Origin of the sequence: Microbacterium enclense (genome assembly GCA_038182865.1) — a bacterium.
GTDB lineage: Bacteria > Actinomycetota > Actinomycetes > Actinomycetales > Microbacteriaceae > Microbacterium > Microbacterium enclense_B.
This window is the reverse complement of record CP116226.1, coordinates 3651747-3882432: the sequence shown is the minus strand read 5'-3', so window position 1 is coordinate 3882432 and position 230686 is coordinate 3651747. Positions and strand designations below refer to the sequence as shown.

Annotated in this window: 204 protein-coding genes, 2 tRNA genes, 3 rRNA genes and 2 pseudogenes (2 of these 211 only partly in view); 110 read left to right on the top strand and 101 right to left on the bottom strand. The window is 69.8% G+C overall.

Features of this window, described 5'->3' with window-relative positions; all coding sequences use genetic code 11:
- The 3 genes in view from PIR02_18415 to PIR02_18405 are tightly spaced (each overlapping or abutting the next) and all read right to left on the bottom strand, a layout consistent with a single transcriptional unit that may run on beyond the window.
- Positions 1-91, bottom strand: partial view of a hypothetical protein gene (locus PIR02_18415; GenBank protein WZH36696.1) — the start only. Its footprint begins 497 nt before the window's first position; only the first 91 of its 588 coding nucleotides appear in the window; it begins with the start codon at positions 89-91; the stop codon falls past the left edge of the window.
- The gene (locus PIR02_18410) at positions 88-924 is read right to left on the bottom strand and encodes an endonuclease/exonuclease/phosphatase family protein (GenBank protein WZH36695.1); all 837 of its coding nucleotides are present in this window, start codon (positions 922-924) and stop codon (positions 88-90) included. Before PIR02_18410 ends, PIR02_18415 begins: the two co-directional genes overlap by 4 nt.
- Positions 924-1712 (bottom strand): glycosyltransferase family A protein, encoded by a 789-nt coding sequence (locus PIR02_18405; GenBank protein ID WZH36694.1) that lies wholly within the window; start codon positions 1710-1712, stop codon positions 924-926. Before PIR02_18405 ends, PIR02_18410 begins: the two co-directional genes overlap by 1 nt.
- An 87-nt stretch (positions 1713-1799) precedes the next feature.
- On the opposite strand from PIR02_18405, the gene PIR02_18400 reads away from it, so the two are divergent.
- From PIR02_18400 to PIR02_18390, 3 genes are read left to right on the top strand one after another with little or no spacing between them, the layout of a single operon-like run.
- Positions 1800-2588, top strand: a complete 789-nt coding sequence (locus PIR02_18400; protein WZH36693.1) for a sulfurtransferase — start codon at positions 1800-1802, stop codon at positions 2586-2588.
- Positions 2589-2591: 3 nt separating this feature from the next.
- Entirely contained in the window at positions 2592-3545 is a 954-nt protein-coding gene (locus PIR02_18395; protein WZH36692.1) for a membrane dipeptidase, read from the top strand.
- Entirely contained in the window at positions 3542-4048 is a 507-nt protein-coding gene (locus PIR02_18390) for a GNAT family N-acetyltransferase (GenBank protein WZH36691.1), read from the top strand. The genes PIR02_18395 and PIR02_18390 overlap by 4 nt, the downstream gene beginning before the upstream one ends.
- A 23-nt stretch (positions 4049-4071) precedes the next feature.
- Here the strand turns inward: PIR02_18390 and PIR02_18385 are convergent.
- Together PIR02_18385 and PIR02_18380 are read right to left on the bottom strand one after the other, a co-directional pair.
- Positions 4072-4345, bottom strand: a pseudogene (locus tag PIR02_18385) (hypothetical protein).
- A gap of 31 nt (positions 4346-4376) precedes the next feature.
- Positions 4377-5612 (bottom strand): FAD-dependent oxidoreductase, encoded by a 1236-nt coding sequence (locus PIR02_18380; GenBank protein WZH36690.1) that lies wholly within the window; start codon positions 5610-5612, stop codon positions 4377-4379.
- Between the two features lie 115 nt (positions 5613-5727).
- Here PIR02_18380 and PIR02_18375 point away from each other — a divergent pair, with 115 nt between their 5' ends.
- Positions 5728-6126 carry an arsenate reductase ArsC gene (locus PIR02_18375; GenBank protein WZH36689.1) on the top strand — a complete coding sequence of 133 codons (399 nt, stop codon included), beginning with the start codon at positions 5728-5730 and terminating at the stop codon, positions 6124-6126.
- Positions 6127-6166: 40 nt separating this feature from the next.
- Here PIR02_18375 and msrA read toward each other — a convergent pair whose 3' ends face one another.
- Both msrA and msrB read right to left on the bottom strand, forming a co-directional pair.
- Positions 6167-6721, bottom strand: coding sequence for a peptide-methionine (S)-S-oxide reductase MsrA (gene msrA / locus PIR02_18370; GenBank protein WZH36688.1), 555 nt, complete (start codon positions 6719-6721; stop codon positions 6167-6169).
- 38 nt (positions 6722-6759) lie between these two features.
- Positions 6760-7218, bottom strand: coding sequence for a peptide-methionine (R)-S-oxide reductase MsrB (msrB, locus tag PIR02_18365; protein WZH36687.1), 459 nt, complete (start codon positions 7216-7218; stop codon positions 6760-6762).
- A 188-nt stretch (positions 7219-7406) separates the two neighbouring features.
- Between msrB and PIR02_18360 the strand changes: the two genes are divergently transcribed.
- The gene (locus tag PIR02_18360; protein ID WZH36686.1) at positions 7407-8234 is read left to right on the top strand and encodes an SDR family NAD(P)-dependent oxidoreductase; all 828 of its coding nucleotides are present in this window, start codon (positions 7407-7409) and stop codon (positions 8232-8234) included.
- Positions 8235-8274: 40 nt separating this feature from the next.
- Here the strand turns inward: PIR02_18360 and PIR02_18355 are convergent, their stop codons facing one another.
- On the bottom strand, positions 8275-8586 hold the full coding sequence (locus PIR02_18355) for a hypothetical protein (protein WZH36685.1): 312 nt from the start codon (positions 8584-8586) through the stop codon (positions 8275-8277).
- A gap of 177 nt (positions 8587-8763) precedes the next feature.
- On the opposite strand from PIR02_18355, the gene PIR02_18350 reads away from it, so the two are divergent.
- The 10 genes from PIR02_18350 to PIR02_18305 all read left to right on the top strand — a co-directional run bounded on the left by PIR02_18350 (position 8764) and on the right by PIR02_18305 (position 20742).
- Positions 8764-9753: an intradiol ring-cleavage dioxygenase gene (locus tag PIR02_18350; GenBank protein ID WZH36684.1), complete on the top strand. Its 990-nt coding sequence runs from the start codon at positions 8764-8766 to the stop codon at positions 9751-9753.
- Positions 9754-9776: 23 nt separating this feature from the next.
- A complete protein-coding gene (locus PIR02_18345) occupies positions 9777-10019 on the top strand; it encodes a twin-arginine translocase TatA/TatE family subunit (protein WZH36683.1) in 243 nt (80 codons plus the stop codon).
- Positions 10016-10834: a twin-arginine translocase subunit TatC gene (gene tatC / locus PIR02_18340; protein WZH36682.1), complete on the top strand. Its 819-nt coding sequence runs from the start codon at positions 10016-10018 to the stop codon at positions 10832-10834. Before PIR02_18345 ends, tatC (PIR02_18340) begins: the two co-directional genes overlap by 4 nt.
- A complete protein-coding gene (locus PIR02_18335) occupies positions 10822-11367 on the top strand; it encodes a hypothetical protein (protein ID WZH36681.1) in 546 nt (181 codons plus the stop codon). Before tatC (PIR02_18340) ends, PIR02_18335 begins: the two co-directional genes overlap by 13 nt.
- Positions 11368-11612: 245 nt before the next feature.
- Entirely contained in the window at positions 11613-12344 is a 732-nt protein-coding gene (locus PIR02_18330) for a CoA pyrophosphatase (protein ID WZH36680.1), read from the top strand.
- 63 nt (positions 12345-12407) lie between these two features.
- Positions 12408-14087, top strand: coding sequence for a glucose-6-phosphate isomerase (pgi, locus tag PIR02_18325; GenBank protein ID WZH36679.1), 1680 nt, complete (start codon positions 12408-12410; stop codon positions 14085-14087).
- Positions 14088-14440: 353 nt separating this feature from the next.
- On the top strand, positions 14441-15370 hold the full coding sequence (locus PIR02_18320; GenBank protein WZH36678.1) for a phospholipase: 930 nt from the start codon (positions 14441-14443) through the stop codon (positions 15368-15370).
- A gap of 90 nt (positions 15371-15460) precedes the next feature.
- Positions 15461-16039, top strand: coding sequence for a PadR family transcriptional regulator (locus PIR02_18315; protein ID WZH36677.1), 579 nt, complete (start codon positions 15461-15463; stop codon positions 16037-16039).
- Positions 16040-16108: 69 nt separating this feature from the next.
- Positions 16109-17785 carry an AarF/UbiB family protein gene (locus PIR02_18310; GenBank protein WZH39044.1) on the top strand — a complete coding sequence of 559 codons (1677 nt, stop codon included), beginning with the start codon at positions 16109-16111 and terminating at the stop codon, positions 17783-17785.
- 29 nt (positions 17786-17814) lie between these two features.
- Entirely contained in the window at positions 17815-20742 is a 2928-nt protein-coding gene (locus PIR02_18305; GenBank protein WZH36676.1) for a DEAD/DEAH box helicase family protein, read from the top strand.
- 7 nt (positions 20743-20749) lie between these two features.
- Here PIR02_18305 and PIR02_18300 read toward each other — a convergent pair whose 3' ends face one another.
- Positions 20750-21745, bottom strand: a complete 996-nt coding sequence (locus tag PIR02_18300; GenBank protein ID WZH36675.1) for a lytic transglycosylase domain-containing protein — start codon at positions 21743-21745, stop codon at positions 20750-20752.
- A 386-nt stretch (positions 21746-22131) separates the two neighbouring features.
- On the opposite strand from PIR02_18300, the gene rpsA reads away from it, so the two are divergent.
- The 10 genes from rpsA (at position 22132) to PIR02_18250 (ending at position 36891) form a co-directional block, all read left to right on the top strand.
- Entirely contained in the window at positions 22132-23586 is a 1455-nt protein-coding gene (gene rpsA / locus PIR02_18295; GenBank protein ID WZH36674.1) for a 30S ribosomal protein S1, read from the top strand.
- 101 nt (positions 23587-23687) lie between these two features.
- The gene (locus PIR02_18290; protein WZH36673.1) at positions 23688-23861 is read left to right on the top strand and encodes a hypothetical protein; all 174 of its coding nucleotides are present in this window, start codon (positions 23688-23690) and stop codon (positions 23859-23861) included.
- A gap of 571 nt (positions 23862-24432) precedes the next feature.
- Positions 24433-25954, top strand: a 16S ribosomal RNA gene (locus PIR02_18285).
- Positions 25955-26370: 416 nt separating this feature from the next.
- Positions 26371-29480: ribosomal RNA gene (locus tag PIR02_18280) — 23S ribosomal RNA — on the top strand.
- 100 nt (positions 29481-29580) lie between these two features.
- Positions 29581-29697: ribosomal RNA gene (rrf, locus tag PIR02_18275) — 5S ribosomal RNA — on the top strand.
- The 16S, 23S and 5S rRNA genes sit together here, the layout of an rRNA operon.
- Before the next feature lie 142 nt (positions 29698-29839).
- A complete protein-coding gene (locus PIR02_18270; GenBank protein WZH36672.1) occupies positions 29840-31054 on the top strand; it encodes an MFS transporter in 1215 nt (404 codons plus the stop codon).
- A 146-nt stretch (positions 31055-31200) separates the two neighbouring features.
- Positions 31201-33438 (top strand): maltose alpha-D-glucosyltransferase, encoded by a 2238-nt coding sequence (gene treS / locus PIR02_18265; protein ID WZH39043.1) that lies wholly within the window; start codon positions 31201-31203, stop codon positions 33436-33438.
- A gap of 35 nt (positions 33439-33473) precedes the next feature.
- The gene (locus PIR02_18260) at positions 33474-34025 is read left to right on the top strand and encodes a GIY-YIG nuclease family protein (protein ID WZH36671.1); all 552 of its coding nucleotides are present in this window, start codon (positions 33474-33476) and stop codon (positions 34023-34025) included.
- A 92-nt stretch (positions 34026-34117) separates the two neighbouring features.
- Positions 34118-35737: a HAMP domain-containing sensor histidine kinase gene (locus PIR02_18255; GenBank protein WZH36670.1), complete on the top strand. Its 1620-nt coding sequence runs from the start codon at positions 34118-34120 to the stop codon at positions 35735-35737.
- Between the two features lie 11 nt (positions 35738-35748).
- Complete coding sequence (locus tag PIR02_18250) at positions 35749-36891, top strand: diguanylate cyclase (protein ID WZH36669.1); 1143 nt, start codon at positions 35749-35751, stop codon at positions 36889-36891.
- Between the two features lie 10 nt (positions 36892-36901).
- Here PIR02_18250 and PIR02_18245 read toward each other — a convergent pair whose 3' ends face one another.
- Positions 36902-37285, bottom strand: coding sequence for a response regulator (locus PIR02_18245; GenBank protein ID WZH36668.1), 384 nt, complete (start codon positions 37283-37285; stop codon positions 36902-36904).
- Positions 37286-37382: 97 nt separating this feature from the next.
- Here PIR02_18245 and coaE point away from each other — a divergent pair, with 97 nt between their 5' ends.
- The 3 genes from coaE (at position 37383) to PIR02_18230 (ending at position 40557) form a co-directional block, all read left to right on the top strand.
- Complete coding sequence (coaE, locus tag PIR02_18240) at positions 37383-37985, top strand: dephospho-CoA kinase (GenBank protein ID WZH36667.1); 603 nt, start codon at positions 37383-37385, stop codon at positions 37983-37985.
- A 64-nt stretch (positions 37986-38049) separates the two neighbouring features.
- Positions 38050-40119, top strand: a complete 2070-nt coding sequence (gene uvrB / locus PIR02_18235; GenBank protein ID WZH36666.1) for an excinuclease ABC subunit UvrB — start codon at positions 38050-38052, stop codon at positions 40117-40119.
- A 15-nt stretch (positions 40120-40134) separates the two neighbouring features.
- Positions 40135-40557: a VOC family protein gene (locus tag PIR02_18230; GenBank protein WZH36665.1), complete on the top strand. Its 423-nt coding sequence runs from the start codon at positions 40135-40137 to the stop codon at positions 40555-40557.
- Positions 40558-40593: 36 nt separating this feature from the next.
- Here the strand turns inward: PIR02_18230 and PIR02_18225 are convergent, their stop codons facing one another.
- Positions 40594-40830, bottom strand: a complete 237-nt coding sequence (locus PIR02_18225; protein ID WZH36664.1) for a hypothetical protein — start codon at positions 40828-40830, stop codon at positions 40594-40596.
- Between the two features lie 35 nt (positions 40831-40865).
- Between PIR02_18225 and PIR02_18220 the strand changes: the two genes are divergently transcribed.
- The 11 genes from PIR02_18220 (at position 40866) to PIR02_18170 (ending at position 52880) form a co-directional block, all read left to right on the top strand.
- Positions 40866-41300, top strand: a complete 435-nt coding sequence (locus PIR02_18220) for a MarR family transcriptional regulator (protein ID WZH36663.1) — start codon at positions 40866-40868, stop codon at positions 41298-41300.
- Between the two features lie 78 nt (positions 41301-41378).
- Positions 41379-44345, top strand: coding sequence for an excinuclease ABC subunit UvrA (gene uvrA, locus PIR02_18215; GenBank protein ID WZH36662.1), 2967 nt, complete (start codon positions 41379-41381; stop codon positions 44343-44345).
- Positions 44346-44348: 3 nt separating this feature from the next.
- A complete protein-coding gene (gene uvrC / locus PIR02_18210; GenBank protein ID WZH36661.1) occupies positions 44349-46292 on the top strand; it encodes an excinuclease ABC subunit UvrC in 1944 nt (647 codons plus the stop codon).
- 29 nt (positions 46293-46321) lie between these two features.
- Entirely contained in the window at positions 46322-47200 is an 879-nt protein-coding gene (gene rapZ, locus PIR02_18205) for an RNase adapter RapZ (protein ID WZH36660.1), read from the top strand.
- A gap of 48 nt (positions 47201-47248) precedes the next feature.
- Positions 47249-48226: a DNA-binding protein WhiA gene (gene whiA, locus PIR02_18200; GenBank protein ID WZH36659.1), complete on the top strand. Its 978-nt coding sequence runs from the start codon at positions 47249-47251 to the stop codon at positions 48224-48226.
- Between the two features lie 196 nt (positions 48227-48422).
- Entirely contained in the window at positions 48423-49049 is a 627-nt protein-coding gene (locus PIR02_18195) for a superoxide dismutase (protein ID WZH36658.1), read from the top strand.
- Between the two features lie 103 nt (positions 49050-49152).
- A complete protein-coding gene (gene gap, locus PIR02_18190; protein WZH36657.1) occupies positions 49153-50163 on the top strand; it encodes a type I glyceraldehyde-3-phosphate dehydrogenase in 1011 nt (336 codons plus the stop codon).
- 6 nt (positions 50164-50169) lie between these two features.
- Positions 50170-51384, top strand: coding sequence for a phosphoglycerate kinase (locus PIR02_18185; protein ID WZH36656.1), 1215 nt, complete (start codon positions 50170-50172; stop codon positions 51382-51384).
- Complete coding sequence (tpiA, locus tag PIR02_18180) at positions 51375-52163, top strand: triose-phosphate isomerase (GenBank protein WZH36655.1); 789 nt, start codon at positions 51375-51377, stop codon at positions 52161-52163. Before PIR02_18185 ends, tpiA begins: the two co-directional genes overlap by 10 nt.
- 113 nt (positions 52164-52276) lie before the next feature.
- Positions 52277-52525: a preprotein translocase subunit SecG gene (gene secG / locus PIR02_18175; protein ID WZH36654.1), complete on the top strand. Its 249-nt coding sequence runs from the start codon at positions 52277-52279 to the stop codon at positions 52523-52525.
- Position 52526: 1 nt separating this feature from the next.
- Positions 52527-52880, top strand: coding sequence for an RNA polymerase-binding protein RbpA (locus PIR02_18170; GenBank protein WZH36653.1), 354 nt, complete (start codon positions 52527-52529; stop codon positions 52878-52880).
- 72 nt (positions 52881-52952) lie between these two features.
- Here the strand turns inward: PIR02_18170 and pgl are convergent, their stop codons facing one another.
- From pgl to tkt, 6 genes are read right to left on the bottom strand one after another with little or no spacing between them, the layout of a single operon-like run.
- On the bottom strand, positions 52953-53744 hold the full coding sequence (pgl, locus tag PIR02_18165; GenBank protein ID WZH36652.1) for a 6-phosphogluconolactonase: 792 nt from the start codon (positions 53742-53744) through the stop codon (positions 52953-52955).
- Entirely contained in the window at positions 53741-54688 is a 948-nt protein-coding gene (locus PIR02_18160) for a glucose-6-phosphate dehydrogenase assembly protein OpcA (protein ID WZH36651.1), read from the bottom strand. The genes pgl and PIR02_18160 overlap by 4 nt, the downstream gene beginning before the upstream one ends.
- Positions 54685-56235 carry a glucose-6-phosphate dehydrogenase gene (gene zwf, locus PIR02_18155; GenBank protein ID WZH36650.1) on the bottom strand — a complete coding sequence of 517 codons (1551 nt, stop codon included), beginning with the start codon at positions 56233-56235 and terminating at the stop codon, positions 54685-54687. Before zwf ends, PIR02_18160 begins: the two co-directional genes overlap by 4 nt.
- A gap of 3 nt (positions 56236-56238) precedes the next feature.
- A complete protein-coding gene (locus PIR02_18150; GenBank protein WZH36649.1) occupies positions 56239-57864 on the bottom strand; it encodes a glucose-6-phosphate isomerase in 1626 nt (541 codons plus the stop codon).
- Positions 57861-58982 carry a transaldolase gene (gene tal / locus PIR02_18145; GenBank protein WZH36648.1) on the bottom strand — a complete coding sequence of 374 codons (1122 nt, stop codon included), beginning with the start codon at positions 58980-58982 and terminating at the stop codon, positions 57861-57863. Before tal ends, PIR02_18150 begins: the two co-directional genes overlap by 4 nt.
- 18 nt (positions 58983-59000) lie before the next feature.
- Entirely contained in the window at positions 59001-61100 is a 2100-nt protein-coding gene (gene tkt / locus PIR02_18140; GenBank protein ID WZH36647.1) for a transketolase, read from the bottom strand.
- 229 nt (positions 61101-61329) lie between these two features.
- Here tkt and PIR02_18135 point away from each other — a divergent pair, with 229 nt between their 5' ends.
- Complete coding sequence (locus PIR02_18135; protein WZH36646.1) at positions 61330-62256, top strand: heme o synthase; 927 nt, start codon at positions 61330-61332, stop codon at positions 62254-62256.
- Between the two features lie 293 nt (positions 62257-62549).
- On the opposite strand, the gene PIR02_18130 is transcribed toward PIR02_18135, so the two are convergent.
- Together PIR02_18130 and PIR02_18125 are read right to left on the bottom strand one after the other, a co-directional pair.
- Positions 62550-63056, bottom strand: a complete 507-nt coding sequence (locus tag PIR02_18130) for a dinucleotide-utilizing enzyme (protein ID WZH36645.1) — start codon at positions 63054-63056, stop codon at positions 62550-62552.
- Between the two features lie 250 nt (positions 63057-63306).
- The gene (locus PIR02_18125; GenBank protein ID WZH36644.1) at positions 63307-64287 is read right to left on the bottom strand and encodes a COX15/CtaA family protein; all 981 of its coding nucleotides are present in this window, start codon (positions 64285-64287) and stop codon (positions 63307-63309) included.
- A gap of 249 nt (positions 64288-64536) precedes the next feature.
- Here PIR02_18125 and sufB point away from each other — a divergent pair, with 249 nt between their 5' ends.
- The 7 genes from sufB (at position 64537) to PIR02_18090 (ending at position 70947) form a co-directional block, all read left to right on the top strand.
- The gene (gene sufB / locus PIR02_18120) at positions 64537-65955 is read left to right on the top strand and encodes a Fe-S cluster assembly protein SufB (GenBank protein ID WZH36643.1); all 1419 of its coding nucleotides are present in this window, start codon (positions 64537-64539) and stop codon (positions 65953-65955) included.
- Positions 65956-67161, top strand: coding sequence for a Fe-S cluster assembly protein SufD (gene sufD, locus PIR02_18115; GenBank protein ID WZH36642.1), 1206 nt, complete (start codon positions 65956-65958; stop codon positions 67159-67161). It begins immediately after the preceding gene.
- Positions 67158-67487, top strand: coding sequence for a non-heme iron oxygenase ferredoxin subunit (locus tag PIR02_18110; GenBank protein WZH36641.1), 330 nt, complete (start codon positions 67158-67160; stop codon positions 67485-67487). The genes sufD and PIR02_18110 overlap by 4 nt, the downstream gene beginning before the upstream one ends.
- Positions 67488-67528: 41 nt before the next feature.
- Positions 67529-68299: a Fe-S cluster assembly ATPase SufC gene (sufC, locus tag PIR02_18105; GenBank protein ID WZH36640.1), complete on the top strand. Its 771-nt coding sequence runs from the start codon at positions 67529-67531 to the stop codon at positions 68297-68299.
- A 9-nt stretch (positions 68300-68308) separates the two neighbouring features.
- The gene (locus tag PIR02_18100) at positions 68309-68638 is read left to right on the top strand and encodes a metal-sulfur cluster assembly factor (GenBank protein ID WZH36639.1); all 330 of its coding nucleotides are present in this window, start codon (positions 68309-68311) and stop codon (positions 68636-68638) included.
- A 101-nt stretch (positions 68639-68739) separates the two neighbouring features.
- Entirely contained in the window at positions 68740-69903 is a 1164-nt protein-coding gene (locus PIR02_18095) for an aminotransferase class I/II-fold pyridoxal phosphate-dependent enzyme (protein ID WZH36638.1), read from the top strand.
- 111 nt (positions 69904-70014) lie between these two features.
- Positions 70015-70947 (top strand): siderophore-interacting protein, encoded by a 933-nt coding sequence (locus PIR02_18090; GenBank protein ID WZH36637.1) that lies wholly within the window; start codon positions 70015-70017, stop codon positions 70945-70947.
- A gap of 164 nt (positions 70948-71111) precedes the next feature.
- Here PIR02_18090 and PIR02_18085 read toward each other — a convergent pair whose 3' ends face one another.
- From PIR02_18085 to PIR02_18070, 4 genes are read right to left on the bottom strand one after another with little or no spacing between them, the layout of a single operon-like run.
- Positions 71112-71936 carry an ABC transporter ATP-binding protein gene (locus PIR02_18085; protein ID WZH36636.1) on the bottom strand — a complete coding sequence of 275 codons (825 nt, stop codon included), beginning with the start codon at positions 71934-71936 and terminating at the stop codon, positions 71112-71114.
- Positions 71933-72994: an iron chelate uptake ABC transporter family permease subunit gene (locus tag PIR02_18080; protein ID WZH36635.1), complete on the bottom strand. Its 1062-nt coding sequence runs from the start codon at positions 72992-72994 to the stop codon at positions 71933-71935. Before PIR02_18080 ends, PIR02_18085 begins: the two co-directional genes overlap by 4 nt.
- The gene (locus tag PIR02_18075) at positions 72991-74037 is read right to left on the bottom strand and encodes an iron ABC transporter permease (GenBank protein WZH36634.1); all 1047 of its coding nucleotides are present in this window, start codon (positions 74035-74037) and stop codon (positions 72991-72993) included. Before PIR02_18075 ends, PIR02_18080 begins: the two co-directional genes overlap by 4 nt.
- Before the next feature lie 22 nt (positions 74038-74059).
- Entirely contained in the window at positions 74060-75097 is a 1038-nt protein-coding gene (locus tag PIR02_18070; GenBank protein ID WZH36633.1) for an iron-siderophore ABC transporter substrate-binding protein, read from the bottom strand.
- A gap of 233 nt (positions 75098-75330) precedes the next feature.
- On the opposite strand from PIR02_18070, the gene PIR02_18065 reads away from it, so the two are divergent.
- On the top strand, positions 75331-76929 hold the full coding sequence (locus PIR02_18065; GenBank protein ID WZH36632.1) for an ABC-F family ATP-binding cassette domain-containing protein: 1599 nt from the start codon (positions 75331-75333) through the stop codon (positions 76927-76929).
- A gap of 24 nt (positions 76930-76953) precedes the next feature.
- Here PIR02_18065 and PIR02_18060 read toward each other — a convergent pair whose 3' ends face one another.
- The 4 genes from PIR02_18060 to PIR02_18045 are packed head-to-tail and all read right to left on the bottom strand — an operon-like array spanning position 76954 to position 79249.
- Positions 76954-77862 carry an SURF1 family protein gene (locus PIR02_18060; GenBank protein ID WZH36631.1) on the bottom strand — a complete coding sequence of 303 codons (909 nt, stop codon included), beginning with the start codon at positions 77860-77862 and terminating at the stop codon, positions 76954-76956.
- Entirely contained in the window at positions 77859-78065 is a 207-nt protein-coding gene (locus tag PIR02_18055; GenBank protein WZH36630.1) for a hypothetical protein, read from the bottom strand. Before PIR02_18055 ends, PIR02_18060 begins: the two co-directional genes overlap by 4 nt.
- Positions 78062-78430 (bottom strand): DUF3099 domain-containing protein, encoded by a 369-nt coding sequence (locus tag PIR02_18050; GenBank protein ID WZH36629.1) that lies wholly within the window; start codon positions 78428-78430, stop codon positions 78062-78064. The genes PIR02_18055 and PIR02_18050 overlap by 4 nt, the downstream gene beginning before the upstream one ends.
- A 42-nt stretch (positions 78431-78472) precedes the next feature.
- The gene (locus PIR02_18045; GenBank protein ID WZH36628.1) at positions 78473-79249 is read right to left on the bottom strand and encodes a DUF4190 domain-containing protein; all 777 of its coding nucleotides are present in this window, start codon (positions 79247-79249) and stop codon (positions 78473-78475) included.
- A 161-nt stretch (positions 79250-79410) separates the two neighbouring features.
- On the opposite strand from PIR02_18045, the gene fabG reads away from it, so the two are divergent.
- Complete coding sequence (fabG, locus tag PIR02_18040; protein WZH36627.1) at positions 79411-80121, top strand: 3-oxoacyl-ACP reductase FabG; 711 nt, start codon at positions 79411-79413, stop codon at positions 80119-80121.
- Between the two features lie 13 nt (positions 80122-80134).
- On the opposite strand, the gene PIR02_18035 is transcribed toward fabG, so the two are convergent.
- Both PIR02_18035 and serB read right to left on the bottom strand, forming a co-directional pair.
- Positions 80135-80848: an alpha/beta hydrolase gene (locus tag PIR02_18035; protein ID WZH36626.1), complete on the bottom strand. Its 714-nt coding sequence runs from the start codon at positions 80846-80848 to the stop codon at positions 80135-80137.
- Positions 80849-80965: 117 nt separating this feature from the next.
- Positions 80966-81634 (bottom strand): phosphoserine phosphatase SerB, encoded by a 669-nt coding sequence (serB, locus tag PIR02_18030; GenBank protein WZH36625.1) that lies wholly within the window; start codon positions 81632-81634, stop codon positions 80966-80968.
- Positions 81635-81828: 194 nt separating this feature from the next.
- Between serB and PIR02_18025 the strand changes: the two genes are divergently transcribed.
- From PIR02_18025 to PIR02_17995, 7 genes are read left to right on the top strand one after another with little or no spacing between them, the layout of a single operon-like run.
- Complete coding sequence (locus PIR02_18025; protein ID WZH36624.1) at positions 81829-82668, top strand: MetQ/NlpA family ABC transporter substrate-binding protein; 840 nt, start codon at positions 81829-81831, stop codon at positions 82666-82668.
- Complete coding sequence (locus PIR02_18020) at positions 82665-83720, top strand: methionine ABC transporter ATP-binding protein (GenBank protein ID WZH36623.1); 1056 nt, start codon at positions 82665-82667, stop codon at positions 83718-83720. Before PIR02_18025 ends, PIR02_18020 begins: the two co-directional genes overlap by 4 nt.
- The gene (locus PIR02_18015; protein ID WZH36622.1) at positions 83717-84379 is read left to right on the top strand and encodes an ABC transporter permease; all 663 of its coding nucleotides are present in this window, start codon (positions 83717-83719) and stop codon (positions 84377-84379) included. The genes PIR02_18020 and PIR02_18015 overlap by 4 nt, the downstream gene beginning before the upstream one ends.
- Positions 84376-85548, top strand: coding sequence for an aminotransferase class I/II-fold pyridoxal phosphate-dependent enzyme (locus PIR02_18010; protein WZH36621.1), 1173 nt, complete (start codon positions 84376-84378; stop codon positions 85546-85548). Before PIR02_18015 ends, PIR02_18010 begins: the two co-directional genes overlap by 4 nt.
- Positions 85545-86651, top strand: coding sequence for an iron-containing alcohol dehydrogenase (locus tag PIR02_18005; GenBank protein WZH36620.1), 1107 nt, complete (start codon positions 85545-85547; stop codon positions 86649-86651). The genes PIR02_18010 and PIR02_18005 overlap by 4 nt, the downstream gene beginning before the upstream one ends.
- Positions 86652-86675: 24 nt before the next feature.
- Positions 86676-87149, top strand: coding sequence for an S-ribosylhomocysteine lyase (locus tag PIR02_18000; GenBank protein ID WZH36619.1), 474 nt, complete (start codon positions 86676-86678; stop codon positions 87147-87149).
- Entirely contained in the window at positions 87149-87916 is a 768-nt protein-coding gene (locus tag PIR02_17995) for an SDR family NAD(P)-dependent oxidoreductase (GenBank protein WZH36618.1), read from the top strand. Before PIR02_18000 ends, PIR02_17995 begins: the two co-directional genes overlap by 1 nt.
- Positions 87917-87981: 65 nt before the next feature.
- Here the strand turns inward: PIR02_17995 and glgC are convergent, their stop codons facing one another.
- Positions 87982-89226: a glucose-1-phosphate adenylyltransferase gene (glgC, locus tag PIR02_17990; protein ID WZH36617.1), complete on the bottom strand. Its 1245-nt coding sequence runs from the start codon at positions 89224-89226 to the stop codon at positions 87982-87984.
- 76 nt (positions 89227-89302) lie between these two features.
- Here glgC and glgA point away from each other — a divergent pair, with 76 nt between their 5' ends.
- From glgA to PIR02_17975, 3 genes are all read left to right on the top strand, one after another.
- Positions 89303-90493, top strand: coding sequence for a glycogen synthase (gene glgA / locus PIR02_17985; protein WZH36616.1), 1191 nt, complete (start codon positions 89303-89305; stop codon positions 90491-90493).
- Between the two features lie 74 nt (positions 90494-90567).
- Complete coding sequence (locus PIR02_17980; protein WZH36615.1) at positions 90568-91350, top strand: ABC transporter ATP-binding protein; 783 nt, start codon at positions 90568-90570, stop codon at positions 91348-91350.
- 118 nt (positions 91351-91468) lie between these two features.
- Positions 91469-91720, top strand: coding sequence for a type B 50S ribosomal protein L31 (locus PIR02_17975; protein ID WZH36614.1), 252 nt, complete (start codon positions 91469-91471; stop codon positions 91718-91720).
- Positions 91721-91811: 91 nt separating this feature from the next.
- Here the strand turns inward: PIR02_17975 and PIR02_17970 are convergent, their stop codons facing one another.
- Positions 91812-92261: an Lrp/AsnC family transcriptional regulator gene (locus PIR02_17970; protein WZH36613.1), complete on the bottom strand. Its 450-nt coding sequence runs from the start codon at positions 92259-92261 to the stop codon at positions 91812-91814.
- Between the two features lie 122 nt (positions 92262-92383).
- Between PIR02_17970 and PIR02_17965 the strand changes: the two genes are divergently transcribed.
- The gene (locus PIR02_17965) at positions 92384-92932 is read left to right on the top strand and encodes an alpha/beta fold hydrolase (protein ID WZH36612.1); all 549 of its coding nucleotides are present in this window, start codon (positions 92384-92386) and stop codon (positions 92930-92932) included.
- Positions 92933-92944: 12 nt separating this feature from the next.
- Here PIR02_17965 and PIR02_17960 read toward each other — a convergent pair whose 3' ends face one another.
- Together PIR02_17960 and PIR02_17955 are read right to left on the bottom strand one after the other, a co-directional pair.
- Positions 92945-93760, bottom strand: coding sequence for a carbon-nitrogen hydrolase family protein (locus PIR02_17960; protein WZH36611.1), 816 nt, complete (start codon positions 93758-93760; stop codon positions 92945-92947).
- Positions 93761-93932: 172 nt separating this feature from the next.
- Positions 93933-94667, bottom strand: a complete 735-nt coding sequence (locus PIR02_17955) for a 3'-5' exonuclease (protein WZH36610.1) — start codon at positions 94665-94667, stop codon at positions 93933-93935.
- 111 nt (positions 94668-94778) lie between these two features.
- Here PIR02_17955 and PIR02_17950 point away from each other — a divergent pair, with 111 nt between their 5' ends.
- Positions 94779-95651, top strand: a complete 873-nt coding sequence (locus PIR02_17950; GenBank protein WZH36609.1) for an alpha/beta hydrolase — start codon at positions 94779-94781, stop codon at positions 95649-95651.
- Here the strand turns inward: PIR02_17950 and PIR02_17945 are convergent.
- Positions 95600-96211 (bottom strand): CGNR zinc finger domain-containing protein, encoded by a 612-nt coding sequence (locus PIR02_17945; GenBank protein WZH39042.1) that lies wholly within the window; start codon positions 96209-96211, stop codon positions 95600-95602. The two genes, PIR02_17950 and PIR02_17945, sit on opposite strands and share 52 nt — an antisense overlap.
- Positions 96212-96282: 71 nt before the next feature.
- Between PIR02_17945 and PIR02_17940 the strand changes: the two genes are divergently transcribed.
- Positions 96283-97275, top strand: coding sequence for a DMT family transporter (locus PIR02_17940; GenBank protein ID WZH36608.1), 993 nt, complete (start codon positions 96283-96285; stop codon positions 97273-97275).
- Positions 97276-97294: 19 nt separating this feature from the next.
- On the opposite strand, the gene PIR02_17935 is transcribed toward PIR02_17940, so the two are convergent.
- Positions 97295-97768 (bottom strand): Lrp/AsnC family transcriptional regulator, encoded by a 474-nt coding sequence (locus PIR02_17935; GenBank protein ID WZH36607.1) that lies wholly within the window; start codon positions 97766-97768, stop codon positions 97295-97297.
- A gap of 176 nt (positions 97769-97944) precedes the next feature.
- On the opposite strand from PIR02_17935, the gene pdhA reads away from it, so the two are divergent.
- The 4 genes from pdhA (at position 97945) to PIR02_17915 (ending at position 102849) form a co-directional block, all read left to right on the top strand.
- The gene (gene pdhA / locus PIR02_17930) at positions 97945-99066 is read left to right on the top strand and encodes a pyruvate dehydrogenase (acetyl-transferring) E1 component subunit alpha (protein WZH39041.1); all 1122 of its coding nucleotides are present in this window, start codon (positions 97945-97947) and stop codon (positions 99064-99066) included.
- Positions 99063-100064 (top strand): alpha-ketoacid dehydrogenase subunit beta, encoded by a 1002-nt coding sequence (locus PIR02_17925; GenBank protein ID WZH36606.1) that lies wholly within the window; start codon positions 99063-99065, stop codon positions 100062-100064. Before pdhA ends, PIR02_17925 begins: the two co-directional genes overlap by 4 nt.
- Positions 100061-101617 carry a dihydrolipoamide acetyltransferase family protein gene (locus PIR02_17920; GenBank protein ID WZH36605.1) on the top strand — a complete coding sequence of 519 codons (1557 nt, stop codon included), beginning with the start codon at positions 100061-100063 and terminating at the stop codon, positions 101615-101617. The genes PIR02_17925 and PIR02_17920 overlap by 4 nt, the downstream gene beginning before the upstream one ends.
- A gap of 62 nt (positions 101618-101679) precedes the next feature.
- Positions 101680-102849 (top strand): acyl-CoA dehydrogenase family protein, encoded by a 1170-nt coding sequence (locus PIR02_17915; GenBank protein ID WZH36604.1) that lies wholly within the window; start codon positions 101680-101682, stop codon positions 102847-102849.
- Between the two features lie 9 nt (positions 102850-102858).
- Here PIR02_17915 and PIR02_17910 read toward each other — a convergent pair whose 3' ends face one another.
- Positions 102859-103446 carry a histidine phosphatase family protein gene (locus tag PIR02_17910; GenBank protein ID WZH36603.1) on the bottom strand — a complete coding sequence of 196 codons (588 nt, stop codon included), beginning with the start codon at positions 103444-103446 and terminating at the stop codon, positions 102859-102861.
- Between the two features lie 131 nt (positions 103447-103577).
- Positions 103578-104390: an alpha/beta hydrolase gene (locus PIR02_17905; GenBank protein ID WZH36602.1), complete on the bottom strand. Its 813-nt coding sequence runs from the start codon at positions 104388-104390 to the stop codon at positions 103578-103580.
- Between the two features lie 198 nt (positions 104391-104588).
- On the opposite strand from PIR02_17905, the gene PIR02_17900 reads away from it, so the two are divergent.
- Genes PIR02_17900 through PIR02_17890 form a run of 3 tightly spaced genes read left to right on the top strand, consistent with a single transcriptional unit; the run spans position 104589 to position 107292 of the window.
- The gene (locus tag PIR02_17900; protein ID WZH36601.1) at positions 104589-105689 is read left to right on the top strand and encodes a cupin domain-containing protein; all 1101 of its coding nucleotides are present in this window, start codon (positions 104589-104591) and stop codon (positions 105687-105689) included.
- Positions 105686-106510, top strand: a complete 825-nt coding sequence (locus tag PIR02_17895) for a fumarylacetoacetate hydrolase family protein (GenBank protein ID WZH36600.1) — start codon at positions 105686-105688, stop codon at positions 106508-106510. Before PIR02_17900 ends, PIR02_17895 begins: the two co-directional genes overlap by 4 nt.
- Positions 106507-107292, top strand: coding sequence for a maleylpyruvate isomerase family mycothiol-dependent enzyme (locus PIR02_17890; GenBank protein WZH36599.1), 786 nt, complete (start codon positions 106507-106509; stop codon positions 107290-107292). The genes PIR02_17895 and PIR02_17890 overlap by 4 nt, the downstream gene beginning before the upstream one ends.
- Positions 107293-107396: 104 nt before the next feature.
- Here the strand turns inward: PIR02_17890 and PIR02_17885 are convergent, their stop codons facing one another.
- The 3 genes from PIR02_17885 to PIR02_17875 are packed head-to-tail and all read right to left on the bottom strand — an operon-like array spanning position 107397 to position 111171.
- Complete coding sequence (locus tag PIR02_17885) at positions 107397-108008, bottom strand: flavin reductase family protein (GenBank protein WZH36598.1); 612 nt, start codon at positions 108006-108008, stop codon at positions 107397-107399.
- Positions 108008-109684 (bottom strand): AMP-binding protein, encoded by a 1677-nt coding sequence (locus tag PIR02_17880; protein ID WZH36597.1) that lies wholly within the window; start codon positions 109682-109684, stop codon positions 108008-108010. Before PIR02_17880 ends, PIR02_17885 begins: the two co-directional genes overlap by 1 nt.
- On the bottom strand, positions 109681-111171 hold the full coding sequence (locus PIR02_17875) for an FAD-dependent monooxygenase (protein WZH36596.1): 1491 nt from the start codon (positions 111169-111171) through the stop codon (positions 109681-109683). The genes PIR02_17880 and PIR02_17875 overlap by 4 nt, the downstream gene beginning before the upstream one ends.
- A 108-nt stretch (positions 111172-111279) precedes the next feature.
- Between PIR02_17875 and PIR02_17870 the strand changes: the two genes are divergently transcribed.
- The gene (locus PIR02_17870) at positions 111280-112119 is read left to right on the top strand and encodes a PaaX family transcriptional regulator C-terminal domain-containing protein (protein WZH36595.1); all 840 of its coding nucleotides are present in this window, start codon (positions 111280-111282) and stop codon (positions 112117-112119) included.
- A 15-nt stretch (positions 112120-112134) separates the two neighbouring features.
- Here the strand turns inward: PIR02_17870 and PIR02_17865 are convergent, their stop codons facing one another.
- Complete coding sequence (locus tag PIR02_17865; GenBank protein WZH36594.1) at positions 112135-112983, bottom strand: NAD-dependent deacetylase; 849 nt, start codon at positions 112981-112983, stop codon at positions 112135-112137.
- Positions 112984-113061: 78 nt separating this feature from the next.
- Here PIR02_17865 and PIR02_17860 point away from each other — a divergent pair, with 78 nt between their 5' ends.
- On the top strand, positions 113062-114264 hold the full coding sequence (locus tag PIR02_17860) for an amidohydrolase family protein (GenBank protein ID WZH36593.1): 1203 nt from the start codon (positions 113062-113064) through the stop codon (positions 114262-114264).
- A 287-nt stretch (positions 114265-114551) separates the two neighbouring features.
- Positions 114552-115358: an RNA methyltransferase gene (locus PIR02_17855; protein WZH36592.1), complete on the top strand. Its 807-nt coding sequence runs from the start codon at positions 114552-114554 to the stop codon at positions 115356-115358.
- 77 nt (positions 115359-115435) lie between these two features.
- Here the strand turns inward: PIR02_17855 and PIR02_17850 are convergent, their stop codons facing one another.
- The 4 genes from PIR02_17850 to PIR02_17835 all read right to left on the bottom strand — a co-directional run bounded on the left by PIR02_17850 (position 115436) and on the right by PIR02_17835 (position 119576).
- Positions 115436-116584 (bottom strand): FAD-dependent oxidoreductase, encoded by a 1149-nt coding sequence (locus PIR02_17850; protein ID WZH36591.1) that lies wholly within the window; start codon positions 116582-116584, stop codon positions 115436-115438.
- A gap of 85 nt (positions 116585-116669) precedes the next feature.
- Positions 116670-117482, bottom strand: a complete 813-nt coding sequence (locus tag PIR02_17845) for an alpha/beta hydrolase (GenBank protein ID WZH36590.1) — start codon at positions 117480-117482, stop codon at positions 116670-116672.
- Between the two features lie 37 nt (positions 117483-117519).
- The gene (locus PIR02_17840; GenBank protein WZH36589.1) at positions 117520-118539 is read right to left on the bottom strand and encodes an iron chelate uptake ABC transporter family permease subunit; all 1020 of its coding nucleotides are present in this window, start codon (positions 118537-118539) and stop codon (positions 117520-117522) included.
- The gene (locus PIR02_17835; protein ID WZH36588.1) at positions 118536-119576 is read right to left on the bottom strand and encodes an iron chelate uptake ABC transporter family permease subunit; all 1041 of its coding nucleotides are present in this window, start codon (positions 119574-119576) and stop codon (positions 118536-118538) included. The genes PIR02_17840 and PIR02_17835 overlap by 4 nt, the downstream gene beginning before the upstream one ends.
- A gap of 164 nt (positions 119577-119740) precedes the next feature.
- Here PIR02_17835 and PIR02_17830 point away from each other — a divergent pair, with 164 nt between their 5' ends.
- From PIR02_17830 to PIR02_17815, 4 genes are read left to right on the top strand one after another with little or no spacing between them, the layout of a single operon-like run.
- Entirely contained in the window at positions 119741-120391 is a 651-nt protein-coding gene (locus tag PIR02_17830; protein ID WZH36587.1) for an isochorismatase family protein, read from the top strand.
- A complete protein-coding gene (locus tag PIR02_17825) occupies positions 120388-121689 on the top strand; it encodes a SidA/IucD/PvdA family monooxygenase (GenBank protein WZH36586.1) in 1302 nt (433 codons plus the stop codon). The genes PIR02_17830 and PIR02_17825 overlap by 4 nt, the downstream gene beginning before the upstream one ends.
- A complete protein-coding gene (locus PIR02_17820) occupies positions 121686-122423 on the top strand; it encodes an SDR family oxidoreductase (GenBank protein ID WZH36585.1) in 738 nt (245 codons plus the stop codon). The genes PIR02_17825 and PIR02_17820 overlap by 4 nt, the downstream gene beginning before the upstream one ends.
- Entirely contained in the window at positions 122420-123622 is a 1203-nt protein-coding gene (locus PIR02_17815) for an isochorismate synthase (protein WZH36584.1), read from the top strand. The genes PIR02_17820 and PIR02_17815 overlap by 4 nt, the downstream gene beginning before the upstream one ends.
- Here the strand turns inward: PIR02_17815 and PIR02_17810 are convergent.
- Positions 123553-124368, bottom strand: coding sequence for a siderophore-interacting protein (locus PIR02_17810; GenBank protein WZH36583.1), 816 nt, complete (start codon positions 124366-124368; stop codon positions 123553-123555). The genes PIR02_17815 and PIR02_17810 overlap by 70 nt on opposite strands.
- A 148-nt stretch (positions 124369-124516) precedes the next feature.
- Between PIR02_17810 and PIR02_17805 the strand changes: the two genes are divergently transcribed.
- The 7 genes from PIR02_17805 to PIR02_17775 all read left to right on the top strand — a co-directional run bounded on the left by PIR02_17805 (position 124517) and on the right by PIR02_17775 (position 139921).
- Positions 124517-125530 carry an ABC transporter substrate-binding protein gene (locus PIR02_17805; protein WZH36582.1) on the top strand — a complete coding sequence of 338 codons (1014 nt, stop codon included), beginning with the start codon at positions 124517-124519 and terminating at the stop codon, positions 125528-125530.
- Between the two features lie 76 nt (positions 125531-125606).
- Positions 125607-127391: an AMP-binding protein gene (locus PIR02_17800; protein ID WZH36581.1), complete on the top strand. Its 1785-nt coding sequence runs from the start codon at positions 125607-125609 to the stop codon at positions 127389-127391.
- Positions 127388-128155 carry an alpha/beta fold hydrolase gene (locus PIR02_17795; GenBank protein WZH36580.1) on the top strand — a complete coding sequence of 256 codons (768 nt, stop codon included), beginning with the start codon at positions 127388-127390 and terminating at the stop codon, positions 128153-128155. Before PIR02_17800 ends, PIR02_17795 begins: the two co-directional genes overlap by 4 nt.
- Complete coding sequence (locus PIR02_17790) at positions 128152-128853, top strand: hypothetical protein (protein WZH36579.1); 702 nt, start codon at positions 128152-128154, stop codon at positions 128851-128853. The genes PIR02_17795 and PIR02_17790 overlap by 4 nt, the downstream gene beginning before the upstream one ends.
- Positions 128854-128861: 8 nt before the next feature.
- Positions 128862-132239 (top strand): amino acid adenylation domain-containing protein, encoded by a 3378-nt coding sequence (locus PIR02_17785; GenBank protein WZH36578.1) that lies wholly within the window; start codon positions 128862-128864, stop codon positions 132237-132239.
- Entirely contained in the window at positions 132232-136824 is a 4593-nt protein-coding gene (locus PIR02_17780) for a condensation domain-containing protein (protein WZH36577.1), read from the top strand. The genes PIR02_17785 and PIR02_17780 overlap by 8 nt, the downstream gene beginning before the upstream one ends.
- Before the next feature lie 55 nt (positions 136825-136879).
- The gene (locus tag PIR02_17775; GenBank protein ID WZH36576.1) at positions 136880-139921 is read left to right on the top strand and encodes an amino acid adenylation domain-containing protein; all 3042 of its coding nucleotides are present in this window, start codon (positions 136880-136882) and stop codon (positions 139919-139921) included.
- Between the two features lie 74 nt (positions 139922-139995).
- On the opposite strand, the gene PIR02_17770 is transcribed toward PIR02_17775, so the two are convergent.
- Positions 139996-140856 carry an SGNH/GDSL hydrolase family protein gene (locus tag PIR02_17770; GenBank protein ID WZH36575.1) on the bottom strand — a complete coding sequence of 287 codons (861 nt, stop codon included), beginning with the start codon at positions 140854-140856 and terminating at the stop codon, positions 139996-139998.
- A 51-nt stretch (positions 140857-140907) separates the two neighbouring features.
- Positions 140908-141546: a TetR/AcrR family transcriptional regulator gene (locus PIR02_17765; protein ID WZH36574.1), complete on the bottom strand. Its 639-nt coding sequence runs from the start codon at positions 141544-141546 to the stop codon at positions 140908-140910.
- 131 nt (positions 141547-141677) lie between these two features.
- Between PIR02_17765 and PIR02_17760 the strand changes: the two genes are divergently transcribed.
- The 3 genes from PIR02_17760 to PIR02_17750 all read left to right on the top strand — a co-directional run bounded on the left by PIR02_17760 (position 141678) and on the right by PIR02_17750 (position 146386).
- Positions 141678-142760 carry a Zn-dependent alcohol dehydrogenase gene (locus tag PIR02_17760; protein ID WZH36573.1) on the top strand — a complete coding sequence of 361 codons (1083 nt, stop codon included), beginning with the start codon at positions 141678-141680 and terminating at the stop codon, positions 142758-142760.
- A gap of 189 nt (positions 142761-142949) precedes the next feature.
- The gene (locus PIR02_17755; protein ID WZH36572.1) at positions 142950-145124 is read left to right on the top strand and encodes a DEAD/DEAH box helicase family protein; all 2175 of its coding nucleotides are present in this window, start codon (positions 142950-142952) and stop codon (positions 145122-145124) included.
- 182 nt (positions 145125-145306) lie between these two features.
- Complete coding sequence (locus PIR02_17750; protein WZH36571.1) at positions 145307-146386, top strand: VIT1/CCC1 family protein; 1080 nt, start codon at positions 145307-145309, stop codon at positions 146384-146386.
- Between the two features lie 47 nt (positions 146387-146433).
- Here PIR02_17750 and PIR02_17745 read toward each other — a convergent pair whose 3' ends face one another.
- A complete protein-coding gene (locus tag PIR02_17745; GenBank protein WZH36570.1) occupies positions 146434-147477 on the bottom strand; it encodes a 2-oxoglutarate and iron-dependent oxygenase domain-containing protein in 1044 nt (347 codons plus the stop codon).
- Positions 147478-147761: 284 nt separating this feature from the next.
- Positions 147762-147847: transfer RNA gene (locus tag PIR02_17740), tRNA-Leu, on the bottom strand.
- 181 nt (positions 147848-148028) lie between these two features.
- Here PIR02_17740 and PIR02_17735 point away from each other — a divergent pair.
- Positions 148029-149330, top strand: a complete 1302-nt coding sequence (locus PIR02_17735) for a M20/M25/M40 family metallo-hydrolase (protein WZH36569.1) — start codon at positions 148029-148031, stop codon at positions 149328-149330.
- An 8-nt stretch (positions 149331-149338) separates the two neighbouring features.
- Positions 149339-150187 carry an undecaprenyl-diphosphate phosphatase gene (locus tag PIR02_17730; GenBank protein ID WZH36568.1) on the top strand — a complete coding sequence of 283 codons (849 nt, stop codon included), beginning with the start codon at positions 149339-149341 and terminating at the stop codon, positions 150185-150187.
- A gap of 61 nt (positions 150188-150248) precedes the next feature.
- Here the strand turns inward: PIR02_17730 and PIR02_17725 are convergent, their stop codons facing one another.
- The gene (locus tag PIR02_17725; protein ID WZH36567.1) at positions 150249-151115 is read right to left on the bottom strand and encodes a PAC2 family protein; all 867 of its coding nucleotides are present in this window, start codon (positions 151113-151115) and stop codon (positions 150249-150251) included.
- Positions 151116-151211: 96 nt separating this feature from the next.
- Between PIR02_17725 and PIR02_17720 the strand changes: the two genes are divergently transcribed.
- The 9 genes from PIR02_17720 to lnt all read left to right on the top strand — a co-directional run bounded on the left by PIR02_17720 (position 151212) and on the right by lnt (position 161145).
- Positions 151212-151928 carry an HAD family phosphatase gene (locus PIR02_17720; GenBank protein ID WZH36566.1) on the top strand — a complete coding sequence of 239 codons (717 nt, stop codon included), beginning with the start codon at positions 151212-151214 and terminating at the stop codon, positions 151926-151928.
- A complete protein-coding gene (locus PIR02_17715) occupies positions 151925-152947 on the top strand; it encodes a tRNA (adenine-N1)-methyltransferase (protein WZH36565.1) in 1023 nt (340 codons plus the stop codon). Before PIR02_17720 ends, PIR02_17715 begins: the two co-directional genes overlap by 4 nt.
- Before the next feature lie 9 nt (positions 152948-152956).
- A complete protein-coding gene (locus tag PIR02_17710) occupies positions 152957-153907 on the top strand; it encodes a hypothetical protein (GenBank protein WZH36564.1) in 951 nt (316 codons plus the stop codon).
- Between the two features lie 51 nt (positions 153908-153958).
- Positions 153959-154951, top strand: a complete 993-nt coding sequence (locus PIR02_17705) for a WYL domain-containing protein (protein WZH36563.1) — start codon at positions 153959-153961, stop codon at positions 154949-154951.
- Complete coding sequence (locus tag PIR02_17700; protein WZH36562.1) at positions 154948-155913, top strand: WYL domain-containing protein; 966 nt, start codon at positions 154948-154950, stop codon at positions 155911-155913. Before PIR02_17705 ends, PIR02_17700 begins: the two co-directional genes overlap by 4 nt.
- Positions 155914-156005: 92 nt before the next feature.
- Positions 156006-156260, top strand: coding sequence for a twin-arginine translocase TatA/TatE family subunit (gene tatA, locus PIR02_17695; GenBank protein WZH36561.1), 255 nt, complete (start codon positions 156006-156008; stop codon positions 156258-156260).
- Positions 156261-156323: 63 nt separating this feature from the next.
- Positions 156324-157082, top strand: coding sequence for a twin-arginine translocase subunit TatC (gene tatC, locus PIR02_17690; protein ID WZH39040.1), 759 nt, complete (start codon positions 156324-156326; stop codon positions 157080-157082).
- Positions 157079-159553: a DEAD/DEAH box helicase gene (locus PIR02_17685; protein WZH36560.1), complete on the top strand. Its 2475-nt coding sequence runs from the start codon at positions 157079-157081 to the stop codon at positions 159551-159553. Before tatC (PIR02_17690) ends, PIR02_17685 begins: the two co-directional genes overlap by 4 nt.
- 5 nt (positions 159554-159558) lie before the next feature.
- Positions 159559-161145, top strand: a complete 1587-nt coding sequence (lnt, locus tag PIR02_17680; protein WZH36559.1) for an apolipoprotein N-acyltransferase — start codon at positions 159559-159561, stop codon at positions 161143-161145.
- Positions 161146-161160: 15 nt separating this feature from the next.
- On the opposite strand, the gene PIR02_17675 is transcribed toward lnt, so the two are convergent.
- Together PIR02_17675 and PIR02_17670 are read right to left on the bottom strand one after the other, a co-directional pair.
- Positions 161161-161532: an RNA polymerase-binding protein RbpA gene (locus tag PIR02_17675; protein WZH36558.1), complete on the bottom strand. Its 372-nt coding sequence runs from the start codon at positions 161530-161532 to the stop codon at positions 161161-161163.
- Positions 161533-161641: 109 nt separating this feature from the next.
- The gene (locus PIR02_17670) at positions 161642-162442 is read right to left on the bottom strand and encodes a glycerophosphodiester phosphodiesterase family protein (GenBank protein WZH36557.1); all 801 of its coding nucleotides are present in this window, start codon (positions 162440-162442) and stop codon (positions 161642-161644) included.
- A 138-nt stretch (positions 162443-162580) separates the two neighbouring features.
- Here PIR02_17670 and PIR02_17665 point away from each other — a divergent pair, with 138 nt between their 5' ends.
- Both PIR02_17665 and PIR02_17660 read left to right on the top strand, forming a co-directional pair.
- A complete protein-coding gene (locus PIR02_17665) occupies positions 162581-163345 on the top strand; it encodes an SDR family oxidoreductase (GenBank protein WZH36556.1) in 765 nt (254 codons plus the stop codon).
- A gap of 2 nt (positions 163346-163347) precedes the next feature.
- Complete coding sequence (locus tag PIR02_17660) at positions 163348-165321, top strand: S9 family peptidase (protein WZH36555.1); 1974 nt, start codon at positions 163348-163350, stop codon at positions 165319-165321.
- 55 nt (positions 165322-165376) lie between these two features.
- On the opposite strand, the gene PIR02_17655 is transcribed toward PIR02_17660, so the two are convergent.
- The 5 genes from PIR02_17655 to PIR02_17635 form a co-directional block, all read right to left on the bottom strand.
- A complete protein-coding gene (locus PIR02_17655; GenBank protein WZH36554.1) occupies positions 165377-165922 on the bottom strand; it encodes a DUF308 domain-containing protein in 546 nt (181 codons plus the stop codon).
- A gap of 86 nt (positions 165923-166008) precedes the next feature.
- Positions 166009-166938, bottom strand: a complete 930-nt coding sequence (locus PIR02_17650; GenBank protein WZH36553.1) for an AEC family transporter — start codon at positions 166936-166938, stop codon at positions 166009-166011.
- 123 nt (positions 166939-167061) lie between these two features.
- A complete protein-coding gene (locus PIR02_17645; protein WZH36552.1) occupies positions 167062-168549 on the bottom strand; it encodes a serine/threonine-protein kinase in 1488 nt (495 codons plus the stop codon).
- A gap of 235 nt (positions 168550-168784) precedes the next feature.
- Entirely contained in the window at positions 168785-169294 is a 510-nt protein-coding gene (locus PIR02_17640) for a DUF1330 domain-containing protein (GenBank protein ID WZH36551.1), read from the bottom strand.
- The gene (locus PIR02_17635) at positions 169291-169653 is read right to left on the bottom strand and encodes a nuclear transport factor 2 family protein (GenBank protein WZH36550.1); all 363 of its coding nucleotides are present in this window, start codon (positions 169651-169653) and stop codon (positions 169291-169293) included. The genes PIR02_17640 and PIR02_17635 overlap by 4 nt, the downstream gene beginning before the upstream one ends.
- A gap of 125 nt (positions 169654-169778) precedes the next feature.
- Between PIR02_17635 and PIR02_17630 the strand changes: the two are divergent.
- The 5 genes and pseudogenes from PIR02_17630 (at position 169779) to PIR02_17610 (ending at position 174231) form a co-directional block, all read left to right on the top strand.
- A pseudogene (locus PIR02_17630) lies at positions 169779-169976 on the top strand (helix-turn-helix transcriptional regulator).
- 81 nt (positions 169977-170057) lie between these two features.
- Positions 170058-170588, top strand: coding sequence for a hypothetical protein (locus PIR02_17625; GenBank protein WZH39039.1), 531 nt, complete (start codon positions 170058-170060; stop codon positions 170586-170588).
- Positions 170589-170759: 171 nt separating this feature from the next.
- Positions 170760-171170 (top strand): hypothetical protein, encoded by a 411-nt coding sequence (locus tag PIR02_17620; protein WZH36549.1) that lies wholly within the window; start codon positions 170760-170762, stop codon positions 171168-171170.
- Between the two features lie 7 nt (positions 171171-171177).
- Positions 171178-171828 (top strand): TetR/AcrR family transcriptional regulator, encoded by a 651-nt coding sequence (locus tag PIR02_17615; protein ID WZH39038.1) that lies wholly within the window; start codon positions 171178-171180, stop codon positions 171826-171828.
- Positions 171829-171933: 105 nt separating this feature from the next.
- Positions 171934-174231, top strand: a complete 2298-nt coding sequence (locus tag PIR02_17610; protein WZH36548.1) for a transglutaminase domain-containing protein — start codon at positions 171934-171936, stop codon at positions 174229-174231.
- A gap of 46 nt (positions 174232-174277) precedes the next feature.
- On the opposite strand, the gene PIR02_17605 is transcribed toward PIR02_17610, so the two are convergent.
- Complete coding sequence (locus tag PIR02_17605) at positions 174278-175081, bottom strand: SDR family NAD(P)-dependent oxidoreductase (GenBank protein WZH36547.1); 804 nt, start codon at positions 175079-175081, stop codon at positions 174278-174280.
- Between the two features lie 114 nt (positions 175082-175195).
- Here PIR02_17605 and PIR02_17600 point away from each other — a divergent pair, with 114 nt between their 5' ends.
- Together PIR02_17600 and PIR02_17595 are read left to right on the top strand one after the other, a co-directional pair.
- Positions 175196-175549 carry a PadR family transcriptional regulator gene (locus PIR02_17600; protein ID WZH36546.1) on the top strand — a complete coding sequence of 118 codons (354 nt, stop codon included), beginning with the start codon at positions 175196-175198 and terminating at the stop codon, positions 175547-175549.
- A 78-nt stretch (positions 175550-175627) separates the two neighbouring features.
- Complete coding sequence (locus PIR02_17595) at positions 175628-176920, top strand: hypothetical protein (protein WZH36545.1); 1293 nt, start codon at positions 175628-175630, stop codon at positions 176918-176920.
- 17 nt (positions 176921-176937) lie between these two features.
- Here PIR02_17595 and PIR02_17590 read toward each other — a convergent pair whose 3' ends face one another.
- The 6 genes from PIR02_17590 to polA all read right to left on the bottom strand — a co-directional run bounded on the left by PIR02_17590 (position 176938) and on the right by polA (position 185286).
- Positions 176938-177444 carry a hypothetical protein gene (locus tag PIR02_17590; protein ID WZH36544.1) on the bottom strand — a complete coding sequence of 169 codons (507 nt, stop codon included), beginning with the start codon at positions 177442-177444 and terminating at the stop codon, positions 176938-176940.
- Between the two features lie 61 nt (positions 177445-177505).
- Positions 177506-178270, bottom strand: coding sequence for an SGNH/GDSL hydrolase family protein (locus PIR02_17585; GenBank protein WZH36543.1), 765 nt, complete (start codon positions 178268-178270; stop codon positions 177506-177508).
- Between the two features lie 108 nt (positions 178271-178378).
- Positions 178379-179713, bottom strand: coding sequence for an MFS transporter (locus PIR02_17580; GenBank protein ID WZH36542.1), 1335 nt, complete (start codon positions 179711-179713; stop codon positions 178379-178381).
- Positions 179710-180768 (bottom strand): LLM class flavin-dependent oxidoreductase, encoded by a 1059-nt coding sequence (locus PIR02_17575; protein ID WZH36541.1) that lies wholly within the window; start codon positions 180766-180768, stop codon positions 179710-179712. The genes PIR02_17580 and PIR02_17575 overlap by 4 nt, the downstream gene beginning before the upstream one ends.
- 97 nt (positions 180769-180865) lie before the next feature.
- Positions 180866-182542: a DUF885 domain-containing protein gene (locus PIR02_17570; protein WZH36540.1), complete on the bottom strand. Its 1677-nt coding sequence runs from the start codon at positions 182540-182542 to the stop codon at positions 180866-180868.
- A 104-nt stretch (positions 182543-182646) separates the two neighbouring features.
- Positions 182647-185286, bottom strand: a complete 2640-nt coding sequence (gene polA, locus PIR02_17565; GenBank protein WZH36539.1) for a DNA polymerase I — start codon at positions 185284-185286, stop codon at positions 182647-182649.
- 59 nt (positions 185287-185345) lie between these two features.
- On the opposite strand from polA, the gene PIR02_17560 reads away from it, so the two are divergent.
- Positions 185346-185777, top strand: a complete 432-nt coding sequence (locus PIR02_17560) for a hotdog fold thioesterase (protein WZH36538.1) — start codon at positions 185346-185348, stop codon at positions 185775-185777.
- 76 nt (positions 185778-185853) lie between these two features.
- On the opposite strand, the gene PIR02_17555 is transcribed toward PIR02_17560, so the two are convergent.
- The 35 genes from PIR02_17555 to PIR02_17385 form a co-directional block, all read right to left on the bottom strand.
- A complete protein-coding gene (locus tag PIR02_17555; GenBank protein ID WZH36537.1) occupies positions 185854-186474 on the bottom strand; it encodes a response regulator in 621 nt (206 codons plus the stop codon).
- A 103-nt stretch (positions 186475-186577) separates the two neighbouring features.
- Positions 186578-186658 (bottom strand) — tRNA-Leu (locus tag PIR02_17550).
- Between the two features lie 76 nt (positions 186659-186734).
- Positions 186735-188180 carry a pyruvate kinase gene (gene pyk, locus PIR02_17545; protein ID WZH36536.1) on the bottom strand — a complete coding sequence of 482 codons (1446 nt, stop codon included), beginning with the start codon at positions 188178-188180 and terminating at the stop codon, positions 186735-186737.
- A gap of 54 nt (positions 188181-188234) precedes the next feature.
- Entirely contained in the window at positions 188235-189701 is a 1467-nt protein-coding gene (locus PIR02_17540; GenBank protein ID WZH36535.1) for a glutamate synthase subunit beta, read from the bottom strand.
- Positions 189694-194271 (bottom strand): glutamate synthase large subunit, encoded by a 4578-nt coding sequence (gene gltB / locus PIR02_17535; GenBank protein WZH36534.1) that lies wholly within the window; start codon positions 194269-194271, stop codon positions 189694-189696. The genes PIR02_17540 and gltB overlap by 8 nt, the downstream gene beginning before the upstream one ends.
- Positions 194272-194322: 51 nt before the next feature.
- Positions 194323-195327 (bottom strand): prolipoprotein diacylglyceryl transferase, encoded by a 1005-nt coding sequence (gene lgt / locus PIR02_17530; protein WZH36533.1) that lies wholly within the window; start codon positions 195325-195327, stop codon positions 194323-194325.
- Positions 195328-195337: 10 nt separating this feature from the next.
- Entirely contained in the window at positions 195338-196129 is a 792-nt protein-coding gene (gene trpA / locus PIR02_17525; GenBank protein WZH36532.1) for a tryptophan synthase subunit alpha, read from the bottom strand.
- Positions 196126-197472: a tryptophan synthase subunit beta gene (gene trpB, locus PIR02_17520; protein WZH36531.1), complete on the bottom strand. Its 1347-nt coding sequence runs from the start codon at positions 197470-197472 to the stop codon at positions 196126-196128. The genes trpA and trpB overlap by 4 nt, the downstream gene beginning before the upstream one ends.
- The gene (gene trpC / locus PIR02_17515; GenBank protein WZH36530.1) at positions 197469-198245 is read right to left on the bottom strand and encodes an indole-3-glycerol phosphate synthase TrpC; all 777 of its coding nucleotides are present in this window, start codon (positions 198243-198245) and stop codon (positions 197469-197471) included. Before trpC ends, trpB begins: the two co-directional genes overlap by 4 nt.
- 2 nt (positions 198246-198247) lie before the next feature.
- On the bottom strand, positions 198248-198478 hold the full coding sequence (locus PIR02_17510) for a hypothetical protein (GenBank protein WZH36529.1): 231 nt from the start codon (positions 198476-198478) through the stop codon (positions 198248-198250).
- A gap of 266 nt (positions 198479-198744) precedes the next feature.
- Positions 198745-199332 (bottom strand): Trp biosynthesis-associated membrane protein, encoded by a 588-nt coding sequence (locus tag PIR02_17505; GenBank protein WZH36528.1) that lies wholly within the window; start codon positions 199330-199332, stop codon positions 198745-198747.
- Positions 199332-199670 (bottom strand): phosphoribosyl-AMP cyclohydrolase, encoded by a 339-nt coding sequence (hisI, locus tag PIR02_17500; protein WZH36527.1) that lies wholly within the window; start codon positions 199668-199670, stop codon positions 199332-199334. Before hisI ends, PIR02_17505 begins: the two co-directional genes overlap by 1 nt.
- Entirely contained in the window at positions 199667-200431 is a 765-nt protein-coding gene (gene hisF, locus PIR02_17495; protein WZH36526.1) for an imidazole glycerol phosphate synthase subunit HisF, read from the bottom strand. The genes hisI and hisF overlap by 4 nt, the downstream gene beginning before the upstream one ends.
- Positions 200431-201273, bottom strand: a complete 843-nt coding sequence (gene hisG, locus PIR02_17490; GenBank protein ID WZH36525.1) for an ATP phosphoribosyltransferase — start codon at positions 201271-201273, stop codon at positions 200431-200433. Before hisG ends, hisF begins: the two co-directional genes overlap by 1 nt.
- A 46-nt stretch (positions 201274-201319) precedes the next feature.
- Positions 201320-201583: a phosphoribosyl-ATP diphosphatase gene (locus PIR02_17485; GenBank protein ID WZH36524.1), complete on the bottom strand. Its 264-nt coding sequence runs from the start codon at positions 201581-201583 to the stop codon at positions 201320-201322.
- A gap of 275 nt (positions 201584-201858) precedes the next feature.
- Positions 201859-202530, bottom strand: coding sequence for a ribulose-phosphate 3-epimerase (gene rpe, locus PIR02_17480; protein ID WZH36523.1), 672 nt, complete (start codon positions 202528-202530; stop codon positions 201859-201861).
- Positions 202531-202608: 78 nt separating this feature from the next.
- Positions 202609-203979 (bottom strand): transcription antitermination factor NusB, encoded by a 1371-nt coding sequence (locus PIR02_17475; GenBank protein WZH36522.1) that lies wholly within the window; start codon positions 203977-203979, stop codon positions 202609-202611.
- Positions 203976-204893, bottom strand: coding sequence for a methionyl-tRNA formyltransferase (fmt, locus tag PIR02_17470; GenBank protein WZH36521.1), 918 nt, complete (start codon positions 204891-204893; stop codon positions 203976-203978). The genes PIR02_17475 and fmt overlap by 4 nt, the downstream gene beginning before the upstream one ends.
- A 40-nt stretch (positions 204894-204933) precedes the next feature.
- Positions 204934-206916, bottom strand: a complete 1983-nt coding sequence (locus PIR02_17465; protein ID WZH36520.1) for a primosomal protein N' — start codon at positions 206914-206916, stop codon at positions 204934-204936.
- Positions 206917-207034: 118 nt separating this feature from the next.
- A complete protein-coding gene (gene metK, locus PIR02_17460; GenBank protein ID WZH36519.1) occupies positions 207035-208228 on the bottom strand; it encodes a methionine adenosyltransferase in 1194 nt (397 codons plus the stop codon).
- A gap of 116 nt (positions 208229-208344) precedes the next feature.
- Positions 208345-208599 carry a DNA-directed RNA polymerase subunit omega gene (gene rpoZ, locus PIR02_17455; protein WZH36518.1) on the bottom strand — a complete coding sequence of 85 codons (255 nt, stop codon included), beginning with the start codon at positions 208597-208599 and terminating at the stop codon, positions 208345-208347.
- A 103-nt stretch (positions 208600-208702) separates the two neighbouring features.
- On the bottom strand, positions 208703-209623 hold the full coding sequence (gene gmk / locus PIR02_17450) for a guanylate kinase (GenBank protein WZH36517.1): 921 nt from the start codon (positions 209621-209623) through the stop codon (positions 208703-208705).
- Positions 209616-210476, bottom strand: a complete 861-nt coding sequence (gene pyrF, locus PIR02_17445; GenBank protein ID WZH36516.1) for an orotidine-5'-phosphate decarboxylase — start codon at positions 210474-210476, stop codon at positions 209616-209618. The genes gmk and pyrF overlap by 8 nt, the downstream gene beginning before the upstream one ends.
- Entirely contained in the window at positions 210473-213760 is a 3288-nt protein-coding gene (gene carB / locus PIR02_17440) for a carbamoyl-phosphate synthase large subunit (GenBank protein ID WZH36515.1), read from the bottom strand. The genes pyrF and carB overlap by 4 nt, the downstream gene beginning before the upstream one ends.
- Complete coding sequence (carA, locus tag PIR02_17435; protein WZH36514.1) at positions 213753-214925, bottom strand: glutamine-hydrolyzing carbamoyl-phosphate synthase small subunit; 1173 nt, start codon at positions 214923-214925, stop codon at positions 213753-213755. The genes carB and carA overlap by 8 nt, the downstream gene beginning before the upstream one ends.
- Positions 214922-215425, bottom strand: coding sequence for a hypothetical protein (locus tag PIR02_17430; GenBank protein ID WZH36513.1), 504 nt, complete (start codon positions 215423-215425; stop codon positions 214922-214924). The genes carA and PIR02_17430 overlap by 4 nt, the downstream gene beginning before the upstream one ends.
- Complete coding sequence (locus PIR02_17425) at positions 215422-216744, bottom strand: dihydroorotase (protein WZH36512.1); 1323 nt, start codon at positions 216742-216744, stop codon at positions 215422-215424. Before PIR02_17425 ends, PIR02_17430 begins: the two co-directional genes overlap by 4 nt.
- A complete protein-coding gene (locus tag PIR02_17420; GenBank protein ID WZH36511.1) occupies positions 216741-217709 on the bottom strand; it encodes an aspartate carbamoyltransferase catalytic subunit in 969 nt (322 codons plus the stop codon). Before PIR02_17420 ends, PIR02_17425 begins: the two co-directional genes overlap by 4 nt.
- Positions 217706-218236 carry a bifunctional pyr operon transcriptional regulator/uracil phosphoribosyltransferase PyrR gene (gene pyrR, locus PIR02_17415; GenBank protein WZH36510.1) on the bottom strand — a complete coding sequence of 177 codons (531 nt, stop codon included), beginning with the start codon at positions 218234-218236 and terminating at the stop codon, positions 217706-217708. Before pyrR ends, PIR02_17420 begins: the two co-directional genes overlap by 4 nt.
- Positions 218237-218563: 327 nt before the next feature.
- A complete protein-coding gene (locus tag PIR02_17410) occupies positions 218564-220132 on the bottom strand; it encodes an MBL fold metallo-hydrolase (protein WZH36509.1) in 1569 nt (522 codons plus the stop codon).
- Between the two features lie 157 nt (positions 220133-220289).
- The gene (locus tag PIR02_17405) at positions 220290-223238 is read right to left on the bottom strand and encodes a DEAD/DEAH box helicase (protein ID WZH36508.1); all 2949 of its coding nucleotides are present in this window, start codon (positions 223236-223238) and stop codon (positions 220290-220292) included.
- 349 nt (positions 223239-223587) lie between these two features.
- Complete coding sequence (gene nusB, locus PIR02_17400; GenBank protein WZH36507.1) at positions 223588-223998, bottom strand: transcription antitermination factor NusB; 411 nt, start codon at positions 223996-223998, stop codon at positions 223588-223590.
- Between the two features lie 2 nt (positions 223999-224000).
- A complete protein-coding gene (gene efp, locus PIR02_17395) occupies positions 224001-224561 on the bottom strand; it encodes an elongation factor P (GenBank protein WZH36506.1) in 561 nt (186 codons plus the stop codon).
- Positions 224562-224666: 105 nt separating this feature from the next.
- A complete protein-coding gene (locus tag PIR02_17390) occupies positions 224667-225125 on the bottom strand; it encodes a 3-dehydroquinate dehydratase (protein WZH36505.1) in 459 nt (152 codons plus the stop codon).
- A 13-nt stretch (positions 225126-225138) separates the two neighbouring features.
- Complete coding sequence (locus PIR02_17385) at positions 225139-226950, bottom strand: TIM barrel protein (GenBank protein ID WZH36504.1); 1812 nt, start codon at positions 226948-226950, stop codon at positions 225139-225141.
- 50 nt (positions 226951-227000) lie between these two features.
- Between PIR02_17385 and PIR02_17380 the strand changes: the two genes are divergently transcribed.
- The 3 genes from PIR02_17380 (at position 227001) to PIR02_17370 (ending at position 230097) form a co-directional block, all read left to right on the top strand.
- Positions 227001-227633 carry a TetR/AcrR family transcriptional regulator gene (locus PIR02_17380; protein WZH36503.1) on the top strand — a complete coding sequence of 211 codons (633 nt, stop codon included), beginning with the start codon at positions 227001-227003 and terminating at the stop codon, positions 227631-227633.
- 227 nt (positions 227634-227860) lie between these two features.
- The gene (locus PIR02_17375) at positions 227861-228766 is read left to right on the top strand and encodes a shikimate dehydrogenase (GenBank protein WZH36502.1); all 906 of its coding nucleotides are present in this window, start codon (positions 227861-227863) and stop codon (positions 228764-228766) included.
- Between the two features lie 11 nt (positions 228767-228777).
- Entirely contained in the window at positions 228778-230097 is a 1320-nt protein-coding gene (locus tag PIR02_17370; protein ID WZH36501.1) for an MFS transporter, read from the top strand.
- A gap of 315 nt (positions 230098-230412) precedes the next feature.
- Here PIR02_17370 and aroB read toward each other — a convergent pair whose 3' ends face one another.
- Positions 230413-230686: the final stretch of a 3-dehydroquinate synthase gene (gene aroB / locus PIR02_17365; protein WZH36500.1), read on the bottom strand. 803 nt of this gene lie beyond the right edge of the window; the window shows 274 of its 1077 coding nt (coding positions 804-1077); the start codon falls outside the window, past its right edge; the stop codon is at positions 230413-230415.

Below are 230686 nucleotides of genomic sequence, written 5' to 3'. Positions count from 1 at the left end.
GGACGATGGCGACCGCGCGGACGGCGTCGCCGAGCCAGTCGGTCACGCTCCGCGGCGGCCGCTTGAGGTTGGCGTACATGGCGCGGATCACGATGCGGCTCCTCCGGCGTGGATCCGCACCACGGCCTGCACGGGGAGGTGATCGCTCGGCCATTGCGTTCCGGTCGGACGTGGATCGATGCCGACGGCGCGCACCCCGACGTCGGGGGTGGCCAGGAGAGCGTCGATACGACGCGCGCCCAGCTTCGGACGGGCGTAGTTGTTGAACGTGCCCCACTCCGCCGTCCGCCGGGCGGGTGCGTACGACCAGGTGTCCACGAGCAGCCCGTCGGCGAACATTCCCGCCAGCTCGGGGGAACGCACGTGCGCGTTCACATCGGCGGTGAAGAGGAGCGGCCGCTCGCGTGCCGCGACGAGATCGTGCAGCCACATCGCGGACCGCCGCCGGGCGCGCCGCGAGAACGCGTCGAAGTGCGTGTTGACGAAGGTGAGGCGCGCCCCGGTGGCGTGATCGCGCACCTGGGCGATGACCGCGACGCGCGGGATGGTGTTTCCCCACCCCGTGGACCCGGGAACATCGGGGGTGTCCGACAACATGGTCTGCTCCCACTCCTCGACCTCGATGCGGTCGCGGTCGTAGAAGAGGGGGGTGCCCTCGCCGTCGCGGTTCTTCCCGCGGCCGAGGCCGACGCGCCCGTACGACGAGCCGAGAGCGTCTTGCACCCAGCGCGCCTGATCGGGCATGGCTTCCTGCGCGCCGAGCAGGTGAGGCCGGTCAGCACCCAGGAAGGTGCGCAGGCGCTGCTTGCGCATCGGCCACCGATCAGCGGGCGGCCACGTGATGCGGTCGAAACGGCGTCGGATGTTGAAGCTCATCACGTGCAGGTCGGGAGCCTCGACGTTCGGGAACAGGACGCCGGCCATCAGCGCATCCCCTCGCCATGCCGCGCTCCGCGACGGGCGCGGGCAACCCTGACCCACCGCACCGGGGGGACCTCCCTCGGCCAGTGCGCGAACACCGTCCCGGCCCCGCGACGGAAGCACACGGCGAAACGACGCGGTTCGACCGTGCGCGCCGACACACGCATATGCCGTCCCGACACGTACCGGATGCGGTGCCGCTGACCGAGGTGATAGGCGAGGTCGAGATCGTCGTGCAGCTCCGGATCGAGGTGCACCTCGTGGCGTACGTCTTCCCACGCCCGCCGGCGAAACGCCATGTTCGACCCCCACAGCGGTGTGTGGCCGAGCGCGGGGAACGCGAACGCGGTGTACGTGCCCAAGAAGGCATGGGCCATCGCCACGCGTTGGGAGAGGGGCCCGTCGTGGAAAACGGCACCGCCTGTCACGGCATCCACTCGGGGATCGCTCAGGGCCTCGACCATGCTCGCGACCCAAGTGGGAGCGGGAAGACTGTCGGCGTCGAGGCGCAGCACCACCTCGCCGCGGGCGGCGTCGTACCCCGTGGCGGCGGCTGCGGGAATACCGCGGTCGCCGCAGAAGACGACCCGGGCTCCCGCGGTCCGCGCGATGGCAGCGCTGTCGTCGGTGGAACCGTTGTCGACGACGACGATCTCATCGGGCGGCACGGTCTGGGTCTCCAAGGCCCGCAGGCATCGCCAGAGGTACGGTGCATCGTTCAGGACCGGGATGACGACCGACACGGTGCCCTCCCGGCTCGGGACGAGGGGCGCTGTGGGGCCTTCAGGCACGACGAACTCCAGACGACGAGGGATCCTCCACGCTAGGCGATGGGGTGATCGGCGAACGCAGGCTTGACGCTTTCGTACCCTGGAGACATGGCATCCGTCCTCAACGTCTCGGCGTATCTCTTCACGCGCATCGACGACCCCGCCGCGTTGCGCGGCACGCTGCGCCAGCGGGCGGCCGCGGGGGGACTTCGCGGGACCATCCTCCTCGCCGAAGAGGGCATCAACCTGTTCCTGGCCGGCGACGCGGACGCGATCCGCGGGTTCGTGCACGATCTGCGAGCGGACGAGCGGTTCGCCGCCCTCCAGACGAAGGACAGCTGGTCGGACACCGTGCCCTTCGGCAAGCTCCTGGTCAAGGTCAAGAAGGAGATCATCCGCATGGACCGGCCCGAGGTGCGTCCGCAGGACGGTCGCGCTCCCGCGGTCAGCCCCGACACCCTTCGCCGCTGGCTCGACCGGGGTGCCGACGACGACGGGCGTGAGGTCGTCCTCGTCGATACACGCAACGCTTTCGAGGTCGACTACGGCACCTTCTCCGGGGCGAGCGACTGGCGTATCGACCGGTTCACCCAGTTCCCGGATGCCGCGAGCGCGCACCGCGACGACCTCGTCGGCAAGACCGTGGTGAGCTTCTGCACGGGCGGAATCCGGTGCGAGAAAGCCGCGCTCTATCTGCGTGGCGCGGGGCTGGACGCGTATCAGCTCGAGGGGGGAATCCTCGGGTGGTTCGCGGCACAGGGCGATGCGCACTGGGACGGCGACTGCTTCGTGTTCGACGGCCGCGAAGCGGTGAACGCGGGCCTCGCGCCGGCGCTCACCTCCGTCGATGCTGCAGCGTCGACTGGCGGGCGACCCTCGACCATCGCGGGTGCGTGAGCCGTGCTCTGGGACCAGCATGCCTGCGTCGAACTCGTCGAGACCGCCGACCTCGCGGAACTCCACCGTTATCGCGGCGCCGGAGGGGGTTTCGTCTCCTTGAACGTAGGGTACGCCCCGCACTCGCCCGAGCTGACGGCATCCCTTCTCCGCTCCTTCCGCGCCCAGGTCACCGCGCTCGACGGGGTGGAGCTCGCCGGTACCGTTGCGGACATCGACCGCATCGCCGCGCGCGGCGACACCGCCGTCGCCTTCGACCTCGAGGACTGCGCTCCGCTGGGCGGAGACCTGGATGCCGTGGCCACGCTCGTCGCACAGGGGGTGCGCACCCTCGCTCCGGCGTACAACCATGCCAACCGCGCCGGGGGCGGGTGCCTCGACGCGATCGACGATGGGCTCACCCCGTGGGGACGCGACCTCGTCGCCGAAATGAACGCCCGCGGGATGGTTCCCGACGGCTCGCATGTCGGCGCCCGCACGACGTTCGAGATGTGCGCGGTGTCGCGCAGGCCCGTGGTGTTCAGCCACTCCAACCTGCGAGCCGTGTGGGAACACCCCCGCAACATCACCGACGATCAGGCGCGCGCGGTCGCCGACACCGGCGGAGTGGTCGGCGTCACCGGGGTCGGCATCTTCCTCGGTCCGAACACACCCGGCCTCGACGCGATGGTTCGTCACATCGAGCACGCGGTCGAGATCGTCGGCATCGCCCACGTCGGCGTGAGCACCGACTTTTCCTTCGACTGGCGCACCTTCCGCGAGACCGTCGCCCACAGCCCGGAGCTGTACGACGACAGCTACACCCGCTGGGGACCGATGGAATGGATGCCGCCCGAGACCTTCGTCGGACTCGGCGCCGCACTCGACGCGCGAGGATGGAGCCACACCGACGTCGCGGCCGTCCTCGGCGGCAACTTCCGCCGCGTCGCGGCCGAGAGCTGGGAGCCCCTCACATGACCGACCTCCGAGACGGCGCCGTGCTGCGTCCCGCGCGCGCGGGCGACGAGAGCGGGATCCTGGCGTGCATTCGAGCGCTCGCCGAGTACGAGAACGAACCGGATGCCGTCGACAACACCGCCGAGATGATCCGGGCGACGCTCTTCGGCGAGGATCCTCGGGCATTCGCCTTCGTCGTCGAGGGGCCGGACGGCGACATCCGCGCGATCGCGATCTGGTTCCTCACGTACTCGACCTGGACCGGTCGTCACGGCATCTGGCTCGAAGACCTGTACGTGCACGAGCAGTATCGTGCGTTCGGCTACGGAGTGGCTCTGTTGGCCGCGCTCGCCGCGGAGTGCCTCGAGAAGCGGTACACGCGGCTGGAGTGGACGGTCCTCGATTGGAACGAGCCGGCGATCGGCTTCTACCGGGCGCTCGGCGCCGAAGCGATGGAGGAGTGGACCACACGGCGCGTGACGGGCGACGCTCTCGCGGCGCTCGCCGCCCGCGCGGCCGGCTGACCCTCACGGGCGGACCCTGCCGGTCACCCCGCGACGATCTCGACCTTGAAGCCGGCGGCGTTCTCGAGCCAGCCGGCGTAGTGCGCAGGGCCACCGGCGTGCGGATAGCGGTCGGCGTACAGCGGACGCCAGCCGTGAGCGGGTGCCTCGTCCATCAGTGTGTCGACCTGGGCGGGAGCCCCGCCCGCGAACGCGAGGTGGTTCACGCCCGGCGAGCGGCGGTCGTGGGTCGTGTCGACGGTGTTCGGGGTGGTCGTGACCGAGTATCCAGATGTCGAGGTGGTGGAGACCGGGCATGTCCCCAGTGTGCCGTGACGGGGCGCCGGGCTCAGTGGGACAGGTCGGCCAGCACGGCGTCGGCTGCCCGTTGCCCCGACACCAGTGCCCCTTGAATGGAGGCGGTGTCGCGGTGATCGCCCGCGACGTAGCGTCCGTCGCCGAGGCGCACGGGTCGACGCAGCAGGAGGGGCGCTTCCTGTGCGGGGAGGGCGCGGAGGATGTCGTCGCGCCGCAGCAGCCGCCACGGTCGGGTGTCGGCGTTCCACATCTCCGCGAGCTGGCGTCGGATGTCGTCTTCCGCGGTGGCGGAAGGAAGGACGCACGTCGCCTGGATCAGGTGCTGTCCGCGCGGTGCGTAGGTCGGGGCGGTGTTCGTCATGATCGCGGTGTTGACGATCGGCCCGCGGCGGCGACCGTCGACGCGCAGTGCCGCGTCGTCGCTCGGCGAGGTGTCGGTCGCGAACCACCATGTCTGGAGCCCGCGAGGACGGGGGAGCGGCACGTCGAGCGAGGGATCGAGCCCGGTGGCGACCACCACGGCCCCGGCTGTCACGGCATCCCGGCCCTCGACACCCACATGCCACCCCTGCGCGCGTCGGCGGGTCGAGACCACCCGGTGGCCGAGACGGATGCCGGCTCCGGCGCGGCGTGCGGTGTCGGCGAGCTGCGCGGGCAGGGCCCCGATGCCCGCGGCGGGAACGCCCGGGCGCCCGAGCGCGAAGCTGCGGATCAGCAAGCGCACGAACGCATCGGACGTGTCGTACTCGTCGTCGGCGAGAACACCGGCGAGGAACGGCTCGAGCACGCTCTCCCGCAGGGGGCCCCGCAGACCCGCCCGATCCCACCCCTCGGCGAGGGGCCGGTCGGTTCCGGTCTGAGCCGCGCGGGCATTCACGATCGTCGGTCCCGCCCAGCGCGCGAGCGCGACGAGGTCTCGAGGGCGTACCAGCCCACTCCGCAGCGTCTGTGCGATCGAGCGCGGATCCCGTAGCGGGTGTGAGAGCCGCGTGAGCCGGTCATCGAGCCGGACGCCGACCGCGACCGGGAAGCGTCGGAGCGCGAGCGCATCGACGTCGACCCAGCGCCGGACGGCGGGGTAGATCGGGTTCAGCACGTGAAAGCCGAGGTCGAGACGGAATCCCTCGACGATGTCGGTACGCTCGCGCCCGCCCACCGCGTCGTGGGCTTCGAGCACCACGACGTCGCGCCCGGCCTCGGCCAGTCGCGTTGCGGCGCGGAGGCCCGCGAGTCCCGCGCCGACCACGATGACGTCGTAATCGCTCACCCGGCGAGACTACGCAGCGTGCTGTCGGCTTCGGTGGGGGTTGCACGCGATACGAGGGGGACGCATGCCGTCACGAGCACACCAACCGTTCACCCGGACGAGCCACGATGGTCCCATGGCATCCGTCACCATCCTCTTCGTGTGCGTCCACAACGCCGGTCGCTCGCAGATGGCCGCGGGCTACGCCCGCGCGCTCGGCGGCGACCGGGTCACCGTGCTGTCGGGCGGAAGTGCTCCCGGCGCGGCCCTCAACCCGATGGCGGTGGCCGCGATGGCCGAGGAGGGCATCGACATCGGCGCCGAGGTCCCGCAGCTGCTCCTCACCGACGACGTGCGTGCGTCCGACGCCGTCATCACGATGGGCTGCGGCGACGCCTGCCCGATCTTCCCCGGCAAGCGCTACGAGGACTGGGAGCTGACCGACCCCGCGGGTAAGAGCCTCGACGAGGTGCGACCGATCCGCGACGACATCAAGGCGCGCGTCACGCGTCTGCTCGACGAGCTCCTGGCATGAGAAGGGCCCGGATGCCATGGCATCCGGGCCCCGAAACGACTTACGCGGAGGCTTCCTCGCGCTTGGGCAGCACCCAACCGGGACGCACGAAGTGGCACGTGTAGCCGTTCGGGATGCGCACGAGGTAGTCCTGGTGCTCGGGCTCGGCCTCCCAGAAGGGCGCCTCGGGCTCGATCGTGGTGACGGCCTTCGCGGGCCAGATGCCCGACGCGTCGACATCGGCGATCGTGTCGCGCGCGACCTTCTCCTGCTCGGGCGAGAGCGGGAAGATCGCCGAGCGATAGCTCGTTCCGATGTCATTGCCCTGGCGGTTCAGGGTCGACGGGTCGTGGATCTGGAAGAAGAACGCGAGGATGTCGCGGTACGAGGTCTGCGTCGGGTCGAAGACGATCTCGACGGCCTCCGCGTGGCCGGGGTGGTTGCGGTAGGTCGCGTGGTCGTTCTGGCCGCCGGTGTACCCGACGCGCGTGTCGAGCACGCCGGGCTGGCGGCGGATGAGGTCTTCGACGCCCCAGAAACATCCGCCCGCGAGGACGGCCGTCTCGGTGCCGGGGCGCCGGGTGATCTCGCCGGTGTCGGTGGGTCCGCTGGTCATGCTGGTGCTCCTTTTGCGGTTGCGGAAGGGGAAGAGGTTCATGAGGCCCGGCTCTCGCGGAACAGGGGAAGGTACGCGCCGTACCCCTGGGCCTCGAGTTCGCTGACGGGAACGAAGCGCATCGCCGCCGAGTTCATGCAGTATCTCAGCCCACCACGGTCGCGGGGGCCGTCGTCGAACAGGTGTCCGAGGTGGCTGTCGGCTCCGGCGGAGCGCACCTCGGTGCGGGTCATCCAGAGCGTGCGGTCGGTCTTCTCCACCACGGCGGCGTCGTCGATGGGCTTGGTGAAGCTCGGCCAGCCCGATCCGCTCTCGAACTTGTCGGCCGAGGAGAAGAGCGGCTGTCCCGACACGACATCGACGTAGATGCCGTCCTCGTGGTTGTCCCAGTACTCGTTGCGGAACGGCGGCTCGGTGGCGTCGTCCTGCGTGACGGCGAACTGGCGGTTCGTCAGGCGGCTGAGCGCTTCCGACGTCTTCCGGTACTCCGTGCTCACGGTTCGTGTCCTCTCGTCATGACGTCCTGTCGCGGGCGTCACAGGAGACAACGCCGGCCGATGCTGATTTGGTCCCGTGGGGCTGGGAGCGGGCTGTGAGTTCTCGACGACTCCGGATGCCGGGAGCAAGCCCCGCCTTCGTCATCGGGGCGATTGTTAGCGTGGCGTCTCCAGCCCAGGAGGTTCGTATGCCCCGCACCATCGTCATCACCGGCGCCAGCGACGGGATCGGCGCCGCGTCGGCGAAGCAGTTGAACGATCTCGGGGAAGAGGTGGTCGTCGTCGGACGCAACCCCGAGAAGACGGCACGAGTGGCCCGGACCCTGGGCGCGGAGTCCTTCGTCGCCGACTTCAGCGACCTGGCGCAGGTGCGCCAGCTCGCGGCGTCCCTCCTCGAGCGCTACCCGCGCATCGACGTGCTCGCCAACAATGCCGGTGGCGTGTTCGGGGCCCGCACGCTCACCACCGACGGGTTCGAGACGACCTTCCAGGTGAACCACCTCGCGCCGTTCTTGCTCACGAACCTCCTGCGGGACCGTCTGATCGAATCCGGCGCCTCCGTCATCCAGACCTCGAGCGCCGCCGCGAAGCTGTTCGCGCGCTTCGACCTGAACGATCTGCAGGGCGAGCATCGCTACTCCTCGACGACGGCGTACGGCAACGCGAAGCTCGCGAACGTGCTGTTCACGAAAGAACTGCATCGTCGGTTCGCAGACGTCGGACTGTCGGCCGTCGCCTTCCACCCCGGCGTCATCGCCTCGAGTTTCGGATCGACCTCGGACGGGCCGTGGAAGTTCCTCTACGGGGGGCCTCTCGCGCAGCGCCTGATGACCTCGACGTCTGTCGGGGGTGCTCGGCTGACGTGGCTGGCGCTCGGCAAGCCGGGGGTGGACTGGGAGCCCGGCGGGTTCTTGGCGAACAACAGGCCCGCCCGCACGAATCGTCTCGCTGATGACCCGGCGGTGGCGAAGGCGCTGTGGGAGCGCAGCGCAGCGCTGGTGGACCTCCCGCTCTGAGACGCACGGGGCGCGTGCCCGGTCGGTCGCGCGCCGACCGTCAGCGCGAGAGGCCTCGCGGCGACTCGACCTCCCAGCCGAGGCGCTCGAGCGCGTCGTGCAAGCGGTGCGCCTGCGCCCACGCGACCTCCCTCGAGACGTCCGAATAGACGTCGATCGCGAACGGCGGCGGGTCGGCGAACTTCGGGATCTCGACCTCGGCCCACGCGTGGGGGGCGAGCCACACGCGGGGGCGAGCCGTGCCGGCGTCCTCGACGCCGCCATCGGCCGCGAAAGAGATGACGTCGAGGGCGTCGATCTTCGTGATGGGCATGTCCACGACCAGCGTCACCGCGTACAGCGTGTCCGACATGTCGTCCCTCCCGTCCCTCATCCTCACATGCGCACACACCGCGGGGACCATCTGCAGTCGACGATCTCGTGACGCCGCCCAGGCTTGCATAGCTGACGCACAGAATCGGTCAAGTTCGGGGCAGGGTGCCTCCCGCACAGTCGATGCATCGACACCACCCCGACCCCGGAGGCGACCATGAGCAGGATCCCCGACACCCAGATGACCCCCGACGGTCCCGCGTACGAGGGACGGCTGCTCGACCGAGCGGACGAGCCCGTCGTCGACCAGGGAGCACCGTTCGACATCCGTACACTCGTCTCGCGCCGCGGCATTCTCGGGCTCGTCGCCCTCGGTGCCGGCGCCGTCACCCTCGCGGCGTGTACGCCGGCCGCCACGGGGACGATCGCAGCGACGACCGCGACCCCCACCGCCACGCCTTCCGCCACCCCCACCGCCTCGGCGACCCCGACGACCTCGGCGACGAGCGCGGCAGCCGCTCTCCCCAGCGGCGAGATCCCGGACGAGACCGCGGGACCGTACCCCGGCGACGGCTCGAACGGCCCCGACATCCTCGAGCAGTCGGGGATCGTCCGCAGCGACCTGCGCACGAGCCTCGACGGAGGCGCCACGGCCACGGGCGTGCCCATGACCCTGAACCTCACGATCTTCGACACCGCGAACGGCGACGTGCCCTTCGCCGGTGCCGCCGTGTACGTCTGGCACTGCGACACCGAGGGGCGCTACTCGATGTACTCCTCGGAGATCGAGGAGGAGACGTACCTCCGAGGTGTGCAGGTCGTCGGATCCGACGGCGTCGTGTCGTTCACCTCGATCTTCCCCGGCTGCTACGACGGGCGGTGGCCGCACATCCACTTCGAGGTGTACCCGAACGTGGATGCCATCACCGACGCGTCGAATGCGATCGCGACCTCACAGGTTGCGCTCCCGCAGGCCGCGTGCGATGTCGTCTACGCCGACGCGGCCTACCCGTCGTCGGCATCCAATCTCTCCCGCGTCTCGCTCGACAGCGACAACGTCTTCGGTGACGACGGGGGAGCGCTCGAACTCGCCGCCGCGTCGGGCGACAACACCGCCGGCTGGACGGTCGCCTTGGGCGTCCGCGTCGACACCGCCACCACTCCGACCGCGGGCGCCGCGCCCGGCGGCGCGCCCGGCGGGCGCTGACCAGAATCGAAAGGAACCCTCTCATGCTGCAGAATCTCACCGGCTGGCACGCCCTCATCGTGCTGGCGATCGTCGTCCTCATCTTCGGCGCCGCCAAGCTCCCGGCCCTCGCTCGAAGCCTCGGGCAGTCCGTCCGCATCCTGAAGACCGAGGTGGGCGACGCGCCCGCCGAGGCGGCGGCATCCTCGGCCGCCGACACCGCGGGCCACGTGCCTTCGGAGCACACGTCGCGCTCATCCGTCCTGACCCCGCCGAGCACGCCATGAGCACCGCCGCCGCTCCCGCCGCCGCGTCCGTCCGTCCCGAGGCGCCCCGGTCGGCCCCGATGCCCGTCGCCGCTCACCTCGACGAGGCGACGCGCCGTGCGGTGTGGGCGGCGGTGGCCGTCGCGATCGGCGCGCTCGCCGGGTGGTTCCTCTACGAGCCCCTCATGGAGCTGGTCCGGGCGCCGATCGCGCAGATCGCGGGAGAGCGCAACGCCAGTCTGAACTTCGACAGTGTCACCGGGGCGTTCGATCTGCGTCTGCGCGCGTCGCTGGTCGCGGGTCTCGTCCTTTCCAGCCCGGTCTGGCTTTATCAGCTGTTCGCCTTCGTCCTGCCCGGTCTGACGCGCCGGGAGCGCCGATACGTCCTCGGCTCTGTCGGGGCGGCCGCGCCGCTCTTCGTCGCCGGGTGCGCGACCGGACTGGTGCTCTTCCCGCACATGGTCTCCGTGCTCACCGGGTTCGCCTCCAGCGAGGACTCCACGATCCTCGACGCCGGCACCTACATCGACTTCGTCCTCAAGATCGTGGTGGCGACGGGCGTCGCCTTCGTTCTGCCCGTCGTGCTGGTGGTGCTGAACCTCGCCGGCATCCTGTCCGCCCGCGCCCTCGCCCGGAGCTGGCGATACGCCGTCGTGGGCATCGTGCTGTTCAGCGCCCTCGCGACGCCCGCCGCCGACGTGATGTCGATGTTCCTCGTCGCCCTCCCGATGACCGCTCTGTACGCCGCGGCGCTCGCGATCGCGGGGCTGCACGATCGCGCGCTCGCTCGCGCGTCGACGCCGCCCGTTCGAGAGGAGACGCCGTGCTCGGTCTGACGTTCGAGAAGCTCCTTCTCGTGGGCCTCATCGCCACGGTCGTCATCGGCCCGCAGCGGCTGCCCGGGGTGGTCGCGTGGGTCGCGTCGCTCGTTCGCGGGCTCCGTCACGCCGTGGATGCCACGCGGCTGCGCGCCGCGACCGAACTCGGTGTTCCAGCCGACGCGACGTCGTGGCACGCTCTCGACCCGCGACAGTATGACCCGCGTCGCATCATCGCGGAGGCCCTCGCCGCGCCCCCCGCCGCGAGGGAGGACGCGCCGGCCCCGGCGGTGTCGCGCGACGACGTGTCGGTTCCCGCGGACTCCGCCCCGATGGCAGCCGACGTGCGAGCCGGCGACGGGGGAGTGCCCGCCACCGTGCGGCGCGTCCGCATCGGGACCTCGGCGCACCCGCGATGGATCGAGGTCGGAGAGGAGGCTGCGGCCGTCGTCCCGTCGCCCGACGGAGAAGGGGCCGTCGACGCCGTTGACGCCTCACGGGCATCGGGGCCCGTCGCAACCGGCGGGGCGACGGTGCGAGTCACGGCGTGACGGCGGCTGCCGATCCCGGCGTGACGCGTCGCACGGCAGAGCCGACGCGACCGGATCGCTCACGGCTTCGGACGCTCTGCGCCGACTCGGCAGCGGACCGCGGTTCGCCGTTCTGCTTCACCGAGCCCGGACCGATCGCGCGATGACGCCCGACGGGTGGGGCCGGACGTCTACGACCTCGACCGCGACGGCGATGGATGGGCCTGCAACGGCTGAGTCGACGCTGCACGACATAACCTCGATCCATGCCCTCCCCGCGCGCGCAGCTGGAGAACCTCGTCCGTCGCCAGCGGAACGGTCCGGCACCCGTCGACGCGTACAGCGCGCTCCAAGCGCTTCCGGTCGAGGGGGAGGCGCGGGCGGCCGCGGTACTCATTCTGTTCGGTGTGCTCGACGGCATCCCGAGCCGGAGGTCGGCGTCCCACGTCCCTCGTGACCTCGACGTGCTGCTGCTCGCCCGCGCGAACACGCTGCGTGCCCACCCCGGCCAGGTCGCCTTCCCCGGCGGACGGGTCGACCCGGGAGATGCGGATGCCGCGGCGACGGCGCTGCGCGAGGCACGGGAGGAGACGGGTCTCGACCCCGCCGGCGTCGACGTGCTCGGCACCCTCGAGCCCGTGCCCCTTGCCTTCTCCCGCCACGAGGTGACACCGGTCGTGGGCTGGTGGGCGCGGCCGACGCCGGTGCGCGCCGTCGACGCGGCGGAATCGGCGGAAGTGTTCCGCGCACCCGTGGCCGACCTCCTCGACCCCGCGCGACGCGGGTCGACGGTGGTGCGGCGCAACGGACGCGAGTGGCGCGGCCCGGCGTTCATGCTCGAGACGGCCGTCGGTCCGCAGACCGTCTGGGGGTTCACCGCCATGGTGCTCGATGGGGTGTTCGATCGTCTCGGCTGGACCGAGCCGTGGGATGCCACACGCGAGGTCGCGCTCCCGGACCCGGCGCCCGCCCGTCCTCCCCACCCGGCGGATCACTAGCTCCTTTCCCCGGCTTCGTCATCCGTCGTGTGCGGCCCCGCGCGGGTCGCTAGCGTGGGTGTCGTGACTGCGCCTATCGACCCCACTTCCACCGCCGCCTGGTCCCGCCTCTCCGCGCTGCGCGACGGCTTCGAGCCCGACCTCCGCGGCTGGTTCGCCGCCGACGACGACCGTGCCCGCGATCTCTCGCGCACGGTCGGCGACCTTCACGTCGATCTGTCGAAGAACCTCGTGACCCCGGATGTGCTCGACGCACTCGTGGCGCTCGCCGCCGAGACCGGGGTGCGCGAGCGCTTCGCCGAGATGCTCCGCGGCGCGCACCTCAACACGAGCGAAGACCGTGCAGTCCTGCACACCGCTCTCCGCCGCCCCGCCGGCGCCGAACCGGCGCTCGTCGTCGACGGTCAACAGGTCGATCACGACGTGCAGGAGGTGCTCGACCGCCTCAGCGCCTTCGCCGATCGTGTGCGTGCGGGGGAGTGGCGGGGCGTCACCGGCAAGAAGGTCACCACGGTCGTCAACATCGGCATCGGCGGCAGCGACCTCGGTCCCGTGATGGTCTACGAAGCCCTCCTGCCGTACGCCGACGCCGGGATCCGCGCCCGCTTCGTCTCCAACATCGACCCCACCGACATCGCGCAGAAGACCGCCGATCTCGACCCCGAGACGACGCTCTTCATCGTCGCGTCGAAGACCTTCACGACCCTTGAGACCCTGACGAACGCGCGTCTGGCCCGAGACTGGCTGTGGGAGAAGCTCACCGCCGCCGGGGCGATCGACGACACGGATGCCGCCCGCACCGACGCCGTCGCCCACCACTTCGTCGCGGTCTCGACGGCCCTCGACAAGGTCGAGGCGTTCGGCATCGACCCGACCAACGCGTTCGGGTTCTGGGACTGGGTGGGCGGCCGCTACTCCGTCGACTCGGCGATCGGCCTGTCGTTGGCGATCGCGCTCGGCCCCGAGGTGTTCCGTGAGCTGCTCGCCGGGTTCCACACGGTCGACGAGCACGTGGCATCCACTCCGGTCGAGAACAACGTGCCTGTCCTCATGGGCCTGCTCAACGTCTGGTACACCAACTTCCTCGGTGCCCAGTCGCACGCGGTGCTGCCGTACGCGCAGCAGCTGCACCGCTTCGCGGCCTACCTGCAGCAGCTCACGATGGAGTCGAACGGTAAGTCTGTGCGCTGGGACGGAACGCCTGTCACCACTGACACCGGCGAGGTGTTCTGGGGTGAGCCCGGCACCAACGGACAGCACGCCTTCTACCAGCTCATCCACCAGGGCACGCGCCTGATCCCGGCCGATTTCATCGCCTTCGTGAACCCGGCATACCCGCTCGCCGATGACGGACGCGACGTACACGGTCTTTTCCTGGCGAACTTCCTCGCGCAGACGAAGGCGCTGGCCTTCGGAAAGACGGCGGAAGAGGTCGAGGCGGAGGGGACGACGGGCGCTCTCGTCGCGGCACGCACCTTCCCCGGGAACCGGCCGACGACGTCGATCTTCGCCCCCGCTCTCACGCCGTCGGTGCTGGGCCAGCTCATCGCGCTGTACGAGCACATCACGTTCACGCAGGGAACGATCTGGGGCATCAATTCCTTCGACCAGTGGGGTGTCGAGCTGGGCAAGCAGCTCGCCCTGCAGATCGCCCCCGCGATCGAAGGCGACGACGAGGCCCTTGCCGCACAGGATGCCTCGACCGCGGCTCTCCTCGACTACTACCGCCGCCACCGGGTATGACGACGAGGGGCTGATTCGCGATTTTTTCCGTCGTGGATCGGCCCCGTCGTCGCGACCTGGCGGGAGGCGCCCGCGACTCCGCTCGGGTATGCCGATCGTCGGCATCGCGTGAACGAGAAGAAAACCTGGTCAGCTGCGGTTTGTAGGTCTGCCGCGAAGCGGTCCGTCGGGAGAGTGCTCCGGACCGTCCACCCGGGGGTATGCGTCGCCCGCTGGATCACCCGCTCTCACGACCCTCCCAGGTAACGAAGAGATAACGCCCAGAACGGGCACCCACACTCGGGGACTTGTGTCGACCCGACGGCACATTCCCGCGCTCTGCCCGAGAGCGCGTCCCCGACGAAAGTGCTCTCTTGCTGCGTTCCGACCTCAAGCTCGTTCCCGTTCATCGCGCCCGCCGTACCCTCGCCACCGCAGCGACCTGCGCCGGCCTCGCGCTCGGCATGGTCGCCACCACGGGTCTCGCCGTCGCGGCCCCGCTGTCGCTCCCAGACGCCTCGGCATCCGCGTTCAGCGCTCCGGCGGCGACCTCCGCGCCGGCCGCTCTGACCGTGGCGGCACTGGGCTCCACGCCGACCCTGCAGGCCGTCAGTACGAGTGCCGACACGGCCGCCGCTCAGGCCCAGTCCGCGCTCGCGAGCGCCTCGGCGGTCCAGGCCGACATCACCTCGGCGGGGTTGCCGCTCTCGGTGGGTGACACGAGCGTCGACACGGCGGCACTGAGCGACGCGGTCGAGCGTCTGCAGACCTCCGACCTCCTGCCCACCGTGCTCGTGCCGGCGCTCAGCCAGAACGCCGAGACCGAGACGCGTCGCGTCACCGAGCGCGTCGCGACCCTGCGCACCAGCCTCGACCAGGCCGTCGCCGAGAAGGCCGCCGCGGATGCGGCCGCCGAGGCCCAGCGTCAGGCCGAAGCTGCCGCTGCCGCCGAGGCGCAGCGTCAGGCCGAAGCTGCCGAAGCGCTGGCCCGCGTGAACACTCCTGACGGGGCCAAGGCGTACGCCGCGCAGTTGGCCTCGGAGAAGTACGGGTGGGGCGACGACCAGTTCTCCTGCCTCTCCTCGCTGTGGACCAAGGAGTCGGGCTGGAACTACCAGGCCTACAACCCCAGCGGCGCCACCGGCATCCCGCAGTCGCTTCCGGGTGACAAGATGGCGACCTTCGGTGACGACTGGGCGACGAACGCGGCGACGCAGATCGCGTGGGGCCTCGACTACATCTCGCGCGGCTATGGCACTCCGTGCTCCGCGTGGGGTCACTCGCAGGCGACGAACTGGTACTGAGAATCTCCCGGCGGACGGCCCGCGCGCGCCCTCAGCGATATATCGTTATGTATCGCTGACTCAGATCGGGTCCGCGCGAAGGAGGTCGTCATGAGTGGTTCATTCCTGGGAGACGCGTTCGGCGGACGCGGCGGGAGCAACACCCCCGGCTGGCCCGTTTCCAGCATCGTCGAGGGGCTCGAACAGCTTCGCGCCCAGTTCGAGCAGAAGACGGCCTCTGCGCCGCGCATGAACAAGGGCGACGTGCGCTCGGCGGTGCTCTCGCTCCTGCTCGAGCAGCCGATGCACGGGTACCAGATCATCCGCGAGATCGAGGACCGCAGCGGAGGGTCGTGGAAGCCGAGCCCCGGTTCGGTGTACCCCACCCTGCAGCTGCTGACCGACGAAGGGCTCGTCCAGTCCGAGGAGTCGAACGGCCGCAAGACCTACTCCCTCACCGCCGAGGGCCGCGCGGCGGCGGGAGACGAGACGACCGAGCGCACCGCGCCCTGGGAGTCCGCGGGCTCGCGAGACGGCGGCCGCATGACGGCGCTGCCCAAGGCCGGCATCGAACTGGCGCAGGCGGCGGCCCAGGTCGGCCGTACCGGCGACAAGGAGCAGATCGCGCAGGCGGTCGAGATCCTCGACGAGGCGCGTCGTAAGCTCTACTCCATCCTCGCCCAGGGCTGAGATCGACCGAACCCGGCGCGTGCCCCGGCACGTCGGCATCCAGGAGACCCGTTGACCGACGACGCCCTCATGCGCGCCCGCTACCGGCGCATCACGCGGTTCGCCGCCCGCTACCTCGTGCAGGCGTGGTGGTACGAGTTGTTCCTGCCGCGGTTCGGTCTCGGGTGGATCTCCGCCCGGGGCCGCACCCGACGGCTCCTGCGCATCGCCCAGCGCTTCCACGTGCTCGCGGTCGACCTCGGTGGCCTGATGATCAAGGTCGGGCAGTTCATGTCGTCGCGTCTCGACGTGCTCCCGCCGATCATCACGAAAGAGCTCGAGGGCCTGCAAGACGAAGTACCCGCGGTGCCGTTCGTCCAGATGCGCGAACGGATCGAGCACGAGCTCGGGATGCCGCTTGCCCGCGCCTTCGCCTCGGTCGACGAGAGACCCCTCGCGGCGGCCTCGCTCGGGCAAGCGCACCGGGCGACGCTCACGGACGAGATGGCCGCGGAGAGCGGGCTCCGCTCGGTCGTCATCAAGATCCAGCGTCCCGGCATCGACCGCATCGTCGACGTCGACCTCCGTGCCCTGCGCAAGGTCGGCCGCTGGCTGAGCAAGGTCTCGCTCGTCTCGGACCGCGTCGACATGCCCTCGCTCGTCGAGGAGTTCGCGATCACCAGCCTCGAAGAGATCGACTATTTGCACGAGGCCGCCGATTCCGAGCGCTTCGCGGCCGACTTCGGCGGCGACGGGGGAGTCGCCGTCCCCGCGGTGGCGTGGGAGCGCACGACCCGTCGGGTGCTGACGCTGGAAGACGTCTCCGCGATCAAGATCACCGACACAGACTCCCTGCGCGCGGCGGGCATCGACCCGTCCGACGTCGCCGCGCGTTTCGCGGCGGTCATGTTCGACCAGCTCTTCGAGGACGGCTTCTTCCACGCCGATCCGCACCCCGGCAACGTCTTCGTGACCCCCGTGTCGTCTCCGGATGCCACCGCCCCGGCGTGGCGGTTCACCTTCATCGATTTCGGGATGATGGGCGAGGTCCCGCCGGGTCTGCGGCGGGGATTGCGTCGCGTGCTGATCGCGGCGGCCTCGCGTGACGGGAAGGGCCTCGTCGACGGCATCCGCGACATCGGGGTCCTCCTCCCTTCCGCGGACACCGTGCAGCTCGAGCGGGCGATGACGCAGCTGTTCTCGCGTTTCGGTGGCATGGGTTTCGCCGAGCTGCAGGAGGTCGACCCACGGGAGTTCCGCGCGTTCGCCGTCGAGTTCGGCGATGTGGTTCGCACGCTGCCGTTCCAGCTTCCCGAAAATTTCCTCCTCATCGTGCGGGCGATGTCGCTGACCAGCGGCATGTGCAGCGCGCTCGACCCGGCGTTCAACATCTGGGACGCCGTCGAGCCCTACGCGCAGCGGCTCATCCGCGAGGAGAGCGGCAACACGGCTCAGACTCTCGTGCGTGAAGTGGGCGCCGTCGCCGCCGTGACCGCTCGTCTCCCGCGCCGCATCGACACTCTCGTCTCGCGCTTCGAAGAGGGCGCCGTCTCCGTGGAGACCCCCCGGATCGAACGCCGCCTGCGCGACCTGGAGCGCATGATCCGTCGCGTGCTGTCGGCGGTGCTGTTCACGGGCCTCCTCATCGGCGGCATCCTCCTCGAGAGCGAGCAGGCCGTGTGGGGGACGCTGTTGATGATCGCCTCGATCGCTCCTCTCTCGCACGCACTCCTGGCTGGGGCGATCGCGCGGCGCAACGGCGGGTAGGGCGAGGGGCGGCTCTTTAGACTGTCCCGGTGCACCTCGACCCCGCCCGTCCGCTCGCTGGCTGGCGCTTCGACGGCACTCTGCGCACCTATCAGGCGGCCGCCCTCGAGAAGGTCGACGTGGATGCGGGCCGGCCGTTGCACCTGGTGGCCCCACCCGGGTCCGGCAAGACGCTTCTCGGATTGCTGCTGGCGGCCCGCCGGGGTCGGCGGGCGGTGGCCTTCGCTCCCACGCTTGCCATCCGCGGGCAGTGGGCCGAGGCGGCGAGGGGACTCGCGCATGACGACGCTGCGGTCTCCGACGACCCGGAGGCGCCGGCCGCCCTCACCGCCTTGACGTATCAATCGATCAGCGTGGTCGACTCCGCCTCACCGTTCGACGCGCTCGCTCGCGACCGCTGGCTCACCGAGCTCGAGGCCGACGAGCGTTCACCCCAGGCCGCTATGGCGTGGCTCGACGCGCTCGCCCGCACGAACCCCGCCGCCTATCGCCGTGGTGTCCGTTCTCGGGCGCGGGCGATCCGGCGGTCGCTCGCACGGCAGGATGCCGCGGTGCTCACTGCCGCGCTGCACCCGAATGCGCGCGACCTCATCGATCGCCTCGTCGCCCATGGCGTCGAAACGATCGTGCTCGACGAGTGCCACCACCTCCTCGACCACTGGGCACTCGTGGTGGCCGCCCTGGTCGCGCGGATTCGGGCCGAGGGGCGCGAGCCCCTGGTCATCGGTCTCACCGCGACCCTGCCCTCGCCCGACGACGCCGACGAGTACGACAACTACGTCTCCCTGCTGGGCGACGTCGACCTCGAGGTCCCGGTGCCCGCCGTCGTCCGCGAGGGCGACCTCGCGCCGTACCGCGACCTCGTCCACATCGTGGAGCCGACGGCGGAGGAGCGGATGTTCCTCGCCGCGCACGCCGAGGCGCTCCAGGTGGCGCTGCGCACCTCGTTCGCCGTCGGTTCCGGACGCGCCACGCTCCTCGGCATCCTGCAGCCTGCTCTTTCTTCCCGCGCGGTCGCGGAGACCGACGGCGGGGGCTCGGCCACCCGCGACGGTGACGAGATCGACCGGCGCCTCGCCGCGGCCTTCGCGGCCGATTACGCGGGCGCCGAGGCGGCCGCCGCCATGTTCTCCCTCGTCGCCCCCGACGACCCGGTGACGGCGCGCCTCCCCGCGCTCGCGCGGCGTCCTCCGACCACGGACGAGACGCTGCGACTGCTCGGACGCTTCGCGCTCGACCAGGTCCTCCCCGATCCGTCGCGCTCCGAGGAGTGGGAACGCCTGCGCCTGCTCCTCGCCGATTTCGGCTATGCGCTCACCGATCGCGGGGTCCGCCGGACCCGCGATCCGATCGATTCGGTGCTGACCTCGTCGCTGGCGAAAGACCGCGGTGTCTGCGACATCCTCGCGGCCGAGGCCGCTGTGCTCGGCGACGGTCTCCGGGCGCTCGTCGTGACCGATTTCGCGCGGCACGGCAATGTGCACGGAGGTCTTCTCGGCGCGGCGGGAGCAGTTCGCACCTTCTCGGTTCTGGTGACGGATGCCGCGACCGCGGGGCTGCGAGCGATGCTCGTCACATCCTCGACCGTGCGCGTGGCGCGCCACGACGCTGCGACGCTCCTCCCGGCTCTTCGCGCCGAGCTCGGCGTCGATGTGACGGCGGTGCCCGTCGACGACGACCCGAACGTCGTGGACCTGCGGGGGATGGCCGGCGCGGGGCTCGTCGGCGCCGCGGCGCGGCTGCTCACCCGCGGTGATCTCCAGGTCGTCGTCGGTACGCGCGGACTGTTCGGCGAGGGATGGGACTGCCCCCGGGTGAACACTCTCGTCGACCTGACCGCTGCCGCGAGCGACTCGGCCATGCAGCAGCTGCGCGGTCGAACTCTGCGACTCGATCCTGCGTGGCCTGAGAAGACGGCCCACAACTGGACGGTGACCGCGCTCGTCCCGCCGGGCGTGCCCCTCGAAGCGCAACCGGATGCCGCCCGCCTCCGCCGCAAGCACGCGCGGCTCTGGGGTGTCGACATCGACGATCCCGACCGGGTGGTGCGGGGGCTCGACGCCGCGCTCGGGCAGATGCAGCGCCACGCGCTCGCGGAGGTCGTCGCGAAGGCGCCGGCGGCGTCCGTTGTCGACGTGGGCAACCTGACGTCGATCCCGTCACGCGCGCAGACGCGCGAGCGATGGCGCATCGGAGAGCCCTACGACGACGTCGAAGAGGAGTCCTTCGTCGTGGAGTACCGCGCCGACACGCCGCTCTTCCCGTCGTCGGTCGGGGCGGCCCGGTCACTCGGCGCCGCTCTCGGGACGACCGTGGGGGCGACGGGGACGGCGGTCGCCGCACTGGTCGCGCTCGCTCCCGATGTCGCGCCGCCGTTCGTCGTGGTGGCCGCCCTCGCGGGTGGCTTCACGGCGGTGCCGCTCGGGGTGTCCTGGCGCCGCGCGCGGCGACGGGTCCGTGACGCGCAGGCGACGGTACAGCGGATGACCCATGTGCTGTGGGACGTGCTCGCAACAGCGGGGCGGGTGGACGCGCACGCGGGGCCACCGGTGGTGGTCCCGGCGGATGCCGATACGCAGCTCCATCGCTTCGACGTCCGGATGCCGCACACGGGGCCGGCCGATCGCCGGACGTTCGGTCAGGCGCTGATCGAGGTGTGCGCCCCGATCCGTTCTCCCCGCTTCATCGTGGAGGTCGATCGCGGCAGGGGAGCATGGCCGGTGGAGGCGGCGCTGGCCGCCGCCCGTCGCGGACGACCTCGGCGCTTCCTCGCTGTTCCCTCGGAGGTCGGACGGCGCCGTGACACGGCGGGTCTGTTCGCCCAGCAATGGCGGCGTCGCGTGGGCCCGGTCGTGCTGCACGAGGCCGGCGTGTCCGAGGGCGATGTCGCACTCAGCGAAGCGCGCCGCGCCGGAGCATTCTCCGGGGCGGCGCGCTCGGTGGTGCGGTGGAGGTGACGCGGACTCAGTACCACCCGGTGGACTGCGAGTGATCCCATGCGCCGCACGGACTGCCGTAACGCCCGGAGATGTATCCGAGTCCCCACGCGATCTGGGTCGCCGCGTTGGTCTGCCAGTCGCCGCCGGCCGAGGACATCTTGCTTCCGGGGAGAGCCTGAGGGATGCCGTACGCACCACTGCCGGCGTTGTACGCCTGATAGTTCCACCCGGACTCGCGGTTCCACAGCGACACGAGGCACCCGAACTGGTCGTCGCCCCAGCCGTAGCCGGCGAGCATGCCGCGAGCGGTCGCCTGGGCTCCGCCCGGGCTGTTGTCGCCCGATCCGCCACCGGAGGACGGCGGGGGAGTCCACGAGCCTCCCCCGGAGGAGTCGTCGGAGGGGGTCGTGGAACGGGCCTCCGCTTGGGCTTCGGCCTCGGCGCGAGCCTTCGCTGCGGCGGCAGCCTCCGCCTCCTGACGCGCCTTCTCGGCGGCCTCTTCGGCCTGCTTCTTCGCCACCGCGGCATCGAGGCCGCCGCGCAGCTCGCTGACCCGTTGGTCGACGGCCGATGCCGCGGCGGCGACCTCGCTCGTCACGCCGGGGAGGAACGCCGGGGGCAGCACCTGGGCGGCATCCAGACGGTCGGCCGCTTCCTGAAGGGCGGTCGTGTCGACGTCGGCGGGCTGACCGATGTCGAGTCCGGATGCCGCGATGTCGCTCTGCACCGACGTGACGGCCTGCAGGGCGGCCGTGGCCGACGCCTCGGCCGCGCGAGCGTCCGTGACCTCGGGAGCCGCGGTCGTTTCCGGAGCGGTGTACGAGGCGAGCTGGAAGCTGGAGGCCGTCAGGAGTGCGGGGGAGGCCGTGGCTTGCGCGATCGGGGCCGTGCCCGTGAGGGTGGCCGTCGCGACGATCCCCAGGGCCACGACTCCGGCCGTGATCGCCGGGCGACGGCGGGAGCGGCGGGCGGCCTGGCGGCGGTTACGGCGGTTCAGCGGGGGTGTCGAATCAGAACTCATAAAACCGGTTTCGTATCGCGAGGACGGCGGAGACCAGCGCGTCCTGCCCGCCGTTGACGGGCACGAAACGGGGAGCCTGGCATGCCAATCTGGACGCAACCTGGGCAATGGACGCCGCCGGGCTCCGGCCCAGGTGCGCGCGGTAGCGATCACGCGTCGACCCGGTCAGCGCCGCGGGCTCGCAATGAGTTAGGATGAAGTGTCACTCGTCTGGCTATCCCGCACCACGGGTAAGAGCGCGTGATATCGAACAAACAATCCGCTTCGCTTCGGCTCGTCGCTTTCGTTCGCCTTCCGGCGAGTGGCGCTCGGCCGGGCGCGGTCCCACCCGGAACCGCCTCGCAGGAGCCGAAGCCCGACACCCACCCACTAGGACAACCCACTACATGACTACCGCAACGACCGCCCCGGCTACCAAGCAGGTCGCGATCAACGACATCGGCTCCGCCGAAGACTTCTTGGCCGCGGTCGAGAAGACCCTCAAGTTCTTCAACGATGGCGACCTCATCGAAGGCACCGTCGTGAAGATCGACCGCGACGAGGTTCTCCTCGACGTCGGTTACAAGACGGAGGGTGTCATCCCCTCCCGCGAGCTTTCGATCAAGCACGACGTCGACCCCAACGAGGTCGTCAACGTCGGCGATCACGTCGAGGCCCTCGTCCTCCAGAAGGAGGACAAGGAAGGCCGCCTCATCCTGTCCAAGAAGCGCGCGCAGTACGAGCGTGCGTGGGGCGACGTCGAGAAGATCAAGGAGAACGACGGTGTTGTCACCGGCTCCGTGATCGAGGTCGTCAAGGGTGGCCTCATCGTCGACATCGGCCTCCGCGGCTTCCTGCCGGCCTCGCTCATCGAGCTGCGCCGTGTGCGCGACCTCACGCCGTACCTCGGCCAGGAGATCGAAGCGAAGATCCTCGAGCTCGACAAGAACCGCAACAACGTGGTGCTCTCGCGCCGCGCGCTGCTGGAGCAGACGCAGTCCGAGTCGCGCACCACGTTCCTGAACAACCTGCACAAGGGTCAGGTCCGCAAGGGCACGGTCTCCTCGATCGTGAACTTCGGTGCCTTCGTCGATCTGGGCGGCGTGGACGGCCTCGTGCACGTCTCCGAGCTGTCCTGGAAGCACATCGAGCACGCCTCCGAGGTCGTCGAGGTGGGCCAGGAGGTCACCGTCGAGATCCTCGAGGTCGACCTCGACCGCGAGCGCGTGTCGCTCTCGCTCAAGGCGACGCAGGAAGACCCGTGGCAGGTGTTCGCCCGGACCCACGCGATCGGTCAGATCGCGCCGGGCAAGGTCACCAAGCTCGTCCCGTTCGGCGCGTTCGTCCGCGTGGCCGACGGCATCGAGGGCCTCGTGCACATTTCCGAGCTTTCGGGCAAGCACGTGGAGCTCGCCGAGCAGGTCGTGTCGGTCGGCGAAGAGGTCTTCGTCAAGATCATCGACATCGACCTCGAGCGTCGTCGCATCTCGCTGTCGCTGAAGCAGGCCAACGAGTCGGTCGACCCCAACGGCACCGAGTTCGACCCGGCGCTGTACGGCATGGCCACCGAGTACGACGAGCGTGGCGAGTACAAGTACCCCGAGGGCTTCGACCCCGAGTCGGGTGCGTGGCTCGAGGGCTTCGACGCTCAGCGCGAGCAGTGGGAGCAGGAGTACGCCGCGGCCCAGGGTCGCTGGGAGGCTCACAAGGCCGCCGTCGCCAAGGCTCTCGAGGCCGAGGCTGCGAACCCCACCGACGCCGGTTCGTTCGGTGGCTCGTTCTCGTCGGAGTCGCCCGCACAGGGCACCCTCGCCGACGACGAGTCGCTGGCTGCGCTTCGCGAGAAGCTCTCCGGTCGCTGATCGGTTCCTCATCGAAGGCCGGTACCCCTCGGGGTGCCGGCCTTCGGTCGTTCGTGCGCAAGCCCTGGTTCCCCGACAGTCCGTCGGGGGATGATCGTCCTATGGCAAACCGACTTCCTCTCGTGATCGCCCTCGCCGGCTCCGCCGTGCTCTTCCTGTCGATTGCGTTCGTGTTCGCGCTCGTCCTGGGAGCAATGTTCTTCGGCGGTATCGAGTTCACAGGCGGACACCTGGATGCCGCCACCTCGCTGCCACCGATCCCGGTGCGGATCTGACCCCTGGAGGCCGTAGGCCGTCTCCTACGGCGCGATCGCGCTCCAACCGCGTTTTTCCGCGGTTTTCGGGGTGCGACACGCCCGGGCGGTGGTGTGGATTGGACGGGTGGGCGGGATCCGCGTAACTTATTACTTGTTCGCCCCACAGGGGAGAGCGGAGCGGCCGAAAGGCCCCGCGTCCTCTCAAGCGGAGAACAACCCAAGACCCCTCCACATGGTGTAAGGTTTTGTTTCTGGTCTTCGACCGGGTCTCACGACGTTGATCTCATTGATAGGTCCCACTGTGAGAGCCGCAAGGTTCGAATGATCGAATATAGATGTGAACTGCCTCACGGGTAGGTCGAGAGATCGTTTCTGTGGGTGCGTCCGTTCCTTGAGAACTCAACAGCGTGCACTTGTCAAATGCCAATTTATTCCTCGTCGGTCTGACTTTTGTTGGATTGCGAGAAATTCCTTTGGATCAAAGTCCAACCCTTTGGGGTTGGCATCTGGATAGTCAGTTTTGACTTCCTGTTTGGTCAGATTGAACTCGCTTGTCCCGACCTTATTCCGGTTGGGTGGGCTTTTTTCTTTTACGGAGAGTTTGATCCTGGCTCAGGATGAACGCTGGCGGCGTGCTTAACACATGCAAGTCGAACGGTGAAGCCAAGCTTGCTTGGTGGATCAGTGGCGAACGGGTGAGTAACACGTGAGCAACCTGCCCTGGACTCTGGGATAAGCGCTGGAAACGGCGTCTAATACTGGATATGAGCTCTCATCGCATGGTGGGGGTTGGAAAGATTTTTCGGTCTGGGATGGGCTCGCGGCCTATCAGCTTGTTGGTGAGGTAATGGCTCACCAAGGCGTCGACGGGTAGCCGGCCTGAGAGGGTGACCGGCCACACTGGGACTGAGACACGGCCCAGACTCCTACGGGAGGCAGCAGTGGGGAATATTGCACAATGGGCGGAAGCCTGATGCAGCAACGCCGCGTGAGGGATGACGGCCTTCGGGTTGTAAACCTCTTTTAGCAGGGAAGAAGCGAAAGTGACGGTACCTGCAGAAAAAGCGCCGGCTAACTACGTGCCAGCAGCCGCGGTAATACGTAGGGCGCAAGCGTTATCCGGAATTATTGGGCGTAAAGAGCTCGTAGGCGGTTTGTCGCGTCTGCTGTGAAATCCCGAGGCTCAACCTCGGGCCTGCAGTGGGTACGGGCAGACTAGAGTGCGGTAGGGGAGATTGGAATTCCTGGTGTAGCGGTGGAATGCGCAGATATCAGGAGGAACACCGATGGCGAAGGCAGATCTCTGGGCCGTAACTGACGCTGAGGAGCGAAAGGGTGGGGAGCAAACAGGCTTAGATACCCTGGTAGTCCACCCCGTAAACGTTGGGAACTAGTTGTGGGGACCATTCCACGGTTTCCGTGACGCAGCTAACGCATTAAGTTCCCCGCCTGGGGAGTACGGCCGCAAGGCTAAAACTCAAAGGAATTGACGGGGACCCGCACAAGCGGCGGAGCATGCGGATTAATTCGATGCAACGCGAAGAACCTTACCAAGGCTTGACATATACGAGAACGGGCCAGAAATGGTCAACTCTTTGGACACTCGTAAACAGGTGGTGCATGGTTGTCGTCAGCTCGTGTCGTGAGATGTTGGGTTAAGTCCCGCAACGAGCGCAACCCTCGTTCTATGTTGCCAGCACGTAATGGTGGGAACTCATGGGATACTGCCGGGGTCAACTCGGAGGAAGGTGGGGATGACGTCAAATCATCATGCCCCTTATGTCTTGGGCTTCACGCATGCTACAATGGCCGGTATAAAGGGCTGCAATACCGTAAGGTGGAGCGAATCCCAAAAAGCCGGTCCCAGTTCGGATTGAGGTCTGCAACTCGACCTCATGAAGTCGGAGTCGCTAGTAATCGCAGATCAGCAACGCTGCGGTGAATACGTTCCCGGGTCTTGTACACACCGCCCGTCAAGTCATGAAAGTCGGTAACACCTGAAGCCGGTGGCCCAACCCTTGTGGAGGGAGCCGTCGAAGGTGGGATCGGTAATTAGGACTAAGTCGTAACAAGGTAGCCGTACCGGAAGGTGCGGCTGGATCACCTCCTTTCTAAGGAGCATCTGGCACTGATGGCCTTCGGGTTGTGAGTGTCCAGGCGCCGGATCAGACCGAATGTGTCTGCCGGTTAGCTCATGGGTGGAACATTTGATGAGGTGCTCACACTGAGGATTTCGGGTCTAGTACGCAGCTTGCTGTTGGAACGGTTCGGGTCGGAGGGGTGGGTGCATGCACGCTGTTGGGTCCTGAGGGGCCGGGCGCTGATCGCTGAGTCTTTGGGCTGGTGGTTGGTGGCTGTTCCTCGAGGGCCTGTCCTGGCGCCACGGTTGTGGTTGTTGGGGTGGGTACCGCCCGTACTTTGAGAACTACACAGTGGACGCGAGCATCTTCGACATGACCTTCGGGTTGTGTCGTGAAGATGATCTTAAAGATCATTAGTCAATTTTTTGACGATTCAACTCATGTGATTTCAAGTCTTTAAGAGCAAACGGTGGATGCCTTGGCATCTGGAGCCGAAGAAGGACGTAGCAATCTGCGATAAGCCTCGGGGAACTGATAAGCGAGTTTTGATCCGAGGGTGTCCGAATGGGGAAACCCCGCCAGGGCGCGTGCGTACCTGGTGACTCCCGCCTGAATATATAGGGCGGGTAGAGGGAACGTGGGGAAGTGAAACATCTCAGTACCCACAGGAAGAGAAAGCAACAGCGATTCCGTGAGTAGTGGCGAGCGAAACCGGAAGAGGCTAAACCTAGCGTGTGTGATAGCCGGCAGGCGTTGCATGTTGGGGGTTGTGGGACTTTTCTGATTGTTCTGCCGAGCAGTCGACGTGACAAGAGGGTATAGACGAACGGTTTTGAATGGCCGGTCATAGAGGGTGCGAACCCCGTAGTCGAAATGCCTGTTCTTGGCGTGAAGAGTATCCCAAGTAGCACGGGGCCCGAGAAATCCCGTGTGAATCTGTCAGGACCACCTGATAAGCCTAAATACTCCCAGATGACCGATAGCGGACAAGTACCGTGAGGGAAAGGTGAAAAGTACCCCGGGAGGGGAGTGAAATAGTACCTGAAACCGTTTGCTTACAAACCGTTGGAGCCTCCTTAGTAGGGGTGACAGCGTGCCTTTTGAAGAATGAGCCTGCGAGTTAGCGATACGTGGCGAGGTTAACCCGTGTGGGGTAGCCGTAGCGAAAGCGAGTCTGAATAGGGCGATTCAGTCGCGTGTCCTAGACCCGAAGCGAAGTGATCTATCCATGGCCAGGTTGAAGCGACGGTAAGACGTCGTGGAGGACCGAACCCACTTAGGTTGAAAACTGAGGGGATGAGCTGTGGATAGGGGTGAAAGGCCAATCAAACTTCGTGATAGCTGGTTCTCTCCGAAATGCATTTAGGTGCAGCGTTGCGTGTTTCTTGCCGGAGGTAGAGCTACTGGATGGCCGATGGGCCCTACAAGGTTACTGACGTCAGCCAAACTCCGAATGCCGGTAAGTGAGAGCGCAGCAGTGAGACTGTGGGGGATAAGCTTCATAGTCGAGAGGGAAACAACCCAGACCACCAACTAAGGTCCCTAAGCGCGTGCTAAGTGGGAAAGGATGTGGAGTTGCTTTGACAACCAGGAGGTTGGCTTAGAAGCAGCCACCCTTGAAAGAGTGCGTAATAGCTCACTGGTCAAGTGATTCCGCGCCGACAATGTAACGGGGCTCAAGCACGCCACCGAAGTTGTGGCATTGACATTTTTGGTAGGCCTTCGTGGTCCAGCCGTGTTGATGGGTAGGAGAGCGTCGTGTGGCGAGTGAAGCGGCGGGGTGACCCAGCCGTGGACGCTACACGAGTGAGAATGCAGGCATGAGTAGCGAAAGACGTGTGAGAAACACGTCCTCCGAAAGACCAAGGGTTCCAGGGTCAAGCTAATCTTCCCTGGGTAAGTCGGGACCTAAGGCGAGGCCGACAGGCGTAGTCGATGGACAACGGGTTGATATTCCCGTACCGGCGAAGAACCGCCCAAGCTAATCCAGTGGTGCTAAGAGTCCTAGCTCAGAATGTGTCGGATCCCTTCGGGGTGAGGACCGTCTGTGTGAACGCTCGACCCCATGCTGGTGCGGCTAGCGTATTAACAGGTGTGACGCAGGAAGGTAGCCCAAGCCAGGCGATGGTTGTCCTGGTGCAAGTGCGTAGGCCGACTCTTAGGCAAATCCGGGAGTCATTGAGGCTGAGACACGATGCGGATAAAAAGTGGGTGATCCTATGCTGCCAAGAAAAGCATCGACGCGAGGTTCTAGCTGCCCGTACCCCAAACCGACTCAGGTGGTCAGGTAGAGAATACCAAGGAGATCGAGAGAATCGTGGTTAAGGAACTCGGCAAAATGCCCCCGTAACTTCGGGAGAAGGGGGGCCATCCACTTATTAGGACTTGCTCCGAAAGGGTGTGGTGGCCGCAGAGACTAGTGGGTAGCGACTGTTTACTAAAAACACAGGTCCGTGCCAAGTCGCAAGACGATGTATACGGACTGACGCCTGCCCGGTGCTGGAAGGTTAAGAGGACCGGTTAGCCGCAAGGCGAAGCTGAGAATTTAAGCCCCAGTAAACGGCGGTGGTAACTATAACCATCCTAAGGTAGCGAAATTCCTTGTCGGGTAAGTTCCGACCTGCACGAATGGCGTAACGACTTCCCAACTGTCTCAACCGCGAACTCGGCGAAATTGCATTACGAGTAAAGATGCTCGTTACGCGCAGCAGGACGGAAAGACCCCGTGACCTTTACTACAGCTTGGTATTGGTGTTCGGTGTGGCTTGTGTAGGATAGGTGGGAGACGTTGAAGCATTCACGCCAGTGAGTGTGGAGTCATTGTTGAAATACCACTCTGGTCACTCTGGATATCTAACTTAGGACCGTGATCCGGTTCAGGGACAGTGCCTGGTGGGTAGTTTAACTGGGGCGGTTGCCTCCCAAAACGTAACGGAGGCGCCCAAAGGTTCCCTCAACCTGGTTGGCAATCAGGTGGCGAGTGTAAGTGCACAAGGGAGCTTGACTGTGAGACTGACAGGTCGAGCAGGGACGAAAGTCGGGACTAGTGATCCGGCAGTGGCTTGTGGAAGCGCTGTCGCTCAACGGATAAAAGGTACCTCGGGGATAACAGGCTGATCTTGCCCAAGAGTCCATATCGACGGCATGGTTTGGCACCTCGATGTCGGCTCGTCGCATCCTGGGGCTGGAGTAGGTCCCAAGGGTTGGGCTGTTCGCCCATTAAAGCGGTACGCGAGCTGGGTTTAGAACGTCGTGAGACAGTTCGGTCCCTATCCGCTGCGCGCGTAGGAAGTTTGAGAGGATCTGACCCTAGTACGAGAGGACCGGGTTGGACGAACCTCTGGTGTGTCAGTTGTTCCGCCAGGAGCACCGCTGATTAGCTACGTTCGGGATGGATAACCGCTGAAAGCATCTAAGCGGGAAGCCGGCCTCAAGATGAGACTTCCATACCTTCGGGTGAGAGGCTCCCAGCCAGACTACTGGGTTGATAGGCCGGATGTGGAAGCGTAGTAATACGTGAAGCTGACCGGTACTAATAAGCCGATGACTTGATAACACACCGTTTTTGGTGCTTGCGTCCACTGAGTGGTTCTCGATGTACGGTCGGGAACGCAACAATGATTGATCGTTGTTGGTTTTTGAAACATCAATAGTGTTTCGGCGGCCATAGCGAGAGGGAAACGCCCGGTTACATTCCGAACCCGGAAGCTAAGCCTCTCAGCGCCGATGGTACTGCAGGGGGGACCCTGTGGGAGAGTAGGACACCGCCGGACTTCTTTTCACGAAATGGCCACCCACAGCTGGGTGGCCATTTCGCATTTACGGGCATGACAGCTCACAGCGTCGGAGCCCCTTCTTACGAGGAAGGGGCTCCGACGCTTTCGTCGTCTCCGGGCTCGAACTAGGGTCGAAGACGTGAGCGACTTCTCCGGCCATCTGCCCGGGAGTCGCGAGTACCGCCGACTGCTCGTCGGCCTGTTCTTCGGCGGTGTTGCGACGTTCGCGCAGCTGTACGCCACTCAGGCGGTGTTGCCGGCCATCGCTGCCGACACCGCCTCCGGGCCTGCGGGTGCTGCACTCACGGTCTCGGCGTCGACGCTCGGACTCGCGATCGCGGTCATCCCGTGGTCGCTCGTCGCGGATCGCATCGGCCGTGTGCCGGTGATGGCGGTCGGTCTGCTCGCGGCCACTCTCCTCGGCGGTGTCGCACCGCTCGCGCCGGACATCAGCGTGCTGCTCGCGGTTCGTCTGCTCGAGGGCGCGGCCCTCGGCGCAGTGCCCGCCGTAGCGCTGGCGTACCTCAGTGAGGAGGTCGCGCCACGCCACGTCGCCGCTGCCGCCGGCTCCTACATCGCGGGCACGACGGTGGGGGGTCTGTCCGGCCGAATCGCTTCCGGGTGGGTCGCCGAAGTCGCCGGGTGGCGGTGGGGCGTGGCGTCCGTGGTGCTTCTGTGCGTCGTCGCTGCGATCGTCTTCGTGGCGCTGGTCCCGAAAGCGCGGGGTTTCGTCCCTCGTCGTGAACGACTCGCGAAGGGACCCTCGGTGCGTCGGCGGCTCGGCGAGAATCTTCGGTCGCCTGTGCAGCTGGCGTTGTACGCCCAGGGATTTCTGCTCATGGGCGCATTCGTCGCCGTGTACAACTACCTGGGCTTCCACCTGACGGGGTCTCCGTTCTTCCTCACGCCGGTCGTGGTCACCCTGCTGTTTCTCGCGTATCTGGCGGGCACGTTCTCTTCTCCGCGAGCGGGAGCTCTCGCCGTACGCCACGGGCGGCTGCCCGTCCTGCTGGCGTGCACCGGCGTGATGGCGATCGGTGCGGCCCTGATGTTCATCCCGACGGTGGCGACCGCGATCGTCGGACTCGTCGCATTCACGGCCGGGTTCTTCGGTGCGCATGCGGTGGCGTCCGGTTGGACACCCGTGGTGGCGGATCCGGAGGCGCGCGCGCAGGCGTCGTCGCTGTACTACCTGGGGTACTACGCGGGGTCGAGCGTGTTCGGGTGGGCGCTGGGTGTTGTGTACGCCTCGAGCGGGTGGAGTGTGTTCCTCGGAGCGGTGCTGCTGATGTGCGCAAGCGCTGCGACGATCGCGGCGATGACCTTGCGATCGGCCGGCACGGCGCGGTCGTGAGTCGCGGATGGAGGGACACGCCGTTGCGCGAGGTCAATGCCCACGGCCGATGTCGTGGGGACCGACTAGCGTCGGAGAAGACGTGAGGGAGGTCGGGAGTGGACGACGCCGACGAGCGCACCGTGGTGGATGACGAAACGGTCGAGGTGCAGCCGGACGAGGCCGATGGCGCGGTCGAGGCCGCAGCGGAGATCAGTTACGACGAGCAGCGGTATCCGGCCCGCCCGCGGCGCCTTCGGCCGCGAGATCAGTTCCGTGGCGGGACGCTCCGGCGCTTCCTGACCGATCCGCGAAACGCGAACGGCGGCAACCCGTCGTACGTGGAGTGGCTCGTGCGCCAATCGATGCTGAAAGACGCCGATGTGTTGAGTCGACAGTTGTCGGGTCAGCCCTCGATGTGGCGCAACCCGTACGCTCGTCCGGACGCGCGCCGGGCGATCGAGTCCACGGACGTGTGGTTCACCGCGTATCCGATCTCCCTGATCACTCGACCGGGTGAGTCGTTCCTCGACGCGCTCGGCGATGAGACGCTGTGGGAGGCGTTCGAGTGGGTCGGCATCAATGGCATCCACACGGGACCGGTGAAGCGGGCGGGCGGCATCACGGGCTGGCAGGAGACTCCGAGCGTCGACGGTCACTTCGACCGCATCAGTACCCAGATCGACCCCGACTTCGGTGACGAGAACGCCTTTCGTCGCGTGGCGGACGTCGCGGAAGCGCACGGGGGCAGCGTCATCGACGACATCGTGCCCGGTCACACGGGCAAGGGCGCCGATTTCCGGCTCGCGGAGATGGCCTACAAGGACTATCCGGGCATCTACCACATGGTCGAGATCCCTCGCGAGGACTGGGGGTTGTTGCCGGAGGTTCCCGCAGGGCGTGACTCCGTCAATCTCGACGCGGAAACCGAGCGCGAACTCAGCGCCCGGGGGTACATCATCGGTGAACTGCAGCGCGTGATCTTCTACACCCCAGGGGTGAAGGAGACCAACTGGAGCGCGACGGCGCCGGTGCTCGGAACAGACGGCATGGAGCGCCGCTGGGTCTACCTGCACTACTTCAAGGAGGGGCAGCCGTCCATCAACTGGCTCGACCCGACCTTCGCGGGAATGCGGCTGGTGATCGGTGACGCCTTGCACTCGCTCGGCGATCTCGGCACCAGCGCTCTTCGGCTCGACGCCAACGGATTCCTCGGTGTGGAGAAGAGCGCCGAAGGCCTGCCGGCCTGGTCGGAAGGCCACCCGCTCTCGCACGCGGCCAACCACATCATCGCCGGAATGGTCCGCAAGGTGGGCGGTTTCACTTTCCAGGAACTCAACCTCACGATCGAGGACATCCGCGACACCGCGGCGGTCGGAGCCGATCTGTCGTACGACTTCGTCACACGCCCGGGGTATCACCATGCCCTCGCCACGGCGAACACCGAGTTCCTCCGTCTCGCGCTGACGACCTCGCTCGAGATCGGCGTGGAGCCGGCGCAGCTCGTCCACGGGTTGCAGAACCACGACGAGCTCACCTACGAGCTGGTGCACTGGGCGACGACGCATCACGACACCGTGTATCCCTTCCGCCATGGTGAGGCCACCGGCGCCGAGATCGCCGAGACGGTGCGCGCGGAACTCACGGAGAAGCTGACAGTGGCCGCCGACTACAACCTCGTGTTCACGCAGAACGGCATCGCGTGCACCTCGGCTTCGCTCATCGCGGCGACGCAAGGGAAGGCGACGCTCGACGAGATCACGAAGGACGACGTCTCGGCCATTCGCGATGCCCATCTGCTGCTCGCCAAATACAACTCGTGGCAGCCGGGCGTGTTCGCCCTGTCGGGATGGGACCTCACCGGCTCGCTGACCCTGCCAGTCGACGAGGTGCGCCATCTCATCGCCTCGGGAGACACTCGGTGGGTCGAGCGCGGCGCACACGACCTCCTCGACGTGGCACCGGACGCGAACGGATCGGCGTCGGGGATGCCGCGCGCACGATCGCTCTACGGCTCGCTCACGGCTCAGCAACAGGACCCATCCTCGTTCCTCTCGGGTCTCCGGGACGTCCTGGAGATTCGCACGGACAACGCGATCGCCGTGGCGTCTCAGGTCGACATCCCCCAGGTGGGGCATCCGAGCATGCTCGTGATGGTCCACCGTCTCGACGGCGGTGATCGTCGCCGCGAGGACGCACCGCTTCAGCTGACGGTGCTGAACTTCTCCGGCGAGACGATCGAAGGGACCGTGCGCTCGGAGTGGCTCGTGCCGCAGAGCACGGCCGTGGATGCCGCGACGGGTGACGTCGTAGGACGCGTCGATGAACTGCAGAGCTTCGCCCTCGAACTCGGTCCCTACGCGGGACTGTTCCTGGTGATGGAGGATGCCCCGACGGCGGAGTGAGCGTCGATGTCGGAGGTGGCGCATACGGTACGGGAATGGCATCCGTCATCGCGTGCGTCGCCTCCGGGTGCGCCTCACCCGCAGAGCCCGATGCGCCGATCGCTCTGTGCAACTGGCATCTCGCGGTCGCGGCGGAGTGGGCGGGAGCCCAGGACGGGGTGACCGATGTGCTGCCGTCGCCCTGCGCCTTGTGCGGGTCGCGACTGGGGGTGCGGTGGCCCAGCGGGTGGCTCTGCGCGATCTGCGAATGGCGAGCGGGCGACCCTGTCGACGGGGAGCTTTCGCCACCTCGTGTCGACATCGTCTACTACCTGCGGTATGAAGACCGCGTCAAGATCGGTACGACCGCGCACCCGCGGCATCGCCTCCGTGTGTTGTGGCATGACCAGGTGCTCGCCTTCGAGCGCGGGGACCGCGTGGTCGAACACCGGCGCCACGAGCAGTTCGCGCGTGACAGGTTCGGCCGGACGGAGTGGTTCCGGCTGAGTGAAGACCTCGCCACGCACGTCGGGTCGCTGCGGGCGGGTGTCGACGACCCCTGGCAGCAGTTCGCGCGCTGGACGAGCGAGGCGATCGCACGCCAGTGAGAGAGCGGCGGCCGGGAGGCATGCGGGGTATCCGCGCCGCCGCGCCGGAACGAGGCGAGCGCTCGGGCTATGCGCGCGCTATGGTCAGGGCCATGCCGGGCACGTTATTGACCGAGCGGCTGGGGGTCCATCGCAGCATCCTCTCGAACCAGGCGCTCCTCCTCGCGGCGACGCTGCTGCTCGTGATCTCGACCACTCTCCTGGGGCAGATCCGGTCGGCGACGGTGTTCATCCTCAGCGTCGCGATCATCTTCGCCGGCGCAGTGCTCGCGATCCTCGCGCCCTGGAGGTCGTTGCCGGCGTGGGCCCTGGGGATCGTCCCCATCATCGACGTGGTGGCCATCGCCCTCCTCCGCGAGAGCGCGCCGCTCGCCGGGGTGGGGTTGCTGTGGGCGTTCCCCGCGATCTGGATCGGCTCGACCTTCGGGGTCGGGGGAGTGATCGCCGTCTTCATCGGCGTCTCGGCGGTCGTCGTCTTCCAATTGAGTCACGACGACCAACAGCGCCTCACGGCAGCGACGGTGGTCCTGCCCTTCACCGTCGTGGCCCTGTCTGCTCTCGCGAACTCCACGGCCCGTCGAGCGCGCGCGCAGCGCGCTCTCCTGGAGAAGCAGTCCGCCGAGTTGCGGCGGTCGGCGGAACGCGCGCGTCGTCAAGAAGATCTCGTGACCGAGGTCCTGGATGCCGTCGACTTCGGCGTCATCCGGGTCACCCCCGAGGGAGATCTCGCTCTGACGAACGAGGCCCACGCGCGCCTTCAGGCGACGGCGGATGTGTTCGGCGCCCCGATCGCCGCGTACGCGGCGGACGGGGTGACCCCGGTGCCGGCCGATGCGACTCCACTGTTCCGTGCTCGAGCGGGCGAGGTCTTCGAGAGCGAGCTGGTGTGGTTCGGCGCGCCGGGACAGGACCGCCGTGCGCTGAGCGTGACCGCGCGCCGGCTACCCTCGACGACCGATTCGAACCCCGGCAGCATCGTCGTCTCACGCGATGTGACGGCCGAGGAGCAGGCGCTCCGTGCCCGCGACGACCTCGTGGCGAGCGTGTCGCACGAACTCCGCACGCCCCTCACCTCGATCATCGGATACCTGGACCTCGCCCTCGACGATCCCGGGATCGAGGCGGCCACCCGCGAGCGACTCGAGGTCGCGGCGCGCAACGCGACACGGTTGCGCGAACTCGTTTCGGACATCCTGGCGATGTCGGCATCATCGCGACACGGCGCGGAATTCGACCTCGTTCCGGCAGAGACCGACGTCGCGACGATCGCTCGCCTGTCGATCGAGTCACAGGCGCCGCGCGCGGCGGACTACGGCATCCGTATCGACGACACCGGGGTGCGCACCGCTACGGCTGTCGTGGACCCCCGCCGTCTTCGCCAGGTCATCGACAACCTCCTCTCCAACGCGATCAAGTACAACGTGCGTGGAGGGACCGTGTCGGTCGAGACGAGCGCAGACGAAGCATCCGTTTTCCTGTCCGTCTCGGATGACGGCCCCGGAATCTCGCGCACGGAGCAGATCCGCCTGTTCGAGCGGTTCTTCCGCGGGGACGCGGTGCGCAACTCCTCGACCCACGGGAGCGGTTTGGGACTCGCGATCAGTCATGACATCGTCCGCGCCCACGGCGGCGAGATCACGGTGCGTTCGGCGCCCGGCGAGGGAGCGACCTTCACGGTACGTCTACCACGAGACGCCGGTACGACCTCGTGATCCTCGACTCGGTGAGCCTGCAGGTCGCCGCCCTCCTGGTGATCCTCGTGTCTGCTCTGATGTATGTGCTCGATACGCTCATGCTGAAGGACGGTCCTGCGGGACGGTACTGGTCGGCGGCCTACATCAGCGGGTGCCTTTCGGCTCTGTGCTATCTGGTCGAGATGCTCATCCCGGATCCCTTCGTCGCCCTCGCGATCGGCAATGGTGCGTTCGTAGCCGCGACGGGTTTCATCTGGCTGGGATGTGTCGCCTTCAACGGCCGGTCGCTGCGCGTGCCTCTGATCGTCGGGGCGGCGGCTGTCGTGACCGTCATGGTGGCGGCCGCTGCCGAGGGGCCCGACGGGGGGCCGTGGGCGGGCGCTGTGCCGTTCTTCCTCGGGAACGCGTTGTTCGCCGTGCTGGGGGCGATCGAGACCCGCCGCGGCGTCGTGCGCGGTCGCTGGAGTGCCGTCGGACTTACCGTCGTCCTATCGATCGAGGCCCTGTGGTTCGTCGTGCGTACCGGCGTCTTCGTGGTCCTCGGGCCGGACAGTGACCTCTTCCGCACCGCGTTCGACACACGCGTCGCGTCGGTGCTGACCATCGTCCTCGTGGTGGCAGCGGTCGTCGTCACCTCGTCGCTGAGGTCGAGCGACTCAGCGTTGCGCAGCAATGCCGTCACGCGGACCTTGACGGTCGACCGCGATGGCATCCTGTTGCGCGAATCGTTCCGTGGTGCGCTGAGCATCCTGCTCTCCCGCGCCCGGGCGGCGGAGGAGGATCCGTGCGTGGTCTGCCTCCGCATCGACGACCTCCGCCGAGTCGCGATGGCCTTCGGCCCCGGTGAAGCGGATGCCATCCTGCGGGCGTTTCGCGCCGCGGCGCGCCGTCACGCGCCGACGATGGCGCTTGTCGGCGAGACCGACACGACCGGGGTGACGGTGGCCTTCGTGGCGACGACCGTCACCGACGTCCGCCGCACGGTCCGTGCGCTTCGGGATCGCGTGGTGGACGACGTCGCCGCCGCGGGCACCTCGGTGGTGCCGGTCGTCGGCGCCGGGGTCGCGCTCGCCGGTGACGTCGGGTTCGACGCCGATCGTCTCATCGAGACGGCCGACACCGCGGCCGCGGAAGCCGTGCTCACGGGTGAGCAGCCGTTCGGGCTCGCGTAGGTCGCGACGCCTACGCGCCGTCGGCGCCCTCGCCGGTGACCAGGAGGCGAACGCGATCGCGGAGCTCGCGCGGTCGGAACGGCTTCGTGAGGTAGTCGTCGGCGCCGGCGTCGCGTCCCGCTCTTTCTTCGGTCTCGTCGGCGCGCGCGCTCACCATGAGGATGCGCGTCGCGCTGAAGGCGCGAATCCGGCGAGCCGTCTCGAACCCGTCGATACCCGGCATGCTGACATCCAGCGTCGTGACCCCCGGATCATGGCGATCGACCAGGCTGATCCCTTCCAACCCACCCGAGGCCGGGTGCACGTCGAAACCGGCTTGCTCGAGGATGGCGACGATCAGAGAGCGGATGTCGGCATCGTCTTCGACGACGACAGCGACATTCGGGTTCGGCATGATCGGACTTCCGTGCGTGGGTCGAGAAAGCCAGAGCACGGCTCACTCAAATGCTAGACCACCGGTCGGGAAGGCCGGTCTGTGGCATCCTCGTCTGGTGCCTCTTCTCGCTCTCACCGGCGGCATCGCGTCGGGCAAATCGACGATCGCGGCCCTGCTGCGCGATCGCGGCGCCGTCATCGTCGATGCCGACGCGATCGTGCGCGACGTGCAGTCGCCGGGGTCGCCGGTCCTCGACGCCATCGCGCGGGAGTTCGGACCCGAGGTGATCACGGACGACGGCGCGCTGGATCGGGCCGCTCTCGGCTCCCGCGTCTTCGGTCACCCGGATCGGCTGGCGGTGCTGAACTCTCTGGTCCATCCCGCCGTGCGCGCGGAGTCGGAGCGACGTTTCCACGAGGCTCGTCTCGCCGACCCGGATGCCGTCGTCGTCTATGACGTCCCCCTGCTCGCCGAGGCGTGCGGCGGGGATCAGTGGGACCTGGTCGTCGTCGCCCACGCCCCCGCTGACGTACGGGCGCGCCGTCTGGTGGAGAATCGCGGGTCGAGCGAAGACGAGGCGCGCGCGCGGATCGGGTCGCAGGCCTCCGACGAGGAGAGGCTGCGGCTGGCTGACGTGGTCATCGACACCACCGGCGACATGGAGGAGACGCGGCGTCAGGTCGACGAGCTCTGGGGGCGGATCGCACGCGACCGCTGACCCCGTTCGTGCTGAGCGAACGCAACCCGACCCCGATGTCGGAGGCCCCGCCTACGCTGGAATCATGCAGGCCACGCGATCCGTTCGTCCCTTCGAGGTCATCAGCGAGTACAGCCCGTCCGGTGACCAGCCGCAGGCCATCGCCGACCTCGCCGCGCGCATCAACGCGGGCGAGACCGACGTCGTGCTGCTGGGTGCCACCGGTACCGGCAAGTCGGCGACCACGGCCTGGCTCGTCGAACAGGTCCAGCGTCCGACGCTGGTGCTGGCGCACAACAAGACTCTGGCGGCGCAGCTGGCGAACGAGTTCCGCGAACTCATGCCGAACAATGCTGTGGAGTACTTCGTCTCGTACTACGACTACTACCAGCCCGAGGCCTACGTCCCGCAGACCGATACGTTCATCGAGAAGGACTCCTCGATCAACGCCGAGGTCGAGCGTCTTCGCCACTCCACGACGAACTCGTTGTTGTCGCGTCGCGACGTCGTCGTCGTCTCGACCGTGTCCTGCATCTACGGCCTGGGCGCCCCGGAGGAGTACCTGCGCGCGATGGTGGCGCTGCAGGTGGGGGAGCGGTACGACCGCGACGCGCTGATCCGCAAGTTCATCTCGATGCAGTACAACCGCAACGACGTCGACTTCTCGCGCGGCAACTTCCGCGTGCGGGGCGACACGATCGAGATCATCCCGGTGTACGAGGAGTACGCGATCCGCATCGAGATGTTCGGCGACGAGATCGAGGCGCTCTACACGTTGCACCCGCTCACGGGCGACGTCATCGAGAAGATGGACTCGGTCCCGATCTTCCCCGCTTCGCATTACGTCGCCGGGACCGAGACGGTCCAACGCGCGATCGGCACCATCGAGCACGAACTGGCCGAGCGGCTGAAGGAGTTCGAGTCGCAGGGCAAGCTGCTCGAGGCTCAGCGTCTGCGCATGCGCACGACCTTCGACCTCGAGATGCTGCAGCAGCTGGGGTTCTGCTCCGGTATCGAGAACTACTCTCGCCATATGGACGGCCGGGTGGCCGGCGAGCCGCCGCACACCCTCCTCGACTTCTTCCCCGATGACTTCCTCCTCGTCATCGACGAGTCTCACGTCACAGTGCCCCAGATCGGCGCGATGTATGAAGGTGACGCGTCACGAAAGCGCACGCTCGTCGACCACGGCTTCCGTCTGCCGAGCGCCATGGACAACCGCCCTCTGCGGTGGGACGAGTTCAAGGAGCGCGTCGGGCAGACCGTCTATCTCTCCGCCACGCCGGGGCGTTACGAGATGGGCATCGCCGACGGCGTCGTCGAGCAGATCATCCGTCCCACGGGACTCGTCGACCCGGAGATCATCGTGAAGCCCTCGAAGGGGCAGATCGACGATCTGCTGGAAGAGATCCGTGTGCGCGTCGAGCGTGACGAGCGGGTCCTCGTGACGACGTTGACGAAGAAGATGGCGGAAGAGTTGACGGACTTCCTCGGCGAGCACGGCGTGCGGGTGCGCTATTTGCATTCCGACGTCGACACGCTGCGTCGCGTCGAGTTGCTCACCGAGCTGAGGGCGGGCGTCTACGACGTGCTCGTCGGCATCAACCTTCTGCGTGAGGGCCTCGACCTCCCCGAGGTCTCTCTCGTGGCGATCCTGGATGCCGACAAGGAGGGCTTCCTGCGCAGCGGGACCTCGCTCATCCAGACGATCGGTCGCGCGGCGCGCAACGTCTCGGGCGAGGTGCACATGTACGCCGACAAGATCACGGACTCCATGCGCAACGCGATCGACGAGACCGAACGTCGCCGGGAGAAGCAGATCGCGTACAACACGGAGAACGGCATCGATCCCCAGCCCCTGCGGAAGAAGATCGCAGACATCACCGAGGTCTTGAACCGCGAGGCGACCGACACCAAGAAGCTTCTGGCGCGCACGGACAAGGCGGGCAAGGGCAAGTCGCCGACGCCTCAGCTGCGCCGCACCGGCATCGCCGCGGAGGGGGCCGACCAGCTCGAGTCGACGATCGCGGACCTGACCCAGCAGATGCTGGCGGCGGCCGGTGAGCTGAAGTTCGAACTCGCCGGGCGGCTCCGCGACGAGGTCCAAGATCTGAAGAAGGAGCTGCGAGCGATGGAGCGGGCCGGGCACGCCTGAACCGCGGGAGAAATCATGGAGCAGCGCGTCACCCTCATCACGCTCGGTGTCGATGACCTCGATCGGGCGATCTCGTTCTACGGTGCGCTCGGATGGGAGGCCCACCCCGCCTCCGTCGAGGGGGAGGTGGCCTTCTTCGACACCGGCGGGATGGTCGTCGCCCTATGGGACCGTGCCAAGCTCGCCGACGACTCCGGCGTCACGGACAGCGGGGGGTGGGGTGGGGTCACGCTCGCGCACAATGTCACCGAGCCGCGCGAGGTGGACGCGCTCCTCGAGCGGACCGCGGCCGTCGGTGCTCGTCTCGCCCGCGCGGGAGCTGCCACTCCGTGGGGCGGCTATTCCGGTGTCTTCGTCGACCCGGACGGTCACCCCTGGGAGATCGCGGTCAACCCCGGATGGCCTCTCGACGCCGACGGGCGGCCGCACCTGGGCTGACCAGCGTCGGCTCCGCTCCGCCGCGCACGGAGTTCGTCAGGGGCAGTGCAACAGGGGTTTGGGTCCGCTCCGGTCGACCGTGTGCTCGGTCATCGGGTGACCGCACAGCGGACAGGGGCGCCCGGTGCGCACGGGCTCCGGCTCGGTCTCGTACGGTCCGACAGAGGCCGGTCCCGCCACCCGGATCAAGCGCGTGTTGAGGTACTGGTACCAGCCGCCGGCTTCGCGAACGCGGTCGCGCAGCGGCGGGCGGTCGGGATCCTTTCGTGTCATGATTATTAGTGTACTAACGATTTGAGGAGGAGTGCGTGGACGATCAGTTGAAGCTGGAGAACCAGGTCTGCTTCGCCCTGGTCACCGCCGCCCGCAATGTCGTCTCGATCTATCGGCCGGTGCTCGAACCGCTCGGTCTGACGCATCCGCAGTACCTCGTCATGCTCGCCCTGTGGGAAGACGCCCCGCGGTCCCTGGGTGCCCTCGCGACGGAGCTCGCGATGGAGCCGGCAACTCTCTCCCCGCTCGTGAAGCGTCTCGAGGCGCAGGGGCGGGTCGTCCGTACGCGCCGCGCCGACGATGAGCGGGTGCTCGACATCGCGCTGACCGACGAGGGGGCCGCCTTGCGGGCCGCGGCGCTCGAGGTGCCGGGGAAGATCATGGAGCGTGTCGGCATCGACGAGTCCGCTCTCGTCGCGCTGCGAGACGGTCTCGCTCCGTTCGCCGCGACCCCTCGCGACCGGGGCTGAGTGCGGCGGCCCTGTGCACATCCGTGCGCCGGAGGCGAACCCGGGACCGATGTCGGAGGCCCCACCTAGACTTAACAGGTGCCCATCGTTCCCGTCACTCCCGCCCCTTCTTCGGCCCCTTCCGGCTCCAGCGGAAAGCTCAGTGTCCGTGGCGCTCGTGTCCACAATCTGAAGGATGTCGACCTCGACATCCCGCGCGACGCGCTCGTCGTCTTCACGGGGCTGTCGGGCTCGGGCAAGTCGAGCCTCGCCTTCGACACGATCTTCGCTGAGGGGCAGCGTCGCTACGTCGAGTCGCTCAGCGCCTACGCGCGGCAGTTCCTCGGCCAGGTCGATCGCCCCGACGTCGACTTCATCGAGGGGCTCAGCCCCGCGGTCTCGATCGACCAGAAGTCGACCAACCGCAACCCGCGTTCGACGGTCGGCACGATCACCGAGATCCACGACTACATGCGTCTGCTGTGGGCGCGCATCGGTGTGCCCCACTGCCCCGAGTGCGGTGCGCGCATTCAACGTCAGACGGTGCAGCAGATCGCCGACCAGCTCATGGAGCTGCCCGAGCGCACGCGCTACCAGATCGTCGCCCCCGTGGTCTCGCAGAAGAAGGGCGAGTTCGTCGACCTCTTCAAAGAGCTGAGCGCCAAGGGCTACGCACGTGCCGTCGTCGACGGCGAGCTCATCCAACTCTCCGAGCCGCCGACGTTGAAGAAGAGCTACAAGCACGACATCGCCGTGGTGGTCGACCGGCTCGTGGCATCCGGAGACAACCTCAGCCGTGTCACCGACTCGGTCGAAACGGCCATGGGCTTGGCTGGCGGCATCATGCAGGTCAACTTCGTCGATGAAGAGGGCGACGACGCGTGGCAGTCGTTCTCCGAGAAGCTGGCCTGTCCCAACGGCCACCCCCTGCAGCTGACCGAGATCGAGCCCCGCACCTTCTCGTTCAATGCACCCTTCGGCGCCTGCCCCGTCTGCTCCGGCCTCGGCACGCGCATGTCGGTCGACGTCGACCTCATGCTCGGCGACGAGGAGCTTTCGATCCGCGACGGCGCGATCCTGCCGTGGACCACGCAGGGCAAGGGCCTCTTCCAGTACTACGAACGTCTTCTCGAGGGTCTCGCCCGCGATCTGAAGTTCTCCCTGGACACCCCGTGGAAAGAGCTGTCGCACGACGTACAGCAGGCCGTGCTGCGCGGAGAGAACTACAAGGTCACGGTCAAATGGAAGAACCGATACGGCCGCGAGATGCGGTACTCCTCGGGCTTCGAGGGCGTGGTGCCGTACATCGAGCGCCAGTACCTGCAGGCCGAGTCCGACGCCCAGCGTCAGCGGTGGTCGGAGTACCTGCGCGAGGTGCCGTGCGCCGTCTGCGACGGCGACCGCCTCAAGCCGGAGGTGCTCGCGGTGCTCGTCGACGACACGTCGATCGCTGCGGCCTCGCGGATGAGCCTCGCCGACGCGCGCGAGTTCTTCTCGAAGCTGACCCTCACCGACCGTGAGGCGACGATCGCGGCGGCGGTGCTCCGCGAGATCCGCGCGCGCCTCGACTTCCTCCTGCAGGTGGGGCTGAACTACCTCAGCCTCGGCCGCGCGGCCGGGACGCTCTCGGGAGGAGAGGCGCAGCGCATCCGTCTCGCCACCCAGATCGGCTCGGGCCTGACCGGCGTGCTGTACGTGCTCGACGAGCCCTCGATCGGTCTGCACCAGCGCGACAACCGCCGGCTCATCCAGACGCTCGAGACGTTGCGGGATCTCGGCAACACGCTGATCGTCGTCGAGCACGACGAAGAGACCATCCACGCCGCCGACTGGGTCGTCGACATCGGACCTCGCGCGGGCGTCGACGGCGGCAACGTCGTGCACTCCGGCCCCCTCGCCGAACTGCTGGAAGACGAGCGGTCCCTCACGGGTGCGTATCTGTCGGGCCGTCGCGCCATCGAGGCGCCGAAGAAGCGCCGCAAGATCGACAAGAAGCGGCAGGTCACCGTCGTCGGAGCGCGCGAGAACAACCTCCAGAACGTCACCGTCGACTTCCCGCTCGGCGTGCTGACGTCGGTGACCGGCGTCAGCGGTTCGGGCAAGTCGACGCTCGTGAACGGCATCCTGTACGAAGTCCTCGCCTCCAAGCTCAACGGAGCGCGCCGCGTTCCCGGCAAGCACACCCGCGTGACCGGACTCGACAACCTCGACAAGGTCGTGCACGTCGACCAGGCGCCGATCGGACGCACGCCCCGGTCGAACCCGGCCACCTACACCGGCGTCTTCGACCGCATCCGGAGCCTCTTCGCCGAAACCCCCGAGGCCAAAGTGCGCGGCTACCAGGCCGGGCGTTTCAGCTTCAACGTCAAGGGCGGCCGCTGCGAGGCGTGCTCGGGCGACGGCACTCTCAAGATCGAGATGAACTTCCTGCCCGACGTGTACGTCGACTGCGAGGTCTGCCACGGGAAGCGCTACAACCGCGACACCCTGTCGGTGCACTACAAGGGCAAGAACATCGCCGAGGTGCTAGAGATGCCGATCTCGGAGGCCGCGGAGTTCTTCGAGCCCATCCAGGCGATCCACCGCTACCTCAAGACGCTCGTCGACGTCGGCCTGGGGTACGTGCGCCTGGGGCAGTCGGCCACGACGCTCTCGGGCGGTGAGGCGCAGCGCGTCAAGTTGGCCACAGAGCTCCAGCGTCGCAGCAACGGCCGATCGATCTACGTGCTCGACGAGCCGACCACCGGTCTGCACTTCGAAGACGTGTCGCTGCTGCTCAAGGTGCTCAACGGCCTCGTCGACAAGGGCAACACCGTCATCGTCATTGAGCACAACCTCGACGTGATCAAGAGCAGCGACTGGGTCATCGACCTCGGCCCCGAGGGGGGATCGGGCGGCGGCACGATCGTGGCGACCGGGACGCCGGAACAGGTCGCGAAGGTCGAAGCGAGCCACACCGGTGCGTTCCTCGCCGAGCTGCTCGAGACCGGCCGGACGGGTACCCAGCGCAACACGGCCGAGCTCGAGACCGCCCGAGAGCCGGAGCTGGCCGGCCAGGGGGTCTGAGCCATGGCATCCCGAGAACGGGTGTCGCACCTTCCCTACCGTCCGAAAGCCGGCGAGATCCCCACGAACCCGGGGGTCTATCGGTTCCGCGACGCCGAAGGCCGGGTGCTCTACGTCGGCAAGGCGAAGAACCTGCGGGCCCGACTGTCCAACTACTTCGCCCCGCTGCACTCCCTCCACGAACGCACCCGTCGAATGGTCACGACGGCGGCGAGTGTGGAATGGACGGTCGTACCCAGCGACATCGACTCGCTCCAGCTCGAGTACATGTGGATCAAAGAATTCGATCCGCCGTTCAATGTCCGCTACAAGGACGACAAGTCCTACCCCTACATGGCGATCACCCTCGCCGATGAGGCGCCGCGCGTCATCGTCACCCGCAACCACAAGATCCGCGGGGCGAAGTACTTCGGGCCGTACCCGAAGGTGTGGGCGGTGCACGACACCATCGACCTCATGATCAAGGTCTTCCCGATCCGCACCTGCAGCGACTCGTCGTACAAGAAGGCCATGCAGTCGGGGAGGCCCTGCTTCCCCGGCCAGATCGGTCGCTGCGGCGGTCCCTGTTCGATGAAGGTCACGATCGAGGAACACCGCGCGATCGTGAACGACTTCATCGCGTTCATGTCCGGCGGCGACCAGCGCTTCACGAAGCAGCTGACCGCGCGGATGAAGGAAGCATCGGCGGCGATGGACTACGAGTCGGCGGCGCTCTATCGCGACCGTCTGCAGGCCATCGACGCGGTGCTCGGTAAGAGCGCGCTCGTGCTCGCCTCCGACACGGATGCCGACCTCTTCGGCATCGCGGAAGACGAACTCGCCGCCACCGTGCAGCACTTCGTCGTGCGAGGCGGTCGTGTCCGCGGGGTGCGGGCCACGACGATCGAGAAGGAGATCGACATCTCCGGTGCCGACCTCGTCGACCAGGTCCTGCAACGCACCTACGGAGACGCGGATGCCGCTGACATCCCGCGTCAGGTGCTGGTGCCCGAGCTGCCCGACGACGCTGATCAGCTCGAGGCCTGGCTGCGCGAGCGGCGCGGCCGTCCGGTCACGCTGCAGGTCGCCCAGCGCGGGCGAAAAGCCGACCTCCTCAAGACCGCGACATTGAACGCCCAGCAGGCGCTGATGCTGCACAAGACGCGTCGCACCAGCGACTACGTCGCACGGTCGCAGGCCCTCACCGACCTGCAGGAGGCGCTCGGGCTGACCGAGGCGCCCCTGCGCATCGAGTGCTTCGACGTCTCGCACCTCTCGGGCACGAACGTCGTGGCATCCATGGTCGTGTTCGAGGACGGACTGCCACGCAAGGACCAGTACCGCTCGTTCGGAGTGGCCGAGACGACCGATGACACCGACTCGATGTATCAGGTGCTCACACGTCGATTGGCCTACCTCGATCGTCCGGATGACGACGAGCCCGAGACCATCGGTGGAGCGATCGTGGCCGCCCCCGACTCGGCGGAGGCCACGGCGGAGGGGGAGGTCGTCACGGCGCGGAAGCGTCCGCGGTTCGCGTACCGCCCTCAACTCCTCGTCGTCGACGGCGGGCAACCGCAGGTCGCGGCTGCCGCGCGGGCTCTGGCGGATGCCGGACACGAGGAGATCGCGCTGTGCGGCATCGCGAAACGCCTCGAAGAGGTGTGGCTGCCGGGGGAGGAGTACCCGGTGATCCTCCCCCGCACGTCCGAGGCGCTGTACCTCCTGCAGCGCCTCCGTGACGAGGCGCACCGCTTCGCGATCGTGCACCAGCGCAAGCGCCGCAAGCGCGACATCACGAGCGTGCTGACCGAGGTGCCGGGGCTCGGCGATACACGCATCAAGGCTCTGCTGCGTCACTTCGGGTCGGTCTCGGCCTTGAAGCAGGCGACGCCCGACGAGATCACCGAGCTCCCCGGTATCGGTCCGGCCCTGGCCGAGGCGATCCACACGCATCTGTCTCGGTAGGCTGGACGCGACGACGGGAGGCGACCGCCATGGAACCGGGCCGAGACGAACCAGGCGACGTGCTGATCGTCACGGGCATGTCGGGCGCCGGTCGCTCGACCGTGGCGAACGCCCTGGAAGACCTCGACTGGTACGTGGTCGACAACCTGCCGCCACTGATGCTGCGTCCGCTGCTCGAGCTCGCCGATCTCGCCGGCGGGGCGGTCCCGCGGGTGGCGGTCGTCGTCGATGTGCGCGGCCGCACCCTCTTCAGCGATCTCCCCGAGGCCATGCGGTCGCTGCAGGCCGGCCGACAGGTGCGCGTCGTTTTCCTGGACGCCTCCGACGCCGTCCTCGTCCGTCGGTTCGAGGCCGTTCGTCGACCGCACCCGCTGCAGGGCGACGGGACCATCCTCGACGGCATCCGTCGAGAACGCGAGCGCTTGGCGCCCGTGCGCGAGGCGGCCGACATCGTCATCGACACGTCGATGTTCAACGTGCACCAGCTTTCTCTGCGTGCGGTCCAGCTCTTCGGAGAGCAGGGGGCGGCACGGCACACGGTGACGCTGATGAGCTTCGGGTTCAAGTACGGGCTTCCCCCCGACGTCGACCTCGTGGCCGACATGCGATTCCTGCCGAACCCGTTCTGGAGCGAGGATCTGCGCCCCCTGACCGGCGAGGATCCCGCCGTGCGGGAGTACGTTCTGGGCCAGGAAGGCGCGGCGGAGTTCCTGGATGCGTACGCGGCCGCCCTGCGCCCCGTGCTCGAGGGCTATCAGCGCGAGAACAAGCGTCACTCGGTCGTCGCCATCGGATGCACGGGGGGCAAGCACCGCTCCGTCGTCATGTCGCGCGAGCTGGCTGAGCGTTTGGAGGGGATCCCGGGGGTGGCCGTTCGCGTGGCTCACCGCGACCTCGGCCGCGAGTAGGCTGTACCCTCGTCCCCGCCCCCACCCCCCCCCGAACCGAGGAGTACCGTGCCGCTGACCGCCGACGTGAAGGCCGAGCTCATCACCGTCCGTGACCCGCGCCCCACCGCGCGCGTCGCCGAGCTCACGGCCATCCTGCGCTTCTCCGGCGGATTGCACTCGATCGCCAACCGCGTCGCCGTCGAGGCCGAGCTCGACTCGGACGTGCTGGCACGTCGCGTGGCCCGCGACCTCGTCGAGCTCTACGGGGTGCGCCCGGAACTGCACCACGTGCAGGGCTCCGGCGGCCGCACGGGCGGCTACTACGCGGTTCGCGTCATCGAAGCGGGCGAGACCCTGGCGCGACAGACGGGTCTCCTCGACCAGCGCCGTCGCCCCGTCCGCGGCCTCCCCAACAAACTGACCACGGGATCCCGTCCCGACCTCAGCGCGATCTGGCGCGGCGCCTTCCTCGCCAGCGGGTCGCTCAGCGACCCGGGACGCTCGGCCGCGTTGGAGATCTCGTGCCCGTCGTCCGAGGCCGCCATGGCCCTCGTCGGCGCCGGGCATCGCATCGGCATCCCGGCGAAGGCGCGAGAGGTGCGGGGCGTTCCGCGCGTCGTCGTGCGCGACGGGGAAGCCATCCGTGGCGCCCTCTACGAGATGGGTGCGCGCCGTACGGCGGGGGAGTGGGACCAGATGCGCCAGCGCCGTGAGGTGCGCGCGGGCGTGAACCGTCTCGTCAACTTCGACGACGCCAACCTCCGCCGCTCCGCACAGGCTGCCGTCGCCGCGTGCGCCCGCGTCGAGCGGGCCTTGGAGATCCTCGGGGACGAGGTGCCCGAGCACCTGCAGCAAGCCGGCGAACTCCGTCTCGCCCACCGCGACGCGAGCCTGGATGAGCTCGGCCACCACGCCGACCCGCCCCTGACGAAGGACGCCGTCGCGGGCCGCATCCGTCGCCTCCTGGCCATGGCCGACAAGAAGGCGGAAGTCGAGGGCATCCCCGGTACCGAGGCCGCCGTGCCGGTGGGCATCGAGGGCTGAGTCTCTCCGGATGCCACGCCTCCGGCATCCGATCCGCTCGCGCCTCGACGCGCCCGGGTGACCCGAGTTCGGTCACATGGGGAAGCAACCCCGGGGGTCCGGCGTTACTCGTCAGTAGGATGAAAACGTCACCCTCGCTGCGCGTCGTTTCTTGCGTTGAGGCCTCGGCGCAGCGACCGATCCGGAAGTAGAGACCATGGCGAAGTACACACTGCCCGAACTCCCTTACGACTACGCCGCGCTGGAGCCGCACATCAGTGCGACCATCATGGAGCTGCACTACAGCAAGCACCACCAGACGTATGTGAACGGCGCGAACGCCACCCTCGACCTGCTCGCCGAAGCGCGCGAGAAGGGCGACTTCGCCAACATCAACCGCCTGCAGAAGGACCTCGCGTTCAACCTGGGCGGTCACACCAACCACTCGATCTTCTGGACGAACCTCTCGCCGAACGGTGGCGACAAGCCCACCGGCGACCTCGAGGCCGCCATCGATGACCAGTTCGGATCGTTCGACGCCTTCCGTGCGCAGTTCACCGCTGCCGCCCTCGGCGTGCAGGGCTCGGGCTGGGCGGGTCTGTTCTGGGACTCCATCGGTCAGAACCTGATCATCCAGCAGTTCTTCGACCAGCAGGGTCAGATCGTCGCGGGCACCGTGCCGATCCTCCTCCTCGACGTGTGGGAGCACGCGTACTACCTCGACTACAAGAACGTGCGCGCCGACTACGTGAAGGCGTTCTGGAACATCGCGAACTGGGCCGACGCCCAGGAGCGCTTCGCCGCTGCCCGAGAGAAGACGGCGGGTCTGCTGGTACTGTCGTAAGCGGTGCGGCGTCCCGGTGGGACACCTCACCGGGACGCCGTTGTCCGCCAGCGAACACCGCAATCACGCGCTTCTCGCGCACAACTGATTCAGGAGATATTCCGTGACCGTCAAGATCGGAATCAACGGCTTCGGCCGTATCGGACGCAACTACCTCCGCGCGGCTCTCGCGCAGGGTGCCGACCTCGAAATCGTGGCGGTGAACGACCTCACCGACAACAAGACCCTCGCCCACCTCCTCAAGTACGACTCCGTCGGCGGCGTGCTCGCCGAGGACGTCTCGTACACCGAAGACTCCATCACCGTCGGCGACAAGACCATCAAGGTCTTCGAAGAGCGCGATCCCGCCAACCTTCCCTGGGGCGAGCTGGGTGTCGACATCGTCATCGAGTCGACCGGTCGTTTCACCAAGGCCGAGGACGCGAAGAAGCACGTCGCGGGTGGCGCCAAGAAGGTCCTCATCTCGGCTCCGGCCACGGGTGACGACGCCACCATCGTCATGGGTGTGAACGAAGAGACGTACAACCCCGAGACCGACGTCATCATCTCGAACGCGTCGTGCACCACGAACTGCCTCGCCCCCCTGGCGAAGGTGTTCAACGACGCCTTCGGCATCGAGCGCGGTTTCATGATGACGGCGCACGCCTACACCGCCGACCAGAACCTGCAGGATGGCCCGCACAGCGACCTCCGCCGTGCCCGGGGCGCCGCGATCAACATCGTGCCCGCCTCCACCGGTGCCGCCAAGGCCATCGGCCTGGTCCTGCCCGAGCTCAACGGCAAGCTGAGCGGCTCGTCCTACCGCGTGCCGGTTCCCACCGGCTCGATCGTCGACCTCACGATCGTCACCCCCACCGAGGGCCTGACGGTCGACCAGGTCAACGCCGTGTACAAGCAGGCCGCTGCTGAGGGTCGCCTCAACGGCATCCTGCAGTACACCGAGGACCCGATCGTCTCGAGCGACATCCAGGGCAACCCGCACTCGTCGATCTTCGACGCGGAGCTGACCAACGTCAGCGGCAACCTGGTCAAGGTCTCGTCCTGGTACGACAACGAGTGGGGCTACTCGAACCGCCTCGTCGACCTCACCGAGTACGTCGCCGAGCGCCTGTAACCCTTCATGGCTCTGCGCACCCTCGATTCGCTGGGGTCGCTCGCCGGCACGCGCGTCATCGTCCGTTGTGACCTGAACGTCCCTCTCAAAGACGGCGTCATCACGGACGATGGCCGCGTGCGCGCGTCGCTGCCGACCCTCAACGCACTGATCAACGCCGGCGCGCGTGTGATCGTGTGCTCTCACCTCGGCCGCCCCGACGGTGCGCCCGACCCCGCGTACTCGCTGGAGCCGGTCGCGCAGCGCCTGTCCGAGCTGCTCGGCCAGCCGGTCGCGTTCGCCCGCGACACGGTCGGCGAGTCGGCTCAGGATGCCGTGGCCGCCCTGGAGGACGGCGAGGTCGCCGTCATCGAGAACCTCCGCTTCAACGCGGGGGAGACCTCGAAGGACGACGCCGAGCGCCAAGCGTTCGCCCGGGAGCTCGCCGGCCTCGGCGATGCCCTCGTGTCGGACGGCTTCGGCGTCGTGCACCGCAAGCAGGCGAGCGTCTACGACCTCGCCCAGATCGTGCCGTCGGCCGCGGGCCTGCTCATCCAGAAGGAGCTCGAGGTCCTCGACCGCCTGACCGAGAACCCGGAGCGTCCCTACACGGTCGTCCTCGGTGGCTCGAAGGTCAGCGACAAGCTGGGCGTCATCGAGCATCTGCTCCCGCGCGTGGACAAGCTCCTCGTCGGAGGAGGCATGATGTTCACGTTCCTCGTCGCCGAGGGACACGCCGTGGGCTCGAGCCTTCTCGAGAACGATCAGATCGACACGGTGAAGGGCTACATCGCTTCGGCGAAGGAGCGCGGCGTCGAGATCGTGCTGCCCGTGGATGCCGTCGTCGCCGCGTCGTTCTCGGCCGATGCCGAGCACGTGGTGGCCGACGCCGACGCGCTGGAGGACACCGCCTTCGGCTCGTCCGGTCTGGGCCTCGACATCGGTCCCCGCACCGCGGAGATCTTCGCCGAGGCGATCCGCGCTTCGCGCACCGTCTTCTGGAACGGCCCCATGGGCGTGTTCGAGATGAAAGCGTTCGAGGCCGGCACCAAGACCGTGGCCCAGGCGCTCACCGAGGTCGACGGCCTCAGCGTGGTCGGCGGCGGTGACTCGGCGGCGGCTGTGCGTCAGCTCGGCTTCACCGATGACCAGTTCGGTCACATCTCCACCGGCGGCGGCGCCAGCCTGGAGTTCCTCGAAGGCAAGAAGCTCCCCGGACTGGAGGTCCTCGGATGGGTGTGACCAGAACCCCCCTCATCGCCGGCAACTGGAAGATGAACCTCGACCACCTGCAGGCGGTCGCGTTCGTCCAGAAGCTGCACTGGACGTTGAAGGAAGCCAAGCACGAGAACGGCAGCGTCGAGGTGGCGGTCTTCCCGCCGTTCACCGACCTGCGCACCGTGCAGACGCTTCTCGACGCCGACAAGATCGAGTTCGCCCTGGGCGCGCAGGATCTGTCGGCTCACGACTCGGGTGCCTACACCGGTGAGATCTCCGGACAGTTCCTCGCGAAGCTGAACGCGCGCTACGTGATCATCGGTCACTCTGAGCGTCGACAGTTCCACAACGAGACCGATGAGGTCGTCGCCGCGAAGACCCAGGCGGCCCTCCGTCACGGTCTGGCCCCGGTGATCTGCGTCGGTGAGACCTCGGAGGACCTCGAGAAGTTCGGTGCCAGCGCCGTGCCCGTGGGGCAGCTCGAGGTGGCGCTCGAGGGTGTGGCATCCGACGCCGAGATCGTCGTCGCGTACGAGCCGGTCTGGGCGATCGGCTCCGGACAGGCGGCGACGCCGGATCAGGCCCAGGAGGTCTGCGCCAAGCTCCGTGCGGTCGTGGCAGACAAGCTCGGCGCCGACGCGGCCGCGCGCACGCGCGTCTTGTACGGCGGCTCGGTGAAGTCGAACAACATCGCCGCGTTCATGCGCGAGCCTGACGTGGACGGCGCCCTCGTGGGCGGCGCGAGCCTCGTCGTCGACGAGTTCGCGGCGATCATCCGCTACCAGAAGCACGTCGGGGTCTGATCTCGACACGGATGCCCGCGGCACGTGGCCGCGGGCATCCGTGCGTCCACCCCGCGTCCCCGTATACTTGACGCTTGTGCGGTCGACCCGGCCGCAGCGAAAGGCTTTCGACAGTGCAGATTCTCGAGTTCGTCCTGCAGGTGCTGCTGGGCATCACCAGCCTCCTGCTGACCCTGCTCATCCTGCTCCACAAGGGGCGCGGCGGCGGCCTGTCCGACATGTTCGGTGGTGGCATGAGCTCCGCGCTCGGCTCGTCGGGCCTGGCGGAACGCAACCTCAACCGTTTCACGATCGTTCTCGCACTGGTGTGGTTCGTCACCATCGTGGGTCTCGGTCTGCTGACCAAGTTCGCGGAGATCTGACATGGCTACTGGCGGTAACGCGATTCGTGGCTCCCGCGTCGGGGCCGGACCCATGGGTGAGCAGGACCACGGCTTCCACGCCGACCGTGTGGCCGTGTCGTACTGGGACGCCCTCGGTAACGAGACCGTTCGGTATTTCGCGGCGGGTATCCCCGACGACGAGATCCCCGAGACGATCGACTCCCCGCACTCCGGCCTTCCCGCCGGACGCGACAAGAACAACCCGCCGGCCCTGGCCAAGTCGGAGCCGTACAAGACGCACCTCGCCTACGTGAAGGAGCGCCGCACCGACGAAGAGGCGGCGTCACTCCTCGACGACGCGCTCCAGCAGCTGCGCGAGCGCCGCGGACAGTAAGCGCGAGAACGAGAAGAGACCGGATGCCATGGCATCCGGTCTCTTTCTGTTCTCCGCGCGAGCGACTCGCGCTCAGTACTCGCGGTCGATCAGCTGCGGCGGCACCTGGTCGGCTGCCGACTCGTCGACGAAGAACGCGGTGCGGCGTCGGCCCTTGGCCCCCGCTGCGGGAACGCTCTGATAGCTGGCTCCGGCGAGGGCGAGGCCGAGGGCGGCGGCCTTGTCGGCGCCGGCGATGACCATCCAGACCCGCTTGGACGAGTTGATGACAGGACGTGTGAGCGAGACGCGATCACTCGGCGGCTTGGGAGAGTCGCGCACGGGGACGGTCGCCCGGTCGGTGACCGAGATCTCGGCGCGATCCGGGAACAGCGAGGCGATGTGCGCGTCGGGACCGACGCCCAGGAAGCAGATGTCGAACGACGGCCATGGTCCCGTCTCGCTGCGATCCGACGGGGCGAACTGCGCCAACTCGTCGGCGTAGGCGATGGCGGCCGCGTCGAGGTCGAGCCCCTGATCCGACGACGCCACCGCGTGGATGTTGGCCGCGGGGATGTCGAGGTTGTCGAGGAATGCCTCACGCGCCTGCTTCTCGTTGCGGTCGTCGGAGCCGCGGGGCACGAAGCGCTCGTCGCCGAACCAGAAGTGCACGAGCGACCAGTCGATGTCGGCAACCCGGGGGTCGAGGGCGGCGGTGCGCAGGACCGCCCCGCCCATCGTCCCGCCGGTGAGGCAGACATGCATGCGCTTGCCTTCCGCCACGCGCTTCACGATGCGGTTCATGAAGCGGGTAGCGACGTACTCGGCCAGCGCGTCGGGGTCGCGCTTGATGATCACGCGCTTGGTGGCGCCGTTCTCGGTCATGTGTCGCTCCGCTCGTCCGCCGTGCGGAGCAGGTGCGCGCACTCGGTGATGACCCGCCCGTAGAGGACGTCGGGGTCGAGACGACGCAGCTCCTCTGCGAGGCACTCGCGCAGCGTCCGCCGGGGGAAAGCGAGGTCGTGCGTGGGCTGGCCGGGCTGCGTCAGCACGGCCACCGCGGGCTCGGGGCGCTCGAGGAGGGTGTCGCCGCTCGCACGGGTCAGGCGCACCGACTTGATGCCGGTGGCCCACTCCTCGGGGGACAGGTACACGTAGTTCACGGGCGCCTCGAGCTTCAGCCCGAGCCACGCGGCTAGAAGGGCGGTCGACGGCGAGTCGGCCGCGCCCTTGACCTCGATCGCGGTGACCGGCTCGTAGGGAGGCTGGTCGAGAACCGCCGCGAGCTGCTCGCGCCAACGCGTGAGCCGCGTCCACGCGAAGTCGGTGTCGCCGGGCGCGTGGTGCTCGCCGAGCCGCGCGACCCAGGCAGCGGGATCGGCCTGCGACGACGCGTCGGTGATGCGGCGCTGGGCGATGCGACCGATGGCCGACTTCGACGGGTTCTCGGGCGCGTCCGCCGGCCACCACGCCACGACGGGCGCGTCGGGCAGGAGCAGACCGGTGACCAAGCTCTCGGCGTTGGAGCCGGCCGCCCCGTGCGCACGCAGGACGACGACCTCGCTCGCGCCGGCGTCGCCGCCCACGCGGATCTGCGCGTCGAGGCGCGGTTCCTCGTCGTCCTCGCCGAACAGGATCGCGATGACGCGCATCGGGTGCTCGCGGGAGGCGTCGTTCGCGGCCTCGATGACCTCTTCTTCGGAACCGTGGTGGGTGACGATGATGAGGGTCAGCACGCGGCCGAGAGCGACGGCGCCGCCCTCTTCGCGGACGCTGACGAGCTTCTTCGAGATCGCGCTGACGGTGGTGTCGGGCAGGTCGATGATCACGGGCGCCTCCAGGTGCGGCCGTCGCGGGCGAGGAGCTCGTCGGCAGACGCCGGGCCCCACGATCCAGGCGAGTACTGTTCGAGCGGGCCGCCCTCGGCGGCCCAGAACTCTTCGATCGGGTCGAGGATCTTCCAGCTGAGCTCGACCTCCTCGTGACGGGGGAAGAGCGGCGGGTCGCCGAGCAGCACGTCCAGGATGAGTCGCTCGTACGCCTCGGGGCTCGCCTCGGTGAAGGCGTGGCCGTAGCCGAAGTCCATCGTGACGTCGCGCACCTGCGTGCCGTCACCCGGAACCTTGGAGCCGAAACGGATCGTGACACCCTCGTCGGGCTGCACGCGGATCACAAGGGCGTTCTGCCCCAGCTCCTGCGTCTGGCTGCGCGAGAACAGCTGCTGCGGCGCGCGCTTGAAGACGACGGCCACCTCGGTGACGCGGCGTCCGAGACGTTTGCCGCTGCGGACGTAGAACGGCACGCCCGACCAACGGCGGGTGTTGATCTCGAGCTTGATCGCGGCGTACGTCTCGGTGACGGACTCAGGGTTCATGCCGTCTTCCTCGAGGAAGCCGAGCACCTCCTCGCCTCCCTGCCACCCGCCGGCGTACTGACCGCGCGCGGTCGCCTCGGCCAGGTTCTCGGGCAGCCGGACGGCGGCGAGAACCTTCTCCTTCTCCGCGCGCAGGTCGGCGGCGTTGAAGCTGATGGGCTCCTCCATCGCCGTGAGCGCGAGGAGCTGCAGCAGGTGGTTCTGGATGACGTCGCGCGCCGCTCCGATGCCGTCGTAGTAGCCGGCACGGCCGCCCACGCCGATGTCCTCGGCCATGGTGATCTGCACGTGGTCGACGTAGTTGCGGTTCCAGATCGGCTCGTAGAGCTCGTTCGCGAACCGCAGCGCCAGGATGTTCTGCACCGTCTCTTTGCCGAGGTAGTGGTCGATACGGAAGATCGAGTCGGCGGGGAACGCGCTCTCGACGACCTCGTTCAACTCACGCGCAGAGGCGAGGTCGTGGCCGAACGGCTTCTCGATGACGACGCGGCGCCAGCCGGTGGTGTCGTCGGCCGTCTCGCCCACGAGACCGGACGCCTTCAGCTGCGTGGTCACGAGGGGGAAGGCCTTCGGCGGGATCGAGAGGTAGTAGGCGTGGTTGCCCATCGTCCCGCGCTCCACGTCGAGACGGTCGACGGTCTCGCGCAGGCGCTGGAACGCCGCGGGGTCGTCGAACTCGCCCTGGACGAAACGGATGCCCTCCAGCAGTTCTTTCCACGTCTCCTCACGGAACTCCGTGCGGGCGTACTGCTTGACGGACTCGTACACGACCTTCGCGAAGTCCTGGTCCTCCCAGTCGCGACGGGCGAAGCCCACGAGCGCGAAGCCCGGGGGCAGCAGACCGCGGTTGGCGAGGTCGTACACCGCCGGCATGAGCTTCTTGCGGGACAGGTCGCCCGTGACACCGAAGATGACGAGCGCGCTGGGGCCGGCGATGCGGCTCAGACGGCGATCCTCAGGATCGCGCAGGGGGTTGTGACCCGGGGTGATCTCTACGACCATGCTTTACTGTGCCGCCTCGAAGAGTGAGAGCACGTCGACCTGCGGGTCGGTCAGCGTCAGCGTGACGACGGGGCGGCCGTGGCCCTCCGCCAGTACGCTCGCGTCTCCCGCGGCCTGTGCCTGGATGAGCTGACCGAATGTGAACGGGCGACCGGGGATCTCGAGGTCGACGTCGGTGCGTTCGGTGATCTGCAGGAAGACGCCGGTGGCGGGGCCTCCCTTGTGGTACTGCCCGGTCGAGTGCAGGAATCGCGGACCCCACCCGAACGTCGTCGGGCGGCCGGAGTCGGCGGCGAGGAGCTCGCGCAGGCCGGGGAGCTGCGGCACGGCGAGGCGGTCGACGTACGCCTGAATGCTCACGTACCCATCCGACGGGACGGAGGCCCAGAGCGCGTCCAGCACACCGGCGATCGTTCCGTCCGCCGCCAGGGACGGGTCGGAGACGCGCACCTCGACGCCGTCGACGACGAAGGCCGGGGGCGTGGGCTCCGGACGCGCGTCGAGCAGCCCGCGGGTCGCGACCTTGGCCGACTCGACGTCGGGCTGGTCGAAGGGGTCGATCCCCAGCAGGCGGCCGGCGATGGCTGTGGCGTATTCCCACACGACGAACTGCGCGCCCAGCGAGCCGCTGACGAGGATCTCACCGTGGTGATGCTCGAACAGGTGCAGCTTGTGCGCGTCGTCGACGAAGCGGGCCACCTGCAGGTCGTCGGGCGTGGACTCGACCTCCGGTGACACCGGAAGCAGGACGACGGGAAGGATCCCGGTTCCCTGCTTGCCCGTGGACTCGGCGATGAGCTGCTCGATCCAGTCGGGAAGACCCGGGAGGTGAGCATCGTCCATGACGAGGCCGAGTTTGTCGCGACGGTGCGCGCCGCCGCCGGCGATCGCCGCTGCCAGGACGAGCGCCGGGTTCTCGGGGGAGTCGATCGCGACCTCGAGGAGAGTGGCATCCGCTTCGTCGAGGAGGTCGTCGATGTCGACGCCCGCAAGACCCGTCGGTACCAGGCCGAACGCGGTGAGGGCGGAGTACCGGCCGCCGACGGTGGGGTCGGCGGTGAAGACGCGGTAGCCGTCGGCTCGTGCGGCCTGCTCGAGCGGAGATCCGGGGTCGGTGACCACGACGATGCGCTGGACGGGGTCGATGCCCAGGTCGCGGAATGCCGCCTCGAAGGCGCGTTTCGCCGAATCGGTCTCGATCGTGGAGCCCGACTTGCTCGAGACCACGAGGACCGTCTGAGCGAGCCCGCCGGCCTCGGCGTCGCCGTCGATCGCGGCGAGCACCTGGCCGGGGGCCGTCGAGTCGAGGATCACCAGCGGGACGCCGGCCGACTGCGCGATCACCTCGGGCGCGAGCGACGAGCCGCCCATGCCCGCGAGGACGACGCGGGTCACGCCCTGCGCGACGAGTTCGTCGCGCAGGGCGGTGATCTCCGGAACGAGGGGACGCGAGACGGAGACCGCCTGCACCCACCCGAGGCGACGGGACGCCTCGACCTCGGCGGCCGGGCCCCACAGGCTCGCGTCGCCGGCGGTGATTCCGGACGCGACCAGCGAACCGACCAGGCCGGGGAGCTCGGCGTCGACGACCGACTTGACGTGGCCGGTGACCTTGACCTCGAACGTCACTGCGCGGCCTGGGCGCTTCCGGCGTCGAGGGCCGTCTTCACGGTGTCCTGCAGTTCGTGCCACGAGGCGATGAACTTCTCGACACCCTCGTCCTCGAGCGTCTGCGTCGCGTCGGCGACGTCGACACCCGCTGCGGCGAGACGGTCGAAGACCTCGTGGGCCTCGGCGTACGCGCCGGTCACGGTGTCACCCGTGATGACACCGTGGTCGAACGTCGCCTCGAGCGTCTTCTCGGGCATCGTGTTGACGGTGCCGGGGGCGACGAGCTCGGTGACGTAGAGCGTGTCGGGCAGGGCCGGGTCCTTGACGCCGGTCGACGCCCAGAGGGGGCGCTGCACGGTCGCTCCGGCGGCCAGCAGCTCCTTCGCACGGTCCTCGGCGAACTTCTGCTCGTAGAGCTCGTAGGCGAGGCGGGCGTTGGCGATGCCGGCCTTGCCCTTGAGCGAGGCCGCCTCGTCGGTGCCGAGGGCCGCGAGACGCTTGTCGATCTCGGTGTCGACGCGCGAGACGAAGAACGAGGCGACCGACTGCAGGGTCGAGATGTCGTGACCGGCGTCGCGCGCCTTCTCGACGCCGGCGAGGTAGGCATCGATGACCTCGGCGTAGCGCTCGAGGCTGAAGATGAGCGTGACGTTGACCGAGATGCCCGCACCGATGACCTCGGTGATCGCGGGCAGGCCCGCCTTGGTCGCGGGGATCTTGATGAGGACGTTCTTCCGGTCGACGCGCGCGGCGAGGTCCTTTGCCTGGGCGATCGTGCCCTCGGTGTCGTGGGCGAGGTCGGGAGAGACCTCGATCGACACGCGGCCGTCGACGCCGTTCGTGGCGTCGAAGACCGGGAGGAAGATGTCGCACGCGTCGCGCACGTCGTCGGTGGTGATGGAGAAGATCGCCTCGTCGACCGTGGCATCCTGAGCCGCCAGTTCTTTCACCTGGCCCTCGTACGCCTCGCCCTTCGACAGGGCGCCGGCGAAGATCGTCGGGTTGGTGGTGACGCCGACGACGTTGCGCGATTCGATCAGCTCGGCGAGGTTGCCGGACTGGATGCGCTGGCGCGAGAGGTCGTCGAGCCAGATGCTGACGCCCGCGGCGGACAGGTCTTCGGTGGGAGTGCTCATGTGTCTGTTCTCCTCGGATTACTTCTTGGCCGCGGCGAGCGACTCGCGCGCAGCCTCGACGACGGCCTCAGCCGTGATGCCGAACTTCTGGAAAAGGGTCTTGTAGTCGGCCGAGGCACCGAAGTGCTCGATCGCGACGGAACGACCGGCGTCGCCGACGATGCCGTGCCAGCTGAGGGCGGAACCGGCTTCGACCGACACACGCGCCTTCACCGACGAGGGGAGCACCGACTCGCGGTACGCCTCGTCCTGCTCGGCGAACCACTCGAGCGAGGGCGCCGACACGACGCGGGCGTGAACGCCCTCGGCGGCGAGCGTCTCGCGCGCCTGGACGGCGAGCTGGACCTCGGAGCCGGTGGCGATGAGGATCACATCGGGCTCGCCGTTCGCCGCTTCCGCCAGGACGTACGCGCCCTTGACCGCGCCCGCGGCCGAGGCGAATTCGTCACCGGATGCCTCGCCCTCGCCGCGGGCGAACACGGGGATGTTCTGGCGGGTCAGCGCGATACCGGCCGGTCCCGCCGTACGGCGGAGCATCTCGAGCCAGACGACGCTCGTCTCGTTGGCGTCGGCCGGACGCACGAGGGCGAAGTTCGGAATGGCACGCAGCGTCGCGAGCTGCTCGATCGGCTGGTGCGTGGGGCCGTCCTCGCCGAGGGCGACGGAGTCGTGCGTCCAGACGAAGATCGTCGGGATGTTCATCAGCGCGGCCAGACGCACCGGCGGGCGCATGTAGTCGCTGAAGATGAGGAACGTGCCGCCGAACGGACGGGTGGGTCCGTGCAGCACGATGCCGTTGAGGATCGCTCCCATGGCGTGCTCGCGGATGCCGAAGTGCAGCACGCGACCGTAAGGGTCGCCCGACCACTCGTGCGTGGACCACTCCGACGGGATGAAGGACTTGGCGTCCTTGATCGTGGTCAGGTTGGACTCGGCGAGGTCGGCCGAACCGCCCCAGAGCTCGGGGAGCTCGGCGGCGAGGGCGTTGATGACCGTTCCGGAGGCCGCGCGGGTCGACACGTCCTTGCCCGCCTCGAACGCCGGCAGTGCGTCGGCGATGTCGGTCGGAAGCTCGCGAGCCTGCAGGCGGTCCCAGAGCTGCTTGCGCTCGGGGTGAGCCTCGGCCCACGCGTCGAACTTCTCCTGCCAGGCGGCCTTCTCCGCCTCGCCGCGCTCGACGAGCTCACGCGTGTGCGCGATCACGTCGTCGGCGACGGCGAAGTTCTGCTCGGGGTCGAAGCCGAGCACTTCCTTCGTGGCGCGCAGCTCGTCGGCGCCGAGCGCCGAGCCGTGGATCTTGCCCGAGTTCTGCTTGCCGGGGGAGGGCCAGCCGATGATCGTCTTGAGGATGATCAGCGAGGGCTTGCTCGTCTCGCCCTTGGCGGCCTCGATCGCGGCGTAGAGCTCGGCGACGTCTTCGACGTACTGGCCGGTCTTCTTCCAGTCCACGGTCTGGACGTGCCAGCCGTAGGCCTCGTAGCGCTTCTGCACGTCTTCGGTGAAGGCGACGTTGGTGTCGTCTTCGATCGAGATCTGGTTGGAGTCGTAGATCGCGATGAGGTTGCCGAGCTCCTGGTGGCCGGCGAGAGAGGAAGCCTCGCTCGTCACGCCCTCCTGGAGGTCGCCGTCACCCGCGATCACGTAGATGTGGTGGTCGAAGGGGCTCTCGCCCGCCGGGGACTCGGGGTCGAACAGGCCACGCTCGTAGCGGGCGGCGTACGCGAAGCCGACCGAGGAGGAGAGCCCCTGGCCGAGGGGGCCGGTGGTGATCTCGACGCCGTCGGTGTGGCCGTACTCGGGGTGACCGGGGGTGAGCGAGCCCCACGTGCGCAGCGCCTCGAGGTCTTTCAGCTCGAGACCGAATCCGCCGAGGTAGAGCTGCACGTACTGTGTGAGCGAGGAGTGACCGGCCGAGAGGATGAAACGGTCGCGTCCCGGCCAGTGCGTGTCGGCGGGATCGTGCCGCATCACGCGCTGGTAGAGCAGGTATGCGGCGGGAGCCAGCGACATGGCCGTGCCCGGGTGGCCGTTACCCACCTTCTCAACGGCATCCGCCGCGAGGATGCGGGCGGTGTCCACCGCGCGCCGATCGATCTCGTCCCATTCGAAGTCCGACAACAGGGTCGCCTTTCTCGATACTGTGCGCCCGGGTTCACTTCCGACGCCGCACTCACCACCGTAGGAGTGGGAGAGGGGTGGGGTGTCGGCGCGGGGCGCGCGTTCACGGCCAGCATAGCGAGATCGGCTGTCGTCGTCGCCGCGTGTGACGGGGGTCGACAGGCGGCCGGTCGTGTGGTGCGCATGGCGTAGAATCGTTGAGGTTTCATACGCGCTACCCCGGGGGACGATGGACATCTCGACGACGTCGCACGTCATTGCGACGACCGATCGCCGCTCCGTCCGACGGACCGTCCGGGCCTACGTCGCCCTGACGAAGCCGCGGGTCCTCGAGCTCCTGCTCGTGACCACGGTGCCGGTCATGATCCTCGCGCAGGGCGGCCTGCCGAACCTCTGGCTGATCTTCGCCACGGTCATCGGCGGTTCGCTGAGCGCCGGTTCGGCCGCGGCCTTCAACATGTACCTCGACCGCGACATCGACGCGCACATGCAGCGCACCGAGAACCGTCCGCTGGTGACGGGTGAGGTGTCCCCGCGCGGCGCCCTGATCTTCGCGTGGGCCCTCGCGGTCTTCTCGACCGTGTGGCTCTGGGCGTTCACCAACCCGCTCGCGGCCGGCCTGTCGGCCGCGGCCATCTTCTTCTACGTGGTGATCTACACGATCATCCTCAAGCGCCGCACCGAGCAGAACATCGTCTGGGGCGGGATCGCCGGCTGCTTCCCCGTGCTCATTGGGTGGTCTGCCGTGACGGGCTCCCTCACCTGGGCGCCCTTCATCCTGTTCGCGCTGGTGTTCCTGTGGACGCCCCCGCACTACTGGCCGTTGTCGATGAAGTACGCCGACCAGTACGACGAGGTCGACGTGCCGATGCTCGGCGCGACGCGCAGCGGATCGCAGGTGGGCCTGCAGGTCATCCTGTACGCGTGGGCGACGGTGGCGTGCTCTTTGCTGCTCATCCCCGTGGCATCCATGGGGCTCGTCTACACGGTCTCGGCCGCCGTGTTCGGTGGCTGGTTCATCTACGAGTCGCACCGTCTGTACTCCCGAGCCGTGCGTGGCGGCGAGCCGCGACCCATGCGCGTCTTCCACGCGTCGATCACCTACCTGACGCTCCTGTTCGTCGCGATCGCGGTCGATCCACTGCTGCCCTTCTGATTCGCTCTGACGCGCGGGTGGTGCTGACGCGGGGGTCGGCGCTGACGTGCGGGTCGGCGCTGACGTGCAGGTCGCGCTGACCCGGGGTGGCGCTGACGCGCGGGTGGACGACGGAGGAGATCCGGCGACGGGAGGGCAATCTCCGCGGCGTCTCGTCCTCCGCTTCGGGCACATCCTCCCGTCAGCAGGCACCGACGGAGAAGCGGCCCGGGCGGGTTCGCCGGGCTCAGCACGTCCGTGCACGCGCGAGCGCCCGCCCCGATCTCGGGACGGGCGCTCTGCATTAAGCGAGGTCAGCGACGCGGGGCGTCGTCTCCCGCATCGAGGCGGGGCTCGTCGTGCTGCGCGGCGGCCGCAGCCTGCGGGGGAGCGGGAGCCGTCGAGGGCGTCTCGACATCGGCGTCCTCGACCGCGATCGGTGCGGCCGTCTGCGCGGTGGGGGTGGCCGCGGCGGGCGCGGTGGTGAAGGCGGGGATCTGCTCGGCGGCGGATTCGTCGTCACTCGTCCAATCGATGGTCTCGATCGCGACGTCGGGGTTCGAGCGGGTCGACACGACCGTGGCGACGGCGAGTGCCGAGGCCAGACCGATCGCGCCCGCAGCGAGCACGGCGGCGCCGACGGAGACCCACGACTGCGCGACGTAGACGGTCACGACGGTCGCGTTCGGATCGTTCACCAGGGCCTGGATCGCGTCGACCTGGCGCAGGACGAGGACGAGTCCGCCGATCACTGCGGCGAGCGACGCGATCACGAGCACCCAGAACGGGATGCTGGTCACCAGACGGGGACGGGTCTGCATGAGATGTACTCCTTGTCGTTCCGCGCCCCGTGCGGGCCGCGGATGCGGTTCCCCGACGCCGGGACGTCGGGCGGATCCGGGCGCAGAGGTGCACCGGACACTCCACCGTGGCGCACGCGTCAGGGCATCGGCTAGGGGTCGCCGATGAATCGCCTATGAGCGTATAAGGGGCGCGGAAAGCGACCGGAACACGACGACCGCCCCGGGGGATGGCATCCGGGGCGGTCGTGTCTGGAAGGGCAGGAGCGCGTCAGCCGCGCGCGGACACCGTTTCGCGTGCGCCGGGAGCGGTCGAGGCCGCGGCGGGCTGCTTGAGGCGCAGCACCACGACGGTCATCGTGGCGGCGGCGAGAGCAGCGAGCACCATATGAGTGCCGACGGCGATCTCGGGCAGGCCGTTGCGCGCCTGGTAGAGACCGACTGCGATCTGCACGAGCTCGACGACGAGCAGAGCGATCGTCCAGCGGCGTACGGGCAGGCGCAGGCGCCATGCGACGATCGTGAGGATCAGCGTCAGGACGAAGAGCGCGTAGCCGGGCCACGAGTGCACGTGCTCGAGGACCTCGGCATCGAAGCCGTTCCGGCCCGCCGCGGCGTCGCCGGAGTGGGGGCCGGCGCCGGTGGTCAGCACGCCGAACACGATCGTGAGCGCCAGGACGCCGGTGGTGCCGTGCACGAGACCGGCGAACCACCGGGGCACGGCGATCTCCCGATGGCCGGCAGGGAGGTTCATCAGCACGAGGAAAGCGGCGCAGACGGCGACGAGCGACACGGAGGCGACGTAGTGGAAGCCGACGATGAAGGGGTTCAGACCCGTCAGCACGGTGACGCCGCCGACCAGAGCCTGCGCGACCACGCCGCCGAGCACGACGAGTGCGAGCACGAAGAGGGGACGGCGCTCCCGGCGCATGCGCCAGACGAGCACGACGACGATGAGGGCCAGGATGCCGACGAGTCCGGTCAGCGTGCGGTTGCCGAACTCGATGACGCCGTGGATGCCCATTTCCGGCGTGTTCACGATGGAATCGGGGGTGCATCGCGGCCACGTGGGGCAGCCGAGCCCCGAGCCGGTGAGACGGACGGCACCCCCGGTGCCGATGATCAACACCTCGGCCACGAACGACAGCCACGCGAAGACGCGCACCCGTCGGTCGACGTCGGCGGGGAGCCACGCACCGAAGCGACGCAGCGCACCCGAGACGCGGGAGAGGAAGGGAGAGGTCGAGGACATGCGTCTGGCTTCCTGGCATCAGGCCGCTCGGGGCCGTCGGGACGACGAGGGTGCCGTGCCAGGAGCGGGTCTTGCCTGTAGAATCAAAGGGTCCGGGTGCAGCGCTCACGCGATCGGCACCAGAGACAGTCTAGGCGCGCAGGCAGCGCCTTCGAGCGGGCCCACCAGCGACGTTCCTGAGACTTCGACCGGAGTCTGGAATGTCGGGGCGGATGACACCGTTGAGGCCCGAGAAGGAGAGTGATCACCATGTCCGATGTACTCATCGACCGACCAGAGCTCGAAAGCCTGGGGCAATACGAGTTCGGCTGGCACGACACCGACGCCGCCGGCGCGGTCGCCCAGCGCGGGATCAACGAGGACGTCGTGCGCGGCATCTCCGCTCTGAAATCCGAGCCCGAGTGGATGCTCAAGACGCGCCTCAAGGGCTATCAGCTCTTCGGCCGCAAGCCCATGCCCACGTGGGGCGCCGATCTGTCGGACATCGACTTCGACAACATCAAGTACTTCGTGCGCTCGACCGAGAAGCAGGCGCAGTCATGGGAGGACCTCCCGGAGGAGATCCGCAACACGTACGAGAAGCTCGGCATCCCCGAGGCCGAGCGTCAGCGTCTCGTGGCCGGCGTCGCCGCACAGTACGAGTCCGAGGTGGTCTACCACCAGATCCGTGAGGACCTCGAGCAGCAGGGTGTCATCTTCATGGACACCGACACCGCGCTCAAGGAGCACCCCGAGTTCTTCCAGGAGTACTTCGGCACGGTCATCCCCGCCGGCGACAACAAGTTCGCCGCGTTGAACACCGCGGTGTGGTCGGGCGGCTCCTTCGTCTACGTCCCGAAGGGCGTGCACGTGGAGATCCCGCTGCAGGCGTACTTCCGCATCAACACCGAGAACATGGGTCAGTTCGAGCGGACGCTGATCATCGCCGACGAAGACAGCTACGTGCACTACATCGAGGGCTGCACCGCCCCGATCTACAAGAGCGACTCGCTGCACTCGGCTGTGGTCGAGATCATCGTGAAGAAGAACGCCCGCGTGCGTTACACGACGATCCAGAACTGGTCGAACAACGTCTACAACCTCGTCACCAAGCGGGCCGTCGCCCACGAGGGCGCGACCATGGAATGGGTCGACGGCAACATCGGGTCCAAGGTGACGATGAAGTACCCGTCCATCTACCTGATGGGCGAGCACGCCAAGGGCGAGACGCTGTCCGTCGCTTTCGCCGGTCCCGGCCAGCACCAGGACGCCGGGGCGAAGATGATCCACATGGCGCCCTACACGCAGTCGTCGATCGTGTCGAAGTCGATCGCCCGTGGCGGCGGTCGCGCGGGCTACCGAGGTGAGGTGCGGGTGGACGCCAATGCGCACCACTCCGCCAACACCGTGCGCTGCGACGCGCTGCTGGTCGACACGATCTCGCGGTCCGACACCTACCCGGCGATCGACATCCGTGTCGACGACGTGCAGCTCGGTCACGAGGCCACCGTCTCGAAGGTCAGCGAAGAGCAGCTGTTCTACCTGCAGTCGCGCGGCCTGCCCGAAGACGAGGCCATGGCCATGATCGTGCGCGGGTTCATCGAGCCCATCGCGCGCGAGCTGCCGATGGAGTACGCCCTCGAACTGAACAAGCTCATCGAGATGGGCATGGAAGGATCCGTAGGCTAAATGTCGACTGCGACTCAGACCCCGGCGGCACAGGCGACTGGCGCTGCCGGAGGTCACATCGACCCTGCCGCCCTCGTGGCATCCGTCGTCCCGGTGCAGACGCGCTCGGAGCGACCCACCTCGTTCGACCCGTCGGACTTCGGCGTTCCCACCGGCCGCGAGGTCAACTGGAAGCTCAGCCCGGTCGACCGGCTTGCCCCCCTGTTCGTCGACGAGGCCGGCCCGTCCGGCGTCGTCGAGGTCGACGTGCAGGCGCCCGCGGGCGTGGAGCAGCTGCGGCTCGCCGCGGGTCAGGCTCCGCGCGGTGAGCACTTCCGTCCCGAAGACCTTCCCGCGGCACTGGCCTGGACTCACGAGGCAGAAGCGCCGCTGCTGCGCATCCCCGCCGAGGTCGAACTCGACGAGCCCGTCATCGTGCACCTGAAGGGCACGGGCGGCCTCGCACACGCCCATGTCGTCATCGAGGCGCAACCGCACTCGCGGGGCACCATCGTCCTGCGGCACGAAGGCACCGCCCAGCACGCGCAGAACGTCGAGATCATCGTTCGCGACGGCGCCGAGCTCACCGTGGTCTCGGTGCAGAACTGGGACGACGACGCACTCCACGCGTCCTCGCACCAGGCTCGTGTCGACCGCGACGCCAAGCTCACCCACGTCGTGGTGAGCTTCGGCGGCGGCGTCGTGCGCGTGAACCCCTCCGTCGAGCTGTCGGGTGCCGGGGCCGAGGGACGCCTGTACGGCCTGTCGTTCTCCGACGCCGGTCAGCACCTCGAGTCGCAGGTGTACCTGCACCACAAGGGTGCGCACACCGTCGGCGACGTGCTCTACAAGGGCGCCCTGCAGGGCGAGAGCGCACGCAGCGTCTGGATCGGCGACGTCCTCATCGGACCGGATGCCACCGGCACCGACTCGTACGAGGCGAACCGCAACCTGGTGCTCACCGACGGTGCCCGCGCCGACTCGATCCCGAACCTCGAGATCGAGACCGGAGACATCCAGGGCGCCGGCCACGCCAGCGCCACCGGTCGCTTCGACGACGAGCAGCTGTTCTACCTGCAGGCTCGCGGCATCGCCGAAGACGAGGCACGTCGCCTCGTCGTGCTCGGCTTCCTGAGCGAGATCGTCCAGCGCATCGGCATCCCCGAGCTGGAGACCGAGCTCATCGCCGCGATCGAGCGCGAGCTGGCCGAGGGAGCAGCGGCGTGAGCGCTTCGCGCGCCTGCGCACTGAGCGATCTCACCCAGGACGAAGCGCACCGCGTCGAGATCGACGGCGTGGCCATCGCGGTGGTCCTCGACGGCACCGGCGAGGTGCACGCGATCGGCGACGTCTGCACGCACGGCGACATCTCGCTGTCGGACGGCTTCGTCGAGGGCGAGACGCTGGAGTGCTGGGCCCACGGCTCGGCGTTCTCGCTGCGCACCGGCCGCCCGCTGAACCTCCCGGCCTTCGAGCCGGTGCCCGTGTACGAGGTCGTGATCGACGGAGACGACGTGCTCATCGATCCTTCCGTCACCAAGGCGACGGCCTGAGCCGCGCCCACGACCCCCAGAACAACCGAGTAAGGAACACCATGTCTGTCCTCGAGATCCGCGACCTCCACGTGACGGTCGAGACGGAGAACGGTACGACCCCGATCCTCAACGGCGTGACGCTCACCATGCGCACCGGTGAGACCCACGCGATCATGGGGCCCAACGGCTCCGGCAAGTCGACCCTGGCGTACACGATCGCCGGTCACCCGAAGTACACCGTCACGAGCGGCTCCATCACCCTCGACGGAGAAGACGTCCTCGAGATGAGCGTGGATGAGCGTGCCCGCGCCGGTCTCTTCCTCGCGATGCAATACCCCGTGGAGATCCCCGGCGTCACGGTCACCAACTTCCTGCGCACGGCCAAGACGGCGATCGACGGCGAGGCGCCGGCGATCCGCAGCTGGACCAAGGACGTCAAGGGTGCGATGGAGAACCTGCGCATGGACGCGAAGTTCGCGTCGCGCAACGTCAACGAGGGCTTCTCCGGTGGCGAGAAGAAGCGCCATGAGATCCTTCAGCTCGAGCTTCTCAAGCCGAAGATCGCCGTGCTCGATGAGACCGACTCGGGTCTCGACGTCGACGCACTGAAGATCGTGTCGGAGGGCGTGAACCGCGCGAAGGAGCAGACCGACCTCGGTGTGCTCCTCATCACGCACTACACCCGCATCCTGCGCTACATCCGTCCTGACTACGTGCACGTCGTCGTCAAGGGCCGGATCGTCGAAGAGGGTGGCCCCGAGCTCGCCGATCGTCTCGAGGAAGAGGGTTACGACCGTTTCCTCGAGGCCGGTACGCCGATCGACGCGTAAGATCGTTACATGACCGCAACCCTCGCTCCCGAGAAGTACGACGAGGTCACCGAGGCCCTGAAAGACGTCATGGACCCCGAACTGGGGATCAACGTCGTCGACCTGGGACTCATCTACGACCTCGCGTGGGATGACGAGAACGACGCCCTCGTCATCCACATGACCCTGACCTCGGCCGGTTGCCCGCTGACCGACGTGCTCGAAGAGCAGACTGCTCAGGCCCTCGACAACGTGGTGGATCGATTCCGCATCAACTGGGTGTGGATGCCGCCGTGGGGCCCCGAGCGGATCACCGACGACGGCCGCGACATGATGCGTGCCCTCGGCTTCGCGATCTGAGACTCTCCAGCGAACGCCCATCCCCGCGGGGATGGGCGTTCGTGTTTCCCCGTCTGACGCCGCAATTCCTCGGCATCCGGGGCCGTCATTAGGCTTTCGGGATGAGCGTTCCTCCTCTCCAGGCCCTGCCGCTCGACCTCCTCCGCCAACGCAGCAGCACGAAATGGCGCTCGTATGGCGACGACGTGATCCCGATGTTCGTGGCGGAGACCGACTTCCCGTTGGCGCCCGCCATCACGGAAGCCCTGCACCGAGCCGTCGAGATCGGCGACACGGGCTACACACCGCCGCGTCCGGGCATCGACCTCGATTTCGCCGCCTACGCCGAACGCCGGTGGGGGTGGAGGCCCGATCCGGAACGCATCCGCTGGACGGGCGACGTCATGATGGGCGTCGTGGAAGTGCTGCGCGCTGTCACGAGCCCCGGGGATCGGGTCGTCGTGACGCCGCCGGTGTACCCGCCGTTCTACGACACCGTGGAGGAGGCCGGTGCGATCGTGGAGAGCGTGCCGCTGATCGACGACGGTGAGCGCTGGTCGCTCGACCTCGACGGGATCGAGCATGCGCTGGCCGAGGGGGCGCGATCCGTGCTGCTGTGCAACCCGCACAATCCCACGGGAACGGTCCACACACGCGAATCGCTCGCAGCCCTCGCACGCCTGGCGCACCGCTACGGCGCCACCGTCGTCAGCGACGAGATCCACGCCCCGCTCACGCACGCTCCCGCCGTGTTCACCCCGTTCCTGGATGCCGCTCCGGAGGCCGCCGCGGTCGGCTACACCGTGACGAGCGCGAGCAAGACCTACAACCTCGCCGGGCTGAAGTGCGCGGTGATCGTGACGGGTGCCGAAGAGACCGCCGCGGTCGTTCGGGCTCTCCCGTGGGAGGTCGAATGGCGTGCGGGGTTGTTCGGGGTGATCGCCAACCGCGCGGCGTTCGCGGCCGAGAGCGACGCCTGGCTCGATGGCTTGCTCGTCGCCCTGGATCACAACCGTCGTCTCCTCGCCGAGGCGCTCGCCGAGCACTTGCCGCTCGCGCGCTACCGGGTTCCCGAGGCGGGGTTCCTCGCCTGGGTCGACGTCTCGGAGTACGGCTGGGGAGACAACCCGGCTCCGTTCATCCGTCGCGAGGCCAAGGTCGCCCTGCACCACGGCCCCCTCTTCGGCGCGGAGGGCGTGGGGCACGTCAGGATCAACGTCGGGTGCGCACCGGAGGTGCTGCGCGACGCGATCGCGCGCATCGGAGCCCTTGCGCGCGGAGTCTGACCGCGCGACGGGCGACCAGGCCGTGGTGGCGATCACGGCCGGTCGTTCGACGGTGGGATACCGGATGGCCTGCGCCTGGCATCCGGGGGTAGGTAAGGATATCCTTAGCGGGTGACCACCACTGCCACGCGTCCCGCCTACCGCCCGTACGTCGCCGTGGTGAAGGAGGCGCGGCGACTCTCGCCGCACTTCGCTCGCATCACGTTCACCTCGCCCGACTTCGACGTCTTCGGGACGGACCGGCGGGACCAGCGGATCAAGATCGTCCTGCCCGGCACGGATGGACGCCTGTGCGACATCGGACAGAACGACCCCACCGCGATCGACAACGGCGAGTGGTACACGCGCTGGCGCGATCTGCCCGACGACGAGCGCATGCCCTTCCGGACCTACACCGTGCGGCGCATCGATCCCGAGGTGCGCGAACTCGACGTCGATTTCGTGCTGCACCACGACGCGGGCCCCGCGGGGTCATGGGCAGAGGCCGCTGCGCCCGGTGACAGCATCCTCGTCGTCGGTCCCGACGCCCGCAGCCCCGAATCGGCCCAGGGCATCGACTTCCACCCGGGCACTGCTCGACGCGTGCTTCTGGCCGGCGACGAAACCGCCGCTCCGGCGATCTGCGCCGTTCTGGAGGGGATCGAGCCGGGGATCGACGTGGACGCGTTCATCGAGGTGCCGTCGATCGACGACGCTCTTCCGCTCTCGGTCGGCGGCGCCCGCGTCACCTGGCTCGCCCGCGACGACCGTTCCCACGGTGAGGTCCTCATCGAGGCGGTCGAAGCCTGGACGCAGAGATCGGGCGAGGTGCTCGCCCGCGCAGCGGCACCGCGACCCCAGGAACTCGAAGACATCGATCTCGAGAAGGAACTCCTCTGGGACAGTCCCGATGACGGCGAGGGGGAGTTTTACGCCTGGATCGCCGGCGAATCGTCGACCGTGAAGGTTCTGCGGCGGATGCTGGTGCAGGGGTGCGGTGTCGACCGCAAGCGCGTTGCCTTCATGGGGTACTGGCGTGAAGGGCAGATGGAGCGCTCCGCCTGACGACGTTGGAGCGGGGCGCTCCGGCCCCGATGGCGCGCGGCCTCAGGACGCGCGGCCTCAGGGCGCTCGGCCGGGGACGCGCGGCCTGGGGGCGCTCCGCGTGGGGATGCTCCGCGTGACGGCGCTCCGCCGGGTGCCCGCTCCGCCCGCGGAGCACCGACGCGTCAGGCCTCCGCGTGCTCCGGCTCCGTGACGGTGTGGTGACGGCCGATCGGGATGACCATGGGCCGACCGGTGAGCGGGTCGGGAACGACGCGACTGTCCAACCCGAAGACCTCACGCACCGTCGCCTCCGTGAGCACGTCGGAGGAGTCGCCGGCGGCGACGATCCGTCCGTGCGCCATGGCGACGAGGTGATCGGCGTAGCGCGCGGCGTGGTTGAGATCGTGGAGCACCATCGCCACGGTCGTCCCGCGTTCGCGGTTCAGATCGGTGAGCAGGTCGAGCACGTCGATCTGATGACTGATGTCGAGGAACGTCGTCGGCTCATCGAGGAGGAGCACGTCGGTCTCCTGCGCGAGTGCCATCGCGATCCAGACCCGCTGACGCTGCCCTCCGCTGAGCTCGTCGACCGGCCTGTCCGCGAGGTGCGCCGTGTCGGTGGCTTCGAGCGCACGCGCGACGGCCGCGTCGTCGGCGCTGGTCCAGCGCGACAGTGCACCCTGATGGGGGTGGCGGCCGCGGCTGACGAGGTCGGAGACGGCGATCCCGTCGGGAGCCAGCGGAGACTGCGGGAGGAGGCCGAGCACACGCGCGACCTGCTTCGTGGGCAGACGATGAATGGACTTCCCGTCCAGGAGCACCTGCCCCGCCGTCGGCGACAGCAGCCGGGCCATCGACTTCAGCAGTGTCGACTTGCCGCAGGCGTTGGCGCCGACGATGGTGGTCATCTTGCCCGGCGGTAGCGCCAGGTCGAGAGATTCGACGATGGTGCGGTCGCCGTAGCCGAGGGTGACGCCCTCGGCGATCAGTGCGCGCTCGACGGTCATAGGGAAGTACCTCCGGATCGACTGCTGCGAACGAGCAGGTAGACGAGATAGGGAGCGCCGAGGACTCCGGTGATGACGCCCACGGGAAGACGCGTGCCGAAGGCGAACTGGGCGCAGAAGTCGGCGACGAGGACGAGAAGGGCTCCGACGAGACCGGCGGGGAGAACAGGGGAGCCCACCGGACCCAGGATGCGCACCGCGATCGGACCGGCCAGGAACGAGACGAAGGCGATGGGACCGGCGGCGGCCGTTCCGAACGCGAGCAGGCCCACGGCGGCGACGATGAGCAGCACACGGCTTCGCTCGACCGGCAGGCCGACGGCCGCCGCGGTGTCGTCGCCCATGCGCAGGATCTCGAGTCGCCCGGAGAGGGCGAGGAGGACAGGGCCGAGCACGACGACGGCGACGGCGACAGGAATCGCGCGATCCCACGTGGCGTCGTTGAGATTGCCGGTGATCCACCGCATCGCGGCGGGCAGGTCCCACTCCGCCGCGCGGGAGATGACGTACGAGACGATCGCCTGGCACATCGCGGCGATGCCGATGCCGACGAGGATCAGACGTGCTCCCGACCCGCCCTTTCGGTATGCGAGGAGGTAGATCGAGAGGGCCACGACGAGGGCGGCTGCCATGGCCATGACCGAGACCGCGGTCTCGCCGAGGCCGAGGACGACGATGCCGATCACGGCCGCGGCGCTGGCGCCGGTGTTGATGCCGATGACGTCGGGGCTGGCGAGGGCGTTGCGCAGCATCGACTGGAACACCACACCGCCCATTCCGAAGCAGAGACCCGTCATGAGCGCGGTGACGGCGCGGGGCAGACGCAGCTCGCCGACGGTGAACGACGCGCCGGGAACCAGCTGACCGGTGAGCACGCCCCAGACCTCGGCGGGGGAGTAGTACGTCTGACCGAACATGAGCGAGCCCGAGAAGGCGAGGAGCACGGCGACGACCAGGATGCCGGTGACCGTGACCCATCGGATACGGCGACGGTGACGACCCGTCCGCACGAGGGCGAGCGCATCGACGGGAGGAGACAGGAGAGTACCGGCGCTCACAGGGCCCTCATCTTCTGGCGACGCACGAGGGCGATGAAGAAGGGAGCGCCCAGAAGAGCGGTGACGATGCCGACCTCGATCTCCTGCGGGCGGGCGATGACGCGACCGATGACGTCGGACACCGTGAGCAGGATCGCGCCGCCCGCGGCCGAGATCGGGAGCAGCCAGCGGTGGTCGACACCGACGATGAGGCGGCAGATGTGAGGGACGACGAGACCGACGAAGCCGATGGGCCCGGCGACCGCGGTGGCGGCCCCACAGAGGATGACGGCGCCGGCAGAGGACACCAGGCGAGCCGTGCGCACACGCGCACCGAGACCGGCGGCGAGTTCATCGCCCAGAGCGAGGGTGTTCAGCGCGGACGCGCTGGCGAGGCAGATGACGAGACCGACCAGGAGGAAGGGCAGCACCTGCAGGATCGTGTCGACGGTGGCCCCGCCGACCCCGCCGACCTGCCAGAAGCGGAAGACGTTCATGACGTTGATGCGAGGGAGGAGGATCGCGCTGAGCAGCGAGCTGAACGCGACCGCCGTCACCGCCCCGGCGAGGGCGAGGCGAAGAGGGGTGGGGCCTCCTCGGCCCAGTGAGCCGATCGCGTAGACGAACACCGCCGCCGCTCCGGCCCCGACCATGCCGGTCCAGATGTAGCCGGTCGCCGAGTTGAGCCCGAAGAATGCGAGGCCGATCACGATGGCGAGAGCGGCGCCCCCGTTGATACCGAGGATCTGCGGGTCGGCGAGCGGGTTGCGCGTCGCTCCCTGCAGCACCGCTCCCGCGACGGCCAGGGCCGCGCCCACGAGCAGCGCGAGGATCGTGCGCGGCACACGTTTGCCGACGGCCGCCGCGGAGGCGGTGTCGGTCGAGCCCGTCAGCCCCGCCCAGATGTCGCTCGGCGAGACGTCGCGCGCCCCGAATGTCACCGAGAGGATGACGGCTCCCACGACGGCGGCGACCAGTACGACGGCCCAGACCGCGCGCCGACGCCCCCGGCGACGCGGGCGAGCGTCGCCGGGGGCGGGCGGTGCCGAGACGACCGAGGTCATCGCGCGGCGAGGGGGGAACGGCTCACGAGCCGGCCTTCGCGGCGGCCTCGCCGACGACGGCGATGTAGTCGTCGCCGTAGCTCGTGCCGATCGAGAGGGGGCTGGGGTTCGCCGCGGCGGCCATCGTCGTGTCGTCGGTGAGCATGGCCACGGAGCCCGACGCGATGGCGGGGATGCGCGACCACAGCGGGTCGGCCTGCAGCTGCGTCAGCAGCTCGGACGTGCCGTAGCCCACGATGGTGTCGACATCGGAGAACGTCTCGATGTTCTCGGTGCTCTGCGTGAACCAGAACGTCTCGCTGTCCGTGCTCGAGGTCTCGACCGCCGAGGAGGGCGCCATGCCCAGTTCGCTGAGGTACAGCGCGCGGGGGTCCTTCAGCGAGTAGTAGCCGACCGTGCTGATGTCTGTGGGGTCGAGGTAGGTGAACAGCGTCTTCTTCCCGTTGAGGGCGGGGTACTTCGCCGTCTCCTCGGTGACGTGCGCCTCGAGGTCGGACACCAGCTTCTCGGCCTCGGCCTCGCGTCCCAGGGCCTTGGCATCCGTCAGCGTCATCTCCTGCCACGAGGTGCCCCAGGCGATCTCGGGGAACGACACGACGGGAGCGATCTTGCTGAGGGTGTCGTACTGCTCCTGCGTCATGCCCGAGTAGGCACCCAGGATGACGTCGGGCCTGGCGTCGGCGATGGCTTCGTAGTCGAAGCCGTTGGTCTCGTCCATGAGCGTCGGGGTCTCGGCTCCGAGCTCATCGAGCTTGTCCTTGACCCAGGGGAGGAGGCCGTCGCCGTCCTCGTCGCCCCAGGTGACCTTGGGCATGGCGACCGGCACGACGCCGAGGGCGAGGGCGGCCTCCTGGTTGCCCCAGCTGACGGTCACGACGCGCTTCGGCTCGGCGGGGATCGTCGTCTCGCCGAAGGCGTGATCGATGGTCACCGGGAAGGAGCCCTCGGCGGAGGAGGACGACGCGTCCGATCCCCCGGGGGCGGCGGAGGTACCGGCACAGCCGGTGAGGACGAGAGCGGAGCCGACGGCGAGGGCCGCCAGCGCGCGGAATCGGGACACGAAGAGCCTCCTGCGTGTTAGGTAAGGATTGGCTTAGTTTAGGTCAGTCGCCGGGTGAGAATGCAAACCCGGATGCCTCGAGGGTGGGCGTTCGTCTCGACACCGAGGTATCGGCATCCCGGTACTCGTCCGTTCGGTGAGAGCGTTGTCGGGAGGCGTTCGGCTGCTCGCCGTATACTGGGTGGCTGGCCACTCTCCGGCCGCTCCCCATCCCCGAAGAACGGACGTTCGCTGTGCTTGCCGTGCACGACCTCGAGATCCGCGTGGGCGCCCGCGTGCTCATGTCCGACGTGTCGTTCCGCGTCTCCGACGGCGACAAGATCGGCCTCGTCGGGCGCAACGGTGCAGGGAAGACCACGCTCACCAAGGTGCTCGCCGGTGACCTGCTGCCCTCGAACGGCGGTGTCGACCGTTCGGGTGAGCTCGGCTACCTGCCTCAGGATCCCCGCTCGGGCGACCCGGAGATGCTCGCGCGGACGCGCATCCTCGACGCGCGAGGACTCGGCTCCCTCGCACTCGGCATGCACGAGGCGTCGATGGCGATGGCCGACGACGACCCCGCGGTCGCCGCGAAGGCGATGAAGAAGTACGGCAACCTCACCGAGCGCTTCGAAGCCGCCGGCGGGTATGCGGCGGAGGCCGAGGCGGCGTCCATCGCCCACAACCTCTCCCTTCCCGACCGCATCCTCGATCAGCCCCTCAAGACCCTCTCGGGTGGTCAGCGCCGGCGTATCGAGCTCGCGCGCATCCTGTTCTCGGACGCGCAGACGATGATCCTCGACGAGCCGACCAACCACCTCGACGCGGACAGCGTCGTGTGGCTGCGGGAGTTCCTCAAGGGCTACAAGGGCGGGCTCATCGTGATCTCGCACGACGTCGAACTCGTCGGGGAGACGGTCAACCGGGTCTTCTACCTGGATGCCAACCGCCAGGTCATCGACGTCTACAACATGAACTGGAAGAACTACCTGCGCCAGCGGGTGGCCGACGAGGAGCGCCGCAAGAAAGAGCGCGTCAACGTCGAGAAGAAGGCCACGGCCCTGCAGTTGCAGGCTGCGCGCTTCGGTGCGAAGGCCTCGAAGGCCGCCGCTGCGCACCAGATGGTCGCGCGCGCCGAGAAGATGCTCTCGGGTCTCGACGAGGTGCGTCAGGACGAGCGGGTCGCGAAGCTGCGGTTCCCCAAACCGGCGCCGTGCGGCAAGACCCCGCTCATGGCATCCGGTCTGTCGAAGTCGTACGGCTCGCTGGAGATCTTCACCGACGTCGACCTGGCGATCGACCGCGGCTCGCGCGTCGTCATCCTGGGGCTGAACGGTGCGGGCAAGACGACGCTCCTGCGCATCCTCGCCGGCGTCGACCAGCCCGACACCGGTCAGCTCGAGCCGGGGCACGGCCTCAAGATCGGCTACTACGCGCAGGAGCACGAGAACCTCGACGTCAACCGCTCGGTGCTCGAGAACATGATGTCGTCGGCTCCGCACATCACGGCCACGGAGGCCCGAAAAGTGCTGGGCTCGTTCCTCTTCGTCGGCGATGACGTCCTCAAGCCCGCGGGTGTCCTCTCGGGCGGTGAGAAGACGCGTCTGTCGCTCGCCACCCTCGTGGTGTCGTCGGCCAACATGCTGCTGCTCGACGAGCCGACGAACAACCTCGACCCCGCGTCGCGCGAGGAGATCCTCGGCGCGCTCGCGCACTACGAGGGGGCGGTCGTGCTCGTCTCGCACGACGAGGGAGCCGTCGAAGCGCTCAACCCCGAGCGCGTGCTCATCCTCCCCGACGGAGTGGAAGACATCTGGGGCCGCGACTACGCGGACCTCATCACGCTCGCGTAGACGGCCTCCGGCATCCGCTCGCGCTCATCGCGCGTCGAGTAGGGCGTCCTCGTCGTCCGCGTCGCGATCCTTCGGGCGCTTACGCGCGCGGTGCAGAGCGACCGGGTCCACACGGCGGCGGGCTTCGACCGCCGGCGAGTGCGGTGATGCGGCGACCGCGACGAGCTCGTCCTCGTCGTCCTCATCGTCGTCCGCCCCCTCGCGGCGGAGCTTGCGCTCGCTGACGATCACGTACGTGATGAAGCCGAAACCCATCAGGGCGAAGAGGATCCACTGGATCGCGTACGACAGGTAGGGGCCGGGATCGTTGCTGGGCGGGTCGACGGGCGTCGGTGCGACGGCTGGTGCCGGGTTCTCCGACATGAGCAGTCCGTAGGCCCCCGGCTCGAGCGGTCCGGTCTGCTCCGCGACGAGCCCGAGATTGATCGTGGGGACCTGCCCCGCTTCGGCGGTGCGGCCCGAGGTCGGTGCCGCCTCACCCGGGCGCAGGCGCACCTCGACCGTCACATCGCCCGCGGGAGGATCGGGGATCTCGTCGGGCAGCGACTGACGGTTGCCGGGGGCAAGCCATCCGCGGTCGACGAGGAAGGTCCGACCGTCGTCGAGGCGGAACGGCACCAGCTGCTCGTAGGCGGCCGAGCCGCCGTGCGCGCGGTTGCGGACGAGAAGCTGCTCGTCCGTCAGGTACCGCCCCTGCAGGCGAACGGGACGCCACTCGTCGGAGGGGGTGAGCTCGGCGCCGGGGGAGAGGAGGTCGCCCAGAGCGACGGGCGGAGCGTCGTAGTTGTCGGCGACCAGCTGAAGCTGTTCGCTGCGTTCGGCGTTGCGGGAGAACTGCCAGTTCGACAGGAAAGCGCACGCGACGGCGAAGAGGATCGCGATGCCGACGTACATCGTCCACCGGGCGGCGGTGGGCATCTCGCGGGCGCTCATGAGGTCTCGCCCGCCAGAGCCCGTACGTCGACGGGGAAGTCGCGCGCGCTGAGGAACTCACGGAGATACGCCACGTGTTCGTCGCAGGCCACCCAGGTCTTTCGGCGGTCCGCCGCGTGGATACGGGGATTGCGCCACCGGATGGCCCACACGGCGGTGTCACGGCATCCGGCCCGCGAGCACTCCGCGGCCTCGGTCGTCACGATCGATCGTCGCGAGGGGCGTCGAGTCGCGGCGTCTCGGCGATACGGATGACGGTGGGGGCCGCGGGCTCGGAGACGGGCTCCGTCGCGGGACGTGCCTCGATCGTGCGTTCCGGGGCTTCGGCGGTCGGCGACTGTGCGTCGGCGCCCACGTTGGCGACGATCACGGCGAGATAGGGGAGGAAGATCGCCCCGGCAGCGAAGACGAAGGTGTACCACCCGTAGGGGTGCACCACGGCCATGAGGACGAAGCACGCGATGCGGATCCCCATCATCACCATGTACTTGGTGAAACGGGAGCCGGCGTCTTCCCGCGGAGCCTGCGGGAGAGACGTCGCTGACTGGGCACGCTGCGATGTCTTCACGGTCCCCCCAGGGTACGCCCGTTCGTGTGGGGCGTGGACCGTTCAGTAGTCGTAGCTCGGTGCGCTCGCCCCCACCGCCACGATGCTGATGACGATCAAGACGACGAAGAGCAGAATGAATCCCAGACTGACCCAGCCGACGATGACGCCGGCGAGCGCCAGCCCGCGGCCCTTCTCGCCGCTGCGCTTGATCTGACCCAGCCCGATGTGCCCGGTGATCACACCGACGAGCGGGCCGACGAACGGCAGGATGATGAACCCCGACACGGATGCCACGAGCGACACGATCGCGAGCACGTTCGTGCGCGCCGCCGCGGCGTAGCCGCCGTACCCCTGCGTGCCGTAGCCGGCATATCCCTGAGCGCCGTAGGTGGAGGTGCCGTACGAGGGCGCGGGGTAGCCCTGCGTCCCGTAGGGCGTGGCCCCGTAGGCGGAGGCGACGTCGGCCGCCGGGGCGGCGGAGCCCGCCGCGGCGGGTGCGGTGTAAGCGCCGGCGTATCCGTCGACCGTGGGCGCGGCCGGCGGTTCCGGGGTGTCGGCCGCGGGCGAAGCGCCGTTCTCGAGAGCATCGGTGGCGTCGGGGGACGGGGAGCCGTACGCGGGCGCGCCAGAGGGAGCGGCACCGTAAGGCGGTGCGGGGGCGTCGTATCCGGGGGGAGTCGGCGGGGCCGCCGCCTCGCCGCCGGCGGGGGCATCGGGCGAGGGCACCGAGGGGGGAGCATCCGTCTGCGACGTCGCGGAGGCCTCGGACGCCCCGGCGGTGTCGGGCGTCGGCGACGTCTCGTCGGCGTGGGGGTCTGGGGTGCGGTTGTCGCTCACGACGGTCCCTCTCTGTGCGCACTTCTGCGCGCTCCGCTCCAGCGTTCCAGCGCCGTGTGCGTCGTGTCAAACCTCCGGGCCGGGTGACGGGGCCGGTACGAACGCACCGTCGCGGATAGGCTGGGCCGGTTCCCTCCCCGCCTCGTACTGCAGGAGTTCATATGTCGCAGGACCGCGTCGTCGTCGTCACCGGAGGAAACCGGGGCATCGGCCGAGCCATCGCCGAGCGTTTCGTGGCGGAGGGCTGGAAGGTCGCCGTCACCGCCCGATCGGGCGAGGGCCCCGAGGGCACCCTGACGGTCCGCGCCGACGTGACGGATGCCGCCGCCGTGGACGCCGCCTTCACGCAGGTGGAGGCCGAGCTCGGTCCCATCGCCGTCGTGGTCGCCAACGCCGGGGTGACGAAAGACACCCTTCTGCTGCGGATGACCGAGGACGACTTCGACAGCGTCGTCAGCACCAACCTGGGCGGCGCGTTCCGTGTCGTCAAGCGCGCGTCCAAGGGCATGCTCAAGGCACGGTGGGGACGCGTCATCCTCATCTCGAGCGTGGTCGGTCTCTACGGTTCGGCGGGACAGATCAACTACGCCGCCTCCAAGAGCGCACTGGTCGGCTTCGCCCGCTCGCTCACGCGAGAGCTCGGAGCCCGCGGGATCACGGCGAACGTCGTCGCGCCCGGCTTCATCGAGACCGACATGACGGCGGAACTCGCCGCCGACACGCAGGCCGAGTACAAGAAGAACATCCCCGCCGGTCGATTCGCCTCCCCCGACGAGGTCGCCGGCGTCGTCACCTGGCTCGCCGGTGACGATGCCGCGTACATCTCGGGCGCCGTGATCCCGGTCGATGGCGGCCTGGGCATGGGGCACTGAGACACGGAGTCCGTCAGGCGGAGGGTACCGGTTCGGTGCGGATCGCGGCCACGATCGCTTTCGCGAGATTGTCGGGCTGGGCGAACTGCGGCCAGTGACCGCCGGGCAGGTCGACGAGCTCGAGGTCGTCGGCTGCGGCCAGTTCGGCCACCCAGGAGGTGCCGCCGTCGACGAACTCCTGCAGGGTGGCGGCAGGGGTGAGGCATGTGATCAGCGTGATCGGGATGCCGTGGCGTCGCTCGTTCGTGAGGGACAGCGGGTCGGTCGGGATGCGCGCCGGGATCGAGGTGGTGAACTCGGCGACCCGCTGACGGGTCTGCTCGTCGAGGTCGGCGACCTCTTCGGCATCGAAGGCGTCCCACCCGGGGAACGGGACGACGCCGTCGACGACGGGGAACTCCCAGATCCCGGCTCCATCGAGGGGCGGAACGGTGTCGACGAAGATCACTCGAGCGATCTTCTCGGGGCGCGCGTCGGCCGCACCCCACACGACGTTGCCTCCGCCGGAGTGGCCGACGAGCACGACGGGTTCGTCGTCGCGGTCGATCACCCGCACGACGTCGGCGACCCAGTCGGCGATGCCGAGGTGCTGGGAGCCGTCGGCCGGAACACCCACGCCCGGCATGCTGAGCGGCTCGGGGCGGTGGCCGGCGTCGAGCAGAGGGGGGAGGATCGCGTCCCACGAGGATGCCGTGAGCCAGAGGCCGGGAACGAGGATGACGTTCATGCGTCGAGAGTAGGGCGGGGCTCCGACATCCGCGAGGGCGCGCTCATGTCCCGGTTCTCCGGCGGTTTCCGGGTCCGTGGTGCGGAGAGGTGCCCGGTGCGCCCGGGTGAGGTGCGCTCAGCGCGGCAGGAGCGCGATGACCTCGGACAGGTCGACCTGTCCGATCACGAGGTCTGCGCGCTCGCGCACCGCCGGCTTGGCGTTGAACGCGAGCCCGAGGCCGGCGGCGGCCATCATCTCGAGGTCGTTGGCGCCGTCCCCGATCGCGAACGTCAGGGGCAGGGGGACACCGTGCTCTGCGGCCCAGGAGCGAAGCGTGTCGGCCTTGGCCGTGGCATCCACGATCCGGCCGTCGACCTCCCCCGTGAGCACGCCGTCCTCGGCCACGAGACGGTTGGCGCGCCAGACGTCGACGCCCAGATCGGGAGCCACGGTGTCGAGCACTTCGTGGAAGCCCCCGGAGACGACGCCGACGACGCCGCCGCGGTCGTGCACGGCGGCGATGAGCTCACGTACGCCGGGGGTCGGCTCGATGCGGGAGATGGCCCGGGCGAAGGCCGCGGTGGACACTCCGGCGAGCGCCGCGACGCGCGAGCGCAGGCTCGCGGCGAAGTCGACCTCGCCGCGCATCGCGGCTTCGGTGGCCGCGGCGACCTCGGGTCCGCGGCCGGCTTCGTCGGCGAGGAGCTCGATGACCTCGTTGCGGATCAGGGTGGAGTCGGCATCGAGGACGACGAGGAAACGGGCGGGCGCAGGCACGCGCTCGACCCTAGCGCGCTCCGGCATCCTCTCCGCCCGGTCGGACGGGGGCCGGCGAAGCGTAGAGGCAGATCGCGCGGACGGGCGTGGCGGTGACACGGTCCGGTATGAAACGTCTCACGGCGTAACACTCCCGGGGCAGCCGTCGACGCCCGTCCTAGGCTCGGCGGGGCGCATTCGCAGCACCCGTCGCGCCGTCACCCCCGCCGAGAAGGACGCACATGCCTGCCCTGAAGAAGCTCCTCGCCGTCGCGGCACTCGCGACGATCGCCCTCTCCGCCGCCGGATGCGGTGCCACCGCGTCGTCGTCGGAGCCCGCCACCGACAAGACGTCGCTCAAGATCGGTTTCAACCCCGGTCCGTACCGCGAGCAGTTCGAGCAGGGCATCCTGCCGATCCTCGAGGAAGAGGGCTTCTCGGCCGAGTCGGTCGAGTTCACCGACGGCATCGTCGTGAACGTCGCTCTGAAGGACGGCGAGATCGATGCGAACATCATGCAGCACCCCGTGTACATGAAATCCGTCAACGAACAGGAGGGCCTCGACAACGTCGCCCTCGTGCAGGTGCCGGGGCCGCCCATGGCGCTGTTCGGCGGAAAGTCGAAGACGCTCGACGTCGCCGACGGGGCCACGGTGGCCGTGCCCAACCAGTCGTCGAACATGTACCGCGCCTTCCGCGTGCTCGAGGCGGAAGGGTGGCTCGAGCTGTCCGACGCGATCGACCCCGCGACGGCGTCACCCGCCGATATCACCGGCAACCCGCACAACCTGCAGATCGTTCCGATCGAGAACGCGCAGCAGGTCGCCTCGCTGCCGGACGTCGACTACAGCGTGATCCAGGGCAACTTCGTCGTGTCGGGAGGACTCAAGCTCGCCGACGCCCTGGCCCTGGAAGACCTCACGGACGACTTCTCGGTCGTCGTCGCGGTCGACGCCGCCAACGTCGACACCCCGTGGGCGAAGGCCATCAAGGAGGCTTACGAGTCCGACGCCTTCGCGGAGTACATCGCGTCGAACTCGCAGTACGAGGGCTACCACCTGCCCACCGCGCTCGAGCGGTGAGCCCCGCAGACATCGGTCCCTCCGGGGCGGGCGACGCTGTCGTCCGCCTCGAGGGCGTGGGCAAGAGCTTCCGGTCCCGCGCCGGGTCGACGATCGCGCTCGAGGGCGTCGACCTCGAGGTCGCCCGCGGGCGGATCTTCGGGGTCATCGGTCATAGCGGAGCGGGCAAGAGCACACTGATCCGCCTGCTGAACGGCCTCGAGCGCCCGACCGAGGGTCGCGTGCTGCTCGACGGCATCGACCTCGCCTCGCTGGACACCAAAGGCCTGCGCGCGGCGCAGAAGCGCACGGGGATGATCTTCCAGCAGTTCCAGCTGCTCGAGACGATCACCGTGCTCGACAACGTCGCGATGCCGCTGCGTCTGGATGGCGTGAGCCGCGCCGAGGCCCGCTCCCGCGCGGCGGAGGCGCTGGACTTCGTGGGCCTGTCCGAGAAGTCGGGCAACCACCCCGGCGAGCTCTCCGGCGGTCAGAAGCAGCGCGTGGGTATCGCCCGCGCGATCGTGCGCAATCCGCCGGTCCTGCTCTGCGACGAGGCGACGAGCGCCCTGGACCCGAGCACGACGGCACAGATCATCGCGCTCCTGCGGCGCATCAACCGCGAGTACCGCACGACGATCGTCCTCGTCACCCACGAGATGGACGTCATCAAAGACCTGTGCGACGAGGTCGCTGTCATGGCCGGCGGCCGTGTCGTCGAACGAGGCGATGTGCTCGACGTGTTCGTCCGCCCGCAGAGCGAGGTGGCGGCGTCGTTCGTGAGCACGATCATCCCCGTCGACATCCCTGCGGCCGTCCGCGCGCACCTGGGCACGGGGGAGGTGTGGCGCCTGTCGCTCGTCGACGACGAGGTGACGCAGCCCCTCATCTCCACGCTCATCGCCCGCATCGGGGTCGAGGTGAACATCCTGCACGCCGACATGACCCAGATCCAGGAGCACACGGTCGGTCAGCTCGTCATCCAGATCGACGGTCCCGCCGAACGCGTCGCCGCCGCCCGGGCCTACCTCGCCGAGCACGTCGTCGACGTCCGGGAGGTGGAACGGGTATGAAGGACTTCACCCTCATCACCGGTGACCAGTTCCTCCGCGAACTCGGGGTCACCTTCTACATGGTCGGGGTCGCGCTCTTCCTCGGCTCGATCCTCGGCCTGCTGATCGGCACAGCTCTCGTCGTCACGCGTCCCGGGGGCATCCTGCCCAACCGTGTCGTGTCCGTCGTGCTCACGACCATCGTCAACGTCATCCGGTCGCTGCCGTTCATCATCCTGCTCGTCGCGATCGTGCCGTTCACGCGTTTCGTGGTCGGTACGTCGATCGGTCCGGCGGCCGCGATCGTGCCGCTGACCGTCATGATCGCCCCGTACATCGGTCGACTGGTCGAGAACTCGCTGCTCGAGGTGCCCTCGGGCATCGTGGAAGCGGCCCGCTCCATGGGAGCCACCCCGTGGCAGATCTTCGTGCGGTTCCTCCTGCCCGAGGCCCGCGGTTCTCTCATCCTCGCCCTCACGACGGCGACCATCGGCCTCATCGACGCCTCGGCGATGGCCGGCGTCGTCGGCGGTGGCGGAATCGGAGACCTCGCGATCTCGTACGGGTATCAGCGGTTCGACGGGTTCGCCATGCTCGTCACCGTGCTGAGCCTGATCGTGATCGTCCAGGTGATCCAGGCGGTCGGTACCGGGCTCGCTCGACGGGTGCGGCGCCGGTGAGCGTCCGCACGCGCCGCGGGGCCGCGCGCCTCTCCCTGCTGCCCGGCAACTTCTTCAGCGGGATGGATGCCGCGATCGCGGCGGCCCGCGCGGCCGGCGTCGACGTCATCGACCTTTCCAAGGGCAGCCCCGACCAGCCCACCCCGGCCCACATCGTCGCGGCGATGCAGAACGCGGTCGCCGATCGCCGCAATCACGGCTACCCGGGGTTCGCCGGCCGCCCCGCGCTGACCGCCGCGATCGCGCGACGGTATCGCGAGGATCACGGCGTCGACATCGATCCGGATGCCGAGGTCGCGGTCTTCCATGGATCGCACGAGGCTCTCGTCGCATCCGTGCTCGCCATCGCCGATCCGGGATCCGCGGTCGTCGTCCCCGATCCGGGGTACCCGGCGTATCGGTCGTTGGCCGCGCTCGCGGGTGCCCGTGTCGTGGAGCTCCCGCTGCGTGCCGATCGGGGGTATCAGCCCGAGTGGGCCGCGCTGACGCCGACCGATCGGGCCGATGCCGCCGTGCTCCTGCTGAACTATCCCCACAACCCCACCGGAGCCGTCGCCCGACCGGAGACGTTCCCGGAGGCCGTGGACGTCGCCGACGCCACGGGATCGTTGTTCGTGCACGACTTCGCCTATTCGTCACTGGGTTTCGAGGGCGGGCGACCGCTCTCGGCGCTCACCGTCGCCGGCTCGCGCGAGACCACCGTGGAGATCTCCACGCTCTCGAAGACGTACAACATGGCCGGGTGGCGATTCGGGTACGCGGTCGGCGACGCCGCGGCGATCGCCGCCATGCGCGCTTACCAGGCCGAGGCCTTCAGCACTGTCTTCGGAGCCACCCATGATGCCGCCGCCGCTGCGTTGGACGGTTCTCAGGATGCCGCGGCCGAACTCGTCGAGCTGTACCGCCGCCGCCGCGACGTCGTGGTCGACGGCCTCCGCGGTCTCGGCTGGGAGGTCGCCGCGCCGGAGGGGGCCTTCTTCGTCTGGACTCGCGTCCCCGGCGGCGTCGACGACATCGCCTTCGCGCGGACAGCGCTCCTCGATCACGGTGTCGCCCTGGCTCCCGGTAGCGGCTTCGGGCCACGCGGGACGGGCTTCGTCCGGCTGGGGCTGGTGCAGGACGAGGACACGCTGCGGCGAGCCGTCGCCCGGTTGGGAGGCGCGTCGTGAGCGCCGTCCGTCTTCGCCCGGCACCGCAGGTCGTCATCCACGGCGAGGGTGCCGTCGCGACGCTGCTCGCGGGCGTCGTCGCCGACGGATCCGCGCGACCGTTCGTGCTTTCCGGACGCCGCGCACGTGCCGCGGCCGCATCGTCGCTGAGCACCCTGCCCGCGGGCTCCATCGAGGCACTGTTCGGCGGCGAGTGCTCGCCCGGGGAGGTCGAACGTCTCCGGACGCGAGCCGAACGTGACGGGGCCGACGTGGTGATCGGCGTCGGTGGGGGAAAGGTTCTCGACACCGCGAAGGCGCTGGGTGCGGCCGCGGGGCTCCCCGTGCACCTCGTCCCGACCCTCGCGAGCACGTGCGCGGCGTGGTCGCCGCTGAGCGTCTTCTACGACGACGACCATCGTCACCTCGGTCACACCGTCTGGGAGCACACCACGCGCTCGGTGGCTCTCGAACCCGACCTGCTGCTCAGCGGCCCGGTGGAGTACTTCGTCTCGGGTATCGCCGACACGCTCGCGAAGTGGGTCGAGACGCGCGCCGCGTTCGAGACCGCGGACCGCTCCCTGTTGACCGAGCTGGGCCTCATGCAAGCGGAGGTCTGCCGCGACACCGTGCTGGAGCACGCCGCCGCCGCGGTCGCCGATCTCCGCGCCGGCCGCCCGTCCGCGTCGGCGCGACGCGTGGCCGAGGCGGGCGTCGCCACCGCCGGACTCGTCGGTGGCTTTGGCGGCGCCTCCGGCAGCGCAACCCTGGCCCACCCGGTGTCGGATGGTCTCAGTGCGCTTCCCGAGACCGTCGACGACCTCCACGGGGTGAAGGTGGCCTACGGCATCCTGGTCCAACTCGCCGCCGAAAAACGCTTCGACGAACTGGATGCCTACGCGCCGGTGTACGCCGACCTCGGTCTTCCGCGATGCCTCGCCGATCTGGGTATCGCACCCGACCGGGTCGAGGCGCATGAGATCATCGCGGAGACAGCCCTGTCCCCGCACTCGAGCGCCCACGCGCTCGGCGCCCTCGCGCACCCGCGCGCTCTCGCCGCGGCCCTGGCCGCGGTCGAGGACTGGGCCGCCCCCCTGGATCGCGTCGCCGTCGTCGGACGCTGACGCCCCCCGAAGAAAGGAACCCCCATGGCCGATGTCGAGAGTTTCACCCTGGACCACACCGCCGTCCGCGCACCGTATGTGCGCCTCATCGGCACCGAGACCGGTCCGCGCGGAGACGTCATCTCCAACTTCGACCTGCGCTTCGTCCAGCCCAACGAGGGCGAGATCCCCACGGGCGGACTGCACACCATCGAGCACCTCCTGGCGAGCCTCGTGCGCGACCGACTGGAGGGCGTCATCGACATCTCTCCCTTCGGATGCCGCACCGGTTTCCATCTGATCGTGTGGGGTGAGCCCGCGGTCGCCGACGTGGTCTCGGCCGTCCGTGAGAGCCTGCGCGCGATCGCCGAGGACGTGACCTGGGACGACGTTCCCGGTGTCGACGCCATCAGCTGCGGCAACTACCGCGACCACAGCCTTCACAGCGCACGCGAATGGTCGGCACTCATCCTCGAGCGCGGCATCAGCCTCGATGCTTTCGAGCGCGTCGGAGTCTGATGTTCGACGAGCTGCGGGGGCGCGTCGTCCTCGTCACCGGGGGAGCCAACGGCATCGGCGACGGGGTCGCGGACGCCTTCTCGCGGGAGGGCGCCGTGGTCGTCCGCGCCGACACCGCGTACGCAGCAGGTCCCCTGGAGCGCGACGGCGCCGGCGGACACGTCCGCCTCGACGTCACGAACGAGACCGAGGTCGAGCACGTGGTCGGTGAGATCGAGCGCGAGCTCGGTGCCGTCGACGTCCTCGTGCACGCCGCCGGCACGTCGACGATGGCTTTCGGCGTCGACACCACCGAGGCGGAGTGGGACCTCAATCTCGACGTGAACGCGAAGGGATCCTTCCTGGTCGCCAAGCACGTCGCTCGCGGACTTCGCCGGGTCGGGCGACCGGGCAGCATCATCCTGATCGCGTCCCAGGCCGGGAAGAACGGTTACCGCGGGATGACCGCGTACGTCGCGTCGAAGCACGCCGTGCTCGGTGTGACCAAGAGCTTCGCGACCGAGCTCGCCCGCGAGCAGATCCGGGTCAACGCCATCTGCCCCGGCATCATCGAGACGCGGATGAAGCACCGCGAGCGTCGCGAGGGAGCGGAACTGCGCGGTCTGACGGTCGCCGATATCGAGGCCGAGGACCGCTCGCAGGTGCCGCTGGGGCGCACGGGCACCCCGCAGGACGTCGCCGGGGTGGCGTTGTTCCTCGCGAGCGACCTGTCGTCGTACATGACCGGCCAGGGGATCAACGTCACCGGCGGTATGACCATGCACTGAGGAGCGTGCGTCGGACGCGGACGGGGCGGTGACCATTACGGTCACCGCCCCGTCCGGTATCCGGGTCAGGCGTGGACGTGCGCGTCCTTGCCCACGACGGTGATTCCCGTCTCCGTCACGGTGAAGCCGCGCGCGAGGTCGCGCTCGCGGTCGACGCCGATCGTGGCGCCGGGCTCGAGCACGACGTTCTTGTCGAGGATCGCCCGGTGGATGCGGGCACCCGCACCGACCTGCACGCTGTCGAAGAGCACCGAGTCGGTGATCGTCGATCCGCCACCGGCGAGGGCCCACGGCCCGACGACGCTGCGCTCGAGGTGCGTCCCCGACAGCACCGAGCCGAGCGACACGATCGAGTCGATCGCGTTGCCGATGCGCCCGACCGAGTCGCGGACGAACTTCGCGGGAGGGGCGTTGAACGTCTGCGAGTAGATCGGCCAGTCGGTGTTGTAGAGGTTGAAGATGGGCAGGGTCGAGATCAGGTCCATGTGGGCGTCGTAGAACGACTCGATCGTGCCGACGTCGCGCCAGTACGACTGGTCGCGCGGGGTCGAGCCGGGCACGTCGTTGCGCTGGAAGTCGTACACCGCCGCTTCGCCGCGGTTGACGAAGTAGGGGACGATGTCGCCGCCCATGTCGTGTGCCGAGGTCGGCAGTTCGCCGTCGTGCGTGACGGCCTCGACGAGGGCGTCGGCGTCGAAGATGTAGTTGCCCATCGAGGCGAGGACTTCGTGCGGCGCGTCGACCAGGCCCGTGGGGTTCTGCGGCTTCTCGAGGAACTCGCGGATCTTCGTGGGGTCGGTCGGGTCGGTGTCGATGACGCCGAACTGGTTGGCGAGGGCGATGGGCTGTCGGATGCCGGCGACCGTGGCGCGCGCGTCGGAGGCGATGTGCGCGTCGAGCATCTGCTTGAAGTCCATGCGATAGACGTGGTCGGCGCCGATGACGACGACGATGTCGGGCTTCTCATCGCGGATGAGGTTCATCGACTGCAGGATCGCATCGGCGGAGCCGGAGAACCAGCGCTTCCCGAGACGCTGCTGTGCGGGGACGGATGCCACGTACGCGCCCAGCATCGGCGACATACGCCACGTCTGCGAGATGTGGCGGTCGAGGCTGTGCGACTTGTACTGCGTCAGGACGACGAGCTGTCGGAGTCCGGAGTTGATGAGGTTCGAGATCGCGAAGTCGATCAGGCGGTACTGGCCCCCGAACGGCACGGCCGGTTTCGCGCGGTCGGCCGTGAGGGGCATGAGACGCTTTCCCTCGCCACCGGCGAGGATGATTCCGAAGACCTTCGGCGCTGCAGGCATGGCACCACACTAGGGGTCTCACGGGGTTGCGGATACACGCGCGCGGCGCGCCTTTCGCTGTACTACGGTTCGTCTCATGCGCGTCGACATCGTGACCAAGGAATACCCGCCGGAGATCTACGGGGGAGCCGGGGTCCACGCCACCGAACTCGTGAAAGCACTGCGCGCCGAGGGCACCGAGGTGCAGGTGCGCGCCTTCGGTGCCGCCCGCGACGAGGCCGACACCACCTCGTACGGGGTCCCCGCGGAACTCGCTTCCGCGAACGGCGCGATCCAGACCCTGGGCACCGATCTCGAGATCGTGTCCGACGTCGCCGGGGCCGACGTCGTGCACTCGCACACGTGGTACGCCAACTTCGCCGGGCACCTGGCATCCCTTCTCCACGGCATCCCGCATGTCGTCACCGCGCACAGCCTGGAGCCGCTCCGGCCCTGGAAGGCCGAGCAGCTCGGGGGCGGCTACGCCGTGTCGAGCTACATCGAGAAGACGGCATACGAAGGAGCCGCGGCGGTGGTCGCGGTGAGCTCGGGGATGCGTGACGACATCCTGCGCAGCTACCCCTCGCTCGACCCCGCGAAGGTGCGCGTCATCTACAACGGCATCGATACCGAGGCATGGCATCCGGTGTCGGATGACGCGTTCCTGGCGGCGCAGGGGATCGATCCGTCGCGGCCGTCCGTGGTCTTCGTGGGGCGCATCACCCGGCAGAAGGGCCTGCCGTATCTCCTGCGCGCCGCGGAGCAGCTGCCCCCGGAGGTGCAGCTCATCCTGTGCGCCGGGGCGCCCGACACCCCGCAGATCATGGCCGAGGTCGAGGAGCTCGTGCGCGGCCTCCAGGCGACGCGCGACGGCGTCGTGTGGATCGACCGCCTGCTGCCACGCCACGAACTGTGCGCGATCCTCACGGCCGCGACGACCTTCGTCTGCCCGTCGGTGTACGAGCCCCTCGGCATCGTCAACCTCGAGGCGATGGCGTGCGGAGCCGCGGTCGTGGGAACAGCGACCGGGGGAATCCCGGAGGTCGTCGTCGACGGCGTGACCGGTCGCCTCGTCCCCATCGAACAAGTGCAGGACGGCACGGGCACTCCCGTGGATCCCGAGCGCTTCGTGGACGATCTGGCCCGGGTGCTCACCGAGGTGGTGGCGGATGCCGAGACGGCCCGCGCCTACGGGGAGGCCGGTCGGCAGCGCGCCATCGATGACTTCAGCTGGGGGGCGATCGCGCAGACGACGGCAGCGCTGTATGCCGAGGTCGCCGGCGCGTAGCGCGCGCGAGCCGGCTCTGCACCGCGGGCCGCGTGGCATCCGGTCGCTCCGGTAGGGGCCAGTAGGCTAGATCCATGCCCCAGGTTCTCGAGTTCTCCGACGTCGTCGTCCGCCGGAACGCGCGGGACATCGTGTCCCATCTCGACTGGACCGTCGCCGACGACGAGCGCTGGGTGGTCCTCGGGCCCAACGGCGCCGGCAAGACGACTGTCCTGCAGCTCGCCGACACGTTGCTGCACCCCACGTCGGGCACCGTGACCATCCTCGGCGAGCAGCTCGGTCGCACCGACGTGTTCGAGTTGCGTCCCCGGATCGGCTTCGCCTCGTCGGCGATGGCGCGTCGTGTTCCGCCGGAAGAGACGGTGCTCGACGTCGTTCTGACGGCTGCCTACTCGGTCCTCGGGCGCTGGCGCGAAGACTACGACGACATCGACGAACGCCGCGCGCTGCGAGTGCTCGCCGAATGGAAGCTCGACCACCTCGCCGACCGCACCTTCGGCACGTTGAGCGACGGCGAGCAGAAGCGCGTGCAGATCGCGCGGGCCGTCATGACCGACCCCGAACTGCTGCTGCTCGACGAGCCGACGGCGAGCCTCGATCTCGGGGCGCGTGAAGAACTGCTGGCTCTGCTGTCCGGGTACGCGCAGGCCCCGACGACGCCCGCGATGGTGATGGTGACGCACCACGTGGAGGAGATCCCGGTCGGGTTCACGCACGTGCTCCTGCTGCGCGACGGGGAGGTCGTGGCATCCGGGCCCCTGGCCGAGGCGCTCACCGCCGAGAACCTCACCGCGACGTTCGGTCTCGACATCACCCTCACGCACGACGCCGGTCGATACGCCGCTCGCGCGGTCTGAGTCGACGGGTGACCGTGCCTCGCCGCTCGGCCTGGTAGACTCTCCCGTTGGTGCCTTCGGCGCCGCAGACTTTGACGTCCTGGCAGAATCCAGGGCACCACTTCTCAAAGGACCTCCCATGAAGACTGACATCCACCCCACGTACAAGGCTGTCGTGTTCCGCGACCTCGGTTCGGGCGACACGTTCCTCACGCGCTCGACGGTCTCGAGCGACAAGACGATCGAGCTCGACGGCGTGGAGTACCCCGTCATCGACGTGGAGATCTCGTCGGCTTCGCACCCCTTCTACACGGGCAAGCAGCGCATCATGGACTCCGCCGGTCGCGTCGAGAAGTTCAACCAGCGCTTCAAGAACTTCGGCGGTCGTTGATCCGCAGCGATCTCGCGTCGGGAGCCCCTCGTCCTTCGGGACGGGGGGCTCCGGCGTTTCCCGGGATGGTCGATGCGGGTGCGGTCGCCCCTCACCCCTCCTTCGCGGGCAGCAGCGGCTTCTGCGGGTAGGTACTGAGAACGAGCGACGTCGTCACCGGCCCGTACCGCGCCAGGGCATCCACCACCTTTTCCAATCGCGCGGCATCGGGGCAGTTGACGTCGAACAGCAGACAGTCCTCACCGGTGACGCGGACCATCGACGTCACTTCCGGGAGGCGTTCGGCGAGCGCGCGGGCCGGGGCGAGCTGCGCGTGCGTGGTGCGCAGTCGGATGACGGCATGAATGGCGAGCCCCACGGCGGCCGGGTCGATGACGGCGCGGTAGCCGGCGATGACGCCCGCGCGCTCGAGCCGGAGGATACGTGCGCTCGCGGCAGGCTGCGACAGACCGATTCGTCGGCCGACCTCGGCCCCCGACAGTCTGCCGTCGTTCTGCAGCAGTTCGAGGATGCGACGGTCGATCGTGTCGAATGGTTCCATCGTGTTCGGCTCCGATCGGTGAGATATCACTCGTTGTGAACGCATCCTCCGAGTGGATCCATCATGCTCGATCGGACAGGCACCGCGCGCTCGCGCGGCGAACGAGTGAAAGGTCGTCGTCCATGGTGGCATACGTGATCGTTCCCGGCCTCGGAGGATCGGGCGAGCAGCACTGGCAGACCCTCTGGGAGAAGCGCTGGGGTGCCGTCGCCGAGCGCGTGGTGCCCCGATCCTGGGACGAGCCCGACCTCGATGATTGGGTGGAGGCGGTGGATCGAGTGGTCACCGACCTCTCGGGATCGGACGACGACCTCGTCGTGATCGCCCATAGCCTCGGGTGCTGGTCGGCGACCGAGTGGGCGGGTCGAGTCGGGCATCCGGCGGTCGCGGGGATGCTGCTCGTCGCCCCTCCGGATCCGCGCGGTGCCGGGTTTCCTCGCGCCGTGGCATCCACCTTCGTCGGTCTCGAGGCGCGACCGTTCGCCCGCCGAAGCCTGGTGATCGCCAGCTCCGACGATCCGTACTGCCCGATCGAGGTCGCGGAGCGGTTCGCCTCCGGGTGGGGAAGCGGCTTCCGCAACGCCGGCGCGCGCGGACATCTCAACGCCGCGAGCGGTCTGGGGGAGTGGGAGTGGGGGAAGGCGGTGCTCGACGAGCTCGTCCGGGGCTGAGTGCGTTCTGCGTCAGAGCGCGACGTCGGATGGGGAGAACGATCCCAGGTGGTGGTGGGGTCCGAGGTCACCGCGATGATCCGCCCACATCCTTTGCCGATCGCGGGTTTCCGCGACGACTCTCGGTTCCAGATCCGCGAACGCCAGGTGCTCGCCCTCTCCGACCGTGGCAATGCGTCTGCCGAGCGGATCGAAGACGGCGGAACCGCCGATGAACGCGTGCGGTGCTCCGATCAGGCCGCTGAAGACGACATACATGCCGTTGTCGAGGGCGCGTGCGGCGTAGTGGAGGTCGCGGCGATGCTCACCTCCGGGGAAGTACGCGCCGCTGTTGAGATAGACGTCCGCCCCGGCACGGGCCGCGTCGGCCGCATGCTCGGGGAAGTTCGCGTCGTAGCAGATCGAGAGGGCGAAGCGGAGCTCGTTGAGGACGAACGACGCGCCGTGATCCCCGGGGGCGAAGAAGGATCGCTCGCTGTCGTACAGGTGCTGTTTGTCGTAGGCCGCGAGCGGGTCACGACCGGGGGTGAGCACCACGTCGGTGAGAGTGCGGCGCTTCTCGCGCTCGAATGCGGTGTTGACGACGGCGGTGACGCCGGTGCGGTCGACGGCGTCTTGCACGGGTCTCCACCACTCGCCGGTGGTCAGCTCCGGCAGGGGGCCCGAGAAGGCGCGGTCGTCGTAGCCCGTGACGGCAGCCTCGGGGAAGAGCACGAGGTCGGCTCCGCCCACCGCTGCCCCATGGACGAGACGTGTGATGCGCGCGACGTTTTCGTCGACGTCGCCGGCGAGGGCCTCCATCTGGACAGTGGCGATGCGACAGGACACGAGTTCAGTGTGGCATCCCGGCGATGCCGTCGATTCGAGGGAGTGCTCGTCGGTGCTCGCGGGGGCACCGGAGCGGTGCGCGCGGGGCGCCGCGCGTCGGAATTTCGACGGTTGGCGGTGGGACGGGCTGCGCCCTGGCCCGCGAGTGCGCGGGCGGTTGCTCACGCGCCTCTCAGCGGATCGGCCACGCCCCGTCGAGCGGGGGAGCCGTGGCATCCAGGCGCCCGATCTTCACGAAGTACTCGGTGAGGCTCGCCGCCTGCGCCCGTGCCCAGGCGATCTGGCGCGTGTGCAGCTCATCGACCGTCGAGGGGAGCCACGGCGCGAACCGTTCGGCCAGCGCCAGCGCCACGCGCCCGGCGGCCACCGCGTCGGCACACGCCTCGTGGGCCGACTCCAGCGGCACGGCATAGTGCTCGGCGACCACCGACAGCGTGCGCTTGCCCCGCCGATAGCGGTCGTAGGTCTTGTCGACCACGAGCGGGTCGATCACCGGCGACGGCGCATCGATCGGGGCGACACCGTGCCGCACCGCTTCGTGCTTCAGCATCGAGAAATCGAACGGGGCGTTGTACGCCACCACCGGGATCCCGGCCGCGAACAGCGCGCTGAGCGCCTCGACGACCTCCGCCACGACCCGCGGGGCCGGGGCCCCCTCGGCCCGCGCCCGCTCGGTGGAGATGCCGTGGATGGCGGCCGCGCCCGCGGGGATCTCCACCCCGGGATCGGCCAGCCAGTCACGTGCGTCGATCACGTGACCGTCGGCGTCGAGGACTCCCACGTGCGCGGTGACGATGCGGTCGTTCTCGACGTCGACGCCGGTCGTCTCGAGATCGAAGACGCCGACGAGACGCGTCCATTCGGGAGTCTGGAAGAGCGGGAGCGGCTCGGCCTGCCACAGGGTCATGGGGTCACGGTAGAGCGAGGGTCGGACATGGGCGTCGAGGCGCGCAGGAACGGGGGGCGGATGCCGCGATTCCGAGACGGGGGAGGAGAGGTGCGCCCGTAAACTCGAGCCATGCCGAACCCCTACGCCGACCTTCTCGCGGCGATCCCCGTCGAGCGACGCGAGGTCGACATCCTGGGGGGCGCGACCGCGTACTGGGTCTACGGCGACGACACCGCCGAGACGACGATCGTGGCGGTGCACGGCTTCCGCGGCGAGCATCACGGGCTGGACCCGGTGGTCGCGCACCTTCGTGGCATCCGGGTCATCTCACCCGACCTGCCGGGGTTCGGTGAGACACCGCCTCTGCGCGGACGTCGGCACGACCTCGACACCTACGCGGCGTGGCTTCGGGCGTTCGTCGAATCCGTCGCTCCGGATGCCATCGTCCTCGGTCACTCCTTCGGATCGATCGTGTCGGCGGCGGCCGTGGCGGGCGGTCTCGCGACGCCGAGACTCATCCTGGTGAACCCGATCGGCGCCCCAGCCCTCGAGGGCCCGCGCGGCATCCTGACCCGCCTCGCGGTGTTCTACTACCTCGCCGGGGCCAAGCTGCCGCGCCCGCTCGGCGACGGGCTGCTGCGCAACGGCCTCATCGTGCGGGTCATGAGCAACGCGATGGCGAAGACCCGCGACCCCGAGCTGCGGCGCTTCGTGCACGAGCAGCACGACGAGTACTTCTCGCGCTTCGCCGACCGCGACGTGCTGCACGACGCGTTCGTGACGAGTGTGTCGCACGATGTGCGTGCGTTCGCTCCTCGCATCGCCCAGCCGACGCTGCTCATCGCCGCCCAGAAGGACGACATCACGCCCATCGAGGCCGAGCGGCACCTGGCGACCCTCTTCCCACAGGCCGAGCTGGTGGAGATCCCCGATGTCGGCCACCTCATCCACTACGAGACGCCCGAGGCGGCGGCATCCGCGATCCGGGCGTTCGTGGGCTGAGCGCCCGGGGTCGCGGCGCGGCGCTTCCGGTAGGCGTTGACGTTCATCCGGTTGCCGCAGTTGCCTTCGTCGCAGTAGCGCTTGGAGCCGTTCTTCGAGAAGTCGACGTAGACGCTGTTGCAGTCGTCGGCGTCGCAGACGCGCACGCGCGCGTACTCGTCGGCGCGGATGACCTCGACGAATGCGAGCGCGGTCTCGACGAGGATGCGCGTCGCGAGGGGGTCCTCGGGATCGCTCGCGTGGATGTGCCAGTCCATGTCGTCGTGGCGGACGAGCTGGGGCAGGGCGCGACCGTCGGCGAGCATCGCGTTCACGAGGGGAACCGCACCGTCGCGGTCTGTGCCCCACAGGGCGAGGAGGCGTTCGCGGATGCCACGGACCTCGGCGAGTTCGGGGGCGTCGCGTCGTCGCGACCCGGTGTATCCGTGCCGCACGGTGAACGCGTCGAGCTCTGCCGGAGCGACGAGCCTGTCGGCCCCGCCGATGTCGGTGTGCGGCAGCGTGTTGACCAGTTCGACGGCGGCGCGGAGCACCAATTCCGTGTCACGGATGAAGACCACGTTGACTCCTGACATGTCGAGGTCGTACTGTCACGAGTGTAAACGTTCTTCACTCCTGACAGCAGGCCCGCATGACCACGTCGTCCGTCACCCTCCCGCGCCCCACCCACCGGGGCTCGAGCGCCGTCACCGGCCTCGCGATCGCCGTCGCCTCGGCGCTCGCGTTCTCCAGCAGCGGCCCGTTCGTGAAGCCCCTGCTCGACGGTGGCTGGTCTCTCGGCACGGTCCTGCTGGTGCGCATGAGTCTCGCCGCGCTCCTGCTCTCGCCCGCCCTCCTCATCGCCATCCGTCGACAGCGGGGCTTCCTCCGCCGCCATGGGCTGCTGATCGTGGCCTTCGGCCTCACCGCCGTCGCGGGCTGCCAGCTGTTCTACTTCGCCGCCATGCAACGGATGCCGGTCGCCGTGGCCCTGCTGATCCAGTACATCGCCCCGGTGCTCATCGTCATCGCCGTCTGGGTGCGCACGCGCCGCGCCCCCTCGAAAGCCGTGCTCGTCGGCTCGGTCGTCGCGATGACGGGCCTCGTGCTCGTCGTCGACATCAGCGGTGCCCGCTTCGATCTCCTCGGCACGATCTTCGCGCTGTGCGCGGCCGTCTGCGCCGCGGCGTACTTCGTCATCGCCGGTCGGGCCGGCGACGACCTCCCGCCCCTCGCGCTCGCCGCCGGTGGCCTCATCGTCGGGGCCCTGCTCATGGGCATCCTCGTGGCCGTCGGCATCCTGCCCTTCGCCGCCCCGTCGATCACGGTGTCGCTCGCGGGGCTCCAGGTTCCCGGCATCCTGCCGCTGATCTGGGTGGGCGCGGTCGCCACCACGGTCGGCTACGCGCTCGGGGTGATCGCCGTGCCGCTCATCGGCTCGCGGCTGGCATCGTTCGTCGGGCTCAGTGAGGTTCTCTTCGCCCTCGGGTTCGCGTGGCTCCTCCTCGGCGAGACCCCCGCGCCGGTCCAGTTCGTGGGCGGCGCGCTCATTCTCGTGGGTGTGGTGCTCGTCCGCCTCGATGCGGGAAGCCCGGCCGAGCAGAAGACGGAGACGGCGAGCATCCCGGTGGTGCCGTCGCCGTAGAGGATCTTCCCCTCGCGGGCTAGATCTCGCCCCGCGCCAGATTCATCAGCGGGCCCACGCGATACCCGATGACCTCGCCCATCACCAGGGACGTCTCGGTGCGTTCGACGCCCTCGATCGCGAGGATCCGCGCGTCGGTGTCGAACAGGTGCTGGGTATCACGGCAGGCCACCCGCACGAGCAGGTCGACCTGACCGCTCAGCCCGTGCGCCTGAAGCACCTCGGGCACCTTCGCGAGTTCCTGGCGGATCGCCGGGAGCTCGGCCTGGCGCACCGTGACCTGCAGAAACGCCTCGATGGGGAACCCCAGCGCTTCCGCGGAGAGCGTGCGTTCATACGACAAGAAGACGCCCCCGCGCTCGAGTCGGCTCATGCGAGCCTGCACGGTGTTGCGCGACAGACTCAGCTTCTCGGCGAGCGCGACGACCGTGGCGCGCGGGTCGGCGGAGAGAGCGCGGAGGAGGTCGAGGTCGACGGCGTCGAGCTTGCTCATGGTGCGAAACATTAGCAGGGTGCCTGGCCTCCCAGATGTGCAGAATGCTGAGTTATCTCCGGAGGTCTTGAGCGCCCTGCCTTCCACGCGTACGGTCGGCCGTGTCGGCGGCGCTGCCGGCACCCGGACCGCCCCGGCTCTCACGAGGAGCCCCGGCCGCAGCTGGAGGGATGACGATGACGTACACCCAGACCCAGGACTCCCTCACCGGGGGAGTCCCCGACGAGGGGAACCACGACGCGCTGCGCGTGCTCGAGCCCGACGGCACGCGAGTCTCCGACGCCACACTCGATCCCTGGATCGCAGACCTGTCGCCGCACGAGCTGCGCGCCCTCCACCGCGACATGGTCCTCACCCGCCGACTCGATGCCGAGGGCGTCGCCCTGCAGCGCCAAGGGCAGCTCGCCCTGTGGGCGCCGTGCCGCGGCCAGGAGGCGGTCCAGGTCGGGACCGCCCACGCGCTGGCCCCGGGTGACTTCGTCTTCCCGAGCTACCGCGAGCACGGTGTGCTGCTCGGGCGCGGGGCCCAGCCCGCCGACTACGTGCTGGCGTGGCGCGGCGAGGAGCACTCGGCCTACGACCACACGACCATCAACGCCGCTCCGCCGCAGATCATCATCGGCGCACAGTCGTTGCACGCCACGGGCTGGGCGATGGGTGCCCAGCGCGACGGCTCGACCGACGTCGCCGTCGCGTACTACGGCGACGGCGCCACCAGTCAGGGCGATGTCAACGAGGCCCTGGTGTTCGCCTCCTCGTTCCGAGCTCCCGTCGTGTTCGTCTGCTCGAACAACCAGTGGGCGATCAGCGAGCCCGTCACCGTCCAGGCGAAGTACCCCATCGCGGGTCGGGCGCCGGGGTTCGGCATCCCGAGTCTGCGGATTGACGGCAACGACGCCCTCGCCTGTGTCGCCGCGATGCGCTGGGCGCTCGACCGCGCGCGACGAGGGGAGGGACCGTCGTTCATCGAGGCCGTGACCTACCGGATGGGCCCGCACACCACCAGTGACGACCCCACCCGGTATCGCGCGGCCGATGAGGTCGAGGCATGGGCGGGGCGCGATCCGATCGCCCGGCTCGAGGCGTACCTGCGCGCCGAGGGCGTGCTCGACGACTCGGGACTCGACGAGGTCGCACGGGCGGCCGACGCGCTCGCCGCCGAGGTGCGGGCCGCGTGCATCGGCGCAACCACCCGCGCTCCCGAGACGATGTTCGACCACGTCTACGCCGAGCCGCACGCAGGGCTCGCCCGACAGAAGGCCGAGTACGCGGAGTACCTCGCGGGGTTCGAGAAATGACCGCGCTCACGCTCGGCGCCGCCATCAACGCCGGTCTGTCGAAAGCCCTCGAAACCGACGAGAAGGTCCAGCTCATGGGGGAGGACATCGGCAAGCTCGGCGGTGTCTTCCGCGTCACCGACGGACTGCAGCAGCGCTTCGGCGCACAGCGCGTCGTCGACACCCCTCTCGCCGAGGCCGGCATCGTCGGCACGGCCGTGGGGCTCGCCCTCCGCGGCTACCGGCCCGTGGTCGAGATCCAGTTCGACGGCTTCGTCTACCCGGCCTTCGACCAGATCGTCTGCCAGGTCGCCAAGCTCCATTACCGCAGCAACGGCCGGATCCGGATGCCGCTGGTCATCCGCATCCCGTGGGCGGGCGGCGTCGGGGCGGCCGAACACCACTCCGAGTCGCCCGAGGCGTACTTCGTCCACACGGCCGGACTGCGTGTCGTCGCGCCCTCGAACCCCCAGGACGCGTACGTCATGCTGCAGCAGGCCGTGGCATCCGACGATCCCGTGATCTTCTTCGAGCCGAAGCGTCTGTACCACTCGAAGGGCGAGGTGGATCCGGATGCCGACCTCGCCGACGCTCCGCCGATGCACCTCGCCCGTGTCGCCCGTGAGGGCACCGAGGTCACGATCGTCACCTACGGTGCCCAGGTGCGCACGGCTCTCGACGCCGCGCTCGCCGCCGAAGACGACGGGGTCTCGCTCGAGGTCATCGATCTGCGCTCTCTCTCGCCGATCGATATGAACACCATCGCCGCCTCCGTCCGGAAGACAGGTCGCGTCGTCGTCACCCACGAGGCCGCGCGCGAGGCGGGGGTGGGGGCCGAACTCGTCGCGAGCATCACCGAGCAGTGCTTCGAGTATCTGGAGGCTTCGCCTCAGCGGGTCACCGGGCACGACATCCCGTATCCGCCGTCGAAACTCGAGAGGCATCACGTGCCGGATCTGGATCGCATCCTGTTCGCGGTGGACCGGGTGCTCGAACGCGGGGAGGGGGTGCTGCGATGATCGCGGAGTTTCTGCTTCCCGACCTCGGCGAAGGGCTCCCCGAGGCCGAGATCGTTCAGTGGCACGTGTCGGAAGGCGACACCGTCACGCTCAACCAGACGATCGCCGAGGTCGAGACGGCCAAGGCGATCGTCGAGATCCCCTCGCCGTACGCCGGAACCGTGGAGGGGCTGCACGCGGCTGCGGGCGACGTCGTCGCGGTCGGTTCGCCGCTGGTGTCGTTCACGGTGGAGGGGGCGGGAGCCGGGAGTCCGGCCGAGTCTGAGGCCTCGGCGTCCGGGGACCGTCCCGCGGAATTCGCGGCCGACACGCCGGGAGCCGCGGCCTTGGGGCGGCGTGCCGCGGGTGATCTCCGCGCGACGGCGCGCGGGGCCGCGGCCGAGGGCGCGAGCCGTGCGGCGGAGTTCGCGGCCGACACGCCGGGAGCCGCGGTCTCGGGGCGGCGTGCCGGGGACGATCTCCGCGCGACGGTACTGGGCGGCGCGTCCGAGAAGGCCACCCCGAATCTCGTCGGCTACGGCGCAGCCCCGTCGTCGGGAACCCGTCCGCGGCGGCGCGCGCGCCGCGGGGCGACGACCCTCGACGCCGACACCGCTGTCCGCGAGGCCGCCCCCCATGACGTGCTGCGCACCGGGCCGATCGACCTGCCGTTCGAGCGGCCCCGGTCGACCCCGCCGGTCCGCAAGCTCGCGAAAGACCTCGGGGTCGATCTCGTGCTCGTGGCGAGCGCCCACCCGGGCGAGACGATCACTCGCGCCCACGTCGAGGAGTTCGCGGCGCGCACGCCCGCGGCATCCTCTCCTTCCTCATCCGCGTCGACGGTCCCCCCGGCCAGTCCCGACTCCCTTATCCCGCGTGTCACCCGGACTCCCATCCGCGGCGTGCGCAAGCACACTGCCGCCGCCATGGTGCAGAGTGCCTTCACCGCGCCTCATGCGACGACGTTCCTCACGCTCGACGTCACCGCGACGACCGCGCTGCTGGCCTCCCTCAAGGCCGACCGCTCCCTCGACGGGCACCGTATCGGTGTGCTCGCGATCGTCGCGAAGGCCGTGTGCCTGGCGCTCGGGCGTACGCCGGCGCTCAACGCGAAATGGGACGAGGGCGCGGACGAGATCGTCGAGCACCACTACGTCAACCTCGGGATCGCCGCGGCGACCGAGCGGGGGCTCGTGGTGCCGGTGATCTCGGATGCCGATCGCCTGCCGCTCGTCGAGCTCGCCGACGCGATCGCCGAGCTCGCCGCCACCGCCCGCGCGGGGCGGACGGCGCCCGCCGCGATGACCGGGGGCACGTTCTCCATCACCAATGTGGGCGTCTTCGGCGTGGATGCCGGAACACCCATCCTCAACCCCGGCGAGGCCGGGATCCTCGCCGTCGGTGCCGTCCGGCGCACCCCGTGGGAACACGACGGCGAGATCGCCCTGCGCGACGTGCTGACGCTCAGCCTGTCGTTCGACCACCGCGTGGTCGACGGCGCCGAGGCGGCGCGATTCCTCACGGACGTCGCCGGCGTTCTGCGCGAACCCGGCCGCGCGATGCTGCTGCGCTGATCCGCGCTGACCGACATGCGCTGACCGCGCTGCGTGATTTACCACCGAGAAGGAGACTCCCCGTGAGCATCGACAGCCAGCAGGCCTTCACCGACGACGAGCGTGAACTCGCCGCGATGGTCCGCGAGTTCGCCGACGACGTGATCGCGCCGCGATCGTACGAGGCGGATCGCGCCCACGAACTGCCCCTCGACATCGTCGCGCAGATGGGGGAGATCGGGCTGTTCGGTCTGCCCTTCCCCGAGGACGTCGGTGGCCAGGGCGGCGACTACGCGAGCCTGTGCGTGGCCATCGAGGGGATCGCGCGCGTCGATCAGTCGATGGCGATCACCCTGGAGGCGGGCGTCGGACTCGGCGCCATGCCGCTCTATCGCTACGGCACCGACGCACAGAAGAACGAGTACCTGCCCGATCTCGTCGCCGGACGCGCGCTCGCCGGCTTCGGACTCACCGAGGCAGAGGCGGGAAGCGATGCGGGTGCGACCCGCACGACCGCGCGCCTGGAGAGCGGGGAGTGGGTGATCGACGGATCGAAGCAGTTCATCACCAACTCCGGCACCGCCATCACCCGCTTCGTCACGGTCACGGCGGTCACCGGACGTCTCGGCGACCGGCCCGAGATCTCGACCATCATCGTGCCGAACGGGACCCCCGGCTTCACCGTCGGTCCCGCGTACGACAAGGTCGGATGGAACGCCTCCGACACGCATCCGCTGAGTTTCGACGGGGCGCGCGTTCCCGAGGCGAACCTCCTCGGCGAGCGCGGACAGGGGTTCAAGAACTTCCTGCGCACGCTCGACGAGGGCCGCGTGGCGATCGCGGCTCTCGCGACGGGAGCGGCGGAGGGATGCCTCGAAGCCGCCGTCGACTACGCGCGGGCTCGTACGGTGTTCGGGGAGCGACTGTCGACGCGCCAGAGCATCCAGTTCCTGCTCGCGCGGATGCACGCCCGCGTCCACACGGCGCGCCTCGCGTGGGTGCACGCCGCGCGCCTGTGCGACGCGGGCAAGCCCTTCTCAGTGGACGCCGCGGTCGCGAAGATGACCGCGAGCGACGCCGCGATGGCGAACGCCCGTGACGCGACGCAGGTGTTCGGCGGGAACGGCTTCATCAACGAGTACCCCGTCGCGCGGCACTACCGGGACTCGAAGATCCTCGAGATCGGCGAGGGCACGACCGAGGTGCAGCTCATGGTCATCTCGCGGGCGCTGGGGCTGACCGCTGTCAGCTGAGCGAGGGGCTCAGCTCGCGACGCCGGAGTAGGAGAGCATCTCCCAGGACTGACCGTCGAGGCGGAACGTCGTCGCGGAGCAGTTGGGCAGCCGTTCGCCCTCGCGGGGAAAGGCGCCATCGGTGGCGAACAGGATGACCTCGCGGATCAGCGCGCCGTGCGCGACGGCGATGATGTCGACGCCCTCGGGAGTGTCCGCGAGGATCTCGGCGATCGCGGCGAGCGCGCGCTCCCGCACGACCGGCCAGGTCTCGGCGCCGGGGACGTCGGCCGCGTGCCACGGGCCGTACGTCTCGTAGAACGACGGAGCGTCCATGCCCTCGGCGTCGCCGTAGGAGCGTTCCTGGAGCCCCGGCATCCGTCGCCTCACGGTGGTGCCCAGGGCGTCGGCGATGATGTCGGCGGTCTCGGCGGCGCGGGAGAGGTCGCTCGAGACGACCACCGCGTCGCGACCCGCGTACTCGGCGGCGAGCGTCGCGGCGAGTCCTCGGGCTTGCGCGCGTCCGGTGTCGTTGAGGGGGATGTCGGTCGAGCCCTGGATGCGCCCTCCGGAGTTCCAGTCGGTCTCACCGTGTCGCACGAGGGTCAGGATCGTCACCCTTCGAGCCTAACCGGCGGGGCTCGCGCCCGGGTGTGCGTGCGGGTGCGGCTCGGCGTGCGCGCGGCGTCCGGGTGTGGCACGGCCCCGGCGCGGTCGGTCGCGCGCCGGGGCCGGGTCTCGGGATCGTGCTAGCGGGCGACCGTGTCGGCGTTCAGCGCACTCACGACCACGCGCGTGAAGCCTTCGGGGTCCGCGAGGTGGGCGAAGTGGTCCGCTCCCTCGATGTCGCTGATCGCCGCATTCGGCACGATCTCCGCGAGATCGTGCACCGACTGGTACAGGAACGACGTGGTCGCCGTCCCGGCGATCAGGTGGGTCGGGTCGTCGATCTCGGCGTACCCGGTGAGGTCGCCGCCCAGGGCGTCGATCTCGGCGAGCTCGCGCACCCAGGTGGGGGTGAGCGGCACACTCGCGCCCCACAACGGCGTCTCTCGGATGAACGGGATCGCCTCGGCGGGCACACGCACGAAGTTCACGAGCGCATACTCGAGAGCGGCGTCGAGGTCACCGGCATCCACCAGGTCGCGATAGCCCTGCAGGCGTTCGCCGGCGACGGGTCCCTGCACGGCCAACGGAGGCTCGTACGCGATGAGGGTGCCCCCGCCCAGACCGTGCTCGCGCGCGTAGGCGAGGGTGGCCAGGGCTCCGAACGAATGCCCGAGCAGGTGGGATCCGGGACCGGCGACCTCCCTCATCGCCGCGATGTCGGCGACCTCGTGGGCGAGCGAGTAATCGGCCGCGTCGCCGGTTCCGCCGCGGCCGCGTCGGTCGTACACGTAGAGGGTGACGTGTTCGGCGAGGGCTTCGCTGGCGGGGATCCACTGCTCCTTCGTCGCGATGCTCCCGTGCGTCACGACGAGCGCGGGCCCACTGCCGCGGCGGAAGTACGCAAGACGCGTCCCGTCGGACGAGGTCGTCTCGTGGTGCTCGAGTTCGGACATTGTCTGCCTCCTTGCAGATCGTCGATGCTCTCACCGGGGCCGCGGCGCGGTGCCACGGCATCCCGTGGCCACATGGTGTAACACATTCGCGTCTGGCGCAAGAGAAATGTCTCACATTCTCGCGATGTGTGACAAAAAACCGTTGCGCAACGGTGTGTAGTAATGCAATCTGAGAGGAGTCGACGTCAAGGAGGACCGATGAGCGAGACCATCACGCCGGTCGAGAATGCGATGCAGCCCGACGACACCCCCGAACTGCGCGCGCTGTACCGCGGTTTCGAGGAGCAGCACCTCATCCCGCTGTGGACGCAGCTCGACGACCTCATGCCGCAGGCCCCGCAGCCGAAAGCGATCCCCTGGGTGTGGCGATGGAGTGCCCTGCGCCCCCTCGCGGAGCGCGCCGGCGACCTCGTGCCGGTCGGTCGCGGAGGCGAGCGTCGGGCGATCGGGCTCGCCAACCCTGGTCTGCACGGGCGGGCGTACATCTCCCCGACGTTGTGGGCGGCGATCCAGCAGCTGGGGCCGCGCGAGACGGCACCCGAACACCGGCACTCGCAGAACGCGTTCCGCTTCGTGACGTCGGGGGAGGGCGTCTGGACCGTCGTCAACGGAGATCCCGTCCGCATGAGCCGCGGCGACTTCCTGCTCACCCCCGGGTGGCACTTCCACGGTCACCACAACGAGACCGACCAGTCGATGACCTGGATCGATGGACTCGACATCCCCTTCGCCTACCAGATGGACTCGGGGTTCTTCGAGTTCGGTTCCGAACGCGTCACCGACGAGGCGACCCCCAACTACTCCCGCTCCGAGCGCCTGTGGGCTCACCCCGGCCTCCTCCCGCTCGCGGGGCTCAGACGGACCGTGTCGAGCCCGATCGGCGCCTACCGGTGGGAGCGCACCGATGCCGCGCTCACCGACCAGCTGCTGCTCGAGGGCGAGGGGATGCCGGCGACCGTCGGCCCCGGCCACGCCGCCGTGCGATTCTCCAACCCCACCACCGGCGGCGACGTGATGCCCACCATCCGCGCCCAGTTCCACCGCTTGCGCGAGGGGGCGTCGACCCCGGTGCGACAGGAGGTCGGCTCGAACGTCTACCAGGTGTTCGAGGGGACCGGACGCGTGCTCTTGGGCGATCAGGAGCACACCGTCGAGCACGGCGACATCTTCGTGGTGCCCAGCTGGTGCCGCTTCCGCGTGCAGGCCGAGACACGCCTCGACCTGTTCCACTTCAGCGACACGCCCATCTTCGAGGGCCTGGGGCTGTACCGCGAGTTCGAAGAGGAGAACGACCGATGAAGCTCAGCACGATCCAGTGGAACGGCACCACGGCCGCCGCCCGCATCGACGGGCACACGGCCGTGGTGCTCGAGCGCTTCGCCGACGTCGGTGACCTGCTGCGGGCCGGTCCGGTCTCCGCGGTCGCGCACCTCGACGGACCGATCATCGACCTGGATGCCGTCCGCTTCGCGCCCGTGATCCTGGAGCCGAGCAAGATCGTCTGCGTCGGTCTGAACTACCGTGCCCACATCCTCGAGATGAAGCGCGACCTGCCCGACTACCCCGTGCTGTTCGCCAAGTTCGCCGACACCCTCGCCGCAGCCGGGGAAGACATCGCCCTGCCCGCGGAGAGTCCCGAGATCGACTGGGAGGGCGAGCTCGCCGTCGTCATCGGCGCCACCGTCCGCCGCGCCGATGCGGAACAGGCCGAGGACGCGATCGCCGGGTACACGATCGCCAATGACGTGTCGATGCGCGATTGGCAGTTCCGCACCCGCGAGTGGCTGCAGGGCAAGATGTGGGAGCGCTCGACACCCGTGGGCCCTGTCGTCGCCACCCCCGATGAGATCCCCTCCGACGCTCGCATGACGACGACCGTCGACGGCGTGCAGAAGCAGGTCGGCGACATCCACGACCTCGTCCACGGCCCGGTCGATCTCGTGCGCTACGTGTCCACGATCACGACGCTGCGCCCCGGAGACGTGATCCTCACCGGAACCCCCGGCGGCGTCGGCCATGCCCGCGAGCCGCGGGAGTATCTGGCATCCGGAAGCGTGGTCGAGGTCACCATCGACGGAATCGGGACGCTCGCCAACCGCTTCGTGGCGGAAGAGCCGTGACCGACCTCCCGCTCAGCGCCGAGGAGCGGGCGCTGCGCGAACGGCAGGGGGCGGGAGCGCGGTACGACGCCGACGCCGCCCCGCACGCCCACCTCGACCTCGCCCGCCGCGGTACGGCGTACTTCGCCCGGCGTCTCATGCAGCTCGACGACGCCGATCTCGACGCGCCGAGCCTGCTGCCCGGATGGACGCGGCGGCACCTCGTCGCGCACGTCGGGTACAACGCGCGTGCGGTCGCCCGCCTCGTCGAGTGGGCGCGCACGGGCGTCGAGAACCGCATGTACGCCTCCGACACGCAGAGGTGGGACGAGATCGTCTTGGGCGCGACCCTGCCCACGCGGGCCCTCCGCCACCTCGTCGACCACGCCGCAGTCCACCTCGACGTGGAGTGGCGCGACCTGAGCGACGCGCAGTGGGATGCGGAGGTCGTCACCGCGCAGGGGCGCACGGTCCCCGCGCGCGAGACGGCGTGGATGCGCGCGAAAGAGGTGTGGGTACACGCCGTCGACCTCGACAACGGCGGCTCGTTCCTCGACTTCCCCGCAGAGATGATCGACGCAGTCATCGCCGACGTGCTGCGTGCCTGGACCCGCCGCGCGGAGCCCGGGGCGGTCGTGCTGAGGGCCACCGACCGTGAGGCATCGCCGGGCGAGTACGGCGAGGGTGGGCCGGTCGTCGAGGGAGCCGCGGCTGACCTCGCCCGCTGGCTCGCCGGGCGCGGCGCCCGGCGCGTGCGGGTCGTGGGTGGCGGGGATCTGCCGGCGATCGCGCGCTGGTTCTGAGTTTCGCGCGGGACCTCGGGATCGCGTGCCATCGCCGAGGGCGCACCCGATGAGCGACGAACGGGTGCGCCCTCGGTCATCGCATGCGGGCCCGGCGTGCGGTCTCAGCCGCCCGGCACCGGCGGCAGCTCGACCACGTCACCGAGCGGGCTGTAGCGCGGGCCGGCGAGGCGCCCGATCGGGCGCAGCCGCTGCGTGTCGATGCTCGCGGCGCCCGTCGAGCCGAGCCGCACGACGTCGTCGCGGATCGACCAGGCGACGACAGTCCCCACGACGAACTCGCCGCCGGTGGGGCTGAACGCCGTCGTCGAGTGGTACCGGCACTCCATGCGGACGGGGGCGTCACGCAAGCCCGGGATGCCGATGAGCCGCGAGTCCTCGAGCGCGAGGCCGAGGCGGTCGGCTTCGCCGATCTCGGGTGGCATCCACTCGCTACTGGCGTGCAGCGCCTCGAGCATCGACTCGTCCGCGATGTTGACCACGAACTCGCCGTGCTCCTCGATGTTGCGGACGGTGTCTTTGCGTCCGCTCGGGCGCCTGTTGACGGTGAATCCAAGCATCGCCGGGTGCTGGCTCACCCAGGCGAACGAGCTGAAGGGCGCCAAGTTCACCGGGTCGTGGCCGCTCGTGACCCACGCGATCGGGCGGGGCACGACCGAGCCGACCAGGAGCCGGTAGGTGTCGGCGGGGGAGAGGTCTCCTGCGTCGATGAACATCAGCCGGCCTTTCCTGATGCCGTGAGCTCGGTGGCCTGCTCGAGCGCGAGGCGCTCGCGCAGCGCCTTCTTGTCGATCTTGCCGACCTTGGTGAGGGGGAGCTCGTCGACCGTGACGAGGTGGTCGGGGCGTTTGAACGCCGCGACGCCGGACGCGTCGAAGTGCGCGCGCACCGTGGCGAGGTCGAGGTCATGGCCGTCATGGAGGACGGCGAAGAGGCACACCGTTTCGCCGAGGGTGTCGTGGGGCATCGCCACGGCGGCCGCCAGCCGTACGCACGCGAGACCGTAGACGAGGTTCTCGACCTCTTCGGCAGAGATGTTCTCGCCGCCGCGGTTGATCATGTCTTTGCTGCGGCCCTCGACGACGAGGTTGCCGTCGGGGCGGAGGCGCACGATGTCTCCGGTGATGTAGAAGCCGTCGGGAGTGAAGGACCGCGCGTTCGCCTCGACGGCGTCGTAGTAGCCGCGCGGCGTGTACGGCCCGCGCGTCAACAGCACGCCGGGCTCGCCCGTGCCGACCTCGCGGCCCGTCGCCTCGTCGACGACCCGCAGCTCGTCCCGATCCGACACGGGCCGGCCCTGCGTGCGGACGATCGCCTCGACCGGGTCGTCGAGGCGCGTGACGTTGATGAGCCCTTCCGCCATGCCGAACACCTGCTGCAGCGTGCCGGGGAGGCCGCGCACCACGCGTTCTGCCAGCTCGTCCGCGAGGCGCGCGCCGCCCACCTGCAGCACACGCAGGCTCCGGAGGGCCTCGGCGCCGACGACGCCCGCGTGATCCAGCCAGGCGGCCACGACGGCCGGGACCGCCGCGGTGTGGGTGACGCCGTGCCGCTCGATCGCGGCGAACGCGCGTTCCGGGCGCGGGGAGCCCAGTGGCACCACGGTGCCGCCGGCGAGCAGTGTTCCGAGGATCCCGGGGCACGCGAGCGGGAAGTTGTGGCCCATCGGCAGAGTCGCGAGGTACACCGTGCCGGCGTCGACGGCGGCGGGGGGAGAGGTCAGCGCGATGTTGCAGAGGTAGTCGTCGTGCGTCCGTGCGATGAGCTTCGGCAGGCCCGTGGTCCCGCCGGAGAGGAGGAACACGGCGACGTCCGCGGCATCCGGTGTCGGGAGCGCCCGGTCGCGAGTCCTCTCATCGGACGGGGCGCACAGGGCGGTGAGGCTCTCCACGTCGGGGGAATGTCCGCTGTCGCCCAGGACGATGAGGTGTCGCACCGTCGGTGTCGACGCGCGAAGACCGCGGGCGAGCGCCAGGTGATCGAAGTCGCGCAGCGTGTCGGGGGTGATCAGCGCGACCGCTTCGGACGCGGAGACGAGGTGGCGAAGCTCGTGCTCGCGGTGGGCGGGCAGAGCCATGACCGGCACGACGCCGACCCGCAGGCATGCCAGCGTCAGCACGACGAACGTCCAGTGGTTGGGCAGCTGCACGACGATGCGGTCGTCGGGGACGAGGTCGAGGTCGAGCAGGCGCGCAGCGCACGCCTCGACGCGGTCGTGCAGGTCTGCGTAGGTCAGCGCGCGATCCTCGTCGACGAGGGCGATGTGATCGGTGTGAACCCGTGCCGCTGCGGCGAACGCGTCGCCCAGCGTGCGGCCCTGCCAGAGTCCTTCCGCGCGGTAGCGCTCCGCGAACGCGTCGGGCCAGGGCGTGGTCCCCTCGCGCGTCCTCATCGCAGCACCGCGTCCGCGCGGCCGGAGAGCACCAGGGTCATGGCGCGATCCTCGTCGCAATCGGGTTCGTCGATGATGGCCGCGACACCGTGGCGGAGCCGAGCGGCTTCGGCCGTGAGCTGGCGGTCGAGCGCGCTCCCGCCGGTCACGAGCACCGCGGTGGCGTCGGCGTGGCCGTGGAGCGCCTCGCGCACGGCGTCGTCGGGACGGATGCCGTCGCCCGCGGCGACCGTGACGACCGGGGGCAACTCCTCGCGGTCGAGGACGCGCCGATCGAGCAATCCGCTCATGATCGACTCGAGGGGTGGAGCGCCGTACCGGCTCTCCCATCGCTCGAGGGCACGGGCGACGGCCTCCGGGTCGCGGCGGGCGATCTTGGCCGCGGGCAGCGCGCGGGAGAAGAAGTGGAAGCCGAACTGCCACGGCTCGAACGCGTGGAAGTAGGTTCCGAAGTTCTCCCACCACGACAGGCTCGGCCGCGCCGCGCCCTGGATGCGGGCGACCTGCGGCTGACGCACGTTCTCGTACGCGACGAAGGCGGCCGCGATGTCGGTCGGGTGCGCGGCGAGCGCCTCGGCGAGCGCAATGGCATCCTCGAGCGACATCTTCGTCCCGCTGCCGACGGAGAAGTGGGCCGTGTGCACCGCGTCCCCCAGCAGCACCACGCGGCCCTCGTGCCAGCTCCGCGCGCGGATGGTGCGGAAATTGCCCCACCGGGAGTTGTTGCCGATGAGTCGGGCCCCGCCGATCAGCGGCGCGAAGATCTCCTCGAGGCGTCGCTGGCTGTGCTCGTCGCTCGGTCCCGGAGGAGTGGCCTGGTCGAACCCGTCGAGACCGGCGGCGCGCCAGGTGTCCTCGTCGGTCTCGACGATGAAGGTCGACAGGCCCCCTCCGATCGGGTACGCGTGTGCCGCGAAGACGCCGGGGACGTCGCCCGGGAGGCCGTCGACATGGGTGTGCAGGAACGTGAGTCCCTCGAACGGGGCGTCGGTGGCGAACCAGATGAACTTGGCCGCGGCGGTCTCGTAGGTCACCCCGAGGGCGTCGTCGCCGATCGCGGCGCGGGTCTGGGAGTTGGCCCCGTCCGCCGCGACGATCACGTCGTAGTCCGAGAGCTCGTCCACCTGCCGCGGCGTGGAGAAGTGCAGGTGCGCGCCGGCGTCGGTCGCACGCTGCTGCAGGGCGGCGAGGAGATCCTTGCGCAGGACCGCGCCCATCCCGTTGCCGCGGAACGTCATGGTCTCGCCCTTGGCGGTCACGCGGATCGTGTCCCACCGCACGCCCGAGGCGTCGAGGGTCTCGCGCAGCGCCGAGTCGGCGGCATCCACTCCGCTCTGGGTGGCGTCCGAGAACACGACCCCGAAGCCGAACGCCTCGTCGGCACGGTTGCGCTCGAAGAGATCGACACGGGAGTCGGGGATGTTCCGGGCGGCCAGGGCGGCGAACAGCAGTCCGCCGGGACCGCCTCCGATGATCGCGATACGCATGTCAGCCTCCTCGCTGAAGATGTCGAACCGTCACGACGCATCGAGTATGCAACATAAATTGGTCCTGCGCCATAGCTTCGTTACATGAGTCTCCGGTAACGTTCTCGCATGCGCCCCCGCTCCCTCGTCTTCACGCTCTTCGGAGACTACTTCCGCTACTGCGGTGTGGGAGAGGTTCCGCTGCGCGGTCTCAGCGACGTGCTCCAGCTCTTCGGCGTGGAGCCTGCCACGACCCGTGTCGTGATGTCGCGGCTGCGCGCCGAGGGCTGGTTCGAGACGCGTCGCGACGGGCGCCTCACGACCTACGTCCTCTCGCCGAAAGCCTGGCACCTGCTCGATGAGGGGCGCGAGCGCATCTTCCGTCACGTGTCCGGGGAGTGGGGCGGGGAGTGGACGCTCATCGCGACGCGCGCCGGAGACCGCTCCGCCCGCGATGAGGTGCGCAAGCAGCTGACCTGGCTGGGGTTCGGGCAACTGCAGCCGGCGATCTGGGTCGCCCCCGGCGATCGCCTGGTGGCCGCACGAGATCTCATGGATGCCGGCGGCGTGGGCTCCGACGTGTTCCTCAGTCGGAGCGGTGACCTCGACCGTGATCGTTCGATCGCCGCCCGCGGGTGGGATCTGGATGCCCTCGATGCCCAGTATCGCGTCTTCGTCGAGCGGCACGACCTCACGACGAAGCCCGCGACCGACGAGGACGCCCTCGTCGCGCGCGTCCGCCTCACCGACGACTACCGACGCTTCCCCTTCACCGACCCCGACCTTCCGGCCGTGCTCCTGCCGTCGCACTGGAGCGCCCCACGCGCACACGAGGTGTTCGTCCGACGTCACGACGACCTGCGAGACGCCGCCACGGCAGCCGTCGAGCGCCTCACGGGGATGAGTGTGCTCGGGGCCCACCGCGCGTTCCTCGAGGGCGGGGCGGTGGGGTTCACTCCCGCGGGGTGATGCCACCGCCGCGAATCAGAGCAGTCCCGGCAGCCGATCCGCGAAAGCGCGCAGGACGGACGTCGTGCCCCCGTCGATCTTCACGGCCGCACGGCGATCGGCCCGCGTCTCGCCCCGATTGATGATGACCACCGGCAGACGACGGCGCCGCGCGCGCTCGACGAGGCGGATGCCCGAGTTCACCACGAGCGACGACCCGGCGATGACGAGAGCCTCGCTCGCGTGGACGAGTTGTTCGGCCTCGCGGAACTTCTCGACCGGGATGTACTCGCCGAAGAACACCACGTCGGGTTTCAGCGTGCCCCCGCACACCGAGCACACGGGGACGACGAACCCGTCGGCGGAGGTCGGAGTGACGTCGCCGTCGGGTCCGAGCTCGACGTTCTCGGGTGCGGTGATCCACGGATTCTCCGCCTCGATGCGCTCGGCCAGATCACGGCGATCGAAGATCTGCCCGCAGTGCAGACAGCCGATGCGGCGCATCGTGCCGTGCAGCTCGACCACCCGGCTGCTGCCGGCGCGGACGTGCAGACCGTCGACGTTCTGCGTGACGACCCCGTTCGCGACACCCGCGAGCTCGAGATCGGCCAGGGCGCGGTGGCCGTCGTTGGGCTCGGCCGCCGCGAACACCTTCCACCCGAGATGACTGCCGACCCAGTACCGCCGTCGTGCCTCGGGGCTTGCGAGGAACTGCTGCACCGTCATGGGCGTCCGCGTGGGTGCACCCTTTCCGCGGTAGTCGGGGATGCCCGAATCCGTCGATACGCCCGCGCCGGTCAGCACCGCGATGCGGCGACCCGCGAGCACCTCGACGGCCCGATCGATGGATGCCAGGGACTCGGCATCCCTCGTCGTGTCGGTCATGCACACCTCCGTCGTGTCGAGTCTAGGACGGGTGATCGCGTACCGGACGCACGCAGGAGCGGCGTCGATACTGGGGGAATGAGCTCTCTCCCCCCACCCGCCATGCTCCCCATCACGAACCTCCGCCGCGTCCGGCCGTGGGGTGGCGAGCTCGTCGACATCGCCATCGACGACGGCGTCATCACCGCCGTCACCCCCGCGGGCACCGCGCCGCTCGGCGTGCGGGAGTTCGACGGGCGCGGGCTCCTCGCCCTGCCCGGGATCATCAACGCCCACGCGCACGTCGACAAATCGTGGTGGGGGCTGCCCTGGCAGTCCTACGGCGGAGAGGGGACGACCGAGGGGCGCATCCGGCACGAGAGGTCGGAACGGGAGGCCCTCGGCATCCCGTCGGTCGAGCGCTCCGCGTACGTCCTGCGCGAGTTCGTCCGTCACGGGACGACGGCCGTCCGGACGCACGTCGACGTCGACACCGGGATCGGGGTACGCGGAATCGCCGCGGTCGAGGAAGCCGCCGCGGCTTACGAGGGGGCGCTCGACGTCCGGATCGTGGCCTTCCCGCAGGACGGGATCCTGCGTCGTCCCGGCGTGCTCGACCTGCTCCGCGAGGCCGCCGGCCGCGACAGCGTCGACGTGATCGGAGGACTGGACCCGGCCACCATCGACCGCGACCCCGTCGGGCAGATCGACGCCATCACCGCGCTCGCCGCCGACACGGGCGTCGGCATCGACATCCACCTGCACGACCCGGCCGATCTCGGGGCGTTCCAGATCGAGGTCCTGATCGATCGCACCGCGCGACGCGGGCTGCAGGGGCGGGTGAACATCGCCCACGGCTTCGCCGTCGCGCAGCTCGAGCCCGCTCGCCGTCGCGACCTCCTGGCGGCGATGTCGGAGGTCGGTGTCACGATGACCACGGTCGCCCCCCTCCGCCTTCCGCAACTGCCGCTCGCCGAGCTCGATGGGGCCGGCGTGCCCTTCGCGTTCGGCACCGATGGCATCCGCGATCTGTGGAGCCCCTATGGCACGGGCGACACCCTCGGCATCGCCTGGCAGTACGCCCGAGCGGCCGGTCTGGTCCACGACGAGGATCTGCTCCGCGTCGTACAGCTCGCCACGAGCGCCGCCGCCTGGTCGGTGGGCCGCGAGACGCACGACCTCGTCGAAGGCGCCCGGGCCGACATCGTGCTGATGGATGCCGAGAACCCCCTCGACGCACTCGTGCGCCTGCCCGAGCGCGCTCTCGTCGTCGGCGGCGGACGGGTGCTGCACGTGGCGTGAGCACCGGCTCCCGGCATCCGGTCCCGCCCTTGTCCCGCGCCGCGCCGCGCTGTCCTACGCCGTGCTGTCCCGCGCCGCGCCCTGCCAGCCCGTGCCGACCCGCGCCGCGCCCTGCCGGTGAGTGTCCACGACACCCGGACGATTCTCCGAGCGTTCCGGGTGTCCTGGACACTCACCGGCGGTGGGGCGGGTTCCCGGGCGCGTCAGCGGTGCAGCGGGTTCCCGAAGCGCGTCAGTGGCGCGGAGGCAGCGCCGAGACCTGAGAGCGTTGCTGGCACGATGGGGTGATGCCCGTCATCCCGCTCGATTCCGCCGACGACCCGCGCCTCGCCGACTACCGCGACCTCACCGACGTCTCGCTGCGGCGCGTGGCAGAACCCGCGGGCGGGCTGTACATCGCCGAGTCGTCGAAAGTGCTCGACCGCGCGCTGCGTGCCGGGCATCGCCCGCGTTCGGTGCTCGTGCAGGAGAAGTTCCTCGCCGACGCCCTCGCCCTCGTCGGCGACGAGGCGGACGTCTACGTCGTCCCGGCGGAGATCGCCGAGCAGGTCACGGGCTACACGGTGCACCGAGGGCTGCTGGCATCGATGCATCGTCCGGCCCTGGCATCCGTCGAGGAGATCGTCCGCGACGCGCGACTCGTCGTCGTCCTCGAGGACATCGTGGACCACACCAACATCGGGGCCGCCTTCCGCTCGGCAGCAGCGCTCGGAGCGGACGCCGTGCTCGTCACGCCCCGCTGCGCGGATCCCCTGTACCGGCGGAGCGTCCGGGTCAGCATGGGCACCGTCTTCCAGGTGCCGTGGACGCGGCTCCCCGAATGGTCGGAAGCGAAGCCGCTCCTGCACGACGCGGGCCTGCACCTCGCCGCCCTCGCGCTCTCCGACGATGCGGTGACCCTCGACGCCTTCTCCGCCGCCGGTCACGAGCGCGTCGCCCTCCTGCTCGGCGCGGAGGGAGACGGTCTGAGCCGGAGTGCGCTCGCCGCCGCCGACACGGTGGTGACGATCCCGATGGCGGGGGGAGTGGACTCGCTCAACGTCGCCGCGGCGAGCGCGGTCGCTCTGTGGGAACTCGGGCGCGGGCGGCGCTGAGCGCCTGAGCGCGTGATCCCCGCCCGGGAGGGGCACTCAGCGCGCGCGGAACAGGCCGGCCCGCGGATGCCGGGAGCTCAGGCCGCGTCGTTGGCGTAGATGTCGCGGTACAGGCGCAGAGCCGAGGCCTCGAGGCGGCCTGCGGGTTCGGCCCTGAAGCGGTCGACCGCGAGCTCGGTCGGTACTGCGAGGTCGTCGAGGATCGCCGCCGTCAGCATGCGGGCGGTGCCGCCCGCGTGCGTGACCCACACCGCCTGGGCGACCCACGCCCCCGGGGCTCCGGGAACGGCGCCGATGAACGGGAGGTTGTCGGGCGTCATCGCGAACACGCCGTTCACGCGCGTCGCCGGGCTGAAGCGGGCCTCGGGTCGCAGAAGCTGCTGCGCCGACGCGATCGGGGCGTCGAATGCTGCGTTCCACGACAGACCCGCTCCGTCGGCGAGGTCGGCCGCACCCACCGTGACCGGGCGGTGGTCGTAGCTCCCGATGCCGAGCGTGTCGCCGTGTGCGCGCGCGTACACGTGGCGCTCGGGCCAGCGCACGAACGGCCCCGATGCCACGCGGGGTGCGTCAGCGCGCGCGTAGACGTAGGGGTGCGCGACCGGGAACAGCGGCAGATCCAGCCCGAGCAGCGAGGCGAGACCGGGACCCCACACCCCACCGGCCAGCACGATCTGATCGGCCGTATCGGCACGACCGTCGGCGGACAGCACGGTCCAGCGCCCGCCGTCGTCGCGGATCTCGACCACCTCGGCTCCCGTGACGACGCGCGCGCCCGACGCCTCGGCCGCCGTCCGGATCTCCGCTCGCAGCAGGCCCGGGGTCGTGACCCCGTCGTGGTCGTACCGCGCAACGGCGGTCACGCGCCGGTCGTCCACGAAGGACGGCAGCGCGCGGGCGTCGCCGATCGTGGCCTGCACGCCCGCGGCCCGCGCTGCGCGCACGCGTTCGGCGAGCGCGTCGGAGCCGTCGGGCGTGGTGGCCAGCTCGAGACCTCCGGGTGTCGCGAACGCGGACATCTCCCGGTAGGCCTCCACCGATGCCCGGGCGAGGTCGGTGAGGACGGGGGCATCGTTGTACACGCCGACGAAACCGGGGGCGAATGCCGTCGAGCCGCGGTGCCCGCCCGCGTCGCGCTCGAGCACGGTGACCTGCACGCCGCGGGTGGCGAGCTCACGCGCGACGGAGACGCCGACGATGCCCGCTCCGATGACGATGACGTTCATGGGCGGTTCTCCTGGGGGGGGTGGCGGGTCGGCGATGTCGCCGCGCTCACACCGTAGCGGGCGTGAACAGGACGGGTGGGCACGCTCAGGACGACGGCCCGGCCAGCCACGGGGCGACTGCTCGACGGAACGCGTCGGGCTGCTCGACCCAGGGGTAGTGCCCGCAGTCCTCCAACATCGTCACCCGCGCGCCGAGGGCTTCGGTGTAGGCGCGCACCGGAGCGACTCCGGTCAGCAGGTCGCGGTCACCGGCGACGACCAGGGTCGGGGCGGAGACATTTGCGCGGATGCGCTCGACCGCGTCGGCGGGGATGTCGCGGAACCACGCGTGGGCGGCATCCAGATCCACCGCCCCGACTCGGGCGTGCGCGTTCTCGGCGGTGCCCCAGTGCGCATATGTCGCGGGGGCCTGCCGCAGGAACTGGCGACGGAACTCCGCGGTGCTTCGGGCGTCGTTCTCGGAGAGGGCGTCGAAACCGGCGCGCACGGCCGGTTCCGCCTCCCGCGCGAGCTCGCCGACGTCGGACGGGGTGCCCGTCAGCCACGCGGCCGGTGGGGTGATCAGCGTCAGCGAGCGGACGCGGCCGGGGAAGCGGGCTGCGGCGGCCAGCGCCAGCCGCGTTCCCGCCGAGTGTCCGACGAGATCGGCGGTATCGAGGCCGAGGGCGTCGAGGAGCAGGACGACATCGTCGGCGTCCGCCCACCACCCGCGCGAGAGGCCGCCGCTGGTCGGAGTCCCGCGGGGATGCAGCACCACCAGTGCCCGGTCGTCGGCGAGCCCCGCAAGGTCGCCGAGGTACTCCACCCCGCGACAGGGGCCGCCGGGGAGCACGATCGCGGGTTCACCGCGGGCCGCGCCCAGGAACGAGACGGAGAACGGCAGGCGCGTCAGGTCCACCGTCACAGGATGCCACGCGGCGAGGCGGCGAGGCTGCTCACCGCCGCCGTCCGCCGATGAGCAGCGTCAGCAGATAGGCGCCGCCGAGGGAGAGGGTGACGAGACCCACGGGGGCGGCGATGCCCGCCTGGCTCAGCCCGAGCGCGGTCAGTTGCGCGGACGCGAGCAGGAACGCTCCCGCCCCGATCGCCGGGACCAATCCGGTTCCGGGAGCCAGGCGCCGTGCGACGTGGGGGGCCGCGAGCGCGACGAACGCGAGCGGACCGGTGTTGGCGGTCACGACGGCGGTCGCGACGACGGCGAGCGCGATCAGCGTCAGGCGCAGCCGCACGACATCGACCCCGTGGGCGGTGGCGATGTCGTCGCCGAGGTCGAGGCTGCGCAGCGATCGAGTGGTCAGCAGAGCCGCAACGGCGACCAGTGCGAGGATCGCTGTGCTCGGGCCGAGGCTCTCCCACGACACCCGCGCGAGAGAGCCCGCACCCCAGAGCCCGACCGACATCGCGTCGCCGACGTCGGCACGCGTGATGAGGAAGGCGTTGATCGAGCCCAGGGCCGCCGCGAAAGCGATCCCGACGACGATGAGGCGGAACGTCGACAGCCCACCCCGGTAGGCGAGGGCGGTGACGAGGGCGGCGGTGAGCAGGCCACCGAGGGATGCCGCGGCGGCGACCTCCCAGAACCCCTTCGCGCCGAGCAGGATCATCGCGATCGCCACGCCCGTGAAAGCGCCCACGTCGATGCCGACGAGGTCGGGGGAGCCGAGGGGATTGCGGGTGAGGCGTTGGACGACAGCACCGGCCAGTCCCAGCGCTGCGCCGAAGACGATCGCGGCGATCGCCGTCGGAAGACGCCACTCGACGAGCACGAGGTGCTCGAAGTCGCTCCCGGCGCCCACGGCCACGGAGAGGAGGCGGTCGGGTGCGATCGGATACTTCCCGAGGGTGAGGGAAAGGACCGCGAGAGCCGCGGCTCCGGCGAAGAGCGCGGTCGCGACGAAGACGGCACGTCGGCGTGGGGGTGCCGGTGCCGTCGCCTCGTCAGCGACGACGCTCACAGCCCGCTCACCTCGCGGCGGCGCACCATCGCGATGAGCACCGGGGCGCCGATGACGGCGACGACCACGCCGACGGGGATCTCGCCGGGGGCCGCGATGAGGCGGCCGATCACGTCGGCGACGAGCACGAGCACGGGGCCGGCGACCAACGACGTCGCGAGGATCCACCGCTGGTCGGGGCCGACGATCCAGCGCATCGCGTGCGGCACCATGAGCCCGAGGAACACGATGCCGCCGGTCAGTGCCGTCGCCCCGCCGGCCGTCAGGGCGATCGCGACGACGCCCATGGCGCGAACCGCGGCCGCGCGGGTGCCGAGCGCGGTCGCGAGCTCGTCGCCGAGGGCGAGAGCGTTCAGACCGGGAGCGCACGCGAACGCCAGCACCACTCCGACGACGATCACCAAGCCCATCACCCGTGCCTCGTCGAACCCCGTGGCCACGATCGAGCCGAGAGCCCAGTTGCGTACAGCGGTGAACGCCGCGGTGTCGCGCAGCGAGATGCCGGTCGACAGGCCTCCGAGGATCGCCGCGATGGCGACACCGGCCAGGAGCATGCGCGCCGAGCCCCCCGGACGCCCGGTGCGCCCGATCGCGAGGACGGCGGCGGTGGTGAGCAGAGCGCCGGCGAAGGCCGCGCCCACCACGGCGGAGGGGGCCGCGACCCCCCACACGGCTGCGGCGAGGGTGACGGCGAAGCCCGCTCCCGCGCTCACCCCGACGATCCCGGGCTCGGCGAGCGCGTTTCGCGAGACGGCCTGGATGAGGGCGCCGGCGACGGCGAAACCGGCGCCCGCGAGGATTCCGACCACGGTGCGCGGCATGCGGAGCCCCCACACCACGGCGGCCTGCTCGGCGGTTCCGGGCGCGATCACGGCGTCGATGAAGTCGTGGACGGAGATCTCGCGGCCCCCGAAGGCCAGGCTCAGGAGCACGGCGACGATCAGGCCCAGCCCGAGCAGTGGGAGCGCTGCGCGCCGTCGGCGCTGGAGATGCGGCATCCGGAAATCGCGCCGCGCGGACACGCGAAAGAGCGTCACGTCGCCGGGTCCTCTCGATCGGGGAGCGCTTGACAAAGTTTGGTTAGCCTAACTTTACTTGGCCGGGCGCCGGCTCGCAGCGACGAGCCGACCCGGCCCCCGATCGGCGGGCCGTCCTTTCCCTGCTGCGCGACCCGCAGCCGACTCGAGACGAGAGGGTGCCCATGGCTCTTCCCCGCATCCGGCCCTACGCCGCGCCGACCGAGATTCCCGCATCGACCTTGGGCTGGCACGTCGACCCGGAACGCAGCGTGCTGCTCGTCCACGACATGCAGGAGCACTTCGCCGGGGCCTTCGTCCGAAGCGCGGAGCCCTTCGCCCCGGCGGTCGCTGCGATCCAGCGGCTGCGCGACGCCGCCGACGCCGCGGGCGTCCCCGTGGTCTATACGGCCCAGCCCGGCGGTCAGTCGCCCGTCGAGCGCGGACTGCAACTCGACCTCTGGGGCGCGGGCGTGCCGAGCGGCGACGGGGAGCGCATCGTCGCCGAGCTCGAGCCGCGCGGGCAGGATCACCGCCTCACCAAATGGCGCTACGACGCCTTCGTGCGCTCGGGCCTGGAAGACCTGCTCGGCGACCTCGGTCGCGATCAGATCATCATCACCGGCGTCTACGCGCACATCGGGTGCCTCATGACGGCCGCGAGCGCGTTCATGGGGGACCGGCAGGCGTTCCTCGTCGCCGACGCCGTCGCCGACTTCTCGCGCGAGGACCACGAGATGGCGCTGTCGTACGTCGCGCGGCGCTGCGGCGTCGTCACCACCGCCGACGACGTGGCGCGGGCAGTGGCCGGCGCCGTGGCGGCGGTTCCCCGATGACCGGGCGGTACGACGCCATCGGCATCGGTTTCGGCCCTTCGAACCTCGCCCTCGCCATCGCCCTCGAGGAACGCGGCGATACCGGTCGGATGCGGTTCTTCGAGCGTCAGGCCCGCTTCGGATGGCACCGCGACATGCTGCTGCCCGGCGCGACGCTGCAGGTGAATCACCTCAAAGACCTCGTCACCCTCCGCGATCCGCGCAGCTCCTTCAGCTTCGTCAACTACCTGCACGAGCAGGGCCGACTGATCGACTACATCAACCTCAAGACGTCCTTCCCCACGCGGCTGGAGTTCCACGACTACCTGCAGTGGGCCGCCGCGCGCGTCGCCCCCGTGTGCGACTACGGCACCGAGGTCGTCGAGGTCCGCCTCGTGGGCGACGGCCATCGGATCGACGCTCTCGCCGTCGACGTCGTGCGCGACGGCATTCGCGAGAGCATCGAGACCGACAGCATCGTCGTCGGAGCGGGCCTCCGCCCCCGCCTTCCCCACGGCGTCGAGCCCTCGGCGCGCGTCTGGCACTCCGACGCGTTCCTCTCCGCGCTCGCCGGGTTGCCGGCATCCGCTCACGGCCGGTTCGCGGTCGTCGGTGCCGGGCAGAGCGCTGCCGAGATCGTCGAGTACCTGCACACCGGGTATCCGGATGCCGCGGTGCACGCGATCTTCGGACGCTTCGGTTTCGCGCCCGCCGACGACAGCCCCTATGCCAACCGCATCTTCGACCCGGCGACGATCGACGAGTTCCACGGCGCCCCCGTCGACGTGCGGGAGCGGCTCCTGCGCGTGCACGCCAACACGAACTACTCCGTCGTCGACCTCGATCTCATCGAGGAGCTCTACCGGCGGGAGTACGCCGAGATCGTGCGCGGCGCACGCCGGCTGCACGTCGAGAACGTCAGCCGTGTCGAACGCGTCATGGACCGACCCGACGGAGTGACGCTGACCATCCGCGACGAGTCGCGCGGCACGACCCGCGAGATCGAGGTCGACGCCGTCGTGTTCGCCACCGGCTACGAGCCCGTCTCGGTCGACGACCTCCTGCCCGCTCTCGCCGCACGCTTCGCGCGCGACGAGCAGGGCCGCGTCATCGTCGAACGCGACTATCGCCTGCGCACGGACGACGCGTTCGCTCCCGCCGTGTATCTGCAGGGCGGCACCGAGCACACGCACGGCCTCACGTCGTCGCTCCTGTCGGCGGTCGCCGTGCGCGCCGGCGAGATCGTGGAGTCGCTCGCCCTCCGGCGAGCGGAGGCTCGCGCGCGGCGGGGCGCGCTCGTCGGGAACGGTGTCTCGTGAGTGCGGTCGTCGTCACGGGAGCGGCGGGCGGCATCGGCCGCGCGGTCGTCACCGACCTCGTCGCGCGGGGCTTCTCCGTCGCCGCGATCGACCGTGCACGGCCCGAGGCGGCCGAGGGCGTGCTTCCGCTGGTCGCCGACGTCACCGACGAGACCGCTTTGGTGAGCGCCCTTGTCGAAGCTCGCGACCGGCTCGGCCCCCTCGCAGGGGCCGTGAGCGTGGCGGGCGTGTTCCACGTGGCATCCGCCCTCGACACCTCGATCGACGACCTGCTCGATCTCGTGCGCATCAACGCCGGCGGCGTGCTCGCCCTCGCGCGCGCCGCGATGCCCCACCTCGTCGAGGCGGGCGGCGGTTCATTCGTCGCCGTCACCTCCAACGCCGCTGCGACCCCGCGCACCGGCATGGCCGCGTACGGAGCATCGAAGGCGGCGGCGAACGCGCTCGTGCGCACCCTCGGTCTCGAGGTCTCGGCGCACGGCATCCGGTGCAACATCGTCGCCCCCGGGTCCACCGACACCGCGATGCAGCGCGACTTCCGCGCGCTCACCGGCGCCGGTCACGACAGCGTGGTGGCGGGGGATGCCACGGCCTTCCGGCTCGGTATCCCGCTCGGGCGGATCGCCGACCCGGCGGATGTCGCCCGCGTGGTCGGTTTCCTCGTGTCCGACGATGCCCGGCACGTGACGATGCAGACGATCACGGTCGACGGGGGAGCGGGGCTCGGAGCATGAGCGCGCTTTCCCCGCTTCCCCGCGGTGCCTCCGCGATCTACCGCGGGACGCAGCGAACGCTCGTCGCGTTCGGGCGACGGCGAACGGATGCCGAGGCCCCCGTGCTGCGGCGCATCGCGGCCGCGCACGACGACGGGGCGTTCGTCGTGCTGGGCTCTCTCGGCTTCGACCCCTCACGCGATGCGCGCCTGATCGTTCCGGAGCGCGTGGCGACGACGGAGACGGCCCGCGACGGCGTGCAGGCGCGCACCGCCGTGGCCCGCGCCGCGCCCCGCGATTTCCGTCTGGGCTTCGCGCCGGAGCCCGAGCCGGACGTCTTCGGCGAACTCGTCGGCGAGGCGCTCGAGGCCCTGCGGTCGGGGCGGCTGGACAAGGTCGTGCTCGCGCGCACCCTCGTCGCCGACCTCCCGCCCGACGTGCCGCGGGCGGCTCTCGTGCAGGCGTTGTTCGATGCGAACCCGACCGCGTTCGGCTTCGGCTTCGATCTCGGCACGACGGCCGACCCGCGCGTCTTCTTCGGTGCGAGCCCCGAGCTGCTGATCCGCCGCGTGGGGACGGATGTGCGCAGCGTCCCGCTCGCCGGATCGCTCCCGCGCAGCGCCGACCCGGAGATCGATCGGGCCCGGGCCGCGGCTCTCGCCACCTCGTCGAAGGACCTCGGCGAACACCGCTTCGTCGTCGACGCGATCGCCGCCGCTCTGGGACCGTTCTGCCGGAGCCTGCACGTGCCCGATCGCCCCGACGTCGTCGCGACGCCCACGATGTGGCACCTCGGCACGACGATCGAGGGCGTGTTGGAAGACCCGACCGTCACCTCCGCCGAGCTCGCCCTGGCCCTTCACCCGACCCCCGCGGTCGGCGGGGTGCCGACGGCGGACGCCGTCGCGGCGATCGCGGCGCTCGAACCGGTCCCGCGGGGGCCGTTCGCCGGGCCCGTCGGCTGGACGGACGCCACCGGAGACGGGGAGTGGGCCCTCGGCATCCGCAGCGCCGAGATCGTCGGCCGCACGATTCGGCTCTTCGCCGGCGCGGGGATCGTGTCCGACTCCGAGCCTGACCGCGAGATCGAGGAGACGGGCGCGAAGTTCCGCACGCTTCTGCGCGCGCTCGGTGCCGCCGAACCGGTCCGTCAGATGTCGATGTCGAAGTCGTCGGCGCCGTCCGTCGAGCCTGTCTCCTTCAGGAGCGCGGCGAAGTGATCGAGGCGCTTGGCGTCGATGACGCTGTTGCTGACGCCGCTCTTCCAATAGCCGAAGACGCGCAGATCGCCCTTGTCCATGCCCGCGGCGAGGCACCGTGCGCGCAGCGCCCGCATGTCGTCTCGTTCCCCCGCGGCCCACAGGACGGTGCCAACCGGGGCGTCGACGGCGTCGACGTCGGCGATGCGCTCGATGGAGACGTCCGGCACGGCCGGCAGCTGCGCGAGCACGACCTCGTCGCGGCTGGTCGTGCGCACGCGTCCGCGACTGCCTGCGGGCCACGCCGCGAGGATCGAGGCCACGGCGGGCAGAGCGGAGTCGTCGGCGACGAGTTCGATCGGGCGTCCGTCGTGGGCGGGCAGCAGGTGCGTGCGCGGACCGATCACGCGGACGCTGTCCCCGGCGCGGATGCCGGCGAGCCACGCGGTCATCGGCGTGCGGTGGCCGTGGCGCACGATGTCGACCTCGATCGTGCGCGGCGTCTGGAAGCGGCGGACCGTGTAGACGCGCGAGACGAGCGCGGTGTCGTCGTCGAGAGCGGGGACCTCGATGCGGATCGCGGTGTTCGGCTTCGCCCATTCCACCGGGTCGGGAGCGCCGCCCAGGTCGATCGTGACACGCGCGACGACAGGCGACACCTCCGCGACCGTGCGGACGAGGGCGATCTCGTCGGCCAGGCCGTGCGCGTGCGCCGGGTGCGCGATCACGTCGCGCTGGTTCTCGGTCAGTCGCAGCCTGCGGCTCATGGGAGTCCTCTCCGTCGTCGCCCCATCCTGTCGACGTCCGTCCAGGATTTGGCTTGTATTTAGGTTAGGCTAACCTATCTTCGAAGAGCGGGGGATCGGCATCGGCATCCCGCTCTCACCTCACAGCTCGCCCGTTCGAAGGAGTCCCATGTCTCTCGCCCGCTTCCTCCGCCCGACCCGCGTGGTCGCCGCGGCCGCCACCGTGGCGGTCAGTGCCGCGCTGCTGTCCGGCTGTGCCACGGGCCCGGCCGACGCCGCGGCCACGCCCGCATCCAGCGCGGGCGGTTTCCCCGTCACGATCGACGACGCCTACGGCGAGGCGACCATCGCCGCCGCGCCCGAGCGCGTCGTGACTCTCGGCTGGATGGAGGCCGACATCGTCACGGCCCTGGGCGTGGAGCCCGTCGCGACCTCCGCGTTCCCGTTCGACACGTCCGGCATCGCTCCGTGGCTCGCCCCGGAGCTGACGACGACTCCCGAGCTCATCCAGACCGCGGCCGCCGGCGCCGACCGCGCGCCTCTCGACCTCGAGGCCATCGCCGCCCTGCAGCCCGACCTCATCGTCGCGACCTCGTACGTGGACCTCGAGGCGAACTACGCGGCCCTCTCGGCGATCGCTCCGGTCGTCGGTCCGAGCGCGAAGAACATCCACCACCTCGATTGGCAGGTCGAGGCGCCGCTCATCGCCGAGGCACTCGGGAAGACGGAGGCCGTGCAGCCGCTCGTCGACGCCGACACGACCACGTTCTCCGAAGCCGGAACGAGCCACCCCGAGCTGAAGGGGCTGACGTACACGCTCTCGCTCGCGACTCCCAACGCCCTGAAGGTCGTCAACGACCCCGAAGACGGCAGCGTGCGCGCCTTCGACGCCCTCGGTATGACCTTCAGCCCCACGGCGGCCGCTCTTCCCTCTCTGGATGACGGCTCGGGGGCCGCGGGCCTGTCGTTCGAGACCGTCGACCAGGCCGACGCCGACCGCGTGTACATCGCGTTCCTCAGCGCCGACGTCAAGACCGCCTGGCAGAACAGTGCCGTGTATCCCACACTGACGGCCGTGAAGGACGGCCACGTCGTCGACCTGACGATGGTGCAGATCGCGGCGCTGCGCAACCCGTCTCCGCTGAACGCCTCGTACGCGTTGAGCGCGATCGCGGGCTCCTGACGCACCGGTCGTGGCGGGCCGCGTGCCCGTCACGACCGTTTTCCTCACCCGCTTCCCCAGACAGAGGTTCCCCCCGATGCCGAATCCCTTCGACGACCCCGATGCTCGTTTCCGCGTGCTGGTGAACGACGAGGGCCAGCACTCGCTCTGGCCGGTGGAACCGCCCCTGCCCGCCGGGTGGACCGCCGTCACCGAGCCGGTGCCGCGTCCCGAGGCACTGCGCGTCATCGACGCCGCCTGGACCGACCTGCGTCCGGCGTCGCTCCGCGTCGATCAGACCCTGCGCGCCTTCCGGCCGTACCCCGACGATGTCGCGGCCCTGTACCGCGGACGCGGGCACTGGATCGGCCAGACGTTCACCGACCTGCTCGATGAGACCGTCGAGCGCCACGGCTCGCGACCCGCGGTGATCGACGACGACCGCGTGCTCGACTACCGCGGCCTCGACCGCGCTGTCCGCGCGCTGGCCGAACGGCTCGCCTCCGACGGCATCCGTCGTGGCGACCGCGTCGTGCTCTTCCTGCCGAACGTCGCGGAGCATCCCGTCGCGGTGTTCGCCCTCGCTCTCCTCGGGGCGCTGCCCGTCTTCGCCCTGCCCGCCCACCGTGAGCGCGAGCTCGCCGACGTGGCGACCCGTTCGGCCGCGCGCGCGATCCTCACCCTCGGCCGTCCCGCCGACGCCGCCTACGCCGACATCGCCCGTCGCGGTGCCCCCGCCGGCGTGCGCGTGCTGGTCGTGGCATCCGTGGATCTCGACGCTCCCGCACCCGCCCAGCGGCGCGAGAGCCCGGCACGACCGGGTGACATCGCCTTCCTGCAACTGTCGGGCGGGACGACGGGCGGGCCGAAGCTCATCCCGCGCACGCACGACGACTACCTCTACTCCGTGCGCGAGAGCGCCACGATCTGCGGACTCGACGAGAACAGCGTCATGCTCGTCGCCCTGCCCGCCTCCCACAATTTCACGATGAGCTCGCCCGGCATCCTGGGCGCGTTCGCCGTCGGCGCCTCGATCGTGATGTGCTCCGCCCCGAGCCCCGACATCGCCTTCCCGCTCATCGAGCGGCACGGCGTGACGAGCGTCGCGCTCGTGCCGCCGCTGTTGATCGCCTGGCTCGACGCCGCGCCCGGTGATCGGCTGCGCTCGCTCCGCGCGATCCAGGTCGGCGGCGCCAAACTCAGCGAGGCCGTCGCTCGGCGTGTCCGACCCGAGCTCGGGTGCACGCTGCAACAGGTGTTCGGCATGGCCGAAGGGCTCGTCAACTACACGCGGCTCGACGACGACGAGGAGACGATCGTCACCACCCAGGGGCGGCCGATCTCCCCCGACGACGAGGTGCGCGTCGTCGACGACCACGATGAGTCGGTGCCGACGGGTGAGCGCGGGCACCTGTTGACCCGCGGGCCGTACACGATTCGCGCATACCTCGCGGATGATGCCGTGAACAGGGCGGCCTTCACCGCCGACGGCTTCTACCGCACGGGCGACCTCGTCTCCGTCGACGAGCGCGGATACATCCGGGTCGTGGGTCGCGCGAAAGACCAGATCAACCGCGGCGGCGAGAAAGTGGCGCCCGAGGAGCTGGAGAACCTCCTGCTCGGGCACCCGGTCGTGCACGACGTGTCGGTCGTGGGCGTCCCCGACGACGCCCTCGGCGAGCGCATCGCCGCCTACGTCATCCCGCGGCAGGGCCTCGCACGGGCGCCGCGGGCGATCGAGCTGCGACGTTTCCTCGCGGAGCGGGGCGTGGCCCGCTTCAAGCTCCCGGACACGATCGAGTTCGTCGCGGCCTTTCCGACCACGGGCGTCGGCAAGGTGAGCAAGGTGCGCCAGCGCACGCCCGAACGGACCACGCGGTGACCCGCACCATCGACCTCGGCGCCGTCGCGCGGGTGAGCGGTCCGACCGAGGCCGCATGGCGACTGGTGTGCCTGCCGCACGCGGGTGGATCAGCCGGTACCTACGCGCGACTCGGGCACGGTCTCGCCGACCCCCCGCACATCGTCGCCCTGCAGTATCCCGGTCACGAGACCCGTGTCGCCGAGGAGCCGTTGACGTCGTACACGGCGTTCGTCGCGGCCTTCGCCGGAGTGCTCGGGCAGCTCGCCGCCGACGAGACCCCGACGGTGCTGCTCGGGCACAGCTTCGGCGCATCCCTCGCGGCGGCGCTGTCGGCGCTCATCCCGGTCGACCTGCTCGTGCTGTCGGGGCGCCCGGCGCCCGGCCGGCGCCGCAGCGGCCGTCTCCCCGCCGACGACGACCGCGACGCCTGGCGTGCGTGGCTGCGCCGGCTCGGCGGCACTCCCGAGGTGCTGCTCGGCGACGAACCGTTCCTCGACCTCGCGATCCGCGCGCTGCGCGGTGACCTCACGGCCGCGGCCGAGTTCGACCGCCCGGGACCCGCGGCCGAGGCCGAGCGCGGTCCGCTGCGCGCCGGAGGCCTGCTCACGGTCGCCGGACGCGACGATCCCGTCGCCGGTCCTTCCGCGGTCGCCGAATGGATGCCATTGCTCGCCCCCGGAGGCATCGATCACGGCACTCTCGTGCTCGAAGGCGGACACTTCGCCCTCTTCGACCAGTCCACGCTCCTGCTGTCGCGGATCCGCACGGCGGTGGGCGCGTGATCGTCGCCGCCCGGACGCTCGCGCCGGGGCATCCCTGGCTGAGTCCCGGTGAGCGTGCGCGTCTCGCCGTGATGCGTCCGGCGCGCGCCGCCGAGTTCACCACCGGCCGCGTCCTCGCCCGCGCGCTGGTCGCCGCAGCGACCGGGTCGGCTCCCGCCGACGTGACCATCGACATCCGCCCGCCCGGTGACCCGCGTGCCGGCATGCCGTGGACCCCGGACGCCGACGGAGGGATCTCGATCGCCCACTCCGGTGGGGTGGTGCTCGCGGCGTACCGGCCGGAAGGCGACGTGGGGGTCGATGTCGAAGCGGGGATGGACGCGGCGAGTACCGACGCCGTCGCCGACTACCTTCCCGCCGCGGAGCGCCCCGAGCGCGGATGGGACGCCGCCACTCTCGCGACGGCATGGGTGCGCCGCGAAGCGGTCCTGAAGTGTCTGGGCGCGGGCCTCGTGCCGGCTCCCGACAGGCTCACGCTCGCCCCCGCCGATGCGGCACCGGCCGTCGTGGCCTGTGCGCTGGATCCGACGGCGCGGCTGGTCCTCGTCGACCTGGACGTCGGGGGACTACCGGGCGCTCTGGTCGTGCGCGCCGAGGGCGTCGGCATCCCTTCCCTTCCCGAGGCCGTCGATGTCGGCGCTCTCGTTCCCGGTGCCGAGGGCGTCGGCATCCGTCTGTCCGTTTCCGTTGGAGTCTGAGGAGAACCGTGTTCGACCGCACCCGCATCACCGCCGAGATCGCCGACCAGCTGGGCATCGCCCCGGTCGAGATCGAACCCGACGACGACCTGCTCATGCACGGGCTCCACTCGCTCGCCATCATCCGCTTGGCCGAGCGGTGGCGTGCGGAGGGAGCCGAGGTGGGCTTCGGGGCGCTGGCGGCCGATCCGACCGTCGCCGCCTGGGAACGCCTCCTCGCCGGTGCCGGCGCTCCTGCCGTCCGGGAGGCGGCACGCCCCGCGGTGCACGACGACCCCCGCTTCGCCCTCGCCCCCATGCAGCACGCGTACTGGAGCGGTCGTCAGACGCAGCACCGTCTCGGCGGCGTCGCCGCGCACCTGTACGTCGAGTTCGACGGACACGGCATCGACCCCGACCGTCTCGCCCGCGCGGTGACGGCGCTTGTGACGCGCCACCCGATGCTGCGCGCGGCCTTCACCGATGACGCGATGCAGTGGATCGTCCCGGCGGCGGCGGTGTCCTCGCCCTTCCGGGTCGACGACCTGCGCCATCTCGACGACGCCGCGGCCGCGCGCGAGCTCGAGCGTCTCCGCGACGAGCGCTCGCACCAGATGCTCGACGTCGTCGACGGTCAGGTGGTGCAGGTGGCCCTCACGCTGTTGCCCGAGGGGCGGACGCGACTGCACGTCGACGTCGACATGCTGGCCGCCGATGCGCAGAGCTACCGGCGCATCCTCGAAGACCTCGCTCGCGCGTACGACGAGGACGCGGCGCTCGGCGCTCCCGCGCACCCCGGGTACCGCGAGTACCTGGCCGCCGAGGCCGACCCCGCGGCGCGCGAGCGCGACCGCGCGTGGTGGGCCGAGCGCCTCCCCGCTCTCCCCGGCGCCCCGGCGCTGCCCGCCCGGGCGGAGGGCGATCGCCCCGCCCCTCACGCCAGCGTGCGTCTCGCCGAGACCCTCGACCATGTCCGCGCCGACGCTCTCGCGGCGCGCGCCCGGAGCCTCGGGGTGACACCGTCGGTGGTGCTCGCCACGGCGTTCGCCGAGGTCGTGGCGCGCTGGTCGACCACGCAGCGGTTCCTCCTGAACGTCCCGCTCTTCACCCGCGCTCCCGTCGTGGCCGACGTCGACGACCTCGTCGGCGACTTCACCACTTCGGTGCTGCTGGCCGTCGATCACACGGCACCGGAGTCGTTCCCCGAGCGGGCGCGACGGCTGCAGACCCAGCTGCATGCGGCGGTCGACCACTCCGCGTACGGCGGACTCGACGTGCTGCGCGACCTCGGCCGCGCCGCGGGCGAACCCGTCCTCGCTCCGATCGTCTTCACCTCGGGACTGAACCTCGGGCGGCTGTTCTCGGAGCGGGTCCTGGGGGCGTTCGGCACGCCGTCGTGGATCATCTCCCAGGGTCCGCAGGTCGAGCTCGACGCCCAGGTGGTCGACGTCGCCGAGGGCATGCTCGTCAACTGGGACGTGCGCCGCGACGCCTTCCCTCCCGGCGTGATCTCCGACATGTTCCGCGCGTTCATCGATCTGATCGACGCGGTCATCGACCACGGCGACGGCGACGTTCCCCTCCCGGCAGGTCAACTCGCGCGGCGCACCGCCCATGACCGGCCGGCACCGGGCGCCCGCACCCTGCACGACGCGTTCTTCGCGCGGGCGCTCGCGCACCCCGACGCGGTCGCCCTCCGCTCGGCCCGCGGTGACCTCACCGCCGGTGAGGTGGCCGAGCGTGCGCTCACCCTCGCGGCACGTCTCGCCGGGATCGGTGTCGGCCCGGATGACACGGTCGCGGTGCGCCTGCCCAAGGGCATCGATCAGGCCGTCGCGGTGCTCGGCGTGCTCGCGGCCGGCGCAGCCTACGTGCCGATCAACGTCGACGATCCTGCCGCCCGTCGCGACCGCATCCTCGCCCGCTCCGGCGCCCGCGCACTGGTCGGCGCAGCCGAGGGCGTCGACGTCCCGGTCCTCGCCGTGGCGGGGGATGCCGTCCCGCTCGTCGCGCCCGTGCCCGTCGAACCGTCGTCGATCGCCTACGTCCTGTTCACGTCGGGGTCGACGGGCGAGCCGAAGGGCGTGGAGGTGCCGCACTCCGCCGCCGCGGCGACGATCGACGCGATCGCCGCCCACTTCGCGCTCACCGGTGACGAGCGCACGATCGCGCTGTCGTCGCTGCAGTTCGACCTCTCGGTCTACGACCTCTTCGCCCCGCTCGCTCTCGGAGGGTCCGTCGTCATGCCCGACGCCGCCGACACGGGCGACGCGTTCGCCTGGGCCGAGCTCATCGAACGGCACGGCGTCACCGTGGTCAACGCGGCGCCCGCCCTCCTGCGCATGCTGCTCGACGCGGCATCCGACGATCAGCTCGCGAGCGTGCGCACCGTCATCACGGGCGGGGATTGGGTTCCCGGGTCGACGGCCGAAGCCTTCGCCGCGCGCGTTCCGGGCGTGCGCTTCGCCGGACTCGGTGGCACGACCGAGACGGCGATCCACTCGACCGTGCACGAACCGGATGCCACGCACGTCGAGGCCGTCGTGCCCTACGGCGTGCCGATGGCGGGTGTGCGCTGCCGCGTCGTGAATGAACGCGGCGAGGACTGCCCCGACCACGTCGTCGGCGAGCTGTGGATCGGGGGTGCGGGCGTCGCGCGTGGCTACCGCGGCGATCCCGCGCGCACGGTCGACCGGTTCGTCGTCCACGACGGTGTGCGCTGGTACCGCACGGGCGACCTCGCGAGCTACCGTCCCGACGGGGTGATCGAGTTCCACGGGCGCCGTGATCACCAGATCCAGTTGCGCGGGTACCGCATCGAGTTGGGCGAGGTCGAGCGCGCTCTCGACGGTGTCGCGGGGGTGGATCGCGCGATCGCGGCGCTGCTGCCGGTGCGGTCGGGAGTGCTCGCGGTCACCGTGGCCCGCCGTACGGGCGCCGCCCTCGATGATGCGGCGATCCGTGCCGCTTTCGCCGAGCGGCTGCCGGCATACATGGTGCCCGAGGTCGTCGTGCTCGTCGATCACCTGCCGTTGACGGTCAACGGCAAGATCGACCGGGCCGCTCTGGCCGAGGCGGCGGCACGAGCGGCGGCTCCCACAGCCACCGTCGCCGACGAGACGGCGCTCGAACGGGCGGTGGCGCTCGTCATGGCGGAGGTGGTGGGGGCGGAGACTCTCAGCGCCGACGATGACTTCTTCCGCATCGGCGGCGACTCCGTGCGGGCCGTCGCGTGCGTGGCGGCCCTTCGCGACGAGCTGCGGGTCGCCGATCTCACCGTCGCCGAACTGTTCGAGGCGCGAACGCCTCGCCGCATCGCGGCGGTGCTCGCCGATCACGGAGGAGACGACGTGCACGTGATCGCGGAACTCCTCGTCGAGATCGTGACGGAGGGCGCCGATGTCTGAGCGAACGCCCTCCCGCGCTGTGCCGGCGATCAGCAGCGCGCCCACGGATTCCGTGCCTCTCACCCCTCTGCAGCGGGCGTACCTCGCCGCGCGCGACGGTTCGGCCCCCCTCGGGGGCACCGGGATGCTCGACGTCCGCGTATGGGAGGGCGATGTCGATGCCGATCGCGTGCGCGAGGTCGTGGCATCCCTCGCCCGACGACACGAGGCGTTGCGGTTGCGGATCGAGGGCGAGACGCAGAGCGTCGCCCATGAGGCCGACCTGCTGCGCACCGTGGACCTCCGCGGCGGGGGAGAAGACGCCTTCGCCGACCTGCTCGCGGGGCTGCGCACCACACCCCGGCCCCTCGACGCGCTGGTCGAGGTCGTCCATGTGCGCCGCGACGACCGCGATGCGGTGGTGCTGTGCTCCGACGCGCTCGCCCTCGACGGGCAGGGCCTGACCCGCGTGATCGCGGAGGCCGCGCGGCTCGTGGCCGATCCGGCGGCGGCCCTCCCTCCCACCCCGACCGGTCTGCTCGACGCCCTGCGTGCGGTGCCCGCGGCGGTCGAGCCCGACCGGGTGCAACGCGCAGCGGCCGATCTGCCCGGCGCGCCGCGTCTGCCCTGGCGCGCGCCGCTCGACGGCCTGGGCGCGATCCGCACGGAGCGTACGTCGCGGGTCGTCGACGCCGCGGTCTGGCGGCGCGCGGTCCTCGCCGGGGGAGCCGCGGGGCTCTCCGCGCACTCTGTCGTCGCGGGCGCGATCGGCGACGAGCTCGCTGCACGTTCCGGGGGTCCGGTGCGGCTGTCGGTGCCGACCGCGGGCGGCCCCGACGACGGACCGGTGGGACCGTTCGCAGGATTCGTCGTCGTGGGTGCGGGAGCGATCCCGGCCGACGCCGTCGCGAGCGCCCGCGAGCTGCAGGCGGAGCTGTTCGCGCGCCTCGACGGCCCCGACGGTCCCTCGATCGCCACAGCCCTCGCCCGCCGCGACCGCACGGCGGTGGCGTGCCCGGTGGTCGTGACCAACGGCTTGACCTGGACTGAGACCCCTGCCCCGGTCGCCGCCTGGACCGCGACGCCCCAGGTGGCCCTCGACATCCGACTGGGCGAGAGCGACGGCGCCCTCGTGCTCACCGCCGACGTCGCGGTCGACGCTCTCACGCTCGAGACCGTGGACGAGATCCTGGATGCCGTGGCCCAGCGCCTCGACGCCGTCGGGCGTCCGCGACCCGCGGCGCGTGCCTCGTCGCTGCTGAGCGGCGCGAAACGCGCCCGCATGGACGCCCTGTTGAAGGCGCGCGGGATCGCGGCTGCGGTCCCGGCTCCGGCGCGGACCGACGAGCTGGTCGCCTCGCCGTCGGAGGAGCGCATGTGGCTGCTGCACGAGCTCGACCCGCACGCCGCGACGGGGGCCGTCGCCCTCGCCGTCCGGTTCGACGGCGACGTCGACGCCGACCGGCTCGACACGGCGCTGCGCCGCACCGTCGACGACTTCCCGGCCCTCCGTACGGTCTGGGATGCCGTGGAGGGCGGCGTTCGCCCGCGCGAGCTGTCCGCCGACGAGGTCGCCGTCGAGCGCATCTGGCTGCCCCTCGACGAGGTGCGCGCATACGTCGTGGACCGCGCACGCATCGCTTTCGACCTCGCCACGGAGGCGCCCCTGCGCGTGTCTCTCATCGACACCGGCGAACACGGACTCGTGCTCGGGATCGTGGGGCACCACATCGCCCTCGACGATGCGTCCTGGCATCCGTTCTTCACCCGGGTGAGCGCGCACTACGACGGCGACGCCCCGGAGATCGACCGCGGTGTCTATCGGCGGTTCGCCGCCGAGAAGGTGCGCTGGCTCCGCGGGACGGGCAGCGCGCCCGTGCTCGAGCGCTGGCGCGCGGTCCTCGACGGGGCAGCGCCGCTGAGACTCCCCGCCACCTGGCGTCGGACGACGTCGGAGCCCGCACCGGTCGGGGTCGAGGCACACGACATCCGTCGCCTTCGCGTTGACGTGCCGCGCATCGGCGAGGCGAGCGCCCGGACCGGCGCCGGCGGACTGCACACGGTCGCGGTGGCCACGGCGGCGGTCCTGACGGCCGCGACCGGTCGCACCGACGGGGTCATCGACCTGCCCGTGCTCGACGTGGAGGGCATGGGAGCCCTCGCGGTGGGGGCGCGTGGCAACCTCGTGCCCCTCCGGATCGGGATGCGCGACGACGACACCGTGGCGTCGCTGACGGCTCGGACCGTCGAGGCCGTCCGCGCCGCGACGGCCGGAGGTGTCGTGCCCATCGAGCTGATCCGCCGCACCCAGCCCGCGCTGCGCGAGCGCGGCGGGTTCCTGCTCGTCGGTGTCGGTGACGTGGTCGCCTCCGCCCGCCTCGGCGGGGCCACGGCCCGCGAGATCGAGCTCCCGCCGCTGGCGGCCGAGCCGGGGATCACGATCGCCCTTCGCGAGGGCGCCGCGCCCGCGCTGGAGGTGTCGTGGTCGGCCGATGTGTCCGAGACGGCAGCGCGAGCGCTGCTCGACGCCGTGCGGACAGCCGTCGAGGCTCTCGCGACGGCGGAGGGCGACGATCCCGCTGCGCGTCTGCTCCGCGACGTCGTGCTGCTGCAACCGGCGTCCCGCAGCGCCGCTCCCGTCGATACCGTGGCCGGCGCCCGTCGCGTGGTCGTGGCTGCGGACGAGGTGCTCACCGAACGGGGGAACGCCGTGCTCGACGCGTTCCGCGCGGTGCTCGACGCCCCGGCGCTCGGTCCCGACGACGACTTCTTCGACGCCGGCGGGCACTCACTGCTCGCGACCCGCGTGATCGCGACCCTTCGGGCGCGCGGGATCGAGGGGCTGCGGATCGGAGACTTCTTCGCCCGCCCCACCGCGCGGGCGCTCGGTGAGGTCGCGGGCGGAGCGCGGGAGACGGCGCGGCCCCGGAGCACGCGCGCGCCGCGTCCCGACGCGGTTCCGCTGCGTGCGCAGCAGCGCGGGATCTGGTTCCTCGACCGGTTCGACGACGGCGGCCTCGGATACGCCATCCCGTACGTGCTGCGGTTCAGCGACGCCCCCGACGCCGCGGCGCTCCGTTCCGCCGTGCGCGACGTGCTCGTGCGGCATGAAGGCCTGCGCGTCCTCGTCGACGTCGTCGACGGTCAGCCGACACAGCGCGCGGTTGCCGAGGAACACCTCGACGAGCTCCGCTGGTGGTCGACGGATGCCGACGACCTCCGCCGCGGCTTCGACCTCGACCGTGAGCTCGGTGTGCGGGCGGTGCTCACCGCCGAGGGGCGGGCGCTGGGTCTGCTGCTGCACCATCTGGTCGCCGACGAATGGTCTACCGGCATCCTCCTCCGTGATCTCGCCACGGCGTACGCGGCCCGCGCGGTCGGAACCGAGCCGGAGTGGACGGACCCGGCGCCCTCGCCTCTCGATCTGGAGGGCGAGCGCCCCGCCGCCGCCGACTCGCTGGCGTTCTGGCGCGCGCGACTCGCCGACGCGCCCGAGGGGCTGCCGATCGCCGCCGACCACGCGGTCGATCCGCTCGCACCTCCCGACGGTGGCTGGATGCCGTTCACCGTCTCGGCTCGCACCGCCGAGGGCTTGCGTCGCGTCGCCCGCCGCACCCGGTCGAGCCTGTTCGCCGTTCTCGAGGCCGCGGTCGTTGCGACCCTCGCGCGTCTCGGCGGACGCGACGACCTCCTCATCGCCGTCCCCGTCGCCGGTCGTGACGAGCGGACCACCGATGTCGTGGGCATGCTCGCCAACACGATGGTGCTGCGCCATCGCGTTCCCGCCGACGTGTCGCTCGACGCCCTCGTGGTCTCGGCGCGCGAGACCCTCGTCGAGGCCCTCGCGCACGAGGCGGTGCCGTTCGAACAGGTCGTGCTCGCGGTCGGCCCCGACCGATCGAGCGGACTGAGTCCGCTGGCCACCACGATGGTGCAGCTGCACAGCGGGGGAGAGCTACGCGGCTCCCTCCCGCACCCCGGCGGTGAGATCGCCTACGAGATCGCCGAGCCCGAACGCACGCACGCCAAGTTCGAGCTGTCGTTCGAGTTCGTCGACGACACCGAGGGCCTTCGCGGCGGCATCGCGTTCCGCACCGCGTTGTTCGCGCCGCCGACCATCACCCGTCTCGCCGAACGGCTGCTCGCGGTGATCGGCGCGCTGGCCGACCATGACGGAACCGCCACCCTCGCCGAGCTCCCCTTCGCGCGAGGCGAGGCGAGGGCGACGCCGCCGCGTGTCGCGGATGCCGAGCGTGCCCCGCGCCGCGAGGGGGAGCAGGCAGCCGCCTCCGGTCCGGCCACCGATGCCCTCGACGTCGTCCTCTCGTGCGCGGCCGAGGTCCTCGGCATCCCGCAGCCGGCGCCCGGGGAGTCGTTCTTCGCCCTCGGCGGCGACAGCATCTCGTCGATCGCGTTCGTCGCGCGCCTGCGGGAGCGCGGTCTCGCCGCCGCCCCGCGTCAGGTCTTCGCGCACCCGGTGTTCGCGGATCTCGCCCGCTCGATGCAGCCCGCCGACACCCCCTCGGAGGCGCCCGAGAGCGCCCCGCTGTCCGCCTCGGGTCTCAGCCCCGACCTCCTCGCCGCCCTGATGGGAGGCGCCCGATGATCGCCGACGCTCTGAACCCGCTCGCCCCGACTTCCTCCCTGATCGGAGACCCCCGATGATCGCCGACGTCCTTCAGGCCACTCCGCTCCAGCGCGGCATGCTGGCCCTCGCCGCCGAGACCGACGACGCGTACGTCATCCAGGTGCGCCTCGAGCTCGACGGACGCCTGGATGCCGACCGCCTCCGCTCCGCGGTCGACACCGTCGCGAGGCGTCATCCGGTCGTGCTCGGGCGTTTCGTCGACGAGGGGCTGCCGCACCCCGTCCATCTCATCCCGGCGGACGGGACGATCCCCGTCGAGGAGCGCCCCGGCGACGGTGTGATCGTCGCTGCCGAGGAGCGTCGGCGCGGATTCGACGTGCGCACCGGACCCCTCCTGCGTGTGAGCCTCGTCCACGCCGCCGCGGGTGACGACGTCGTCCTCACCGGGCACCACATCGCGCTCGACGGATGGTCGTTCGGCATCGTCATCGACGAGATCCAGCGGGCCTACGCCGGCGCGTCGCTGCCGGCGGTGCGTCCCTTCCGCGATCAGGTGCTGCACGTCCAGCAGAAGGACGATGACGCCGCCCGCGAGCACTGGCGGTCGCGTCTGCGTGACATCGTGCCGCTGCAGCTGGCCGACCGGGCGACCGAGCCCGGCGACGGGCGGTTCGGAGAGGCGACGATCGAGCAGCGTCGGTGGTCGGCAGCCGACACCGAACGCCTGCTGTCGTTCGCCCGCGCGCGGGACCTGACCCTCAACACCCTCGCGCAGCTCGCGACCGCCGTCATGCTCTCGCGGCTGACCGACCGTGACGACGTCGTCTTCGGCACCACCGTGTCGGGACGCGACCCCGAGCTCGTCGGCAGCGAGCGCATGGTGGGTCTGTTCATCACGACGGTGCCGGTGAGGGTGACCCTCGACGAGACCCCCGTGTCCACCGTGCTCGAGCGGCTGCAGACGGAGTTCGCCGTCGACGTCGCGCACGCGCATCCCGGACTCCGCGCGATCGCCCGTGCCGCCGGCGCCGGAGCCCTTTTCGACACCCTGCTCGTGTTCCAGAACGCCCCGGTCTCGCGTCATGACGGCACCGGTTTCGCCCCGGATGCCGCTGTCCGTCACGCCGACGCGCACAGCCTCACGCACTATCCGCTGGTCATCGCCCCCGCGGTCATCGACGGACGCCTCGTCGTCGACGTCGAGGTGCGCGCCGCCCAACTCGTCGGCTTCTCGGCCGAAGAGCTCGCCGATCTGTGGCGAGCGGCGCTGGACGAGATCGTCGCGAGCCCTGCTGCGCGGGTCGACGACGTCCGGGCGGAACGCGCGGTGGACCGGGCGGCGTGGGCGCGTCTGGCGGGGGAGGCGTGCGCGGGGGGTCGCGTCGACGCCACCGCCCCGGACGACGGCCGCACCGTTCCCGAGCTGCTCGCCGCATCCGTGGCATCCGGACCCCACGACGTGGCCCTCGCTGACGGCGACCGCGCGTGGACATACCGCGAGCTCGACGACCGCACCGCGCGCATCGCCGCCGGTCTCGGGGCGGCGGGAATCGGCGCGGGAGACGTCGTCGGCATCGCCCTCCCGCGCTCGATCGAGGTGGTCGAGGCGCTGTTCGGCATCGCTCGGGCCGGCGCATGCGCGGTCTACCTCGACCCGGAGCTGCCCGACACCCGTCTCGACGCCATCCGACGCCTCGCCGATCCGCGCGCGGTGATCGGCGTCTCTCCCTGGCTCGACGTTCCTGCGGTCGAGCCCGTGGATGCCGCCCCGCCCGTCACCGTCATCCACCCCGACGACGCGCTGTACATGATCTTCACGTCGGGGTCGACGGGCGAACCCAAGGGCGTCATCGCCACGCACCGCGGCATCGTGGCCTTGCACGCCGACCACGCGGAACGGGCGTACGCCGGCGTCGCACGGGCGACACTGACCGTCGGTCACGCGTGGTCGTTCGGGTTCGACGCCTCGTGGCAGCCGCTGCTGGCTCTGTTCTCAGGGCACCGTGTCGAGCTCCTGGATGCCGACACTCTGCGCGATCCCGCCCGCCTCGAGGCCGAGATCCTCGGGCGTGGCATCACGATGGTCGAGCTGTCGCCCACTCTGCACGCGTGCCTTGCCCCCGACAGCCCGGTCCACGAGCGCTTGCGGGTGCTGGGGCTCGGGGGAGAGGCGGTCGGTCGCGACGCGTGGCGCGCGCTCGGGGAGTCTCCGGTGCGCGCCATGAACTTCTACGGACCCACCGAGACGACGGTCGATGCCGTCTCGGCCGTGATGAGCGAGACCGACGAGGTCGTGCTGGGGCGCCCGGTCGCCGGGATGCACGCGTACGTGCTCGACCGGCGGTTGCGGCGGACGCCCGTGGGAGCGGTCGGCGAGCTCTACCTCGCCGGACCGCAGCTCGCTCGCGGATACGCCGCGCGCCCCGCCCTCACCGCGGAACGCTTCGTCGCCGACCCCTTCCGGCACGGGGGGCGCATGTACCGCACCGCCGATCTCGTCCGCCTGCGCCCCGACGGTCGACTCGCCTCCCTCGGCCGCTCCGACGATCAGGTCAAGATCCGCGGGCATCGCATCGAGCTCGGTGAGGTCGCCGCCGCCCTCCGCGGCCTGACCGGGGTGCGCGACGCCGCCGTCCTGCCGAGAGAACGCCCCCGTGGCACGGTGCTGCGAGCGTTCCTCGTCACCGATGACCCCGGTCCCCTCCCACGATTCGCCGATGCCGTCTCCCTCCGCACGACGCTCGCCGCGGTTCTTCCGGGGTACATGATCCCGGCCGACGCGGTGCTGGTGGAGGTACTGCCCCTCACCGCGAACGGCAAGCTCGACACGCGGGCGCTGCAGGCGATCACGCCGGACGCTCCGCGCTCGTCGTCCCCTGTCGTCGACGTCTTCGCCGAGGCAGCCGACGCGGTGCTCGGTCACGCGGTCGATCGAGACGATGACCTCCTCGACGCGGGGATGGACAGTATCGACCTCGTCTCGTTCACGCACGCTCTCGCTGCCCGCGGAGTCACGGTCACGATCGCCGATGTCCTCAGCCGGCGCACGCTCTCGGCCCTCGCGGCGGCGAGGGCCGATGCGGCGCCCGCAGGCGCGGCGCGAGCGTCCGGGTGACGCATCGGGCGTTCTCTCGACGACGGCGTCCCGGTCGGCGGACCCGGGTCATGCTTCCCCGCGTCGACCCGGCCTCAGACCTGGGTCCCGCGGGAGGCCGCGGCATCCGGACCCGGGGCGAGCGTCACGACCGGCAGGGGCTCGGGGCGTTTGGCGAGCACGTGATCGCCCGACGACTGGTGGCGCAGGCGCCGCAGCACCCACGGCACGAGATAGGCCCGCGCCCAGACGAGGTCCTTCTCGCGCGCAGCGCGCCAGGTGGTGGCCGCCAGAGCCTCGGGTTGCATCGGCTGCAGGTCGTTCGGGACGTTGAGCGCTCGCAACACCATCCGCGCCACCTCGTGGTGGCCGAGGGAGTTGTAGTGCAGGCGGTCATCGTCGAAGAAGCGCATGTCCTGCACCTCCTTCAGGCCCCACTGATCGGCGACGACGCAGTCGTACGCGTCGGCGATCGCGCGGATGTTCTCGTTGTAGATCGCGACCTTTCCCCGGATGCCGCGGAACACGGGCGTGAACTCCGTGTCGATGCCCGTGAACACGACGACCGTGGCGTGGTCGCGGCGCAGGCGCGCAACGGCGTCCTCGAACTGCCGCGCGACCGCGTCGGGATCGGTCCCGGGGCGGATGACGTCGTTGCCGCCGGCGGAGAAGGTGATGAGGTCGGGTTTGAGCGCGAGCGCGGGCTCGATCTGGTCGGCGACGATCTGACCGATGAGCTTGCCGCGGACGGCGAGGTTGGCGTACGCGAAGTCGTCGACCTGCGCGGCGAGAACCTCGGCGACGCGATCGGCCCATCCCCGATGGCCGCCGTCGGGCAGCGGGTCACCGATGCCCTCGGTGAACGAATCGCCGAGGGCGACGTAGCGCCGCCACGGGTGCGGGCCGGCGTTGTCGGGCGAGGGCGAGGTGCGGGGCGAGTGCGGATCGAGTGTCATCGAAACCTCCGGCCCCCAGGCTAACCCCGGCCCCTGACACCGCGAACAGTGTCAGCCGCGTGCCTGTTCTTCCACCTCGCCGGGTCGTCCGTCGATCAGCCAGCGGGGGAGGAGCTCGGCGAGGAAGTCGATCATGTCGCTCGCGCTGCGCCCCGCCGGGTCGGCCAACCAATCCAGGAGCGCGCCGACCGCACCGTTCGCGGTGAAGTCCGCCGCCGTGCGCTGGAACGCCTCGGTGGCATCCGGTCTCTCGGTACGGATCGTCGCCCGCAGACCCACGGCGAGGTCGGCGACGAACCGGTCCCGCACGTGCTCCGTCGCCGGGGCGGAGAGCGCGTACAGGAAGAAGGCCCGTTCGGCGATGACGGCTCGAAGAAGGTCGGTCAGGCCGGCGCGCACGATGACCGATCTCTCCAGACCCGATCCCGTCCGCCGTGCGATGTCGTCGGCGACGAGGCTGTCGAAGAGGCGATCGACGGCGGCCACCGCCACGTCGCCCACCGTGGCGAAGTGCGTGTAGAACGTGCTGCGCCCCACGCCCGCCCGCGTGCAGACGGCGGCGACGGTGACCGGCCGATCGCTTTCGAGCAGCTCCCGACAGGCGGTGATGATGCTCTGCCGGGTGCGTGCCGCGCGCGGGTCCGACGCCACCGCGAGCTGGCGTCGTCGGCCCTCCTGGTCGGTCGTCATCGTCCCATCCTGGGGGTTGGGGATGATTATGGACAAGTGTCTATAAAACAGGAGTAGCGTGCGAGGTGATCGACGTCCTCCCGTTCTTCCGGATGACGTCCGACAGTCATCTCTCACAGAAGGGCCAGCCAATGAAGGCAGCAGTTGTTCGGGAGTTCGGGGGCGGTTTCCATACCGAGGACGTCACCGTCTCCGACCCGGTCGGTCGAGAGGTCCTCGTCGAGGTGAAGGCCTCCGGGCTCTGTCACAGCGACGAGCTGGCCCAGTCGACGAACCTCGGCACGGACGTGCCTGCCCTCTTCGGGCACGAGGTGGCCGGGGTCGTCGTCGCCGCCGGCGATCAGGTCACCGACGTCGCCCTCGGCGACCACGTCGTCGGCTGCCTGGTCCAGTACTGCGGGGCCTGCCTGCAATGCCTGACCGGCAACGTCAACCTGTGTCTGCACCCCGAGACGACCCTGCGAGACGGTCGACTCACGGATGCCGACGGCCACGCGCTCACCCAGGGGATGGGTCTCGGCGGCTTCGCCGAGTACGCGCTCATCCACGAGAACCAGCTCGCCAAGGTGCCGGACGAGATGCCGTTCCCCCAGGCGGCTCTGCTCGGCTGCGGCGTCGTCACCGGCGCAGGGGCTGTCATGAACACCGCGAACGTCCGCCCCGGGCAGACTGTGGCCGTCATCGGCACCGGTGGGGTGGGCCTGAACGCCATCAGCGGGGCCATCATCGCCGGCGCAGGCAGGATCATCGCGATCGACGTGGCCGACGACAAGCTCGAGACGGCGCGGTCCTTCGGCGCCACCGACACCGTCAACTCCCGCGAGGTCGACCCCGTGCAGGCGGTGAAAGACCTCACCGGCGGGCTCGGAGCCGACCACGTGTTCGATTTCGTCGGAGCGCCCGGCGTCACCCGCACCGGCTTCGACATGCTCGCCCAGGGCGGCGGGCTGTACCTGATCGGCGTGCTCGACCCGGCCAACGTGCTCGAGGTCTCGTCTCTCGAGATGCTCGGCGGACGCAAGCGCATCGAGGGCGTCTACATGGGCTCCACCAACCCGAAACGCGACATCCCGATGATCGCCCGGCTCTACCTGCAGGGTCGGTACAAGCTCGACGAGCTCGTGTCCAAGACGATCTCGATCGACGAGGTGCAGGAGGGGTACGCGTCACTGCGTGATCCGAAGATCAACCGCGTCGTCATCACGAGCTTCTGAGGGGCCCACCGGCCTTCCCGCGACGGGCGGGAAGGCCGGTGCTCGGAGCGGACGATGAGCCGGAGAGCCATCGTTTCCCGCGCACGACGTTTATCGCCGGTCGGACGCGAGAACCGTCCCCAGCCCGGAGCGGGACCCCTCGGCGGTGACCTATCGTTGATGTTCGCGCTCGCGAGGGATGGAGGTTCGATGCTGGAAGAAGAAGCCCGCACCACGAACCTTCCGCACCAGGATGTTCCGTCCGGCACTCGCGCCCGTGAGACGCGTATGTCCGACACCGCGACGGTCGCGCCGCGGATCGCGAGCCCGGGACCCGTCGCGAGCCCCGGACCGATCGCGAGCCCCGGGCTGACCGCGAGTGCGAGACCTGTCCCGGGCCCCGAGGACCTCGCGCCGCCCGCGCGGCCCGAACCCGGCTCCGTCGCCGCAGCGGCGGCATCCGTTTCCCCCGAGCCCGCGCACGCCACTGCACCCGTCGCCGACGAACCGGCCCCCGGCGCCATCCCCGACGCGAGCGTCCATGGCGACCTCGACGGTACCGAGCCCCACTTCGGGTCCTTCGCCGCCGAGCACCTCTCGCCTTCGTTCCCGCAGCGCGCCCCGTGGGGTACCGCCCAGCGCCTGCGCGCGTGGCAGGCCGAGGCTCTCGACCTGTACTTCGGTCTCGACGGACCCGACGGCGAGGGAAAAGGCCCCCGCGACTTCCTCGCGGCGGCCACCCCCGGCGCCGGAAAGACCACGTTCGCCCTCCGCCTCGCCTCCGAGCTCATGCGCCGCGGCGTCGTGGACCGCATCGTCGTCGTGGCCCCCACCGAACACCTCAAGACGCAGTGGGCCGAGGCGGCGGCGCGCGTCGGCATCCGACTCGATCCCTTCTTCTCGAACCGCCACGCCACGCCGTCGCGTCAGTACCACGGCGTCGCGGTCACGTACGCGCAGGTCGCGGTGAAGGCCGAGGTCCACCAGCGTCTGACGATGGATGCCCGGACCTTGGTGATCCTCGACGAGGTGCACCACGGCGGCGATGCGCTCAGCTGGGGCGACGCCCTGCGCGAGGCGTACAACCGGGCGACGCGACGTCTGCTGCTCTCCGGAACGCCGTTCCGCAGCGACACCGCCCCCATCCCGTTCGTGGAGTACCACCCGAACGAGAAGGGCATCCGCCTCTCGCGCACCGACTACGCGTACGGCTACCGGCGCGCCCTCGACGACGGGGTGGTCCGCCCCGTCTTCTTCCTCGTCTACGCGGGGCAGATGCGCTGGCGCACCAAGGCCGGCGAAGAGATGGAAGCCCAGCTCGGGCAGGACAACACCAAAGACATCACCTCCCAGGCGTGGCGCACCGCGCTCGACCCGAACGGCGACTGGATCCCGGCCGTCCTCCGCTCCGCCGATCGCCGCCTCACCGAGGTGCGCGAGACGGTCCCTGATGCCGGGGGCCTGGTCATCGCCACCGACCAGACCGCCGCGCGCGCGTACGCCGCCATCCTCGAGGACATCAGCGGCGAGAAGGTGACGATCGTCCTCTCCGACGAAGCGGAGGCGTCCGGGCGCATCGAGACGTTCTCGAAAGGCACGAGCCGCTGGATGGTCGCCGTGCGCATGGTGTCGGAGGGGGTCGACGTGCCGCGCCTGGCCGTCGGCGTGTACGCCACCAGCGCGTCCACGCCCCTGTTCTTCGCCCAGGCCATCGGCCGTTTCGTGCGTGCCCGCCGTCGCGGTGAGACCGCGAGCGTGTTCCTGCCGAACGTTCCGCAGCTGCTCGCCCTGGCCGGTGAGATGGAGGCCCAGCGCGACCACGCCCTCGACCGCGACAGCGACGCGGAAGACCAGTGGAACGCCGAAGAAGACATGATGGATGCCGCCGAGCGCGAGGACAAAGCCTCCGACGCGCTCGAGCAGGAGTTCGAGTACCAGGCCCTCGGTTCCCTGGCGCACTTCGACCGCGTGCTCTTCGACGGGCAGGAGTTCGGCCAGCTCGCCGTGCCCGGAACCATCGAGGAGGAGGAGTTCCTCGGCATCCCGGGTCTTCTCGAGCCCGAGCAGGTGCACGAGGTCCTCATGTCGCGGGCGACCCGGCAGTCGCGCCACCGCTCGACCCGAGAGGCGAACGAGAAAGACAGCGGCACCGAGCCGGCGTCGGTCGACGAGGGCGGCCTGCCTGCCCCCCTGCACCGCACGCTCAAGGAGCAGCGCCAGCTGCTGAACACCATGGTCGGCCTCTACGCGCGACAGACCGGCGAACCGCACGGTCTCGTGCACGCCGAACTGCGGCGGATCTGCGGGGGTCCGGCGGTCTCGCACGCCACCGTGGCGCAGCTGCAGGCGCGTATCGACCTGCTGCGCAAGCGCGTCCGCTCCTGAGCGCTGCCCGTCGCGGCGCCTGCGTGGCGCCGCGGTTTCGCGGCCCTCGACCCGCGGGTATTCGCCCCGCGGCGTCCGCGCGGCCTCGCGCTTCGGAACCCCGAAATGCTGTCAGTGTGGCCGACGCGCCCGGGGGAAGGGTTCCGGCTCATTACGGTGGGGGACGACCCCAAGGAGCACCCGTGTCGACCCCCGCCACACCCACCGCCCGCGATCGCCGCCGCTGGGCGCGCTATCTCGTCGATGAACGCGCCGAAGCCCGCGTGTACCGCGAACTCGCCGCCCGCCGAACGGGCGAGGAGCGCGACATCCTGCTCGCTCTCGCCGAGGCTGAGGGGCGTCACGAGCAGCACTGGATCGATCTGCTCGGGGAGCAGCCGCAGCGGTTGCCCGCCCCCGGGATCGGCACGCGGCTGCTCGCGTGGATGGCGCGCCGCTTCGGCTCGATCTTCGTGCTCGCGCTCGCCCAGAATGCCGAGGCGCGTTCGCCGTATGCCGACGAGCCCTACGCGACGGCCGCGATGGCTGCCGATGAGCGCGTGCATCACGAGGTCGTGCGCGGGCTCGCCGCGCGCGGTCGTCGTCGCCTGTCCGGAACCTTCCGGGCCGCCGTGTTCGGCGCGAACGACGGACTCGTCTCCAATCTCGCCCTCGTGATGGGCATCGGAGCGACGGGTGTCGCTCCCGGGTTCGTGCTGTTCAGCGGGATCGCCGGTCTGCTCGCCGGAGCCCTGTCGATGGGCGCGGGGGAGTTCGTGTCGGTGCGGTCGCAGCGCGAGCTGCTCAAGGCCACCGAAGAGAGCGACTTCGCCGACTCGGCCCTGCCGCACCTGGATCTGGATGCCAACGAGCTGGCGCTCGTGTATCGCACGCGCGGCATGGATCCCGACGCCGCCCTCGACAAAGCGCGCGAGGTCGTGACTGCCGCGCAGGCCGGGCAGGCACCCGCGGGGGCCGCGCCGGGGGAGTCGTCGCACGACGTCGTGGGCAGCGATTGGGGTGCCGCGGTGTCGAGCTTCCTGTTCTTCGCGTCGGGGGCGATCATCCCGGTGCTGCCGTGGATCTTCGGCCTGTCGGGCTTCGCCGCGGTGGCGGTGGCGCTGGCTCTCGTGGGGCTGGCGCTCATGGGCACGGGAGCGATGGTCGGTCTGCTCTCCGGTGGCTCGCCGCTGAAGCGTGGCCTGCGCCAGCTCGCGATCGGCTTCGGCGCCGCCGCGGTCACCTACGTGCTGGGCCTGCTGTTCGGGGTGTCAGCGGGCTGACCGCGTGCGGTACCGCGCGGCCGGCGCCCGCCCGCGCGAGAGGGCGCTCAGACGCGGCTCGCCGTGACCCGCGCGGCCTCGCGCACGGCGCTGACATTCTTGCGCCCCGCGCGCGACCCGGCGAGCTTCGCCGCGATGTGCTCGCGCACGGTCACCGGATCGTAGAGCGCCGGGGCCTCGGCCGAGACGAAGTGCGGCAGGGGAGCGATCACCGCGTCGGCGTTGCCGTCGTGGAAGAACGCGGCCGAACGGCGGCGTTCGATCGTGCCATCCACGACCGGCGGCTTGACCCGGTGCAGCGTCGACATCCACTTGTCGTTGGTCAGGCGGGCCGCGACGTCGCCGAGATTGACCAGCAGGGCGCCGTCGGCGGGGGAGACGTCGTTCCACGACCCGTCCTGACCGAGCACCTGCAGGCCCTTCACCTGATCGGCCCACAGCACCGTGACGAGCCCGAAGTCGGTGTGCTCGCCCATGCCTGTGAGCTCGCCGCCCAGCTCGATCGAGCCCGGCGGAAGGGCGTAGTTGTTCATGCGCAGCACGTCGATGGAGTGGTCGGTGACATCGTCGAAGAAGTCTTCGCGCACGCGCAGCGCCGCGGCGAACACCCGCGTCAGCGTGTGCGCGACCCGGCGCGCCTCGGCGTAGTACGCGGTCACCGCGGGCTCGAACACCGTGGTCTCGGCCGGCCACGTGTTGGCGGCGTGGTCGTCGGGAGTCGCCGTGCTGCCCGGGTACTCCGCCGCCGAGGTCCCGATGTTGTACGCCTCGAAGAAGTCATTCATCCGGGTGATGGGGTCGACGCCCAGGCTGTAGCTGAGCGACTCGCTCTTCGGCGGGCTGTATCCGCGGTTCTCGCCGGCCGGCCGTACGTACGCCTTCTTGGCATCCAGCGGCAGCGCGAAGAACTCGTCGATCCCTTCCGTCAGACCGGTGATGACGGCATCCGGGATGCCATGACCCACGATCTGCATGAACCCCACGGTGCGGCACGCGTGGTCGACGGCGGCGGCGACGGCGGCGCGCGCGTCGGGCGAGCCGGGCCCGACCCAGGCGGAGATGTCGATCGTGGGCACGTGGAAGCGGTACATGTCCCCGACGCTAGGGCTGCCGCGTCACATGGGTGTTTCCTCGGTATCACGAGCGGGGACCGGATGCCGGGTACGCGTGGCTCCGAGCGGCGTGGGCCACACCCCACGCGCCGCTGCGCGGCGCGCGGAGCCTCCGGCGGCGTGGGCCACACCCCACGCGCCGCTGCGCGGCTCGCGGAGCCTCCGGCGGCGTGGGCCCAACCCAGAATGGGTCCGAAGCCCTCCCGCTCCCGCAGGAACGATAAAGACCCCCGGGGATGAACCCCGGGGGTCTTTGTCGTCTGTGCGCGAGGGGGGACTTGAACCCCCACGCCCTAATACGGGCACTAGCACCTCAAGCTAGCGCGTCTACCTATTCCGCCACCCGCGCATTGGGTGTTTGTCGCTTGCGCAACGAGGAACGACATTACCACGATCGCAGGCCCGTCTCGAACCGACGTCGCACCCCGGGCGCGGCACGGGACGAGCGGCTCCTCGCGGCCGCGCCGACGCGCCCGTCGCGCAGCGACATGCGACGGTCGACGGCCCCGGCCACAGGTACCGTAGAGCGCATGCCCGAGCTCGAGAACGACGTACCCGAGGTCGCCCGCGTGGCGTCCGACCTCATTCGGTTCGACACCTCGAACTATGGCGGCGGACGCTCCAACGGAGAACGGGAAGCCGCCGAGTACGTCGGGGCCTACCTCGAGGGGCTGGGCCTGTCGACCGAGTACTACGAGCCCATCGCGCGGCGGACGAACGTCAGCGCGCGCGTCCCCGGACGCAACCCCGACAAGCCCGCCCTGGTCCTGCACGGCCACCTCGATGTGGTTCCGGCCGTCGCCGAGGACTGGAGCGTCGACCCGTTCTCCGGCGAGATCCGCGACGGCATCCTGTGGGGTCGCGGAGCGGTCGACATGAAGGACATGGATGCCATGATCCTCACCTCCGTCGCCGACGTGCTGCGCGCGGGGGAGCAGCCCGAGCGCGACATCATCGTGACGTTCTTCGCGGACGAGGAGAACGGCGGCGTCGAGGGGTCTGCCCTGGTCGTGAAGGACAAGCCCGAATGGTTCGCCGGTGCGACGGAGGCGATCAGCGAGGTCGGCGGCTACTCGATCGCGGTCGGTGATCGCCGGGCGTACCTGCTGCAGGTGGGGGAGAAGGCCCTCATCTGGATCAAGCTCATCGCGCGCGGTCGCGCCGGGCACGGCAGCGGCCTGCATCCCGACAACGCGGTCACCGCCCTCGCCGAAGCGGTGTCCGCGCTCGGCCGCACGGCGTGGCCCGTGCGCCTGACCGACACGACCACGCGACTGCTCGCCGGCCTGGCCGAGATCACCGGAGACGACGCGGGCGACCCCGATGCGCTCGCTCTGCGTACGGGCGCGGCATCCAGCTTCATCCGCTCGACGCTGCGGACCACGACGAACCCCACCGGCCTGACCGCGGGATACAAGCACAACGTCATCCCCGACCGCGCCGAGGCGCTGATCGACGTGCGCGTGCTCCCCGGAACCGAACGCGCCGCGCTCGACGACATCCGCCGGATCGTCGGACCCCACATCGAGATCGAGGTCGTCCACACCGACATCGGCCTCGAGGTGCCGTTCTCGGGCGACCTCGTCGACGCCATGGTCGCGCAACTCGACCGGCACGACCCCGGTGTACCGGTCATTCCATACCTGATGGGCGGCGGCACCGACAACAAGGCCCTCGCGGGCCTCGGAATCTCCGGTTACGGATTCGCGCCGTTGCGACTTCCCGCCGATCTCGACTTCACCGGGATGTTCCACGGTGTCGACGAGCGCGTCCCCGTCGACGCGCTCGAGTTCGGTCGACGAGTTCTCGCCGACCTCATCCGGACGTACTGAAGGACCGTATGCACATTCTCGAGGTCATCATCCTGGGGCTCGTTCAGGGCCTCACCGAGTTCCTCCCCATCTCTTCGAGCGCTCACCTGCGCATCGTGGGCGAGTTCCTCCCGTCGCAGACCGATCCGGGCGCGACCTTCACCGCCATCACGCAGATCGGTACCGAGCTCGCGGTGCTGTTGTACTTCCGCAAGAAGATCGTCCGCGTGCTCTCGCGCTGGTTCCTCTCGCTGACGGGCCGCGTGCCGCGCAGCGACCCGGATGCCCGCATGGGCTGGTACATCATCATCGGCACCGTGCCGATCGGTGTGCTCGGGTTCCTGCTGCAGAGCCTGATCCGCGACAACTTCCGGAGCCTGTGGATCACCGCGATCGTCCTGATCGTCTTCGGCGTCCTGCTGGGCGTCGCCGACCACTATGGCAAGCGTCGCCGCGACCTCGACGACCTCACCGTCGGCCACGGCTTCGCCTTCGGCTTCGCGCAGGCCCTGGCTCTGGTCCCGGGCGTCTCGCGCTCGGGAGCGACCACGACCCTGGGGCGCGCGCTCGGCTACAAGCGCACCGCGGCGGCGGAGTACTCGTTCCTGCTCGCCGTTCCGGCGGTGTTCGCGAGCGGTCTGTACGAGCTCTACAAGAGCTTCGACGAGGGAACCGGTCCCTACAACCTGGGGGAGACGGCCCTCGCGACGGTGATCGCCTTCGTCGTGGGATACCTCGTGATCGCGTTCCTCATGCAGTACCTGAAGAAGGGCAGCTTCCTGCCCTTCGTGATCTACCGGGTGGCGCTCGGCATCCTGATCATCGTGCTGCTCTCGCTCGGTGTCATCCCCGCCGTCTCGACGGTCATCACCAGCTGAGAACCGTCCGCTCACGACGACGGCGCCGCCCCGAAGGGGACGGCGCCGTCGTCGTCTGCGGTCAGCGACGCGGGGGGTCGTCGCGACCGGGTTTGGACGGGCCCTCGCCCCCGCGTCGCAGGTATCGCTCGAACTCCTGCGCGATCGCGTCCCCCGATGCCTCGGGGGAGTCCCACGTGTCGCGCGTCTGCTCGAGCTGACGGATGTACTCGCTCATCTCTTCGTCGTCGGCGGCCGCGGCGTCGATCGAGGCCTCCCATGCGACGGCCTCGGCGGCCAGGTCTCCGCGCGGAACGTCGATCCCGGTGATCGACTGCAGACGGTCGAGGATGGCCAGGGTCGCTTTGGGTGAGGGTGTGTGGCCGGCGACGTAGTGCGGCACGCTCGCCCACAGGCTGGCCGTGGGGATGCCGACGCCCTCGGCCGCGTAACCGATCGCGCTCAGGATTCCGACCGGCCCCTCGTACAGGCTCCGTTCGAGATCGAGGGACTGGCGGACGCTCTCGTTGTCACTGCCCGCGAACACGGAGATGGGGCGAGTGTGCGGCACGTCGGACATCATCGACCCGAGCGCGACGAACCCCGTCACGTCTTCCCGGAGCGCGACATCGATGAACTCCGCGGCGAAGGCCTGCCATGCGCGCGCGGGTTCGACGCCGACGAGCAACCAGATCTCCGCGTCGTCGGAGCGCTGCACCGGCCGCAGCAACCGCGCCTCGGGCCAGGTGAGGGTGCGGTGTCCCTCCGCATCGAGGCCGATCTGCGGACGCGTGTACTGGTAGTCGAAGTACAGCTCGGGATCGACGGCGTGCACCACTTCGTACTCGGTGCCGGCGCGCAGCAGAGACGCGGCGGCGGACGCCGCCTCTCCGGCGTCGTTCCAGCCGTCGAAAGCGGCGACGATGATCCGGCGACCCAGTGCGTCCACGCGACCTCCTCTGCCCCGAAAAGGGCTGGGTTCCAGGATAGGCGCATGCGCCGCCGCCGGATCGGCCGCGGGCGGCGCCCTCGATACGATGGAACGATGACTTCTTCCGCGCCCGCCGCTGTCCTCTGGGACATGGACGGCACACTCGTCGACACCGAACCCTTCTGGATGGCCGCCGAGACGCCGCTGGTCGAGCGCTTCGGAGGAACGTGGTCGCACGAGCAGGCTCTCGGCATGGTGGGGCTCGCCCTCGAGGACTCCGCTCGGCTGCTGCAGAACGCGGGCGTGCCGTGGGGGACCGACGAGATCATCGCCTACCTCACCGACGAGGTGCTGCGCCAGCTCTCGGTCGTCGGCGTGCCGTTCCGCCCGGGTGCCCGGGAGCTTCTGGCCGACCTCCGCCGTCATGGCGTGAAGACGGCGCTGGTGACGATGTCGATGCGTCGCATGGCGCTTTCGGTCATCGATCTGATCGACTTCCCCGCCTTCGATGTGGTCGTCGCGGGTGACGACGTCGAGCGCCCGAAGCCGCACCCCGACCCCTACCTCCAGGCGTGCGCCGCTCTCGGCGTCGACGTGGCCGACACCGTGGCGATCGAGGACTCGCCCAACGGTCTGCGCTCGGCGATCGCCAGCGGCGCCGTCACTCTCGGGGTCCCGCTCATGGTGCCCCTGGACGGCCTGGGCGCCGACGCCCTCTGGCCGAGCCTGGAGGGACGCTCGACCGCCGACCTGCGCGACCTGCATGCCTCCCGACTCTCGAGCCTCGGCATCCCGTCGCTCCCGCACACGACCACCCAGGAGACCCGATGAGTGAGACCCCGCACCTGAGCGGCCCGTTCCGGGTCGGCGATCGCGTGCAGTTGACCGGCCCCAAGGGGCGGTTGCACACCATCACCCTGCGCGAAGACGGCGAGCTGCACACGCATAACGGCGTGCTGAAGCACTCGCTGCTCGTCGGCGCGCCCGACGGCAGCGTCGTGACCAACAGCGCGGGTCACGACTACCTGGCCCTGCGGCCGCTGCTCCGCGACTTCGTGATGTCGATGCCGCGGGGAGCCGCGATCGTCTACCCCAAGGACGCCGCGCAGATCCTGTCGGCCGCCGACATCTTCCCGGGTGCGACGGTGGTCGAGGCCGGCGTGGGCTCCGGTGCCCTGTCCCTGTGGCTGCTGCGAGCGATCGGACCGGCGGGTCGCCTCGTCTCGTTCGAACGGCGTGAGGAGTTCGCCGACGTCGCCCGCGCCAACGTCGAGACCTTCCTGGGTGGCGCCCCCTCGACCTGGGACGTGGTGGTGGGCGACCTCGTCGAGAGCCTCCCGACCGCTGTCGAGCCGGCATCGGTCGACCGCGTGGTGCTCGACATGCTCGCGCCCTGGGAGTGCATCGACGTCGCCGCGGACGCGCTCACCCCGGGCGGTGTCGTCCTGTGTTACGTGGCGACGGCGACCCAGCTCAGCCGGGTCGCGGAGTACATCCGCGCGACCGGACTCTTCACCGACCCGGATGCCTCCGAGACCATGGTCCGCGGCTGGCACGTCGAGGGACTCGCGGTCCGTCCCGATCACCGCATGATCGCCCACACCGGCTTCCTGCTGACCGCCCGTCGTCTGGCGCCGGGCGCGGTGCCGCCCGAGGTCAAGCGGCGCGCGTCGAAGTCGAGCTACGGCGACGAGGACGTCGAGCTGTGGACCCCGGGGGCCGTCGGCGATCGTGAGATCACCGACAAGAACCTGCGCAAGCGGGTGCGAGAGGCGCAGAAGGCGGCCGACGGCGTTCGGCAGCGGCAGGATGCCACGCCCTCGGCGGATTCATCGGACGCGACGCCCTAAACTGTTCCGGTGCGCAGACTCCCCGCCTTCGTCGCCGTGACCGCCCTCGCCGGATTCGGTCTCGTCGGCTGCTCCGCCTCCGCCGGGGCCTCGTGTCCGACCCCGACCGCCGATCCCGCCCTGTCAGCGGCGATCTCGGCGAGCGGCGACCTGGGCGCGGCGCCCACGGTGAGCCTGCGCAGCCCCTTCCTGCCGACCCAGTCGGCGGTCGACACGCTCATCGCGGGTGACGGCGAGAAGCTGACGCAGCCCGGACAGCTCGCGCTCGTCAACGTGACGGTGATGAACGGCGTCACGGGCGAGACGGCGATCGCCACGCAGTACAGCTCCGATCTCACGAAGTCGACCTCGCTCACGGCGCTCGAGCCGAGCGTTCCGGGGCTGACGGCGGCCCTGCAGTGCGCTGCCGAGGGCTCCCGCGTGGCTGTCGCCATCCCCGGCGACCAGATCCCGGCCGACAAGGCACGGGGACTCGGGCTGCCCGAGGGAGCGCCGGGCGTCTTCGTCGTCGACATGCGCAAGGTGTTCCTGCCCGCGGCCGACGGCGTCGATCAATTCAACACCGGCACCGGCATGCCCTCCGTGGTGCGCGCTCCCGACGGTCGGCCGGGCATCTCGTTCCCGCAGAACGACGCCCCCACCGACGTTCGGACCGAGACGCTGAAGAAGGGCGATGGCGAGGTGCTCGCGGCGGACTCGAGCGTCATGATCCACCTGGTGGGTGTCGCGTGGGGCGCGAAGACGACCTTCGCATCGACGTGGGAGAACGGTGCGCCCGGGCAGGCCACGGTCTCGAAGCTGCCGAGTGCCCTGGCGTCGGCTCTCGAGGGTCAGACGGTCGGCTCGCAGGTGCTCGTGGTCGTCCCCGCCGACCAGACGTCCGACGACCAGCAGGCCCTCGGTGCGCCGGCGGACAAGGCGCTCGTCTACGTCGTCGACATCCTCGGCACCCTCGGCTGACCGCACGGTCCCGAGCGGATGCAGGGGCCTCGCCGCGCCTAGGATGGGCGAGTGCCCGCCACCACCTCCAGGAACGCTCCCGAGGAGCGACTGGTCAACCTCGTCGTCGCCCTCATGGCGACCGAGCAGGGGTTGACGAAGGAGACCATCCTGTCGTCGGTGGCGGGATACCGCGAGCAGCTCGAGGCCGGAGCGTCGAAAGACGCCCTCGAGAAGATGTTCGAGCGCGACAAGGAGAACCTGCGCGGTCTCGGCGTGCCGATCGAGACGATCGGTGAACGCAGCGACCCCGACGACCTCCGCGAAGCGCGGTACCGGGTCCCGACGGCGGAGTACGCCCTCCCCGAGGACATCACGTTCAGCCCCGCGGAGATCGCTCTGCTGAACATCGCGGGCGATGTGTGGGGGAGCGAGTCCCTGTCGGCCGACGCGCGTAGCGGCCTCCGGAAGATCCGCGCCCTCGGTATCGCCGTGGACGAACCGATCATCGGGTACGCGCCGCGCATCCGCGTCCGCGATGCGTCGTTCCCCGCGTTCCAGCGCGCGATCGAGGAGTGCCGTGTCGCGACCTTCACCTATCTCCGACCGGGTGAAGCGCGCCCGCGTGAGCGACGGATCCGCCCGCTGGCGCTGGTCGAGTACGAGGCGCGCTGGCACGTGTACGGCTTCGATCTGACGATGGATGCCGATCGCACGTTCCTGCTCTCCCGGGTCATCGGCGATGTGTCCTTGACGCGGGAGAAGTTCCCCGCCGCGCTGCGGCAGGGAGCGGGGGAGCGCGCTCTGGCCGGTCTGCGCGAGGTCGCGGACCGGCAACGGGCCCTTCTCGAGGTGCATCCGGGGACCGAGGCGGCCCTGCGCCTCGCGCGCCGCGCTCTTCCCGCGCCGCAGGGCGTCGTCGTTCCGTACGTCGACCTGCACGTGTTCGCGGATGAGTTGGCGTCATACGGCCCCGAGGTGCGCGTCGTCGACCCTCCGGCCCTCCGCGAGGAAGTCGTGCGTCGGCTCGAGGCCACGATCGCTCTGCACGGCGGCGCCGCATGAGTGGAGAACGGTCCCTCCCGGCGCTGGACCGCGCCGCCCTGTTGCTGCAGCTCGTGCCGTACCTCATCGGCAAAGGTGAGGTCTCGGTCACCGAGGCGGCTGCCGAGTTCGACGTTCCCCCCGCCCAGATGCGGGCCATGGTCGAGCGTCTCACCGTGATCGGACTCCCCGGCGAGCGCGGCTTCTGGCAGTTGCCGAACGAGCTGTTCGACATCGACTGGGATCTGCTCGAGCGCGACGACATCATCGCGATGACGAACACGGTGGGCTTGGAACGTTCGCCGCGTCTGACCGCTCGCGAGGCAGCGGCCCTTCTCGCCGGCCTTCAGCTTGCGCGGACCCTGCCGGGGGTCGGCGACAACGAACTCATCGTCGGTCTGCTGGCCAAGCTCGCCCGCGGAGCCTCCTCCGCTCCTCCTGCGGTCATCGTCGCTCCGGGTCCCGTCGACGGCGTCCGCGACGTCGTCGATCGTGCGCTCCGCGCGCGGGTGGCGGTGACCTTCACCTACCGGGCCCCGGGAGCGGGGCCGACGACGCGCACGGTGGATCCGATAAAGGTGCACATCTCCACGGGTCAGTGGTACCTGCAGGGATGGTGTCACCTGCGCCAAGCCGTCCGGACGTTTCACCTCGACCGGGTGAGCGATCCCGCCCTCACGGACATCCCGGCCCTGCACGGAGCCGACCCCGTGCCCGAGCTCTTCGCCCCCTCCGACGACGACGTCGTGGCGCGTTTCCGCTTCCCCCGGGAGGTGGCACCTCTTCTGGCCGACTATCTCGAACGCGCTGAGATCGCCGACGACGGCGAGGCGTCGATCGCCTCGCTCCGTCTCGCCGACGAGCAGAGTCTCAAACGACTGGCAGCCCGCCGAGGCGGCGAGGTCGAACTGCTCGAGCCGGAGGGCGCGCGCCGCGCGGCGGCTGCGTGGGCCGCCGCCGGTCTCGCCCAGTACGCGGGTTGATTTCTGGGGTGAAGGTTGCCCTTGTTCCGGGCTATGGGGCGGATCATCGGGTTAGACTGACGATTACGCCCGAGATCGACTGAGGAGTCATCATGTTGCAGGGATTCACCGGAGTACATCTCCTGATCATTCTCGCGGTCCTTCTTCTTCTGTTCGGTGCGACCAAGCTTCCCGCCCTCGCGAAGAGCGTGGGGCAGTCTGCTCGTGTCTTCAAGAACGAGATGAAAGAGATGAAGCGCGACGACGAGGTCCCCGCCGACGCGCCGGATGCGCCGCGCGCGACCGAGGTCGGGACCGCTTCGGCCACCGCTCCCGAGCAGCGCAAGCCGAACGACTCCTCCATCTAACACGTGACAACCGCAGGACCGCCGCGGATCGACGTGCCCGAGGGGCCGCGGCGCGACAAGCGCATGTCGATCGGCGCTCACCTCATCGAGTTGCGCAAGCGCCTGATGATCGCCGCGGCGGCATTGATCGTCGGCATGATCATCGCTTTCGCGATCACCTCGCCGATCATCGAGTGGATCACCGAACCCGTGCGCGTCATCGCCGCTCGACGCGGCGACAATCTCTCGGCCATCAACTTCTCCGCGGTCACGGCCGCTTTCGATCTGCGGATGCGGATCGCCTTCTCGATCGGCATCTTCCTCAGCGCGCCGATCTGGCTCTGGCAGATCTGGGCGTTCATCATGCCCGGGCTCACGCGGAAAGAGATCCGCTACACGGTGGGTTTCGTCGCCTCCGCCGTTCCGCTGTTCTTCGCCGGGTGCTACGTCGGCGTGCTCATCGTTCCCCACGTGATCGAGCTCATGTGGAGCTTCACTCCCGACGGCGCGGCGAACCTGTACAACGCGGCCGACTACTACGACTTCGTCTTCAAGCTGATGCTGGTCATCGGGGTGGCGTTCGTGCTTCCCGTCTTCCTCGTGGCGCTGAACGTCGCGGGCATCATGAGTGGCAAGGCGATCCTCAAGGGGTGGCGCGTCGCCGTCCTCATCGCGACCCTGTTCTCCGCCCTCGCCACCCCCGCGGCCGACGTCGTCAGCATGCTCATGCTGGCCGGCATCCTGGTCGTGCTGTTCTTCGCCGCGGCGGGTGTCTCCATGCTCTTCGACCGCCGCAAGGCGCGCCGCCTCGCCGCGGAGGGCTTGCCAGGGCCGACCGCGTGAGCGGACTCAGCCCGGCCGATCGCTTCGCGCGTGCCTCGGCCCGATCCGCCCACCCGCGGACGGCGGATTTCGCCGACGCGCAGAACTTCGAGCTCGACGACTTCCAGATCGCCGGATGCCAGTCGCTCGAAGACGGCCGGAGCGTTCTCGTCGCCGCGCCCACCGGGGCGGGGAAGACCATCGTCGGCGAGTTCGCGATCCACCTCGCCATGCTCGAGCCCGGCGACAAGGCGTTCTACACCACCCCCATCAAGGCCCTGTCCAATCAGAAGTTCCACGAGCTGCAGGACACGTACGGCGAGGACGCCGTGGGTCTGCTCACCGGCGACACGAACATCAACGCGTCTGCGCGCATCGTCGTGATGACGACCGAAGTGCTCCGCAACATGCTCTACGCCGACTCTCCCGCCCTGCGCGGACTGCGGTTCGTCGTCATGGATGAGGTCCACTACCTCGCCGACCGCTTCCGCGGCGCGGTGTGGGAGGAAGTGATCATCCACCTTCCGCGATCGGTGAAGCTCGTCTCACTGTCGGCGACGGTCTCGAACGCCGAGGAGTTCGGCGATTGGCTCGACACCGTACGCGGCGACACCGAGGTCATCGTGTCGGAGACGCGTCCGGTGCCGCTCGAGCAACACGTGCTGGTGCGAGGCGACCTGCTCCCGCTGTTCGACGACCGTGCGGGTGTCGCCACGGCACAGGTGAATCAAGAGCTCCTTCGTATTCGCGGGGGACATTCGGGCGGCTACGAGAACAACCGGCGCGCGCAGGAGTATCGCTCGCAGCGCCACGCGGGTGGGCGTCGTCAGGGGTGGAGCGGGCAGAAGCCGGTGCGGGCGTCACAGGGCCCGCGCATCGAACGTATCGACCGCCCCGAGGTCGTCGAGCTGTTGCAACGCAGCCACCTGCTGCCCGCGATCTTCTTCATCTTCAGCCGCGCCGGGTGCGACGCCGCCGTGCAGCAACTGCGTCGGGCCAACGTGCGTCTGACCTCGGCCGAGGAGCGGGCCGAGATCCGTCAGATCGTCGACGAGCTGACGTTCACGCTGAAGGACGAAGACCTCGCGGTGCTGCACTTCTGGGAGTGGCGCGAGAACCTCGAAAGGGGAATGGCCTCGCATCACGCGGGACTCCTTCCCGCGTTCAAAGAGGTCGTCGAGGAACTCTTCCGACGCAAGCTCGTCAAGGTCGTGTTCGCGACCGAGACCCTCGCTCTCGGCATCAACATGCCCGCGCGTACCGTCGTCCTGGAGAAGCTCGAGAAGTTCAACGGGGAGGCGCGCGTCGCGATCACCTCGGGGGAGTACACGCAACTCACCGGTCGCGCCGGGCGACGCGGTATCGACGTCGAGGGGCACGCGGTCGTGCAGTGGACCGAGGGTCTCGACCCGCAGTCGGTCGCGGCTCTCGCCTCACGGCGCACGTATCCGCTGAACTCCAGCTTCCGCCCGACCTACAACATGGCGGTCAATCTCATCGATCAGTTCGGTCGTCCTCGGGCCCGCGAGATCCTCGAGTCGTCGTTCGCGCAGTTCCAGGCCGATCGCTCCGTCGTCGGCCTGGCCCGCCAGGTGAAGGAAGCCGAGGAGTCCCTCGCCGGCTACGAGCAGGCGATGACCTGCGACCGCGGCGACTTCCGCGAGTACTCGACCATCCGCCGCGAGCTCAGCGACCTCGAGAAGATCAATCGTCGGGATGCGACGGCTCCCCGTCGCCTGCGCGACGAGCGACAGCAGCAGATCCAGTCGCTCCGGCGCCGGATGCAGCGGCATCCGTGCCACTCGTGCCCCGATCGCGAAGCCCACGCGCGCTGGGCGGAGCGCTATTGGAAGCTCAAGCGCACCACCGACAAGACGCGACAGCAGATCGACCAGCGCACCGGTACCGTCGCGCGGGTGTTCGACCGCGTCGTCGAGGTCCTCGCGGCGCTCGAATACGTCGCGATCGACGACGAGGGAGCGACCATCCTCACGCCCGCGGGACGGACGATGCGGCGCATCTACGGAGAGCGCGATCTCCTCGTCGCCGAGTCACTGCGTCAGCGGCTCTGGGATGAGCTCGACGCGCCGTCGCTGGCGGCACTGGCCTGCTGCCTCGTGTACGAGCCGCGCCGAGACGAAGCGGGACCGGGGGAGCGGGGCCTGCCTCGGGGTGCTTTCCGCGGCGCCCTCGACGCGACACAGACGCTCTGGCAAGAGCTCGATGATCTCGAGCGCGACCACCGCCTCCCGGGGTCGGAGTCGCCCGCGTCCGGTCTCGCTCCGGCCATGCATGCGTGGGCGAAAGGCCTGCCGCTCGACAGCGTCCTGACCCTGGCCGATATGGCCGCGGGTGACTTCGTCCGCTGGGCGAAGCAGACCATCGACCTGCTCGACCAGATCTCGCTCGTGGCCGACCCTCAGCTCGCGCGAACCGCCCGCACGGCCCTCGACTCCGTCCGACGCGGCATCGTCGCGTACACGTCGGCGTGAGCGCCGTGTCGACGCCCCGGCCGCGGGTGGGCGTGGCGGACGCTGCGCCCCCGGTGCTCCGTCTGGCGTTCGCGGCACCGCTGGCGGTCGTCGCGGGGCTCCTGCTGGTCACCGCGTTCCCCGCTCTCGCCTGGTGGCCGATGGCGCTACCGGCCGTCGTCCTGACGCTGCTGACGCTGGCGGGCCGCGGTGTGTGGTCGTCCGTTCTCGTCGGGTTCCTGTTCGGCGCAGCGTTCTTCTCCGTGAACCTGCTCTTCACAGCGCGCTACCTCGGCCCGGTTCCATGGATCGCGCTGTCGATGCTGGAGGCGTTGCTCACCGCCGTCTTCGCGGTGCCGATCGCTCTGGCGTACCGCTGGATGCCGAGAATCGCGCCCGGCACGCTCGGACGCCTCGTGCTGCTTCCCGCCCTCGTCGCGGGCCTGTGGACCCTGCGCGAACAGGTCGTCGGGTCGTGGCCGTACGGCGGCTTCCCGTGGGGACGCGTCGGGGTGTCGCAGGTGAACGGACCGTTCGCCGAGGTCGCGTCGTGGGTGGGGATGTCGGGGCTGACGTTCCTCGTCGTGCTGCTGTGCGCCATGGCCATCGAACTCGTCCGCCTCGGCCGGTTCCGCCGTCTGGCCCGCGCGGTGCCCGCCGCGATCGTGCTCGTGGTTCTGGTGGCGCTCCCGCAGTTCCCGACCGCGGCTGCCGGGTCGATGCGCGTGGGGTCCGTGCAGGGAAACGGCCCCGCGGGGTACTTCGACCAGCGCGCACGAGGAGCCGTGCTGAATGCTCAGCTGTCGGCATCCGCCCCGCTCTTCGGTCAGGACATGGACGTGCTGCTGTGGCCGGAAGGCGGCGTCGATTCGGATCCGACGACCTCGTCGCAGACCGCGGGAGTCCTCGACGAGCTGTCTCGCCGCGTCGACGCCCCGCTGATCGTCTCGGCCGTGACCGAGCGTGGCTCCGAGCTGTTCAACTCGTCGTTGCTGTGGACGGCGGACGGCGGCCCCGAGCAGACGTACGACAAGCGGCATCCGGTACCGTTCGGCGAGTACGTCCCGGACCGGGCTTTCTGGGAACCGTTCGCCCCCGACCTGATCGGGCTGATCGGTCGCGAGTACACGCCCGGAACAGCACGCCCCCTGATCGACCTGAACGGGGTCGGCGTGGGACTCGCGATCTGCTTCGACGTCATCTACGACGACGTTGTCTGGGACGGAGCGGCCGATGGCGCCGAGGTCTACATGTTCCAGACGAACAACGCCGATTTCCGAGGAACCGACGAGAACCTCCAGCAGCTGGCGTTCGCGCGTATGCGTGCCGTCGAGACGGGCCGCTCGGTCGTGAACATCTCCACCGTCGGCACCAGTCAGGTGATCGCCCCCGACGGGTCCACGATCGACGAACTGCCGATCGACGTTGCCGGGCACATGCTCACGGACGTCCCCCTGCGCACCGGTCTCACACCGGCCGTGATCATCGGTCCCGCGGTGAAGGTCGTCGTGGGAGGGGGAGCGCTTCTCGCTCTGGTGCTCGCGGGCGTCGTCGTGGCCGGACGCTCCCGGCGCACGAGAAAGACGCCGTCCCCCGAGGGGGCCGGCGTCTGAACTCGTCGGTCAGCGTCAGGCGCTGATCTTCTGGTCTCCCGCTCCGCGGCGCGCGCGGACGAAGGCGAGGCGCTCCTCGAGGAGCTCCTCGAGCTCGGGGATGGTGCGGCGCTCCAGCAGCATGTCCCAATGGGTGCGGGGCGCCTTGTCGTCGCTGTGGTCGACGGTCGCCGTGCCCTCGCCGATGCGAAGCAGGGCTTCCGCGCCGCACGTGCGGCACTCCCACGACTGCGGGACCTCCGCGTCGGCCGCGAAGGTCAGGACGGTGTCACGCCCGCAGGTGCTGCAGGAGTACGTGTGCTGTGCGCGGTCGTGGAACACGACCCCGTCTTCGCTCTGAAGGCTCTGTGCGCCGAGTCGGATGCCTCGAAGACTGCGATCTGCCATTGTGTGGTCCTCTCGTCGGTCCCCATGTATAACGACCGCACCTGTGCGCTTTATTCGAAATGAGCGCGTGCAGGCAGAACTCACAGGCGATGCTCAGGACACGGGGGCGTCACCGTCCGTTCACCAGGGCCAGTGCGGCATCGGCCCGGTCGGTGACGAGGCCGTCGACGCCCAGGTCGAGCAGGCGCGTCATATCGGCCTCGTCGTTGACGGTCCACACGTGCACCTCGACTCCGGCCGCCTGGGCGGCGCGGATCAGACGCGGTGAGACCACCCGCACCCTCCCGTGACGCTCGGGCACCTGGAGGGCGTCGAGGTCGCTCATCAGGCGGCGGGCGAGCGGCACGAGCCCTGCGGCGAGGGCGCCGACGATGCGTGTGACGGTCGCCGATCCGGGGGAGGTGGCGGGACGGATCGTCGCACCGGATGTCACGGAGGCGGCCAGGGCGCGTCGGCGGCGGTCGTCGGAGAAGCTCGTGACCAACACGCGCTCCGCGTGGGGAGCGACGAGTCGACCGATCGGTTCTGCGGCCGCCTCCGCCTTGACATCGAGGTTGAAGCGGGTGTCGGGGAACGCGTCGAGGGCCTGGGCGAGGGTGATGAGACCACCCCTGTCGGCCATCACCTCTTCGAGCTCGTGCACCCGCACGTCGGTGATCCGCCGGGGGTCGCCGGTCACCCGCGCGAGATCGTCGTCGTGGAAGAGGACGACTGTGCCGTCAGCGGTGAGGTGACAGTCGGACTCGACGTATGCCACTCCTGCCGCGTGAGCCTCGGCGACGGCGGCGAACGAGTTCTCGACGACCCCGACGGCGGCGGCCTCGGGCGTGACGAGACCTCGGTGCGCGAGCACCCGCGGGGGCTCAACGGCGTCGAGGTACGGATGACGTGGCGCGGGCGCGGAATGCATGTCGGGGCCTCCGCGGCCGAACGTAGCACGGCCCTGCGACGGCACCGTGACCGTTGCGTGACGCGGGCAGGAGTCCCGGAGAAGACCTCACAGGCTGGGTAGGGTGGGAAGGTCGTCTTCCCATCGTCAGGAGTCTCCGTGTCCCAGATCCTTCCGTCCGGTTCCCTGAGCGGCAAGACCGCCCTCGTCACCGGCTCGTCGCGCGGCATCGGCGCCGACACGGTGCGCTACTTCGCCGAGGCCGGCGCGAATGTCGTCATCAACTTCCGCAACAAGGCCCCCCGCGCCGAGAAGCTGGCCACGCAGCTGCGCGAGCTGGGTGTCGAGGCCCTCGTCGTGGGCGCCGACCTCACCGACCCCGAATCGGTGAAGGCGATGTTCGACGAGGTGAAGCGCACCTTCGGCGGGCTCGACATCCTCGTGCTCAACGCCTCGGGCGGCATGGAGTCGGGTATGGCCGAGGACTACGCGCTGCTGCTCAACCGCGACGCTCAGGTGAACGTGCTCGACACGGCGCTGCCGCTGCTCTCGGCCGACGCGCGCGTCGTGTTCGTCACCAGCCACCAGGCGCACTTCATCCGCACCACCCCGACGATGCCCGAGTACGAGCCGGTCGCCCTGTCAAAGCGCGCGGGCGAAGACGCCCTGCGCGAGAAGATCCCCGCCCTCGAGGAGCGGGGCATCGGCTTCACCGTCGTCTCGGGCGACATGATCGAGGGCACCATCACGGCGACCCTGCTCGAGCGGGCGAACCCCGGTGCCATCTCGGCCCGCCGCGAGGACGCCGGCAAGCTGTACAACGTGTCGGAGTTCGCGGCGGAGGTCGCCCGCGCGGCCGTCGACCCGGTACCGGCCGACAACACCCGCTTGGTCGGAGACACGGGATCGTTCGGAGGCGAGTGAGCATGCGTCCGGTCGACATCGAGGCCCTCGTCTCCGTCGGGCGCCCGGTTCTCTCATCAGACGGTGGGTTCGCCGTCTTCGCCACCTCGCGCCCCGACCTCGCGGCCGACCGCGGCGTGGGACAACTCTGGCGTGTCGACCTGCCGGGCGGGACGGCGCGTCGCCTGACGCGCGGCGTCGCCGATCGTTCGCCGCGCCTCTCGCCCGACGACGGCACGCTCGCGTTCCTCCGCGCCGACGAGCGCGGGCGCGCTCAGGTCTTCATGGTCGCGGCCACCGGCGGTGAGCCCGTTCAGGTCACCGATCAGCCCGGCGGGGTCACCGACCTCGCGTGGTCGCCCGACGGCACCCGCCTCGGCTTCTCGGCCCGCGTGCCCGAGCCGGGCCGATACGGCACCGTCGAGGGCCGGGATGCCGCGGCTGAGCCGCCGCGTCGCATCACCGGCATCCGGTGGCACGCGAACGGCCTCGGCTATCTGGACCGCCCGACCCACCTGTTCGTCGTCGAGGCGCCGTCGACCGACGCGGAGCCGTTCTACGCGCCTGCGCCGGCTCTCGACAAGCCCGAGAAGCGAGTCGTCGCTAGCGAGCCGACGCGGCTCACGCACGGGGAGACGAGCTGGAACGGCGTGGTCTGGACGCGGGACGGCGTCGAGCTGCTCAGCGTTCCGGATGTCATCGAGACCGACCGTCGCGATCTGCGCGACCGGGTGGTCGCGGTGGCCGTCGACGGGGGCGCCGAGCGGGAAATGCTCGGCACCGTCGCGGATCTGTCGATCTCCGAGGTCGCTGTGGCCCCGGATGGTGCCGTGTTCCTGCTGGCGAACGACGTCGGGCCCGAGGGCGTCGACTTCGTCGCCCCCGGCGTCGCCCTCTACGTCGTGGAGGCGGACGGACCCCGACGCCTCACCGATGCGGAAACGATCGATCTCGGGGAAGTCGGGAGCCATGTCTCCTTCGACGCCGACGATGTCCTCGTGCAGGACCGCACGCGCGGGCGTCTGCGCCTGCTGCGTGTGACCCGCGCGGGAGAGGTGACCGAGCTCCTCGGCGGCGACCTCGAGGTGAACGGCCACGCGGTGGCAGACGGGCGGGTCGTGGCATCCGTCGCTTCGCCCGAGTCGTTCGGCGAACTCGTCGTCGTGGATCCGGTCGCGGGGGTGCGCGCGGTCACCGACTTCGGTGCTGCGGTGCGCGAACGCGGCGTCGTCGTGCCCGTCGAGCACGAGATCGCCGGTCGCGACGGATACCCGGTGCACGGCTGGGTCGCCACCCCCAAGGGGGAGGGGCCGTTCCCCGTCATCCTCCAGATCCACGGGGGACCGTACGCGTCGTACGGCATCCACGTCTTCGACGAGACCCAGGTGCTGGTCGATGCCGGTTACGCCGTGGTCTACAGCAACCCGCGGGGGAGTGCCGGTTACGGCCGGGAGCACGGCCGGACCATCCGTCAGCGGATGGGGACGCTCGACTTCTTCGACGTCATGGACTTCTTCGACGGTGTCGTCGCGGCGGATCCGCGCCTGGACGGCGACCGGGTGGGTGTCATGGGTGGTTCGTACGGCGGCTACATGACCGCATGGGTCATCGCCCACGATCACCGCTTCGCCGGCGCCATCGTCGAGCGAGGGTTCCTCGATCCCACAGCGTTCCCGGGCTCGAGTGACATCGGATCGTTCTTCGGCCAGCAGTACGTCGGGACCGATCCCGCGCAGATCGCCGCCCAGAGCCCGATGGCGGTCGTCGACCAGGTGAGAACGCCCACGTTGGTGCTCCACTCCGAACTCGATTTCCGGTGCCCGCTCGAGCAGGCGACGCGCTACTACGCCGCGCTGAAGCACCAGGGCACCGCGGCCGAGATGCTCGTCTTCCCGGGCGAGGACCACGAGTTGACGCGCGGGGGCCGTCCGCAGCATCGCGTGCAGCGTTTCGATGCCGTGCTCGACTGGTGGCGCAGGTACCTGCCCACGGCATAGACAGAAGGAGGGGGACCGGATGCCATGGCATCCGGTCCCCCTCCTTCTGCCGGTGTTACGCGGCCTTGCCGAACTGGATCGCGCGGACGATCTGGAAGACGCCGAGGATCACGAGCGAGACGCCGATCAGCAGAAGCAGGGTCACCGCTCCCAGCAGCGGCGAGAACAGCAGGACGACGCCCGCGAGGATGCTGATGATCGCGAAGAAGATCGTCCAGGCGCGTGCCTTGGAGTTGTGGCCGACCGTCGTGAGTGACACGACGCCCTCGATGATCCAGAGGATGCCGACCAGCGTGCCGATGAAGATCCCGAACCACGCGGTCGTGGCTGCGAGGTTGGCGAACGAGAAGATGCCGGCGACGATGAACAGCACCCCGAGCACGATGTAGCCGATGCGGGCCCACCCGGAGCGCCAGAACAGGCCGATGCCGATGTTCACGAGCCCGGCGATGATGACGTAGATCGACACGATGCCGACCAGTACCTGGGCCGTACGGTCGGGCCACAGCAGGACGAGCAGGCCGATGACGAGAGAGAGGGCCCCGCTGACACCGAGCGCCGTGCGGACGGCTCCCACTGCGGGGCTGGTGGTGGACGACATGGCGCCCCCTTTCTGAATGATGGCTGGGAACAGCCCTCACCCTAGACCCGAGGGTGAAAGTCCGCGAGTCGTCGAGACCTGGGGCGTCACGCGGGGGAGTGGTCGAGCAGGAGCGCTACACCGAGAAGCACCGGGAGGCATCCGAGCGTCGAGATGAAGACGACGTCGCGCGAGAGGATCTCGCCGACGCCGTAGCGCTGGGCGAAGTTGAAGACGTTCTGCGCGGTCGGAAGGGCGGCCAGCACCACGACGACGAAGATCTGATCGTCGGGCAGGCCGAACCACGACGCCACGAGCCATGCCAACGCGGGCATCGCAACCAGCTTCAGAGCGGAGGCGATCACGACGTCGACGCGGCGGCCCGGCTCGGTGAGCACGCGTTGCCCGTACAGCGACATGCCGTACGACATCAACAGGACGGGGACGCACGCCCCGGCGATGAGGTGCAGCGGGTCGAAGACGATCGGGGGGAGGTCGATGCGGAGCACTGCGACCAACACCCCCAGGGCGGAGCCGATCAGCATCGGGTTCTTCGCGGTCTGTCGCAGGATGCGCCAGGGGGAGCGCGAACCCGAGGTCGCGGCATCCAGGATCGACAGGGCGATCGGCATGAGCACCAGGAGCTGGAACAGGATCACCGGGGCCGAGAACGCGGCGTTGCCGAGCATGTAGAGCGAGATCGGGATGCCGATGTTGTTGCTGTTGACCTGACCCGCCGAGAGGGCGCCGATCACGGTCTCGCCGACGCGGCGGCGCAGGACGAACGCGGAGACGAGGGCGTAGACGCCGATGATGACCGCCGCCGTGATCATCGACACCGGCAGCAGCGCCGAGAACAGTGTGGCCACGTCGGCACGGGCGAGGACCGTGAACAGCAGGAACGGTGACAGCACGAAGAAGGTCAGGCGGCTCAGGACGTGCCGTGCGTGCGGTCCGAGCAGATCGATGCGGGCGATGACATACCCCACGACCACGGCGAGTCCGACGACCGCGAAGCCCGTCAGCACGCCGTTCACACGCGTACCCGGCGACAGGGGTGGGCGGCGGAGAGAGGCATCGATTCGAGCGTAGCCCGCCCGGAGGAGTCGCCTGTGCGCGAGCGCTCCCCGGCGGCCTCCGTGCAGAGACAGAGCGTCGCGCTACTTGTCGCCGTTACCTCGGCCTCGGCCGTTTCCCGCCCCGTTGTCGGGCTTGGTCCCCGCCGCGTTCTCGTCCGGGCCGCGGGGCGGATCGTTCTTCTGTCGCGTCGGGCCCTCACCACGCGGCGCCTCGGCATCCGGGATCTCCGTCGGGGCCTCCGCCTCGGGCGGTACCACCTCCGTGCCGGCTCCGGTGTCGGAGCTGCCGGAATCGACGCTTACCGTGTCGACCGAGGAGTCCTCGGACACGGTCTGCTGTGCGGGGACGTTCTCGGCCTGTTCCTGAGCCGGGGTGGGAGTGCTCACGGGGGAGTCCGCCGGGGCGGAGGGGGTGGTGACGGTGAGCGGCGCCGTGGGGGAGACGGAGGAGAAGGCCAGGAGGTGACCGCCGACGAGGAGCGCCGCCGCGGCGGCCGCGGCACCGATCCAGGCTCCGAGCCTCGGGCGGCGACGTTGCGAGGGCGTACGTCGTCGTTCACCGACGACCCGGGCCTGCGGGACGTCCGTGCGCGCTGCCGCGGCCGACAGGGGAGGCGCGGGGGGTGCGGGAACCGGTTCGGGGAGCGGCGTCCAGGGGGCGGTCTCGGCGACGATCCTTTCGAGGGCGTCGAGCTCGGTGGCATCCGGGCCCGCGTCGTACGCGGGGGACGTGAGGGCCTTCGCCCGTTCGATGACGGCGGCGGCGGTCGGGCGGGCGGACGGCTCGAGCGCCGTCATCGCCGTCAGCAGGGCCTTCCACTCGTACCCGAGAGAGCCGGGGATGGCCGGCGGGCGCGATAGGCGCGCCAGAACCGTCTCCTGCAGGGTTCCGCCGCCGTAGGGGTGCAGCCGGGTGAGTGCCTCGATCGTCAGCAGTCCCAGGGCGTAGATGTCGGACGCCGGTTGCGGCGGCTCGCCCCTGACCTGTTCGGGGGCGAGGTACGCGGCGGTCCCGATGACCGTGCCCGGCGTGGTGAGCCGCGTGGCATCGACCAGGTGAGCGACGCCGAAATCGGCCAGCACCGCTTCATACCCGTGCGGGGACTGACGTGTGGGGCGGAGCAGAACGTTGGAGGGTTTGACGTCGCGATGGACGACACCGGTCGCGTGGACCGCGGCGAGGCCGTCGGCGAGATCGGCGAGCAGGGCTGCCACGAACGCCGGTTGGAGGGGCCCGGCCTCGATGCGGCGCTGGAGCGACGGGCCGTCGACGTACTCCATGACGAGATACACGTGGTCTTCGCCGTCGAGGCGTGCGTCGTACAGCGTGACCAGCGACGGGTGATCGAGAGCGGCGAGGACCCGTGCCTCAGACAGGCGCCGCCCGGGCTCGAGCTCGTCGACTCGGTCGGTGTGGAACAGCTTGATCGCGACGTCGCGCCCGAGCACGGTGTCACGCGCGCGGAAGACGCGCCCCATGCCGCCCGCACCGACCCGCTCGGATAAGAGGTAGCGGCCGCCGAGGGTATCGCCGACGTGCGCCATCACGGCATCGGTCGACTGGCTCATCGGGTCCTTCGGGGTCGTCGCGACGGCAGGGAAAGGCTGCGTCGTGTCGGAACCTACGCGCGGCCACGCCGGAAAAAGCGGGGGTGGTGTGACCTGGGGCGGGCGACGATAATGGCAGCCGCAACGCGGGGCCGGCGGCGACGATTTCTTTTTCGAGCCGATGATCGGCGCGCAGCGCATTGCTCACTGCGCCTGTGACCATTGCACGGGGTTTTCCTCCGGCAGGCGGCGCTGTCTACGGCGTCTGTCCCGACTCGCGCGCCGCGGGAATCCGACCGTCAGGTGCACTTATCGCCGTGGCGCCGATAATGCACATTATGTCAGTTACGTGAGCATCGAGCGGACCCGGCTGCGCTGCGCGCACCCCCTCGGATGACGGTGTGTTCGCATCGGTGTAGACAACGTCCTCCGGGGCCTGCGCGTCGATGATGTCGGTGGCACGGTGGCCGGGATCCACACCGGTTGCGAGGATGACCGTCCCCCCGAGGTGGCATGTCCGCCACGGCCGAATGGACTGATAACGCGGAGAGTCGTACCAGCGCTGCGCCGCACGGAGGTCGTCGAACTCCAGAAGCACGACGGACCCGGCCCACGTGCCTTCCCGCACCTCCACCCGTCCCCCGTGGATCAGGAATCGGCCGGCGAAGGGCTTCAGGGTGGCGTCGATCTCGCGGAGATAGTCGTGGATCTGGGAGGGCGCGGGCTCGTTCAGAGGGTCCATCAGCCCGAGGACGTACGCGCTCACGCCGACACGCGATCCAGGAATCCGAGCACCAGCTCGATCCGCCCGTGCTCGTCCATCACAGCGACGTCGAAGCCGGCGATCGGAGCGGGTGAGTCACCCTCCTGACCCAGCTCCCAGCTGAAGCGCAACTGCTGGTGGTGTCCGTCCGGCGATCCCGTCACTCGGAACGTCGCTCCGACGAACTGTGCCTGGACCTGCCCGATCATCTCCGAAATGGCTTTGGTTCCGCTGACGTCGACCTGGGGGTCGACGTAACGCGCTTCGGGGGCGAACAGCGCCGAGACCTGCTCGGCACGCAGAACCGCGTCTGCCTCATTCCAGATCGTGATGTACCGCTGAGTGAGCTCTTGTGCGTCCATGACGTCCTCCTGTCCAGATGTAGCCGCCCTTGTGGCGGTCGTCTCATTCGAGTGCGTCCTCGGCATCCCGTCGATGACCCGGCAGGTCATGGCAGGCCGGCATCCGAGTGATCTACCGTGCTGACGTGGACACGAACCTCACTCCCGCTCCCGTAGGCGATCTGCTCCGAGGGTGGCGCGAGAGAAGGAACCTCAGTCAGTTGCAGGTCTCTCTCGCGGTTCCCGTCTCGACACGGCACCTCAGTTGCGTCGAAACGGGACGGGCGCGACCGTCCGCCGAGCTGATCCTTCGCTTGACACACCATCTGCAGGTTCCGCTCCGTGAACGCAACGAGGTCCTACTCGCAGGCGGTTACGCCCCGGTCTACCCGGAGGAATCCCTCGACGGCGTCCGCCTTGCGCCCGTGTCTGCGGCACTCCGCCAGATCCTCGATACTCACGAACCGCTCCCGGCTCTCGTGCTCGACCGTCGATGGGACGTCCTCGACGCCAACGGCGCAGCCTGGGCGATGCTCGGCGGCATCGCCCCTCACCTCCTGGACCCGCCGATCAATGTCCTCCGAGCCACGCTGCACCCCGACGGCTTGGCACCCCGACTGCTCAATCTGAGCCAGTGGCGCAGCCACCTCCTCCACCAGCTCGACCGCCGGATCGAACTCACCGCCGCCGGCGCGCTCATCGCGCTTCGCGACGAGATCCGCGACTACCCCGTGCCGGCTTCGGACGAACCTCTTCGCCTGGACAGCGTCGTCCTCCCCATGGTCATCCGACTCGAGGAGCGCACGCTCTCACTGTTCAGTGTCACAGCCGTCCTCACCGCGGGAGACGTCACGCTCGATGAGCTCACCATCGAGACCTTCTATCCGGCCGACGATGCGACCGCACGTCACTTCGCCGACGTCCCGGCCTCGCAGCATCGCTCGGCGAATCCCTGACCGCACGTCGTCGGTGGCATCACACGGTGCAACCGCTCCCCCGGCTTTCCTCGGATCGACGCTCGGCCCGAAGGTGCGCGGGGCCCGTTCGTGGATGTCGCGAGGCCGACACCGCATGATGCGCGTGACGTGACATATTGACTATGCGGTCAATGAGAGTATCTTGACCGCATGGTCAAGAGATCGGTCGACGAGAAGGACGACCAGACACCGGTACCCCTGCGCGCCGCCTCCGCGCTCGTCTGGGCCTATGTGGCCCTGGTCGGGCTGTCCCTGGCGGCGCTGATCGTGATGAGTTTCGTGATGCCGGAATGGGCGACCACGGAGGCGTGGGTCCACATGGTGATCGTCGCCGTCTTCGCGGTCGTCCTTCCGCGTCGGATGCGTCGTGCCAGGCAGGGCCAGCGGGGCGCGGTGAGGGCAGTGGGACTCATCGCTGCGGTCCTGTTCGTCGTCAACGTCGTCGAGGTGCTCCTCCCGTCCTTCGTCCCGACGTGGATGCAGATCGCGATGGTCGTCATGGCCGCGACGATGGCCGGCGTGGTGGTCGATGTCATCCGCTGGGCTCTGCGGGAGCATTGAGGTCGTGATGGACGAATCAGATGCGCCAGGTCTGGACGATCGTCGCCGCCGATCCCCCGAGGAACGGCGGTCGGCGATCATCCGAGCCGCGGCCGAAGCGGTTGCGGAGCTGGGCTATGCGAACGCGACCCTCACGGAGATCGCGCAGCGATCGGGTGCGTCCAAAGGACTCCTGTGGCATTACTTCGCCGACCGCGACGATCTCATGCGCCAGGCGGTCTCCTCTCTCAGCGAAAGCCTCCGTGCCGGTCTCGTCGCCGACATCGACACCCGTGCACGGGTGCCCGACGTCGTCCGCGCGGTCTTCGTCCGCACGGCGCTCTTCACCCGCACGCACACCGTCGAGCTCGAGGCGCTCGACCAGATCGTGCACAACCTTCGGGCGCCGGACGGTCGGCGCCGAATCAGCATTCTCGATTACAAGGCGATCTACGCGGACCACACCGCCCTTCTGAGGCGCGGACAACGGGAAGGGACGATCCGGTCCGGTGACCTACGCATGATCGTGGTCGGCTACCAGGCCTTGATCGACGGACTGATCGCTTACCTTCACGCGCATCCGGACCTCGATCCGATCGTGCACGCCCGGGAGGTCGCCGAACTCTTCCTGGTGGGGGCGGCGGAGCCGTCCGAGCATCATCCCCGGGTGGGGCGATGAGCCCGTTGTCGCCCCGATCGACCTCCCGCCGCGCAAGTCCCCCTCGCTCGTCACCGGTGTTTCATAAGATCATCTGGTCTTTGTAGCTCGTGAGAACGGACGACGATGAGCGACGCCGCCCCTCCCGCCGACGGTTGGTATCCCGACCCGATCAGCCCCGCGGCCCAGTTGCGCTATTGGCGCGACGGCAAATGGACCGAGCATGTCCACCCGCTCGTCTCCCCCGATTCCACGAATCACCCCGCGGCGTCTGCGTCGGCGTCGGAGGCTGCACCGCCGGCGAGCGCAGAGAACGCGGAGGGTGTGGCATCCGCTGAGTCCGCTCCCCCCAAGAAGCGCAAAAAGGGCCTGGTGCTGGGGATCCTCGGAGGCGTGACCGCCCTCGCGGTGGCGACGGCCGCGTTCTTCATCTGGGGTGCTCCGGTGGTGTTCGGCCCCAAGCTCACCACCGAAGACGGGTGGGCATACGCGTATGCGCCGATGCAGGACAACGTCGAGATCGATCACGAGTTCGCCTTCCCGGCGGACTATGACCTCGACGCGAAGGCGGCAGAGAACGGGGACGAGCGCGACATGTCCTTCGCCTTCGAGCTGTTCACCGATGCGGCCTTGACACGGCACGCCGACCTGAGAGCCTGGCAGTACGAGGCCGGCAGAGACATCGAGGTCGAGCCCGGATCGGGGTCGTACGCGATGCGCTTCCGGTCCGACACCGGCACCATGGACAACCGCGACGAGCGGGAGTTCCGGCTCAATGATGACGGGTCCGCGTGGGGCGCGAACGAGACGTATTACCTCGTACAGAAGCTCGACAAGGCCGGGAACGTCCTCGAGAAGCCCATCGTTCACCCGTTCCGTATCGCGCGCTCGCTCGCCACGCCGCAGGTGACGTACGGCGTCAACCCCAACGGCACCCTGACCATGTCGTGGGACCCCGTGCCGGGTGCCACCGAGTACCTCGTCGCCGTGACCTCATGGAACGGCGAGTCGCGCAGAGTGGACCTCGTCGGGTCGACGAAGGTCCCGACGTGGTCTCCCCCGGTCGTGGATCCCTTCACGGGCGAGCGGGTGGCCGCGGAATTGCAGCAGAATCAGGGGTTGCAGACCTATCGGTTGTGGAGCAGCGCGCAGATCGAGTCGACCGGAGACGGCGGCGGGGCGGTCAACGCGCTCGACAACGACACGAGCGAGTACGAGTACGGCGTGATCGCCACCGACGGCACGACCTTCTCTGCCATGCAGGCGACGGATGCGAACACGGTGGCGGCGTCCCTGCCCAAGGAGATCCCGGGCGATCTGAAGCGGCAGCAGTTCCCCGAGGGACAGATCGTCGATTCGCTCGACAAGATCCCCACGCGCTTCCTCTTCACGTCGGTCGACGGGGCGACTCGCCAGACCGCGTCGTACATCAGCCCCGACGGTCTCACAGCCAAGGACGGGGCCGTGCGGATGCAGCTCAGCGGGATCGGGACGGCTCTGGGGTGGCCGATGTACCTGACCGTGCCGGACGCCGCCACGGCCGTGGCGCAGGTGGCGGCGTTCAACGATCGCGTGAAGGCGGAACTGCCGACGACGGGTCTGCCGCAGGTGACCACCATCTCCGCCCCTATTCAGGGAGATCCGAGCCAGTACACCCCGTCGACCACGGCGCCCGACGTCGCTTATCCCCTGTCCGGCAGCAATGAGTTCACGACGTACCTCGCGGCGAATCTCGTCGCGCGCCAGGACGCGATCGACGTCTCGGCGTACACGGACCGCCCGGGGATGCCTGATCTCGACGACGCCATCGGCGAGGCCGTGTTCCAGAATCCCTATGTCCTGGGGTATCGCGGGTACACCGTCAAAGACGACATCGTCTATGTGACGTACGCCAACGACGCGGCCGAGACGACCCGTCTGCAGGGCGAGATCGCCACGGTCGTGAACGGGGCCGTGTCTTCGGTCACGACCCCGGACATGAGTGCGACCGACAAAGCGACGGCCCTGAACGCCTGGCTCGTCGACGTCGCCAGCTACGATCAGGCAGCGCTGGCGGCCGGTGAGGGGATGCCGGGCTTCCCCGACGGATTCCCGCACGCCTGGGACCCCAGCGGTGTCCTGCTGTCGGAGAGCGGCAACACGGGCGTCTGCGCGAGCTACGCGGCCGCGTACAAAGCACTGATGGATGCCGCCGGCGTCCCCAGCGTCGTCGTCACCGGGGATGTGCTCAACGGCGGCGGCCACGCGTGGAACAAGGTCGATGTCGGGGGCTCCTGGCTTGCCGTCGACCCCACGTGGAACGACGGCAGCGATCCGACGAAGTATCTGCTCATCTCTGACTCGCAGTTCACCGGGAACGCAGCTCGCGTCGAGACGAAGGAATGGATGGCGGACTCCCGGATCGCCGACTACGCGACTCCGTGAGATCGTCCCGGGCGGCGCGCGGTCGTCGCCCGGGACGATGCGTGGGTCAGCGCACCCAGGCCGACGTCACGTCGAGAACGCGAGACCCGGAGAGGTCGGCGAGCGAGAGGCCCGCGAATCGCAGCGCCGCCTCGGACGTCTGCCACCGGAAACGGGGCGTGTCGGTCGTCGCGGCTTCCACGACGGTCTCGGCGGCTTCATCGGCGGCCTGGGCGTTCGCGAACGACGTCGCCGCCCGGTCGAGGTACGCCTGCTGCAGCTGAGCGTACGGCCCCGGGGCGGCGCGATGCACCGAGTCGGTGAAGGAGGAGGCCACCGCGGCGGGCTCCACGATCGACACGTCGATGCCGAACGGCGCGACCACCGGCGCGAGGGACTGCATGAGACCTTCGACTGCGAACTTCGCTCCGCAGTACGCGTCGGCGAACGGCTGGCCGACCGCTCCCCCGACGCTCGTGACGGTGACGATGCGACCGTTCCCCCGTTCGCGCATGCCCGGCAGCACGAGGCGCGTGAGGCGGGCGACGGAGAGATAGTTCGTTTCGAGCTGCTGCTGCAGATCGTCGTCGCTGAGCTGCTCGAGGGTTCCGACGGCGCCCCGGCCCGCGTTGTTGACGAGGATGTCGATCGGGCCGGCCTCGGCGACGAGGGCGCGCGCGCCGTCGGGGTCTGTGACGTCGAGCGCCCGGATGTCGAGTACGACGCCCGCGTCGCCGGCCGCAGCGCGCAGGGCGTCGGCGCGGGCGGTGTCGCGAACGGTCGCGATGACCTCGACCCCCGTTCGCGCGAGGCCGACCGCGGTGTGCAGTCCGATGCCGCTGGAGGTACCGGTGACGAGTGCAAGGGTCATATGGTCATTCTCGTCTTCCCGACTCGGACCTCGCTATGAGCCGGCCATGATCTTCTGTTCGCGACGGTACGCGGCACTGCTTGTAATATTCCGACGACGGGAATATAAAGAAGCATGGCCACTCCCCTGACCCCGCCGGCGTTCTGGATCCTGACGGCTCTCGTTGGCGGACGTCGTCACGGGTACGAGATCCTCCGCGAAACCCGTGACGCCTCGACAGGCCGCGTGGCGCTGAAGGTCACGACGTTGTACTCCGCTCTCGAGCGCCTTGAACGCGAGAGGCTGATCGTGTCCGACGGCGAGGAGATCGTGAGCGGACGCGCGCGCCGGTACTTCGTGCTCACCGACGAGGGTGCGGCGGCGCTCGGTGCCGAGGTCGAGGCGCTCGAGACGCAGGCGCGGATCGCGCGAGCCCGACTCACGGCAAGCCGGCCCGTCGCGGCATCCGGGCGGGTGGTGTTGTCATGATCACCGTCGACGAGCGCGCATTCGCACGGATGCTCCGGTGGTACCCCCCGCGCGTGGCGTCGCCGTCACGGCGCGGTGATGCTGGCGACGCTGCTCGACGCCGCGGAGGCGGAGGGCCGCCGCACGCCCACGCCGGCCGACATCCGCCATGCGGCGCTGAATGGAACCGCCGCGCGCCTCGATCGGCGGTTCGCCCTCGTCACCGCTGTCGCCGCCGTGGTCGCCGCGGTGATCGCGGGGCTGCTCTTCTTCCAGGCGACTCCGGGACCGGCGATGCTTCTGCTGCTGTCGGGAGTGACGCCCCTCTTCTCCAGCTGGTCCGCCATCGCGACGGGTCGGTTCCGCGGGGTGATCGGCGATGTGCGCGCGGTGGCGCTCTTGGCGACCTCCGGGCTCGCGTGGGTCCTGGGTGCTCTCACGGCCCTGTCCTGGATGCTCGGATTCGACGACGCCGACGCGGGCCGCCCGCCCCAGGGGCTCGCCGGCGCTTTCCTCCCCCTCTTCGGCGCGGGCATCGCGGTCGGTGCGACGGCGATCTCCCTTGCCGTGGACGCGATGCTCCGGCGCAGGACACGACTGCCCTGGGCCGCGCGCCTCCTGATCGCCGCGGTGGCAGGACTCGCCGTGGCCCCGCTGGTCGGCCTCTCAACCATGACCCCGACCGCCGCCGCTCTGCTGGCGGGCGGGGCCATCGTCCTCGCCGTCCTCCCGGAACGGCGTGCCGCCGGCGTCGTCCCCTCCCCCGGACGAGCGCGCTCTGATGGGAACCCCGGCAGAGCCGTGCCGGATGCGCGTCGGCGAACGGTCACGGCAGCATCGGCGTGGCTCGCTCTCTCCGGAGGCGTCGTCGGCCTCGCCTACGCGTTCTCGGGCGCGGCGTGGTCACCGGGAGCGACCGACGGCACCATCGCGATGGCGCATGGCATCACGCTGCTCCTGGTGTCGGTGCTCCCGCTCCTCGCGGCGGTGGGCGTGGCGAAACCGCTCCCGCCTCTCCCTCGCGCGGGGCTCCACCGCTGGGGGCCGCTCGCCCTCGCGGCACTGTCGACGTGCTGCGTCGCCGCGGCCTACATCGAGGCTCCGGATTCCTCGGCCATGCAGCCGGGGTTGCAGGCGGGTGCGGTGTTGGTCGGCGGTGGTCTGGCATGGGCGATCGGCGCTCACGCACGGTTGCCGCGCGGCGCAGCCGTGGTCGTCGGGATCGCCTGCGGTGCCCTCTACGCCTCGTTCGCCGGGGTGATGATCGCCCCGATGCTGGCGTTCGCGGTGCCCGTCGTCGCCTTGATCCTTGCGCTGCGTGCGAGGCGTCCACGCCCGCGGGCAGGACGCGTTCCGGTGCGCCCCGACGGTGTACCCGCGCCCGCTCGGTGAGACTCAAGGCGTACGGATCACGAGGCCGCCCCGACCCGGATCACGAACGCCCCGGGGGCTCCGTCGCTGTCGAGCTCGACGACCAATCCCCGATCCGGCAGGTCGAGCGGTATCGGTGTCGGAGCCAGGCACGAGACCGAGACCGCGTCACTGACCACGGTTCCCGCGGACGTCGAGATCCGCCCCGTGATCGTCTCGGGGCCGGCGCAATCCAGGGTCACGGTGTACGTCCCGGGTTCGACGGTGCGGTTCTCGCTGCGATGCGCGGCCACCTGACCCGAGTCGCCGAAGGTGCCCCACGACTGCCACAGGTACTCCCCCACCTCGGCGTCAGCGACCTCGTCGTCGAAGTAGCCGGCCCACGGGTCAGGAGTGGGCGAGGACGTCGTGGTGGGGACCGTCGGCGAGGGCGTCAACGGAACCGACGTCGGGGGTTCCGCTTCACCGCTCGTGCACCCGGTGAGAGCGCCGAGCGCGATCGCGGTGCCGGAGAGGGCCAGAAGTCGCGCGTTCGATGAGGACATCCGGCGATCCTAAGCAGGTAGATGCCAGGGCGCCAGGGGGTGGCCCGCTCGGTGTCGTCCGTCACCCTCCCGGTACGAGCTCGACCCAGCCCCCGCCGAACTTGGGGTGACGTCCGTCGCCAGAGGAGGTGCGCGCAAGGCGCCGACGCACCCACGGGGCGACGTGTTCTCGGTAGTACGCCGTGCCCGTGAGCCGTTCCGTCTCAGGAATCTCGCGGAGGTGCCACCAGTCGCTCGGTGCGGACGAACCCAGCGCCTCGATGACCCGTGCGGCCACCCGGTGGTGACCGCGGGCATTCATGTGCAGGCGGTCGACCGACCAGAACTCCCCGGCGGCCAGCTCACGGTCGAACCAGTTGTAGGCGGTGATCACATCGGGGCGTGATGCCAGCCGCTCCTCGACGGCGCGCGACAGCCGATCGCCTCGCCCCTGCACGACCCGCCCCAGCGGCAGCCCCGCCGAGGGATTCGCTCCGGAGAGCACGATGAGGCGCACGCCCTCGTCATCGCACCGACGGAGAACATGGTCGAAGGCACCGACGATGCGTTCGACGTCGGCGCGTGGCCGCAGCATGTCGTTGCCACCGCCGTTGAACGACAGGTGGGTCGGCTTCAACGCCAGCGCCGGTTCGAGCTGCTGCTCGACGATCGGCTGGATGAGCTTCCCGCGGATGGCAAGATTCGCATACTGGATCGGTTCGCCCGCGGCATCCGCCCATCCTTGGGCTGCCAGATCGGCCCACCCTCGCACGGTGCCGTCGGGGAGCTCGTCGCCGACTCCTTCGGTGAACGAATCGCCGATCGCGACGTAGCGGACGGATGCCATGCCCTCGAGCCTACGCGGCCGTATCGGTGTCGTAGCTGGGGGCGCTGCCGCACGTGCGGGGCGTGGAGCACGACCTACCACACCCGTCCGATGTCGGCGAGGACGGGCTCAGGCGAGCGCGCGACCTCGCTCCTCGCGGAGGAAGAGAGACGCCGCGACGGCCACGGCGAAGAACGCGGCGAAGACGATGAACAGCAACGGCGCTCCCCCGATGCCGAGCAGCGGCGGAACGGCGAGCGGCGCGAGGATCGATGCGATCCGTCCCACGCCGGCCGCCCATCCCGCGCCGGTGGCACGCACCGTGGTCGGGTACGTCTCGGGGGTCGCCGCGTACAGCGCGCCCCACGCCCCGAGGTTGAAGAACGACAGGAGCATGCCCGTCACGATCACGGCAACCTCTCCGGTGGCGGTGCCGAAGAGAACGGCGGCGACGGCAGAGCCGGCGAGGAACGTGGCGAGCGTCGCGCGTCGTCCCCACGCCTCGATGAGCCATGCGGCGACGGCGTACCCGGGCAGCTGGGCGAGCGTGATGATCAGCGTGAATCCGAACGAGCGCACGAGATCGTATCCCTGGGCCACCAGGATCGTCGGGATCCAGATGAAGGCGCCGTAGTACGAGAAGTTCACGCAGAACCACAGCACCCACAGACTGGCGGTACGGGCACGCAGAGGTCGTGACCACAACGCGCCGACCCGGGCGCGCGGCGCGGGCACCGAGGCGGGAAGACCCTCGGCCGACGGCTCCAGTGATACGCGTCCCGCCGCAGCCTCCAGGTCGCGCACGATGACGACGGCTTCGCCGTGACGCCCTCGGGAGGCGAGCCAGCGCGGCGACTCAGGAAGCCCCCAGCGCACGATGAGGGCATAGACCGCGGGGATCGCGCCCAGCGCGAACGCCCATCGCCACCCGTCGGCGGACGAGGGGACGACGAGGTAACCGATGAGGGCCGCGGCCGTCCATCCGACGGCCCAGAACGCCTCGAGGAAGACGATGAGGCGTCCGCGCATCCTGGCGGGGGCGAACTCGCTGACGTAGGTCGACGCGACGGGCAGCTCGGCGCCGAGACCCAGCCCCACGACGAAGCGCAGGACGAGCAGTGCCGCGAGTCCGCCGACGAGGGCGCTGGCGCCCGTGGCGATCCCGTAGACGAGGAGCGTGAGGGCGAAGACCTGGCGCCGGCCGAAGCGATCGGCCAGCAGCCCGCCGAGGCTCGCTCCGATCGCCATTCCGGCGAAACCGGCCGACGCGATCCAGGAGGCCTGCGTCGGAGCGAGCTGCCATTGCGCCGCCAGAGCGGCGATGACGAACGAGATGAGCCCGACGTCCATGGCATCCAGGGCCCAGCCCAGACCCGACCCGCCCAGGATCCGGGCATGACGCCGGGTGAACGGCAGCGCGTCGAGGCGTTCGGACACCTGGGAGGTGTCGGTCGTCGTGCTCACCGGACCTCGTCGCTGCTCGCGTCGGCGAGCATCTCGCGCACGAGCGGCACGACCCGCGAGCCGTACAGCTCGATGCTCGACATCAGACGGTCGTGCGAGATCGAACCGCTCGCGAACTTCATCTGGAAGCGCGTGGCACCGAGAGTCCGCACCGTGGCGGCGATCTTGGTCGCCACCGTCTCGGGAGACCCGATGTACATCGCGCCCTCCGGACCCACGTCGTGCTGGAAACGCAGGCGGTTGTATGCGGGCCATCCCCGCTCCCGGCCGATGGTCGTGTTGAGCTCGGCGACCCCCTCGTACGCCTCGTCCCACGCCTGCTGGTCGGTCTCGGCCACGTGACCGGGCGAGTGCACCGAGATGGGCATGTCCGGCTTCCCGAACTCCTGGAGCGACTGCCGGTACAGCTGCGCGAAGGGGCGGAAGCGGGCCGACGATCCGCCGATGATGGCGAGCACCAGCCCGTAGCCATAGCGGGCGGCCCGGACGACCGACTCCGGGGATCCTCCGACACCGACCCAGGCCGTGAGCCCGTTCTCGGTCTTGGGGTAGACGTCGGCGTCCTGCAAACCCGCCCGCGTGCGACCGGACCAGGTGACGGGCTTCTCCTCGAGCAGGAGCGAGAACAGCTCGAGCTTCTCTTCGAAGAGCTGCTCGTAGTCGCTCAAGTCGTAGCCGAACAGCGGGAACGACTCGATGAACGAGCCACGACCGAGGATGACCTCGGCGCGCCCGTTCGACACGGCATCCAGCGTCGCGAAGCGTTCGTAGACCCGCACCGGGTCGTCGGAGGAGAGGACGGTCACCGAGGTGCCGAGGTGGATGTTCGTCGTCCGCGCGGCGGCCGCGGCCAGCACGATCTCGGGGCTCGTGACGGCGAAGTCCTTCCGGTGGTGCTCCCCCACCCCGAAGAACGACAGTCCCACCTGGTCGGCGAGCACCGCCTGTTCGACGACGTTGCGGATGGTCTGCGCGTCGCTCTGCAGCGACCCGTCGGAGCCGCGAGAGATGTCTCCGAAGGTGTCGAGGCCGAGCTCGACGGGGGTGGCGTCCATGAGATCTCCTTGCATTCAGCTGAATGAACCTTACGCGAGGCCCGAACATTCCCCGCGCCGGAGAGGGGCGCCGCTGTCGGCGACGCCCCTGAGCGGTTCAGCCGGATGCCAGGGCCGCCCGGAGCGTGTCGAGGCCGACGCCGCCGATGTCGAGCGCCCGCGTGTGGAACTGCTTCATCGAGAAATCGGCGCCGCGGCGTTCCTGCTCCTCGTCACGGACCTGCTCCCAGATACGCTGGCCGACCTTATAGGCCGGGGCCTGCCCGGGCCACCCGAGATAGCGATTGACCTCGAACCGCACGAACTCCTCGCTCATGTTGACGTTCTTGAGCATGAACGCGAGAGCGTAGTCGTGGTCCCAGACGCCGGTGCCGTCGAGGCGGGGCTTGCCCAGGTGCACGCCGATGTCGAGCACGACACGGGCCGCACGCATACGCTGACCGTCGAGCATGCCCAGACGGTCGGCCGGGTCGTCGAGGTAGCCGAGCTGCTCCATCAGGCGCTCGGCGTACAGCGCCCAACCCTCGGCGTGGCCGCTCGTGCCCGCCAGGAGGCGTCGCCACGAGTTGAGCTGCGCCCGGTTGTAGACGGCCTGGGCGATCTGCAGGTGGTGGCCCGGGACGCCCTCGTGGTAGACCGTCGTGAGCTCGCGCCAGGTGTCGAAGGTGTCGACGCCCTCAGGCACCGACCACCACATGCGGCCGGGGCGGGAGAAGTCGTCGGTCGGTCCGGTGTAGTAGATCCCGCCCTCGTTCGTCGGCGCGATCATGCACTCGAGTTCGCGAATGGGCTCGGCGATGTCGAAGTGGGTCCGGCCGAGCTCCTCCACGGCCTTGTCGCTCGTGCGCTGCATCCACTCCTGGAGGGCTGTGGTGCCGCGGAGCTTGCGCGACTCGTCTTTCTCGAGGAACGCCACGGCCTCCTCGACGCTCGCGCCGGGGAGGATCTCGTTCGCGATCGCCTCCTGCTCGGCGACCATGCGCGCGAGCTCCTCGACGCCCCACTCGTAGGTCTCGTCGAGGTCGATTTCCGCGCCGAGGAATTGGCGCGAGTGCAGCGCGTACATCTCCCGCCCCACCCCGTCTGTCTCGCCCGCGACGGGGGCGAGCTCGGAGGAGAGGAACGCGGCCAGGGCGTCGTAGGCCACCCGCGCGGCGCCGGCGTTCTGGTCGAGCTCGCGCGCGAGCGAGGCCGGAAGCTGCCCCTCCGCGGGAGCGGCGTTGCCGACGAACTCGGCGAAGAAGCCCGTGTCGGCGGTGTAGCGGCCGATCTGTGTGACGACCTCGCTCACTTGGCGGCGGGCGGGGACGATGCCCTCGGAGATCCCGCGCCGGAGCGTCTCGACGTAGCCCTCGACCGCAGCGGGCAGAGCCTTCATGCGCTCCGAGATGGTGGCCCAGTCCTCGACGGTCGCGGTCGGCATGAGGTCGAAGGTGGCGCGGATGTCCTGCGCAGGCGACGCGATGACGTTCAGGTCGCGCAGGTGCGTCTTCGCCTCGTGCTGCTCGATCATGAGGTCGAGCTCGCGGACGAGGTCCATCTTCGTGACCGTGTCGATCGCGTCGACCGGCTCGGCGGCCTCGAGGGCGGCCTTCGTGGCGCGCGCATCGGCGGTGAGGGTCTCGGCACCCTCGGGGCTGTAGTCGCCGAAGCGGCCGTTGTGCTCGTCGCGTCCGATGTAGGTGGCCAGCGTCGGGATGCGCTCGGCCAGGGTGTCGACCCACGCCTCCGCGATCGTGTCGATCGGCGTGGGGGTGCGTTGTGCGTCAGTCATCCTTCGAGCCTAGGGAAGGCGAGACGTCGATGCATCCCGGTGCGCCGCGGGTCGGATGCCGATACGCCCCTGCGCCCGTGGCCCGCATGGACGGACCGTGGCCCTCAGTGCCCCGCTTCGTCCCAGTCGCCTCCGCGCCCGATCTGCACGTCGAGCGGAACGGAGAGCTCCGCCGCGTCGGCCATCCGCGCGCGGACGATCCTCTCCACGGCATCCCACTCGCCCGCGGCGATCTCGACGACGAGCTCGTCGTGGATCTGCAGCAGCACGCGCGAGCGCAGGCCCGCGGATGCCAGTTCGTCGCGGATGCGGAACAGTGCGACCTTCATGATGTCGGCGGCACTGCCCTGGATGGGGGCGTTGAGGGCCGCGCGCTCGGCGTTCTCGCGGAGCACGCGGTTCATGCTCGTGAGGTCGGGGAACGGGCGGCGGCGGCCGAAGATCGTCTCGGTGTACCCGTCTTGACGCGCCTGCTCGACCGAGCCACGCAGATAGTCGCGCACCGCGCCGAAGCGGGCGAAGTACTCGAGCATGAGCTTCTTGGCCTCGGACTGTTCGATGCGCAACTGCTTCGACAGACCGAACGCCGAGAGCCCGTAGACCAGGCCGTACGACATCGCCTTGACCTTCGTCCGCATCGCCGGCGTGACTTCGGACGGCTCGACGCCGAAGACGCGCGCACCGACGAAGCGGTGGAGGTCCTCCCCCGAGTTGAACGCCTCGATCAGTCCCGGGTCGCCGGAGAGGTGCGCCATGATGCGCATCTCGATCTGCGAGTAGTCGGCGGTCAGCAGGGTCTCGTAGCCCTCGCCCACCTCGAACGCGGCGCGGATGCGTCGGCTCTCCTCGGTGCGGATCGGGATGTTCTGCAGGTTCGGATCCGTGCTCGACAGACGCCCCGTCTGGCTGCCGGTCTGCACGTAGGTCGTGTGGATGCGTCCGTCCGGACCGGTCGCCGTGTCGAGGGCATCGATGATCTGCTTGAGCTTCGTCGCTTCGCGGTGCTTCAGCAGCAGATCGAGGAAGGGGTGAGGCGCGCTCTCCTGCAGGTCGGCGAGGGCCGCGGCATCCGTCGTGTACCCGCTCTTGGTTTTGCGTGTCTTGGGCAGCTGCAGCTCGTCGAAGAGCACCTCCTGCAGCTGCTTGGGCGAACCGAGGTTCACCTCGTGCCCGATCGCCGCATACGCGTCGCGCGCGAGGGCATCGGCGCGGGCTCCGAGCTCTGCCGAGAACGTCGCGAGCTTCTCGTGCGACACGGCCACACCGGCGAGCTCCATGTCGGCCAGCGCGGTGAGCGTGGGCAGTTCGATGTCGTCGAGCACCCCGGCCACGCGTTCCGGAAGATCGGCGCGCTGCGCCTCAGCCACCCGACGGATGAACCACGCGAGCTGCCCGGGAGTGGCGCCCTCGGTCTCGGGGACGAGCTGGGTGGGATCGGCCTCGGGCAGCTTCTCGTCGAGGTACCGCTGCACGAGGTCTCCGAGCGTCTTGTCGGGGAAGCTCGGGCGCACCAGCCAGCCGGCCAGGATCACGTCGGACGAGATGCCGCCGAGCGCGATCCCCTCCTTTGCGAGTGCCTTGATCTGAGGCTTGGCGTCGGCCATGACCTTCGGAGCGTCGGATGCCAGCCACGCGGCGAGCCCGTCGCGCACCTCGGGCGTCCACAGGGCTTCGGCCGCCGCATCGGCTCGCGCGAGGCCGATCTGGACGGGGGCTCCGTTCGAGAGCACGAGGGTCAGGCCGACGGCGTCGGGCGATTCCGTCGTCCATGCGGCAAGGGTGTCGGCGTCGAGCACCACCGGCGTGGGTGCCGTGGCCGTGGGGCGTGCCTCTTCGGCGGCGTCGCCCGCATCGCCGCCGAGCGCGTCGAACACGCGTGGCAGCAGGGTGCGGAACTCCAGCCGGGCGAAGATGTCGCGCACGGCCTGGCCGTCGAGCGGTTGCACGGCGAGGTCTGCGGGCCCCACGGGCAGCTCGACGTCGCGGAGGAGGCGGTTGAGCGCGCGGTTGCGCTTGACGCCGTCGAGGTGCTCGCGCAGGTTGTTGCCGACCACGCCGGTCACCTTGTCGGCGTTCTCGAGCAGGGCGTCGAGCGAGCCCCACTGCGTGAGCCACTTCACCGCCGTCTTCTCGCCGACCTTGGGCACGCCGGGCAGGTTGTCGCTCGTCTCGCCGACGAGGGCTGCGATATCCGGATACTGCTCGGGCGGCAGCCCGTACTTGTCGATCACGGCCGCCGTGTCGTAGCGCTTCAGCTGCGACACGCCCTGCACGTTGGGGTACAGCAGCGTCACATCCTCGGTGACCAGCTGGATCGTGTCGCGATCGCCCGAGCACACGAGCACGTCGAACCCCTGAGCCTCGCCCTGGGTGGCGAGGGTGGCCAGGATGTCGTCGGCCTCGAAGTCCTCCTTCGTCAGCACCGGGACGCCCATGGCGCGTAGGCACTCCTGCAGGAGCGGGATCTGACCCTTGAACTCGGCGGGCGACTCGCTGCGGTTGGCCTTGTACTCGGCGTACTCGCGCGTGCGGAAGGACTGACGCGAGGTGTCGAACGCGACCGCGAGGTGTGTCGGCTTCTCCGCCTTCACGAGGTTCACGAACATCGACAAGAAGCCGTAGATGCCGTTGGTGTGCTGGCCGTCCTTCGTCGAGAAGTTGTCGACGGGCAGGGCGTAGAACGCCCGGTAGGCCAGCGAATGGCCGTCGACGACGAGGAGAGTAGGCTTTTCGGCATCCGTCACCCCTCCAGCCTAACGAGGACCACGGACACTCCCCCGGCCCCGGCTCGACGAAGGCGATGATGACCTCCACGACTCCCGACCACCTGTCCGGCCTCGACTGGGCGAAGCAGCGCGGAATGGGCGCTCTCGCCGAGAAGATGGGTCTCGAGTGGGTGGAGTTCACCATCGAGCGGTGCGTGGCGACCATGCCCGTGGAGGGCAACACACAGCCGGTCGGGCTTCTTCACGGTGGCGCCTACGTCGTGCTCGGAGAGTCACTCGGGTCGATGGCCGCGAACCTCCACGCCGGCCCCGGCAGGCTTGCCGTCGGGATCGACATCAACGCGACGCACACGCGCTCGGCGACCTCCGGCGTCGTCACGGGTGTCTGCACGCCCATACACCTGGGGCGCTCGCTCACCGTGCACGAGATCGCGGTCTCCGACGAGCAGGGGCGCCGCTGCTCGACCATCCGCATCACCAACATGATCAAGGACGCGCCGCAAGACTGAGCCGCGCGCCGAACCCCTCACCGCGAACGAAAAATGGATGCCACCTCGGTGGCATCCATTCTTCGAAGAGGTCGCGTCAGCCCTTCTTGGGGGCCAACTGCTCGATGATCGCTTTCGCGACATCCTGCATGGTGAGGCGACGGTCCATCGACGCCTTCTGGATCCAGCGGAATGCCTCGGGCTCGCTCAGCCCCATCTTCTCGTTGAGCAGACCCTTGGCCCGGTCGACGAGCTTGCGGGTCTCGAAGCGCTCGACCATGTCGGCGACCTCGGCCTCGAGCGTGATGATCTGCTCGTAGCGCGCCAGGGCGATCTCGATCGCGGGCAGGAGGTCGTTCGGCGTGAAGGGCTTGACGACGTAGGCCAGGGCCCCGGCCTCGCTGGCGCGCTCGACGAGCTCTTTCTGGCTGAACGCCGTCAGCAGCACGACGGGGGCGATGTGGTTCTTGCTCAGCTTCTCGGCCGCGCTGATGCCGTCGAGCTGCGGCATCTTCACGTCCATGATGACGAGGTCGGGACGCAGCTCGGTCGCCAGCTGGACGGCGGTCTCACCGTCGCCGGCCTCACCGACGACGTCGTAGCCGTTGTCGCGGAGGATCTCGACGATGTCGAGACGGATGAGCGACTCGTCTTCCGCCACGACGACGCGGCGGGGGGCGGCGGGCGCGGAGGCCGGAGCGGCTTCTTGATCAGTCACGTGACCATCCTAGGACTGGGAGGGCGCATCGCCCGCGCGGGGCTCGATGCGATAGGGGGTAAACGATACCGGGCCGACTCCGAAGGAGCCGACCCGTGTGCCGTACCGGTGGTGGGACTCGAACCCACACGTCTTTCGACAGAGCATTTTGAGTGCCCCGCGTCTGCCATTCCGCCACACCGGCAAATGTCGCGTTCCCAACTTACCGGGAGCGAACACGGCGGCGCGCACCGGTGGGCCCGGAGCGCGCCGCCGATCGATCACACGTCCTGGTAACCGGGCGCCGCGCCGTGCACGGCGTCACCCACGCGGTGCACGCGCAGGTCGTTGGTCGAGCCCGCGATTCCGGGAGGGGAACCGGAGATGACCACGACCTTGTCGCCGACCTTCGCGAGGTCGTTGCTGAGCAGGTAGTCGTCGACCTGGAGGAACATCTTGTCGGTGTGAGGCACGTGTTCCACGAGCGTCGAGCGCACACCCCAGGTGAGCGCGAGGCGACGACGGATGCCGGGCTCGGGTGTGAACGCCAGCATCGGGATGGTCGACCGCAGACGCGACATGCGGCGCGCGGAGTCACCCGACTCCGTGAACACGCAGAGGTACTTCGCTTCGACGAAGTCGGCGACCTCGACGGCGGCAAGCGTGATCGCCCCGCCCTGGGTGCGCGGCTTGTTCGTCAGCGGCGCGATGCGCTCGAGGCCGTGCTCCTCGGTCGAGGCGACGATGCGGGCCATTGTCTCGACGACCACGACCGGATAGTCGCCGACGCTCGTCTCGCCCGAGAGCATGACGGCGTCCGCCCCGTCGAGCACGGCGTTGGCGACGTCGGAGGTCTCGGCGCGCGTGGGAACGGGGCTGCTGATCATGGACTCGAGCATCTGCGTCGCGACGATGACGGGCTTCGCCATGCGACGGGCGAGCTCGACGGCACGCTTCTGCACGATCGGAACCGCCTCGAGCGGCAGCTCGACGCCGAGGTCGCCACGGGCGACCATGATGCCGTCGAACGCGTCGATGATCTCTTCGAGGTTGTCGACCGCCTGGGGCTTCTCGATCTTGGCGATGACGGGCACGTAGCGCCCCTCCTCGGCCATGATCTCGTGCACGCGCTCGATGTCTTTCGCGTCGCGGACGAACGACAGCGCGATCAGGTCGGCGCCGGCTTTCAGTCCCCAGCGCAGGTCGGCTTCGTCCTTCTCGCTCAGCGCGGGGACGTTGACGGCGACACCGGGCAGGTTGATGCCCTTGTTGTTCGACACCGGGCCGCCGACGATGACCTCGGTCGTGACGACGGTGCCGTCGGTCTCGACCACACGGACGCGCACTTTGCCGTCGTCGATCAGCAGGTAGTCGCCGGGGCGGACGTCCTGGGGCAGACCCTTGAAGGTCGTGCCGACGATCTCCTTGGTGCCGAGGATGTCTTCGATCGTGATCTTGAAGATGTCGCCGGGGAGCAGCTCGTGGGGGCCGTTCTCGAACTTGCCGAGACGGATCTTCGGACCCTGCAGGTCGACGAGGGCCGCCACGGGGCGACCGGCGTCCTCTGCCGCCTTGCGCACGTTGGCGAAGTTGGCGTCGTGCACGGAGTAGTCTCCGTGGCTCAGGTTGAGGCGGGCGACGTCCACCCCGGCGTCGATGATGGCGCGAACCATCTCATACGACGACGTGGCGGGCCCGAGTGTTGCGACGATCTTGGCGCGTCTCATCCGTTTTCAAGCTCCGTGAGGATTCGGGAAGTGGCCGGATCGGCCCTTGCCAGCTTAGGCGGGCAGCAGGCCGATGGCGACATCGGTCGGGCGCACCGGCGCGGGGAGCACCGTCTCGCCCATGAGGAACGTGTCGACCTCGGCGGCGGCCGCGCGGCCCTCGGCGATGGCCCACACGATGAGGGACTGGCCGCGACCGGCGTCACCGGCGACGAACACCCCCGGCGTCGACGTGGCGTAGGTCGCGTCGCGCTCGACGTTGCCGCGGGAGGTGAACCGCGTGCCGAGCTGATCGCCCAGGTGCTCGCTCTCGGCACCGGTGAAGCCCATCGCGATCAGCACGAGGTCGGCGGGGATCTCGCGCTCGGTCCCGCTCTTGGGCACACGACGTCCGTCGACGTACTCGGTCTCGGCGACGCGCAGGGCGCGCACCTCGCCCGCCGCGTTGCCGAGGAACTCCACCGTCGAGGCGAGGAACGTGCGCTCCCCGCCCTCTTCGTGGGCAGAGGCCATCTCGAAGAGGTTCGGCATCATCGGCCACGGCTGCTCGGCCGGACGCTCCGACGGGGGCTGCTTGCCGATCGCGAGGTTGGTCACGCTCAGCGCGCCCTGGCGATGCGCGGTCCCGATGCAGTCGGCGCCGGTGTCGCCACCGCCGATGACGACGACGTGCTTGCCCTCGACCGTGATCTGCTGCGGGATCTGGTCACCGGCGACGGCCTTGTTGCCCTCGATGAGGTACTCCATGGCGAAGTGGACACCGTCGAGGTCGCGGCCGGGGATGGGGAGGTCTCGCGGCACCGTCGACCCGGTGGCGATCACGACGGCGTCGTAGCGCGCGCGCAGATCGCTCCACGAGATGTCGGTGCCGATCTCGACGCCGGCGCGGAAGCGCGTGCCCTCGGCCTGCATCTGGCGCAGGCGCAGTTCGAGGTGACGCTTCTCCATCTTGAAGTCGGGAATGCCGTACCGCAGGAGTCCACCGATGCGGTCGTCGCGCTCGTACACCGCGACCGTGTGACCGGCGCGCGTGAGCTGCTGCGCCGCCGCGAGGCCCGCGGGTCCGGAGCCGACGACGGCGACGGTCTTGCCCGTCAGACGCTCCGGCGGCTCGGGCTCGACCCAGCCGTTCGAGAACGCCTCGTCGATGATCGAGACCTCGACCTGCTTGATGGTCACCGCGGGCTGGTTGATCCCCAGCACGCAGGAGCTCTCGCACGGCGCCGGGCAGAGGCGGCCCGTGAACTCGGGGAAGTTGTTGGTCGCGTGCAGACGCTCGATCGCCGAGCGCCCCTCGCCCCGCCACGTGAGGTCGTTCCACTCGGGGATCAGGTTCCCGAGCGGGCAGCCCTTGTGGCAGAACGGGATGCCGCAGTCCATGCAGCGCCCGGCCTGGCGACGGATGACGGCCGAATCGCCCGGCTCATAGACCTCTTTCCAGTCCATGATGCGCACGGGCACCGGTCGACGCTTCGGGAGCTCGCGCTCCGTGACTTTCAGAAAGCCCTTCGGGTCAGCCACCCGTCACCTCCAGGATGCGTGTCCAGACGACGTCGCCGTCGGGGTCGAGCCCCTCGGCGACGGCGTCCTGGCGGGTCTGCAGGACCGCGGCGTAGTCGCGCGGCAGGACCCGGACGAAATTGTGCACCTCGGTCTCGAAGTCGTCGGCGAGACGACGGGCCAAGGTGGAGTCGGTCTCCGCGACGTGCTTCTCGAGCAGGTCGCGGAGGATCTCGGCATCCCCCGAACCGAGGGGGCCGAGAACGAGCTCGCCGGATGCCAGTGCCTCACGGTTCACCAGGTCGCGGTCGAGATCGTAGACGTAGGCCTGACCGCCCGACATCCCTGCCCCGAGGTTGCGGCCGGTCTGTCCGAGGATCACGGCGAGGCCGCCGGTCATGTACTCGAGCGCATGATCGCCCACGCCCTCGACGACCGCGGTCGCTCCCGAGTTGCGCACGAGGAACCGCTCGCCCACGACACCGTTGAGGAACATCTGTCCCTGGGTGGCGCCGTAGCCGATGACGTTTCCGGCGATGACGTTCTCGGATGCCGCGAACGTCGATCCGCGCGGCGGCCGGACGACGATCGTGCCGCCCGACAGACCCTTGCCCACGTAGTCGTTCGAGTCTCCCTCGAGGCGCAGCGTGATGCCGGCGGGCATGAACGCACCGAACGACTGTCCGGCCGACCCCGTCAGACGCACGTCGATCGAGCCCTCGGGCAGGCCATGCTCGCCGTGGGCTTTGGTGACGTGGTGGCCGAGCATCGTCCCCACTGCGCGGGCAGTGTTGCGGATGGGCAGGTCGATCGTGATCTGCCCGCCGCGCGCGATGACGTCCTGCGCGCGCTCGATGAGCTGCACGTCGAAGTGCTCGTCGAGCTCGTGGTCCTGGTTGCGGCCGTGACGGCGGGGCTCGTCGTCGGCGAAACGGGGACCCTCGAGGATCGGCGCGAGGTTCAGACCCCGGGCCTTCCAGTGCTCGATCGCGCCATTGACGTCGAGGAGCTCGGTGTGGCCCACGATCTCATCGATCGAGCGGTAGCCGAGGGCGGCGAGGTACTCGCGCACCTCCTGGGCGATGAACTCCATGAAGTTCACGATGTACTCGGCCTTGCCGGTGAAGCGCGAGCGCAGCACGGGGTTCTGCGTCGCGACCCCCACCGGGCAGGTGTCCAGGTGGCAGACGCGCATCATGATGCAGCCCGAGACCACCAGCGGGGCGGTGGCGAAACCGAACTCCTCAGCGCCCAGCAGCGCACCGATGACGACGTCGCGGCCGGTCTTCATCTGCCCGTCGACCTGCACGACGACGCGGTCGCGCATGCCGTTGAGCATGAGCGTCTGCTGCGTCTCGGCGAGGCCCAGCTCCCAGGGTGTTCCCGCGTGCTTGAGGGAGTTCATCGGGCTCGCACCCGTCCCGCCGTCCTGCCCGGAGACGAGGATGACGTCGCTCAGTGCCTTGGCGACACCGGCCGCGACCGCGCCGATGCCCGACTGGCTGACGAGCTTGGTGTGGATACGGGCCTTGGGGTTGGCGCGCTTGAGATCGAAGATCAGCTGCTTGAGGTCTTCGATCGAGTAGATGTCGTGGTGCGGCGGCGGCGAGATCAGGCCCACGCCCGCGGTCGCGTGCCGCGTGCGTGCCACCCAGGGGTACACCTTCGTCGGCGGCAGCTGACCGCCCTCACCCGGCTTGGCGCCCTGGGCGAGCTTGATCTGGATGTCGTCGGCCTCGGTGAGGTACAGGCTCGTCACGCCGAATCGTCCGGATGCCACCTGCTTGATGGCGCTGCGACGGGTCGGGTCGAGGAGACGGTCGACGTCTTCTCCGCCCTCTCCGGTGTTCGACTTGCCGCCGATCTGGTTCATCGCGACGGCCAGCACCTCGTGGGCCTCTTTGGAGATCGAGCCGTAGCTCATCGCTCCGGTCGAGAAGCGCTTGACGATCGCCGACACCGGCTCGACCTCGTCGATCGGCACCGGCGGGCGCACGCCCGTACGCAGGCCGAACAGACCGCGGAGGGTCTTGAGCTCGTGCGCCTGGTCGTCGATGAGCTGCGTGTACTCGCGGAAGATGTCGTAGCGCCGCTCGCGCGTGGCGTGCTGCAGGCGGAACACCGTGTCGGGGTTGAAGAGGTGCGGGGCACCGTCTCGGCGCCACTGGTACTCGCCACCGGTCCACAGGCGCTCGTGTGCCCGGGCGGCCGCGTCCTCGGGGTACGCGTACTCGTGGCGCGCGGCGTTCTCGGCGGCGATGACGTCGAGGCCGACGCCGCCGAGCTTCGACTCGGTCCCGGTGAAGTAGGCCTCGACGAACTCCCGCGACAGGCCGACGGCCTCGAAGACCTGCGCCCCCGCGTACGACGAGACGGTCGAGATGCCCATCTTGGACATGATCTTCAGCACACCCTTGCCGAGCGCGTAGATCAGGTTCTTGACGGCCTTCTCGGGCGTGATCCCGGTGATGAAGCCCGCGCGCACGAGGTACTCGACGGTCTCCATCGCGAGGTACGGGTTGACCGCCGACGCGCCGTAGCCGATGAGCGTGGCCACGTGGTGGACCTCGCGGACGTCGCCGGCCTCGACGACGAGACCGACCTTCATGCGGGTCTCGTTGCGGATGAGGTGGTGGTGCACCGCGGCGAGCATGAGCAGCGACGGGATCGGCGCGAGGTCTTTGTTGGAGTCGCGGTCGCTGAGCACGATGAACTCGGCGCCGTCTTCGATGGCCTGGTCGACCTCGGAGCACATTTGGGCGATGCGCTTCTGCATGCCCTTGTGTCCGGCCTCGACGCGGTAGAGCCCGCGGATGGTCACCGACGACCGACCCCGCAGCGCGGTGTCGATGTGCTGGATCTTCGCCAGCTCGTCGTTGTCGATCACGGGGAAGTCGAGGGTCACGGTGCGCGTGTGCTCGGGACCCCAGTCGAGGAGGTTCCGCTCGGGTCCGAGGCCGAGCGACAGCGAGGTCACGACCTCTTCGCGGATCGAGTCCAGCGGCGGGTTCGTCACCTGCGCGAACTGCTGCGAGAAGTAGTCGAACAGCAGGCGAGGACGGTCGCTGAGCACCGCGACGGGAGCGTCACTGCCCATCGCTCCCAGGGGCTCGGCCCCACCCTGACCCATCGGGGTCAGCAGGAGACGCACCTCTTCTTCGGTGTAGCCGAAGGTGCGCTGGCGGCGCGTGATCGAGGCGATCGGGTGCACGATGTGCTCGCGCTCCGGCAGTTCGCTGAGCTTGACGCGACCAGCGTCCACCCATTCCTGCCACGGCTCGAGGGCGGCGAGGCTCGCCTTGATCTCTTCGTCTTCGACGATCCGGCGCTCCGCCGTGTCGACGAGGAACATGCGACCGGGCTGGAGGCGCCCGCGGCGCTTGATGCGCTCGGGCGCGAAGTCGAGCACGCCGGTCTCCGAGCCGATCACGACGAGTCCGTCGGTGGTCTCGGTCCAGCGGCCGGGGCGCAGGCCGTTGCGGTCGAGGGTGGCGCCGACGAGCGTCCCGTCGGTGAAGATGAGCGCGGCGGGGCCGTCCCAGGGCTCCATCTGCATGGAGTGGTAGTCGTAGAAGGCGCGGAGATCCGGGTCGATCGTCGCCTGCTTCTCGTACGCCTCGGGGACCATCATCATGATCGCGTGCGGGAGGCTGCGCCCCGTCAGGGTGAGGAGCTCGAGCACCTCGTCGAAGGATGCCGAGTCGCTCGCCCCCTCGGTGCAGATGGGGAGCAGCGGACGGACGTCGCCGATCAGCTCGGACTCGAGCTGGGACTGGCGCGCGCGCATCCAGTTGCGGTTGCCCTTGACCGTGTTGATCTCGCCGTTGTGTGCGAGCATGCGCAGCGGCTGCGCGAGGGGCCACGACGGGAACGTGTTGGTCGAGTAGCGCGAGTGCACGACGGCGAGTTCGGAGGCGAAGCGCTCGTCCTGCAGGTCGGGGTAGAACGGCTCGAGCTGGAGCGTGGTGACCATGCCCTTGTAGCCGAGCGTGCGGCTCGACAGCGACACGAAGTAGGCGTCGAGCTCGTGGCGGGCGCGCTTGCGGAGCCGGTAGACCCGGCGGTCGAGCGCGATGCCTGACAGCGCCGGCTGGTCGCCGGCAGCGGGGCGCGAGACGAACAGCTGCTCGAAGGCAGGACGCGCCTCGAAGGCGAGCTTGCCCAGGTTGTCGGGCTCGGTCGGTACTTCGCGCCAGCCGAGGACCTCGAGGTTCTCGTGACGTGCGATCTCCTCGATGCCCGTCTTCATGGCGGTGCGCTCGTCATGGCCCAGCGGAAGGAACACCATTCCCGCCGCGTACTCCCCCACCGTGGGGAGGTCGAAGTCGACGACCTCGCGGAGGAAGGCATCCGGCATCTGCGTCAGGATGCCGGCGCCGTCACCGGTACCGGCGTCGGAGCCGATGGCCCCGCGGTGCTCGAGGTTGCGCAGCGCTGTCAGCGCCAGGTCGACGATGTCGTGACCGGCTTCGCCGCGGAGAGTCGCGACCATGGCGAGGCCACAGGCGTCTTTCTCGAACGACGGGTCGTACATTCCCTGTCGGGCCGGGAACGTGCCTCCGACGGTGTCGGAACGCAGGCTGGAAGCCATATCAACCGTCCTCACGTTGATGCTTCGGATGGGACGACGTCGGCCCAGATGTTAGTTCGTGGCGGGGCTGCTTGTGGCGCTGGTGCCGACGGTGTCGCTCGTCGCGGGCGGCTCGCTCACGTCGACGAAGTCAGAGGGGTCGGTTGAGTCTACAGCCCCCGGAGCCGTGGACTCGCGTCCCGGCACGTACGGCGAGGGCTCGAGGCCGTGGTGGCGGCGCGACTGGACGACGAAGATGACGATGCCGAGCACGACCCCGAGGATCGCGGCCCACACGTTCGTGCGGAGGCCCAGGATGATGTCGCTCGGGTCGACGCGGATCGACTCCCAGACGATACGCCCGGCGGAGTACCACACGAGGTAGATGGCGAACTGCTTGCCCCACTGCAGGGCGAAGCGCTTGCCGACCCAGAGGATGACGGCCGCACCCAGCAGGTTCCAGATCACCTCGTACAGGAACGTGGGGTGGAAGAGGGTTCCCGCCGGCAGTCCGACCGGGATCGCGGGGTTGCCCGGAGCGATCTCGAGGCCCCATGGCAGGTCGGTCGGCTGACCGAAGAGCTCCTGGTTGAACCAGTTTCCGAATCGACCCATGGCCTGGGCGATGATGAGACCCGGAGCCAGCGCGTCGGCGAAGGTCCAGAATCGGATGCCGGTCCACTTGCAGCCGAGGATCGCTCCGATCGCACCGCCGATGAGCGCGCCGTAGATCGCGATGCCGCCCTCCCAGATGGCCCACACCGAGCCGGGCTGGGTGATGTTCCACGGGTTGGATCCGGGGCCGAAATAGAAACCGGCGTGCGTGGCCACGTGGTAGATCCGCGCGACCACGATGGCCAGCGGCACCGCCAGCAGGCAGATGTCGATGACGACCCACTTCTCCGCACCGCGACGCGTCAGGCGCGCGTTCGTGAGGAGGATGGCGACGACGATGCCCGCCACGATGCACAAAGCGTAGAAGTGGATGCGGAGCGGACCGAGATCGACGTAGGAGATCGTCGGGCTCGGGATGCTGGCGAGCACGCCGGAGGCGGCGCTCGAGAGGGCGAACGTCATGCGAAAGAGTCTAGGCGCGCTGCGCCGTGCCCGCGGACAGCTCCCGCGCGAGCGTGGACAGTCCCTCGACGCCCCCGTCGCGCAGTGCCTTGACCAGGGCGGTGCCCACGATCGCGCCGTCGGCGTATTCGACGACACCGGCCACCTGCTCGGCGTTCGAGATGCCGATTCCCACGCACGCGTGCTCGGCGCCGTGCGCGCGCAAGCGCTCCACGAGTCCCCGGGCTGCGGCATCCAGTTGCGCGCGCTTCCCCGTGATGCCCATCGTGGACACGGTGTAGACGAAGCCGGTCGATGCGCGGACGATCATGTCGAGCCGCTCGTCGGTGGAGGTCGGGGCCGCGAGGAAGATCCGGTCGAGGCCGGTGCGTTCGCTCGTCGCGATCCACGCCGATGCGGCGTCCGGGGTGATGTCGGGCGTGATCAGCCCCGCTCCCCCGGCGGCCACGAGTTCGTCGGCGTACCGGTCGACGCCGTACTGCTCGACGAGGTTCCAGTACGTCATCACGAGGACGGGGACGTCGGTGCGCGCGGTCACCTCGCGGATGATCGTGAACAGGTCACGCATGCGGAAACCGTTGGCGAGAGCCGTCTGGGTGGCCTCCTGGATGATCAGGCCGTCCATGACCGGATCGCTATAGGGAGGTCCGAGCTCGATGACGTCGGCCCCGGCTTCCGCCAGGGCGACGACGGCCTCGATGCTGGTGGCCACGTCGGGGAACCCGGCGGGCAGGTACCCGACGAACGCTCCTCGGCCCTCGGCGTGCGCCGCGTCGATCGCGGCGGAGACGCGAGAGGTCACAGTTCGACCCCCGCGCCGCTGGCGGCATCCGGAGCCGGCGTCACGTCGACCGGTGAGCCGTCCGCCGACGCGACGGCGGCCGCCGCCTCCGTCTGGGCGGCGCCGGGCTCCGCGGGAGCGTGCTCGGCGTCGTAGAGATCGAAGTAGCGGGCGGCGGTGTCCATGTCCTTGTCGCCGCGGCCCGACAGGTTCACCGCGATGACGGCATCCGGGCCCAGCTCCCGACCGATGCGCAGCGCCCCGGCCAGAGCATGGGCGGACTCGATCGCCGGGATGATCCCTTCCGCGCGAGACAGCAGACGCAGGGCCTGCATGGCCTCGTCGTCGGTCGCCGGGATGTACTGCGCGCGACCGATGTCGGCGAGCCACGCGTGCTCGGGCCCGACACCCGGGTAGTCGAGACCGGCCGAGATCGAGTGCGACTCGGTGGTCTGGCCGTCTTCGTCCTGCAGGACGTAGGTCCGCGCGCCGTGGAGGACTCCGGGGCGGCCACGCTCGATGGAGGCCGCGTGCTGGGGGGTGTCGACGCCGTCGCCTGCCGCCTCGACGCCGTAGAGCGCGACACCCTCGTCGTCGAGGAACGCGTCGAACATGCCGATCGCGTTCGACCCGCCGCCCACGCACGCGAAGACGGCGTCGGGGAGGCGTCCGAGACGCTCGAGGAACTCGGCGCGCGTCTCCTCGCCGATGATCTTCTGGAAGTCGCGGACCATCGCCGGGAACGGGTGGGGGCCGGCGGCCGTGCCGAAGATGTAGTTGGTCGTCTCGACCGAGGCGACCCAGTCGCGGTATGCCTCGTTGATGGCGTCCTTCAGCGTGCGCGATCCGGTGGTGACCGGGACGACCTCTGCGCCGAGCAGGCGCATGCGGGCGACATTGAGCGCCTGGCGCTCGGTGTCGACCTCGCCCATGTACACGACGCAGTCCAGTCCGAAGAGGGCCGCGGCGGTCGCTGTGGCCACGCCGTGCTGGCCGGCGCCCGTCTCGGCGATCACACGGGTCTTGCCGAGGCGCTTGGTGAGCAGGGCCTGGCCGAGGACGTTGTTGATCTTGTGCGAGCCCGTGTGGTTGAGGTCTTCGCGCTTGAGGAAGACGCGGGCGCCCCCGGCGTGAGCGGCGAATCGCGGCACCTCCGTGAGGGCCGAGGGCCGGCCGGCGTAGTCGCGCAGCAGCGCGGTCAGCTCGGCGTGGAAGGCGGGGTCGGCCATCGCGGACTCGTAGACGCCGGTGAGCTCGTCGATGGCCGCGATGAGCGATTCGGGCATGTACCGGCCGCCGAAGTCGCCGAAGAACGGCCCCTTCTGATCGCGCAGGCTCGTGGTCTCGGTGCTCGGGGTGGTCATGACGTCTCCTGGAGGAACGCGCGGAGCGTGGCGACGGGGTCGCCGGTGACGAGGGCTTCGCCGACGAGCACGACGTCCGCGCCGGCAGCACGGTAGTGGGCGACGTCCGCGGGGGCGAGCACGGCCGATTCGGCGATCTTGATGGCGTCGGTCGGGAACCGGTCCACGAGTGAGCCGAACAGGTCGCGGTCGAGCTCGAAGGTCGAGAGGTTGCGGGCGTTGACGCCGATGAGCTTCGCGCCCAGCTGCGAGGCGCGCTCGAGCTCGTCCGCCGAGTGCGTCTCGACGAGGGCCGTCATTCCCAGGTCGGTGACGAGCCCGTAGAGCTCGGTCAGGGTCTTCTGGTCGAGCGCGGCGACGATCAGCAGGACGAGATCGGCACCCGAGGCGCGGGCCTCCAGCACCTGGTACGGCGTCGCGATGAAATCCTTGCGCAGCACGGGCACGCTGACCGCCGCACGCACGGCTTCGAGGTCGGCGAGACTGCCCTTGAACTTCCGGCCCTCGGTCAGCACCGAGATCGCGGACGCCCCTCCCTCTTCGTACAGGCGAGCCTGCCGCGCGGGGTCGGGGATGGCGGCGAGATCGCCGCGCGAGGGGCTCGCGCGCTTGACCTCGGCGATGATCTTCACCCGATCGGCGGGCGCCAGCATCGCCAGAGCGTCGCGCGCGGGCGTCTGCGCGAGGGCATCGCGCTCGACCTCGGCGAGCGGCCGCGTCTGCGCGCGCTTCTCGGCGTCTTCTACCGCTCCGGCCGTGAGATCGGCCAGCACGATCAGTGAGCCTTCGACTGGTACTTGTCGCCGTTGGCGCCGTAACCGGCCTTGCTCATGGCCCAGCCGACGATCGCCCCGACGACGAGCAGACCCACCGACGCCCACACGAGCACGGGCATGTCGAGCCAGAAGAACAGCGTTCCGAGCGTGAACGCGAGCAGCATGATGATCACGGCCGTCCAGGCGGCGGGCGAGTGTCCGTGGCCGGGGTCACCGATGGGGTTGCTCATGGGGCTCCTTACAGTTGCGCGCGGGCGCAGGGGAAAGCGTCAGGTCAGTCTATCGAAGCGCGAGGGCGGGGCTGGCGCGGATGCCTCGACGTCGCGACGATGTCCTCGACGTCGGCCGTGCCGTCATACGGAGATCACCGCGCACACGCCGTGTGCCGGGGCGGTGGACCGGTCTGTCGGCCGTGAACTCCGCAGGACGACTCGCGGCACCACGGCTCGCGGCGCGCGACTGTGCGCACGAACGCGGGGCCCAGACGGGTGAAGCCTCAGGCCGTCGGGTCGTCGCCGCGCGACAGGTCGTCCCACGAATCGATCGCGTCATGCGGACGGGAGGCGTCGCCGGCGGCGTCGGCCGTCGTGCGGTACTTCCGACCCGCGCTCGACCCCCAGCGTCGCGCGGTCACCAGGGTGAACACGGCGGCTGCGGCGAGCACGACCTGGGCGAGCAGCGTGATCGCGGGCCACGGGGTCAGTGAGAGGCTCGAGACGAGATCGCCGACGGCATCCACTCCTGAGATCCCGGTCGCCTCGGTCACTGTCGCGGCAGTCGCCGATACGGGCGCGGCGAAGATGATCTGCGCGCTCCCGAAGCCGATGAGGGCCGCGATCGCGAGGCCGAGGGCGCCGAAGACGTAACGCACCACGGGACCGGCGATCGACAGCGCGGCACCGAGGGCCAGCGCGGCCAGGCTCAGCGGGGTGAGCACGGGGAGCGCGTCGGAGCCGGGCACGGCGAGCGTCTGCTGCGCACCGTCGTTGAGGGTGACGTCGATCCACGTCTGTGTCGAGCCGATCACGCCGATCGCCCCGGCGAGGAGCATCGCGACGACCGCCAGTGAGCGGGGGCGTCGCATCAGCGCTCCCCCACGACCGGGTGCAGGTCGTCGGCGTCGAAGCACGTGTGGTCGCCGGTGTGGCACGCGGCGCCGATCTGGTCGACCTCGATGAGCAGCGTGTCGCCGTCGCAGTCCAGGCGCGCGCCCTTGACGAGCTGGATGTGCCCCGAGGTGTCGCCCTTGCGCCAGTACTCCTGGCGCGAGCGCGACCAGAAGGTCACGCGGCCGCTCGTAAGCGTGCGGTTCAGGGCCTCGGCATCCATCCACCCCACCATGAGCACCTCGCGCGAGTCGAACTGCTGGATGACCGCGGTCACGAGTCCACGATCGTCGTACTTCACACGGTCGACGCTCATCGGCGCACCTCGATCCCTTCGGCGGCCAGGGCGTCCTTCACCTGTCCCACGGTCAGCTGACCGGAGTGGAAGACGGATGCCGCGAGCACCGCGTCGGCACCTGCTTGGATCGCCGGAGCGAAGTGCTCAAGGGCGCCCGCGCCGCCGGAGGCGATGACCGGCACCGCGGCGACCTGGCGCATCAGACGGACGAGCTCGAGGTCGAAGCCCTGCTTGGTGCCGTCGGCGTCGATCGAGTTGACCAACAGCTCACCGGCTCCACGCTCCACGGCTTCGCGCGCCCACTCGAGCGCGTCGAGCGTCGTCTCGGTGCGGCCGCCGTGCGTGGTCACGACGAAGCCCGAGGGCGTGGATGCCGCGCGCTTGACGTCGAGCGAGAGCACGACGACCTGCGCGCCGAAGCGGTCGGCGATCTCGTCGATCAGCGCCGGACGGGCGATCGCGGCGGAGTTGACGCCGATCTTGTCGGCACCGACCGCGAGCAGGCGTGCGACGTCGTCGCTCGAGCGCACTCCCCCGCCCACGGTGAGGGGGATGAAGACCTGCTCGGCCGTGCGGCGGACGACGTCGTACGTCGTCGAGCGCTCGTCGACCGTCGCGGTGACGTCGAGGAAGGTGACCTCATCGGCGCCCTGGTCGAAGTACAGCTTCGCGAGCTCGACCGGGTCGCCCATGTCGCGCAGGTCGAGGAAGTTGACGCCCTTCACGACGCGGCCCGCAGCGACGTCGAGGCACGGGATGACGCGACGCGCGAGGGTCATCAGAGCCTCGCGGCGAGGATCTCGGTGACGAGGATCGCTCGCGCGCCGATCGCGTACAGCTCGTCCATGACGCGGTTGACGTCGCGGCGCGGGCTCATGATGCGCACGGCCACCCACTCGGGGTCGCGCAGCGGCGAGATCGTCGGGGACTCGAGGCCCGGGGCGACGGCGATCGCCCGGTCGACGAGGTTCGCGGGCAGGTCGTAGTCGACGAGCACGTACTTCCTCGCCGCCAGGACGCCGCGCAGGCGCCGCAGCAGCGTCTCGGTGCCGTCGACCTCGTTCGGACCCGAGATCAGGACGGCGTCGCTTTCGAGGAGGACGGGACCGAAGATCTCGAGCCCCGCCTGGCGCAGCGTCGTACCGGTCGAGACGACGTCGGCGACGGCATCCGCGACTCCGAGCTGCACAGCGGATTCGACCGCGCCGTCCAGCGGCACGATGTCGACGGCGATGCCACGCTCGTCGAGGAACGCATCGACCAGACCCGGATAGGCGGTGGCGACGCGGAGCCCCTGCAGGTCCTGAACGTCGGTGAAGCGGCCGGGGCGCCCGGCGAAGCGGAACGTGGAACCGGCGAAGCCGAGCGACTCGACCTCACGGGCGCCGGGCATCCGAGCATCCAGGAGCAGGTCACGCCCGGTGATCCCCACATCGAGCGCGCCGGAGCCGACGTAGGTCGCGATGTCGCGGGGACGGAGATAGAAGAACTCGACCTCGTTGACAGGGTCGACGGTGTACAGGTCTTTCGAGTCGCGTCGTCCGGTGTATCCGGCCTCCGAGAGCATCTCGGCGGCGGTCTCGGCGAGCGACCCCTTGTTCGGCACGGCGATGCGCAGCATGACGGGGGCTTTCGTGTTGAAGGGAGCTGGGGGTGGAGAGTGCGGCTCAGAGATGTCGGTAAACGTCTTCGAGCGTCAGGCCCTTCGCGAGCATGAGCGTCTGCAGGTGGTAGAGCAGCTGCGAGATCTCCTCGGCGGCCGCGGCGTCGGACTCGTACTCGGCGGCCATCCACACCTCGGCGGCCTCTTCGACGATCTTCTTGCCGATGGCGTGCACGCCCGCATCGAGCTGCGCGACGGTGCCGGACCCCTCGGGTCGCTCGACGGCCTTGGCGCTGAGTTCCGCGAACAGGTCGTCGAAGGTCTTCACCCCTCCAGGGTATCGGGTCGGCGGGGGTGGGGCTGTCGCGGGGGTGGTGCGGGTGGGACTGCCGCGCGGGTGGTGCGGGTGGGGCTGTCACGGGGGTAGGGGACGCGGGGCGGGCTGCCCGCCGTGAGGCTCGGCGGCGGTGGGGCGACACGCGGGGCTTTGCACGCATAAACGCTTCTCGCGCCCATAAACGCGAGGAGAGCGCGTTTATGCGCGTGGATCGCGTTTATGCGTGGATTTCGGCGGGCGCGGCGGGTTCGGCGAGCGCGCGCAGCTCAGTGGCGGTGGCGCGATGCCGTGGAGCGGAGCGACTGGATCGCGCGGTCGGGGTCGTCGGCGCCGAACACGGCGGAGCCGGCGACGAACGTGTCGGCCCCGGCCTCGGCGGCCTGGCCGATCGTGGACTCGCCGATGCCGCCGTCGACCTGCAGCCACACACTCGACCCGCGGCGTCTGGCTTCGTCGGCCAGGGCACGGAGCTTCGGCATCGTCTCGGGCATGAACGACTGGCCGCCGAACCCGGGCTCGACGGTCATGACGAGGATCTGATCGAACTCGTTCAACGAGTCGAAGAGGTTCTCGACCGGGGTGTCGGGCTTCACGGCGACCCCGGCACGCGCCCCGATGGCGCGCAGTCGCCGTGCGAGCGCGACCGGTGAGGCCGCGGCCTCGAGGTGGAAGGTGACGGATGCCGCCCCGAGCTCGGCGTAGGCCGGAGCCCAGCGGTCGGGGTCGTCGATCATGAGGTGCACGTCGAGCGGCACCGGGCTCGTCTCCTGGATGCGCGCGACCATCTGCGGACCGAAGGTGAGGTTGGGCACGAAGTGGTTGTCCATCACGTCGACGTGCACGAAGTCGGCGCCCGCGATGCGCGCGAGCTCGGCCTCCATGTTCACGAAGTCGGCGGCGAGGATGCTCGGGTTGATGCGCGGGGCGTCGGTAGGCACCCGACCATTATGGGTCGGCGGGTCGGCCCCGCCGTCGCGCGCGGCGACGAACTCCACCGACCGGCGCGGACGGAACGGTCAGCGCTTGCGCAGCAGAGCGATCGACATGGCGTCGGTGCCGTGACGGTGCGGCCACAGCTGCGCGCGGAGGGACCCGTCGGCCTGATCGGGCAGGTCGATGTCGCTGACCGCGACGGAGCGCACCGCGGCGCGCGCGTCGAGCTCTTCCACGGCGTCTCCCAAGGCCCGCTTGACCTCGGCGAGCACTCCCGAGGTTTCGGCCAGGTGCGGCGAACACGTGACGTAGGCCACGACACCGCCCGGCGCGAGCGCGTCGAACGCCGCGAGCACGAGTTCCTGCTGCAGCGCCGTGAGGTCGGGGACATCGGCCGGCGTCTTGCGCCACCGCGCCTCCGGCCGACGCCGCAGCGCACCGATCCCCGTGCACGGCGCGTCGACGAGAATGCGGTCGTACTCCCCCGGCGTCCGCGCGGCGCGGTCGCGCCCGTCCTCCTCGCTCACCTCGACGTCGAGCGGGACGGATGCCACGGCCTGGCGCACGAGCCCGGCACGGGCCGGTGCGATCTCGTTGGCGTCGAGCGTCGCGCCGTGCGCGAGAGCCTCCGCGGCGAGCAACGCCGTCTTACCGCCGGGACCGGCGCACAGGTCGAGCCAGCGCTCTCCCGCGCGGACCGGTACCGCGCGACTGAGGGCGAGGGCAGCGAGCTGCGAGCCCTCGTCCTGCACGCGCAGCCGGCCGTCGGACGCGCGGATGAGCCCTTCGGGGTCTCCCCCGCGTGCGGTGAACGCGGTCGGCGCGAAGCGCGTCGGCGTGGCGTCCTCGGGAACCTCGGCGAGACCCGGCAGGGCCACCATCGCCACACGCGGTGCCACGTTGTCGGCTTCGAGAAGCTCTTCGAGTTCGTCGGCGCGCCCTTCGGCCGTCAGCGCGCGTCGCAGAGCGCGCACGATCCACACGGGGTGCGAGGTGGTGAGGCCGATACGTTCGTCGTCGCTGCGCGCGGCGGCGGCGATGCGGTCCATCCAGTCGCCCGGGGTGTCGCGCGACACCCGGCGCAGCACCGCGTTCGCGAATCCCGCGGCGCCCTTTCCCCCGCCGTGGCGGCGTGCAAGTTCCACTGACTCGTTGACGGCCGCGTGGGAGGCCACCCGCGTCGACAGGAGCTGATGCACGCCCAGACGCAGAGCGTCCAACACGGCTGGGTCGATGCGGTCGACGGAGCGATCCGCGGCCAAGGCGATGATCGCATCGTAGGTCCCGCGCCGCCGGAGGGTGCCGTAGGTCAGCTCCGTCGCGAGGCCGGCGTCTTTGGCATCCAGTTTCGCGCGCACGATCGCGTGCGGCAGGAGGAGGTTCGCATAGGCCTCGTCGCCCGACACGGCGCGGAGAACGTCGTAGGCGGCGGCGCGGGCTCCCTGCACGCTCATGCGCCCAGCACCGGCTGGCTCGTGCGCAGGCCGCGGAACCAGTCGCCCGCCGCCATCGCACCCTTGCCCGCGGGCTGGACGGTGTCGAGGCGGAGCGGGGTGGTTCCGGTGCCGACGATCACCTCTTTGCCGGATGCCGCGACCCGGCCCGGCGGCAGCGCTGGCGCGTCTGCGGGGGCCGCGCGCAGCACTTTGAACCGGGCGCCGTCGAGGGTCGTATGCGCACCCGGTTCGGGCGTGACACCGGCGATGCGGTGGAGGAGGGTCTCGGCGTCCTGGGTGAAGTCGAGGGCACCGTCCGGCAACGAGAGTTTGGGGGCCAGGGTGGGCTCTCCGCTCTGGGGGGTCGCCACCGCGGTGCCATCGGCGATGCCGTCGACGACGCGAGCCAGCAGGGGGCCGCCGATGCCGGCGAGGTCGTCGAGCACCTCGGCGGAGGTCGCACCCGCCGGTACGTCATACCGTTCCTCGGCGAAGACGTCTCCCGCGTCGAGTTCTGCCACGAGCTGGAACACACTCGCGCCCGTCACGGCGTCGCCCGCGATGAGCGCGCGTTGGACGGGGGCGGCGCCGCGCCAGCGCGGCAGGAGGGAGAAGTGCAGGTTGATCCAGCCGTGGGCCGGGGCGGACAGCAGGGGCTCGCGAACCAGGCCGCCGTACGCCACGATGACGCCGAGTTCAGGCTCCAGGTCAGCGATGCGGGTGGTCACCTCGGCATCCAGACGGTCTGCCTTGAGGACCGCGAGACCGAGTTCTTCGGCTGCCTGGGCGACCGGCGACGGGGTGAGCACGCGCTTGCGTCCGAGTGGGGCGTCGCCGCGGGTGATGACGGCGGCGATCTCGTGGGGCCCGGATGCCAGGGCGCGGAGCGAGGGGACGGCGACGGCGGGAGTGCCGGCGAAGACGAGGCGCATGGTTCTCCTCAGACGGGTGGGCGGACGGGGCAGGCGCCGCTCAGAGGTCGGGCTCGGGGATGTCGAGACGAACTCTGAGGGTACTGCGCGGCTGGGGGCCGCGGTCTTTCCTCGGCTTGCGCGCGCGGAGGGCGTCGGCGATGAGCCCGGCGCGCAGGGCCTCAGCGACGGCCTTGCCGTGCGCGTAGTCGAAACGCACGAGGGCGCGCGAGGTGCTGACATCGGGGGTCTCCGACGTGTCGACCGGACCGAGGACGGCGAGCGGGTCGAGATCGGGCATCGTCTCGCGCAGCGACGCCAGGAGGGTGTCGACGCTTCGAGCGTGTCCGTCGACGCTCGCCACACGGACGGCGGGAGGCATGCGCAGGGGCACACGGTCGGCGAGCTCGGCGCGGGCATACGCGGGCTGCGTCCACGTCGCGAGCGCGCGGGCGACCGGGCCGGCGACGCCCACGAGGTGCACGGGCGCACCCGGCGCGGCCAGGGCGGCGGCGTTCGACCACCAGCGCAGACAGCTCTCACCGATGCGCAGCGCCTCACTCTGCAGCATGCGGTCACCGTCGAGGAGGATCACCGCCCGGTAGCCGCCGCGGGCGAGGGGCTCTGCCCCGCGGGTGGCGATCACGAGGGCGGGGTGGCCATCGACCTCCGCCACCGGATGGGCGCCGTCGGCGACGATCACCCGCGTATGAGGGAACGCGCGGCCGAGCTCGTCGGCGGTCCGCTCGCTCCCCGACGAGGCCATTCTCAGCTTGGTCGAGCCGCAGTGTCCGCACGCCCAGGCGTGCGCACTTCGACCGCACCAGGCGCACACCGGGGTCGCGCCGGGACGGGCGGCGCGGAGTGGTCCCGCGCAGTGCTGACACCGGGCAGGCCGACGGCAGTCTGCACACACGAGCGACGGAGCGTACCCGGGACGAGCGACCTGCACGAGCACGGGGCCGTGCTGCAACGCCTCTCTCGCCGCCGCGAATGCCGACGAGGGGACGCGCGACTGCCGCTGCTCGCCCTCGCGTGTCGCGCTGAGCACCACGCGGGGGCTGGGGCGGCGCGCCTGCACGACCTCTCGCACGTAGCCCACGTCGACCAACCTCTGGACGTCGGTGGTGCGCGTGTGCCCGGCGAAGATGAGGGCGGAGCCCTCGAGCTCCTGCCGCACGAGCGCCGCGTCGCGCGCGTGCACCCCCGGTGCGAGCGGCTCGGACAGGAGGGAGTCTCCGTCGTCCCAGATCGCGACGAGGCCCGTGTCGTGTGCGGGCGCGTACACGCCGGAGCGCCGACCGACGACGATGCACGGCACGGGAGCGAGGGTGCGCAGATACTGCGCATAGCGGGCAGGGCCGGACTGGTCGGCGTCGTCGCGCACGACGGCATCCGCCGTGACGAGTTCGGCCAGAGCGGCGAGCAGCTGCGCCTGGTCGCGGTAGTCGGGCACGACGAGCACCGCGCTCTTGCCTCGCGCGAGGGTGTGCACGGCGGCGGCGGCGAGGAGATCGGCCCAGGCTCCACGCGGAAGCTCAGCGTGTGGATGCGGGGGCGCATCGACGGCGAGGCGCTCGCCGCCGTCGATCGCCTCGCCGAGGCCGGGGTAAGTCGCGAGGAGGGCTGCAGAGCGTTCCCGCGCTGCCGGAACCACCTCGGGGGGCCCGGGCGCCGGGGCCGCAGCCCACGCCTTCTCGGCCCGGACCATGCGCTTGGGCACGGCGAGCCGCAGCACGTCGCTGACCGAACCGGCGGCGCGATCGGCCACGCGACGGGCGAGGGTATAGAGCCGCTCGGGCAGTACCGGCATCGGCGACACGACGGCTTCGACGGACGACAGCGGCCGCTCGGTGCCGTCGTCGGCCACGACGTCGACGACGAACGCGTCCATCATCCGTCCGGCGGAGCGCAGCGGCACCTTGACCCGCACCCCCGGGGCGATGTCGGCCACGAGCGGGTGCGGAACGGCGTAATCGAACAGGCGGTCCAGCTGAGGGACGGGCGACTCGAGCTGCACACGTGCCACGCGCCGCTCACTCACGTGAGACTCCCCGTGTCGCTTCGCTCCGCCCGACCACCTCGGAGGGCCTCACGCGGCGGCTCCGCACCGGCGCGGGGTCCGTCGCATCTCATGGCGCCCGCGCGGCGCGCGCGCACGGTCAGAGCCCGGCGGCAGCGCGCAGCTCGTCGACGCGGTCGGTGCGCTCCCACGTGAAGTCGGGCAGTTCGCGGCCGAAGTGACCGTAGGTCGCCGTCCGCGCGTAGATGGGGCGCAGAAGGTCGAGCTGCTCGACGATGGCCTTGGGGCGCAGGTCGAACACGTCGCGGATCGCGCGCACGATGACCTCGTCGGCGACGTGCGCTGTACCGAAGGATTCGACGTACAGCCCCACGGGGTTGGCCTTGCCGATCGCGTAGGCCACCTGCACTTCGAGCCGGTCGGCGAGGCCCGCCGCCACGGCGTTCTTCGCGACCCATCGCATCGCGTACGCGGCAGAGCGGTCGACCTTGGACGGGTCCTTGCCGCTGAACGCTCCACCACCGTGCCGCGACGCTCCGCCGTAGGTGTCGATGATGATCTTGCGGCCGGTGAGTCCGGCGTCGCCCTTCGGGCCGCCGATGACGAAGGGCCCCGCGGGGTTGATGTAGTACTTGACGTCGGGGAGCTCGAGTCCGGTCTCGGCGAGCACCGGGTCGATGACCTCGGCCTGGACCTGCGCGCGCAGGTCTTCCTGCGAGATGTCGGGGTGGTGCTGCGTCGAGAGCACGACGGAGTCGACCGTACGTGGGATGTGACCGTCGTAGCCGAGGGTCACCTGCGTCTTGCCGTCGGGCCGCAGGAACGGAAGTGTGCCGTCTTTACGGACGGATGCCAGGCGCTCGGCGATGCGGTGCGCGGTCCACGCCGCCATCGGCATGAGCTGCGGCGTCTCGGTCGTGGCGAAGCCGAACATGATGCCCTGATCGCCCGCGCCCTGCAGGTCGCGCGGATCGACGGAGCCGCGCTCGCGCTGCTCGAAAGCCTTGTTGACGCCCGCGGCGATGTCGGACGACTGCGCGCCGATCGAGATGGAGACACCGCACGACTCGCCGTCGAAGCCGGTCTCGCTCGAGGTGTAGCCGATGCGGTTGACCACATCGCGCACGATCGCGGGGATCTCGACGTAGGCGCTCGTCGACACTTCACCGGCCACGTGGACGAGTCCGGTGGTGACGAGGGTCTCGACGGCGACGCGGCCCGTCGGGTCGTCGGTGATGATCGCATCGAGGATGCTGTCGGAGATCTGGTCGCAGATCTTGTCGGGGTGTCCTTCGGTGACGGACTCGGACGTGAACAGGCGCAGGTCGGTCAAGACGACTCCGTGAGGTGAGCGAATGGGGACGGGCACAAGTATGCCCCGGGTGGCGGTCAGCCGCCCGGGGCATCGTCACATCTGTGCACAGAGCACGTGTGAACGGGAGATGTGGATTACTCCGCGGCGCGCAGGCGCAGCTTGTCTTCGTGGATCTCGTGCAGTGCGATCGTGAGCGGCTTGTCTTCGACGGTGGAGTCGACGAGCGGGCCCACGTTGTCGAAGAGGTTTCCCTCGTGCAGGTCGGAGTAGTAGTCGTTGATCTGACGCGCGCGCTTGGACGCGTAGATGACGAGCTGGTACTTCGAGTCGACCTTGTCGAGCAGCGCGTCGATGGGCGGGTCGATGATGCCCTGGTTACGTCCGGCCATGGGGAACCTCCTGGTTCGGCGGGATGGGTGGATGCGGCGCGCTCAGCGCCGAAGCATCCTGTCATTCTACTCGACCGGGGATCCGCCCGCGTCGAGTATCTGTTCAGCGCGTCGCATCACCGGGTCGGCGGGCTGCGAGGGCGACGACCTCGGCCGCGGCCGAGGCGACGTCGTCGTTCACGACCCGATAGTCGAACTCGTTCTGTGCCGCCAATTCGGTGCGAGCGGTGCGCAATCTGCGCGCCCGCTCCTCGGCATCCTCGGTGCCCCGCCCCACCAAGCGCTGGACGAGTTCGTCCCAGCTCGGCGGGAGCAGGAACACGAGGGTCGCCGACGGCTCGGCGGCGCGGACCTGTCTGGCGCCCTGAAGATCGATCTCGAGCAGTGCCGTGCCCCCGCTCGCCAGCACCCGCTCGATCGGCTCGCGCGGCGTGCCGTAGCGGTGGCGGTTGTGGACCGTGGCCCACTCGAGCAGCGCCCCGGTGGAGACGAGACGGTCGAACTCGGCGTCGTCGACGAAGTAGTAGTGCTCCCCCTCGACTTCGCCGGGGCGGGGGCTGCGCGTCGTCGCCGACACCGACAGATGGATCTCGGGGTGGTGATCCTTGATGTAGGCCGCGACCGTGCCCTTGCCCACGGCGGTGGGACCGGCGAGCACGATCAACCGGCTCCGTCCGGCGCGCGGGCCGGGCTCGGGCCAGCGGCTGTCGAGGTAGTCGCGGAGGGCGTCACGCTGACGCGAGCCCAGTCCCCCGAGCCGCTTGACGGGTGAGATGCCCAGGGACGTGAGAATGCGGTCGCGCTTGCTCTCCCCGATCGCGGGGATAGCGGTGAGGAACTCGGTCACCCGCATCGCGCCGGCGGCCGACAGCGGGTCGGCGAGTCCTCGACGCAAGAGCTCCTGCGGGGTGATCACGCGCGTCGACACGTCGCGCTTCAACGCCGCGCGTTCGCGACGAGCGGCCACGGCGCGGCGGGACGCGGCGGCACGATCGACCTCGGGCGGGCGGCGGGACTCAGCCACGCGGCACCTCCCGGTACAGCGCCGCACGCTCCTCGATGCGCGCGGCGAGACGGTCCGGTCCGACCGTGAGAACGCTGCGACTCTCATTGGCGACCACCGCGGAGGCCACGTACCCGAACAACCGGCCGAGATCTGCGGGCTCGGCACCCTGCGCGCCGAACCCGGGGGCGAGGATCGGCATCCCCGCCAGGGCCACATCACCGAGGCCGTAGGCGGAGCGATCGACCGTGGCACCGACCACGACACCGATCGAGCCCAAGGCTCCCGGCGCGCCGATGTTCGCCTCGTTGACGTCGTGCGCGACGCGCGCGGCGACGTGCTCGTGGTCGCCGATGGCGAGGGCGTCGTCGACGATCGCGCTCTGCAGCGCGCGCGCCTCCGGATTGCTCGTCGCTGTGAGGACGAACGCGCCCTTGCCGTGGCGCACGGCCATCGACAGCGTGTCGCGCAGCGAATCGGCACCGAGGTAGGGCGTCAGGGTCACGGCATCCGCTTCCAGGGGCGACCCGGGCTCGAGCCACGCGTGGGCGTAGCCCTCCATGGTGGTGCCGATGTCGCCGCGTTTGGCGTCGGCGATCACGAGCAGACCCGCTTCGCGGGCAGCCGCCATGATGTCCTCGAGCGCGGCGAAACCACGTGAGCCGTAGCGCTCGTAGAACGCCACTTGCGGCTTCACGACGCCGACCCGGCCGCGGGCGGCCTCGACCACCCGCAGACCGAACTCGCGTGCCCCGGCAGCGGTGGCATCCAGCCCCCACGTCGACAACAGTGCAGCGTGGGGGTCGATGCCGACGCACAGCGCGCCATGTGTCGACAGCGCGGCGCTGAGCCGCTGGCCGAACGTCTCGCTCACAGGCGCCCCGCACGGTCGGTCGCGTACTCCTGCAGGCTACGCACCCCGAAGCCGTCCTTCATCGCGCCCAGGGCGCTCACCGCGGCGCCGAGGACGGCCATCGTGGTGAAGAGCGCCTTGTCGGCGGCGACGGCCGCCGCGCGGATCTCGTAGCCGTCGGCACGGGCGGTGCCGCCCGAGGGGGTGTTGACGATCATGTCGATCTCCCCGGCGTTGATGAGGTCGACCACGTTCTGCTGGCCGGACCCCTGCGTCTCGGAGTACTTCTCCACGACCTGGACCCGGATGCCGTTGCGGGCGAGGATCTCGGCCGTCCCCTCGGTGGCCATGAGCGTGAAGCCGAGCTCCTGCAGCCGGTGGGCCGGCAGGATGACCGCACGCTTGTCGGCGTCGGCGACCGAGATGAACACGGTGCCCGAGGTCGGCATCCCGCCGTACGCGGCCTCCTGCGACTTCGCGAACGCGGTCGGGAAGTCGCGGTCGATGCCCATGACCTCACCGGTCGAGCGCATCTCGGGCCCGAGGACCGAGTCGACCGTGTGACCGTCGGCGGTGCGGAACCGCTTGAACGGCAGCACGGCCTCCTTCACGGCGACCGGCGCGTCCAGCGGCACGCGCGAGCCATCGTTCTCGGGCAGCAGGCCCTCGGCGATGAGTTCGGCGATGGTGTTACCGGCCATGATCCGGCTGGCCGCCTTCGCGAGCGGGATGCCGAGCGCCTTCGACACGAACGGTACGGTGCGGCTTGCGCGCGGGTTCGCTTCGATCACGTAGAGCACGCCCGCCGAGATCGCGAACTGCACGTTCAGCAGCCCGCGGACGCCGACGCCCTTTGCGATCGCGAGAGTCGCCTCACGCACGCGGTCGACCTCGGTGCGACCGAGCGAGACGGGTGGGAGGGTGCAGGACGAGTCGCCGGAGTGGATGCCGGCTTCTTCGAGGTGCTCCATGACGCCGCCGATGTAGAGATCCGTGCCGTCGAAGAGGGCGTCGACATCCAGCTCGATCGCGTCGTCGAGGAAGCGGTCGACGAGCAGCGGGAGTCCGGGGCCGATGATCGCCTGGTCGGCGACGCGCACGAAGTAGTCGCGCAGCGCCTCGGTCGAGTAGACGATCTCCATGCCGCGACCGCCGAGCACGAAGCTCGGACGCACGAGCACGGGGTAGCCGATCTCCTCGGCCACGGTGACCGCACCCTCGACGTCGATCGCCGTACCGTTTCGCGGGGCGACGAGGCCGGCCTCATCGAGCAGGCGCGAGAACAGTTCGCGCTCCTCGGCGAGGTCGATCGCCTCGGGGCTCGTGCCGAGGATCGTGTAACCCGCGGCCTCGATGCCCTTGGCCAGACCCAGCGGCGTCTGGCCGCCGAGCTGGCAGACGACACCGAGGATGGTGCCCGACTGGCTCTCGGCGTGCAGCACCTCGAGCACGTCTTCGAGCGTCAGCGGCTCGAAGTAGAGGCGGTCGCTGGTGTCGTAGTCGGTCGAGACGGTCTCGGGGTTGCAGTTGACCATGACGGTCTCGTACCCGGCATCCGACAGCGCGAACGATGCGTGCACGCAGGAGTAGTCGAACTCGACGCCCTGGCCGATGCGGTTGGGGCCCGAGCCGATGATGACGACCTTCGTGCGGTCGGAGGGGGTGACCTCGGTCTCGGCGTCGTAGCTCGAGTAGTGGTACGGCGTCAGGGCCGGGAACTCCCCCGCGCAGGTGTCGACGGTCTTGTAGACGGGGCGCACGTCGAGGGCGTAGCGGGTCTCGCGCACCTCGGCCTCGTCGAGACCGCGGATCTGTGCGATCTGCGCGTCGCTGAAGCCGTGCTCCTTCGCGACGCGCAGGGTGTCGGCATCCAGCTCCGAAGCCTCGCCGATGAACGCCGCGACCTCGTTGATGAGCACCATCTGGTCGATGAACCACGGGTCGATCGCCGTCGCGTCGAACGCCTGCTCGGGCGTGGCGCCCTTGCGCAGCGCCTGCTGCAGCACGACGATGCGGCCGTCGGTCGGGGTCTTCGCGATCTCGAGCAGCTCGTCGACCGAGCGCGACTCCTCACCCCAGTGGAAGCTCGATCCGCGCTTCTCCAGGGACCGCAGAGCCTTCTGCAGAGCGGTGGTGTAATTGCGGCCGATCGCCATCGCCTCACCGACCGACTTCATGGTGGTCGTCAGCGTGGTGTCGGCGGCGGGGAACTTCTCGAAGTTGAACCGCGGCACCTTCACCACGACGTAGTCGAGCGTGGGCTCGAAGCTCGCCGGGGTCACCTTGGTGATGTCGTTCGGGATCTCGTCGAGCCGGTAGCCGATCGCGAGCTTCGCGGCGATCTTGGCGATCGGGAAGCCCGTCGCCTTCGACGCCAGCGCGCTCGACCGCGAGACACGGGGGTTCATCTCGATGACGATGATGCGACCGGTCTTCGGGTCCACGGCGAACTGGATGTTGCAGCCACCGGTGTCGACACCCACGGCGCGGATGATGTCGATGCCGATGTCGCGCAGCTTCTGGTACTCGCGGTCGGTGAGGGTGAGCGCGGGAGCCACCGTGATCGAGTCGCCGGTGTGCACGCCCACGGGGTCGACGTTCTCGATCGAGCAGACGACCACCGTGTTGTCGGCGGTGTCGCGCATGAGCTCGAGCTCGTACTCCTTCCATCCGAGGATCGACTCCTCGAGCAGCACCTCGTTGGTGGGCGAGTCGTGCAGGCCCGCACCGCCGATGCGGCGGAGGTCGGCCTCGTCGTACGCGAAGCCGGAGCCGAGGCCGCCCATGGTGAACGACGGGCGCACGACCAGCGGGTAGCCGAGCTTCTCGGCGCCGGCGAGCAGCTCGTCCATGGAGTGGCAGATGACGGATGCCGCGACGTCGGCGCCCGCCTCGAGGACGAGCTCCTTGAAGATCTGGCGATCCTCGCCGCGGTTGATCGCGTCGAAGTCGGCGCCGATGAGCTCGACGTCGTACTTCTCGAGGATGCCGCGCTTGTGCAGCTGGATCGCCGCGTTCAGCGCGGTCTGCCCGCCGAGCGTGGGGAGAACGGCATCCGGCTTCTCCTTGGCGATGATCGACTCGATGACCTCGGGGGTGATCGGCTCGATGTAGGTCGCGTCGGCGAAGTCGGGGTCGGTCATGATCGTCGCCGGGTTCGAGTTGACGAGGATCACGCGCACCCCCTCTTCGCGCAGGACGCGGCAGGCCTGGGTACCGGAGTAATCGAACTCGCAGGCCTGACCGATGACGATCGGGCCGGAGCCGATGACGAGGACGGAGTGGATGTCGTCGCGCTTAGGCATTCTTCTTGGTCTCCATCGTGGCGAGAACCATCTCGCGGAAGCGGTCGAACAGGTAGTTGGCGTCGTGGGGTCCGGCAGCGGCCTCGGGGTGGTACTGCACGCTGAACGCGGGGATGTCGAGGGCACGCAGACCCTCCACGACGTTGTCGTTGAGGCCGATGTGGCTCACCTCGACGCGGCCGAAGCCGTTCGGGCTGTCGACGACCTGGTCGAGCGGGGCGTCGACCGCGAAGCCGTGGTTCTGCGAGGTGATCTCGACGCGGCCCGTGGTCTTGTCGAGCACCGGCTGGTTGATGCCGCGGTGGCCGAAAGGCAGCTTGTAGGTGCCGAAGCCGAGGGCGCGGCCGAGCAGCTGGTTGCCGAAGCAGATGCCGAAGAACGGCAGGCCGTCGCCGAGCACGGCGCGCAGCAGTTCCACGTGCTGGTCGGAGGCCGCGGGGTCGCCGGGTCCGTTGGAGTAGAACGCCGCGACCGGCTCGATCGCGCGGATCTCGTCGATCGTCGCCGACTGGGGGAAGACGTGCACGTCGAACCCGCGGGCCGCGAGGTTGTCGATCGTGGACTGCTTGACGCCGAGGTCGAGAACGGCGAGGTTGCCGATGCGCTCCGCGGTGGCGGGGGTCACCTCGACCTCGGCGACGGACACCTCGGCGCTCAGGTTGCGACCGGCCATGCCGGGCGCTTCGCGCACGCGGCGCAGCTGCTCGTCGGCATCCAGGTTCGCCGCGTCGCCCGAGAAGACGCCACCCCGCATGCTGCCCGAGGAGCGGATGCGACGGGTGACCGCGCGAGTGTCGATGCCGGAGATCCCGACGATGCCGTCTTCGACGAGCGCGTCGTCGAGCGAGCGGTTCGCCCGCCAGTTCGACACCATGCGCGAGGGGTCGCGCACCACGTAGCCGGCGACCCAGATGCGCCGCGACTCGGGGTCTTCGTCGTTCACGCCGGTGTTGCCGATGTGGGGTGCCGTCTGCAGCACGATCTGGCCCGCGTACGAGGGGTCGGTGATCGTCTCCTGGTAGCCGGTCATGCCGGTGGCGAAGACGACCTCGCCGAGGGTCTCGCCGCGCGCGCCGTACGCGCGGCCGGTGTAGCGCGTGCCGTCTTCCAGCACGAGGACGGCGGGGTCTCGCGTGAGGCGCGAGGAAGGGGTCAGGGCGGTCATGCGTCGCTTCCTGTCGGGGTGATGAGCGTACGGATGGCGTCGGCGAGGGCCTTCGCCGAGGCATCCTGAGGTCGGAGGTAGGTGTCGACGACGGTCTCGTCGTCGATGCGCCAGCTGACGCGCGTCAGGCCGTCACGCTCGACCACACGGTCGATGGCGACGGTCGCCTGCGCCGCGTCCACCAGACGGTGGCGGGTGAGCGCGATGCGGGGCTGGCCGGGGAGATCGAGGGCGACGCCGGCCGAGGTGACCGTGACGTCGACGCGGGAGCGGAAGCCCAGGCCCTTGATCGCGAGACGTTCGAGCGGCTCGTCGTGCCGGGTCGTGGCGACGTAGAGTCCCGGGAACACCGCCGTCTCGACGGCGTCCTCGGGCAGCTCCCCCACCGGGGCGGAGTAGCGCGCATCGCGCCGCGTTCGTCGCACCCAGGCCCACGCGAGCAGGGCGAGGAGCACGACGGCCACCCCCACCATGACGAGCAGGGCGCCTTCGCGACTCACGCGAGCACTCCGGGAGCATCGAGCAGAGCGCCGTCAGCCACCGTGACGACGCCGCGGCGCACGGTCCAGCGCACCTCGCCCGGCAACTCACGGCCGAGGTAGGGCGAGTTCTTGCTTCGTCCGCGCAGATCATCGATCGCGAAGGGTCGCGACGGACGCGGGTCGTACAGCGTGAACGACGCCGGCTGCCCCGCAGCAACGGGCGTGCCGTGTCCGTCCAGACGACCGATGCGGGCCGGGGTCTTCGACAGCACGCGGGCGACATCGGCCCAGTCGAGGAGCCCCGTGTCGACCATCGCCTGCTGAACGACGCGCAGAGCGCTTTCCAGGCCCACCATGCCGTTCGCGGCGGCCGCCCACTCGCACGCCTTCGCCTCGGCGGGGTGCGGCGCGTGGTCGGTCGCGACGATGTCGATCGTGCCGTCGGCCAGGCCCTCGCGCACGGCCATCACGTCTTCCTCGCGCCGCAGCGGCGGGTTGACCTTGTACCGCGCGTCGTAGTCGCGCACGAGTTCGTCGGTCAGCAGCAGGTGGTGCGGGGTCACTTCGGCGGTCACGTTCACGCCCCGCTTCTTGGCCCAGCGGATGATGTCGACGGAGCCCGCGGTGCTGAGGTGGCAGACGTGCAGGCGCGAGCCCACGTGCTCGGCCAGCAGCACGTCGCGCGCGATGATCGACTCCTCCGCGACCGCCGGCCAGCCGGTGAGCCCCAGCTCCGCCGAGACGGCGCCCTCGTTCATCTGCGCCCCCTCGGTGAGCCGCGGGTCCTGCGCATGCTGGGCGACGACTCCGTCGAACGTCTTCACGTACTCGAGTGCTCGCCGCATGATGAGCGGGTCGAAGACGCAGAAGCCGTCGTCGCTGAACACCCGCACCCGGGCGCGGGAGTCGGCCATCGCGCCGAGCTCGGCGAGCCGCTCGCCCTTCTGCCCCACGGTGACGGCGCCGATCGGCTGCACGTGCACGTAGCCCGCGGCCTCGCCGAGGGCGAGCTCCTGCTCGACGACGCCGGCGGTGTCGGCCGTGGGCGAGGTGTTCGGCATGGCGAAGACCGTGGTGAAGCCTCCGGCGGCGGCGGCGCGCGATCCGGTGAGGACGGTTTCGGATGCCTCGAACCCGGGCTCGCGCAGGTGCACGTGCAGGTCGACGAGGCCGGGCAGGGCGACGAGCCCGTCGGCGTCGATGACCGTGGCGCCCTCGTGCGATAGGCCGGTGCCGGTCTCGGCGATGACGCCGTCACGGACGAGGAGGTCGGTGGCATCCTGACCCTCGACGCGCGCGCCGCGGACCAGCAGGGTCTGGGGGGTGGCGTGGCTCATCGAAGGTCCTCTCTGTCGGTGTGGGGCCGTTCGCCCGCGAGGAGCAGGTACAGCACGGCCATCCGCACGGAGACGCCGTTCGCGACCTGCTCGAGCACCGTCGAGCGAGGCGAATCGGCGGCTTCGGCGGAGATCTCCAGACCCCGGTTCATGGGGCCGGGGTGCATGACAATGCTATCGGTCGGAAGGGCCGCCAGGCGCCGTGCGTCGAGACCGTAACGACGTGAATACTCCCGTTCAGTCGGGAAATACGCGGCGCTCATGCGCTCGAGCTGGATGCGGAGCATCATCAGCGCGTCGGGTCCCGCCGCAATCGCGTGATCCAGGTCGTAGTCGACCTCGATGGGCCAGCCGCTGACGTCCTGCGGCACCAGAGTGGGCGGGGCGACCAGCGTCACGCGCGCGCCCAGGGTGTGCAGCAGCCAGACGTTGGAGCGCGCGACACGCGAGTGCAGCACGTCGCCGACGATGGTGACGCGGATGCCGTCGAGGTCGCGGCCGCGGCTGTCGTCGCCGAAGAGGCGCTTGCGGATCGTGAACGCGTCGAGCAGCGCCTGCGTGGGGTGCTCGTGCGTGCCGTCGCCGGCGTTGACGACACCGGCGGTGATCCAGCCGCTCGTGGCGAGGGTGCGCGGGGCGCCGGACGCACCGTGGCGGATGACCACGGCATCCGCCCCCATCGCCTGCAGGGTCTGCGCGGTGTCCTGCAGCGACTCGCCCTTGCTGACGCTCGAGCCCTTCGCGGAGAAGTTGATGACGTCGGCGGACAGGCGCTTGGCGGCGGCTTCGAAGGAGATGCGTGTGCGCGTGGAGTCCTCGAAGAAGAGGTTGACCACGGTCTTGCCGCGGAGCGTCGGAAGCTTCTTGACCTCGCGGCGCTGGGTGTCGGCCATGTCCTCGGCGACGTCGAGGATCGTCAGGGCCTCCTCGCGTGAGAGGTGCTGGGTGTCGAGGAGGTGCCTCATGACTCGATCGTCACCTCCTCGACGCCATCGGTCTCGGACAGGCGCACGTTCACGCGCTCGTCGCGGGCGCTGGGGAGGTTCTTGCCCACGAAGTCGGGGCGGATCGGCAGCTCGCGGTGACCACGGTCGATCAGCGTTGCGAGCCGCACGGCGGCGGGGCGCCCGATGTCCTGCAGGGCGTCGAGCGCGGCGCGGATGCTGCGACCCGAGAAGAGAACGTCGTCGATCAGCACGACGGTCTTGCCGTCGATGCCGCCGGCGGGGATCTCGGTCTTCCGTGGTGCTCGCGTGGGATTGCGGTGCAGGTCGTCGCGGTACATCGTCACGTCGAGCGATCCGACCGGGACGGTCGTTCCCCCGAAGTCGCTGACGAGGGGACCGATCCGGTTCGCGAGCGTGACGCCGCGGGTCGGAATGCCGAGGAGGACGAGTCCTTCCGGTCCCTTGTTGGACTCCAGGATCTCGTGCGAGATGCGCGTCAAAGCGCGGGCGATATCGGCATCGTGCATGACGGTGCGCGTATTCATCCGCCGCTCCCTTCTCCGCCTCACGGGACGGGGTTAAAGGTTGCTGTGGTTCGTGATCCAGCTTAGCGGGTGGGACGGGGCGGCGCGGGTGGGGATGATGTGGCTGCGGAGAACATGGCGTAGCGCGCCGGGGGCGGCGCGGCATGCGGCGGCGGGTCGTGCGGGTGCCGGGTCGTGCGGCGGTGCGGGCGCGGGGTCATGGATGGGGTCCCGCGGGGCCGGAGGAGATTCGGGGACGGGAGGAGGGATGCCGCGGTCTTGGTCCTCCGCTCCCGGGTTCTCCTCCCGCGGGCGACCTCAGCGCGGCGACCTCGGCCCGGGCTCACCTCAGCCCGCGGCGACCTCGGCGGCGGCACGCTCGCCGCTGGGCGTCGACCGGATCGGGTGTCCGGTCGTGGTCAGGCACCGACCGGTGGCCAGGTCCCACTTCCAGTCGTGCAGAGAGCAGGTCAGCACGCCGTCCTCGATCTTGCCGGTCTTGGTCAGATCGGCGCGAAGGTGCGGGCAGCGGCGCTGCACGGTCCAGCCGTCGATCTCGGCATCCTCGGTCTGATCCGACTGCTCGGCGTACCAGTTCTCGACGTACTCGATACGGTCGCGCGACAGGCACTTCAGGAACGTCGTGAGGAACTCGTTGAACTTGCCCGAACGGCCCACCTCGAACTGCATCGACAGGAAGATCGAGTTCGACCAGTCGATCTCGTGGTCGCGGATGTTCGTCGAGACGAGGTCGGCGGGGATCGTGTACCAGTAGATGCACTCTTCGCCGGCGTACTCGCGCAGCTTCGCCTTCGGGAAGTCCACGACCATGTCGAGCTCGCCGATGCGGAAGCGCACCATCCCGCCCACACCGTTGCGGATCGTGCGCGCGCGCCGCAGCAGGGGCTCCCACCATTCCTTCAGAGCGGCGAGCATCTCGGCCGGCGGGATGACCTCGGCGCGCGTCGCCTCTTCCGCCTGCACCTCGGCCTGGCGGCTGTCGCGCTGTTCGGCGAGGTAGTTCCATTTGTCGCCGAAGACGCGTTCGATCTCGGCGTCGGTGTACAGCGTCTGCGTGACGGTCACATCGGAACCCCGCACCTCGACCTCGGTGCCCGGCAGGAACAGGTAGCCCTTCTGATCGGGGCGCTGCTCTCTCATGTGCGCGAGGAACTCGCGCTGGTCGGTGAAGATCGAGTCGTCCTCGAGCCCGGTGCCGTTGTAGCGGAACAGCTCCTCGCGCAGGAACATCGGCGGACCCGCCATGGGGAACACGTGGGGGGCGTCGACCTTCTCGATGTAGTACATCGCGCGCTTGTTTTGCGCGTCGCGCTTGAGCTTCGCGAAGTTCTGCTTCGCATCCTGGGGCAGGTCGTAGACCATCGGCCACCAGATGGCGCCGGAGACCTGCGTGAAGTAGGCGTCGGGCGTGCCGAAGTCGAAGAGCTTCTCGAGATCGAGGGGATGCGAGTCGTTCTGGTTGAGGATCGACGCGGTGCCGTCGTCGAGCGACAACGACGAGTCGCCGATGGGGCCGTCTGAGGGCGCGCGCAGCGGCGTGACCATGAGCTTCAGGTCGCCGAACTGCAGGGGAACACCGGCTTCGGTGCGGACGAGGTTCGTGTAGCCGAGCGCGATCAGGTCTTGCTCGAGGTCGTCGGTCGGGTACTCGGGCAGGAGCACCTTGATGTCCTTCGGGACGTAGCGCTCGAGCATCGCCGGGTCGAAGTGGTCGCGGTGGCGGTGCGAGATGTAGAGGAAGTCCGCCTTACCGAAGCGCTCCCAGTCGAGCGCGCGGTTGTCGGGGAACGGGAACCACGAGCCGAAGAAGCTCGGACCGATGACGGGGTCGCAGAGGATGCTGCCGCCCGCCGTCTCGATGAACATGCCCGCGTGGCCGAGGCCGGTGATTCTCATGTCGCTCCTGTGTCGTGGACGGAACCTGACGAGTCTACGCGGGGGGTGCCTGGGTGGGCGGTGGGCGCGGCGAGGCGATCGTACGGTGGCGAGATGCTCGGCCCCCTCGTGTTGCTCGCGGTGGGGGCCGCGCTCGTGCCCGGTTCCCCGCGCGTGGTCACGGCCCGAGCAGCCCGCGGATGTCGTCGGCATCCAGTGCCGCAGCGAACGCCTCGCCGTCGTCGATCACCGCGTCGAAGAGCGCGGCCTTGCGGCGTTGCAGCGCGAGCACCTTCTCCTCGATGGTGCCGGCCGCGATGAGCCGATACACGAACACGCTCTTGTCCTGGCCGATGCGGTGGGCGCGGTCGACGGCCTGGGCCTCGGCGGCGGGGTTCCACCACGGGTCGAGCACGAACACGTACTCCGCCTCCGTGAGGGTGAGCCCGAAGCCCCCGGCCTTGAGGCTGATGAGGAACACCGGCGCCTGGCCCTCGCGGAACCCGGCGACCACCTCCCCCCGTCGCGCCGTGCTGCCGTCGAGGTGCGCGTAGGCGAGGCCCGCGGCATCCAGTCTCTCCGCCGCCATGTCGAGGAACGAGGTGAACTGGCTGAACACCAGAGCACGGTGGCCCTCGGCGGCGACCTCGACGAGACGCTCCAGCAGCGTGTCGAGCTTGGCGGACCCGAGGTGCGCGTCGCGCTCGTCGACGAGGCCCGGCGCCAGAGCGAGCATGCGCAGCAGCGTCAGCGAACGGAACACGATGAACCGCTGGCGGTCGAGGTCGTCGAGCAGACCGAGGACCTTCTGGCGTTCGCGCTGCAGCACCCGGTCGTAGACCTCCTGGTGCGCCGGACCGAGCGGAACAGCGATCTCCTGCTCCTGCTTGGGCGGCAGGTCGGATGCCACGACGTCTTTCGTGCGGCGCAGGAGGAACGGCCGCACGCGTCGGCGCAGACGCTCGAGCATCTTCGCGCGGTGGGCGCCCGCCGCGTGCGCCGAGAGCTCGGTCGGGGCATCGGTGGGCAGCTGCTCGATCGCGCGCGTGTAGTCCTCACGGAACTGCCGGATCGAGGGGAACAGTCCCGGCGCGGTCAGCGCGAGCAGCGCCCACAGGTCGTCGAGGCCGTTCTCGATCGGGGTGCCGGTCGCGGCGAACACGGCGTCGGTCTTCAGCGCCGCGATCGCGCGGTGGATGCGCGTCGCGGGGTTCTTCACGAACTGCGCCTCATCCAGCACGACGCCGCTCCAGGACGGCGCGGCGAACTCATCGGCATCCGTCCGCACGACGCCGTACGACGCGACGACGACGTCGACACCCGCCGCGATCTCGGCGACGGCCCGGTCGCGGCGCACCGCGGTCGCTTCGACGACGGCCACCCGCAGGTCGGGCGCGAAGCGCGCGGCCTCGTCGCGCCAGGTGGGCAGGACCGAGGTCGGGGCCACCACCAGCCACGGCCGCGCGTCCCCGCGAGTGCGTGTGTGAGCGATCAGTGCGAGCAATTGCAGCGTCTTCCCGAGCCCCATGTCATCGGCCAGGATGCCGCCGAGCCGATGCGCGTGCAGGAGCGCGAGCCACGAGAGGCCCTCGCGCTGATACGGGCGCAGCTCGGCGCGGAAGCCGGGCGGGGGCGGCACGGCCGGCACCTCCGTCACATCGCGGAGGGCGCGGGCGAGCTGGCGCCACTCGACCGCCGCTTCGGACTGATCGGCGAGGTCTTCGAACTCCGCCCACAGCGTCAGGTGGGTGCGGGGAAGCCGCGGGCCGGTCTCCCATTCGTCGAGGGTCGCGGCCTCTTCCAGCAGATCGCGCAGCCGCTGCAGCGCCGGATGCGCGAGAGAGAACCACGCGCCGTCCGACAGCTTGATGCGCGTGCGTCCGCGCGACAGCGCGCTGAAGAGCACGCCGAACGGGATGAGGCGTCCGTCGATCGTCACGGTGATGCCCAGGTCGAGCCAGTCTCGGTCGAGTGACTCGACGAGCGTGATCCGCAGCGACGGGTCGCCGCGGAGCTCGCGGAACGTCGGCTGCGTGCCCCGGATGCGCACGCGCACGTCGTCGAGCACGTCGACGGCGGGCAGCACGCGGGCGGCGAACACTGCGGCATCCGCGTCGCGCAGCGTCGTACGGCCGTCGATGGGCAGATCGGATGCCGCCATCCACGCCGTCTCGAACCGTTCACCGATCTGCGCCTCAGTGCGCGGGTCGCGCTCGGGATGCTCGCCGTCGTCGTACGGAGCCCGGTGTCCGCCCGGATACACCCACGCGAGCGCGTACGCGACCGCGTCGTCGTCGAGGTAGGACACCTCGACCGCGAGCGTCGGCCGTGCTGGCGGCGGAGCAGGCACCCCCGCGCCCACCGACAACGGCGCCCGCCGGGCCAGACGCGGGTACACCTCGGCGACGAACTCCCCCGCGTCGGCCGCAGGCACCTCGACAGCCGCGCGGCCGAGGAGCGACGGCAGCGGCGTCGGGAGGTCGACGCCGACGAGCACGAGCGGCACCGGATCGCGATGGAGCTCGTACGCGAACAGCCCCGACGAGCCGATTGCGCGGGCGTGGGCGGCATCCACCCGCCGCCCGTCGATCTCGAGGTCGGCCGAGACGCGCAACGCTCCCCCGCCGACCGCGTCGAGGGCCACCCGGGCGACCGCCTCGCCCCCGAGGTGTACGCGTTGCTGCGGGTGCATCGACACGATCGGGATGCCGAGACCCGTCGCCCCGGCCAGGTGCGGCCACAGCAACGGCGAGTCCACGGTGTCGAGGGCGACGGTGTCGCCGGAAGCGGCGAAGGGTCCGGCGATGCGCAGAGCTTGAGCGAGCGCATGCAGCTCGGCGAACCATCGCACGTGAGCTGGGTCGAAGCGGCCTGTGGATCGACGCACGGCGTCCCACGTGGCATCCGCTCTGATCCATCCCTCGCGCGCTCCGCGTACGAGCGGACGCGCGACGAGCTGCAGGTCGTCCTGGCGTCGCGCGAGCATCCGTGGCGTCACCGGGACGACGGCGCGGGCCTCCCACCGGGCCGGGTCGTAGGCCTCGCGCTGGCGCAGCTCGACGCCGAGGGCGAGCGGCTCGAACGCGGCCGGCTCACCCCCGGGAAGGAGGTCGCGCCAGGAGGTCACGAGAGCATCCTGCCGCGGGGGTCCGACATCGGCGCCCGCATACGTCGCGTCGGCTCCGATGCGACGAGCGCCCCACCGCTGCCGAGCGCCGCGGGCACCCGGGTCGCGGGCCACGCATAAACGCGGTCCGCGCACAGAAACACGCTGTGCACGCGTTTATGCGTGTGGACCGCGTTTATGCGTGGCATCCGGCCCCGTGCGTACGCCGCCGGCATCCGGCCCCGTGTGTACGCCGCCGGCGCCCGGCCGCGCGCGTGCGCCGCCGCGCGGCATCCGGAATCCGCCGGAAAACGCCGCGACGCGACCGCCGACGAGAAGTCGGGGCCGCGTCGGAACACGTCGAGCGGGCTCAGGACGAGCGCGCGATCCGCGCCAGCACGCCGTGCACGAAAGAGCCGGAGTCGTCGGTCGAGAACTCCTTCGCGAGCTCCACGGCTTCGTCGATCGCGACGGCCGTGGGCACGTCGTCGTTGTAGAGGATCTCCCACGCACCGATCCGCAGCAGGGCGCGGTCGACGGCAGGCATGCGCTGCAGCGACCAGTCCTTGGCGAACGTCGTGATCTGCTCGTCGATCGCGTCGCGGTTGTCGATGACGCCGTCGACGATGTCGCGGGCGTAGAGCCACGACGCCTGACGGTCGGGCTCGGAAGCCGCGCGCTTGGCCTCGGTGGCCAGCATGACGGGGAGCTCCTCGCCGCGGACGTCGGCCTGGAACAGGATGTCGAGGGCGCGCTTGCGCGCCTTGGTACGGGCGGACAACGTCAGCTGATGCGGCCGAGGTACTCGCCGGTGCGAGTGTCGACCTTGATCTTCGTGCCGGTCTCGAGGAACAGGGGAACCTGCATCTCGTAACCCGTCTCGACCGTGGCGGGCTTCGTGCCGGCCGACGAGCGGTCGCCCTGCAGGCCCGGCTCGGTGTAGGTGACCTCGAGGACCACGGACGGCGGCAGCTCGATGTAGAGCGGGTTGCCGTTGTTCAGTGCGATCTGCACCTGCTGGTTCTCGAGCAGGAAGTTGGCGGCATCTCCGACGGTGGCAGCGCCCACGGTGATCTGGTCGTAGTCGGCGACGTCCATGAAGACGAAGCCTTCGCCGTCGTTGTAGAGGTAGGTGAAGTCACGACGGTCGACGTTCTCGATGTCGACCTTGGCGCCGGCGTTGAAGGTGCGGTCGACCGTCTTGCCGCTCATGACGTTCTTCAGCTTGGTGCGGACGAACGCGCCGCCCTTTCCGGGCTTGACGTGCTGGAATTCCACGACGTTCCACAGCTGACCGTCGATGCTGAGGACGACGCCGTTCTTGATGTCTGCGGTGGATGCCATGAGTGCCCGTATTCCGTTTCGTGTGGGAGGAGGGCCGCGCTGTGGCGCACGCCCAGCGGTCGAGTCTACGCGATGCCCTCTGCGGGCGCGATCGACCGTACGCCCTCAGCCGTCCGCGCGGCCCGAGATGACGTCGACGAGCAGTTCCACGGCTCGTGCGTACCCCGGGATGCCCTCGCCGATCACGTGGACGGCCGCGACGTCTTCGATGTACGAGAAGTGCCGGAACGGCTCGCGTTCCTTGATGTTCGAGATGTGCACCTCGGCAACCGGGAGGGCCACGGATGCCAGCGCGTCACGCAGCGCGACGGAGGTGTGCGTGAGTCCCCCGGCGTTGATCACGATGCCGGCGCAGTCCAGCCGCGCGGCGTGGATCGCATCGATGAGGACGCCTTCATGATTGCTCTGGATCGCGCGCACGGCGAGTCCGTGGCGCTCGGCTGCCTCGGCGGTGACCCTCTCGACGTCGGCGAGGGTGTCGGAGCCGTAGATCTCCGGCTGACGGGTGCCGAGCAGGTTGAGGTTCGGACCGTTGACGAGCAGCAGGCGGCGGGGCGTGGTCATGTCGGGCACGCTATCAGCGCCTCCCCTGCGCGGTCAGGCGCACGGGCGCGGTACCTGCTCCGTACCCGGCGTAGGAATCGACGCGTTCGACGAACTCGAAGAACACCTCGCCGATCGTGCGCGTGTAGAAGTGCAGGTACTCCCCCGCGGCATCCTGGTCGTATCCGAGGTGCAACTCACGCAGTTCGTCCACCGCGTCCGACGCGAGATCGAAGCGCGCCGCGATGTCGTCGTAGTAATTACCGGGCATCTCGAGGGGCGCGAACCCCCGATCGCGTGCCGCGCGGGCGGCGGCGCGGACGTCGTCGCACACGAACGCGACGTGCTGCGGGAGGGCGGCACCGGCGCGCTCCGAGGCCAGCACAGGGGGTGCCACGTTGAGTGGGATCCGCACCTGCCCGCCGGGTGCGACCAGCACGCGGCTGGCCACGAGACCGCGGGGTCCGGGGACGTCGGTGCTGCTGTCCACGCGGAGCGCGAAGCCCGCCGTGTAGAACAGGGTCGCCTCCTCGATGGCATCCCACGGCTGGGTGAGGCTCACGTGGTCGACGCCGCGGATGACCGTGTTCCGCTCGGGCTCCCCGTGCTCGAACTCCGCGACCCACGCCGGGTCGCCTTCGTCAGCGGCCTGTGCCCAGTACACCTCGGTCCCGTCGGGGGCGATCGCCCCGTCGAGACGCTCTTCTGTCGCGTAGGTGCGCCGGTAGGCGCGGGGAACCCCCAGCTCGTGCATGCGCAGGTCGACCGCTTCGGCGTCGTCCACCTCGAGGCCGATCGCCGCCAGCCGCGGCTCCCATCCCCGCGCGTGCTGTTCGTTGAGGATGACGCGCGCTTCTCCCGCGGTCCACAGGGTGACCGGTTTGGTGCGGTGCCGGCCCCGAGAGGTGAAGCCGAGCTGCCCGAGCAGCTCCTCGATCGCGGAGGTGTCCTCGGCTTTGACCTCGACGAAGTCGACACCGGAGGGGGCGGCCGAATCGGGGAGCATGCGCAGCTCGTCGGGGGTGTCGGGCAGGGCACGGGACACCGCGTCTTCCAGCCAGCGCAGCGACCGGCGGGCGTGCCGCGCGGTGCGCCGGGCATCGGTCTGGCGGAACGTGTCATTGAACACCTCGAGCGACCACGGGCCGGTGTACCCCGCCTCGACGATGCGGGCCGTGAAGTCGGTGAGATCGAAGTCGCCCTCGCCCGGGAAGAGACGGTGGTGCCGGCTCCACGACAGCACGTCCATGCTGAGGCGTGGCGCGTCGGCGAGCTGGACGAAGAAGATCTTCTCGCCCGGGATCTCGGCGATCGCCGCGGGGTCGTGACCGCGCGACAGGATGTGGAACGAGTCCAGGCACACCCCGACAGCGGGGTGGTCGGCGAGCTCGACGATGCGCCACGCGCGGCGGTAGTCGTCGATGAAACGCCCCCACGCGAGAGCCTCGAAGGCGATGCGGATGCCGTGCCCCGCCGCGAGATCGCCGAGGCGTCGCAGCTGGTCGGCGGAGACCTCGTCGTCGTCGATCGTGGCGGTCCCGACGTTGCTGCAGCACAGGACGAGATCAATGCCCAGGCGGTTCATGAGACGGAACTTCGCCTCGGCCCGGCGGAGGACCGCGGCGAACGCCTCGTCGTCGACGCCCTCGACGTCGCGCATCGGCTGGTACAGGTCGAGGCTGAGGCCGAGGCGGCCGGCCAGAGCGGCGACCTCCTCGGGGCTCTCGGGAGCGGCCAGCAGGTCGGGTTCGAAGATCTCGACGCCATCGAAGCCGGCGTCGGCGCAGGCGTGCAGTTTGTCGGCGAGCGTTCCGCTGATGCAGACGGTCGCGATCGAGGTCCTCATGGCGGCCGAATGTACCATCTGGTACAAAGTCGGTCTACTAGTCTGACCGCATGGCCGAGGCACGCAGAGATGCTGAGCGCACGCGCTCCGAACTGCTCGCCGTGGCGACCGAGGTCTTCGCCGAGGAGGGCTTCTCCGGCGCCCGGGTCGACGACATCGCCGCGCGCACCCGGACCACGAAGCGGATGATCTACTACTACTTCGGCGGGAAAGAGGGCCTCTATCGAGCCGTCCTCGAAGAGGCCTATCGCGGTATCCGCGAGGCGGAGCGCGCGATCGACGTCGATCACGCGGACCCGGTGGATGCCATCCGCGCCCTCGCCGAGCTGACCTTCGACCACCATGTCGGGCACGAGGCCTTTATCCGCCTCGTCGCGATCGAGAACATCCATCGCGGCGAGTTCATCCGGCAGATCGACGGATTGCGCACGCTGTCACAGCCGGCGAAGGGGCTGCTCGACGAGATCCTCGAGCGCGGACGCGCGGCCGGGGTCTTCCGCTCCGACGTCGATGCGATCGACGTGCACCTCGTGATCAGCTCGTATTGCGTCTTCCAGGTCGCGAACCAGTACACCTTCGGCCACCTCTTCGACGTCGACCTCGCCTCCCCCGAGCGTCGCGCCCACCTGCGCGCGGCCCTCGGTGACGTCGTGGTCGGCTGGCTGACCGTCCCCGCGCGCTGACCCGCCCCGGGCCCGCGCCGTTCCCGGGCAGTGAGTGTCCGAAACACTCGGACGCCTCGCGAGACCGTCCGGATGTCTTGGACACTCGACCCCGCCCCGGACCCCGCGCCCCGCGCTCCGCGCCCCGCGCGGCATCCGCATCTTGCCGTTGACACCACGGCCACCTCGTGGTTTCCTCTGAACGTACCGGTTAGTACATAACCGCCACGCGGACACGAAGGAGTACCGTGATCGACGCGCACCCGTACCTCGTCGGCCTCATCGGCACGGGGGTCCTCCCCTCGCTCACCCCGCCGATGCACATGGCCGAGGCACGTGCGCTGGGATTGACCTACGTCTATCGACCGCTCGACCTCACCGCGCTCGGGATCGATCCCGCCCGCATCGGCGACGTGCTCGCGTGGGCCGAGCGCCTCGGCTACGACGCCGTCAACGTCACGCACCCCTGCAAGCAGAGCGTGCTCGACCACCTCGACCGCATCGACCCCGTCGCCGCTGCCCTGGGCGCGGTGAACACGGTGCTCTTCACACCCAGCGGGCGGGTCGGCTACAACACCGACACGACGGGCTTCGCCGCCGCCTTCACGGACGGGCTTCCGGATGCCGAGACCCGCCACGTCGTCCAGCTCGGCGCGGGCGGGGCGGGGTCGGCCGTCGCCGACGCGCTGCTGCGCCTCGGCACCGCTCGACTGACCATCGTCGATCTCGACCCGGCCCGGGCCGGCGCTCTCGCCGCCGACCTGGGGTCGCGGCATCCGCTCGCCGTCGTCGACACCGCGCTGCCGGCGCGACTCGCCGATGTCCTCGCCGAGGCCGACGGCCTCGTGCACTGCACCCCGGTCGGCATGGCGGAGCACCCGGGTCTTCCCCTCGACGAGGCGTTGCTCCGGCCCGAGCTGTGGGTCGCCGACATCGTGTACCGCCCTCTCGACACCGAACTCCTCGTCACCGCGCGCGAGCGCGGCTGCCGCACCCTCAGCGGCGGACGTATGGCGGTCCACCAGGCCGTCGATGCGTTCGCCCTCATCACGGGGACGCGACCCGACCCCGATCGCATGACCGCTCACTTCCTCGACCTCGTATCCGCCGACAAAGCCCCCGACCGACCCGTCGACCCGGCCGTCGCCCGCTAAGGAGACAACGCATGACCACCCCCGCAACGACGCGGAAAACCCCCGTGAAGGCGGCCACCGCCAGCTTCATGGGAAGCGCCGTGGAGTACTACGACTTCTTCCTGTTCGGCTCTGCCGCCGCCCTCATCTTCCCCACGGTGTTCTTCCCGTCAGGTGATCAGGCGGCGTTGGTGATGTCGTTCGCGACCTTCGGGTTCGCGTACATCGCCCGTCCCTTCGGCGCGATCATCCTCGGCCACTTCGGCGACCGCATCGGGCGCCAGAAGGTGCTGATGTTCACCCTGCTGCTCATGGGCTTGTCGACCTTCGTCATCGGGTGCCTCCCGGGCTTCGCGCAGATCGGCTGGTTCGCGCCCGCGCTCCTCGTGCTGTGCCGTCTCGCCCAGGGTCTCTCGGCCGCGGGGGAACAGGCCGGGGCGTCATCGCTGACGCTCGAGCACGCCCCCGACGGGCGCCGCTCCTTCTTCACCTCGTGGACGCTCACCGGGACGCAGGGCGGCCAGATCCTCGCCGCTCTCGTCTTCATCCCCGTGGTCGCGCTCCCCGACGAGATCAAGTTCTCGTGGGGCTGGCGCGTGCCGTTCTGGCTCAGCGCGGTCGTCGTGGTCGTGGCGTTCTTCATCCGCCGGAGCCTGCACGAGACGCCCGAGTTCGAGCAGGCGAAAGCGACCGGTCAGATCGCACGGATGCCGCTGGTCCCGCTTCTGAAGAACCACTGGCGCGACGTGCTCCGCGTGATCTTCTGCGCCTTCATCGCCGCGGTCTCGACGGTCTTCGGCACCCTCGCCATCGCGTACGGCAAGGAGGTGGGCCTCGACGCCAGCGTGACGCTGTGGCTCGTCGTCGTCGCGAACGTGGTCGCGCTGTTCACCCAGCCGCTGTTCGGCAAGCTCGCCGACCGTATCGGGCGCAAGCCGGTCTTCATCTACGGCGCGCTCTCGTCCGCGGCGTTCATGCCGTTCTACATGCTGTCGATGGGGGGAGGGAACACCCTCCTCACGTTCGGTCTCGCGGTGCTGACGTTCTCGTGCGGGTACGCCGCGGCGAACGCCGTCTGGCCGTCGTTCTACGGCGAGATGTTCAGCACCCGCGTCCGCTTCTCGGGCATGGCGATCGGCACGCAGCTCGGCTTCCTCATGGCCGGCTTCGCGCCCAGCATCGTCGCAGCCCTCGGCGGTGGGGGTGCGGGCGGCTGGGTCGTCATCAGCCTCTTCACCGCCGCGATCGCGATCATCGCCTCGGTCAGTGCGCTGACGGCTCGCGAGACCCGCGACGTCCCCACCGATCAACTCGGCCTGCGCTCGGAGCAGCGCGTCCCCGCCGAGGTCTGACCAGGCTGATAGGCCCCGTCGCCTTCGGGCGGCGGGGCTTTTCGCGTCGCAGATCCGGAGAATGTCGGCAGATCCGGATGTCTCGTCGCGAATCGTCCGGATCCGTCGACCATCTCCGGATCCGGCGCGCGTCGCGGCATCCCGGGGCCGGCGCGCGCCGCGGCGGTGGCCCGGGAGAACAGGATGCCGTGGCATCCCGGATCCGGCGCGCGTCGCGGCATCCCGGGGCCGGCGCGCGCCGCGGCGGTGGCCCGGGAGAACAGGATGCCGTGGCATCCCGGGTCTGGCGTGTGCGGGGCCGCGAGATCGGGCGGACTACGCCCCGACCTCCTGGTAGGCCGCGAACAGGAGCGACTCGTCGGGTGCCTGCAGCACCGTGGGACGAGCCAGGTCGTCGAGCACGATGAAGCGCAGCATGCTGCCGCGGCTCTTCTTGTCGCGCTGCATGGTGGCCTTGAGCGTCTGGAACGCCCCGGCGCGGTAGGTCGTCGGCAGCCCCAACGACTCCAGCACCGTGCGGTGCCGCTGCGCGACGTCGTCGGACAGGCGTCCGGCCAGGCGCGACAGCTCGGCCGCGAACACCATGCCG

Bases quoted from the DNA above. Each gene is read 5' to 3' on its own strand.
- PIR02_18410 (WZH36695.1), bottom strand. From the start codon at position 924: ATGGCCGGCGTCCTGTTCCCGAACGTCGAGGCTCCCGACCTGCACGTG.
- PIR02_18400 (WZH36693.1), top strand. From the start codon at position 1,800: ATGGCATCCGTCCTCAACGTCTCGGCGTATCTCTTCACGCGCATCGAC.
- PIR02_18390 (WZH36691.1), top strand. From the start codon at position 3,542: ATGACCGACCTCCGAGACGGCGCCGTGCTGCGTCCCGCGCGCGCGGGC.
- PIR02_18375 (WZH36689.1), top strand. From the start codon at position 5,728: ATGGCATCCGTCACCATCCTCTTCGTGTGCGTCCACAACGCCGGTCGC.
- msrA (WZH36688.1), bottom strand. From the start codon at position 6,721: ATGACCAGCGGACCCACCGACACCGGCGAGATCACCCGGCGCCCCGGC.
- PIR02_18360 (WZH36686.1), top strand. From the start codon at position 7,407: ATGCCCCGCACCATCGTCATCACCGGCGCCAGCGACGGGATCGGCGCC.
- PIR02_18355 (WZH36685.1), bottom strand. From the start codon at position 8,586: ATGTCGGACACGCTGTACGCGGTGACGCTGGTCGTGGACATGCCCATC.
- PIR02_18350 (WZH36684.1), top strand. From the start codon at position 8,764: ATGAGCAGGATCCCCGACACCCAGATGACCCCCGACGGTCCCGCGTAC.
- PIR02_18345 (WZH36683.1), top strand. From the start codon at position 9,777: ATGCTGCAGAATCTCACCGGCTGGCACGCCCTCATCGTGCTGGCGATC.
- tatC (WZH36682.1), top strand. From the start codon at position 10,016: ATGAGCACCGCCGCCGCTCCCGCCGCCGCGTCCGTCCGTCCCGAGGCG.
- PIR02_18330 (WZH36680.1), top strand. From the start codon at position 11,613: ATGCCCTCCCCGCGCGCGCAGCTGGAGAACCTCGTCCGTCGCCAGCGG.
- PIR02_18315 (WZH36677.1), top strand. From the start codon at position 15,461: ATGAGTGGTTCATTCCTGGGAGACGCGTTCGGCGGACGCGGCGGGAGC.
- PIR02_18310 (WZH39044.1), top strand. From the start codon at position 16,109: ATGCGCGCCCGCTACCGGCGCATCACGCGGTTCGCCGCCCGCTACCTC.
- PIR02_18300 (WZH36675.1), bottom strand. From the start codon at position 21,745: ATGAGTTCTGATTCGACACCCCCGCTGAACCGCCGTAACCGCCGCCAG.
- rpsA (WZH36674.1), top strand. From the start codon at position 22,132: ATGACTACCGCAACGACCGCCCCGGCTACCAAGCAGGTCGCGATCAAC.
- PIR02_18290 (WZH36673.1), top strand. From the start codon at position 23,688: ATGGCAAACCGACTTCCTCTCGTGATCGCCCTCGCCGGCTCCGCCGTG.
- PIR02_18260 (WZH36671.1), top strand. From the start codon at position 33,474: ATGGCATCCGTCATCGCGTGCGTCGCCTCCGGGTGCGCCTCACCCGCA.
- PIR02_18255 (WZH36670.1), top strand. From the start codon at position 34,118: ATGCCGGGCACGTTATTGACCGAGCGGCTGGGGGTCCATCGCAGCATC.
- PIR02_18245 (WZH36668.1), bottom strand. From the start codon at position 37,285: ATGCCGAACCCGAATGTCGCTGTCGTCGTCGAAGACGATGCCGACATC.
- uvrB (WZH36666.1), top strand. From the start codon at position 38,050: ATGCAGGCCACGCGATCCGTTCGTCCCTTCGAGGTCATCAGCGAGTAC.
- PIR02_18230 (WZH36665.1), top strand. From the start codon at position 40,135: ATGGAGCAGCGCGTCACCCTCATCACGCTCGGTGTCGATGACCTCGAT.
- PIR02_18225 (WZH36664.1), bottom strand. From the start codon at position 40,830: ATGACACGAAAGGATCCCGACCGCCCGCCGCTGCGCGACCGCGTTCGC.
- uvrC (WZH36661.1), top strand. From the start codon at position 44,349: ATGGCATCCCGAGAACGGGTGTCGCACCTTCCCTACCGTCCGAAAGCC.
- rapZ (WZH36660.1), top strand. From the start codon at position 46,322: ATGGAACCGGGCCGAGACGAACCAGGCGACGTGCTGATCGTCACGGGC.
- PIR02_18195 (WZH36658.1), top strand. From the start codon at position 48,423: ATGGCGAAGTACACACTGCCCGAACTCCCTTACGACTACGCCGCGCTG.
- PIR02_18185 (WZH36656.1), top strand. From the start codon at position 50,170: ATGGCTCTGCGCACCCTCGATTCGCTGGGGTCGCTCGCCGGCACGCGC.
- tpiA (WZH36655.1), top strand. From the start codon at position 51,375: ATGGGTGTGACCAGAACCCCCCTCATCGCCGGCAACTGGAAGATGAAC.
- PIR02_18170 (WZH36653.1), top strand. From the start codon at position 52,527: ATGGCTACTGGCGGTAACGCGATTCGTGGCTCCCGCGTCGGGGCCGGA.
- pgl (WZH36652.1), bottom strand. From the start codon at position 53,744: ATGACCGAGAACGGCGCCACCAAGCGCGTGATCATCAAGCGCGACCCC.
- zwf (WZH36650.1), bottom strand. From the start codon at position 56,235: ATGGTCGTAGAGATCACCCCGGGTCACAACCCCCTGCGCGATCCTGAG.
- tal (WZH36648.1), bottom strand. From the start codon at position 58,982: ATGAGCACTCCCACCGAAGACCTGTCCGCCGCGGGCGTCAGCATCTGG.
- PIR02_18135 (WZH36646.1), top strand. From the start codon at position 61,330: ATGGACATCTCGACGACGTCGCACGTCATTGCGACGACCGATCGCCGC.
- PIR02_18130 (WZH36645.1), bottom strand. From the start codon at position 63,056: ATGCAGACCCGTCCCCGTCTGGTGACCAGCATCCCGTTCTGGGTGCTC.
- PIR02_18125 (WZH36644.1), bottom strand. From the start codon at position 64,287: ATGTCCTCGACCTCTCCCTTCCTCTCCCGCGTCTCGGGTGCGCTGCGT.
- sufB (WZH36643.1), top strand. From the start codon at position 64,537: ATGTCCGATGTACTCATCGACCGACCAGAGCTCGAAAGCCTGGGGCAA.
- sufD (WZH36642.1), top strand. From the start codon at position 65,956: ATGTCGACTGCGACTCAGACCCCGGCGGCACAGGCGACTGGCGCTGCC.
- sufC (WZH36640.1), top strand. From the start codon at position 67,529: ATGTCTGTCCTCGAGATCCGCGACCTCCACGTGACGGTCGAGACGGAG.
- PIR02_18100 (WZH36639.1), top strand. From the start codon at position 68,309: ATGACCGCAACCCTCGCTCCCGAGAAGTACGACGAGGTCACCGAGGCC.
- PIR02_18095 (WZH36638.1), top strand. From the start codon at position 68,740: ATGAGCGTTCCTCCTCTCCAGGCCCTGCCGCTCGACCTCCTCCGCCAA.
- PIR02_18085 (WZH36636.1), bottom strand. From the start codon at position 71,936: ATGACCGTCGAGCGCGCACTGATCGCCGAGGGCGTCACCCTCGGCTAC.
- PIR02_18075 (WZH36634.1), bottom strand. From the start codon at position 74,037: ATGACCTCGGTCGTCTCGGCACCGCCCGCCCCCGGCGACGCTCGCCCG.
- PIR02_18060 (WZH36631.1), bottom strand. From the start codon at position 77,862: ATGAGCGCCCGCGAGATGCCCACCGCCGCCCGGTGGACGATGTACGTC.
- fabG (WZH36627.1), top strand. From the start codon at position 79,411: ATGTCGCAGGACCGCGTCGTCGTCGTCACCGGAGGAAACCGGGGCATC.
- PIR02_18035 (WZH36626.1), bottom strand. From the start codon at position 80,848: ATGAACGTCATCCTCGTTCCCGGCCTCTGGCTCACGGCATCCTCGTGG.
- serB (WZH36625.1), bottom strand. From the start codon at position 81,634: ATGCCGGAGCGCGCTAGGGTCGAGCGCGTGCCTGCGCCCGCCCGTTTC.
- PIR02_18025 (WZH36624.1), top strand. From the start codon at position 81,829: ATGCCTGCCCTGAAGAAGCTCCTCGCCGTCGCGGCACTCGCGACGATC.
- PIR02_18015 (WZH36622.1), top strand. From the start codon at position 83,717: ATGAAGGACTTCACCCTCATCACCGGTGACCAGTTCCTCCGCGAACTC.
- PIR02_18000 (WZH36619.1), top strand. From the start codon at position 86,676: ATGGCCGATGTCGAGAGTTTCACCCTGGACCACACCGCCGTCCGCGCA.
- PIR02_17995 (WZH36618.1), top strand. From the start codon at position 87,149: ATGTTCGACGAGCTGCGGGGGCGCGTCGTCCTCGTCACCGGGGGAGCC.
- glgC (WZH36617.1), bottom strand. From the start codon at position 89,226: ATGCCTGCAGCGCCGAAGGTCTTCGGAATCATCCTCGCCGGTGGCGAG.
- glgA (WZH36616.1), top strand. From the start codon at position 89,303: ATGCGCGTCGACATCGTGACCAAGGAATACCCGCCGGAGATCTACGGG.
- PIR02_17980 (WZH36615.1), top strand. From the start codon at position 90,568: ATGCCCCAGGTTCTCGAGTTCTCCGACGTCGTCGTCCGCCGGAACGCG.
- PIR02_17975 (WZH36614.1), top strand. From the start codon at position 91,469: ATGAAGACTGACATCCACCCCACGTACAAGGCTGTCGTGTTCCGCGAC.
- PIR02_17970 (WZH36613.1), bottom strand. From the start codon at position 92,261: ATGGAACCATTCGACACGATCGACCGTCGCATCCTCGAACTGCTGCAG.
- PIR02_17965 (WZH36612.1), top strand. From the start codon at position 92,384: ATGGTGGCATACGTGATCGTTCCCGGCCTCGGAGGATCGGGCGAGCAG.
- PIR02_17955 (WZH36610.1), bottom strand. From the start codon at position 94,667: ATGACCCTGTGGCAGGCCGAGCCGCTCCCGCTCTTCCAGACTCCCGAA.
- PIR02_17950 (WZH36609.1), top strand. From the start codon at position 94,779: ATGCCGAACCCCTACGCCGACCTTCTCGCGGCGATCCCCGTCGAGCGA.
- PIR02_17940 (WZH36608.1), top strand. From the start codon at position 96,283: ATGACCACGTCGTCCGTCACCCTCCCGCGCCCCACCCACCGGGGCTCG.
- PIR02_17935 (WZH36607.1), bottom strand. From the start codon at position 97,768: ATGAGCAAGCTCGACGCCGTCGACCTCGACCTCCTCCGCGCTCTCTCC.
- pdhA (WZH39041.1), top strand. From the start codon at position 97,945: ATGACGTACACCCAGACCCAGGACTCCCTCACCGGGGGAGTCCCCGAC.
- PIR02_17925 (WZH36606.1), top strand. From the start codon at position 99,063: ATGACCGCGCTCACGCTCGGCGCCGCCATCAACGCCGGTCTGTCGAAA.
- PIR02_17920 (WZH36605.1), top strand. From the start codon at position 100,061: ATGATCGCGGAGTTTCTGCTTCCCGACCTCGGCGAAGGGCTCCCCGAG.
- PIR02_17905 (WZH36602.1), bottom strand. From the start codon at position 104,390: ATGTCCGAACTCGAGCACCACGAGACGACCTCGTCCGACGGGACGCGT.
- PIR02_17900 (WZH36601.1), top strand. From the start codon at position 104,589: ATGAGCGAGACCATCACGCCGGTCGAGAATGCGATGCAGCCCGACGAC.
- PIR02_17895 (WZH36600.1), top strand. From the start codon at position 105,686: ATGAAGCTCAGCACGATCCAGTGGAACGGCACCACGGCCGCCGCCCGC.
- PIR02_17885 (WZH36598.1), bottom strand. From the start codon at position 108,008: ATGTTCATCGACGCAGGAGACCTCTCCCCCGCCGACACCTACCGGCTC.
- PIR02_17880 (WZH36597.1), bottom strand. From the start codon at position 109,684: ATGAGGACGCGCGAGGGGACCACGCCCTGGCCCGACGCGTTCGCGGAG.
- PIR02_17875 (WZH36596.1), bottom strand. From the start codon at position 111,171: ATGCGTATCGCGATCATCGGAGGCGGTCCCGGCGGACTGCTGTTCGCC.
- PIR02_17870 (WZH36595.1), top strand. From the start codon at position 111,280: ATGCGCCCCCGCTCCCTCGTCTTCACGCTCTTCGGAGACTACTTCCGC.
- PIR02_17865 (WZH36594.1), bottom strand. From the start codon at position 112,983: ATGACCGACACGACGAGGGATGCCGAGTCCCTGGCATCCATCGATCGG.
- PIR02_17860 (WZH36593.1), top strand. From the start codon at position 113,062: ATGAGCTCTCTCCCCCCACCCGCCATGCTCCCCATCACGAACCTCCGC.
- PIR02_17855 (WZH36592.1), top strand. From the start codon at position 114,552: ATGCCCGTCATCCCGCTCGATTCCGCCGACGACCCGCGCCTCGCCGAC.
- PIR02_17850 (WZH36591.1), bottom strand. From the start codon at position 116,584: ATGAACGTCATCGTCATCGGAGCGGGCATCGTCGGCGTCTCCGTCGCG.
- PIR02_17830 (WZH36587.1), top strand. From the start codon at position 119,741: ATGGCTCTTCCCCGCATCCGGCCCTACGCCGCGCCGACCGAGATTCCC.
- PIR02_17825 (WZH36586.1), top strand. From the start codon at position 120,388: ATGACCGGGCGGTACGACGCCATCGGCATCGGTTTCGGCCCTTCGAAC.
- PIR02_17815 (WZH36584.1), top strand. From the start codon at position 122,420: ATGAGCGCGCTTTCCCCGCTTCCCCGCGGTGCCTCCGCGATCTACCGC.
- PIR02_17810 (WZH36583.1), bottom strand. From the start codon at position 124,368: ATGAGCCGCAGGCTGCGACTGACCGAGAACCAGCGCGACGTGATCGCG.
- PIR02_17805 (WZH36582.1), top strand. From the start codon at position 124,517: ATGTCTCTCGCCCGCTTCCTCCGCCCGACCCGCGTGGTCGCCGCGGCC.
- PIR02_17800 (WZH36581.1), top strand. From the start codon at position 125,607: ATGCCGAATCCCTTCGACGACCCCGATGCTCGTTTCCGCGTGCTGGTG.
- PIR02_17780 (WZH36577.1), top strand. From the start codon at position 132,232: ATGTCTGAGCGAACGCCCTCCCGCGCTGTGCCGGCGATCAGCAGCGCG.
- PIR02_17775 (WZH36576.1), top strand. From the start codon at position 136,880: ATGATCGCCGACGTCCTTCAGGCCACTCCGCTCCAGCGCGGCATGCTG.
- PIR02_17770 (WZH36575.1), bottom strand. From the start codon at position 140,856: ATGACACTCGATCCGCACTCGCCCCGCACCTCGCCCTCGCCCGACAAC.
- PIR02_17765 (WZH36574.1), bottom strand. From the start codon at position 141,546: ATGACGACCGACCAGGAGGGCCGACGACGCCAGCTCGCGGTGGCGTCG.
- PIR02_17760 (WZH36573.1), top strand. From the start codon at position 141,678: ATGAAGGCAGCAGTTGTTCGGGAGTTCGGGGGCGGTTTCCATACCGAG.
- PIR02_17755 (WZH36572.1), top strand. From the start codon at position 142,950: ATGCTGGAAGAAGAAGCCCGCACCACGAACCTTCCGCACCAGGATGTT.
- PIR02_17745 (WZH36570.1), bottom strand. From the start codon at position 147,477: ATGTACCGCTTCCACGTGCCCACGATCGACATCTCCGCCTGGGTCGGG.
- PIR02_17735 (WZH36569.1), top strand. From the start codon at position 148,029: ATGCCCGAGCTCGAGAACGACGTACCCGAGGTCGCCCGCGTGGCGTCC.
- PIR02_17730 (WZH36568.1), top strand. From the start codon at position 149,339: ATGCACATTCTCGAGGTCATCATCCTGGGGCTCGTTCAGGGCCTCACC.
- PIR02_17720 (WZH36566.1), top strand. From the start codon at position 151,212: ATGACTTCTTCCGCGCCCGCCGCTGTCCTCTGGGACATGGACGGCACA.
- PIR02_17715 (WZH36565.1), top strand. From the start codon at position 151,925: ATGAGTGAGACCCCGCACCTGAGCGGCCCGTTCCGGGTCGGCGATCGC.
- PIR02_17700 (WZH36562.1), top strand. From the start codon at position 154,948: ATGAGTGGAGAACGGTCCCTCCCGGCGCTGGACCGCGCCGCCCTGTTG.
- tatA (WZH36561.1), top strand. From the start codon at position 156,006: ATGTTGCAGGGATTCACCGGAGTACATCTCCTGATCATTCTCGCGGTC.
- tatC (WZH39040.1), top strand. From the start codon at position 156,324: ATGTCGATCGGCGCTCACCTCATCGAGTTGCGCAAGCGCCTGATGATC.
- PIR02_17675 (WZH36558.1), bottom strand. From the start codon at position 161,532: ATGGCAGATCGCAGTCTTCGAGGCATCCGACTCGGCGCACAGAGCCTT.
- PIR02_17670 (WZH36557.1), bottom strand. From the start codon at position 162,442: ATGCATTCCGCGCCCGCGCCACGTCATCCGTACCTCGACGCCGTTGAG.
- PIR02_17660 (WZH36555.1), top strand. From the start codon at position 163,348: ATGCGTCCGGTCGACATCGAGGCCCTCGTCTCCGTCGGGCGCCCGGTT.
- PIR02_17655 (WZH36554.1), bottom strand. From the start codon at position 165,922: ATGTCGTCCACCACCAGCCCCGCAGTGGGAGCCGTCCGCACGGCGCTC.
- PIR02_17645 (WZH36552.1), bottom strand. From the start codon at position 168,549: ATGAGCCAGTCGACCGATGCCGTGATGGCGCACGTCGGCGATACCCTC.
- PIR02_17635 (WZH36550.1), bottom strand. From the start codon at position 169,653: ATGGACGCACAAGAGCTCACTCAGCGGTACATCACGATCTGGAATGAG.
- PIR02_17620 (WZH36549.1), top strand. From the start codon at position 170,760: ATGGTCAAGAGATCGGTCGACGAGAAGGACGACCAGACACCGGTACCC.
- PIR02_17615 (WZH39038.1), top strand. From the start codon at position 171,178: ATGGACGAATCAGATGCGCCAGGTCTGGACGATCGTCGCCGCCGATCC.
- PIR02_17610 (WZH36548.1), top strand. From the start codon at position 171,934: ATGAGCGACGCCGCCCCTCCCGCCGACGGTTGGTATCCCGACCCGATC.
- PIR02_17605 (WZH36547.1), bottom strand. From the start codon at position 175,081: ATGACCCTTGCACTCGTCACCGGTACCTCCAGCGGCATCGGACTGCAC.
- PIR02_17600 (WZH36546.1), top strand. From the start codon at position 175,196: ATGGCCACTCCCCTGACCCCGCCGGCGTTCTGGATCCTGACGGCTCTC.
- PIR02_17595 (WZH36545.1), top strand. From the start codon at position 175,628: ATGCTGGCGACGCTGCTCGACGCCGCGGAGGCGGAGGGCCGCCGCACG.
- PIR02_17590 (WZH36544.1), bottom strand. From the start codon at position 177,444: ATGTCCTCATCGAACGCGCGACTTCTGGCCCTCTCCGGCACCGCGATC.
- PIR02_17585 (WZH36543.1), bottom strand. From the start codon at position 178,270: ATGGCATCCGTCCGCTACGTCGCGATCGGCGATTCGTTCACCGAAGGA.
- PIR02_17575 (WZH36541.1), bottom strand. From the start codon at position 180,768: ATGGACGCCACCCCCGTCGAGCTCGGCCTCGACACCTTCGGAGACATC.
- PIR02_17570 (WZH36540.1), bottom strand. From the start codon at position 182,542: ATGACTGACGCACAACGCACCCCCACGCCGATCGACACGATCGCGGAG.
- PIR02_17560 (WZH36538.1), top strand. From the start codon at position 185,346: ATGACCTCCACGACTCCCGACCACCTGTCCGGCCTCGACTGGGCGAAG.
- pyk (WZH36536.1), bottom strand. From the start codon at position 188,180: ATGAGACGCGCCAAGATCGTCGCAACACTCGGGCCCGCCACGTCGTCG.
- gltB (WZH36534.1), bottom strand. From the start codon at position 194,271: ATGGCTTCCAGCCTGCGTTCCGACACCGTCGGAGGCACGTTCCCGGCC.
- lgt (WZH36533.1), bottom strand. From the start codon at position 195,327: ATGACGTTCGCCCTCTCGAGCGCCGCCTCCGGCGTGCTCGCCAGCATC.
- trpB (WZH36531.1), bottom strand. From the start codon at position 197,472: ATGACCACCCCGAGCACCGAGACCACGAGCCTGCGCGATCAGAAGGGG.
- PIR02_17510 (WZH36529.1), bottom strand. From the start codon at position 198,478: ATGAGCAACCCCATCGGTGACCCCGGCCACGGACACTCGCCCGCCGCC.
- PIR02_17505 (WZH36528.1), bottom strand. From the start codon at position 199,332: ATGCGACGCCCCCGCTCACTGGCGGTCGTCGCGATGCTCCTCGCCGGG.
- hisI (WZH36527.1), bottom strand. From the start codon at position 199,670: ATGAGCGTCGACCGTGTGAAGTACGACGATCGTGGACTCGTGACCGCG.
- hisF (WZH36526.1), bottom strand. From the start codon at position 200,431: ATGACCCTCGCGCGTCGCGTCATCCCGTGCCTCGACGTCGCTGCGGGC.
- hisG (WZH36525.1), bottom strand. From the start codon at position 201,273: ATGCTGCGCATCGCCGTGCCGAACAAGGGGTCGCTCGCCGAGACCGCC.
- PIR02_17475 (WZH36522.1), bottom strand. From the start codon at position 203,979: ATGAGCGTGCAGGGAGCCCGCGCCGCCGCCTACGACGTTCTCCGCGCC.
- fmt (WZH36521.1), bottom strand. From the start codon at position 204,893: ATGCGCCTCGTCTTCGCCGGCACTCCCGCCGTCGCCGTCCCCTCGCTC.
- rpoZ (WZH36518.1), bottom strand. From the start codon at position 208,599: ATGGCCGGACGTAACCAGGGCATCATCGACCCGCCCATCGACGCGCTG.
- carB (WZH36515.1), bottom strand. From the start codon at position 213,760: ATGCCTAAGCGCGACGACATCCACTCCGTCCTCGTCATCGGCTCCGGC.
- carA (WZH36514.1), bottom strand. From the start codon at position 214,925: ATGACCGCCCTGACCCCTTCCTCGCGCCTCACGCGAGACCCCGCCGTC.
- PIR02_17425 (WZH36512.1), bottom strand. From the start codon at position 216,744: ATGAGCCACGCCACCCCCCAGACCCTGCTGGTCCGCGGCGCGCGCGTC.
- PIR02_17420 (WZH36511.1), bottom strand. From the start codon at position 217,709: ATGAGGCACCTCCTCGACACCCAGCACCTCTCACGCGAGGAGGCCCTG.
- pyrR (WZH36510.1), bottom strand. From the start codon at position 218,236: ATGAATACGCGCACCGTCATGCACGATGCCGATATCGCCCGCGCTTTG.
- PIR02_17410 (WZH36509.1), bottom strand. From the start codon at position 220,132: ATGAGAATCACCGGCCTCGGCCACGCGGGCATGTTCATCGAGACGGCG.
- efp (WZH36506.1), bottom strand. From the start codon at position 224,561: ATGGCATCCACCGCAGACATCAAGAACGGCGTCGTCCTCAGCATCGAC.
- PIR02_17390 (WZH36505.1), bottom strand. From the start codon at position 225,125: ATGACCACGCCCCGCCGCCTGCTGCTCGTCAACGGTCCGAACCTCAAC.
- PIR02_17385 (WZH36504.1), bottom strand. From the start codon at position 226,950: ATGAGGACCTCGATCGCGACCGTCTGCATCAGCGGAACGCTCGCCGAC.
- PIR02_17380 (WZH36503.1), top strand. From the start codon at position 227,001: ATGGCCGAGGCACGCAGAGATGCTGAGCGCACGCGCTCCGAACTGCTC.
- PIR02_17370 (WZH36501.1), top strand. From the start codon at position 228,778: ATGACCACCCCCGCAACGACGCGGAAAACCCCCGTGAAGGCGGCCACC.